General features: G+C 72.5%; 205 protein-coding genes, 2 tRNA genes, 2 pseudogenes and 1 riboswitch (2 of these 210 cut by a window edge). Of the genes and pseudogenes, 88 read left to right on the forward strand and 121 right to left on the reverse strand.

The annotated features are described in order from the left end of the window. The 4 genes from K7396_RS12010 to K7396_RS12025 form a co-directional block, all read right to left on the reverse strand. Nucleotides 1-57, reverse strand: the start of a protein-coding gene (locus K7396_RS12010; protein ID WP_086720709.1) for a helix-turn-helix domain-containing protein. It extends 153 nt beyond the left edge of the window; the window shows 57 of its 210 coding nt (coding positions 1-57); it begins with the start codon at nucleotides 55-57; its stop codon lies beyond the left edge, outside the window. A 160-nt stretch (nucleotides 58-217) separates the two neighbouring features. Continuing rightward, a complete protein-coding gene (locus tag K7396_RS12015; RefSeq protein ID WP_086720710.1) occupies nucleotides 218-850 on the reverse strand; it encodes a HutD/Ves family protein in 633 nt (210 codons plus the stop codon). A 61-nt stretch (nucleotides 851-911) separates the two neighbouring features. After that, complete coding sequence (locus tag K7396_RS12020; protein ID WP_086720711.1) at nucleotides 912-1874, reverse strand: zinc-binding dehydrogenase; 963 nt, start codon at nucleotides 1872-1874, stop codon at nucleotides 912-914. 139 nt (nucleotides 1875-2013) lie between these two features. Next, the gene (locus tag K7396_RS12025; protein ID WP_086720712.1) at nucleotides 2014-3237 is read right to left on the reverse strand and encodes an NAD(P)-dependent malic enzyme; all 1224 of its coding nucleotides are present in this window, start codon (nucleotides 3235-3237) and stop codon (nucleotides 2014-2016) included. Between the two features lie 529 nt (nucleotides 3238-3766). Here K7396_RS12025 and K7396_RS12030 point away from each other — a divergent pair. From K7396_RS12030 to K7396_RS12040, 3 genes are all read left to right on the forward strand, one after another. After that, nucleotides 3767-4741, forward strand: a complete 975-nt coding sequence (locus K7396_RS12030) for an ABC transporter substrate-binding protein (RefSeq protein ID WP_086720713.1) — start codon at nucleotides 3767-3769, stop codon at nucleotides 4739-4741. A gap of 62 nt (nucleotides 4742-4803) precedes the next feature. Continuing rightward, on the forward strand, nucleotides 4804-5748 hold the full coding sequence (locus tag K7396_RS12035) for an amino acid ABC transporter permease (protein WP_086720714.1): 945 nt from the start codon (nucleotides 4804-4806) through the stop codon (nucleotides 5746-5748). 47 nt (nucleotides 5749-5795) lie between these two features. Further along, nucleotides 5796-6548, forward strand: a complete 753-nt coding sequence (locus K7396_RS12040) for an amino acid ABC transporter ATP-binding protein (protein ID WP_086720717.1) — start codon at nucleotides 5796-5798, stop codon at nucleotides 6546-6548. 182 nt (nucleotides 6549-6730) lie between these two features. Here K7396_RS12040 and K7396_RS12045 read toward each other — a convergent pair whose 3' ends face one another. Continuing rightward, nucleotides 6731-7537 carry a class I SAM-dependent methyltransferase gene (locus K7396_RS12045; protein WP_107421246.1) on the reverse strand — a complete coding sequence of 269 codons (807 nt, stop codon included), beginning with the start codon at nucleotides 7535-7537 and terminating at the stop codon, nucleotides 6731-6733. 49 nt (nucleotides 7538-7586) lie between these two features. Here K7396_RS12045 and K7396_RS12050 point away from each other — a divergent pair, with 49 nt between their 5' ends. Next, nucleotides 7587-8216 carry a CGNR zinc finger domain-containing protein gene (locus K7396_RS12050; protein ID WP_086720716.1) on the forward strand — a complete coding sequence of 210 codons (630 nt, stop codon included), beginning with the start codon at nucleotides 7587-7589 and terminating at the stop codon, nucleotides 8214-8216. Here the strand turns inward: K7396_RS12050 and sodX are convergent. Next, nucleotides 8120-8590: a nickel-type superoxide dismutase maturation protease gene (gene sodX, locus K7396_RS12055; RefSeq protein ID WP_152104598.1), complete on the reverse strand. Its 471-nt coding sequence runs from the start codon at nucleotides 8588-8590 to the stop codon at nucleotides 8120-8122. The two genes, K7396_RS12050 and sodX, sit on opposite strands and share 97 nt — an antisense overlap. 168 nt (nucleotides 8591-8758) lie before the next feature. Here sodX and sodN point away from each other — a divergent pair, with 168 nt between their 5' ends. Further along, nucleotides 8759-9154 carry a superoxide dismutase, Ni gene (gene sodN / locus K7396_RS12060; protein WP_030085982.1) on the forward strand — a complete coding sequence of 132 codons (396 nt, stop codon included), beginning with the start codon at nucleotides 8759-8761 and terminating at the stop codon, nucleotides 9152-9154. A gap of 226 nt (nucleotides 9155-9380) precedes the next feature. Here the strand turns inward: sodN and K7396_RS12065 are convergent, their stop codons facing one another. The 4 genes from K7396_RS12065 to K7396_RS12080 all read right to left on the reverse strand — a co-directional run bounded on the left by K7396_RS12065 (nucleotide 9381) and on the right by K7396_RS12080 (nucleotide 12423). Continuing rightward, nucleotides 9381-9959: an HAD domain-containing protein gene (locus K7396_RS12065; RefSeq protein WP_086718462.1), complete on the reverse strand. Its 579-nt coding sequence runs from the start codon at nucleotides 9957-9959 to the stop codon at nucleotides 9381-9383. A gap of 34 nt (nucleotides 9960-9993) precedes the next feature. Further along, on the reverse strand, nucleotides 9994-10686 hold the full coding sequence (locus tag K7396_RS12070; RefSeq protein ID WP_086718463.1) for a class I SAM-dependent methyltransferase: 693 nt from the start codon (nucleotides 10684-10686) through the stop codon (nucleotides 9994-9996). Nucleotide 10687: 1 nt separating this feature from the next. Beyond that, nucleotides 10688-11599, reverse strand: a complete 912-nt coding sequence (locus tag K7396_RS12075; RefSeq protein ID WP_086718464.1) for a phosphotransferase family protein — start codon at nucleotides 11597-11599, stop codon at nucleotides 10688-10690. A gap of 74 nt (nucleotides 11600-11673) precedes the next feature. Continuing rightward, nucleotides 11674-12423 (reverse strand): hypothetical protein, encoded by a 750-nt coding sequence (locus K7396_RS12080; protein ID WP_086718465.1) that lies wholly within the window; start codon nucleotides 12421-12423, stop codon nucleotides 11674-11676. 221 nt (nucleotides 12424-12644) lie between these two features. On the opposite strand from K7396_RS12080, the gene K7396_RS12085 reads away from it, so the two are divergent. From K7396_RS12085 to K7396_RS12100, 4 genes and pseudogenes are all read left to right on the forward strand, one after another. Beyond that, complete coding sequence (locus K7396_RS12085) at nucleotides 12645-14000, forward strand: transcriptional regulator (RefSeq protein ID WP_086718466.1); 1356 nt, start codon at nucleotides 12645-12647, stop codon at nucleotides 13998-14000. A 1-nt stretch (nucleotide 14001) separates the two neighbouring features. Beyond that, complete coding sequence (locus K7396_RS12090; protein ID WP_086718467.1) at nucleotides 14002-14532, forward strand: NUDIX domain-containing protein; 531 nt, start codon at nucleotides 14002-14004, stop codon at nucleotides 14530-14532. A gap of 101 nt (nucleotides 14533-14633) precedes the next feature. Then, nucleotides 14634-14870 carry a hypothetical protein gene (locus tag K7396_RS12095; protein WP_373866916.1) on the forward strand — a complete coding sequence of 79 codons (237 nt, stop codon included), beginning with the start codon at nucleotides 14634-14636 and terminating at the stop codon, nucleotides 14868-14870. A 67-nt stretch (nucleotides 14871-14937) separates the two neighbouring features. Then, nucleotides 14938-16032, forward strand: a pseudogene (locus K7396_RS12100) (DUF4238 domain-containing protein). A gap of 429 nt (nucleotides 16033-16461) precedes the next feature. Here the strand turns inward: K7396_RS12100 and K7396_RS12105 are convergent. Further along, a complete protein-coding gene (locus K7396_RS12105; RefSeq protein ID WP_086721608.1) occupies nucleotides 16462-17742 on the reverse strand; it encodes a cation:proton antiporter in 1281 nt (426 codons plus the stop codon). Between the two features lie 216 nt (nucleotides 17743-17958). Then, nucleotides 17959-18918, reverse strand: a complete 960-nt coding sequence (locus tag K7396_RS12110; RefSeq protein ID WP_170314274.1) for a LysR family transcriptional regulator — start codon at nucleotides 18916-18918, stop codon at nucleotides 17959-17961. Nucleotides 18919-19136: 218 nt separating this feature from the next. Here K7396_RS12110 and snpA point away from each other — a divergent pair, with 218 nt between their 5' ends. Next, nucleotides 19137-19802, forward strand: a complete 666-nt coding sequence (snpA, locus tag K7396_RS12115) for a snapalysin (protein ID WP_086717372.1) — start codon at nucleotides 19137-19139, stop codon at nucleotides 19800-19802. Between the two features lie 209 nt (nucleotides 19803-20011). Here the strand turns inward: snpA and crcB are convergent, their stop codons facing one another. The 5 genes from crcB to K7396_RS12140 form a co-directional block, all read right to left on the reverse strand. Further along, on the reverse strand, nucleotides 20012-20386 hold the full coding sequence (gene crcB / locus K7396_RS12120) for a fluoride efflux transporter CrcB (RefSeq protein ID WP_086717371.1): 375 nt from the start codon (nucleotides 20384-20386) through the stop codon (nucleotides 20012-20014). After that, entirely contained in the window at nucleotides 20383-20769 is a 387-nt protein-coding gene (locus tag K7396_RS12125; RefSeq protein WP_086717370.1) for a DUF190 domain-containing protein, read from the reverse strand. The genes crcB and K7396_RS12125 overlap by 4 nt, the downstream gene beginning before the upstream one ends. After that, nucleotides 20766-21203 carry a fluoride efflux transporter FluC gene (locus K7396_RS12130; protein WP_086717369.1) on the reverse strand — a complete coding sequence of 146 codons (438 nt, stop codon included), beginning with the start codon at nucleotides 21201-21203 and terminating at the stop codon, nucleotides 20766-20768. Before K7396_RS12130 ends, K7396_RS12125 begins: the two co-directional genes overlap by 4 nt. Nucleotides 21204-21311: 108 nt before the next feature. Next, the gene (locus K7396_RS12135) at nucleotides 21312-22175 is read right to left on the reverse strand and encodes an isocitrate lyase/PEP mutase family protein (RefSeq protein ID WP_086717368.1); all 864 of its coding nucleotides are present in this window, start codon (nucleotides 22173-22175) and stop codon (nucleotides 21312-21314) included. A gap of 249 nt (nucleotides 22176-22424) precedes the next feature. After that, entirely contained in the window at nucleotides 22425-23510 is a 1086-nt protein-coding gene (locus K7396_RS12140; protein ID WP_086717367.1) for a magnesium and cobalt transport protein CorA, read from the reverse strand. A 138-nt stretch (nucleotides 23511-23648) separates the two neighbouring features. On the opposite strand from K7396_RS12140, the gene K7396_RS12145 reads away from it, so the two are divergent. The 4 genes from K7396_RS12145 to K7396_RS12160 all read left to right on the forward strand — a co-directional run bounded on the left by K7396_RS12145 (nucleotide 23649) and on the right by K7396_RS12160 (nucleotide 28696). After that, nucleotides 23649-24686: a helix-turn-helix transcriptional regulator gene (locus K7396_RS12145; protein WP_152104575.1), complete on the forward strand. Its 1038-nt coding sequence runs from the start codon at nucleotides 23649-23651 to the stop codon at nucleotides 24684-24686. A gap of 55 nt (nucleotides 24687-24741) precedes the next feature. Continuing rightward, on the forward strand, nucleotides 24742-27042 hold the full coding sequence (locus K7396_RS12150; RefSeq protein WP_086721757.1) for a heavy metal translocating P-type ATPase: 2301 nt from the start codon (nucleotides 24742-24744) through the stop codon (nucleotides 27040-27042). Nucleotides 27043-27256: 214 nt separating this feature from the next. Then, nucleotides 27257-28195, forward strand: a complete 939-nt coding sequence (locus K7396_RS12155; RefSeq protein WP_086721758.1) for a beta-ketoacyl-ACP synthase III — start codon at nucleotides 27257-27259, stop codon at nucleotides 28193-28195. A gap of 78 nt (nucleotides 28196-28273) precedes the next feature. Further along, nucleotides 28274-28696, forward strand: coding sequence for a VOC family protein (locus K7396_RS12160; RefSeq protein WP_086721759.1), 423 nt, complete (start codon nucleotides 28274-28276; stop codon nucleotides 28694-28696). A gap of 40 nt (nucleotides 28697-28736) precedes the next feature. Here the strand turns inward: K7396_RS12160 and K7396_RS12165 are convergent, their stop codons facing one another. The 3 genes from K7396_RS12165 to K7396_RS12175 all read right to left on the reverse strand — a co-directional run bounded on the left by K7396_RS12165 (nucleotide 28737) and on the right by K7396_RS12175 (nucleotide 30762). Next, complete coding sequence (locus tag K7396_RS12165) at nucleotides 28737-28970, reverse strand: hypothetical protein (protein ID WP_086721760.1); 234 nt, start codon at nucleotides 28968-28970, stop codon at nucleotides 28737-28739. A gap of 108 nt (nucleotides 28971-29078) precedes the next feature. After that, entirely contained in the window at nucleotides 29079-29999 is a 921-nt protein-coding gene (locus K7396_RS12170) for a glutaminase (RefSeq protein WP_086721762.1), read from the reverse strand. A gap of 10 nt (nucleotides 30000-30009) precedes the next feature. Beyond that, the gene (locus K7396_RS12175; protein WP_223659891.1) at nucleotides 30010-30762 is read right to left on the reverse strand and encodes a helix-turn-helix transcriptional regulator; all 753 of its coding nucleotides are present in this window, start codon (nucleotides 30760-30762) and stop codon (nucleotides 30010-30012) included. A gap of 79 nt (nucleotides 30763-30841) precedes the next feature. On the opposite strand from K7396_RS12175, the gene K7396_RS12180 reads away from it, so the two are divergent. Together K7396_RS12180 and K7396_RS12185 are read left to right on the forward strand one after the other, a co-directional pair. Continuing rightward, complete coding sequence (locus tag K7396_RS12180; protein ID WP_086720688.1) at nucleotides 30842-31081, forward strand: hypothetical protein; 240 nt, start codon at nucleotides 30842-30844, stop codon at nucleotides 31079-31081. 57 nt (nucleotides 31082-31138) lie between these two features. Next, nucleotides 31139-32071, forward strand: coding sequence for a 1-aminocyclopropane-1-carboxylate deaminase/D-cysteine desulfhydrase (locus tag K7396_RS12185; protein ID WP_086720689.1), 933 nt, complete (start codon nucleotides 31139-31141; stop codon nucleotides 32069-32071). 46 nt (nucleotides 32072-32117) lie between these two features. Here K7396_RS12185 and K7396_RS12190 read toward each other — a convergent pair whose 3' ends face one another. After that, nucleotides 32118-33719, reverse strand: a complete 1602-nt coding sequence (locus K7396_RS12190; RefSeq protein WP_086720690.1) for a Na+/H+ antiporter — start codon at nucleotides 33717-33719, stop codon at nucleotides 32118-32120. A 58-nt stretch (nucleotides 33720-33777) separates the two neighbouring features. Between K7396_RS12190 and K7396_RS12195 the strand changes: the two genes are divergently transcribed. The 4 genes from K7396_RS12195 to K7396_RS12210 all read left to right on the forward strand — a co-directional run bounded on the left by K7396_RS12195 (nucleotide 33778) and on the right by K7396_RS12210 (nucleotide 36268). Next, nucleotides 33778-34038: a UBP-type zinc finger domain-containing protein gene (locus K7396_RS12195; protein WP_086720691.1), complete on the forward strand. Its 261-nt coding sequence runs from the start codon at nucleotides 33778-33780 to the stop codon at nucleotides 34036-34038. A 32-nt stretch (nucleotides 34039-34070) separates the two neighbouring features. Then, entirely contained in the window at nucleotides 34071-34559 is a 489-nt protein-coding gene (locus K7396_RS12200) for a GNAT family N-acetyltransferase (RefSeq protein WP_086720692.1), read from the forward strand. Between the two features lie 292 nt (nucleotides 34560-34851). Continuing rightward, the gene (locus K7396_RS12205; RefSeq protein WP_003985353.1) at nucleotides 34852-35265 is read left to right on the forward strand and encodes an ATP-binding protein; all 414 of its coding nucleotides are present in this window, start codon (nucleotides 34852-34854) and stop codon (nucleotides 35263-35265) included. A 43-nt stretch (nucleotides 35266-35308) separates the two neighbouring features. Next, nucleotides 35309-36268, forward strand: a complete 960-nt coding sequence (locus K7396_RS12210) for an RNA polymerase sigma factor SigF (protein WP_086720693.1) — start codon at nucleotides 35309-35311, stop codon at nucleotides 36266-36268. A gap of 138 nt (nucleotides 36269-36406) precedes the next feature. Here K7396_RS12210 and K7396_RS12215 read toward each other — a convergent pair whose 3' ends face one another. Next, nucleotides 36407-36868, reverse strand: a complete 462-nt coding sequence (locus tag K7396_RS12215; protein ID WP_086720694.1) for a hypothetical protein — start codon at nucleotides 36866-36868, stop codon at nucleotides 36407-36409. A gap of 95 nt (nucleotides 36869-36963) precedes the next feature. Here K7396_RS12215 and K7396_RS12220 point away from each other — a divergent pair, with 95 nt between their 5' ends. Then, entirely contained in the window at nucleotides 36964-37947 is a 984-nt protein-coding gene (locus K7396_RS12220) for a diacylglycerol/lipid kinase family protein (RefSeq protein WP_086720695.1), read from the forward strand. Between the two features lie 320 nt (nucleotides 37948-38267). After that, nucleotides 38268-38525, forward strand: coding sequence for a WhiB family transcriptional regulator (locus tag K7396_RS12225; RefSeq protein ID WP_003983230.1), 258 nt, complete (start codon nucleotides 38268-38270; stop codon nucleotides 38523-38525). Nucleotides 38526-38703: 178 nt separating this feature from the next. Here the strand turns inward: K7396_RS12225 and K7396_RS12230 are convergent, their stop codons facing one another. Continuing rightward, nucleotides 38704-40176, reverse strand: coding sequence for a sensor histidine kinase (locus K7396_RS12230; RefSeq protein ID WP_086720696.1), 1473 nt, complete (start codon nucleotides 40174-40176; stop codon nucleotides 38704-38706). A 583-nt stretch (nucleotides 40177-40759) separates the two neighbouring features. Between K7396_RS12230 and nagB the strand changes: the two genes are divergently transcribed. After that, a complete protein-coding gene (gene nagB / locus K7396_RS12235) occupies nucleotides 40760-41542 on the forward strand; it encodes a glucosamine-6-phosphate deaminase (RefSeq protein ID WP_152104573.1) in 783 nt (260 codons plus the stop codon). Nucleotides 41543-41572: 30 nt separating this feature from the next. Here the strand turns inward: nagB and K7396_RS12240 are convergent, their stop codons facing one another. The 4 genes from K7396_RS12240 to K7396_RS12255 form a co-directional block, all read right to left on the reverse strand. After that, a complete protein-coding gene (locus K7396_RS12240) occupies nucleotides 41573-43144 on the reverse strand; it encodes a glycoside hydrolase family 3 protein (protein WP_152104572.1) in 1572 nt (523 codons plus the stop codon). Nucleotides 43145-43152: 8 nt separating this feature from the next. Continuing rightward, a complete protein-coding gene (locus K7396_RS12245) occupies nucleotides 43153-43992 on the reverse strand; it encodes a carbohydrate ABC transporter permease (RefSeq protein WP_086720912.1) in 840 nt (279 codons plus the stop codon). Further along, nucleotides 43989-45038 (reverse strand): carbohydrate ABC transporter permease, encoded by a 1050-nt coding sequence (locus K7396_RS12250; RefSeq protein ID WP_086720911.1) that lies wholly within the window; start codon nucleotides 45036-45038, stop codon nucleotides 43989-43991. The genes K7396_RS12245 and K7396_RS12250 overlap by 4 nt, the downstream gene beginning before the upstream one ends. Before the next feature lie 98 nt (nucleotides 45039-45136). Beyond that, the gene (locus K7396_RS12255) at nucleotides 45137-46405 is read right to left on the reverse strand and encodes an extracellular solute-binding protein (protein ID WP_086720910.1); all 1269 of its coding nucleotides are present in this window, start codon (nucleotides 46403-46405) and stop codon (nucleotides 45137-45139) included. A gap of 242 nt (nucleotides 46406-46647) precedes the next feature. On the opposite strand from K7396_RS12255, the gene K7396_RS12260 reads away from it, so the two are divergent. The 3 genes from K7396_RS12260 to mctP all read left to right on the forward strand — a co-directional run bounded on the left by K7396_RS12260 (nucleotide 46648) and on the right by mctP (nucleotide 49628). Beyond that, a complete protein-coding gene (locus K7396_RS12260; protein ID WP_086720909.1) occupies nucleotides 46648-47409 on the forward strand; it encodes a GntR family transcriptional regulator in 762 nt (253 codons plus the stop codon). A 273-nt stretch (nucleotides 47410-47682) separates the two neighbouring features. After that, nucleotides 47683-47943: a DUF3311 domain-containing protein gene (locus K7396_RS12265; protein ID WP_086718615.1), complete on the forward strand. Its 261-nt coding sequence runs from the start codon at nucleotides 47683-47685 to the stop codon at nucleotides 47941-47943. A gap of 59 nt (nucleotides 47944-48002) precedes the next feature. Next, nucleotides 48003-49628 carry a monocarboxylate uptake permease MctP gene (mctP, locus tag K7396_RS12270; RefSeq protein ID WP_086718617.1) on the forward strand — a complete coding sequence of 542 codons (1626 nt, stop codon included), beginning with the start codon at nucleotides 48003-48005 and terminating at the stop codon, nucleotides 49626-49628. A gap of 71 nt (nucleotides 49629-49699) precedes the next feature. On the opposite strand, the gene K7396_RS12275 is transcribed toward mctP, so the two are convergent. Further along, nucleotides 49700-50287, reverse strand: coding sequence for a Uma2 family endonuclease (locus K7396_RS12275; protein ID WP_086718616.1), 588 nt, complete (start codon nucleotides 50285-50287; stop codon nucleotides 49700-49702). A 160-nt stretch (nucleotides 50288-50447) separates the two neighbouring features. Next, a riboswitch (cobalamin riboswitch) is annotated at nucleotides 50448-50514 on the forward strand. 215 nt (nucleotides 50515-50729) lie between these two features. Between K7396_RS12275 and K7396_RS12280 the strand changes: the two genes are divergently transcribed. From K7396_RS12280 to K7396_RS12290, 3 genes are all read left to right on the forward strand, one after another. Then, entirely contained in the window at nucleotides 50730-53165 is a 2436-nt protein-coding gene (locus K7396_RS12280) for a ribonucleoside-diphosphate reductase subunit alpha (RefSeq protein WP_373866915.1), read from the forward strand. After that, nucleotides 53165-54217, forward strand: coding sequence for a ribonucleotide-diphosphate reductase subunit beta (locus K7396_RS12285; RefSeq protein WP_086716793.1), 1053 nt, complete (start codon nucleotides 53165-53167; stop codon nucleotides 54215-54217). The genes K7396_RS12280 and K7396_RS12285 overlap by 1 nt, the downstream gene beginning before the upstream one ends. Before the next feature lie 98 nt (nucleotides 54218-54315). Continuing rightward, the gene (locus K7396_RS12290) at nucleotides 54316-56268 is read left to right on the forward strand and encodes a transglycosylase domain-containing protein (protein WP_086716794.1); all 1953 of its coding nucleotides are present in this window, start codon (nucleotides 54316-54318) and stop codon (nucleotides 56266-56268) included. A gap of 39 nt (nucleotides 56269-56307) precedes the next feature. Here K7396_RS12290 and def read toward each other — a convergent pair whose 3' ends face one another. The 8 genes from def to K7396_RS12330 all read right to left on the reverse strand — a co-directional run bounded on the left by def (nucleotide 56308) and on the right by K7396_RS12330 (nucleotide 64495). Continuing rightward, on the reverse strand, nucleotides 56308-56952 hold the full coding sequence (def, locus tag K7396_RS12295; RefSeq protein ID WP_086716795.1) for a peptide deformylase: 645 nt from the start codon (nucleotides 56950-56952) through the stop codon (nucleotides 56308-56310). Nucleotides 56953-57021: 69 nt separating this feature from the next. Further along, nucleotides 57022-58023 carry a tetratricopeptide repeat protein gene (locus K7396_RS12300; protein WP_086716796.1) on the reverse strand — a complete coding sequence of 334 codons (1002 nt, stop codon included), beginning with the start codon at nucleotides 58021-58023 and terminating at the stop codon, nucleotides 57022-57024. A gap of 419 nt (nucleotides 58024-58442) precedes the next feature. Continuing rightward, nucleotides 58443-59783, reverse strand: a complete 1341-nt coding sequence (locus tag K7396_RS12305) for an HD-GYP domain-containing protein (RefSeq protein ID WP_086716797.1) — start codon at nucleotides 59781-59783, stop codon at nucleotides 58443-58445. Beyond that, nucleotides 59780-61243: an HD-GYP domain-containing protein gene (locus K7396_RS12310; RefSeq protein ID WP_086716798.1), complete on the reverse strand. Its 1464-nt coding sequence runs from the start codon at nucleotides 61241-61243 to the stop codon at nucleotides 59780-59782. The genes K7396_RS12305 and K7396_RS12310 overlap by 4 nt, the downstream gene beginning before the upstream one ends. A 185-nt stretch (nucleotides 61244-61428) precedes the next feature. Beyond that, nucleotides 61429-61827, reverse strand: a complete 399-nt coding sequence (gene rsrA / locus K7396_RS12315) for a mycothiol system anti-sigma-R factor (RefSeq protein ID WP_086716799.1) — start codon at nucleotides 61825-61827, stop codon at nucleotides 61429-61431. Next, entirely contained in the window at nucleotides 61824-62519 is a 696-nt protein-coding gene (locus K7396_RS12320; protein WP_208629100.1) for a sigma-70 family RNA polymerase sigma factor, read from the reverse strand. Before K7396_RS12320 ends, rsrA begins: the two co-directional genes overlap by 4 nt. Nucleotides 62520-62930: 411 nt before the next feature. After that, nucleotides 62931-63563, reverse strand: a complete 633-nt coding sequence (locus K7396_RS12325; protein WP_086716801.1) for an alpha/beta hydrolase family protein — start codon at nucleotides 63561-63563, stop codon at nucleotides 62931-62933. Between the two features lie 98 nt (nucleotides 63564-63661). Continuing rightward, nucleotides 63662-64495 (reverse strand): SOS response-associated peptidase, encoded by an 834-nt coding sequence (locus K7396_RS12330; protein ID WP_086716802.1) that lies wholly within the window; start codon nucleotides 64493-64495, stop codon nucleotides 63662-63664. A 35-nt stretch (nucleotides 64496-64530) separates the two neighbouring features. Between K7396_RS12330 and K7396_RS12335 the strand changes: the two genes are divergently transcribed. From K7396_RS12335 to K7396_RS12350, 4 genes are all read left to right on the forward strand, one after another. Next, nucleotides 64531-65244, forward strand: a complete 714-nt coding sequence (locus K7396_RS12335) for a M50 family metallopeptidase (protein WP_086716803.1) — start codon at nucleotides 64531-64533, stop codon at nucleotides 65242-65244. Nucleotides 65245-65409: 165 nt separating this feature from the next. Further along, on the forward strand, nucleotides 65410-66774 hold the full coding sequence (gene aroA / locus K7396_RS12340; protein ID WP_086716804.1) for a 3-phosphoshikimate 1-carboxyvinyltransferase: 1365 nt from the start codon (nucleotides 65410-65412) through the stop codon (nucleotides 66772-66774). A gap of 12 nt (nucleotides 66775-66786) precedes the next feature. After that, complete coding sequence (gene rsgA / locus K7396_RS12345; protein ID WP_086716805.1) at nucleotides 66787-67794, forward strand: ribosome small subunit-dependent GTPase A; 1008 nt, start codon at nucleotides 66787-66789, stop codon at nucleotides 67792-67794. 161 nt (nucleotides 67795-67955) lie between these two features. After that, nucleotides 67956-68279, forward strand: coding sequence for a DMT family transporter (locus K7396_RS12350; protein ID WP_086716806.1), 324 nt, complete (start codon nucleotides 67956-67958; stop codon nucleotides 68277-68279). A 153-nt stretch (nucleotides 68280-68432) separates the two neighbouring features. Here K7396_RS12350 and K7396_RS12355 read toward each other — a convergent pair whose 3' ends face one another. Then, nucleotides 68433-69182: a TetR/AcrR family transcriptional regulator gene (locus K7396_RS12355; protein WP_086716807.1), complete on the reverse strand. Its 750-nt coding sequence runs from the start codon at nucleotides 69180-69182 to the stop codon at nucleotides 68433-68435. 172 nt (nucleotides 69183-69354) lie between these two features. On the opposite strand from K7396_RS12355, the gene hisN reads away from it, so the two are divergent. Both hisN and K7396_RS12365 read left to right on the forward strand, forming a co-directional pair. Continuing rightward, nucleotides 69355-70158, forward strand: a complete 804-nt coding sequence (gene hisN / locus K7396_RS12360) for a histidinol-phosphatase (protein WP_086716808.1) — start codon at nucleotides 69355-69357, stop codon at nucleotides 70156-70158. Nucleotides 70159-70309: 151 nt separating this feature from the next. After that, nucleotides 70310-70726, forward strand: a complete 417-nt coding sequence (locus K7396_RS12365) for a CBS domain-containing protein (RefSeq protein WP_086716809.1) — start codon at nucleotides 70310-70312, stop codon at nucleotides 70724-70726. Between the two features lie 169 nt (nucleotides 70727-70895). On the opposite strand, the gene K7396_RS12370 is transcribed toward K7396_RS12365, so the two are convergent. Then, nucleotides 70896-72377 carry a catalase gene (locus tag K7396_RS12370; protein WP_174886920.1) on the reverse strand — a complete coding sequence of 494 codons (1482 nt, stop codon included), beginning with the start codon at nucleotides 72375-72377 and terminating at the stop codon, nucleotides 70896-70898. Between the two features lie 143 nt (nucleotides 72378-72520). On the opposite strand from K7396_RS12370, the gene K7396_RS12375 reads away from it, so the two are divergent. The 4 genes from K7396_RS12375 to K7396_RS12390 all read left to right on the forward strand — a co-directional run bounded on the left by K7396_RS12375 (nucleotide 72521) and on the right by K7396_RS12390 (nucleotide 76137). Next, nucleotides 72521-72940: a Fur family transcriptional regulator gene (locus tag K7396_RS12375; protein ID WP_086716811.1), complete on the forward strand. Its 420-nt coding sequence runs from the start codon at nucleotides 72521-72523 to the stop codon at nucleotides 72938-72940. Nucleotides 72941-73234: 294 nt separating this feature from the next. Next, complete coding sequence (locus K7396_RS12380; RefSeq protein WP_174886911.1) at nucleotides 73235-74074, forward strand: ABC transporter ATP-binding protein; 840 nt, start codon at nucleotides 73235-73237, stop codon at nucleotides 74072-74074. Further along, nucleotides 74071-74958 (forward strand): ABC transporter permease, encoded by an 888-nt coding sequence (locus K7396_RS12385; RefSeq protein WP_086716812.1) that lies wholly within the window; start codon nucleotides 74071-74073, stop codon nucleotides 74956-74958. Before K7396_RS12380 ends, K7396_RS12385 begins: the two co-directional genes overlap by 4 nt. Nucleotides 74959-75003: 45 nt before the next feature. Next, nucleotides 75004-76137: an ABC transporter substrate-binding protein gene (locus tag K7396_RS12390; protein ID WP_086716813.1), complete on the forward strand. Its 1134-nt coding sequence runs from the start codon at nucleotides 75004-75006 to the stop codon at nucleotides 76135-76137. Nucleotides 76138-76186: 49 nt separating this feature from the next. On the opposite strand, the gene K7396_RS12395 is transcribed toward K7396_RS12390, so the two are convergent. The 4 genes from K7396_RS12395 to K7396_RS12410 form a co-directional block, all read right to left on the reverse strand. After that, nucleotides 76187-76260: transfer RNA gene (locus K7396_RS12395), tRNA-Met, on the reverse strand. Nucleotides 76261-76377: 117 nt separating this feature from the next. Then, the gene (locus tag K7396_RS12400) at nucleotides 76378-78231 is read right to left on the reverse strand and encodes a tetratricopeptide repeat protein (protein WP_174886910.1); all 1854 of its coding nucleotides are present in this window, start codon (nucleotides 78229-78231) and stop codon (nucleotides 76378-76380) included. 203 nt (nucleotides 78232-78434) lie between these two features. Continuing rightward, nucleotides 78435-78511: transfer RNA gene (locus K7396_RS12405), tRNA-Met, on the reverse strand. 107 nt (nucleotides 78512-78618) lie between these two features. Continuing rightward, complete coding sequence (locus tag K7396_RS12410; protein WP_086716815.1) at nucleotides 78619-81429, reverse strand: UPF0182 family membrane protein; 2811 nt, start codon at nucleotides 81427-81429, stop codon at nucleotides 78619-78621. Between the two features lie 205 nt (nucleotides 81430-81634). Between K7396_RS12410 and K7396_RS12415 the strand changes: the two genes are divergently transcribed. Then, nucleotides 81635-82207, forward strand: a complete 573-nt coding sequence (locus K7396_RS12415) for a PPA1309 family protein (protein ID WP_373866914.1) — start codon at nucleotides 81635-81637, stop codon at nucleotides 82205-82207. A gap of 92 nt (nucleotides 82208-82299) precedes the next feature. Here the strand turns inward: K7396_RS12415 and K7396_RS12420 are convergent, their stop codons facing one another. The 4 genes from K7396_RS12420 to K7396_RS12435 all read right to left on the reverse strand — a co-directional run bounded on the left by K7396_RS12420 (nucleotide 82300) and on the right by K7396_RS12435 (nucleotide 85686). Then, nucleotides 82300-83397 (reverse strand): YlbL family protein, encoded by a 1098-nt coding sequence (locus K7396_RS12420; RefSeq protein WP_086716816.1) that lies wholly within the window; start codon nucleotides 83395-83397, stop codon nucleotides 82300-82302. A gap of 123 nt (nucleotides 83398-83520) precedes the next feature. After that, the gene (locus K7396_RS12425) at nucleotides 83521-83709 is read right to left on the reverse strand and encodes a hypothetical protein (protein ID WP_086716817.1); all 189 of its coding nucleotides are present in this window, start codon (nucleotides 83707-83709) and stop codon (nucleotides 83521-83523) included. A gap of 241 nt (nucleotides 83710-83950) precedes the next feature. Further along, complete coding sequence (locus K7396_RS12430) at nucleotides 83951-84430, reverse strand: molybdenum cofactor biosynthesis protein MoaE (RefSeq protein ID WP_086716818.1); 480 nt, start codon at nucleotides 84428-84430, stop codon at nucleotides 83951-83953. A gap of 104 nt (nucleotides 84431-84534) precedes the next feature. Then, nucleotides 84535-85686, reverse strand: a complete 1152-nt coding sequence (locus K7396_RS12435; protein WP_152104571.1) for an SDR family oxidoreductase — start codon at nucleotides 85684-85686, stop codon at nucleotides 84535-84537. A gap of 192 nt (nucleotides 85687-85878) precedes the next feature. Here K7396_RS12435 and K7396_RS12440 point away from each other — a divergent pair, with 192 nt between their 5' ends. Together K7396_RS12440 and K7396_RS12445 are read left to right on the forward strand one after the other, a co-directional pair. Beyond that, on the forward strand, nucleotides 85879-87342 hold the full coding sequence (locus K7396_RS12440; protein ID WP_086719669.1) for a zinc-dependent metalloprotease: 1464 nt from the start codon (nucleotides 85879-85881) through the stop codon (nucleotides 87340-87342). Next, nucleotides 87339-87869, forward strand: coding sequence for an NUDIX hydrolase (locus K7396_RS12445; RefSeq protein ID WP_086719668.1), 531 nt, complete (start codon nucleotides 87339-87341; stop codon nucleotides 87867-87869). Before K7396_RS12440 ends, K7396_RS12445 begins: the two co-directional genes overlap by 4 nt. Before the next feature lie 143 nt (nucleotides 87870-88012). On the opposite strand, the gene K7396_RS12450 is transcribed toward K7396_RS12445, so the two are convergent. The 4 genes from K7396_RS12450 to K7396_RS12465 all read right to left on the reverse strand — a co-directional run bounded on the left by K7396_RS12450 (nucleotide 88013) and on the right by K7396_RS12465 (nucleotide 91903). After that, entirely contained in the window at nucleotides 88013-88771 is a 759-nt protein-coding gene (locus K7396_RS12450; protein ID WP_086719667.1) for an AIM24 family protein, read from the reverse strand. Between the two features lie 20 nt (nucleotides 88772-88791). Then, on the reverse strand, nucleotides 88792-89475 hold the full coding sequence (locus K7396_RS12455) for an AIM24 family protein (RefSeq protein WP_086719666.1): 684 nt from the start codon (nucleotides 89473-89475) through the stop codon (nucleotides 88792-88794). Nucleotides 89476-89490: 15 nt separating this feature from the next. Further along, on the reverse strand, nucleotides 89491-91167 hold the full coding sequence (locus tag K7396_RS12460; RefSeq protein WP_152104570.1) for a TerD family protein: 1677 nt from the start codon (nucleotides 91165-91167) through the stop codon (nucleotides 89491-89493). 112 nt (nucleotides 91168-91279) lie between these two features. After that, nucleotides 91280-91903: a M48 metallopeptidase family protein gene (locus K7396_RS12465; RefSeq protein WP_152104569.1), complete on the reverse strand. Its 624-nt coding sequence runs from the start codon at nucleotides 91901-91903 to the stop codon at nucleotides 91280-91282. A 178-nt stretch (nucleotides 91904-92081) separates the two neighbouring features. Here K7396_RS12465 and K7396_RS12470 point away from each other — a divergent pair, with 178 nt between their 5' ends. Further along, nucleotides 92082-93209, forward strand: coding sequence for a ThiF family adenylyltransferase (locus K7396_RS12470; RefSeq protein ID WP_167392840.1), 1128 nt, complete (start codon nucleotides 92082-92084; stop codon nucleotides 93207-93209). A 56-nt stretch (nucleotides 93210-93265) separates the two neighbouring features. Further along, the gene (locus K7396_RS12475) at nucleotides 93266-94717 is read left to right on the forward strand and encodes an ABC1 kinase family protein (protein WP_086721267.1); all 1452 of its coding nucleotides are present in this window, start codon (nucleotides 93266-93268) and stop codon (nucleotides 94715-94717) included. 89 nt (nucleotides 94718-94806) lie between these two features. On the opposite strand, the gene K7396_RS12480 is transcribed toward K7396_RS12475, so the two are convergent. The 5 genes from K7396_RS12480 to K7396_RS12500 all read right to left on the reverse strand — a co-directional run bounded on the left by K7396_RS12480 (nucleotide 94807) and on the right by K7396_RS12500 (nucleotide 98590). Continuing rightward, a complete protein-coding gene (locus K7396_RS12480; protein ID WP_086721266.1) occupies nucleotides 94807-95004 on the reverse strand; it encodes a hypothetical protein in 198 nt (65 codons plus the stop codon). A 102-nt stretch (nucleotides 95005-95106) separates the two neighbouring features. Further along, nucleotides 95107-95424 (reverse strand): hypothetical protein, encoded by a 318-nt coding sequence (locus tag K7396_RS12485; protein WP_086721265.1) that lies wholly within the window; start codon nucleotides 95422-95424, stop codon nucleotides 95107-95109. Then, nucleotides 95421-95774 (reverse strand): WhiB family transcriptional regulator, encoded by a 354-nt coding sequence (locus K7396_RS12490; RefSeq protein WP_086721264.1) that lies wholly within the window; start codon nucleotides 95772-95774, stop codon nucleotides 95421-95423. Before K7396_RS12490 ends, K7396_RS12485 begins: the two co-directional genes overlap by 4 nt. A 118-nt stretch (nucleotides 95775-95892) precedes the next feature. Then, the gene (locus K7396_RS12495) at nucleotides 95893-96216 is read right to left on the reverse strand and encodes a hypothetical protein (protein WP_086721263.1); all 324 of its coding nucleotides are present in this window, start codon (nucleotides 96214-96216) and stop codon (nucleotides 95893-95895) included. Between the two features lie 145 nt (nucleotides 96217-96361). Then, a complete protein-coding gene (locus tag K7396_RS12500) occupies nucleotides 96362-98590 on the reverse strand; it encodes an ATP-dependent DNA helicase UvrD2 (RefSeq protein ID WP_152104568.1) in 2229 nt (742 codons plus the stop codon). A gap of 449 nt (nucleotides 98591-99039) precedes the next feature. Here K7396_RS12500 and K7396_RS12505 point away from each other — a divergent pair, with 449 nt between their 5' ends. Continuing rightward, nucleotides 99040-99282 carry a mycoredoxin gene (locus K7396_RS12505; RefSeq protein WP_086721385.1) on the forward strand — a complete coding sequence of 81 codons (243 nt, stop codon included), beginning with the start codon at nucleotides 99040-99042 and terminating at the stop codon, nucleotides 99280-99282. A 169-nt stretch (nucleotides 99283-99451) separates the two neighbouring features. On the opposite strand, the gene nudC is transcribed toward K7396_RS12505, so the two are convergent. From nudC to K7396_RS12530, 5 genes are all read right to left on the reverse strand, one after another. After that, nucleotides 99452-100387, reverse strand: a complete 936-nt coding sequence (nudC, locus tag K7396_RS12510) for an NAD(+) diphosphatase (protein ID WP_167392843.1) — start codon at nucleotides 100385-100387, stop codon at nucleotides 99452-99454. A 76-nt stretch (nucleotides 100388-100463) separates the two neighbouring features. After that, nucleotides 100464-101864, reverse strand: a complete 1401-nt coding sequence (locus K7396_RS12515) for a dipeptidase (RefSeq protein ID WP_086721386.1) — start codon at nucleotides 101862-101864, stop codon at nucleotides 100464-100466. 10 nt (nucleotides 101865-101874) lie between these two features. Next, nucleotides 101875-105561, reverse strand: coding sequence for a UvrD-helicase domain-containing protein (locus tag K7396_RS12520; RefSeq protein WP_152104567.1), 3687 nt, complete (start codon nucleotides 105559-105561; stop codon nucleotides 101875-101877). Between the two features lie 410 nt (nucleotides 105562-105971). Further along, on the reverse strand, nucleotides 105972-109472 hold the full coding sequence (locus K7396_RS12525; protein WP_223660383.1) for an ATP-dependent helicase: 3501 nt from the start codon (nucleotides 109470-109472) through the stop codon (nucleotides 105972-105974). Between the two features lie 430 nt (nucleotides 109473-109902). After that, nucleotides 109903-110319, reverse strand: a complete 417-nt coding sequence (locus K7396_RS12530; protein ID WP_086719486.1) for an MGMT family protein — start codon at nucleotides 110317-110319, stop codon at nucleotides 109903-109905. A 186-nt stretch (nucleotides 110320-110505) separates the two neighbouring features. Between K7396_RS12530 and K7396_RS12535 the strand changes: the two genes are divergently transcribed. Further along, nucleotides 110506-113547, forward strand: a complete 3042-nt coding sequence (locus tag K7396_RS12535) for a lysylphosphatidylglycerol synthase domain-containing protein (protein WP_373866913.1) — start codon at nucleotides 110506-110508, stop codon at nucleotides 113545-113547. Nucleotides 113548-113676: 129 nt separating this feature from the next. Here K7396_RS12535 and moeZ read toward each other — a convergent pair whose 3' ends face one another. The 8 genes from moeZ to K7396_RS12575 all read right to left on the reverse strand — a co-directional run bounded on the left by moeZ (nucleotide 113677) and on the right by K7396_RS12575 (nucleotide 123305). After that, the gene (gene moeZ, locus K7396_RS12540; protein WP_086719485.1) at nucleotides 113677-114855 is read right to left on the reverse strand and encodes an adenylyltransferase/sulfurtransferase MoeZ; all 1179 of its coding nucleotides are present in this window, start codon (nucleotides 114853-114855) and stop codon (nucleotides 113677-113679) included. A 97-nt stretch (nucleotides 114856-114952) separates the two neighbouring features. After that, nucleotides 114953-115759, reverse strand: a complete 807-nt coding sequence (locus tag K7396_RS12545; protein ID WP_086719484.1) for a spherulation-specific family 4 protein — start codon at nucleotides 115757-115759, stop codon at nucleotides 114953-114955. Next, nucleotides 115747-116703, reverse strand: a complete 957-nt coding sequence (locus K7396_RS12550; protein ID WP_152104565.1) for an NAD-dependent epimerase/dehydratase family protein — start codon at nucleotides 116701-116703, stop codon at nucleotides 115747-115749. Before K7396_RS12550 ends, K7396_RS12545 begins: the two co-directional genes overlap by 13 nt. A gap of 253 nt (nucleotides 116704-116956) precedes the next feature. After that, the gene (locus K7396_RS12555) at nucleotides 116957-118384 is read right to left on the reverse strand and encodes a hypothetical protein (RefSeq protein ID WP_223659897.1); all 1428 of its coding nucleotides are present in this window, start codon (nucleotides 118382-118384) and stop codon (nucleotides 116957-116959) included. Next, nucleotides 118381-118623 carry a hypothetical protein gene (locus tag K7396_RS12560; RefSeq protein ID WP_152104564.1) on the reverse strand — a complete coding sequence of 81 codons (243 nt, stop codon included), beginning with the start codon at nucleotides 118621-118623 and terminating at the stop codon, nucleotides 118381-118383. Before K7396_RS12560 ends, K7396_RS12555 begins: the two co-directional genes overlap by 4 nt. After that, nucleotides 118617-120560, reverse strand: a complete 1944-nt coding sequence (locus K7396_RS12565; protein WP_086716601.1) for a DUF3492 domain-containing protein — start codon at nucleotides 120558-120560, stop codon at nucleotides 118617-118619. The genes K7396_RS12560 and K7396_RS12565 overlap by 7 nt, the downstream gene beginning before the upstream one ends. A gap of 265 nt (nucleotides 120561-120825) precedes the next feature. Beyond that, nucleotides 120826-122124, reverse strand: coding sequence for a DUF3152 domain-containing protein (locus K7396_RS12570; protein ID WP_086716603.1), 1299 nt, complete (start codon nucleotides 122122-122124; stop codon nucleotides 120826-120828). A 149-nt stretch (nucleotides 122125-122273) separates the two neighbouring features. Further along, nucleotides 122274-123305 (reverse strand): alpha/beta fold hydrolase, encoded by a 1032-nt coding sequence (locus K7396_RS12575; protein WP_086716600.1) that lies wholly within the window; start codon nucleotides 123303-123305, stop codon nucleotides 122274-122276. 169 nt (nucleotides 123306-123474) lie between these two features. On the opposite strand from K7396_RS12575, the gene K7396_RS12580 reads away from it, so the two are divergent. From K7396_RS12580 to K7396_RS12595, 4 genes are all read left to right on the forward strand, one after another. Next, entirely contained in the window at nucleotides 123475-123693 is a 219-nt protein-coding gene (locus tag K7396_RS12580; protein ID WP_086716599.1) for a hypothetical protein, read from the forward strand. Between the two features lie 148 nt (nucleotides 123694-123841). Beyond that, nucleotides 123842-124483 carry a TetR/AcrR family transcriptional regulator gene (locus K7396_RS12585; RefSeq protein WP_086716598.1) on the forward strand — a complete coding sequence of 214 codons (642 nt, stop codon included), beginning with the start codon at nucleotides 123842-123844 and terminating at the stop codon, nucleotides 124481-124483. A gap of 138 nt (nucleotides 124484-124621) precedes the next feature. Beyond that, nucleotides 124622-124849, forward strand: a complete 228-nt coding sequence (locus K7396_RS12590; protein ID WP_086716597.1) for a DUF3107 domain-containing protein — start codon at nucleotides 124622-124624, stop codon at nucleotides 124847-124849. A 337-nt stretch (nucleotides 124850-125186) separates the two neighbouring features. After that, a complete protein-coding gene (locus tag K7396_RS12595; RefSeq protein WP_086716596.1) occupies nucleotides 125187-125477 on the forward strand; it encodes a hypothetical protein in 291 nt (96 codons plus the stop codon). 24 nt (nucleotides 125478-125501) lie between these two features. On the opposite strand, the gene K7396_RS12600 is transcribed toward K7396_RS12595, so the two are convergent. Next, entirely contained in the window at nucleotides 125502-126239 is a 738-nt protein-coding gene (locus K7396_RS12600) for a ferritin-like fold-containing protein (protein ID WP_086716595.1), read from the reverse strand. 327 nt (nucleotides 126240-126566) lie between these two features. Between K7396_RS12600 and K7396_RS12605 the strand changes: the two genes are divergently transcribed. The 3 genes from K7396_RS12605 (at nucleotide 126567) to K7396_RS12615 (ending at nucleotide 130544) form a co-directional block, all read left to right on the forward strand. After that, nucleotides 126567-128912, forward strand: coding sequence for a DEAD/DEAH box helicase (locus tag K7396_RS12605; RefSeq protein ID WP_086716594.1), 2346 nt, complete (start codon nucleotides 126567-126569; stop codon nucleotides 128910-128912). A gap of 115 nt (nucleotides 128913-129027) precedes the next feature. Next, the gene (locus K7396_RS12610; protein ID WP_086716593.1) at nucleotides 129028-129894 is read left to right on the forward strand and encodes an alpha/beta fold hydrolase; all 867 of its coding nucleotides are present in this window, start codon (nucleotides 129028-129030) and stop codon (nucleotides 129892-129894) included. A 167-nt stretch (nucleotides 129895-130061) separates the two neighbouring features. Further along, nucleotides 130062-130544, forward strand: coding sequence for an SRPBCC family protein (locus K7396_RS12615; RefSeq protein WP_086716592.1), 483 nt, complete (start codon nucleotides 130062-130064; stop codon nucleotides 130542-130544). A 121-nt stretch (nucleotides 130545-130665) separates the two neighbouring features. On the opposite strand, the gene K7396_RS12620 is transcribed toward K7396_RS12615, so the two are convergent. Continuing rightward, nucleotides 130666-131592: an NYN domain-containing protein gene (locus K7396_RS12620; protein ID WP_086716591.1), complete on the reverse strand. Its 927-nt coding sequence runs from the start codon at nucleotides 131590-131592 to the stop codon at nucleotides 130666-130668. 203 nt (nucleotides 131593-131795) lie between these two features. Between K7396_RS12620 and K7396_RS12625 the strand changes: the two genes are divergently transcribed. Continuing rightward, nucleotides 131796-131948, forward strand: a complete 153-nt coding sequence (locus K7396_RS12625; RefSeq protein WP_086716590.1) for a hypothetical protein — start codon at nucleotides 131796-131798, stop codon at nucleotides 131946-131948. A gap of 132 nt (nucleotides 131949-132080) precedes the next feature. On the opposite strand, the gene K7396_RS12630 is transcribed toward K7396_RS12625, so the two are convergent. The 3 genes from K7396_RS12630 to K7396_RS12640 all read right to left on the reverse strand — a co-directional run bounded on the left by K7396_RS12630 (nucleotide 132081) and on the right by K7396_RS12640 (nucleotide 134537). Further along, nucleotides 132081-132686 (reverse strand): MarC family protein, encoded by a 606-nt coding sequence (locus tag K7396_RS12630; RefSeq protein ID WP_086716602.1) that lies wholly within the window; start codon nucleotides 132684-132686, stop codon nucleotides 132081-132083. 181 nt (nucleotides 132687-132867) lie between these two features. Next, complete coding sequence (locus K7396_RS12635) at nucleotides 132868-133722, reverse strand: PHP domain-containing protein (RefSeq protein ID WP_086716589.1); 855 nt, start codon at nucleotides 133720-133722, stop codon at nucleotides 132868-132870. Nucleotides 133723-133898: 176 nt separating this feature from the next. After that, complete coding sequence (locus K7396_RS12640) at nucleotides 133899-134537, reverse strand: DUF6758 family protein (RefSeq protein WP_086716588.1); 639 nt, start codon at nucleotides 134535-134537, stop codon at nucleotides 133899-133901. Nucleotides 134538-134785: 248 nt separating this feature from the next. Between K7396_RS12640 and K7396_RS12645 the strand changes: the two genes are divergently transcribed. Beyond that, nucleotides 134786-136048, forward strand: coding sequence for an MFS transporter (locus K7396_RS12645; protein ID WP_086716587.1), 1263 nt, complete (start codon nucleotides 134786-134788; stop codon nucleotides 136046-136048). Nucleotides 136049-136162: 114 nt separating this feature from the next. Here K7396_RS12645 and K7396_RS12650 read toward each other — a convergent pair whose 3' ends face one another. After that, entirely contained in the window at nucleotides 136163-136747 is a 585-nt protein-coding gene (locus K7396_RS12650; RefSeq protein ID WP_086716586.1) for a suppressor of fused domain protein, read from the reverse strand. Nucleotides 136748-137251: 504 nt separating this feature from the next. Here K7396_RS12650 and K7396_RS12655 point away from each other — a divergent pair. Together K7396_RS12655 and K7396_RS12660 are read left to right on the forward strand one after the other, a co-directional pair. Continuing rightward, entirely contained in the window at nucleotides 137252-138379 is a 1128-nt protein-coding gene (locus tag K7396_RS12655; protein WP_086716585.1) for a magnesium and cobalt transport protein CorA, read from the forward strand. Nucleotides 138380-138466: 87 nt separating this feature from the next. Beyond that, the gene (locus K7396_RS12660) at nucleotides 138467-139006 is read left to right on the forward strand and encodes a hypothetical protein (RefSeq protein ID WP_086716584.1); all 540 of its coding nucleotides are present in this window, start codon (nucleotides 138467-138469) and stop codon (nucleotides 139004-139006) included. 73 nt (nucleotides 139007-139079) lie between these two features. On the opposite strand, the gene K7396_RS12665 is transcribed toward K7396_RS12660, so the two are convergent. After that, the gene (locus K7396_RS12665; protein WP_086716583.1) at nucleotides 139080-139859 is read right to left on the reverse strand and encodes a hypothetical protein; all 780 of its coding nucleotides are present in this window, start codon (nucleotides 139857-139859) and stop codon (nucleotides 139080-139082) included. A gap of 197 nt (nucleotides 139860-140056) precedes the next feature. Here K7396_RS12665 and K7396_RS12670 point away from each other — a divergent pair, with 197 nt between their 5' ends. From K7396_RS12670 to K7396_RS12680, 3 genes are read left to right on the forward strand one after another with little or no spacing between them, the layout of a single operon-like run. Further along, on the forward strand, nucleotides 140057-141364 hold the full coding sequence (locus K7396_RS12670; protein ID WP_086716582.1) for a magnesium transporter MgtE N-terminal domain-containing protein: 1308 nt from the start codon (nucleotides 140057-140059) through the stop codon (nucleotides 141362-141364). After that, a complete protein-coding gene (locus K7396_RS12675; RefSeq protein ID WP_086716581.1) occupies nucleotides 141354-141935 on the forward strand; it encodes a DUF1003 domain-containing protein in 582 nt (193 codons plus the stop codon). Before K7396_RS12670 ends, K7396_RS12675 begins: the two co-directional genes overlap by 11 nt. A 42-nt stretch (nucleotides 141936-141977) precedes the next feature. After that, nucleotides 141978-143138, forward strand: coding sequence for an Mrp/NBP35 family ATP-binding protein (locus tag K7396_RS12680; RefSeq protein WP_086716580.1), 1161 nt, complete (start codon nucleotides 141978-141980; stop codon nucleotides 143136-143138). Between the two features lie 102 nt (nucleotides 143139-143240). Here K7396_RS12680 and K7396_RS12685 read toward each other — a convergent pair whose 3' ends face one another. From K7396_RS12685 to sigE, 5 genes are all read right to left on the reverse strand, one after another. Next, entirely contained in the window at nucleotides 143241-143885 is a 645-nt protein-coding gene (locus tag K7396_RS12685; RefSeq protein ID WP_086716579.1) for a hypothetical protein, read from the reverse strand. Nucleotides 143886-144004: 119 nt separating this feature from the next. Then, on the reverse strand, nucleotides 144005-144490 hold the full coding sequence (locus tag K7396_RS12690) for a sec-independent translocase (protein WP_086716578.1): 486 nt from the start codon (nucleotides 144488-144490) through the stop codon (nucleotides 144005-144007). 116 nt (nucleotides 144491-144606) lie between these two features. Continuing rightward, a complete protein-coding gene (locus K7396_RS12695) occupies nucleotides 144607-146892 on the reverse strand; it encodes a trypsin-like peptidase domain-containing protein (RefSeq protein WP_152104563.1) in 2286 nt (761 codons plus the stop codon). 121 nt (nucleotides 146893-147013) lie between these two features. Further along, nucleotides 147014-147961, reverse strand: coding sequence for an anti-sigma factor family protein (locus K7396_RS12700; protein WP_152104562.1), 948 nt, complete (start codon nucleotides 147959-147961; stop codon nucleotides 147014-147016). After that, nucleotides 147958-148650 (reverse strand): RNA polymerase sigma factor SigE, encoded by a 693-nt coding sequence (gene sigE / locus K7396_RS12705; protein WP_086720628.1) that lies wholly within the window; start codon nucleotides 148648-148650, stop codon nucleotides 147958-147960. The genes K7396_RS12700 and sigE overlap by 4 nt, the downstream gene beginning before the upstream one ends. A gap of 373 nt (nucleotides 148651-149023) precedes the next feature. Between sigE and K7396_RS12710 the strand changes: the two genes are divergently transcribed. Beyond that, a complete protein-coding gene (locus tag K7396_RS12710; protein ID WP_373866919.1) occupies nucleotides 149024-149620 on the forward strand; it encodes an O-methyltransferase in 597 nt (198 codons plus the stop codon). A gap of 140 nt (nucleotides 149621-149760) precedes the next feature. Here K7396_RS12710 and K7396_RS12715 read toward each other — a convergent pair whose 3' ends face one another. Beyond that, nucleotides 149761-149928 carry a DUF3117 domain-containing protein gene (locus K7396_RS12715; protein ID WP_006603288.1) on the reverse strand — a complete coding sequence of 56 codons (168 nt, stop codon included), beginning with the start codon at nucleotides 149926-149928 and terminating at the stop codon, nucleotides 149761-149763. Nucleotides 149929-150251: 323 nt separating this feature from the next. Between K7396_RS12715 and chcB the strand changes: the two genes are divergently transcribed. After that, the gene (gene chcB, locus K7396_RS12720) at nucleotides 150252-151052 is read left to right on the forward strand and encodes a 2-cyclohexenylcarbonyl CoA isomerase (protein ID WP_223659899.1); all 801 of its coding nucleotides are present in this window, start codon (nucleotides 150252-150254) and stop codon (nucleotides 151050-151052) included. 168 nt (nucleotides 151053-151220) lie between these two features. Here the strand turns inward: chcB and K7396_RS12725 are convergent, their stop codons facing one another. Both K7396_RS12725 and K7396_RS12730 read right to left on the reverse strand, forming a co-directional pair. After that, nucleotides 151221-151826, reverse strand: coding sequence for a DNA-3-methyladenine glycosylase I (locus tag K7396_RS12725; protein ID WP_152104561.1), 606 nt, complete (start codon nucleotides 151824-151826; stop codon nucleotides 151221-151223). Further along, entirely contained in the window at nucleotides 151823-152272 is a 450-nt protein-coding gene (locus K7396_RS12730) for a DivIVA domain-containing protein (protein WP_152104560.1), read from the reverse strand. The genes K7396_RS12725 and K7396_RS12730 overlap by 4 nt, the downstream gene beginning before the upstream one ends. 92 nt (nucleotides 152273-152364) lie before the next feature. Here K7396_RS12730 and folP point away from each other — a divergent pair, with 92 nt between their 5' ends. Then, a complete protein-coding gene (gene folP, locus K7396_RS12735; RefSeq protein WP_086718627.1) occupies nucleotides 152365-153264 on the forward strand; it encodes a dihydropteroate synthase in 900 nt (299 codons plus the stop codon). Nucleotides 153265-153276: 12 nt separating this feature from the next. On the opposite strand, the gene K7396_RS12740 is transcribed toward folP, so the two are convergent. Both K7396_RS12740 and dapE read right to left on the reverse strand, forming a co-directional pair. Then, a complete protein-coding gene (locus tag K7396_RS12740) occupies nucleotides 153277-154026 on the reverse strand; it encodes an LOG family protein (RefSeq protein ID WP_086718628.1) in 750 nt (249 codons plus the stop codon). Between the two features lie 121 nt (nucleotides 154027-154147). Then, entirely contained in the window at nucleotides 154148-155239 is a 1092-nt protein-coding gene (gene dapE / locus K7396_RS12745; RefSeq protein WP_086718629.1) for a succinyl-diaminopimelate desuccinylase, read from the reverse strand. Between dapE and K7396_RS12750 the strand changes: the two genes are divergently transcribed. Further along, nucleotides 155238-156212: a heavy metal transporter gene (locus K7396_RS12750; RefSeq protein WP_086718651.1), complete on the forward strand. Its 975-nt coding sequence runs from the start codon at nucleotides 155238-155240 to the stop codon at nucleotides 156210-156212. The two genes, dapE and K7396_RS12750, sit on opposite strands and share 2 nt — an antisense overlap. Nucleotides 156213-156514: 302 nt before the next feature. Then, complete coding sequence (locus K7396_RS12755; protein ID WP_086718630.1) at nucleotides 156515-156973, forward strand: ATP-binding protein; 459 nt, start codon at nucleotides 156515-156517, stop codon at nucleotides 156971-156973. Between the two features lie 78 nt (nucleotides 156974-157051). Here K7396_RS12755 and dapC read toward each other — a convergent pair whose 3' ends face one another. Together dapC and fdxA are read right to left on the reverse strand one after the other, a co-directional pair. Beyond that, on the reverse strand, nucleotides 157052-158185 hold the full coding sequence (gene dapC / locus K7396_RS12760) for a succinyldiaminopimelate transaminase (RefSeq protein WP_086718631.1): 1134 nt from the start codon (nucleotides 158183-158185) through the stop codon (nucleotides 157052-157054). Between the two features lie 182 nt (nucleotides 158186-158367). Further along, the gene (gene fdxA, locus K7396_RS12765; protein ID WP_018089397.1) at nucleotides 158368-158688 is read right to left on the reverse strand and encodes a ferredoxin; all 321 of its coding nucleotides are present in this window, start codon (nucleotides 158686-158688) and stop codon (nucleotides 158368-158370) included. Nucleotides 158689-158828: 140 nt separating this feature from the next. On the opposite strand from fdxA, the gene K7396_RS12770 reads away from it, so the two are divergent. Both K7396_RS12770 and K7396_RS12775 read left to right on the forward strand, forming a co-directional pair. Beyond that, a complete protein-coding gene (locus K7396_RS12770; RefSeq protein WP_086718632.1) occupies nucleotides 158829-159875 on the forward strand; it encodes a GNAT family N-acetyltransferase in 1047 nt (348 codons plus the stop codon). Nucleotides 159876-159892: 17 nt separating this feature from the next. Then, the gene (locus K7396_RS12775) at nucleotides 159893-160759 is read left to right on the forward strand and encodes a transglutaminase family protein (RefSeq protein ID WP_086718633.1); all 867 of its coding nucleotides are present in this window, start codon (nucleotides 159893-159895) and stop codon (nucleotides 160757-160759) included. On the opposite strand, the gene K7396_RS12780 is transcribed toward K7396_RS12775, so the two are convergent. From K7396_RS12780 to K7396_RS12820, 9 genes are all read right to left on the reverse strand, one after another. After that, nucleotides 160726-161853, reverse strand: a complete 1128-nt coding sequence (locus K7396_RS12780; RefSeq protein ID WP_086718634.1) for a PP2C family protein-serine/threonine phosphatase — start codon at nucleotides 161851-161853, stop codon at nucleotides 160726-160728. The two genes, K7396_RS12775 and K7396_RS12780, sit on opposite strands and share 34 nt — an antisense overlap. 89 nt (nucleotides 161854-161942) lie before the next feature. After that, the gene (locus K7396_RS12785; protein WP_086718635.1) at nucleotides 161943-162548 is read right to left on the reverse strand and encodes a response regulator transcription factor; all 606 of its coding nucleotides are present in this window, start codon (nucleotides 162546-162548) and stop codon (nucleotides 161943-161945) included. 67 nt (nucleotides 162549-162615) lie between these two features. Next, entirely contained in the window at nucleotides 162616-163860 is a 1245-nt protein-coding gene (locus K7396_RS12790) for a sensor histidine kinase (protein WP_223659901.1), read from the reverse strand. A gap of 10 nt (nucleotides 163861-163870) precedes the next feature. Next, nucleotides 163871-164608 (reverse strand): ABC transporter permease, encoded by a 738-nt coding sequence (locus K7396_RS12795; protein ID WP_086718636.1) that lies wholly within the window; start codon nucleotides 164606-164608, stop codon nucleotides 163871-163873. After that, the gene (locus tag K7396_RS12800) at nucleotides 164605-165576 is read right to left on the reverse strand and encodes an ABC transporter ATP-binding protein (RefSeq protein ID WP_167392775.1); all 972 of its coding nucleotides are present in this window, start codon (nucleotides 165574-165576) and stop codon (nucleotides 164605-164607) included. Before K7396_RS12800 ends, K7396_RS12795 begins: the two co-directional genes overlap by 4 nt. 161 nt (nucleotides 165577-165737) lie before the next feature. Then, nucleotides 165738-167924 (reverse strand): hypothetical protein, encoded by a 2187-nt coding sequence (locus tag K7396_RS12805; protein ID WP_174886907.1) that lies wholly within the window; start codon nucleotides 167922-167924, stop codon nucleotides 165738-165740. Between the two features lie 215 nt (nucleotides 167925-168139). Beyond that, nucleotides 168140-168688, reverse strand: a complete 549-nt coding sequence (locus K7396_RS12810) for a DUF6113 family protein (RefSeq protein ID WP_086718638.1) — start codon at nucleotides 168686-168688, stop codon at nucleotides 168140-168142. Continuing rightward, nucleotides 168685-169671 (reverse strand): N-acetyl-1-D-myo-inositol-2-amino-2-deoxy-alpha-D-glucopyranoside deacetylase, encoded by a 987-nt coding sequence (mshB, locus tag K7396_RS12815; RefSeq protein ID WP_086718639.1) that lies wholly within the window; start codon nucleotides 169669-169671, stop codon nucleotides 168685-168687. Before mshB ends, K7396_RS12810 begins: the two co-directional genes overlap by 4 nt. Nucleotides 169672-169781: 110 nt before the next feature. Further along, nucleotides 169782-169976: a hypothetical protein gene (locus K7396_RS12820; RefSeq protein WP_086718640.1), complete on the reverse strand. Its 195-nt coding sequence runs from the start codon at nucleotides 169974-169976 to the stop codon at nucleotides 169782-169784. Nucleotides 169977-170207: 231 nt separating this feature from the next. On the opposite strand from K7396_RS12820, the gene K7396_RS12825 reads away from it, so the two are divergent. Continuing rightward, a complete protein-coding gene (locus K7396_RS12825) occupies nucleotides 170208-172397 on the forward strand; it encodes a prolyl oligopeptidase family serine peptidase (RefSeq protein ID WP_086718641.1) in 2190 nt (729 codons plus the stop codon). Nucleotides 172398-172422: 25 nt separating this feature from the next. On the opposite strand, the gene K7396_RS12830 is transcribed toward K7396_RS12825, so the two are convergent. Further along, complete coding sequence (locus K7396_RS12830) at nucleotides 172423-173547, reverse strand: hypothetical protein (RefSeq protein ID WP_086718654.1); 1125 nt, start codon at nucleotides 173545-173547, stop codon at nucleotides 172423-172425. A 484-nt stretch (nucleotides 173548-174031) separates the two neighbouring features. Between K7396_RS12830 and K7396_RS12835 the strand changes: the two genes are divergently transcribed. From K7396_RS12835 to K7396_RS12855, 5 genes are all read left to right on the forward strand, one after another. Further along, the gene (locus K7396_RS12835) at nucleotides 174032-175072 is read left to right on the forward strand and encodes an ABC transporter permease (RefSeq protein WP_086718642.1); all 1041 of its coding nucleotides are present in this window, start codon (nucleotides 174032-174034) and stop codon (nucleotides 175070-175072) included. 92 nt (nucleotides 175073-175164) lie between these two features. Continuing rightward, nucleotides 175165-176961 (forward strand): ABC transporter substrate-binding protein, encoded by a 1797-nt coding sequence (locus K7396_RS12840; RefSeq protein WP_086718643.1) that lies wholly within the window; start codon nucleotides 175165-175167, stop codon nucleotides 176959-176961. Between the two features lie 105 nt (nucleotides 176962-177066). After that, nucleotides 177067-178044 carry an ABC transporter permease gene (locus K7396_RS12845; RefSeq protein WP_086718644.1) on the forward strand — a complete coding sequence of 326 codons (978 nt, stop codon included), beginning with the start codon at nucleotides 177067-177069 and terminating at the stop codon, nucleotides 178042-178044. Nucleotides 178045-178055: 11 nt separating this feature from the next. Then, the gene (locus K7396_RS12850; protein WP_086718645.1) at nucleotides 178056-179117 is read left to right on the forward strand and encodes an ABC transporter ATP-binding protein; all 1062 of its coding nucleotides are present in this window, start codon (nucleotides 178056-178058) and stop codon (nucleotides 179115-179117) included. A 12-nt stretch (nucleotides 179118-179129) separates the two neighbouring features. After that, nucleotides 179130-180269, forward strand: a complete 1140-nt coding sequence (locus K7396_RS12855; RefSeq protein ID WP_086718646.1) for an ABC transporter ATP-binding protein — start codon at nucleotides 179130-179132, stop codon at nucleotides 180267-180269. 67 nt (nucleotides 180270-180336) lie between these two features. Here K7396_RS12855 and K7396_RS12860 read toward each other — a convergent pair whose 3' ends face one another. The 7 genes from K7396_RS12860 to K7396_RS12890 all read right to left on the reverse strand — a co-directional run bounded on the left by K7396_RS12860 (nucleotide 180337) and on the right by K7396_RS12890 (nucleotide 190717). Continuing rightward, a complete protein-coding gene (locus K7396_RS12860) occupies nucleotides 180337-181398 on the reverse strand; it encodes an ABC transporter ATP-binding protein (RefSeq protein ID WP_086718647.1) in 1062 nt (353 codons plus the stop codon). Beyond that, nucleotides 181385-182425, reverse strand: coding sequence for an ABC transporter ATP-binding protein (locus K7396_RS12865; RefSeq protein WP_223659903.1), 1041 nt, complete (start codon nucleotides 182423-182425; stop codon nucleotides 181385-181387). The genes K7396_RS12860 and K7396_RS12865 overlap by 14 nt, the downstream gene beginning before the upstream one ends. An 11-nt stretch (nucleotides 182426-182436) precedes the next feature. Continuing rightward, a complete protein-coding gene (locus K7396_RS12870; protein WP_086718648.1) occupies nucleotides 182437-183414 on the reverse strand; it encodes an ABC transporter permease in 978 nt (325 codons plus the stop codon). Continuing rightward, nucleotides 183407-184330, reverse strand: a complete 924-nt coding sequence (locus tag K7396_RS12875; protein WP_086718649.1) for an ABC transporter permease — start codon at nucleotides 184328-184330, stop codon at nucleotides 183407-183409. Before K7396_RS12875 ends, K7396_RS12870 begins: the two co-directional genes overlap by 8 nt. A 27-nt stretch (nucleotides 184331-184357) precedes the next feature. Beyond that, nucleotides 184358-185977 carry a peptide ABC transporter substrate-binding protein gene (locus K7396_RS12880; protein WP_152104559.1) on the reverse strand — a complete coding sequence of 540 codons (1620 nt, stop codon included), beginning with the start codon at nucleotides 185975-185977 and terminating at the stop codon, nucleotides 184358-184360. A 272-nt stretch (nucleotides 185978-186249) separates the two neighbouring features. Next, nucleotides 186250-188154 carry a translational GTPase TypA gene (gene typA, locus K7396_RS12885; protein WP_086720675.1) on the reverse strand — a complete coding sequence of 635 codons (1905 nt, stop codon included), beginning with the start codon at nucleotides 188152-188154 and terminating at the stop codon, nucleotides 186250-186252. A gap of 187 nt (nucleotides 188155-188341) precedes the next feature. After that, entirely contained in the window at nucleotides 188342-190717 is a 2376-nt protein-coding gene (locus K7396_RS12890; protein WP_086720676.1) for an ABC transporter family substrate-binding protein, read from the reverse strand. Between the two features lie 401 nt (nucleotides 190718-191118). Here K7396_RS12890 and K7396_RS12895 point away from each other — a divergent pair, with 401 nt between their 5' ends. From K7396_RS12895 to K7396_RS12910, 4 genes are all read left to right on the forward strand, one after another. After that, a complete protein-coding gene (locus K7396_RS12895) occupies nucleotides 191119-191418 on the forward strand; it encodes a hypothetical protein (RefSeq protein ID WP_086720677.1) in 300 nt (99 codons plus the stop codon). Between the two features lie 106 nt (nucleotides 191419-191524). Continuing rightward, on the forward strand, nucleotides 191525-192352 hold the full coding sequence (locus K7396_RS12900; protein ID WP_152104558.1) for a hypothetical protein: 828 nt from the start codon (nucleotides 191525-191527) through the stop codon (nucleotides 192350-192352). 35 nt (nucleotides 192353-192387) lie between these two features. Then, the gene (locus tag K7396_RS12905) at nucleotides 192388-194355 is read left to right on the forward strand and encodes a fumarate reductase/succinate dehydrogenase flavoprotein subunit (RefSeq protein WP_152104557.1); all 1968 of its coding nucleotides are present in this window, start codon (nucleotides 192388-192390) and stop codon (nucleotides 194353-194355) included. Beyond that, nucleotides 194352-195149: a succinate dehydrogenase/fumarate reductase iron-sulfur subunit gene (locus tag K7396_RS12910; protein ID WP_086721327.1), complete on the forward strand. Its 798-nt coding sequence runs from the start codon at nucleotides 194352-194354 to the stop codon at nucleotides 195147-195149. Before K7396_RS12905 ends, K7396_RS12910 begins: the two co-directional genes overlap by 4 nt. A gap of 65 nt (nucleotides 195150-195214) precedes the next feature. On the opposite strand, the gene K7396_RS12915 is transcribed toward K7396_RS12910, so the two are convergent. The 6 genes from K7396_RS12915 to K7396_RS12940 all read right to left on the reverse strand — a co-directional run bounded on the left by K7396_RS12915 (nucleotide 195215) and on the right by K7396_RS12940 (nucleotide 202625). After that, nucleotides 195215-197893: a SpoIIE family protein phosphatase gene (locus K7396_RS12915; RefSeq protein WP_373866912.1), complete on the reverse strand. Its 2679-nt coding sequence runs from the start codon at nucleotides 197891-197893 to the stop codon at nucleotides 195215-195217. A gap of 160 nt (nucleotides 197894-198053) precedes the next feature. After that, on the reverse strand, nucleotides 198054-198515 hold the full coding sequence (locus tag K7396_RS12920; protein WP_086721325.1) for an ATP-binding protein: 462 nt from the start codon (nucleotides 198513-198515) through the stop codon (nucleotides 198054-198056). A 503-nt stretch (nucleotides 198516-199018) separates the two neighbouring features. Then, nucleotides 199019-199459, reverse strand: a complete 441-nt coding sequence (locus tag K7396_RS12925) for a (deoxy)nucleoside triphosphate pyrophosphohydrolase (protein ID WP_174886906.1) — start codon at nucleotides 199457-199459, stop codon at nucleotides 199019-199021. A 52-nt stretch (nucleotides 199460-199511) separates the two neighbouring features. Continuing rightward, nucleotides 199512-199691: an SPOR domain-containing protein gene (locus K7396_RS12930; RefSeq protein ID WP_086721904.1), complete on the reverse strand. Its 180-nt coding sequence runs from the start codon at nucleotides 199689-199691 to the stop codon at nucleotides 199512-199514. A gap of 231 nt (nucleotides 199692-199922) precedes the next feature. Further along, entirely contained in the window at nucleotides 199923-201662 is a 1740-nt protein-coding gene (locus K7396_RS12935) for an APC family permease (protein ID WP_223659906.1), read from the reverse strand. Nucleotides 201663-201872: 210 nt separating this feature from the next. Next, complete coding sequence (locus tag K7396_RS12940; protein WP_152104556.1) at nucleotides 201873-202625, reverse strand: GntR family transcriptional regulator; 753 nt, start codon at nucleotides 202623-202625, stop codon at nucleotides 201873-201875. 332 nt (nucleotides 202626-202957) lie between these two features. On the opposite strand from K7396_RS12940, the gene K7396_RS12945 reads away from it, so the two are divergent. Then, nucleotides 202958-203704, forward strand: coding sequence for a PIG-L deacetylase family protein (locus tag K7396_RS12945; protein ID WP_086721650.1), 747 nt, complete (start codon nucleotides 202958-202960; stop codon nucleotides 203702-203704). A gap of 170 nt (nucleotides 203705-203874) precedes the next feature. Here the strand turns inward: K7396_RS12945 and K7396_RS12950 are convergent, their stop codons facing one another. Next, the gene (locus K7396_RS12950; protein WP_170314277.1) at nucleotides 203875-204924 is read right to left on the reverse strand and encodes a class I SAM-dependent methyltransferase; all 1050 of its coding nucleotides are present in this window, start codon (nucleotides 204922-204924) and stop codon (nucleotides 203875-203877) included. 508 nt (nucleotides 204925-205432) lie between these two features. Here K7396_RS12950 and K7396_RS12955 point away from each other — a divergent pair. Further along, a complete protein-coding gene (locus K7396_RS12955) occupies nucleotides 205433-206173 on the forward strand; it encodes a carbonic anhydrase (RefSeq protein WP_174886905.1) in 741 nt (246 codons plus the stop codon). A 73-nt stretch (nucleotides 206174-206246) separates the two neighbouring features. Next, nucleotides 206247-206828 carry a Uma2 family endonuclease gene (locus K7396_RS12960; RefSeq protein ID WP_086718721.1) on the forward strand — a complete coding sequence of 194 codons (582 nt, stop codon included), beginning with the start codon at nucleotides 206247-206249 and terminating at the stop codon, nucleotides 206826-206828. 173 nt (nucleotides 206829-207001) lie between these two features. Here K7396_RS12960 and K7396_RS12965 read toward each other — a convergent pair whose 3' ends face one another. Further along, on the reverse strand, nucleotides 207002-208420 hold the full coding sequence (locus tag K7396_RS12965) for an ATP-binding protein (RefSeq protein ID WP_086718733.1): 1419 nt from the start codon (nucleotides 208418-208420) through the stop codon (nucleotides 207002-207004). Nucleotides 208421-208821: 401 nt separating this feature from the next. Between K7396_RS12965 and K7396_RS12970 the strand changes: the two genes are divergently transcribed. From K7396_RS12970 to K7396_RS12985, 4 genes are all read left to right on the forward strand, one after another. Beyond that, on the forward strand, nucleotides 208822-209400 hold the full coding sequence (locus K7396_RS12970; RefSeq protein ID WP_223660387.1) for a helix-turn-helix domain-containing protein: 579 nt from the start codon (nucleotides 208822-208824) through the stop codon (nucleotides 209398-209400). Then, nucleotides 209297-210073 carry a DNA-binding protein gene (locus K7396_RS12975; protein ID WP_223660388.1) on the forward strand — a complete coding sequence of 259 codons (777 nt, stop codon included), beginning with the start codon at nucleotides 209297-209299 and terminating at the stop codon, nucleotides 210071-210073. The genes K7396_RS12970 and K7396_RS12975 overlap by 104 nt, the downstream gene beginning before the upstream one ends. Before the next feature lie 322 nt (nucleotides 210074-210395). Further along, nucleotides 210396-211190 carry a toll/interleukin-1 receptor domain-containing protein gene (locus K7396_RS12980; RefSeq protein WP_086718722.1) on the forward strand — a complete coding sequence of 265 codons (795 nt, stop codon included), beginning with the start codon at nucleotides 210396-210398 and terminating at the stop codon, nucleotides 211188-211190. Then, the gene (locus K7396_RS12985; protein WP_086718723.1) at nucleotides 211187-213172 is read left to right on the forward strand and encodes a hypothetical protein; all 1986 of its coding nucleotides are present in this window, start codon (nucleotides 211187-211189) and stop codon (nucleotides 213170-213172) included. Before K7396_RS12980 ends, K7396_RS12985 begins: the two co-directional genes overlap by 4 nt. Nucleotides 213173-213336: 164 nt before the next feature. Here the strand turns inward: K7396_RS12985 and K7396_RS12990 are convergent, their stop codons facing one another. Beyond that, a complete protein-coding gene (locus tag K7396_RS12990; RefSeq protein ID WP_223659908.1) occupies nucleotides 213337-213951 on the reverse strand; it encodes a hypothetical protein in 615 nt (204 codons plus the stop codon). Between the two features lie 106 nt (nucleotides 213952-214057). Here K7396_RS12990 and K7396_RS12995 point away from each other — a divergent pair, with 106 nt between their 5' ends. Continuing rightward, entirely contained in the window at nucleotides 214058-214525 is a 468-nt protein-coding gene (locus tag K7396_RS12995; protein ID WP_223659910.1) for a hypothetical protein, read from the forward strand. Between the two features lie 469 nt (nucleotides 214526-214994). Here the strand turns inward: K7396_RS12995 and K7396_RS13000 are convergent, their stop codons facing one another. From K7396_RS13000 to ychF, 6 genes are all read right to left on the reverse strand, one after another. After that, nucleotides 214995-215945 (reverse strand): SUKH-3 domain-containing protein, encoded by a 951-nt coding sequence (locus K7396_RS13000; protein ID WP_086718724.1) that lies wholly within the window; start codon nucleotides 215943-215945, stop codon nucleotides 214995-214997. Further along, nucleotides 215938-216282: a YwqJ-related putative deaminase gene (locus K7396_RS13005; protein WP_223659912.1), complete on the reverse strand. Its 345-nt coding sequence runs from the start codon at nucleotides 216280-216282 to the stop codon at nucleotides 215938-215940. Before K7396_RS13005 ends, K7396_RS13000 begins: the two co-directional genes overlap by 8 nt. Before the next feature lie 40 nt (nucleotides 216283-216322). Next, nucleotides 216323-216799, reverse strand: a complete 477-nt coding sequence (locus K7396_RS13010) for an SUKH-3 domain-containing protein (protein WP_086718726.1) — start codon at nucleotides 216797-216799, stop codon at nucleotides 216323-216325. Between the two features lie 18 nt (nucleotides 216800-216817). After that, nucleotides 216818-218605: a YwqJ-related putative deaminase gene (locus K7396_RS13015; RefSeq protein WP_086718727.1), complete on the reverse strand. Its 1788-nt coding sequence runs from the start codon at nucleotides 218603-218605 to the stop codon at nucleotides 216818-216820. A gap of 302 nt (nucleotides 218606-218907) precedes the next feature. Next, a complete protein-coding gene (locus K7396_RS13020; RefSeq protein ID WP_167392777.1) occupies nucleotides 218908-219561 on the reverse strand; it encodes a LysR family transcriptional regulator in 654 nt (217 codons plus the stop codon). Between the two features lie 107 nt (nucleotides 219562-219668). Next, nucleotides 219669-220757: a redox-regulated ATPase YchF gene (gene ychF, locus K7396_RS13025; RefSeq protein ID WP_086718729.1), complete on the reverse strand. Its 1089-nt coding sequence runs from the start codon at nucleotides 220755-220757 to the stop codon at nucleotides 219669-219671. A 573-nt stretch (nucleotides 220758-221330) separates the two neighbouring features. Between ychF and K7396_RS35805 the strand changes: the two are divergent. Next, a pseudogene (locus tag K7396_RS35805) lies at nucleotides 221331-221621 on the forward strand (DUF6542 domain-containing protein); the annotation flags it as partial. 61 nt (nucleotides 221622-221682) lie between these two features. Here K7396_RS35805 and ppgK read toward each other — a convergent pair. Together ppgK and K7396_RS13040 are read right to left on the reverse strand one after the other, a co-directional pair. Beyond that, a complete protein-coding gene (gene ppgK, locus K7396_RS13035; RefSeq protein WP_086718730.1) occupies nucleotides 221683-222564 on the reverse strand; it encodes a polyphosphate--glucose phosphotransferase in 882 nt (293 codons plus the stop codon). Nucleotides 222565-222650: 86 nt separating this feature from the next. Continuing rightward, nucleotides 222651-223682 carry a 4-hydroxy-3-methylbut-2-enyl diphosphate reductase gene (locus tag K7396_RS13040; RefSeq protein WP_086718731.1) on the reverse strand — a complete coding sequence of 344 codons (1032 nt, stop codon included), beginning with the start codon at nucleotides 223680-223682 and terminating at the stop codon, nucleotides 222651-222653. An 83-nt stretch (nucleotides 223683-223765) separates the two neighbouring features. Between K7396_RS13040 and K7396_RS13045 the strand changes: the two genes are divergently transcribed. Together K7396_RS13045 and xseA are read left to right on the forward strand one after the other, a co-directional pair. Further along, nucleotides 223766-225214: an APC family permease gene (locus K7396_RS13045; protein WP_152104554.1), complete on the forward strand. Its 1449-nt coding sequence runs from the start codon at nucleotides 223766-223768 to the stop codon at nucleotides 225212-225214. 141 nt (nucleotides 225215-225355) lie between these two features. Then, nucleotides 225356-225936: the 5' end (the start) of an exodeoxyribonuclease VII large subunit gene (gene xseA, locus K7396_RS13050; protein ID WP_152104553.1), read on the forward strand. Its footprint extends 655 nt past the window's final position; the window shows 581 of its 1236 coding nt (coding positions 1-581); its start codon is at nucleotides 225356-225358; the stop codon falls past the right edge of the window.

Here is a 225936-nt window from a genome sequence, read left to right on the forward strand (position 1 = left end):
CCCGACCCGGGGGTCCCGGTCACCGGCCCGCTCGGCGAGATCCGTTGCTTCGGTCATGGCTGTCAATTTACGTTGACACAGACGGCGCGTCAACCATCATTGACACGCGACGCGCTACGGACACGGAGAGGTGCTACGGACACGGGGAGGGGGACGGCCAAGAACACGCGGGACCTGTCGATGACGCGCAGGGCGAATCAAGGACGGGCGGGGCCGGTCAAGGACGCGCGGAACCGGCCGTGGACAGGGCGATCACCACCGCCGTGCCGTCCGTCCGCAGCCCGGCGGCGGCCGCGTCCCGCGCCGTCAGCAGCGCCGCGTCGAACCGCGCCAACTCCGCCTCCTCCGCGCCGGGTGCCGTGATCAGCGCGGGCCCCTCGACCGCCACCACCAGGACCTCGTCCGGCCCGTCGGCGCTGCCGTCGCCCGCGCCGCCGTCACGGGCACCGCCGTCGTCCGGCCACACCACCCGGCTCCCCCGCGCCACCTCCACGGTCGCCGTCGCCCGCCCCTCCCGGAGCATCACATTGAGGTTGACGACGGGGCCGTCCAGCAGCCGGGAGCCGGTGGCGGCGGCGCCGGGGAAGGCGAACGGGCGGTGGCGTCCGGGCAGGAGCCGCGGGACGCCGTCCACCGTCAGCTCCAGCCCGGCGCCCTCGACGACGGTGAGGATCCGCCGGACGCCGGGCAGCGGTGAGTACGGCCCGTCCCGGGTGACGTCCGCCAGGCTGACGCGCCAGGCGAAGGTCTCCCAGCCGGCGCCCGGCGGCTCGACGGCGACCTCGCGGGTCACCCCTCCGCCGTTGCTCCACGGCGCGGCACGGCGCCCCTCCGCCCGCAGAATCCGCACGCGCCGGCTCCTCCTCGCCTCATCCGCGTCACACGGGACACCAGCGGTCCCGCGCCAGGGTTCAGACCGTCAGCACGACCTTGCCGAACAGCTCGCCCTCGGCCATCTTCGAGAAGCCCTCGCGCGCCCGGTCCAGCGGCAGCGTCGAGTCGATGACCGGCCGGATGCCCTTGGCCGCGCAGAAGCTGAGCAGCGACGCCAGCTCCTCCTTGCTGCCCATCGTGGAGCCGACGATCTTCAGCTCCAGGAAGAAGATCCGGTTGAGCTCGCCGCTCTTGGGGGTGTAGCCGCTGGTGGCGCCCGAGATGACCAGGCTGCCGCCGGGACGCAGCGACTTGACGGAGTGCGACCAGGTGGCGGCGCCGACCGTCTCGATCACCGCGTCCACCCGCCGCGGCAGCCGCTCGCCGGACGCGAACACCGCCTCGGCGCCCAGCTCCAGCGCGCGCTTGCGCTTGGCCTCGTCCCGGCTGGTGGCGAAGACCCGCAGGCCCGCGGCGGCGCCCAGCACGATGGCGGCGGTCGCGACGCCACCGCCGGCGCCCTGCACCAGCACGCTGTCCCCGGGCCGTACGCCCGCGTTGGTGAACAGCATCCGGTAGGCGGTCAGCCAGGCGGTCGGCAGGCAGGCCGCCTCCTCGAAGGACAGCTCCTTCGGCTTGGGCAGCACGTTCCAGGCCGGGACGGTGACCTGCTCGGCGAAGGTGCCCTGGTAGCGCTCGGTGAGGATGGAGGGCTTCTCGGCGGGGCCGACGCCGTGCCCGGTCTGCCCGATGACGGAGTGCAGGACGACCTCGTTGCCGTCCGCGTCCACCCCGGCGGCGTCGCAGCCGAGGATCATCGGCAGGCTGTCGTCGGTGATGCCCACCCCGCGCAGCGACCACAGGTCGTGGTGGTTGAGGGAGGCGGCCTTGACGTTGACGGTCGTCCAGCCGGGGCGTACGTCGGGGGCCGGGCGCTCCCCCAATTCGAGGCCGTTCAGCGGCTGGTCACGGTCGATGCGGGCGGCATAGGCAGCAAACATGATCCCAACGTAGGCCGCGGCGGGGCGCCGCGGTACCGCGCAGGGGTGTGACACGCACCGCGCCGCGCCGGGACAACGGGCCGGGCCCGCACCCGTGTGGGGTGCGGGCCCGGCCCGTCGCGTGTCGGTGGCGGCGAGGTCAGCGGCGCGCCACGCCCTCGGCGCGGGCGGCGGCCGCGACGGCGGCGGTGACGGCCGGCGCGACCCGCTCGTCGAACGGCGAGGGGATGACCCGGTCGGCGCTGAGCTCCTCGGCGACGACGGCGGCCAGCGCCTCGGCGGCGGCGAGCTTCATGCCCTCCGTGATCCGGCTGGCGCGCACCTGCATGGCACCGGCGAAGATGCCCGGGAAGGCCAGCACGTTGTTGATCTGGTTCGGGTAGTCGCTGCGCCCGGTGGCGACCACGGCCGCGTACTTGTGCGCGATCTCCGGGTGGATCTCCGGGGTCGGGTTGGCCATCGCGAAGATCAGCGAGTCCTTCGCCATCTTCGCCACCGCCTCCTCCGGCACCGTGCCGCCCGAGACACCGATGAAGACATCGGCGCCGTCCAGCGCGTCCTGGAGCGAACCGGTCAGCCCGCCCTTGTTCGTGAAGCCGGCCACCTCGCGCTTGACGTCCGTGAGGTCGGAGCGGTCGGCGGAGACGATGCCCTTGCGGTCGCAGACCGCGACGTCCCCGATGCCCGCCTCGATGAGGATCTTGGCGATCGCGACGCCTGCCGCACCGGCGCCCGAGATCACCGCCCGCAGCTGGCCGAGCGACCGGTCGGTCAGCTTGGCGGCGTTGCGCAGCGCGGCCAGCGTGACCACGGCGGTGCCGTGCTGGTCGTCGTGGAAGACCGGGATGTCCAGGGCCTCCTGGAGCCGGCGCTCGATCTCGAAGCACCGCGGCGCCGAGATGTCCTCCAGGTTGACGCCGCCGAAGGACGGTGCCAGGCGGACGACGGTCTCGACGATCTCGTCGGTGTCGGTGGTGCCGAGCGCGATCGGCACCGCGTCGACGCCGCCGAACTGCTTGAACAGGATGGCCTTGCCCTCCATCACGGGGAGGGATGCCTCCGGGCCGATGTCGCCCAGGCCCAGCACCGCCGTGCCGTCCGTGACGACGGCGACGACCTGGGACTTCCATGTGTAGTCGTGAACGAGCTCGGGCTGCTCGGCGATGGCGCTGCACACCTTGGCGACGCCCGGCGTGTACGCGAGGGACAGGTCGTCCTTGTCGCGGACCGGAACGGTCGCCTCGATGGCCATCTTGCCGCCGCGATGCAGCGCGAAAGCCGGGTCGAAGGCATCGTCGGGCGCACTGCCCGTGCCCGTGCCGGTATTGCTGTCGCTGCGAGGATTGACGATCTCCGCTGCCACTTGTCTTACCCCTTTTATTCGTAAATCTGCTGAGGGTGGCCACTCCCTGGTTGAGGGGTGGGCGGGCACCGCGTCCGCGCCGTGCACGGCGGATGGCCGCCGCGCGCGGGGAGGTACGGACGCCGGGCGCGCCGCACACGCGCCCTGAGCCCCGGATGAGGGGTGTAACGCACCTTTCTACCCGACGGGCGCGCGCCCCGACGAGTCAGATTCCTTACCCTCGGGTTCAGAGATCCGACAATAACCGTGAAATGCACAAAAAACTCAGAAGGGCGATCCCCCCACGGTCCGGATTCCGAGACGCCCGGATCGGGCCGGGAAGCCCCGGGTTGGGCGGAGGCCGGTGCTCCCCTTGCCGCACAACGGCGCCACCTCGCCTTCTCCGTCCGTTATCCGATTTTGACCATTACGACAGTCCGAATACCGGAGCCCGGATGGCAGGATTCCGTCACCAACCGAGGTCGCGACGTTCGACGGTGTGCCCCCGGCCCTTCGCCACGTCGGCTTCTCCATCCGCAGGAGGATCAGCATGACCGCACGCACCACCCGTCGCACGGCCATCGGCAGGTCTCGCACAGCCGCGGCCGCGGCGGCCGCGGTCGCCGCCTCGCTGCTGCTGCTCAGCGCCTGCGGCGACCAGACGGACGCCGCCATCGCCAAGCGCGAGGCGAAGAAGAACCGCGACGTCAACGCGCCGCTGTTCAAGAAGCTGCCCAAGGATGTCCAGGAGAAGGCCATGCTCCAGGTCGGCTCGGACATCACCTACAAACCGGTGGAGTTCCGCTCCAACGGCGCGGTCGTCGGCATCGACCCGGACCTCGCGGCGGCGATGAGCAAGGCGTTGGGCATCAAGCTCAACTTCAACAACGCCACCTTCGACACCCTCATGGGCGGCCTGAAGTCCAAGCGCTACGACATCGCGATGTCGGCGATGACGGACACCAAGGAGCGCCAGGAGGGCATCGACAGCAACACCGGCAAGAAGATCGGCCAGGGCGTCGACTTCATCGACTACCTCAACGTCGGCGTCTCGCTCTACACCCAGAAGGGCAAGACCAAGGGCATCGACGGCTGGGAGACGCTGTGCGGCAAGAAGCTCGCGGTGCAGCGCGGCACGGTCTCGCACGACCTGGCCAAGGACAAGTCGAAGGCCTGTGAGAAGAACGGCGAGCAGCCGATCTCCATCGAGGCGTTCGACAACGACTCCGAGGCCCAGACCCGGCTGCGCACCGCCGGCGTGGACGCCGTCTCCAGCGACTACCCGGTCGCGGCCTACGCGGTGAAGGTCTCCGGTCACGGCAAGGATTTCCAGATGGTCGGCGGCGCGCCGCTCAAGGCGGCCCCGTACGGCATCGCGGTCCCCAAGGGCCAGGAGCGGCTGCGTGACGCGCTCCGGGCCGCGGTGGAACTCGCGATCAAGAACGGCTCGTACGCCAAGGTCCTGGACAAGTGGGACGTCAAGGACGCCGCGGTCAAGAAGGTGGAGCTCAACGGCGGCTCCTGAGCCGCCGCGCACCCGCCCCTTAGCTCCGCGCACCTCCCGCCGAACGCTGAAAGGCAACACCCGTGTCAGTTGACGTCGACAAGTCGGCCCAGCCGCCGGCGGACGCTCCGCCGCCCCAGCCCGAGCCGATCAAAGCCATCCCGGTCCGCCATTACGGCCGGTGGGTGGCGGCGATCGTCGTCCTCGGACTGATCGCCCTGCTCGGCCGGGCCTTCGCCGCCGGGAACGTCAACTGGGACGCCATCCCCCAGTACATGTTCAACGCGGACATCCTCAAGGGCCTGCGCAACACCCTGCTGATCACCGTGCTCTCGATGATCATCGGCATCGTGGGCGGCGTGGTCCTGGCCGTGATGCGCCAGTCCAAGAACCCGGTCACCTCGACCGTCGCGTGGTTCTACGTCTGGTTCTTCCGCGGGACGCCGGTCTACGTCCAGCTGTTCCTCTGGTTCAACCTGGGCCTCGTCTTCCAGTACATCGACATCATGCCGATCTACAAGGACGAGTGGTCGGACTTCATGACCCCGTTCCTGTGCGCGCTGCTGGGCCTCGGGCTCAACGAGGCGGCGTACATGGCGGAGATCTGCCGGGCCGGCCTCAACGCCGTCGACGAGGGCCAGACCGAGGCGGCGCACGCGCTGGGCATGAGCCACGCCAAGACGCTGCGCCGGATCATCGTGCCGCAGGCGATGCGGGTGATCGTGCCGCCGACCGGCAACGAGGTCATCAACATGCTGAAGACCTCCTCGCTGGTGATCGCCGTCCAGTACTACGACCTGCTCCAGGCCGCGCAGAACGTCGGCCGGGACTCGGGCGTCGTCGTGGAGATGCTGATCCTCGCCGCCGCCTGGTACCTGATCGCCACCACCGTGCTGAGCATCGGCCAGTACTACCTGGAGCGCTACTACGCCCGCGGCTCCAGCCGGCAGCTCCCGCTCACCCCGCTCCAGCGCGCCAAGGCGAAGCTGTCCGGCGGCTTCAACCGCTCCGCCGGAGGTGCGGCATGACCAGCAAGATGACGACGAGCAAGGCCGCGGGCACCAGCGGCGCCCCGATGGTGCTGGCCGAGGGCGTCCACAAGTCCTTCGGCGCGGCCCACATCCTCAAGGGCATCGACCTGGAGGTCGCGCCCCGGGAGGTCTTCTGCCTGATCGGCCCGTCCGGCTCCGGCAAGTCGACGTTCCTGCGCTGCATCAACCACCTGGAGAAGGTGAACGCGGGACGGCTGTCCGTCGACGGCGAACTGGTCGGCTACCGCGAGCACAACGGCAAGCTCTACGAGCTGCGCGACAAGGAGGTCGCCGCCCGCCGCCGCGACATCGGCATGGTCTTCCAGCGCTTCAACCTCTTCCCGCACATGACCGCGGTGGAGAACATCATGGAAGCGCCGATCCAGGTCAAGGGCGAGTCGAAGGCCGCGGCGCGGGAGCGGGCGGTCAAGCTCCTGGACCGCGTCGGCCTGTCCGACAAGGCCGGTAACTACCCCTCGCAGCTCTCCGGCGGCCAGCAGCAGCGCGTCGCCATCGCCCGCGCGCTGGCGATGGAGCCCAAGCTGATGCTCTTCGACGAGCCGACCTCGGCGCTGGACCCGGAGCTGGTCGGTGACGTCCTGGACGTCATGAAGGACCTGGCGGCGGACGGCATGACGATGGTCGTCGTGACCCACGAGATGGGCTTCGCCCGCGAGGTCGGCGACTCGCTGGTCTTCATGGACGACGGCGTGGTCGTCGAATCGGGCCACCCGCGCGAGGTGCTCGGCAACCCGCAGCACGAGCGGACGAAGTCGTTCCTGTCGAAGGTGCTGTAGGGCCGCGCCGGCCGGGCGCCGGACGCGGTGGCCCCGGCGTCTTCCGGGGCGCCGCGGGACGCCGCAGGCCGTGCCCGCCGCCGTCGCCGGATCCGTGGACCGCGGCGGGACCTGCTCTTCCCGAGGAGGCCCCGCCGCGGTCCTCCGCCGTCCCCGGACGGGGCGACGGTGCGCCGGGCCCCTTACTTCAGGCCCAGCACCAGCCCGTCCGTGGGCGAGGCCCAGACCGGCCGCGCCTCGGCGAACCCCGATTCGCGCAGCACCGCCGCGTGCCAGGCCGCCGAGGGGGTGTCGCCGTCCGCGTGCTCGCCGTAGATCTCGAAGCGCTCGGCGGTCGGCCCGGCCAGCCGTGGGTCGGCGGCCGCCAGCTGCCACCACTCGGCCCAGTCGACGGCGCCGGCCGCCTTCGCCTCGTCCATCCGCCGGTGCCGGAAGGCCCGCTCGGCGGCGTTGATCCGCGGGGTGGCCGGCTCGGGCATGTGGTCGGCGTTCATGAAGACCCCGCCGTCCCGCACCAGGGTGCCGACCTGCCCGTAGAGCCCGCGCAGCTCCTCGGTGTGCAGCCAGTGGAGCGCGGTGGCGGTGAGCACGGCGTCGTACGAGTCGTGCGGCAGCCGGTCCGTCCACCGAGGGTCCTTGAGATCGGCCCGTACGAAGCGGACCCGGCGCTCGCCGGCGAAGTACCCTTCCGCGATGGCCAGCAGCGCGGGATCCAGATCGACGCCCACACTCTCGGCCTCGGGGAACCGCTTCAGCAGCCGGTCGGAGATACTGCCCGTGCCGCAGGCGAGGTCCAGCACCCGGGGCGCGGGGCCCACCAGCGCCTCGACCATGTCCAGCATCACCCGCAACCGCTCCTCGCGGTCGGGCATGTACCACTCCTGCTGGCGGTCCCAACTGTCCTGCCACGCCTGCCAGCCGGCGCCGACGACGGTCTCGGTCATCGCTTCCCCTCCATGACGTAATACCCTCGTACGAAGAACACCCATTACTTCGTTCAGCACTCCGCACCCTAACCCCCGCCCGTAAGGACTACAAGTGGAACTGGCCTATTACTCGGACTATGCCGTGCGACTGGTCAACACCGAGCAGCCCGAGCGCGGCAGCGACAGCCTCACCACCGTCGAGGCGGTGCGCGAACTCTTCGGCCCCGCCCAGCAGGTCGCCCGGCGCGCGAACGACAGCGACGTCACCAGGCTGCGCGCGGTCCGCACCCGGCTGCGCGCCGTCTTCGAGGCCGCCGACGGCGGCGACGAGGTGCTGGCCGTGGACCTCCTCAACGCCCTGATGATGGAGTTCCCCGTCAGCCCGCAGATCTCCGGCCACGAGTACCGGGATGCGGACGGGCGGCCCGACTGGCACATGCACATCGCCGACCATGCCGCCAACGCCACCGCGAGCTTCGCCGCGACCGCCTGCATGGGCCTGGCGTTCCACCTCACCGAGCTGGGCGTGGACCGGCTGGGCATCTGCGAGGCCCGGCCCTGCCGCAACGCCTACCTGGACACCTCGACCAACCGCTCCCGGCGCTACTGCTCCGACCGCTGCGCCACCCGCGCCAACGTCGCCGCCTACCGCGCCCGCAAGCGCCTGGAGAGCGAGCGCTCGGCCCGTACCGGCCGGACCGCCGACACCGCCCAGGACAGCACGCCGGCCACCGAGCGCTGAATCCCCCGCGGCGGCCGCACCCGCACCCAGGCGCGGGCGATGACCAGTTCGTCGGGAACCACCCCGAATTCCCGGCTGTCGTTCTCGACGAACGGATTGTCCCCCTGGACCCACCAGCCGCCGTCCCGCCGCCCCACGACCCGCTTGACGATCAGCAGATCCTGCCGGAACGGGTGCCGCAGCACGACGACGTCACCGGGCCGCACCGCCGCCCCGTACCGCACCACCAGCTGGTCGCCGGGCTGCAGCGTCGGCACCATCGACGGGTTGTAGACCTCGGCCAGCCCGAACGCGCGCAGCGGCCCGCCCCGGCCCGGCCCGGCCTCCGCGTCCTCGCCCTGCCCCGGCCCGCGCGCGTGCACCCGCTCCGGCATCCCGTACCTCCCGGCCCAGCCCCGGTCCGACCCGTTCACCGGCCCATCCTCCCTCAGTCCCACCTCGGCACTGGACTTTTGCCCTAAGACCCCCGGGCCGACCAAGAAAAGCCTTCCCGCACCGAGTAATCTCGCACCTGAGAAGACGATCACGAGGAAGGACTGAACATGCTTTCGCGCCTGTTCGCCCCCAAGGTGAAGGTCAGCGCCCACTGCGACCTGCCCTGCGGCGTGTACGACCCGGCCCAGGCCCGCATCGAGGCCGAGTCGGTCAAGGCCGTCCAGGAGAAGTACCAGGCCAACGAGGACGCGGACTTCCGCACTCGCGCCGTCCTGATCAAGGAGCAGCGCGCCGAGCTGGCCAAGCACCACGTCTCGGTGCTGTGGAGCGACTACTTCAAGCCCCCGCACTTCGAGAAGTACCCGGAGCTGCACCAGCTGGTCAACGACACCCTCAAGGCGCTCAGCGCCGCCAAGGGTTCCAACGACCCGGCCACCGGCCAGAAGGCCCTGGACTACATCGCCCAGATCGACAAGATCTTCTGGGAGACGAAGAAGGCTTGAGCCTTACCGGGCGGTCGGACCCGTGCCTGCACGGGTCGTCTCGCCCACCCGACCGCACCCGGTCCGCGCGCCGCCCGGCAGGGCGTTCGTGATGGAGCGGGTGCGGTCTTTTGTGCGGGGGACGGGGCTAGCTCGGGGGCCCGGGGTTCCCCACGCGACAACGGCCGGCGCGGGCTGCCGCAGGGAGGAGTTGAGGCTGCTCCCGGGCGGACGCCCCCGGTGCGGGTCAGGCTGCTTCGGCCTGGTTCGGATCAGGGGCTACGGCACTCCGCGCAGAGAGCAGCCGTGCTGCCCACGCTCGCGTTTCGGCCACGTGCGCAGCCTGGAGCCCGGCACGGGGAGCGGGTTGGATCAGGAGGGTTGCCGCGCCGCGAGTGGTCCGTTCCTCGGCCCAGGCGTGGTCGAGGCTGGTGAAGTCGTCATCGATCCACACGGCGGGGGCGTCGCCCAGCCAGGCGTCGACGTGGTCGCGCTTCCACAGGTAGCCGTTGGGGTGGCTGGTGGTGATCTGCGGATGCGGCAGGTCGACGTGCGGCAGAGACGGGAGGCCGAGGAGCGGTCCGATCAGGGTGGTGGCGTCCTGGCGCCAGCTGGTGCACCAAGCGGGGGTGACCAGGCCGGTACGGATTACGTCCATGAGCATGGGGCCGTGGGTGGGGTCGAGCCAGACGGTGACCGGGTTGTCGGCGCTCCGGCCGGTGGGGACGACGTCGTGGCGGGCGTGGGTGGCCGGGGTCGAGCCATCCGCTTCGGGGAAGGGGATGAGGACGCCGTCGATGTCGAGGAGCAGGTAGGGCGGGCGCATCGGTTCCTCCGGGGGAAGCCGGGGCGAATGGCTGTCAGAACTTGCGAGCGCGGATCAGCAAGGTGGTGGGCCAGTGGCCCATGCGGGGGTCGTGGAACTCCTGTGCCGCGGTGAGCCAGAAGCCCGCCCGGCTGAGGTACTTCTCCCAGCAGTCGGTGGCGAACTCCCAGCGAGCGATGGGGAGCCGGGTGCGGTCGGGGAGGGTGACGTGGTCGCGGCGGGGCCGGTCGTCGGCAGCGGGGCTTCGGCCGCCGCGCTGCGGGTGGGGGACGGAGAAGGCGAGCACCCGGCCGGGCGTGAGGCGCTGGGCGATGGCCGGGAGAAGGAGTTCGGGGGCGACGAGCCCGACGGCGCCGAAGACGGAGTAGATCGCGTCGAACTGCTCGTCGGAGGCGTGCAGGTAGTGCAGGGCATGGCCGGCGACGAAGGTGAGGTTGTTCAGCCGTCCGTAGTGGGAGCGGGCGCGACGGACCTGGAGGCCGACCAGATCGACGCCGGTGACGTGGGCGCCGTGGCGGGTGGCGAGGTGAGCGGCGTTGTGACCGGGGCCGCAGCCGAGTTCCAGGAGCCGCTTGCCGCGCAGGTCGGGGCCGAGGATCTCGGCGCCGGGCCCCTGTCCGGGTCTTGTGGTCCACTCCATCCGGGCGGGTACGGCGAGGGGTTCGGCAAGTCCGGCGGCGGTGCGCTGAAGGGCGTGGGCGTGCCACGGGGAAGCCTGGGCGAGCACGTCAGATCTCAAAGAGGTGGAGGACGTCGCTGAGGTGGCGGCGGACGGCCTTGAGGTAGGCGGGGTCGGTTGCCGGGTCGTCGATCCAGCGGGTGGCCTGCTCCATGAACCACTCGACGGCCCACATGCGGTGCCAGCCCAGGGCCCAGTTCTCGGCGGTGAGCCCGCCGCGCGGGGTGAGGGCGTCAGGGGTGCCGCCGGCGCTGACGTACTGCTCCAGGAAGACGCGTAGGCGCACGGGATGCGGGGGCTCGATGGTGCCGTGCCAGCTGGCGAGGTCGAGCAGGCCGGGACCGGTGAAGGAACGGGCGAAGTCGAGCAGCCGCCAGCCGCGCTCGCCCATGTGGAGGCTGGTGGGGTGAAACTCGGAGTGCACCCAGCCGAAGGGCTCCAATGTTGCTCCGCCCGAGCGGGCCTCGGCTGCTTGAGCGATCCTGCCGAGCGTGTCCTCGACGTCGTCGGCGTCCTGCCACCGGTCGGCCTTACGCAGCCGTCCGAGGTGCTCCAGGGCCCGGTCCGGCAGCTTGCGCAGCCGCTCCTGGTCCAGGACGGGCAAGGGAGGAGCCGTACGGGTGCCGTGCATGACCACGGCTGCGGCAACGCCGTCCAGGTCGTCGGCCTCGCGGACGGACGGCCCGAGGTCCTCCATGAGCATGCCGAGCCAGCCGTCCAGAACGGCGGAGGCGTGGACCTGGGGGACGGGAACGCCGAGGGTGTGGGCCAGGCGGAGGGCCTGGTCCTCGCTGTCGAACGGCTTCTTGGCGTACTTGAAGATGGCCGTGGAGCCGTCGGGGAAGGTCACGCGCTCGACTCCGGACATGGACCACACGCGCACCTCCTCCCGTACCGCGGTGGCCTGGCCGGTCACGGTGAGCAGGTTGTCGAGGAGTTCGGCGCTGGGGTTCGGGCTCATTGGGGGCTCCGGTCAGTTGGAGGCGTCCGGGGCGGGCAAGCGGTGGTCCGCCCCGGAGCCTGATCAGGTGGGGGTTACGCGGCGGCGTTCAGGCGGTGGGCGTAGACCTGCTCGATCCAGCCCGCCTTGAACGCGGCGAGGTCGTCACAGAAGTTCGCCATCGAGGCGCCGTAGGGAGCGACGACACCACCGGTCTGGTCCGGCACGGACTGGCAGCCGTGCACGAGGCGCCCACCGAGCGCGGTGTGGGCCTTGATGGACTCGATCCGGCGGTGCTCGTTGAACCAGCCACCGTGGTAGACCTCGTCGAGCATCCCGCCCATGTCGTCATCCAGGTCGAAGACGACGGAGGTGGCGGCGGGGAAGAACCAGCACGGGCCGACGTTGGAGATGTGCCCGTCCAGTTCGACCTTGTTGAGCGCCATGAGCGTGGCCGCCTCGCGGAGCATCCGCAGGTGGTCGGCCGTAATCTGCGGGAGTCCGAGGCCGGCGAGGTGCTCGTCGCGGAAGAGGTAGGCATATACCTCGTACGCGGTGGCCAGGACGCGGGCGGCGTCAGAGGTGGACTCGCCGTGGTTCTTGATGAAGTCGAGTGCCAGTTGCTCGACCGCGCTCTCGGTCGTCTCGTCCACATCCAGGAGCTGGGACTTGACCAGCTCCCAGTCGGCGACGAGCCACGTGTTCGACTCGAAGCGGAAGAAGTACTGGGCCGGGTCGATGGTGATGCGCCGGCCGTCGGACTGGATGCCGGGCAGCCGGCTCCAGCGCGGGTCGAACGCCTCGGGCAGCTCGACCGTGATGGCCGTGGTGTCGATGGTGGTCACCGTGTCTCCGTCTCTGATTGTCCGGTCCGGGCACATGAATGCCCGAACCCGTGTGGGCGTACGGAACTTCGGGGAGCCACCCGGACCAAGGGGGAGCCTGGATCACGGTCGCGCCGTTCCGGGCGGCTACTGATTAGTGAACCGGTGGTCACGCTCAGTGGGTACGGTGGAAGGCAGTTGAAGCGGTATACGCGGTTTACAGCTCCAGGACGGAGGCGATCGTGACGGCGCAGCGAGAACCCAACTCCCGTCTACGCGACGTCATCGCGGCGGTCGACTGCACCTACGAGGCCCTCGCCCGAGACGTACGGCGCATCGCCGCCGAGAACGGCGAGATCCTCCAGACCAACAAGTCGGCCATCTCTCACTGGGTGAACGGCACCCGCAGCCCCTCGGGCCGAGTAGGCCAATACCTCGCCGAAGCACTGTCCCGCCGAGCCGGACGCACGATCACCCAGACCGAGATCGACCTCCATACCGGCGAGGCCGAGGAGCCGGCAGAGTCGGACCCCGTCCTCGCTGTCACCGACCTGGGCCGCGCCGACGTCGAGCGCCGCCGCTTCCTCACCATCGCGGCCTTCACCACCGCAGGCGTCGCCATGCCACTCGGCTACGACCACGAGGCCGCCGCCCGCATGCTCCGTGCCCGCACCGGCACGTCCGTGGTCGGCGCGGAGGACGTGGACGTCGTACGCCAGATCACCGCGGCCTTCAGCGCCGCCGACGAACGCCTCGGCGGCGGGCACGGCCTGACCACCGTCACCGCGTATCTCGCCGACACAGCCGCCCCCATGCTGCGCGGGCGCTTCCCCAGCGAAGCCTTACGCCGGGCCGCCTTCGGCGCCGTCGCCGAACTCACCTACCTCGCAGGCTGGAAACACCACGACCTCGGCCAGGAGGGCGCCTCCCAGCGCTACTACCAGGTCGGCTACAAGCTCGCCTGCGAAGCCGACCCCCACGGCCACGCTGCCTGGATGATGCGCGCCCTCGCTCACCAGGCCCTGAGCCTCAAGCAGCCCCACCACTGCATCGACCTCGTCGAAGGAGCCCTGAAGCGCGGCCTCGGCCACGTCGACGGCCAGACCGAGGCCCTCCTCCACATCACCCACGCCCGCGCCTACGCCGCCACCAACGAGAACCCGTCGGCCGCACGCGCCCTCCTCGCCGCCGAGGACGCCCTCCTTCGGGACGACGGCCCCCAGCCCAGCTACTCCTGTGTGAGCGGCCCTGCCGCCGGCACCGTGGCCAGCCACACGGCCCGCACCCTGACCGACCTCGCCGACCACATCGGCACCGAGCAGCAGCACCGAGACGCCCTCACCCGCTGGGACCCCGAGAAGTACAAGCGAGTCCACGCCCTCACCCACGCCGACCTCGGCGACAGCCTCGCCGCCCAAGCCCGCGCCGACGAAGCCGTCGCCGCCTGGACCCAGGCCCTGGTCCTCATGGAGGGCATGACCTCCGACCGCACCCGTAAGGCGATCACCTCGATTCGCTCCACCCTCGCGGTCTACCAGCGCCGCGGTGTCCCCGGCGCCGCCGATCTCGCCCGCCGCGCCCGCGAGGCCCTCGCCTAACATGCCCAACAACCCGCCCGACGAAGGGAACACCGTGGCCCAGCAGACCGACGAACGCTCCCAAGCCCTCAAGCCGGCGCTCGAATCGATGACCCTGCTGGTCGCGGCCGTCATCGTCCACGACAAGGCCACCAACCGCGTCGTCCTCCTCCAGCGCAGCGAGAACGCCAAGTTCGCCCAGGGCATGTGGGACCTCCCCGTCGGCAAGAGCGAACCGGGCGAGCCCATCACGGAAACCGCAGTCCGCGAGCTCTACGAGGAGACGGGCCTCACCGTGAAGCCCGAGTCCCTCAAGGTCGCCCACATCATCCACGGCGCCTGGGGCGTCGAGGCCCCCAACGGCTTCCTCACGGTCGTCTTCTCCGCTGAGGAATGGGCCGGCGAACCCGAGAACCGCGAACCCCGCAAGCACTCCCAGGTCCGCTGGGTCGACGCCGACGCAGTACCCGAGAATTTCGTCGACACCACTTCAAGCGCCCTTCACCGATACCTCACGGGAGGCCCGGAGGTCTCCCTCGACGGCTGGCATTAGAAGCGTCAACTGCGGCGCGACCAGTCGCCAGGGCGGCACCGCACCAATTGGACCCGCCTCCTGGTGGGGCGGCGATCCCGGGCACCGACGAGACCTGCGACGTGAACGTTCTCCGCGTCACCGAGCACCCCGCCTTCAAAGCCCTCCTCGACGGCGAGGTCCCAACAAACGTCAACCCCACCGCCGGCCGCGACCAGCAACTGGCTGACATCCGCACTATCTACGCCCCAGAGAAGGAAGCCCTCGGCACCATCGCCATCCAGATTGAGCGCGCCCTGCAGGAATGCAAGCGTGCGTTAACAATGGAAATTGATTCCTCCTCGGTCTCATTCTCGTAAGCACGGCACGATCCCCACCCATGCTCCACTACCCATTCGCCTCCTCAACCAGCCATAGGAGTTAGGCTTGAGCAACCGAGTTAGGAGACAGCACACCGTCTCCAAGTTCTACTTAAACGGCTTCGCGGATGACGCCGGGAGAATTCGCCGAGTTTCACTCCCTGGCGACCCCGCACCCGTTCTTTCAACTGGCGATGCGAGCGTAATTAAGGACTTCTATACAGTAACGCTTCCCGATGGCTCTTTATCAGATTTCTTTGAGAGGGCCTTCAGTAAAATCGAGAGCTCTGCCGCCGAGGCTCTGAAACTTATCCTCTCAGGGACTTGACCGATCCAAGGTGAACACCGGAAATCTTTCGCCACATGGATTACCCTGCAGCACCTAAGGGCCGAGCAGATACGGCAGAATCAGAAGAATCACAACACTGAAATGATTCGACTCCTCGTCGGAGCCTCAGGGAAAGACGCACTGCGCTCGCGCATTCAGGAGGCCGAGGGGCGCATTGTCGGCGACGAGGAGCTTGACATCGAGTGGTGCGACCTGACCAAGCCCGGTGGTCCCGACATGGCCGCCGACGCCAACGACCACATCCGGTTGCTGATGGATCTCCTACCCGGCACCGCCGCCTACCTCAACGACTGCCAGTGGACGCTGTTCAAATTCAACCGACGCTCCATAATTACATCCGACCACCCCGTTTCACTTGCCGTTGCACCTGGTTATCCCGCATGGCAAGGAGTGGGCATTTTCACAGCCGACCTATTCTTGGTTCCACTCAGCCGCCGCCACGCCCTCACAATTCAACCAAAAAACCTCCGGGAGGGTACGGACATCCCCGACTTCACCGTTTCGGGATCGACGAAGATCGCACAGAGCATCAACCAAGAAACAGCCATGGGAGCTCGAAAGCATATATACCAGCATCCCGAGGAGTCACCGCTTCAAGGAATCCGTCTCCCTCAGCCCGTGATGCGCGACCGGCCTGGGATGTCTAATATCGACGGACTTATTCGCGAAGAGGGGCTCTTTAGCGGTATCCGGGAAGCAAGTCTGCGTGCCATGTCAGATACATCCCCTCCGGGAGAACGGGAAAATGGAATGACGATCGACGACCTTCCTTGGCCGATCCCTAGGCGCTGCCGACCAGGAGCTGATGGGTGAGGTTAGCGGCCACCCAGAGGGTGTGACTCCCACGCTCGCTCGCGGTCCCGCGCCAGTCCGCACACAGTCCGCAAGACACCCGGTCAGGACCATCGCACCCCATCGCCAGCCATCAGCAAAAGGCAGGTCAGCACCCCGCAGGGAAGATCCCCGCAGGTCACCGCCCCAGCCCATTACTAGGAGACCAAGAAGGCTTGAGCCTTACCCGGGCGGTCCGACCTGCACTTTCCCGGGCCGTCTCGCCCACCCGACCGCACCCGGTCCGCGCGCCGCCCAGCAGGGCGTTCGTGATGAAGCGGGTGCGGTCTTCTGTGTGCGGCGGGGGGAATGGTCGGCGTCGTACGGCGCAGATCCGCGGTGGGTGGCGCCGGCCGGGCGGGGGCGTTTCGGCGCCCGCGGTCCGAGGCCCCCGCGCCGTCCCGGCGACTCTCACGGACCGGTGGGCCGGCTGCCCCGCCCGCGGCGGTGGCCCAGGCCGCGGACGGGGAGTTCGTCGGCCGCCGCGGCGGCCGGGACGGTGGGCCGGGCGGCCGCCGCCTTCCCGTAGCGGTTGGCCAGCGGTACGGAGGTCAGGCCGTGGGCGAGGACGCTGAGCAGCACGGTGAGGGCCACCACCGGGACCAGCGGGCGGGTGTCGGCGGGTGTGAGTTCCTCGACCGCCAGCAGTCCGAAGATGATCGAGGCCAGCCCACGGGGGCCGAACCAGCCCACGAACAGCACCGTCCTGGCGTCCAGTCCGCTCCCGAGCAGGCACAGCGCCACCGGCACCATGCGGATCACGGTGAGGCTCAGCACCGCGTAGAGCCCGGCCTGCCAGGTGAGGTGGTCGAACGACTCCGGGAGGAGCAGGGCGCCGAAGACCAGCCACACCAGTACGGACACCAGCGAGGCGGACTGCTCGACGTACAGCAGCACCCGCTGCGGCGCCCCGTGCGCCGATCCGAAGGCGAGGCCGGCGACGAAGGCCGCGACGAAGCCGTTGCCGCCGAGCGCGAGCGCGGAGGTGTAGCCGAGGAGCGCCAGGGCCAGGACGCCCGCGCCGGCGAAGTCCTCGGTCGCCCAGCTGCCGCGGAGCGCGGTGCGCAGCAGCCAGCCGGCGGCCAGTCCGAGGACCGCCCCGTACGCCGCGCCGAGGGCGAGCTGCCCCACGGCGTGGCCGGCGGAGTCCGGCGGACCGGTGTGCTCGGCCGCGGTCACCCCGGCCAGGGCGAGCACCACCAGCGGGGTGGCGATGCCGTCGTTGAGGCCGCTCTCCACGTTGATGAGCCGGCGGATGCGCGCGGGCACCACGGGGTTGACCATCATCGTGGCGCCGAGCGCGGCGTCCGTCGGCGCGAGCGCGGCCCCGACGTAGAGCGCGGCCCACCCCGAGACGCCGGGGAGCAGGACGGCCGCCAGCAGCGCGCCCAGGCCCACGCACAGCGGCAGCCCGATCCCCAGCAGCCGCACATAGAGGCCGAGCTCGGGGCGCAGGGCACGGAAGGAGAGCCGGGCGGCGTCGGTGAAGAGCACCCAGACCAGGGTGATCTCCGCGAGCACCTTGACCGTCTCGTGCGGCAGCGCGAGGTCCAGCACGCCGGTGCCCTCGCCCAGCAGCAGCCCCAGCAGCACGAAGGCGGCCGGCGCGGTCAGCTCGAAGCGCTCCATCCGCCGCGCGCACAGGCACCACAGGAACAGCAGGAGCAGGACCAGGGAGTAGCTGCTGTCCACACGGGTCTCCAGGGCTCGGCCGCACGGCGCTCGGGCACCCTCAACTCTCGGCCATCACCCCGCGGACCGGCCGGTCCCGGGGCGCCGGGACGGCGGCTTTCACACGGTTGGTGGAGAGGCCCGGTCGGCGGCGCCTGCTGCACGGGGCGCCGGGACCGCCGGCGCATCCGGGAGCGGGCGTGGGCACAGGGCGGGAGCGGTCAGCCCCGGCGGCGCCTAGCCCCCCACCGGCAGCGGCCCGTTGTGCTGGACGAGCCAGGTCCGGTAGGCCTCGCTCGCCCAGGCGGTCTCCATGTAGGAGGCGGTCAGGTCGGCGAAGAGGTCGTCGGGGGAGGCTGCGGGGGTGCCCTCCTGGCGGCAGGCCATGAGGAGGCGGACGGCCAGCGGGTCGCCGTACAGGGGGCGGATGGCCATGCCGTGGCGGGGGCGGGCGGTGGGCTGGCAGGGGGTGACCACCTCGCCGGCCGTGACGAGGTCCACGGTGGTGAGGTAGTCGCCGTGCACGACACGGGGGTTGATGCCGGCGGCGGCCCAGATACGGCGCAGGCCGGCCCATTCGCCGTCCACGGTCGGGTCGACCATCCACTGGTCGTCGGCGAGGTCGGCCACCCGGATGACGGTCCGGGCGGCCGCGGGGTGGGTGTCGACCACGGCGATGAACTGCGGTTCCCTGGCGATGAGTTCGTGCTCGACGAGGCCGTCGGGGACCCGTAGGGGCGCGCCCTCGACCTCGTGGACGAAGGCGGCGTCGAGCTGTCCGGTCGCGACCATGTGGAGCAGCGCGTTGGCGGACACATCGGTTCTTATCGTGGTGTCGGTGTCCGGGAGGCGGACCCGCAGCCGGCGCAGCCACCCGGCGACGGCGGGGCTGTTGGTGCTGCCGATGTGCAGCCGCGTGGACCGGTCGCGGTGCGGACCCGATGCGACCTCGTCAATAAGTGCCCGCATTTCGGCCACTATCGGCCGGGCCCGGCACAGGACCGTGTGCCCCAGGGGGGTGGGCCGGCTGCCGGTCGGTTCGCGGAAGAAGAGCTGGCCGCCCAGGGCTTTCTCGATGCGGTGGAGCTGCGTCGTCAGGGAAGGCTGGGTCATGCCGAGCTGCCGGGCCGCCTTGCGTACGCTGCCGGAGTCCGCGATGGCGCACAATGCGCGAAGATGCCTTACCTCGAGCTCCACGTCCGGAGCATAACGACGTCGGCACACGTCACACCAGACTCTCAAACCCGTCGGAACAGGCTCTTTTTTCCGGGGTATTGGCCGGTGCTATCGCCACCTGGCATCTCTGTCTTCCGGGTGAACTGCGTCCAGACTCAACGGCACCAAGAAATCCGCAGGGCCCCGGTCGCCGCCCCACACGGCGACCGTACGGCCCTCGGACATAAAGGAGCCCCCACATGAGATCTCCCAAGACGGCGCTGTCGGCGGCGCTCGGACTGGGCCTCGTCGCCGCGCTCGCAGCAGCGGCGCCGGTTTCGGCAGCTTCCCCCTCCCCCACCAACTCCTCCCACAGCACCCCCGCTTCGATCGCGGCCTACAACGGCTCGGCGGCCGAGAAGGCCGACACCAAGGCGTTCTTCGAGGCCGTGGTGAAGTCGGCCAGGGCCAAGATGAAGGCCCACCCCGGCGCCGCCTCGGTGACCGTCACCTATGACGCGAGCGCGGCCCCGACGTTCGCGCAGCAGATAGCCGAGAGCGCGTCGATCTGGAACAGCGCCGTGTCGAACGTGAAGCTGCAGGCGGGCAGCGGCGGCGACTTCCAGTACCGCGAGGGCAACGACGCGCGCGGCTCGTACGCCAGCACCGACGGTCACGGGAAGGGCTACGTCTTCCTGGACTACCAGCAGAACCAGGAGTACAACTCCACCCGCGTGGCCGCGCACGAGACCGGCCATGTGCTGGGCCTGCCGGACCACTACGAGGGCCCGTGCAGCGAGCTGATGTCCGGCGGCGGCCCCGGCACGTCCTGCCAGAACACCAAGCCGGACGCGAACGAGAGCGCCAAGGTGGACCAGCTCTGGGCCAACGGCCTGGCGGGCGTCCACTTCGGCAAGGCGTCCTGACGGACCCGGCGTCCCCGTGACGTGACGAAGTTCGGCGGTGGCCGGCGGATCGGACCGTGCTGACGGTGGCCGGATCCGGACGGCCGGGGCTGTCGAGAGCCGGGACCTGGCGGCCGGCACTCGTTCCCCACCAGCCCTCGCACCTCCTGCGCCGCCCGTGCGGTGGGGCTCCCCGGAGCCCCACCGCTTTCGTGTGTCCGGGCCCGGGGTCAGCCCCAGAGCGCCTGCCCGGCGGCCACCCCGGCGAACGCCGCCGCCAGTCCGGCCGCCACGGTCACCACGACGTTGGCCGCCGCGCTGCCCCGGGCCCGGTCCGCGGCCAGCCGCAGTGTCTCGTAGGAGAAGGTCGAGTACGTCGTCAGGGCGCCGCACAGCCCCGTGCCGATCAGCAGCTGGAGGTGCGAGGAGGCGGCACCGGCCGCGGCGGCGCCGGTCAGCAGGCCGAGGACGAAGGAGCCGACGGCGTTGACGGTGCAGGTGCCCCAGGGGAAGACCGTGTCGTGCCGGGACTGCACATAGCGGTCGGTGAGGAAGCGCAGCGGCGCCCCGGCCATGGCACCGGCCACCACCAGCAGCCAGTTCATCCGCGTCCGCCCGCCTCGCGTCCTGCCCCGTCCGTCCGCCGGAAGGAGAGCGTCTCGCACGGGTCGAGGGTCACCAGCCCGCCGTCCGCGAGGAGTTCCGCCAGCTGCGGCAGGAAGGCCCGTACCCGCTCCTCGGTGTCGACGACGACAACCGCCACCGGCATCTCCTCGCTCAGCGACAGCAGGCGCTGGGTGTGGATGAGGGACGAGGCACCGAAGCCCTCGATGCCGCGGAAGACGCTGGCCCCGGCCAGGCCCGCGTGGCAGGCGCGGTGCACGATCTCCGCGTAGAGCGGTTTGTGGTGCCAGACGTCCTCCTCGCCGACGAGGACCGTGAGCCGTAGCGCCGGGGAGCCGCCCGGGAGTGCCGTGCCGTCTGTCATGCCGTCCGCCGCCTCAGTTCGAGAAGTGCCCGGGTGCCGGTCACCGCGCCCCATACGGCCGCGAGCGCGACGAGCACGGTGCCCGCGAGATACGCCAGGGCGCCGGCCGGCCGCCCGCCGCCGACCAGTCGCTGGATGTCGACGGCGTAGGTGGAGAAGGTGGTGAAGCCGCCGAGGACGCCGGTGCCGAGGAAGGGGCGCACCAGCCGGTGGGCCGCCCGGACCTCGGTGATCACCACCATCAGGACGCCCATCAGCGCACAGCCGACGGCGTTGACGGTGAGGGTCGTCCAGGGGAAGGCGCCGCTCGCCGTGGGCCACAGGAGCGCGGCGCCGTACCGGGCCGTGGCGCCGATCGCGCCGCCCGCGGCCACCACGCCGATCACCGCTCCCTGCCCCCGCCAGGGCGCCGCTCCGCGGCCTCGCTCGTCCATCACGCTCCCGAGATCATCGCCGACCTCAGGCTAACGCCGCGCGGAGGGCCCCGCCGCGCCGGGGAGCGGCGGGGCTCCGGGGCGGGTCCCGGTGCCCCGTCCCGCGGGTCACACCGGGACGGCCTCGTGCGCGCGGTGGCTCCGCCCGAGGTTCCTGGCCAGCAGCTCGGTGGCCTCCTTGACCCCGATCTCGCCGCCGTCCCCGGTGTCGGGCAGCCGCCCGTCCGCGAACTTCAGCTCGGCCAGCGCGGTCTGCATCGCCCGGTGCGCGGCGAACAGGCAGGGGGTGCTGTAGATGGCCGCGTCGACGCCCAGCGCGGTCAGTTCGGTCAGGGAGAGCCGCGGGGACTTGCCGCCCGCGATCTGGTTGAACAGCAGCGGCTTGTCCCCGAGGACGGTGCGGATCCGGCGGATCGCCTCGACGCTGCGCACCCCGTCGACGAGCACCACGTCCGCGTCGGTGGCGGCCAGCGCCGCGGCCCGCCGCAGGATGTCGTCCTCCTGCGTGGCGTCGGTGCGGGCCACGACGAGCAGGTCGGTGCGGGCGGCCAGCACCGCCTCCAGCTTCTCCAGGTACTCCTCCAGCGGCAGCAGCAGCTTGCCGTCCGCGTGGCCGCAGCGGCGCGGCCGCTTCTGGTCCTCCAGGATCACCCCGGTCGCGCCGGCCCGCTCCAGGCGCCGCGCCACGTGGCAGGCGACCTCGGGGTCGCCGTAGCCGTCGTCGATGTCCACCAGCAGGTGGTGCCGCGGGAACGCGCCGCGCAGCCGCTCCGCGAAGGCGACCATGTCGGGCCAGGCGATGAACCCGATGTCCGGGAGCCCGTAGTGGGACGCGGCGAAGCCGAAGCCGGAGACGAAGAAGCCGTTGTAGTGCGGGGCGGCGAGGGAGGCCGAGTACATGTCGTGGACGCCGATCAGCGGCGTCGTCCCCTGGGCGGCGATCTCGTCGCGCAGTGCTTGTCCGTACCGCAAAGTGCTCTCCTCACGGGGCCGGCGGGGGCCGCGGCCGGTGTCCGGGGGCGCGCGAAGACGCCCGGCGCCGTGCCGTCCCGTCCGCCGGGGAACTGGTCAGGGCATGTCTATCCGGCGCGTCGGCACAATGCCTTTAACACGCCATGACCTTTCGCGACTTTCTCTTTACTTCACCCGTACCGGCACCCGGCGGTCCCGGGAGACCGCGTCACGGGACCGGTCCGGCCCCGCCCGCCCCGCCGACCGGCGTCAGAGCCAGCCGTTGCGCTTGAAGCCGCGGTGGATCACCCAGCACAGGCCCACGATGACGGCCATGACCAGCGGATAACCGAACACCCAGTGCTTTTCCGGCATATGGTCGAAATTCATGCCGTACACACCGCAGATCATGGTGGGCACCGCCAGGATCGCGACCCAGGCGCTGATCCGGCGCATGTCCTCGTTCTGAGCGACGGTGACCTGGGCGAGGTGGGCCTGGAGTATGGAGTTGAGCAGTTCGTCGAAGGCGGTGATCTGCTCGGTGACCCGGTCGAGGTGGTCGGCGACGTCCCGGAAGTACGTCTTGATGCGGGGCTCGACCTGGGCCATCGGCTGGGTCGCCAGCTCCTGCATCGGCCGGTCCAAGGGGGCCACCGCGCGCTTGAGTTCCAGCAGCTCACGCTTGAGCTGGTAGATCCGCCCCGCGCCGCCGCTGCCGCGTTCCGAGAAGACCTCGCTCTCGACGTCGTCGATGTCGATGGAGACGGCGGCGGTGACGTCGAGGTAGTCGTCCACGACCAGGTCGGCGACGGCGTGCAGCACGGCGGACGGGCCGAGCGCCAACTGTTCGGGCACCGACTCCAGTTGCTCGCGCAGCGGGCCCAGCGAGCCGTGCCCGCCGTGCCGGACCGTGATCACGAAGTCGGTGCCGGTGAAGACCATGATCTCGCCGGTCTCGACGACCTCGCTGGTGTCGGTGAGCCGGTCGTGCTCGACATAGCGGACCGTCTTGAACACGGTGAACAGCGAGTCGTCGTAGCGCTCCAGCTTGGGCCGCTGGTGGGCGTGGACCGCGTCCTCGACGGCGAGCGGGTGCAGCCCGAACAGCTCGACGATCCCGGCGAACTCCTTCTCCGACGGTTCGTGCAGCCCGATCCACACGAATCCGCTGCCGGATTCGCGGACCCGGCGGATCGCCGCGTCGGCGGGGTGGTCGCCGTCCTGCCGCACGCCGTCCACGTACACGGCGCAGTTCACCACGGCGGTGCCGAGCGGCGAGCGCGCCGGGTGACTGAGGTCGACACCCCGGGTGCGCGGCTGCGGCAGCCGGACGGCCTTGCGGAGGTTGCTGATCATCGACACCGGGCCAGTATGGCCCGCGGGGGCGGGTGAACGGTATGACGGAGCGGCCGTTTTTACCCAGCGGGGCGGCGCGGGGACGCCCGGTACCCGCCGCTCGCGGCGGCGGGACGCGGCGGCGGCATCATCGGTCCCATGAGTGACACCTCGGCGCGCCTGCTGCACCTGCTCTCCCTGCTGCAGACCCCGCGCGAATGGCCCGGCAGCGAACTGGCCCGGCGGCTGTCGGTCACCTCGCGGACGATCCGCCGCGACATCGAGCGGCTGCGCGGCCTGGGCTACCCCGTGCACGCCACGATGGGCGCGGAGGGCGGCTACCGGCTGGCCGCGGGCGCCGCGATGCCGCCGCTGCTGCTGGACGACGAGGAGGCGGTGGCCATCGCGGTCGGGCTGCGCTCGGCCGCCGGCCACACCGTCGAGGGCATCGAGGAGGCGTCGGTACGGGCGCTGGCCAAGCTGGAGCAGGTGCTGCCGGCCCGGCTGCGGCGGCGGGTGGGCACGCTCGGTACGGCCACCGTCCCGCTGCCGGCGACCGGCGGCCCGACCGTCGACCCGGAACACCTGACGGTGCTCGCCGCCGCCATCGCCAACCACGAGCGGCTGCGCTTCCGTTACCGGGCGGGCACCGGCCCGCGCGGCACCCGCCTGGTGGAGCCGCACCGCCTGGTCGCCTCGGGGCGCCGCTGGTACCTCGTGGCGTACGACAACGACCGCGAGGACTGGCGGATCTTCCGGGTGGACCGGCTGAGCGAGCCGTTCCCCACCGGCGTGCGGACCGCGCCGCGCGCGCTGCCCGCCGCCGACGCGGGCGCCTACGTCCGGGAGCGGATGCGGTCGCTGAGCGCGTCCCACCGGGCGGTGGCGACCGTACGGGCGCCCGCCGCCGAGGTGGCGGGCCGGCTGGGCGGACCGGCGGCGGGCGAGGTGGTGGCGGTCGACGAGGCGACCTGCCGCTGGCACAGCGCCCCCGATTCGCTGGAGTGGCTGGCGCTCCGGCTGGCCGCGCTGGGCCATGAGTTCACCGTCCACGAGCCGCCGGAACTGGCCGCCTATTTGCGGGCGATGGGCGGCAGGGTGAGCCGCGCGGCGGGGGCGCCGGACGGCGGCGGGGAGGGGACGGAAGAGGGGGAGGCGAGAATGTCACACCGCGACGCCACCCCGGGAATACCCTAGGGGGGTATATCGTTGCCCAGGGGGAAGCGCACTCGCAGCACACCGAGGAGCAGTCATGGCCACCGCGGTCGGAGAGCACGGCGTCGAGTTGGAGATCGGCGGGATGACCTGCGCCTCGTGCGCCGCCCGCATCGAGAAGAAGCTCAACCGCATGGAGGGGGTCACCGCCACCGTCAACTACGCCACCGAGAAGGCCCAGGTGACCGTCGCGGGCGGCAGCGGCGTCGAGGCCGCCGACCTGATCGCCACCGTGGAGCGGACCGGCTACACCGCGGCGCTCCCCCGGCCCGCCCCGGAGCCGGAGACCGGCACCGAGGACGGCGGCACGGAGGACGGCGGCACCGCGGACGGCGCGGACGCCCTCGCCCCTCTCCGGCAGCGCCTGCTGATCTCCCTCGCCCTCTCCGTCCCCGTGGTGCTGATGGCGATGGTCCCGCCACTGCAGTTCACCAACTGGCAGTGGCTGTCGCTGACCCTGGCCGCGCCCGTGGTCGCGTACGGCGCCTGGCCGTTCCACCGCGCCGCCTGGACGAACCTGCGGCACGGCAGCGCCACCATGGACACCCTCATCTCGATGGGCACCCTCGCGGCACTGGGCTGGTCGGTGTGGGCCCTGTTCTTCGGCACCGCGGGCATGCCCGGGATGACCCACCCCTTCGAGCTGACCATCGCCCGCACCGACGGCAGCGGCAGCATCTACCTGGAGGCCGCCGCCGGGGTCACCACCTTCATCCTGACCGGGCGCTACGTCGAGGCGCGCGCGAAGCGGAAGGCCGGTGCGGCGCTGCGGGCGCTGCTGGAGCTGGGTGCCAAGGACGTCGCCGTGCTGCGCGACGGCCGGGAGGTGCGGGTCCCGGTCGCCGCGCTGAAGCCCGGCGACCGCTTCGCCGTACGGCCCGGCGAGAAGATCGCCACCGACGGGACGGTGCTGGAGGGCGCCTCGGCCGTGGACGCCTCGATGCTCACCGGCGAGTCCGTGCCCGTCGAGGTCTCCCCCGGCGACACCGTCACCGGCGCCACCGTCAACGCGGGCGGCCGGCTGGTCGTCGAGGCCACCCGGGTCGGCGCGGACACCCAGCTCGCCCGGATGGCGCGGCTGGTCGAGGACGCGCAGAACGGCAAGGCGGCCGCCCAGCGGCTGGCGGACCGGATCTCCGCGGTCTTCGTCCCGCTCGTGATCGTCCTGGCCCTGGGCACCCTGGCCTGCTGGCTCGCCACCGGCGCGGGCGCGGTCGCCGCCTTCACGGCCGCCGTCGCCGTCCTGATCATCGCCTGCCCGTGCGCCCTGGGCCTGGCCACCCCGACCGCGCTGATGGTCGGCACCGGACGCGGCGCCCAGCTCGGCATCCTGCTCAAGGGGCCCGAGGTGCTGGAGTCGACCCGCCGGGTGGACACCGTCGTCCTGGACAAGACCGGCACGGTCACCACCGGCGTGATGACGCTGACCGGCGTCCACCTCGCCGACGGCGTCCCGGAGCGGACGGCGCTGCGGCTGGCCGGCGCGCTGGAGCACGCCTCCGAGCACCCCGTCGCCCGCGCCATCGCCGCCGGTGCCGCACAGCGCACCGGTGACGGCGGCGCGGGGGCGGACACCCTGCCCGCCGTCGAGGACTTCGCGAACGTCCCCGGCCTGGGCGTCCGGGGCGTCGTCGAGGGGCACCGCGTCCTGGTGGGCCGCGCGCAGCTGCTGCACCAGGCGGGGCAGCGGCTGCCGTCCGGGCTGGCCGACGCCAAGGCCGCGGCCGAGGCCGAGGGCCGTACCGCGGTCACCGTCGGCTGGGACGGCGCGGCCCGCGCGGTGCTGGTGGTGTCCGACGCGGTGAAGCCCACCAGCGCCGAGGCGGTGCGCCGGCTGCGGGACCTGGGCCTGACGCCGGTGCTGCTGACCGGCGACAACCGGGCCGTCGCGGCGGCGGTGGCGGCCGAGGTCGGGATCGACGAGGTGATCGCCGAGGTGCTCCCCGAGGACAAGGTGGCGGTCGTCGAACGGCTGCAGTCCGAGGGACGCTCGGTGGCCATGGTCGGCGACGGCGTCAACGACGCGGCCGCCCTGGCCCGCGCCGACCTGGGGCTGGCGATGGGCACCGGCACCGACGCCGCCATCGAGGCCGGCGACCTCACCCTCGTACGGGGCGATCTGCGGGTCGCCGCGGACGCCATCCGGCTGGCGCGGGCGACCCTCGGCACCATCCGGACCAACCTGTTCTGGGCCTTCGGCTACAACGTCGCGGCGCTGCCGCTGGCCGCGGCCGGCCTGCTCAACCCGATGATCGCCGGGGCCGCGATGGCGTTCTCCTCGGTCTTCGTCGTCGGCAACAGCCTGCGGCTGCGCCGCTTCCGGGCACAGGCCGGGTAGCCGGGCCGCTGCCCCGTAAGGACCTGTCCCGCCACCCGCCGGGCGCCCCGCACCGTCCGGGGCGCCCCCGCGGGCCCGGCGGCGGCGGGATCCCGGCGGTTCTGACGACTGTCTCCAGTTCTGGCGACGGAACATTGGCAGTTCGCGCAGCCGCCGGCCGTCGCCGAGGGGTGAGACTGGTCGACATACCGCCCACCCACGTACAGGGGAATTCATGACCGGGTCACGCGTCCTGGCTCTCGGCCATTACCAGCCCTCCGGCGTGCTCACCAACGACGACCTCGCCAGGATCGTCGACACCGACGACGCCTGGATCCGCAGCCGGGTGGGCATCCGCACCCGCCATGTCGCGGCCCCCGACGAGACCGTGGACTCCATGGCCTCCGCCGCCGCGGCCAAGGCCCTGGCCGCCAGCGGCCTGGCCCCGCAGGACATCGACCTGGTGCTGGTCGCCACCTGCACGGCCACCGACCGCAGCCCGAACACCGCGGCCCGGGTCGCCGCCCGCCTCGGCCTGGACGCGCCCGCCACGATGGACCTCAACGTCGTGTGCTCCGGCTTCACCCACGCGCTGGCCACCGCCGACCACGCCATCCGGGCCGGCTCCGCGACCCATGCCCTGGTCATCGGCGCGGAGAAGTTCACCGAGGTCGTGGACTGGGCCGACCGCTCGACGTGTGTGCTGGTCGGCGACGGGGCGGGCGCCGCGGTGGTCAGCGCCTCGCCCGAGCCGGGGATCGGTCCCGTGCTGTGGGGCTCGGTGCCGCAGATGGGCGGTGCGGTCCGGATCGAGGGCGAGCCGGCCCGCTTCTCCCAGGAGGGCCAGACCGTCTACCGCTGGGCCACCACCCAGCTGCCGGCCATCGCCCGCACGGTGTGCGAACGCTCCGGGATCACGCCCGCCGACCTCGCCGGCGTGGTGCTGCACCAGGCCAACCTGCGGATCATCGAGCCGGTCGCGGAGCGGCTCGGCGCGGTCAACGCGGTGGTCGCCAAGGACGTCGTCGAGTCCGGGAACACCTCCGCGGCCTCCGTGCCGCTCGCCCTGTCCAAGCTGGTCGAACGCCGCGAGATCAGCTCCGGCGCCCCGGTGCTGCTGTTCGCCTTCGGCGGCAACCTCTCGTACGCGGGCCAGGTCATCCAGTGCCCGTGAGGCAGCGCGCCTGAGACGGGCCGCGGCGCGTCCGATTCGTTCAAGACCGCGGCACGGCGGGCGTCCTACGCTCGCCGCATGACCACCACTTCTTCCTCCCCCGCCCCGTCCGCACCACGGTTCGCCGCCATCGGCATGGTCGTCGCCGACATGGCCGCGGCCCTCGCCTTCTACCGCCGCCTCGGCCTGGACATCCCCGCCGAGGCGGACCGCGCCCCGCACGCCGAGGCCCGGCTCCCCGGCGGGTTGCGCCTGATGTGGGACAGCTACGCGACCGCCCGCGCCGTCGACCCGGACTGGACGCCGCCGCAGGGCGGCACGCCGACGGGGCTGGCCTTCGAGTGCGCGGACCCGGCCGGCGTCGACGCGGTCTACGCGGAACTCACCGCCGCGGGCTACAAGGGCGAGAAGCCGCCGTGGGACGCCTTCTGGGGGCAGCGCTACGCCGTCGTCCAGGACCCGGACGGCCACGGGGTCGACCTCTTCGCACCGCTGCCGTAGGACTCCGCTGCCGTAGGAGGCGGGTGGGGGACGCGGGCTCCTAGCCGATGTCCCCGGGGTGCTCGCGCAGGTACAGCGCGCCGCAGCTGTGGCAGAACGGCTCCCCCCGGGGCGTGCCCCAGACGTCGGCCGTCTGGGTGGCGGCGGCCGGCGCCAGGTCCCGTCCGCACATCGCGGTGGTGCCCTCCAGCCGCACCATGTGCCAGATCTTCACCGGCGTGTCCGCGTGCGGCAGGACGCCTTCCTCGTACTCGGCGCGCATCTCGTGCTCCATGGCGGTGCACCTCCTACGCCCACGATGCGCCAGCCGCCCGGCTGCCACAACGGCACCGGGCCGCCGGGCGGCGGCCCGAGGACCCGCGCGGGCCCGCCGGAAAGCCGGTCAGAACACCGACCAGCCGGTCAGCGTCGTGAAGTGGTCCAGGGCCGCGGCGCCCGCCACCGAGTTGCCGCGGGCATCGAGCCCGGGGCTCCACACGCACAGCGTGCAGCGGCCCGGGATCACGGCGATGATGCCGCCGCCGACGCCGCTCTTCGCGGGCAGCCCGACGCGGTAGGCGAACTCCCCCGCCGCGTCGTACGTCCCGCAGGTCAGCATCACCGCGTTGATCCGCTTGGCCTCGCGGGCCTCCAGCAGGCGGCTGCCGTCGGCGCGCAGCCCGTGGCGGGCGAGGAATCCGCCGGCGACGGCCAGGTCCCGGCAGCTCATCTCGATCGAGCACTGCCAGAAGTAGTGCTCGATGACGCTGGGGACGGGGTTCTCCAGGTTGCCGAAGGACGCCATGAAGTGCGCCAGCGCGGCGTTGCGGTCGCCGTGGTCGGCCTCGGAGTCGGCCACCGCCTGGTCGAAGGCGAGGTCGGGGTTGCCGCTCTCCTCCCGCAGGAAGTGCAGCATCGAGGTGCTGGCGTCGCCGGTGAGGGTCTGCAGCCGGTCGGTGACCACCAGCGCGCCCGCGTTGATGAACGGGTTGCGCGGAATGCCGTTCTCCGCCTCCAGCTGGACCAGCGAGTTGAACGGGGTGCCGGACGGCTCGCGGCCCACCCGCCGCCAGATGTCGTCGTGGCCGTCGTGGCTCTGCGCCATCACCAGCGCCAGCGAGAAGGTCTTGGAGATGGACTGGACCGAGAACGGGGTCTCCCAGTCGCCGACGCCGTACACGTCGCCGTGGATGTCGGCCACCGCGATCCCAAAGCGGTCCGCCGACACCCGTTCGAGGGCCGGTATGTAGTCGGCGACCCTGCCCTGTCGCGCGTACGGCCTGGCGTGGGCCGCTACCTCTTCGAGAACGGCCTGGTAGTCCATGACGGACACGCTAACCCGGGGCGAGCAGCGCCCCCATCGGGGCCCCCGCCAGCGACTTCACCTCGCGGGCGAGATGCGCCTGGTCCGCGTATCCGGCGAGCGCCGCGACCTGTGCGCCGGGCATCCCGGAGCGCGCCAGGTCGAGCGCCCGGACGAGCCGCAGCACCCGGGTCAGGGTCTTGGGGCCGTAGCCGAACGCGTCCAGGCTGAGCCGGTGCAGCTGGCGTTCGCTCAGCGCGACGGAGCGGGCCACCTCGGCGACGGGACGGCCGCGGGCGAGCGCCGCGGCGACGGCGGCGATCCGGTCCCCGGCCGCGGCGGCGTCCTGGAGGCGGGCCCCGGCGGTCTCCTCCAGGAGGCGGCCGATGCCGCCCCCGCCGCCTCGTTCCCCGGCCCCCGCCAGCCGCCCGGCCAGCGCCCGCACCCGTCCTGCGGGCCACAGGTCCGCCAAGGGCACCCGCTGGTCGCGCAGTTCACGGGCCGGTACGCCGAAGACGGCCGGGCCCTGGCCCGGCGCGAAGCGCAGCCCCACATGGCGGGTGCCGGGCACGACGCCCTCCGGGAGGTGCGGCCCGGTGTCCGGTCCCGCGACCAGCAGCCGGCCCTCGCTCCAGATCAGGTCCGTACAGCCGTCGGGCAGCACCGGCCGGTCCGAGGGCAGGGCGGTACGCGTCCACAGCACCGCGCCCGCCAGCCGCGACGCCCGCTCGCGGTACCCGGCGGGTACGCCGGGTGGCTCATCCGTGTCGCGCTCTTCGCCCACATGCCCCAGCCTGGCACGGGAACCCCACGGCCGTCCGCGCCGTTGATCCCTTACGACACGGACCTCACGGAGGTGGCACATGTCAGGGTTTCTCGACCGCGCCAAGGAGCAGGCACGGCAGGGGCTGGCGCAGGGCAAGCAGAAGGTCGACGAGGTGCAGCAGAACCGCGCCGGCAACGACCTGCTGAGAAAGCTGGGCGCCGCGTACTTCGCCGAGCGGCGGGGCAGCGGTTCGCCGGAGGCGACCCAGGACGCGCTCAACACCCTGGAGGCGCATGTCAACGCGCACGGCGACGGGTTCCTGCACACGAGCGGGTAGCGCCCCGGCCAGGGGCGGGCCCGGGGCGAAGGCGCCCGCCGCGCGGCGCCCGGGACAATGGGCGGCGTGACCCGCACCGCCCCCGGCCCGCCGCCGGATCCGCACACCCTGCGCCCGCGCCTGCCCTCGCCCCTCCAGGAGATCGAGGACGAGCCGTTCGCACGCCTCGGCATACGGCTGGTGCTCAAGCGGGACGACCTGATCCACCCGGACCTGCCGGGCAACAAGTGGCGCAAGCTGGCGCCGAACCTGCGCGCCGCCGCCGCGGCGGGCGACCGGGCGCTGCTGACCTTCGGCGGCGCCTACTCCAACCACCTGCGGGCCACCGCCGCGGCGGGCCGGCTGCTCGGCTTCGCCACCATCGGCGTCGTCCGCGGCGACGAACTCGCCGGGGCGCCGCTCAACCCGTCCCTGGCCCGCTGCGCCGCCGACGGCATGCGGCTGCACTTCCTCGACCGGGCCCGCTACCGCCGCACCGGCGACCCGGACATACGCGCCGCCCTGCACGACCTCTTCGGCGCGTTCCGCGTCATACCGGAGGGCGGCAGCAACGCCCTCGCCGCGCAGGGCTGCGCCGAGCTGGGCCGGGAGCTGCGCGGCGCCGCGGACACCGTCGCGGTGGCCTGCGGGACCGGCGGCACCCTGGCCGGGCTGGCCGCGGGGCTGGGGCCGGGGCAGCGCGCCCTGGGCGTGCCCGTGCTCAAGGGCGGCGACCCGCACTTCCTTGGGGGGACGGTCGAGGAACTGCAGCGCGCGGCGTTCGGCGGGCCGCGCGGCGACTGGACGCTGGACGGCCGCTTCCACTGCGGCGGATACGCCCGCCGCACCCCGGAACTCGACGCGTTCGCGGACGCCTTCGAGGACCGGCACCAGCTGCCCGTGGAGCGGATCTACGTCGCCAAGCTGCTGTACGGCCTGACGACCCTGGCCGGCGAGGGCGTCTTCGCCCCCGGCAGCACGGTCGCCGCGGTGATCACCGGCACCCCGTGAGCCCCTGGGGCGCGTCCGCACAGTCCCGTCCGGCGCGCGGCACGCCCTACGAAGCCTCCTCCCGGTAGGCCGCCGCCTCCTCCAGGTCCAGCCGGCGCAGCAGCGTCCGCAGCATCTCGTCGTCGATCCGGCCGGAGTCCCGCAGGTGGACGAACACCCGCCGCTCGGTGTCGATCATCTCGCGGGCCAGCCGCCGGTAGGTCTGGTCGGCCGACTCCCCGGTCACCTCGTTGACCGCGCCGAGCCGCTCCCACACGGCGTTGCGGCGCCGCTCCATGATCGTCCGCAGCCGGTCGGCGAGCGGCCCCGGCAGGGCGTTGCGCTCGTCCCCGAGCAGCTCCTCCAGCCGCTCCTCGGCGGCGCGCGAGGCCGCGTTCTGCGCCTGCGCCTCGGCGAGCGTCTCCCGCTGCGGGTCCGGGCCCGGCAGTTTCAGCGCGCGGATCAGCGGCGGCAGCGTCAGCCCCTGGACGACGAGGGTGGCGATGACCGTGGTGAAGGTCAGGAAGAGCACGAGGTTGCGGGCCGGGAAGGCGCCGCCGCCGGGCACGGTGGACGGCAGGGAGAACGCGATGGCCAGCGACACCACACCGCGCATCCCGGCCCAGCCGACCACGACCGGCGACTTCCAGTTGGTGTCCGGCTCCCGGGCCCGGATCCGGGCCGACAGGACGCGCGGCAGATAGGTCCCGGGAAAGACCCACACGAAGCGCGCCAGGACCACGGCGAGGAACATCACGACCGCGTACCAGAGGGCCTGCGCCGCGCCGAACTCCCCCAGCCCGCGCAGCACGACCCGCAGCTGCAGCCCGATCAGCGCGAAGACGGCGGACTCCAGCACGAAGGAGACCACCTTCCACACGGCCTCCTCCTGGAGCCGGGTCTCGAAGTCGACCTGCCAGGAGCGGTGCCCCAGGTAGAGGCCGACCACGACGACGGCGAGCACCCCGGAGGCGTGCAGCTGCTCGGCCGCCGCGTAGGCGAAGAACGGGATGAGCAGCGAGAGGGTGTTCTCCAGCAGCGCCGACTCGCGCAGCCGGACGCGCAGCCAGTGCAGCGGCACCATCAGGACGACGCCGATCCCGATGCCGCCCAGCGAGGCGACGGCGAACTCCTTGATCCCGTTGCCCCAGGTGGCGCCGGCACCGAGGGCCGCGGCGAGCAGCACCTTGTACGCGGTGATCGCGGTGGCGTCGTTGAACAGCGATTCGCCCTGCAGGATCGTGGTGATCCGGTGCGGCAGCCCGAGCCGGCGGGCGATGGCGGTGGCCGCGACGGCGTCCGGCGGGGCGACGACGGCCCCCAGGACCAGCGCGACGGTCAGCGGCAGGCCCGGGATGACGAGGTAGGCCAGCGCGCCGACGGCCAGCGTCGCGAACAGCACGTACCCGACGGACAGCAGCGCCACCGGCCGCAGGTTGGCCCGCAGGTCCAGGTACGAGCTGTCCAGCGCGGCGGTGTGCAGCAGCGGCGGCAGCACCAGCGGCAGCACGATGTGCGGGTCGAGGGTGTAGTCCGGGATTCCCGGGACGAAGGACACCGCGAGACCCGCGGCGACCAGCAGCAGCGGCGCGGGGACGGGGGTACGGCGTGCCAGCCCGGCGACCGCCGCGCTCCCCGCGACCAGCAAAAACAGCGGCATCACAGCCATCGACCCGTCCCGTCCCCGAACCCTTCGCCGCCCGTCCCGGCGATCTAACCTGGCCATCATGAGCGAGTGCACGCACGTTGCCGAACTGCCGCGCCCCGAGCCGGCCCCGCTGAGCGCCACCTGCCTGGAGTGCCTGGCCGCCGGCAGCCACCCCGTACAGCTGCGGAAGTGCCGGGTCTGCGGCCACGTCGGCTGCTGCGATTCGTCGCCGTTCCGGCACGCGACCCGGCACTTCGAGGAGACCGGCCACCCCGTGATGCGGACCTTCGAGCCGGGTGAGTCCTGGCGCTGGTGCTTCGTCGACCAGAAGCTGGTGTGAAGCACCTCGGGAGACCCGTTTAGCCTTCACCCATGATCCGCGAAGCGACCCCCGACGACGTCCCCGTCATCCTGGCCATGATCGGCGAGCTGGCGGCGTACGAGCGTGCCCCCGAGGCCGCGCAGGCCACCGAGCCACAGCTCGCGGAAGCCCTCTTCGGGCCGCAGCCGGCCGCCTTCGCGCTGATCGCGGAGGCCGGCGGCGCCCCGGTCGGCTTCGCCCTGTGGTTCCGGAACTTCTCGACGTGGACGGGCACGCACGGTGTCTATCTGGAGGACCTGTACGTCCGCCCCGAGGCGCGCGGCGACGGCCACGGCAAGGCGCTGCTCGCGGCCCTCGCGGAGATCTGCGTGGGCCGCGGATACGAGCGTTTCGAGTGGTCGGTCCTGGATTGGAACGAACCGTCCATCGGTTTTTACCGGTCCATCGGCGCCCTGCCCATGGACGAATGGACGGTCTTCCGGCTCACTGGAGAGGCGCTGCACAACCTTGCGGGCACCTCGCGTGTCAACGGAGCGTAATCGGCATCGATTTGACAGTGCACACCTCTAGCCACTGTCCGTACCCGTGGCTTTACAATCAGTGACAGCGAGGGCGCCGGGCGAACCGTGGCCGGAGCGTCGTCGGACGGCAGCCGTGCGCCTTCCGGGCGACACCGGCCCGCAGATCGCGATAGCGTCACAGCCGGACCATGTGTCGCGCCGGATCGTTCTTCCCGCTGTCAGAGAGGGAAGAGAACCGGCACGCATATCCCGAACAACGCGAATATCGCGCATTCCAGCTCAACCAGCTTGTGCCACCTTGGAGGTGAGGGTGTCCCAGATCGCAGGCGAGCCCGGGACTCAGGACTTCGTGGAAGTCCGTCTGCCCGCTGCGGGTGCCTACCTGTCCGTGCTGCGTACGGCCACGGCCGGACTCGCAGCCCGCTTGGACTTCACCCTCGACGAGATCGAGGATCTGCGCATCGCGGTCGACGAGGCCTGCGCGATCCTGCTGCAACAGGCCGTCCCCGGCAGTGTGCTGAGCTGCGTCTTCCGCCTCATCGACGACGCACTGCAGGTGACCGTGTCGGCCCCGACAACCGACGGCCGCGCCCCGGAGCGCGACACGTTCGCCTGGACGGTGCTCTCCGCACTGGCCGGCAAGGTCGATTCCACGGTCGCCGAGGACCGTACGGTCACCATCAGTCTGTACAAGGAGCGCGGCGCCGGTCCCGGACCGTCATGACCGAACAGGGGGCCCCGTGAAAGATGTCGAACGCGGCGGGCGGATGGCGTCCAGTGCGACCATCCCCGAGCAGCAGGCCCGGCCGCATCCGGTGGCCGTAGAGGACCACGGCGGCCGGTTGGATGCGGCGGAGCAGGCAGAGCGGGCGGACCACATGGAGCAGAGCGAGCAGCCGGGACAGCAGGCGCATCAGCACGACGCGCCGGCCCCCGAACACCAGCTGCAGGATTCACAGCATGCGCACGAGCCGCAGGACCGCAGCGGCGCCCGGGCGATGTTCTACGAGCTGCGCAAGCTGCCCGACGGCTCCCCGGAACGCGCGGAACTGCGCAACACCCTCGTCCGCATGCACCTCCCCCTCGTCGAGCATCTGGCCCGGCGCTTCCGCAACCGCGGCGAGCCGCTGGACGATCTGACCCAGGTCGCCACCATCGGTCTGATCAAGTCCGTGGACCGCTTCGACCCGGAGCGCGGCGTGGAGTTCTCCACGTACGCCACCCCCACCGTCGTCGGCGAGATCAAGCGGCACTTCCGCGACAAGGGCTGGGCGGTCCGCGTCCCGCGCCGCCTCCAGGAGCTGCGGCTGTCGCTGACCACGGCGACCGCCGAGCTGTCCCAGCGGCACGGCCGCGCCCCCACGGTCCACGAGCTCGCCGAGCATCTGGCGATCTCCGAGGAGGAGGTCCTGGAGGGGCTGGAGTCGGCCAACGCCTACAGCACCCTCTCCCTGGACGTCCCGGACACCGACGACGAGTCCCCGGCGGTCGCCGACACCCTCGGCGCCGAGGACGAGGCGCTGGAGGGCGTGGAGTACCGCGAGTCCCTCAAGCCGCTGCTGGAGGACCTCCCGCCGCGCGAGAAGAAGATCCTGCTGCTGCGCTTCTTCGGCAACATGACCCAGTCGCAGATCGCCCAGGAGGTCGGCATCTCCCAGATGCACGTCTCCCGCCTGCTGGCCCGCACCCTCGCCCAGCTGCGCGACAAGCTGCTCGTCGAGGAGTGAGGGACGGCACAACGGCGCGGGCGGGGCTCCCAGGAGCTCCGCCCTTCGCACGTCCGGACCCGTTCCCGCCCGTCAGACCGGGCGGCCGGGACGGACGGCACACGGGACGGGCGGACCGGCCCTCAGGACGGCACGGCCTCAGGGCGTCTCGCGCGGCCCGATGCCCAGCGCCTCGGTGGCCGTCGGATTGACCAGCAGCACCAGCACCACCAGCGCGGCCACGGCCAGCCCGATACCGGCCGCGATCAGCGCCCCGCCGCCGTTGACGAGCGTCCAGGCCACCGGCAGCGCCACGATCTGGGTGATCAGCGAGGGGCCCCGGCTCCAGCGGCGGCGCAGCCACAGCCCCCGCGCGGCCACCAGCGGCAGCACCGCGAGCGCCAGGACCGTCAGCCCGCCCATCTCCGCCTGCCGCGCGCTGTCCGGCGCACCGGCGAGCCCCATGATCAGCATGTACCCGCCGAGGGCGGCCAGCGCGAGCCCCTCGACCGCGGTGAGCGCCGCGGCGGCGCTCAGCCGGGCGGGCCGCGGGCCGGTCGGCTCGGACCCCGCGGGGGCCGCGGCGGCTCGGGACACGGACTGCTTCTGCTGACTGCTCACCCCAGCAGGGTAGCGCCGGCGCCCCGGCCGCCGGGCCCGCCCCGGAGCCGGACGGGGCGCCGGAGCGGTACCAGCAGGTAGGTACGCTGCTCCATATGCGCGCACTCCTCGTGGTCAATCCCGCAGCTACCACCACCAGTGCCCGCACCCGCGAGGTACTCACCCACGCGCTCGCCAGCGACCTCAAACTGGAGGTCGCGCAGACGCAGTACCGGGGCCATGCCCGTGATCTCGCCCGGCAGGCCACCGAGAGCGGGGAGACCGACCTGGTGGTGGCGCTCGGCGGCGACGGCACGGTCAACGAGGTCGTCAACGGCCTGCTGGCCAACGGCCCCGATCCGGACTCCCACCCCCGGCTCGCCGTCGTCCCCGGCGGCTCCACCAACGTCTTCGCCCGCGCGCTCGGCCTCCCCAACGACGTGGTGGAGGCGACCGGCGCCCTGCTGGACGCGCTGCGCGACGGCAGCGAGCGCACCATCGGCCTGGGCCTGGCGGCCGGCACCCCGGGCAGCGAGGACGAGGCCGTGCCGGAGCGCTGGTTCACCTTCTGCGCCGGCTTCGGTTTCGACGCCGGCGTCGTGGGCCGGGTCGAGCAGCAGCGCGAACGCGGCAAGCGTTCGACCCACGCCCTGTACGTGCGACAGGTCGTACGGCAGTTCCTGGGCGAGCGGAACCGCCGGCGGGGCCTGCTCACCCTCGAACGCCCGGACGGGACCGAGGGCCCGGCGGAGCGCGTCGAGAACCTCGCGCTGGCCATAATCTGCAACACCGCTCCGTGGTCCTACCTGGGCAATCGGCCGATCTACCCGTCCCCGGACGCCTCGTTCGACACGGGCCTGGACCTGTTCGCACTGAGCAAGCTCTCGCCGCCCGCGGTGACCCGGTACGCCACCCAGCTGCTGGCGTCAACACCCGAGCGCGGCCCCCGGGGCAAGCACGCGCTCTCACTTCATGACCTCACGAACTTCACCTTGCATTCGCAGGTCCCCCTGCCGTTCCAGATGGACGGTGACCACCTGGGACTGCGTACGAGTGTGACGTTCACAGGCGTACGCCGTGCACTGCGTGTGATTGTGTGAGCAGCAGGGCCTAAAGTCCTTTCACTCGAACGTTTAGACTGGTTTCCACCCCCTGGAATGACGGCTGTGAGCTAGGCGACACCAAGGAATCAAAAAAAAGTTTCCGGAAGGGGTTGTATCCGCAGCCGAGGTTTGCGAGTCTCTTCATGGCGATCGGGACGGCCGCTTTACCGGCCCCCTTGAGAGCCCGAATCCCCTCCTCATTCCACAGGACCGCGCCAGTTCACGACTGGAGTTCGGCCCTTCCCTTGTGGAGGGATTCGTGAAAGCGTTCACATTCACAAGCAACGATCCCGTCATCACGAGGAGATGGAGCAGCCATGGACTGGCGTCACCGCGCCGTTTGCCGCGAGGAAGACCCCGAGCTCTTCTTCCCTATCGGCAACACCGGTCCTGCGCTGCTGCAGATCGAGGAAGCCAAGGCCGTCTGCCGCCGCTGCCCCGTCATGGAGCAGTGCCTGCAGTGGGCGCTCGAGTCCGGCCAGGACTCCGGCGTCTGGGGTGGTCTGAGCGAGGACGAGCGCCGCGCGATGAAGCGCCGTGCAGCTCGCAACCGGGCGCGCAACGCCAGCGCCTGAGCCAGTAGCCCCGTGGCCCCCGAGCCGCAGCGCGCAGTACCCCCGATGCACCCCCGGAGCCGATGAGGCCCGGTCGTTATCGCATCGCTATAGCTTTGAGCCCCGGACCGGATGGGTCCGGGGCTTGCTGCTGTTCAGGGCCGGGCCGGGGCCGGTGACCCCGGCGGGCCGGCCGGCCTCAGTGCTGCTTGTCGGCGCGCACGGGGATGTCGAGGACGACCTGCGTACCGCGCTCGGGCGCGGGCACCATGTCGAACGTCCCGCCCAGTTCGCCCTCCACCAGGGTCCGTACGATCTGCAGCCCCAGGTTCCCGGCGCGGTGCGGGTCGAAGCCCTCGGGCAGGCCGCGTCCGTTGTCCTGGACGGTGACCAGCAGCCGCGGCTCGGTGCGGCTGCCGCCGCGCACCGCGCCGACCTCGACCGTGCCGTGCTCCGCCTGGTCGAAGGCGTGCTCCAGGGCGTTCTGCAGCACCTCGGTGAGCACCATCGACAGCGGGGTGGCCACCTCGGCGTCCAGGATGCCGAAGCGCCCGGTGCGGCGGGCGGTCACCTTGCCCGGGGAGATCTCCGCGACCATGGCCAGCACCCGGTCCGCGATCTCGTCGAACTCGACCCGCTCGTCGAGGGTCTGGGACAGCGTCTCGTGCACGATCGCGATCGAACCGACCCTGCGCACGGCCTCGTTGAGGGCGTCGCGGCCCTGGGCGGAATCCATCCGGCGCGACTGCAGCCGCAACAGCGCGGCGACCGTCTGCAAATTGTTCTTCACCCGGTGGTGGATTTCCCGGATGGTGGCGTCTTTGGTGATGAGCTCGCGTTCGCGACGTCTCAGTTCGGTCACGTCACGCAGCAAAACCAGCGAACCACTGTGCGTTCCCTTGGGTTTGAGCGGAATGGCGCGCAATTGGATGACGCCTTCGTCGCCTTCGACCTCGAATTCCCTCGGGGCCCAGCCGCTGGCGAGTTTGACCAGTGCCTCGTCCACCGGGCCGCGGGCGGGGGCGAGTTCGGCGGTGGCCTGGCCGAGGTGGTGGCCCACGAGGTCGGCGGCGAGGCCGAGCCGGTGGTAGGCGGAGAGCGCGTTGGGGCTGGCGTACTGGACGATGCCGTCCGCGTCGAGCCGGATCAGCCCGTCGCCGGCCCGCGGCGAGGCGTCCATGTCGACCTGCTGGCCGGGGAAGGGAAACGTTCCGGCAGCGATCATCTGGGCGAGGTCGGACGCGCTCTGGAGGTAGGTGAGCTCCAGCCGGCTCGGAGTGCGGACGGTCAGCAGGTTGGTGTTGCGGGCGATCACCCCGAGCACCCGGCCCTCGCGGCGCACCGGGATCGACTCGACGCGTACCGGCACCTCCTCCCGCCACTCCGGGTCGCCCTCCCGCACGATCCGGCCCTCGTCCAGGGCGGAATCGAGCATGGGACGGCGGCCACGGGGAACGAGATGACCGACCATGTCGTCCTGGTAGGAGGTGGGGCCCGTATTGGGCCGCATCTGGGCGACCGATACGTAGCGGGTGCCGTCGCGGGTGGGAACCCACAGGACGAGGTCGGCGAAGGAGAGGTCGGAGAGCAGTTGCCACTCCGAGACCAGCAGGTGGAGCCACTCGAGGTCGGTGTCGCTCAGAGCGGTGTGCTGGCGTACGAGATCGTTCATGGAGGGCACGTCTTGGAGCCTACCGGCGTACGGTGTATCTGTTGTGTCCGCACGGGCATGGACAAGTGAGAATGGTCTAGTCCAGAATTCAGCAAAGACCTCCGCCCTCCCCGCACAGGAGAGCGGAACGAGGCCGACAGCGCTCTCTGCCCTGACTGCGCCGAGGCCTCCGATCGACCGGTCCCTGGACGGGACCGTGCCCCTACCGCACACAGGGGCGCCTTCCGCCCGCAAGGCGGGACCGGCCGATGTCAGCTCCGGGCTGCGGTGCCGGACAGGTTGAGGGTCCTGTCCCGGCGCCGCGGCCCGCGGGTGTTTCCGGGCCCGTCGCGGCCGCCGCACCCCCTTCTCCCCCTTGCTTCTCCGCGGGCCGCTGCGCCGACGCGCCTTCGACGACACCGGCCTCGCGATCGCCGCCGGCTCCCCGGCCTTCCGCTTCCCGCCTGCCGGGACGTGCCGGCCCGTCATCACGCCGACGGGAAATCGTCCCCCTGTGTTCGGAAGCGCCGCCGGGTCCGGAGGCCCCTGCTCTGCTAGATTGGTCTATACCACATGAACCATTCTCCAGAACGGCAGGCCAAGCGTGGAAGTTGTCATCGTTCCGGACGCCAGGGCGGGCGGGGAGCTGATCGCGGGCGCCGTCGCCGCCCTGCTGCGCCGTAAGCCCGACGCGCTGCTCGGTGTGGCCACCGGCTCCACCCCGCTGCCCGTGTACGAGGCGCTGGCGGCGCGGGTCGGGGCGGGCGCGGTGGATGCCTCGCGGGCGCGCATCTGCCAGCTCGACGAGTACGTGGGCCTGCCGGCCGGGCACCCCGAGTCCTACCGTTCGGTGGTCCTGCGCGAGGTGGTCGAGCCGCTCGGCCTCGACGAGGACGCGTTCATGGGGCCCGACGGGGCGGCCGAGGACGTCCAGGCCGCCTGCGAGGCGTACGACCGTGCGCTGCGGGACGCCGGCGGGGTGGACCTCCAGCTGCTGGGCATCGGCACGGACGGGCACATCGGCTTCAACGAGCCCTGCTCGTCGCTCGCTTCGCGTACCCGTATCAAGACGCTGACCCGTCAGACCCGGGAGGACAACGCCCGGTTCTTCGACAGCCTCGACGAGGTGCCGCACCACGTCATCACCCAGGGCATCGGCACCATCCTGGAGGCCCGCCATCTGGTGCTGCTCGCCACCGGCGCGGGCAAGGCCGACGCCGTGGCCCGCGCGGTGGAGGGCCCGGTCGCCGCGCTGGTCCCGGCTTCGGCGCTGCAGCTCCATCCGCATGCCACGGTCGTCGTGGACGAGGCCGCGGCCGCAGGGCTGAAGCTCGCCGACTACTTCCGCGCCACGTACGCGGCGAAGCCGGACTGGCAGGGGCTCTAGAGAGACCTCGGCCGCCGGCCCCGGCGCCGCTCACCCCTCGGCCGCCGGGATCCGGCGCCCCGTGAGGGCTTCCGCGGCCGCCCGGGCGCAGACGCGGGCGGCGCCGTGGGTGGCGAGGTGGAGGGCACCCCGGGGCGGGGCCTGGGGGACGCCCATTTCCACGACGGCGGTGCCGGGGCGGGCGGCGAGGAGGGTGTGCAGGGCGTCGGCCATCCACGGGTGGCGGTGGACGTCGCGGACCACGGCGACGACGCGGCGGTCGCCGGCGGCCGCGAGCAGGCCGTCGATCAGCGCGGCCGGGCCCGCCGCGGCGGCGGAGTCGGCGGTGCAGGTGGCGGCCTCGGTGCCGGGGAGCAGGCGGGCCAGTTCGGCGGCGACGCCCCAGGGGGTCTCGTCCCCCACGGCGATGTTGGCGAGGGGAGTGAAGGCCGCGACGTAGGCGGGCGCGGTCAGCGGCTCGTACGGGCCGTCGGCGGTGCGGCGCAGGGCGCGCCGGGCGGCGGTGAGGCCGATCCCGGGCGCGGGCGCGGCCCCCTCCCCCGCGCCCGCGCTCCGGGTCCGGTGGGCGAGGGCGCGCACCCGTGCCGCGGCGTCGGCGAGCCGGCTCTCCGGCAGTTCGCCGTCGCGCACCGCCCGCACCAGGGCGTCGCGGAGCCGCAGCACGGTGTCCTCGTCGGCGAGTCCGCCGCCCACGCAGAGGGCGTCGGCGCCGGCGGCGAGGGCCAGCACGCTGCCGCGTTCGAGGCCGTAGGCGGCGGAGACGGCCCGCATCTCCATGCCGTCGGTGACGATCAGGCCGTCGAAGCCGAGGCCGCCCTCGGCGACGGGGGCGCGCAGCAGGCCGTGCAGCGCGGCCGGGCTGAGGGTGGCGGGCCGGTCGGGGTCCAGTGCGGGCAGCAGGATGTGGGCGCTCATCACGGCCCGGGTGCCGGCGGCGACGGCGGCGCGGAACGGCACCAGTTCCCGGCTGCGGAGGGTGTCCAGACCGACGGTGACGCGCGGCAGGTCGTGGTGGGAGTCGACGGCGGTGTCGCCGTGGCCGGGGAAGTGCTTGGTGCAGGCGGCGACGCCCGCGGACTGCAGGCCCTCGACGTAGGCGGTGGTGTGCCGGGCGACGAGGTGCGGATCGGCGCCGAAGGAGCGGACGCCGATGACCGGGTTGGCGGGGTCGGAGTTGACGTCGGCGGAGGGGGCCCAGTTGAGGTTGATGCCGCAGTCGGCGAGCCGGCGGCCGAGTTCCCGGGCGACGGCGCGGGTCAGGGCGGGGTCGTCGACGGCGCCGAGCGCGTGGTTGCCGGGGAAGGAGGAGCCGCCGCGCACTTCGAGGCGGGTGACGTCGCCGCCCTCCTCGTCGATGGCGACGAGGAGGTCCTCCTGTTCGGCGCGCAACCGCGCGGTCAGGGCGGCGAGTTGTGCGGGGTCGGCGACGTTGCGGCCGAAGAGGCCGACGGAGGTCAGTCCCTCGCCGAGGCGGCGCAGCAGCCAGTCGGGGGCGGTGGTGCCGGTGAAGCCGGGCTGGAGTACGGCGAGCGCGTCGCGGGTGAGGGTGTCGGCGGGGCGTACGGAACCTGCGGAACCTGCGGAACCTGCGAAAGACGTCATGTGCGGCGTTATCCCTTCACTGCGCCGGAGGTGAGCCCGCCGACCGCCTTGCGCTGCAGGACCAGGAAGAGGACCAGGACCGGGACGGCGAAGATCGAGGCCGCTGCCATGGTGGCACCCCAGTCGTCCCCGAACTGGCTCTGGAACTGGGAGAGCCACAGAGGCAGGGTGCCCATGGCGGGTTCCTTGTTGAGGACCAGCACCAGCGGGAACTCGTTCCAGGCGGTGATGAAGCCGAAGAGCGAGGTGGCCATCAGGCCGGGCGCCAGCAGCGGGAAGACCACCTTGCGGAACGCCTGCCGGCGCGAGCAGCCGTCGACCATCGCGGACTCCTCCAGCTCCCTGGGCACGGCGGCGACATGGCCGCGGAGCGTCAGCAGGGTGAAGGGCAGCACCATCAGCATGTAGAAGCAGGTGAGCGGCGCCAGGCTGTTGAGCAGGTCGGCGTCCCGGACGATCAGGTAGATGGAGATCACCATGACCTCCCAGGGCGCCATCTGGGCGATCATGAAGGTCAGCAGGATGCCGCGGCGGCCCCGGAAGCGCATCCGGGTCAGGGCGAACGCCCCGCAGAGCGCGATCACCAGCGACAGGCCGACGGCGAGCACGGTCACCAGGACCGAGTTGGCGGCCAGCGTCCAGAAGTGCGGGGCGTGCACCGCCGTCGCGAAGTGCTCGGCGGTGCCGTGGAAGGGGAACCACACGGGCTCGTCGGTGACGATGTCCCGGGTCGGCTTGAAGGCCGTGCTGAACATCCAGTAGACGGGGAAGACGAAGCCGGCGGCGAGCACGAGCGCCGTGGCGTTGGGCCAGAGGCGGCCGGCCGTCGCGGAAACAGCGCGCTTCACAGCTCGTTCTCCTCGTGTCGTTCCTGCCGGAGGGTCAGGCGCAGGTAGTGGGCGGTCATCGCCAGCAGCACCACGATCGTCAGCAGGGAGATCGCGGCGCCCATGCCGAAGTGGAGGTTGCCGACGCCCTCGGTGAAGGCGTAGATCGGCAGCGTTTCGGTGAGCCGGTCGGGGCCGCCCTCGTTGATCGCGAAGATCTGCGGGAACGCCTTGAAGACCCAGATGATCTCCAGGAACGTCGTGGCCAGGAAGAAGGGCTTGAGGAAGGGGAAGGTGACGGAGGTGAAGACCTGCCAGGTGCCGGCGCCGTCCATCCGGGCCGCTTCGTAGAGCTCGCGGGGGATCGTCGTGGTGGCCGCGTAGAGGTTCAGGGCCACGAACGGCAGCGACTGCCAGACGATCAGCACGGTGATCACGGAGAAGGTGGACAGCTGGGTGCCGACCCAGTCGTAGTGGGCCATCGCGTGCCAGCCGGCCTTGTCCAGCAGCCAGTTGACGACGCCGTAGCGGGAGTCGAAGAGCCACTGGAAGACGGTGGTGGCGGCGATCACCGGCATGGCCCAGGCCAGCACCAGGGCCAGGGAGAGGGTGAGCCGCATCTTCGTGCCGAGCCGGGCCAGCAGCAGTCCGATCAGCACCCCGAGGACCATGATCAGGACGACATTGACGGCGGTGAAGACGAGGGTGCGCAGCGTCACCCGCCAGAACTGCTCGCTGCCCAGGATCTCCTGGTAGTTGCCGGTCCCGCGCCAGTCGGTGAGGTGCTGGATCAGCTCCTTCATATCGAGGTTCTGGAAGGAGAGCAGGACGTTGCGGACCATGGGCCAGCCCAGGAGGACCGCGGTGGCGAGCAGGGCGGGCAGCAGCAGGAGGTACGGGGTGCGGCGGGCGGACGGGCCGGGTGCGGCGGAACGGGGAGCGCGGCCGGCGGGCGGCCGGGCGGCCCCGCGGCCGGGGGACCGCGGGGCGCGCCGGCCGGGCGGGGCGCCCCCCTTGCCGGTCCGTGGCGCGGCCTTGCCCACCGCGTCGTCGAGCTGCGCTGCCATGACCCTGCTCCCCCTCGCTGCCGTGCTGCCTCGGTGCGTCCGCTGCCGGGTCCGGGTCCGCGGGGCCGGGGACGGCCGGCCCCGCGGACGGCCGCCGGTCACTTCTTGGCGAGCCGCGCGTCGATCTCGGGTGCGATGTCCCTGGCGGCGTCGGCCGGGGACTTGCCGCCCAGAACGGCCGTCATATAGCTCTTGATCGGGTTCGGTACGTTCTCCACGGCGGCCCACTGCGGAATCAGCGGGGTGGTCCCGCCGGACTTCTCCGCGGCGGGGGCGGCGGCCGCGGCGGCCGGGTTCTCCCGTGCGGCGCCGGCCAGGTCGGCGGACTTCGGGGTCCAGCCGGCCTCCTTGACCATCTGTCCGTCGTTCTGCTTCGACAGGGCGACCTTCAGGAACTCCTTGGCGAGCTCCTGCTTCTTCCCCATGCCGGCGACGGCGAAGTTGGAGCCGCCGAGGAAGACGCCCTCGGGCTTGTCCGCCCGCTCGCCGGGGATGGTGAAGAAGCCGATGTCCTTCTTGATGTCCGGGTTGGCCTTGACCGCGGTGGCGGCCTCGTAGCCCATGGCGATGACGGCGCCGGTGCGGCCCTTGGCGAAGACCTCGGCCTGCTGCGGGGTGGCCTCGTCCTTGTTCTTCGGGGCGGTGCTGAAGGTCTGGTACCGCTTGTAGAGGTCCATGGCCTTGGCGACCTTGGGGTCGCCGAGGTTGGAGACCCACCTGCCGCCCTGTTTCTTCACCAGGTCGGCGCCGGTGCCGATGGTCAGGCCGTCGAAGAAGTACCAGTTCTGGCCGGGGAGGTACAGCGGCTCGGCGTCGGTCTTCTTCTTGATGGCGTCGAAGGCCCTGAAGAGCTCGGCGCGCGTCGCCGGGGTGCCCTTGAGGCCAGCCTGCCGCCAGATCCTCTTGTTGTACATCACCACGCGGTTTCCGGCGTACCACGGCAGCGCGTACTGCTTCCCGTCCACGAGCGCGGCCTTGTTGAAGGCGTCGTTCCAGTCGGCGCCGATCTCCTTCTTCAGGTCGCCGAGGTCGGCCAACGCGCCCGCTTCGGCGTAGGCGGCGGTCTGGGTGTTGCCGATTTCGACGACGTCCGGCGGGCTGTCCTCGGAGAGGGCGGTGCTCAGCTTCTGCTGGATGCCGTTCCACTGCTGGACCTTGAACTCGACGGTGGCGCCGGTCTTCTTCGCGAACTGCGCGGAGACCTGTTTGGTCCACTGCGCCGGGTTGGAACCGCTCATCACCCAAACGGTCAGCTTCTGTCCCTTGAAGCCGTCCGCGCCCGTCGTGCCGCCGTCGCCGGACCCGCAGGCAGCGACACTCACCAGCATTCCCGCGGCGGCCGTAGCCGCCATGAGCCCACGCTTCATTGCGCTCTCCCCCTAGAGGCCGGGTGTGGTCTTTAATGGTTTAGACCAGTTCCCGCAGCTTGGCCTAGACCTTTAGGGGTGTCAAGGGTGTATAAGAGTCGCTGTCAGGTCCGTTACCTGACCGACATCCGGCGAGCGGGGACCGGCGAGGCAGCGCGGGAAACCCACCCGTGCCACGATGTGAGCCGCTACGGACGGAGGAGCCGGTGACGGCAGCACCACAGGAGTCGGAGAGGCGGGTCATGGAGACGGACGGGGGCAACGGTGCCGAGCACGGCGGCGGCACGCGGACCGCGCGGGTACCCAAGTACTACCGCCTCAAGCGGCACTTGCTGGAGATCACCGAGACCCTGCCGCCCGGCACCCCGGTCCCGCCCGAGCGCACCCTCGCCGCGGAGTTCGACACCTCGCGCACGACGGTGCGTCAGGCCCTGCAGGAGCTGGTCGTCGAGGGCCGGCTGGAGCGCATCCAGGGCAAGGGCACCTTCGTCGCCAAGCCCAAGGTGTCCCAGGCTCTGCAACTGACCTCCTACACGGAGGACATGCGGGCCCAGGGCCTGGAGCCGACCTCCCAGCTGCTGGACATCGGCTATGTCACCGCCGACGACCGGCTCGCCGGCCTGCTGGACATCGCCACCGGCGGCCGGGTGCTGCGCATCGAGCGGCTGCGGCTGGCCAGCGGCGAGCCGATGGCCATCGAGACCACCCACCTGTCGGCGAAGCGCTTCCCCGCGCTCCGCCGGAACCTCGTCAAGTACACGTCCCTCTACACCGCGCTGGCCGAGGTGTACGACGTCCGGCTGGCGGAGGCCGAGGAGACCATCGAGACCTCGCTGGCCACCCCGCGCGAGGCCGGCCTGCTGGGCACGGACGTCGGCCTGCCGATGCTGATGCTCTCCCGGCACTCGCTCGACGCGCAGGGGCAGCCGGTGGAGTGGGTGCGCTCGGTCTACCGGGGCGACCGCTACAAGTTCGTCGCCCGGCTGCGCCGCCCCGCGGACTGATCCGCGGCCCGGAGCCGTCCGGGGGCCCGCACCCCCAGGGCCGCCCGGGGCCCGAGACCCGCCGCCCCGGGGCCACCCCGGGGCGCGGCGCGTCCTCTCCCCCACCCCCCACCGCCCCAAAGCGGGAGGAAAGCGGCAATTGGCCGTCTACCGGGCTGTTCCCAGGTGGATTCTCCATACCGATATGCGGACAGCTAGTGACGCGCGCCACGCCCCTGCCATAGATTCCAGCCGATTAACCACAGGAGACCGCCAGGGGACGGAGCCACGGCCATGACGCAGCCAGCCGCATCACCGGATCGCAGACAGGTGGTCACGCCCACGCGCGTGGTGGCCGGGGTCTGCCTGATCGCTCCGTTCGTCGCCATGCTCTGGGTCAGCTCGTACGCCAGGATCGAACCGAGGCTCATCGGGATCCCGTTCTTCTACTGGTACCAGATGGCGTGGGTAGTGATCTCGACGGCGCTCACCTCGCTCGCGTACAAGCTCGTCCAGCGTGAGCAGCGCGCCCGCAAGGGCGGTGCGGCCAAGTGACTGCCATCCCGACCACGACAGGCGCCTTCGAGGCGCTCGCCGCCTCCTCGACCAAGGGCATCAACGGCGTCGCCCTGGCCGTCTTCGTCTTCTTCTTCCTGGCCGTGACGGTCATGGGGTTCCTGGCCGCCCGCTGGCGCAAGGCCGAGCAGTCCGAGAACCTCGACGAATGGGGCCTGGGCGGGCGCAGCTTCGGCACCTGGATCACCTGGTTCCTGCTGGGCGGCGACCTCTACACCGCGTACACCTTCGTGGCCGTCCCGGCGGCGATCTACGCGGCGGGGGCGTCCGGCTTCTTCGCCGTGCCGTACACGATCCTGGTCTACCCGCTCATCTTCACCTTCCTCCCCCGCCTGTGGTCGGTCTCGCACAAGCACGGCTACGTCACCACCTCCGACTTCGTGCGCGGCCGCTTCGGCTCCAAGGGCCTGTCGCTGGCGGTGGCGCTCACCGGCATCCTCGCCACGATGCCGTACATCGCGCTCCAGCTGGTCGGCATCCAGGCCGTCCTGGACGTGATGGGTATCGGCGGCGGCGAGCACACCAACTGGTTCGTCAAGGATCTGCCACTGCTGATCGCGTTCGCCGTGCTGGCCGCGTACACCTACTCCTCGGGGCTGCGGGCGCCGGCGCTGATCGCGTTCGTGAAGGACGGGCTGATCTACCTCGTCATCGCCGTGGCGATCATCTACATCCCCATCAAGCTGGGCGGTTTCGGCGAGATCTTCGACTCGGCCGGCAAGGCGCTCGCCCAGCCCGGCGCGGTGCCCGGCAAACCGCGCGGCGAGCTGGTCAGCGGCCCCAACGCGCAGTGGGCGTACGCGACGTTGGCACTCGGCTCGGCGCTGGCGCTCTTCATGTACCCGCACTCGATCACCGCGACGCTGTCCTCGCGCAGCCGCAACGTGATCCGCCGCAACACCACCATCCTGCCGCTGTACTCCCTCATGCTGGGCCTGCTGGCGCTGCTCGGCTTCATGGCGGTCAAGGCCGGCACGGACATCCAGGGCAACCCGCAGCTGGCCATCCCGCAGCTCTTCGAGGACATGTTCCCGAGCTGGTTCTCCGGCGTGGCGTTCGCCGCGATCGGTATCGGCGCGCTGGTGCCCGCGGCCATCATGTCGATCGCCGCGGCCAACCTCTTCACCCGCAACGTCTACAAGGACTTCCTCAAGCAGGACGCCACGCCCGAGCAGGAGCACAAGGTCGCCAAGCTCGTCTCGCTGCTGGTGAAGGTCGGCGCGCTGGTCTTCGTCCTCACCATGGACAAGACCGTGGCGATCAACTTCCAGCTGCTGGGCGGGATCTGGATCCTGCAGACCATGCCGTCCCTGGTCGGCGGGCTGTTCACCCGCTGGTTCCACCGCTGGGCGCTGCTGACCGGATGGGCGGTCGGCATGCTCTACGGCACGCTCGCGGCCTACGGCGTCGCCAGCCCGACGCAGAAGCACTTCGGCGGCTCCAGCAAGGAGATCCCCGGCATCGGCGAAATCGGCTACATCGGCCTGACCGCCTTCGTCCTGAACGTCGTGGTCACGGTGATCCTGACCTTCGCCCTGAAGGCCGCCAAGGCCCCCGACGGCATCGACGAGACCAGCCCCGCCGACTACACCGCGGACGCCGGCGACGCGGGCGTCACCGTCGAACTGCCGCCCGCCACGGAAAAGGCACCGGCCGGGCACTGAACCGGCTGCCGACCCTTCACGGGCCGCCGCGAACCCTTCGGGGCGCGGCGGCCCGTGTCATGGTCCGGGGTTCAGCCCACCCAGTCCTTCAGCTGCTCGGTGTCCAGCGTGAGGCCCACCGGGTCCGGCAGGTGGAGCACCTTGCCGAACGGCGCGGTATGGACGGTCTCGTAGCGGCCGTCATCGGGTTCGCTGTAGAGCACCAGTTGGCAAGCCTGGCGGTCGATCAGCAGATAGAGCGGGATGCCGGTCCTCGCGTACGCCCGGGGCTTCTCCACCCGGTCACGCTGGTCGGTGTCCGAGTCGTGTGAGGTGACTTCGACGACCATGAGCACCGGGTCGGGGTCCGCCCATTCACCCTGGCCCACGAAGGCATCGCACGGCACGAGCGAGGCGTCCGGGCGAAGGCGTCCCTTCCGGTAGGTCTCCGCCTTCAGGCCCTGATTCGGATCGAGGAAAAGCTCCGGCCTGTGCTGCATGCAGATGCGGAGCAACCACTGGATGATCCGACCGTGATCCCCGTCCGGCATGGGCTTGCTCTTGACCTTCCCGTCGATGAGTTCCAACCGCGCGCCTTCCTCCAGGCGGGCGAGTATCCGGGCGGCCTCTTCGAAGTGCTCGGTCTCCATGATGTGCGGACGGTCGGCGAGCGCGGTCATGAGGCCTTCTCCTTCTTCCACGGGACGGAACAGAGAACGTGCCACCGACGATAGCCCAGGCCACTGACAGCCACCCCGTGATCACTCACGACACACTAGATATGGGGGTGCGCACGAGGGGCCACCCCCACATGTATGCTCGTCCTCGCTGTCGCCGCAGGGGAATCCGGTGGGAATCCGGAACTGTCCCGCAACGGTGAGGGAGCGCATTCGACCGGCCGGACACCGGCTTCGGCGTGCGCTCGTGTAGTCCGAGGACCTGCCGATGGTACGTCCGCACCGCCATGGGTGCGGGCGTCGATACGTCCGGGCCCCGAGGGCTGGGCCGGTGGACGCCGCGCGGTGTGCCCGCGCACCCCTGAGCGTCATGGGGTGCCGCATGCGCGCGTGCGCCCGTCGCGTCCCTCCCTCCCGGCCCCCGCCGAGTGAGGGAGAGCATCACGTGACCATCGCGCCAACGGAGCCCGCGTCGAACGCCGAGGTCGTGCCGCCCGCGGTGGCCACGCCCCCCGGTCCGGCCGACGGCGGACCGGGCGAGGACGGTCCGGGGGTCGCGCTGCTGCGCACCCTGACCGAGCTGACCGAGGACCTGACCGCGACCGACCCCGGCAAGGTGGCCGCCGCCGCCCTGCGCGGCCGGCACGCGGGCTCGGACGAGGCCGAACTGCGGTCGCTGGCCATCGACGCCGCGGCCGGTCTGATCGGTGACGAGCCGCAGTACTCCAAGCTCGCGGCGCGCCTGCTCACCCTCGCCATCGCGCAGGAGGCGGCCGGACAGGGCGCGGTCTCCTTCTCCGCCTCCGTCGCGGTCGGTCACCGCGAGGGCCTGATCGCGGACGAGACCGCGGAGTTCGTACGGGCGCACGCCGCCCGGCTGGACGCGCTGGTCGACCGGGCGCTCGCCGACGGCGCCGACGACCGTTTCGGGTACTTCGGGCTGCGGACGCTGCACTCGCGCTACCTGCTGCGCCACCCCACCACCCGTCAGGTAGTCGAGACCCCGCAGCACTTCCTGCTGCGGGTGGCCTGCGGTCTGGCGGAGGACCACAGCGAGCGCGCGCTGGACGACGTCGCCGAGCTGTACCGCCTCACCAGCTCGCTGTCGTACCTGCCCTCCTCCCCCACCCTGTTCAACTCCGGCACCCGCCACCCGCAGATGTCGTCCTGCTACCTGCTGGACTCGCCGCTGGACGAGCTGGACTCGATCTACGACCGTTACCACCAGGTCGCCCGGCTCTCGAAGCACGCGGGCGGCATCGGGCTGTCGTACTCCCGTATCCGCGCCCGCGGTTCGCTGATCCGCGGCACCAACGGGCACTCCAACGGCATCGTGCCGTTCCTGCGCACCCTGGACGCCTCGGTCGCGGCCGTGAACCAGGGCGGCCGGCGCAAGGGCGCCGCCTGTGTCTACCTGGAGACCTGGCACGCGGACATCGAGGAGTTCCTGGAGCTGCGCGACAACACCGGTGAGGAGGCCCGCCGGACGCACAACCTGAACATCGCCCACTGGATCCCGGACGAGTTCATGCGCCGGGTGGAGGCCGACGCCGACTGGTCGCTGTTCTCGCCGTCGGACGCCCCGGAGCTGGTGGACCTGTGGGGCGACGAGTTCGACGCCGCCTACCGCAGGCTGGAGGCCGAGGGCCGGGCGCTCAAGCAGATCCCCGCCCGGGTGCTGTACTCCCGGATGATGCGCACCCTGGCGCAGACCGGCAACGGCTGGATGACGTTCAAGGACGCCGCCAACCGCACCGCCAACCAGACCGCCGAGCGCGGCCAGGTCGTGCACTCCTCGAACCTGTGCACCGAGATCCTGGAGGTCACCAACGACGGGGAGACCGCGGTCTGCAACCTGGGGTCGGTCAACCTGGCCGCCCACCTCGGTGCCGACGGCGAGATGGACTGGGAGAAGCTGGACGCCACCGTCCGTACCGCCGTCACCTTCCTCGACCGCGTCGTGGACATCAACTTCTACCCGACCGAGCAGGCCGGGGCCTCCAACTCCCGCTGGCGCCCGGTCGGTCTGGGCCTGATGGGCCTGCAGGACGTCTTCTTCCGGCTGCGGCTGCCCTTCGACTCGCCCGAGGCGCGGGAGCTGTCGACCCGGATCTCCGAGCGGATCATGCTCGCCGCGTACGAGGCGTCGGCGGACCTGGCCGAGCGGCACGGCCCGCACCCGGCCTGGTCGGCGACCCGCACCGCCCGCGGGGTGCTGCACCCGGACCACTACCCGAACGCCGAGCCCCGCTGGGCCGACCGCTGGGCGGCGCTGCGCACCCGGATCGCCACCACCGGCATGCGCAACTCCCTGCTGCTGGCGATCGCGCCGACCGCGACCATCGCCTCCATCGCCGGCGTGTACGAGTGCATCGAGCCGCAGGTCTCCAACCTCTTCAAGCGCGAGACGCTCTCCGGCGAGTTCCTCCAGGTCAACGCCTATCTGATCGAGGAGCTCAAGGCGCTGGGGCTGTGGGACGCGCGGACCCGCGACGCCCTGCGCGAGGCCAACGGCTCGGTGCAGGACGCCGCGTGGATCCCCGAGGAGATCCGGGCGCTCTACCGCACGGCCTGGGAGATCCCGCAGCGCGCCCTGATCGACATGGCCGCGGCCCGTACGCCCTATCTCGACCAGAGCCAGTCGCTGAACCTCTTCATGGCGTCGCCGACCATCGGCAAGCTCAGCTCGATGTACGCCTACGCCTGGAAGCGCGGCATCAAGACGACGTACTACCTGCGGTCGCGGCCGGCGACCCGGATCGCCCAGTCGGCCCGCGGCGCCGCGGCCGCCGCCCCCGCCCCCGTCCCGCAGCAGGCCACCGACCCCGAGGCGGTCGCCTGCTCCCTGGAAAACCCCGAGTCCTGCGAGGCATGCCAGTAATGACTACCGAGAACGACACCGCGGCAGCCGCGCACACCGCCACCACCGGCGAGAAGAACCTGCTCGACCCGGGCTTCGAGCTGACGCTGCGCCCCATGCGGTACCCGGAGTTCTACGACCGCTACCGCGACGCGATCAAGAACACCTGGACCGTGGAGGAGGTCGACCTCCACTCCGACGTCGCCGACCTCGCCAAGCTCTCGCCGGGCGAGCAGCACATGATCGGCCGGCTGGTGGCGTTCTTCGCGACCGGCGACTCGATCGTCTCCAACAACCTGGTGCTGACGCTCTACAAGCACATCAACTCCCCCGAGGCGCGGCTCTACCTGAGCCGGCAGCTCTTCGAGGAGGCCGTGCACGTCCAGTTCTATCTGACGCTGCTGGACACCTACCTCCCCGACCCGGACGACCGTGCCGCGGCCTTCGCGGCCGTGGAGAACATCCCGTCCATCCGGGAGAAGGCCCAGTTCTGCTTCCGGTGGATGGACTCGGTCGAGAAGATCGACCGGCTGGAGTCCAAGGCGGACCGGCGCCGCTTCCTGCTGAACCTGATCTGCTTCGCGGCCTGCATCGAGGGGCTGTTCTTCTACGGCGCCTTCGCGTACGTGTACTGGTTCCGCTCGCGGGGCCTGCTGCACGGCCTGGCCACCGGCACCAACTGGGTGTTCCGCGACGAGTCCATGCACATGGAGTTCGCGTTCTCGGTGGTGGACACCGTCCGCGAGGAGGAGCCCGACCTCTTCGACGACAAGCTGGAGCAGCAGGTCACGGACATGCTCAAGGAGGCCGTCGAGGCGGAGCTGCAGTTCGGCCGCGACCTGTGCGGTGACGGCCTGCCGGGCATGAACACCGACTCGATGCGCGAGTACCTGCAGTGCGTCGCCGACCAGCGGCTGCAGCGGCTCGGCTTCGCGCCGGTCTACGGCTCGGAGAACCCGTTCTCCTTCATGGAGCTGCAGAACGTCCAGGAGCTGACCAACTTCTTCGAGCGCCGGGCGTCCGCCTACCAGGTCGCCGTGGAGGGTTCGGTCTCCTTCGACGACGACTTCTAGAAGACGCGCCGCGACGCCCCTTCGTCCTCGCCGCCCGCTTTTTGTGAGCGTTCTGTTACCTCGGCAACCGGAGCCGGGCCCGCCACATCTACTCGGGCATGAAGGGCACGAAGGGGCGTCGTCGGTTCATCGACTATCCGCGTCAGGGACGCAGCGGCCTGCGCCGTTGGCTGCCGTCATGGAGACAGTGGCTGAGCGCCGTCGCGCTCTGCCTGGGCGGCCTGGCGGGGCTGTTCGCCGTGGTCTACGCGAAGATCGATGTGCCGGACGAGAACGAACTGGCCGGCCAGGAGGGCACCGTCTACTACTGGGCGGACGGCAGCCAGATGGTGAGCGTGGGCGCCGTCAACCGGCAGAACGTCACCCTCGACAAGGTGCCCGACTCCGTCGAGAACTCCGTGATCGCCGCGGAGAACGCCACCTTCTACAGCGACGCCGGCGTCTCCCTCCAGGGCATCGGCCGCGCGCTGGTCAACATGGTCTCCGGCCAGGAGACCCAGGGCGGCTCCACCATCACCCAGCAGTATGTGAAGAACACCTACCTCTCGCAGGACCAGACGGTCACCCGCAAGGTGAAGGAATTCATCATCTCGCTGAAGGTGAGCAACCAGAAGTCCAAGCAGGAGATCCTGCGCGGCTACCTCAACACCAGCTGGTTCGGCCGCGGTTCCTACGGCATCCAGGCCGCCGCGCACGCCTACTACGGCATCGACGCCAAGGACCTCGACCCCAGCCAGGGCGCCCTGCTGGCCGCCCTGCTGAAGGGCTCGGAGCAGTACGACCCGGGGCTGAGCGAGGCCAATCACCGGCGGGCCGTGGCCCGGTGGAAGTGGATCCTCGACCGGCAGGTCGACACCGGGAAGATGAGCGAAAAGGAGCGGGCGAAGTACCGCACCTTCCCCGAGCCCCGGGGCCTGTCCAAGCCCACCAGCCAGGCCGGCCAGACCGGCTATCTCGTCGATGTCGCCAACAAGTTCATCAAGGCGGACACCGGCCTGACCGACAAGGACCTGGCCCGCGGCGGGTACCGCATCCACACCACCTTCGACAAGCAGCGCACCCAGCGGCTGGAGAAGGCCGTGCGGGACGTCCGCCGGGACACCCTCGACGCGAAGCGCCGCGCGGCCGACAACTATGTGGAGGTCGGCGCGGCCTCCGTGCGCCCCAAGGACGGGGCGATCGTCGCGCTCTACGGCGGCGCGGACGCCACCCGGCACTTCAGCAACAACGCGGACACCTCCGCGGTCCCGGCCGGGTCGGCCTTCAAGCCGTTCGTGCTGGCGGCCGCGCTCCAGCGCCCTGACGGCGCGACCGCGGAGCCCCCTCAGCAGGCGGCCGACGCGAAGAGCGGCGCGGACGACCTGGGCGGGGCGCTGATGAAGGCCGAGAGCCAGCCGTTCGTCCGGGCCGGTCAGCGCATCGGGCTGGAGCGCATCCGGGACCTGGCGGTGTCGGCGGGGCTGCGCAAGGAGAGCATGGCCCGCCTGGAGCAGACCTTCCCGCTGGGCACCTCGGCCCCCAGCGCGATACGGATGGCGAGCGCCTACACCACCTTCGCCAACGGCGGGCTGCACAGCGACCCGTACGCGGTGTCCGGGATGACCCACCACGGCAGCATCGTCCCCGGCTTCGACCGCCCCGAGCCCGTGCAGGTCCTCGACGCCGGGGTCGCCCAGCAGGTGTCCAGCTCCCTGGAGGTGGTCGGCTGGCGCACCCTGGGGATGCCGGGCGGCACGCCGTTCCAGCGTCCGGTCGCGGCCGGCCGCACGGAGCCGGGCGACCGGATGAAGTCCGCGTGGTTCATCGGCAGCGCGCCGGCCCCCGGACCCGACCTGGGTGCCGCGGCGGGCGCCGGGGCGGGCAGCGCGGTGCGCCCCGACCGGGTGCCCGGGGCCGCCGACGGGAACGAGCCGACCACCGCCGTGACCATGTTCCGCAACAAGCCGGGAGCGCCCGACCTGCTGCCGATGCAGGGCGTCGGCGGTTCCGGCACCGGGCTGGGGACCAGCATCCCGCCGAAGATCTGGCGGGCCTACCAGCAGGGATCGTGACGCGGGGCGCCCGGCTCCGGCCGGGCGCCCGACCGCGGCTCAGTCGTTGGCGACGACGGGGTAGCGCGGCTCCAGCTCGGCCATCTGCTTCAGGGCGTCCTTGCGGTCCCGCTTGCTGAGCCGGTCGATGTAGAGGTAGCCGTTGAGGTGGTCGGTCTCGTGCTGCAGGCAGCGCGCGAAGTAGCCGGTGCCCTCGATCGCGATCGGCTCGCCCTGGGCGTTCTGCCCGCGGACCACGGCGTAGTCGGGGCGGGCCAGCGAGGCGTAGGCGCCGGGCACGGACAGGCAGCCCTCGTTGGAGTCGTCCAGGATCCGGCGCTCGGCCGGCAGCTCGTCCAGCACCGGGTTGCAGATCGCGCCGACGTGCCGCACGCCCTGGTCGTCCGGGCAGTCGTAGACGAAGACCTTCCGGTCCACCCCGATCTGGTTCGCGGCCAGGCCCACGCCCTCGGCGGTGCGCTGGCTGGCGAACATGTCGTCGATGAGCCGGCCGAGCTCGTCGTCGAACTCCGTGACGTCCTTGCACTCCTTGTGGAGCACGGGGTTGCCGACGACCGTGATCGGCCGCGAGGTGCCGCGCTCCCGATGGGCGGTCTCCCGCTCCTCCGCGTCCGTGACGTCGTCGATGAATGCTTCGTCCACGCGCTGGTCACCGTCTTGATCAAACACAGGCTGCTGGGCCATCTCCGCCGTACGCCTTCCTGAAAACCCTGGGTAGTCGCCCTACAGCCTACGGGGGTGCGCCCCGGCGGCTCAGCAGACCTCTTCGAGATCCCGCCACTCACGGGTGTCCGGGCTGTCCGCGACCCAGCCGTCCAGCAGGCCGCGGACCAGGGCGGACGGCGCCGCGATGCCGCATTCGCGCTCCGGCACCCACAGCGAGCCCGAGCCCGCCGTGCGGTGGCCCAGCGGCCCGGGGTGGCCCGGTTCACTGTGGTCGTGCGGGTCCAGGTGCTCGCCGTCGCCCTCGTCGCTGGGCATCCGGCTCTCCGAGCAGGTACGGCACAGCAGCCGGACCGACGACGACCAGTCCTCGGCGGCGTAGCCCGCGTCGGCGGCCAGCCGCTCCAGGGCGTCCCGGTCGGCCTCGGTGGCGGCTTCCAGGAGCACCACCCATGTGGGGACCGGGGAGGGCGCCCACAGCTCGATCTCGTCGAAGACCGGATACGCCCGGGTGGTCCCGTCGGGGCCGGCCGCGATGGTCCGCTCGCCGTGCGGGACGCCGTCGTGCAGCACCACCTCGCCCCAGCGCCGCCCGGAGGACGGCAGCGGGATCGACAGCACCTCGATCCGGGCCGGGTCCAGCCGGCGGCCCCAGACCACCTCGGCCTCGCCCTCCGGGGAGAGGCGGACGGCGGCGCTGCCCAGGTTCATGCCGAGGGGTTCACCGGACGGCGAGCCGTCGCCGGGGACCTTGAGGCCGTATGCCTGCCAGGCCCGGCGGGCCAGCGGCCAGTCCTGCAGGGCGGTGGCGGCGATGCCGACGTTCCACCAGTCGGGCGCCCCGGCCTCGCGGTCCAGCAGCGCGACCGCGCGCAGCCCGGCGGCCCTGGCCTGCTCCCAGTCGTGCCGGAACTTGTGCAGCAGCGCGAGGTTGAACCAGGACTCCGACAGCCACGGCTCCATGTCCGCGGCGCGCGTCAGCAGCGCTCCCGCGTCCTCGTAACGGCCGTCGCCGATCAGCGTGAAAGCGCGGTCGGTCGCCTGACGCCACGAGGCGGAGGGCCGATGCCGTACCTTGCCGAAGATCCTCACGATTCCCGCCTGCTGGTTGCTCTTGATGCCGCTGAGGTGGGGTCCCGAGCGGCGTCCGGGGCCTTGGGGGCCCACTCGACAACCTGCCACAGATTGCCGCCGGGCTCAGCCCGGTTTGCCGGTCCCCCTGCGGCTCCTTGCCCTTCGCCGACCCCCTGAACCCCCTGAAAGGGGCTTCCTTCGCATCCAACCATGCCCATCTCGAAGGGCGCTCATTACCCATGGGTTCCATGACATCGGACGCCCGGCGCGGGCCCAACGGCCGCGATACGGGGGCGTGAGCGGGGCGTACGGCGCCGCGGGGCGGGCGGTGACCGGCCCCGGCCCGCTTCCCGCCCTACCGGGGCCTCCGGTGCGGGGCGGCGTACGCCGGAAGGCCGGGCACCGCCCGGCCCCCGTCACCGCGGCAGTCGCGCATCTCACACCGCCCGGCCGCCGCACGCCAGGACCCGGGCCAGCGCCTCGACGACCCGGGGCTCGTGGTCGCGCGCGGTGGCCAGCCGCAGCCGCTCCAGGGCGCGCAGCGAACCGCCGGGCCCCGCCGACTCCCCCGCCAGATCGTCGTAGGCGTTGACCGTGCGCACGATGCGCGCCGTGACCGGCTGGTCCCGGTACGGGTCGGCCTGCCGCTCGACGATCACCGCGACCTCGGCGGGGACCCCGGTCTGCCGGACCACCGCGCCGCCCAGCAGCGCGATCCGGCGCTGCCGGTCGGGCGGCAGCGGCGCGGTGGCGCCGGCCGGTACCGGGTCCAGCAGCGAGAGCTGGCCGATGTCGTGCATCAGCGCGGCGTATTCGAGCACGTCCAGGTCCGGTTCGTTCAGCCCGAGTTCGCGGCCCACGGCGCGGCTGAGCGCGGCCACCCGGCGGGCGTGGCCGTGCGGGGTGTAGCCGGCGATCTCGGTGGAGCGGGCCAGCGAGGCGATGGTCTGGCGGTAGGTGGTGCGCACGGCGGCGAACCGGCGGAAGGCGAACTGGGTCAGCAGCAGCGGCAGGCAGCAGACCGGCAGCGCCCACAGCCCGGCGACCGCGGTGGCCAGCGAGATCACCACTCCGGTGGCACAGATCGCCGAGCCGATGCCGGGCAGCGCCCGCAACTCGTCGCGCAGCAGCGGCCCGTACGGCCAGCCGGTGCGGGCGCGGGCGAGCGCGGCCGCCAGCACCGCGTCGCACAGCGCGGTCAGCGCCATCAGGCCGGTCAGGAACAGCGGGTGGAGCGGGCCCGCTGCCGTCCAGCCGCCCGGGGTCCCGGTGTGGTGGAGGGGCTGGAAGCAGGTGGCGGCGAAGCCGGTGGTCAGCATCCGGCGGGCGAGGTGGTCGAGGGCCGGTCCCCGGCCGCGGGCGACCTGCGGGACCAGCCCGACCAGCCCCGCCGCCAGGGCCACGGCCACGGTCTGCGCGACGCCATGGGTCGTCGGCAGCCCGCCGACCGCGCCGAGCAGGGCGTACGCGAGGGCGCCGGCCGCGCCGAGCGGGGCGCCCTCGCGCTCCCCCCGCGTCCGCCCGCCGGCCGCCGGCGCGGGCCCCCGGCCCGCCAGCTCGCCCACGGCGATCAGGAGCCCGAAGGCCAGCGCGACCCCGGGCTCGGCCAGGCCCTCCCAGAGCGTGTGGCCGAGCGAGAAGCACGCCAGCGCGGCCGCCGGGGCGTAGACCGCGGCGATCACGGCGCCGCCCCGTGCGGCGGGCGGCCCGGCGCCGGCGGGTGCCGCCCGCCTCCCCGGCCGCGGGCCCGGCCGGGGCCGCTCGGGGGCGCCGCTCATCGCGCGCCGTCCCGCGCGGCGGCCTCACGGTGCCGCGCGGGCCCCCGGTCCGGCGTCCGCCCGCCGGCCGGCTGCCCGGTCTCCGGCGTCGCGTCCGCGCCCGGTGCGGCGCCGTCCCCCGGCTCTTCCCCGGCCGTCCCGGGCTCCGGGTCCGCCGCCGTGACCAGGTCCGGCTGCCAGCCGTACCGGTCGAGCGACGCCGCCAGCGCCCGGACCATCCGCGGGTCGAACTGCGCCCCGGCGCACCGGCGCAGCTCCTCCAGGGCCACCGGGACCGGCCGGGCCCGGCGGTAGGAGCGGGTCGAGGTCATCGCGTCGAAGGCGTCCGCGACCGCCACCAGCCGTGCGCACTCCGGAATGTGATGACCCATCAGGCCGTAGGGGTAGCCGCGCCCGTCCAGCCGCTCGTGGTGGTGCAGGATCGCCGCCCGCGCCTCCCCCAGGAAGCCGATGCCGCGCACGATCTCGTGGCCGTACTCGGGGTGCAGCTCGATGACCCGGCGCTCCTGCGGCGTCAGCGGCCCGTCCTTGCGCAACAGCCGGGTGGGGACGCCGAGTTTGCCGACGTCGTGCAGGATGCCGGCGAACCGCAGCACCTCCACCCGGTCCTCGGTCATGCCCAGCTCCCGGGCGATCATCACCGAGGCCCGCCCGACCCGCTCGCTGTGCCCGCGGGTGTAGCGGTCCTTGATGTCGACGGCCTGCACGAGGGCGCGGATGGTGGCCTGGTGGGCGGTGCGTTCGCGGTGGTACTGCGCGAACACCCAGCAGGACAGGCACATCGGCAGCAGCACCAGCAGGGCGGCGGTCGGCCCGTACGCGCTGCGCCACAGCACCGCCATCATCAGCCCGGCCAGGCCGTGCACCAGCTGCGGAGCCAGCGAACGGGGCAGCGCGCCGCGCCAGGCGGTGCGCGGCGGGTGCCGTTCGGCGGCGGCCAGCACCCCGCCCTCCAGTGCCACGAGCACCGCGCCGAAGGTGAGGGCGGCGGCCGCGGCCGGCAGCAGCAGGTCGGGGAACTGCGGTGCGGACAGCGGGTGGTGGCCGAGGACGCGGAAGACCTCGGCGGCCGCGCAGCAGGCCAGTGCCGGCTCGACGGCGTGCCAGAGCCTGCGGGCGCCGGCCGAGGGCGCCTTCGCCGCTCCCGTCAGCGCCCCGGGGACGGCGATCAGCGCGGCCAGCGGCGGCGGCAGCAGGAAGACCCCGGCGAGCAGGACGGGGCTGGCCCAGCCGGTGAGCGAGCCCCCGGACGTGCCGGCGGCACCCGCGCCGTACGGTATGCGGCCGCCCACCAGCGGGCAGCGGTGCAGGTGTTCGCACAGCGCGTACAGGGCGGCCAGGGCCAGCAGGCTGCTCCAGGGGGCGGCGGCGCCGAGGCGGAACGCCGGGGCGGCGCACAGCGCCGCGCCAAGGGCGGTGCCGCCGATATACCACCGCGCGGCCACCGGAAGTTCCCGCATCGCGCCCTCCTCAGCATGCCCACCGCTCTCCGCCCGCTCTTGCGGAGCGGAAGGGCCCGCGCACTGCCTGCGCAGAGCGCCGGGGTCCGGTGAGAATAGAGGCGCCGGGGCGCCGGGGAAGGTGCATCAGCGGATCGGGCGGGACGAATCGCCCCGCCCCTCACCCCTTAGGGTGATGTGCCGCCTTATTCGGCGCGGGCGGTCTCGTTCCGTGCCTCGGGGGATCCGGTCGCCTCGGGCGTACCGGTCCCCTCCTCGGCTGCCGCCTGTTCGCGCTGGGCCTGTTCCTTCTTGGCCTGTTCGAGCACGCTCACCTCGGGCACGGTCTCGCCGGCCCGGATGAGGTCGATCCGGCCCAGGACCTTGGAGCGCAGGTCACTGGGGACGTCGTCATGGCCGCAGCAGCGCTTGACGAGCTTCTTGACCGCCTGCTCCAGGCCGTACTTCTCCAGGCACGGCGAGCACTCGTCGAGATGCACCTGGAAGTCTGCGCACTCACCCTCGGGCATCTCGCGGTCGAGATACTCGTAGAGGTGGTCGAGGACCTCTGAGCAGTCCTTCTCGTGCGGGTCTCCGCAGCTCATGATCCTGAGCCTTTCCGGTCGTGCGACTCCGTCGTGCGCGCGGACTGCGGGTCCGCCGTCGCCGCCCCCGCCGGGACCAGCCCGCGCTCACGGGCGTAGTCCTCGAGCATGCCGCGCAGTTGGCGCCGGCCGCGGTGCAGACGGGACATCACCGTGCCGATGGGTGTCCCCATGATGTCCGCGATCTCCTTGTAGGCAAACCCCTCGACATCCGCGAGGTAGACCGCGATGCGGAATTCCTCGGGAATCTCCTGGAGCGCGGCCTTCACGTCGGAGTCGGGGAGGTGGTCGAGCGCCTGCGACTCGGCGGAGCGCAGACCGGTCGACATGTGCGACTCGGCGCGCGCCAGCTGCCAGTCCTCGATCTCCTCGGCGGCACTGCGCTGCGGCTCCCGCTGCTTCTTGCGGTAGGAGTTGATGAAGGTGTTGGTGAGGATGCGGTAGAGCCACGCCTTGAGGTTGGTGCCCTCCCGGAACTGGTGGAAGGACGCGTACGCCTTGGCATAGGTCTCCTGCACCAGGTCCTCCGCGTCGGCCGGGTTGCGCGTCATGCGCAGCGCGGCGGAGTACATCTGGTCCAGGAAGGTCAGCGCGTCCCGTTCGAAGCGCGCGTTGCGCTCGGCCGCGCTCTCCGGGGCCTTCTCCTCGGCCGTGCCGTCGGTCCCTGCGTCGGTACCGGTGACCGGACCCACCTCCTCCAACACCGTCCTGGATCCGGATGCGGACCCACCCGATTCGGAGAATAGACGACGATCCGGTGCCGCCGCCGCTCCAGCCAGGGCGGGCTGCGTCACCTGCATCTGCGACCACGGCAGGTCGGCGGCCGGGCGGGCCGGGCAAGCGATTCCCATGCGGCGGACTCCCATTCCTCGTGCTTCACCGGACGTACTCGAGTACTACGCATGGCACAACAGCCGCACCCGGCGCGGCATTCCCGGCGCCCGCGGACGAGGACGGGCCGCGGGGAGCGCCGGGCCGCGCACCTCTTCGCCACGGCCGTCCCGCGCCCCTCCTCCGGTACGGCGGGCAGCAGGCAGGAAAGGGCCATTGCAGCGGCAAACCCACTTGCCACTCCGGCAATCTCCGCCCCGGGCCGCCATCCGTCAGCCGAACATCCCGTCCAGCCAGACGGCCACCGCGTCCGTGAGCCCGGCCATCGACTCCGCCTCGCCGACGCCCGCCTTCTTGGGCACCGCGAAGCCGTGGTCGCCGTGCGCCACCTCGGCGATCTCCGTGCCCGGCGGGAACTCCTCGGGCCGTCCGAACGGATCCCGGCCGCCCTGGACGACCAGCGTCGGCACCCCGGCGCCGGTCAGCTCGTCCGCCCGGGACTTCTCCGGCCGGCCCGGCGGGTGCAGCGGGAAGCTGAGCGCCAGTACGGCCCGCGCCCCCAGGTCGCGCGCCGTACGGCAGGCCACCCGGGCGCCGGCGCTGCGGCCGCCGGCGACCACCGGCAGCCCCGGCTTCTCCAGCGCGGGCCACAGCGCGGTCCAGCCGGCGTCCAGGGTCTTCGGCGCGGGCGCCAGCTTCTTGCCCGCCACCCGCCACGGCTGCTCGACCAGCGCCACGGTGTACCCGCGGGCGGGCAGCGCGGCCGCCAGGGCCCTCAGGTCGCGTGCCTCGATGCCGCCGCCGGCGCCGTGGCTCACGGCCACCACGGCCCGCGCCGGTGTGGCGTGGCGGTGCCAGGTGATCCGGGCGTCGCCCGCGGGTGTCCCGACCGTCTCGGTCTCCATCGCCCCAGTGCTCATACGCCCATCCTGCCCCGTGCCGCGTCCTGCGGGTCACCGCGGCCCGGCGGCCCGGCGGCCCGGGGCCGGGCGCCCGCGCCGGGTCAGAACAGCGTGCCCAGCTCGGGGCCGTCGAGCTCGGCGACCAGCTCGGGTCCGTTGTTGCGGACGTTGCTGACGCCGGTGGGGACGGGGTGGGCGCGCAGCAGTCCGGCCGGCGGCGGCGTCAGCAGGCCGCGCACCTCGTCGGGGTCGGTGCGCGACGGGTCGAGCCAGGCGTCCCAGCGGTCCGGGGTCAGCACCAGCGGCATCCGGGGGTGGATGTCGGCCAGCGACTGCGGCCCGTCGCCGCCGTCGGCCCCGGCCAGCGGGGTGGTCTCGGCCTCCGTCGTGACGACCGTGCACGTCACCCACCAGGCCCCGGGATGGTCCCCGGGCAGCGTCCGGTCGCGCCAGAACTCGTACAGCCCGGCCATCGCCATCACCGAGCCGTCCGCGGGCGTGACGAAGTACGGCTGCTTGCGGGGCCGCTTCTTCCTGCCCTGCTCCTCCAGCTGCCGCTCGGCGGCGTCGGTGACCCACTCGAAGTACCCGTCGCCGGGCAGCAGGCAGCGGCGGGTGGCGAAGGCCTGCCGGTAGGACGGCTTCTCGTGCACCGTCTCGGCCCGCGCATTGATCATCTTCGCGGCGGCCTCGGGTGACTTCGACCACGACGGGACCAGGCCCCACTTCAGCGGCCGCAGCTGGCGCACCGGGCCGCCGGCCGGGTGGGCGCCGGCCGCCGCGCCCTTGAGAGGGCGTTCGAGCACCGCGTGCACCCGGTCCGTCGGCGCCACGTTCCAGCTGGGCGCCAGGGTCTCCGCCGGCTCCCACTGCCGCACGCCGAAGGTCCCCACCAGTTCCTCGGGCCGACGGCTCGCTGCATACCTACCGCACATGCATGCCACACTGCCATGCCACACGAAGGGGAGACATGGACACCGACCACCTCACGGACATATGGAGCCGCGTCTTCGGGACCCAGCCCGCCCCGTCGCTCTGGCTGGTGATCATCACGGCGGTGCTCGCGCTGGGCGCCGTCGTCCCGCACACCGCCTGGCGGCTGTCGCGGAACGCCGTCACCATCGCCCACGAGGGCGGGCACGGCCTGATCGCCCTGCTCACCGGCCGCCGCCTGGACGGGATCCGGCTGCACTCGGACACCTCGGGCCTGACCGTCTCGCGCGGCAAGCCGACCGGCCTCGGCATGATCCTGACCGCGGCGGCGGGCTACACCGCGCCGTCCCTGCTGGGCCTCGCGGGCGCCGCGCTGCTCGCCGCGGGGCACATCACGGCGCTGCTGTGGGGCGCGACCGTCCTGCTGCTGGCGATGCTGGTCATGATCCGCAACGCCTACGGCGTGCTCACGGTGGTGCTGACCGGCGCCGCCTTCGTGCTGGTGTCCTGGCTGACGACGGCCCAGGTGCAGGCGGCGTTCGCCTATGTCGTGGTGTGGTTCCTGCTGCTGGGCGGGGTGCGGCCGCCGTTCGAGCTGATGGGCAAGCGGCGCCGCGGCGGGGCCGTGGACTCCGACCCGGACCAGCTGGCGCGCCTGACCCATGTCCCCGCGGCCCTCTGGCTCGGCCTCTTCCATGTGGTGACGCTGTGCTCGCTGATCGGCGGCGGACGCTGGCTGCTCGGCCTGTGACGCCCGCGGCCCCGGGCCGCGGCCGGTTCGCCCACCGCCACGCCCGGGGTGCGCGCCGTCGGCCCGCTCCCGGCGGCCGGGCGCACCGGCACCGCCACGTTCCGGCACCGTCGCGCCACTTTTGATCAAGATCGGCACCCCTGCCCAGCCATTAAAGTAAGGGGCATGACCGAGAGCCCCGCACATCCCGCCCTCTGGCCCGCCCCCCTCGCCGCCGGGGCCGTCGATGCCACCGTCACCGTGCCCGGCTCCAAATCGGTCACCAACCGCGGCCTGGTCCTGGCCGCCCTCTCCTCCGAACCGGGCTGGCTGCGCCGCCCGCTGCGCTCCCGGGACACGCTCCTGATGGCCGAGGCGCTGCGCACCCTGGGCGTCGGCATCGAGGAGACCGCGTCCTCCAGCTCCGCCGGCGCCGCCGCGGGGACCGGCGGCGGCGAGGCCTGGCGGATCATCCCGTCGGGTCTGCACGGCCCGGCCACCATCGACGTCGGCAACGCCGGCACGGTCATGCGCTTCCTCCCCCCGGTCGCCGCGCTCGCCGACGGCCCGATCCGCTTCGACGGCGACCCCCGCTCCTACGAGCGCCCGCTCGGCGGCGTGATCGACGCGCTGCGCGCCCTGGGCGCCCGGATCGACGACGACAACCGCGGCGCGCTGCCCATGACGGTCCTCGGCAGCGGCGGCCTGGACGGCGGCCCGGTCGAGATCGACGCCTCCTCGTCCTCGCAGTTCGTCAGCGCCCTGCTGCTGTCCGCGCCGCGCTTCAACCAGGGCGTCGAGGTCCGGCACGTGGGCGCGGCGCTGCCCTCCATGCCGCACATCCGGATGACGGTCGACATGCTGCGCAGCGTCGGCGCGCAGGTGGACACCCCCGAGGCGGGCGGCGAGCCGAACGTCTGGCGGGTCACCCCCGGCGCCCTGCTCGGCCGCGATCTGGTCGTCGAGCCGGATCTGTCCAACGCCCAGCCGTTCCTGGCCGCGGCGCTGATCACCGGCGGCCGGGTCACCATCCCCGACTGGCCCGAGCACACCACCCAGCCCGGTGACGCGCTGCGCGAGATCTTCACGGCCATGGGCGGTTCCTGCGAGCTGACCGACCGCGGCCTGACCTTCACCGGCAGCGGCCGGATCCACGGCATCGACGTGGACCTGAGCGAGGTCGGCGAGCTGACCCCGGGCATCGCCGCGGTCGCCGCCCTGGCCGACTCGCCCTCCACCCTGCGCGGGGTGGCGCACCTGCGGCTGCACGAGACCGACCGGCTGGCCGCGCTCACCAAGGAACTCAACGAACTCGGCGGCGATGTGACCGAGACCGCGGACGGACTGCACATCCGCCCGCGCCCCCTGCACGGCGGGATCTTCCACACCTACGAGGACCACCGGCTGGCCACCGCCGCGGCGGTCATCGGCCTGGCGGTCGACGGAGTGGAGGTGGAGAACGTCGCCACCACCGCCAAGACCCTGCCCGACTTCCCCGCGATGTGGACGGACATGCTCGACCCGGCGTCCGTCGCCTCCCGGAGAGTCTGAGGGGGGTCCGCCATGCGCCGCTACGGAAAGAACCCCGACGAGGACGACATCCGCGTCCGCCCCAACCCCAAGGGCAACCGGCCCCGCACCAACATCCGCCCCAAGCACGAGGACGCCGGCGAGGGCCTGGTCCTGACCGTCGACCGCGGCCGTCTGACCTGCCTCATCGACGGCCGCACGGTCACCGCCATGAAGGCCCGCGAACTGGGCCGCAAGAGCGCGGTGGTCGGTGACCGGGTCGCCGTCGTCGGCGACCTGACCGGCACCAAGGACACCCTCGCCCGGATCGTCCGGGTCGAGCCGCGGACCTCGACACTGCGCCGTACGGCCGACGACGACGACCCGTTCGAGCGGGTCGTCGTCGCCAACGCCGACCAGCTCGCGATCGTCACCGCGCTCGCCGACCCCGAGCCCCGCCCCCGGCTCATCGACCGCTGCCTGGTCGCCGCCTACGACGCGGGCCTCGACCCGCTGCTGGTGCTGACGAAGTCGGATCTGGCGTCCGCGGACACCCTGTTGGAGTCCTACGGCGCGCTCGGCGTCCCCTACCTCGTCACCAACCGCGACGAACTCGCCGACGGCAGCGCCGCCGAGCGGGTGCGGGCCGCGCTGACGGGCCGTATGACGGCCTTCGTCGGGCACTCCGGGGTGGGCAAGACCACCCTGGTCAACTCGCTGGTCCCGGAGCGCCGCCGGGCCATCGGCCATGTCAACGCCGTCACCGGCCGCGGTCGGCACACCACCACCTCCGCGCTGGCGCTCCCGCTGCCGGACGACTCGGGCTGGGTCATCGACACCCCGGGAGTACGGTCCTTCGGGCTGCACCACGTCGACCCCTCGCGGGTCATCCACGCCTTCCCGGACCTGGAGCCCGGCACCGCGGGCTGCCCGCGTGCCTGCAGCCACGACGAACCGGACTGCGCGCTGGACGCATGGGTCACCGACGGCCACGCCGATCCGGCCCGTCTCTACTCCCTGCGCCGCCTGCTGGCCACCCGCGAACGGCGCGAGGGCGACTGACCGACGACGTTTGCTGCCGCCGTCCGGGGTAAATGCATCTTCGCACCGAGCCCGGCGACGTGATCCACCAGGAACCGGTCGCCCGGACGGGGCCCGGACGAGTCGTGGTGATGTCCCGTCGGGGCCCACGGAGGACAGGCCCAGCTGACGGAGGCAATGGGATGGCGTGGCTGCTGGTGGTGGTGGCGGGGATCCTGGAGACCGGCTTCGCGGTCTGCCTCAAGCTCTCGCACGGCTTCACCCGCCTCTTCCCCACCATCGCCTTCGCGGCCTTCGCCCTCGGCAGCTTCGGCCTGCTGACGCTGGCGCTGCGCAAGCTCGACGTCGGCCCGGCGTACGCGGTGTGGACCGGCATCGGCGCGGCCGGTACGGCCATCTACGGCATGGTCTTCCTCGGCGACCTGGTCTCCACCCTCAAGATCGTCTCCATCACCCTGGTCATCGTCGGCGTGGTCGGACTGCAGCTGTCGGGCTCGGCACACTGACCCGCGGCGCCGCCCGGCACCCGGCCGTGCGGGCCGGGCGGACGGGGCGGACGAGGGACGGGGCGGCGGGTGCGGGCCGGGGCGCCCGTGCGGACGGGCGGCCGTCAACTCGTGCGCCGGAAAAGCCCGTCCACCGCACCCCGTCACGCCCCGTCACCCCCGCTCGCCCGGCGGCGCACCGGCCGGGACCCGGGCGAAGGCGCCCCGTACGAGCCGGGCCACCGCCTCCGTCTCCAGCTCCCCGCGCGTGCGCTGCGCCGGCAGGCGTCCGGGGGCCTGGGCCGCGGCGGGGGCCGGCGGGGCGACGACACAGGCCAGGGTCAGCCGGGCCGCGGTCTCGCAAACGGCGCCCAGGGCGGGCAGCTCCTCCGCGGGCCAGTCGGGCTCCAGCGCCGCGACCGCCTGGTCGCAGAAGCGGCCGACGAGCTCCGCGGGGCCCGGCAGCGGCGCCTCGGCCCGCGCCGCGGCTCGCCGGTCGGGGAGGCCGGGCCGGGCAACAGCGGTTCCGGCCGGGACGGCCCCGGACGTGACGGCGGGCGAGGGTGCCGGGGGCGGCAGCCGGTCGCCCCAGCAGCCGGTCAGCGCCGCCCTGACCAGGGGGTTGGCGCGGGCGGTGCGCAGGGTCCAGGCGGCCGCGGCCACCATCCGGCCCGCCGCGTCGCCCCGCGTCCCGGCGGCAGCCGCGCCCCGGGACAGCGCCCGGGCCACGCCGGCGAGGTAGCTCTCGGTCTCCCGGCGGACCAGGGCGCGGGCCAGCCCCTCCTTGCTGCCGAACTCGTTGTAGAGCGTCTGCCGGGAGACCCCGGCGGCGGCCGCGACATCGACCATCCGTACGGCCGCCCAGGCGCGCCGCGTCAGCGCCGTATAGGCGGCATCGAGCAGGGACTCACGCGCTGCGGGCATCCGTTGCCTCCCCGGACCCGGCCCAGGCGGCCGGTGTGCGCACAGAATTGACGCGGCACCAGATGCTGTCAAGGGCCGTCACGCACCCGCCCGCCGCGGGCCCCGGGCTGTCACACGCCCGGCGGCGCATGGCCGTGTGGCTCCGGCGTATACCAGTCGATACTGTTCGCACATGCCCGACTATCACGATGATCTTCGCCTCGGCCATGTCCTCGCGGACGCCGCGGACGCCGCCACCATGGAGCGCTTCAAGGCACTCGACCTCAAGGTCGAGACCAAACCGGACATGACGCCGGTGAGCGAGGCGGACAAGGCCGCCGAGGAGCTCATCCGGGGCCAGCTCCAGCGGGCCCGGCCCCGGGACGCGGTGCTCGGCGAGGAGTTCGGCAGCGAGGGCACGGGGCCGCGGCGCTGGATCATCGACCCGATCGACGGCACGAAGAACTACGTCCGCGGGGTGCCGGTCTGGGCGACGCTGATCGCGCTGATGGAGCGCGGCGAGGGCGGTGACCGCCCGGTGGTCGGCATCGTCTCCGCACCGGCGCTCAACCGCCGCTGGTGGGCCGCCGACGGCCTGGGGGCCTTCACGGGCCGCAGCCTGACCTCCGCGACCCGGCTGCGGGTCTCGCAGGTCGGCCGCATCCAGGACGCCTCCTTCGCCTACTCCTCGCTGACCGGCTGGGAGGAGCGCGACAAGCTGCCCGGCTTCCTCGACCTGAGCCGGGACTGCTGGCGCACCCGCGGCTACGGGGACTTCTGGCCGTACATGATGATCGCCGAGGGCTCGGTGGACATCTGCGCGGAGCCGGAGCTCTCGCTGTGGGACATGGCGGCGTGCGCGGTGGTCGTCAAGGAGGCCGGCGGACAGTTCACCGGCCTCGACGGCAAGCCGGGCCCGCACAGCGGCAACGCGGCGGCCTCCAACGGCCTGCTGCACGAGGATCTGCTCGGATATCTGGGCGACTCCCCCCGCTGACCTGCGACGGGGCGGGTATTCGGACACCCGTCCCGCAGTTGCCCCTTGTTGCATCGGCACAGGCATGTGAACATGAGAATCCCCCACTTTGTGAACTTGTGAATCCTTTCGCAAGGCACATTCACCAAGGAGGTGGCTCCACTCCATGCCCATGCACGTCAAAGACGCCATGAGCACGGTGGTCCTCACCATCGGGCCCGCCCACACGCTCCGTCAGGCGGCGCAGCTGATGGCGGCCCGCCGTATCGGCGCGGCCGTGGTCCTCGACAACGACAACAGCGGCATCGGCATCCTCACCGAGCGCGACATCCTCAACTCCCTCGGCGCGGGCGAGAACCCCGACCGGGAGACCGCCCAGACCCACACCACCTCGGACGTGGTCTTCGCCGCTCCGGACTGGACCCTCGACGATGCCGCGGACGCCATGGTGCGCGGCGGCTTCCGCCATCTGATCGTGCTCAACGACCATGAACCGGTCGGCGTGGTGTCCGTACGCGACATCATCCGCTGCTGGTCGACCACCACGGAACGGACCGCCACCGAGCGGGCCGACGCCGTACCGGCCTGACGCACCCCGGCTCCGCCCCCCAACACCCCGGAGCCACACACACGAAGAGGCCGGAGCCCCATGGCATCCGGCCTCTTCGCTTTTATACGGCAGCGACGATTGCGCAACCCCCACGGCGCTCCACCACCTCCGCGAGAGCGGCGGCGGTTTAGCCGCAAAGGGGTGCCACTCAGCCGCGCAGGGCCTGGACCGCGGCCTCCAGTCGCTTGCCGTAGTCCGCGTCCGCCTTGCGGAAGTTCTCTATCGCGCGCTGGGCGATGTCGTCGCGGGAGACCTGGGCGATGAAGCCCGCCAGGTTGCCGATCAGGCGCTCCTTCTCGTCCTCCGCCATCAGGCGGTAGAGGGTGCCGGCCTGGCCGAAGTCGTCGTCCTCGGCGTGCGAGGGCGCGGCCTGCTCGCCGGTGGCGCCGGTCACGGCGGCGGGCTGCCACAGCGGGCGGCCGGTCTCACTGGGACCGCCGAAGCTGTTGGGCTCGTAGTTCTTCTGACCGGCGTGCCGGCCGTCGTACATCACGCCGTCCCGGCCGTGGGTGCGCGCCTCGGTGGCGTGCGGGCGGTTCACCGGGAGGTGGTCGGCGTTGATGCCGACGCGGTAGCGGTGCGCGTCGCCGTACGCGAAGAGGCGGCCCTGGAGCATCTTGTCGGGGGACGGCCCGATGCCCGGCACGAAGTGGTGCGGGGAGAAGACCGACTGCTCGACCTCGGCGAAGATGTTCTGCGGGTTGCGGTTGAGCTCCAGCTTGCCGATCTCGATCGGCGGGTAGTCCTCGTGCGGCCAGACCTTGGTCAGGTCGAACGGGTTGAAGCGGTATGCGGCCGCCTCGGCCGCGGGCATGATCTGCACCTGCACGGTCCAGCTCGGGAACTCGCCGCGCTCGATGGACTCCCGCAGGTCGCGCTGGTGGCTGTCGGCGTCCTCGCCGGCGAGCTTGTCGGCCTCGGACTGGGTGAGGTTCTTGATGCCCTGGTCGGTCTTGAAGTGGTACTTGACCCAGAAGACCTCGCCGGCCTCGTTGTTCCACTGGAAGGTGTGCGAGCCGTAGCCGTTCATGTGGCGGTAGGACGCCGGGATGCCGCGGTCGCCGAACAGCCAGGTGACCTGGTGGGTGGACTCGGGCGACAGGCCCCAGAAGTCCCAGACGTTGTCCGCCTCCTGCGAGCCGGTGTACGGGTCGCGCTTCTGGGTGTGGATGAAGTCGGGGAACTTGAGGGCGTCCTTGATGAAGAACACCGGGGTGTTGTTGCCGACGAGGTCGTAATTGCCCTCCTCGGTGTAGAACTTCAGCGCGAAGCCGCGCGGGTCGCGCACCGCGTCGGCGGACCCGAGGTTGCCCGCGACGGTCGAGAACCGCAGGAAGGTCTCGGTCTGCTTGCCGACCTCGGAGAGGAACGCGGCGCGGGTGTAGCGGCTCACGTCGGCGGTCACCGTGAAGGTGCCGTACGCACCGGCGCCACGGGCGTGCACGATGCGCTCCGGGATGCGCTCGCGGTTGAAGTGCGCGAGCTTCTCGATCAGGAGCTGGTCCTGGATGAGGCCGGGACCGCCGATGCCGGCCGTCTCGCTGTTCTGGTTGTCTCCGACCGGTGCGCCGGACTCCGTGGTCAGCGGTCCGGTGGTGCTCTCTACCGACACGTGCGCCTCCTGAAAGATTTTCTCCACCTGCCCTGGGCTTGCGCCGGTCCCGATCCTACATTGGACAATGTCTAAGTCAAGAAGGACCCGAACTTCGTACGCGATCCGGTGATGGACGGCCCACTGCTACGCTGGGTCTATCTGACTGATAGGTGATTGGCATGAGTGACCTGCTGCAACGGCTCCGAGGGCGCGGCTGGCGGCTGACCGCGCAGCGACGCGTGGTCGCCGAGGTCCTCGACGGGGACCACGTCCACTACACCGCCGACGAGGTGCACGCGCGGGCATCCGAGCGGCTCCCGGAGATCTCGCGCGCCACGGTCTACAACACCCTCGGCGAGCTGGTCTCGCTCGGCGAGGTGCTCGAGGTGAGCACGGACGGCCGGGCCAAGCGGTACGACCCCAACGCCCACCACGACCACCAGCACCTGGTCTGCTCGCGGTGCGGCACGATCCGCGACGTCCACGTCCAGGGCGACCCGCTCTCCGCGCTGCCCGAGCCGGAGCGCTACGGCTTCCAGGTCTCCGAGGTCACCGTGACCTACCGGGGCATCTGCCCCGCCTGCAGCGTCCCGTCCTGACGGCGGAGTGGGCCGACCCGCCTCCGGGCCGCTCCCGCACCGCGTCACGCCGTACACCTCCCCCAGCCCGCGCCCGTCCGGCCGCGGGCTCCTTCGCGTGCCCTGCCCGCTCACCGGCCACCCCCTTCGTCGCGCCGCCGGACCTCCCCGCCGCACGCGTACCCGCACGCCCCTTGCCCAAATCTGACAACCCGTCATATCGTCGGCGCGCCGCGTCTTCCGGCCACCGGCCCCGACCGGTCCCGGAACCCGCACCACGGCGGCACCCTGTCCGCACTCCGCAAGGAGCACCCCGTGGGAGAGCCGCACCCGCCGCCCGCAGCGCACCGCCCGCCCGACCGGCCGCCGGCCCTGCGCGCCCGCGCCCTGGCCCGTTCGTTCGGCCGCGGCAGCGCGGCGCTGGCCGCCCTCGGCCCCCTGGACCTCGACCTCGCACCGGGCGAGTTCGTCTGTCTCGTCGGCCCCTCCGGCTGCGGGAAGTCGACCCTGCTGCGGATCGCCGCCGGCCTGCTGCGGCCCGGCGAGGGCGAGCTGGAGATCCGGACGCACGCCGGCCGGCCGACCTCGATGATCTTCCAGGACTACGGCATCTACGACTGGAAGACGGTGCTGGCCAACGTCCGCTTCGGCCTGGACATCCAGCGCGTGCCCCGTAAGGAGGCCGACGAACGGGCCCGCACCTGGCTCGCCCGGATGGGACTGGCCGACTTCGCCGGCGCCTACCCGGCCACGCTCTCCGGCGGCATGCGCCAGCGCGTCGCCCTCGCCCGCGCGCTCGCCGTGGAGCCCGGTCTGCTGCTGATGGACGAGCCCTTCGCGGCCCTCGACGCCCAGCTGCGCACCCTCCTCCAGGACGAGCTGCTCGGCCTCACCCAGACCACCCGCACCACCACTCTCTTCGTCACCCACAGCCTCGAAGAGGCCCTGGTGCTCGGCGACCGGGTCCTGGTGATGTCCGCCCGGCCCGGCCGGATCATCGCCGAACGCCGCCCGCCGTTCGGCCGCCCCCGTACCGGCGCCGTCCGGGACACCCCCGCCTGCACCGCCCTGAAGGCCGAGCTGTGGCAGCTGCTGCGCGGCGAGGTCGACGGCGCCGCCGTGCGCCCCGCCCCGAACGGGGCGGTCTCCGCATGACCGCCGCCCTCCGCCCGCCCGGCCCCGAGGACGGCGACGCCGCGGCCGACCGCCTCCTCGTCCGCCGCCCCGGCCCCGCGGAACTGCGGCCCCGGCGCACCCACCGCCGCCGGCGCGCCCTGGAGCTCTCCCTCGCCGTCGCCGTCCCGCTGCTGCTCGTCCTGCTGTGGCAACTGGCCGCAGGACTGGCCTGGATCGACGCCCGCGTCTACCCCGCGCCGTCCACGATCCTGGCCGACGGATGGGACCGCGCCCTGGCCGGCGACCTGTGGCCGGACGTGGCGGCCACCGTGCGGCGCGTTCTGGCCGGCTACGCCCTGGGCACCGTCGCCGGCTACCTCCTGGGGCTGCTGATGGGCTCGCTGCCCCTCGTACGGGCCGCCCTCGAACCCCTCCTGGACGCCCTGTACGTGGTCCCCAAGCTCGCCCTGCTGCCGGTCTTCCTCAACATGTTCGGGCTCGGCGAGGGGCCGCAGGTCGCCCTCGTCGCCGCGACCGTCTTCTTCTTCGTCTGGATCTCCACCATGGCCGCGGTGCTGGCGATCCCCTCCGGGCACCGCGACGCCGGCCGGGTGTTCGGCGCGAGCCCCTGGCAGATGTTCCGGCACGTCCTGCTGCCCGCCTCGCTGCCCGCCGTCCTGGTGGGCGCCCGGATCGCCGCGGGCGTGGCCGTGCTGGTCATCGTCGCCTCGGAACAGATCGCCGCCACCGACGGCCTCGGTCATCTGATCTTCGACTCCCGCGCCCTGTTCCAGAACGACGTGATGTGCGTCGGCATCGTCTGCGTGGCCGTCCTCGGCGTGCTCTTCTCCGAGCTGGTGCGGCTGGCCGGGCGCCTCCTCACCCCCTGGGCGCCCCGCGACCGCGGCCGCTCCGGGAGCTGACCCGCCGCACCGCCCCGTCCGCTCGCCGCCCCGTACGGAGGTCCCATGCGCCCCCGCACCACCGTCGCCGCGCTCCTGACCGCACTCGCCCTGGGCGCGGGCTGCTCCGCCGCCCCCGAGGACGGCGCGCCCGCCGCCGGTCCCCGCACCGTCCGGCCCGTGGCGGGCTGCGGCAAGGGCTCCTGGACCGACCCCGCCGACCTCGCACCGGACCGCGCCCCGGCGCGCTGCGCCAAGGGCGCCCCGGCCCCGCGCCCGCTCGCGAAGCGCCGCACGCTCACCGTCGCCACCGGCACGCTCGGCGCCGAGTACGTGGCCCCGCTGCGGCTGGCCCTGGCCAGGGGCGAGTTCCGCAAGGAGGGCCTGGACGTCCGCCTGAAGGTGCTGCCCACCCCGGACGCGCTGCCGCTGCTGGCCAAGGGCGAGCTGGACGCGCTGTGGGCGGCCCCCGAGGCCGCGGTCGTCGGCGGCGTCAACGGTGGCTTCGACATCCGCTGGGTGGCCGGCAACTTCTCCCCCGGCCCCGGCTCCAGGAGCGGCCTGTGGGCGCGCCTGAAGGACGGCGAGAGCGCCTCGTCGGTCTCCCTGCGGGGAACACGGCTGGGCACCATGATCGGCAAGGGCTCCGTGATCATGTACCCGATGGCCACCGCCTTCGCCGGGCACGGCGCCGACCTGCGCTCCGTCGCCTTCCAGCAGCTCGGCTCCGCCGACGTGCTGACCGCCCTGACCGGCGGCGGGGTGGACTCCGCCTGGCTGCTCGACCCGGTCTGGCGCCGGGTCGACGGCAATCCCGAGTACGCCTTCCTCGGCGGCCAGCCCCGGGGCGAGCCGCTCGGCGGCGCCCTGTACGGCCCGAACCTCCTCCAGCGGGACCCGGACGCCGGCGTCGCCTTCCTGCGGGCCTACATCCGCACGGTCAACACGTACTTCGCCGGCGACTACAAGGCCGACGGGGCGTTCGTCGCCGAGCTCGCGAGGCTGCTGAGGACCGACGCGAAGACCCTCGCCTCGGTGCCGTCGCTGCGGATGGACTGGGAGATCAGGAAGGGCACCGCGGCCCGGCTCCAGCGGGCCTACCGGGACAGCGGCGTCACCCAGGGCGCGCCCCTGCCGGAGGACCGGCTCGTCGACCGCGGCCTGTACGCCGAGGCCGTCGGCCACCGGCTGCGGCGATAGACATGACGAAGGCCCGGACTCCCATGGAATCCGGGCCTTCGTCGTGCAGTAGCGGGGACAGGATTTGAACCTGCGACCTCTGGGTTATGAGCCCAGCGAGCTACCGAGCTGCTCCACCCCGCGCCGTTGTTGTCCCAACCTTAACCCCGGGCCGACGACCAGCGCAAATCCCTTCGGCGCCACCCGGGGCCCGTCCCTGCGGAACCGGCCCCGGGCTTTCCGGGTGACCGTGGAGCGCCGCTACGCGCTGAGCTCCTCCTGGAGCGCCGTACGCAGCCGCGCCGCCCGCTCCGCCACCTCCGGCGGCCCCAGCTCGACGGCGCGCGCACACCAGCTCTGCGCCTCCGCGAGCGCGCCGCGCCGGGCGGCGAGCAGCGCCAGCCGCAGCGCCGCCCGGCCGTGGCCGGACTCGGCGGCGCGCTGCCACCACAGGGCGGCCTCGGGGAGGCTGCCCTCGCGGGCCAGCAGCAGCCCGAGGTTGAAGGCGCCGTTGCGGCTGCCGGCCTCGGCCGCCGCGCGGTACCACTCGGCGGCCTCGACGGCGTCCCCGCGGGCCGCCGCGAACATGCCAACCCGGACCTGGGCGCGCCGGTGACCCTGGCGCGCCGCCCGCTCGTACCACTGCACGCTCTCGTCGTCGGGCGCGCGCTCATCGTCCGTCCGCCCCTCGCCCGCGGCGGCCGCCCTGCGGTCGAGGAGGTCGGCGAGCCGGAAGGCCGCCTCGGCGCTGCCGCCGCCGGCCGCACAGCGCAGGTTCCGCTCCGCGTCCTGCAGTTCGCCGTCCCGCAGCTGCACGATGGCGACCTGGAGCGCCGCCTCGGTGTGCCCGGCCGCGGCCGCCCGCTCGTACCAGGTGTGCGCCGTACGCTCCGCACCGCGGCCGGTGTACAGGATGCCGAGGTTGAACGCGGCGTCCACGCTGCCGGCCTCGGCCGCCTTGGAGAACCACGGCTCGGCCCCCGAGGCGTCGCCGCGCTGCAGCAGCAGGATGGCGAGCGCGTTGGCGGCCTCGCGGTGCCCGGCGTAGGCGGCCCGGCGGTACCACTGCTCGCCGCGCCCCTCCCGGCCCTGCTCGGCGCAGAGCAGCCCGATGTTGTAGGCGCCGTTCACGTCCCCGGCGTCCAGCGCGACGCGGTACCAGCGCTCGGCGGTCTGCAGTTCGCCACGGTCGGCGTGCAGCGCGCCCAGCGCGTTGGCAGCGTTGCCATCGCCGTCCTGGGCGGCCCGGCGCCACCACTCCGCGGCGCTCTCCTCGTCCCCCGCGTCGCGCAGCAGGAAGCCCAGCGCGCAGGCCGCGCGGGCCTCACCGTCCTTGGCGGCCGACAGGTACCAGCGCCCCGCCTCCTGGACGTCGCCGCGGTCCTCCAGCAGCGCGCCCAGCTGCAGCGCGGCGCGCCGGTGGCCGCGCGCCGCGGCCTGCCGGTACCACTGCTCGGCCTCCTCCTGCCGGTTCAGCTCGCCGTACGCGGGGACCAGCGCACCCCGGTCCGTGTCGCGGCCGTCCTCGATGAGCCGGGCCAGGCGGTAGGCGGCCTCGCGGTGGCCGCGCTCGGCGGCCGTACGGAACCAGCGCTCGGCGCCGATGTCGCCGCGGTGCTCCAGCAGGTCCGCGAGGGCGTACGCGCCCAGGCAGTGGCCCGACTCGGCGGACTGGCGCAGCCAGTACTCGGCGGCCGGCTCGTCGCCCCGCTCGCGGTAGTGGCGCCCGAGGGCGTGCGCGGCGGCGGCGGAGCCCGCGACGGCCGCGATGCGCCACCAGCCGGCCGCCTCGTCGCCGTAGCCCCGCTGGTGCAGCAGCACGCCGAGGTTGTTGGCCGCGGCGCGGTCCCCGGCGGCGGCCGCGGAACGCAGGTGCGGCTCGGCGCCGTCGAGGTCACCGCGGCGCAGCAGCATCGCCCCCAGGGCGCTCATGGCGGCGGTGTCGCCCGCCTCGGCAGCCCGGCGGTGGCCGGACTCGGTCACGGCATCGGACGCGTCGGCGGCCTCGGCGGCGTCCATCGCGTCCATCTGCAGCTCGGATTCGCGCCCGTCGTCGGGCGCATGCACAAACCGGTCCGTCTCCAACAACCTTGCCTTGTCCCCCATAAGACCCATCGTCGCATCACCTGTAGCCCGCGTACACCTGGTATACCGCAGCCAGTGAGGTCACTTCAGCGGTTTGTCGACTTCCCGACACGACGACTTGGCAAACTCAAGCACACACCTACCCCGCATCGGCTGCGCGACCCGGCTTTGATCGGTAATTGCCGGAACACATGACGAAGGCCCGGATCCTGGAGGATCCGGGCCTTCGTCTTTGGTAGCGGGGACAGGATTTGAACCTGCGACCTCTGGGTTATGAGCCCAGCGAGCTACCGAGCTGCTCCACCCCGCGTCGTTGTGTCCTCAAGGTATCACGGCGGCGGGGTGGTCCGGCGCCGCCGTGGCGCCGGTGGCCGCCGGTTCGCACCGGCGGCCACCGGGCCGGGACGCCCGGCCGGCTCAGCCGCCCGGCTTGCCGCCCTTCTCGGACGCCTTCGCCGCACGGTCGAGCGCCGCCTTGAGCTTCTTCTGGGCCTCGCCGTAGCCGGCCCAGTCGCCCGCGGCGCGCGCCTTCTCGCCCTCCTCGTAGGCCTTCTGCGCGTCGCCCAGGGCCTGCTGCACGGTCTGCCCCGACGGGGGCTGCGTACGGGTGTCGCCGCCGCCCGGCGGTTTCTGCGAGCCCGTACTGGGCGCCTTCTTGCCGAAGACCACGTCCAGCGCGTCCTTGAGGGAGTCCTCCAGGACTGGCTTGTTGTCGCCGTAGCTGACCAACACCTTCTTCAGCAGCGGGTAGTTGGTGTTGGCGCCGCGCAGGTACACGGGTTCGACGTAGAGCAGCCCGCCGTCCAGGGGGACGGTCAGCAGGTTGCCGTACTCGATCTCCGAGTCGCCGAGCTTCTTGAGGATGTTGAGCTCATTGGCGATGTTCGGATCGGAGTTGAACTTCGACTGCACCAGCTGCGGCCCCGGCACCGGCGTCTGCGAGGGCAGTTTCAGCAGTCTGATCTTGCCGTAGTCGCCGCTGGTGGCGTTGGCGTCGACGGCCATGAACGCACCGAGGTTGTCGCGCTTGTTGGGCGTGAAGGTCGTCGTCAGCGAGAACGTGCGGTTCTTCTGGTCCGGCATCTTCATGCTCAGGTAGTACGGCGGAACCGCGTTGACCGACTTGGTCGTCGGGTCGTTCGGGATCTGCCAGCGCTCGGAGCCGGTGTAGAAGGTGCCCGGGTCCGTGACGTGGTACGTGGTCAGCAGCTGGCGCTGCACCTTGAAGAGGTCCTGCGGGTAGCGCAGGTGCTCGCGGAGCGCCGGGCTTATGGCGCTCTTCTTCTCGACGGTGCCGGGGAAGGACTTCATCCAGGTCTTGAGGACCGGGTCCTTCTCGTCCCACTGGTAGAGCTTCACCGAACCGTCGTAGGCGTCGACCGTCGCCTTGACGGAGTTGCGGATGTAGTTGACCTGGTTCTGCTGGGCCACCACCGCCCGCTGCCCGTCGGTGAGCGAATCGGCCGTGCTGTCCCCGAGCGTGGTGCGCGAGGCGTAGGGGTAGCCGTTGCTGGTGGTGTAGGCGTCGACGATCCACTTGATCCGGCCGTCGATGACCGCCGGGTAGGCGTCGCCGTCGATGGTCAGCCAGGGGGCGACGGCCTCGACGCGCTCCTTGGGCGTGCGGTTGTACAGGATCCGCGAGCCCTTGCCGATCGCTCCGGAGTAGAGGATCTGCGGCTCGCCGAACGCCACCGCGTAGGCGGCACGGTTGACGGGGTTGGCGAGGTTGACGCCGCTCTTGCCGCGGTAGCTGTAGCTCTTCTCGCCGCTGTCGTCGGAGTAGTCCAGCTCCTTCTGCGGACCGCCGACGATGGAGTACTGGGAGGTCTTCTCGCCGTAGTACACCCGCTGCTGGTACGGCGGCAGCTGCCCCTTGGCGGGCAGGTCCGACTCGGTGTACTTCGGGCCGCCGCCGTCGGCGGCCTCGGTCCCCTTGGCGGCGACCGCGCCGTAGCCATGGGTGTACTTGAAGTGGTCGTTGATCCAGTTGCGCTCGGGGATGCCGGCGATGTTCAGCTCGCGCAGACCGATGACGGTGTCCTGCTCGGCACCGTCCTTGTCCTTGTAGCGGTCGACGTCGAGGGTGGAGGGGAACTGGTAGTACCCGCGCACCTGCTGCTGTTGCTGGAAGGCCGGCGAGACCACGTTCGGGTCGAGCAGGCGCATGCTGGCGGTGGTGTCCGCGTCATCGCGCAGCCGCTGGCCGTCCGCCTTGTCGGCGGGCTTGTAGTCGCCCTTGTACGGCGTGACCCGCGAGTCCTGGATGTCGTACGCGTCCCGGGTCGCCTTGATGTTCTGCTTGATGTACGGCGCTTCCTTGGCCTGCTCGTTCGGCTGGACCTGGAACTTCTGCACGATCGCCGGGTACAGCCCGCCGATCAGGATCGCCGAGAGCACCATCAGGCCGAAGCCGATCACCGGCAGCTGCCATGTCCGCCGCCAGAGGGTGGCGAAGAACAGCACCGCGCAGATCGCCGCGATGAAGAACAGGATCGTCTTCGCCGGGAGGTAGGCGTTGGCGTCGACGTACCGCAGGCCCGTCCAGTTGTCGGCCGACTTCAGGCCGCTGGACTTGACCGCCAGGCCGTACCGGTCGAGCCAGTACGCGATCGCCTTGAGCGAGACGAAGATCCCCAGCAGCACCGACAGATGGCCGGTGGCGGCCGCGGTCGCCCGCGAGCCGGGGCTGGTCAGCCGCAGCCCGCCGTAGAGGTAGTGCGTCAGCGCCGCGGCGACCAGGCACAGCACCGCGCAGGCGAAGCCGAAGCTCAACAGGAAGCGGTACCAGGGCAGGTCGAAGGTGTAGAACGAGATGTCCTTGCCGAACTGCGGGTCCGTCTTCCCGAAGGGCACGGCGTTGACCCACTGCAGCCAGGTCCGCCACTCACCCGAGGCGGAGGCACCGGCGATCAGGCCGATCACCGCCGTGACCGCGATCAGCGCCCACTTCTTGAAGGGCGCGATGCCCATGCGGTAGCGGTCCAGGCTCTGCTGCTCCACGGACATCGCGCTCAGCGGCGGCCGCAGCCGGTGCGCCAGCCAGACGTTGACGCCGACGGACGCCGCCATCACGACGCCGAAGGCGAAGAACAGGCCGATCTTGGTCCACAGGGTGGTGGTGAAGACCGAGGAGTACTTGACCGACCGGTACCAGAGCCAATCGGTCCAGAACCCCGCAAACATCACGAAGAGCATGGCCAGTACGGCCAGCACACCCAACGTCATGAGCAGGGTCCGGATCCGCCGCGATGGTCGGCCGACTCTGATCCGTGGCCCTGTCGGGCCTCCGCCGCGGTCCGGCATCTGGAAAGCCAAGGTGCGCACCTCGAAGTTCGCTGTCGTGTGGAGCAGGCCCGGCGATAGTAGGACCCACCGATGCAACTTACGAAGGCTTTACTCAGTTCCCGCTTTCCGGGGTACACAAGGCACGATGTTGAGCATGACTGACCTTCCTGGCTCTCCCGCTGCCGGCACCCCCCTCGCCGCCGACCCCCTGACCCGCGCGGTGCTCGAGATCGACGAGTACAGCGCCGGGCTCGGCTGGGATCAGCCCGCCCGACTGTTCGCCCTCGTCGACACCGCCAAGCTGCGGGCGCAGGAGCCCTCGCTCGCCGCCCAGCTCGGCATCGACGACTCCTCCACCGCGTCCCTGACCCCCGTGGAACAGGACGAGATCCCGGCGGGCGTCCCGCTGGACGAGTTCCTCGCCACCATTGCCTGGCCCGACGCCGTCACCGGCTGCGCCCTGACCGTGGAGCGGCTGATGCTGCCCCCGTCGGCCGAGGACTCCGAGCCCGCGGGCATGGACGAGGCCCAGCTCGCCAAGTGGGTCGCCGGGCACCCGGACCGCCAGGAGGTCCGGATGACGGTGGCCGTGCTGCGGGACGGCCGGCGGGAGTCGGCGCTGCGGCTGCGCGAGAAGGACTCCACGTCCGAGGTGCTCACCGGCGCGGCGCTGGTGCCGGGCCTCGCGGAAGCGCTCGCGGCGACGTTCGAGGGCTGACCGCGGCCTGCCGGGCGGCACCCGGGCCGGACGTGCGCGTCCGCGGCCCGGGCGGCTGTCCGGTGACGCCCCGGGGCGCCACCGGGGCCGTTCTAGGCGTGACCCGCGGGGCTGCAGCTGGGCAGGGCCGCGGTGTCGCCCGTGCGGATCTTCTCCAGCGCCTTGACGGCGTCGCCTATGGTGCCGACCTTGACCAGGGTGAGCCCCTCGGGGGTGTCCTTGGCCGCGGCGGCGCAGTTCTCCTTCGGCGTCAGGAAGTACCGGGCGCCCTTGTCGCGCGCGCCGACCGTCTTCATCGAGATGCCACCGATCGGGCCGACCTTGCCCTTGTCGTCGATGGTGCCCGTGCCGGCCACGAACTTGCCGCCGGTCATGTCCCCGGGCGTGAGCTTGTCGACGATGCCGAGCGCGAACATCAGCCCGGCACTGGGGCCGCCGACGTCGGCCAGCTTGACGTCGATGGGGAACGGGAAGATGTGGTCCACCCCGGCCTGGATGCCCACGATGGCGCGGCCGTCCTCGGCCTTCTGCGTGGTGATCGCGATCTGCCGGGCGCCGGTCGCGGGCTTCTTGCCCCGCTTCTCGGCCGCGGCGGCCTCCTTGGCGGGGATGATCGTGAAGACGACCTTCTCGCCCGGCTTGTGCCGGGTGACGAGCTTGGCGACGTCGCCGGCCTGCTTGACCGCCGTGCCGTCCACGGCCTTGATCACATCGCCCGCGTGCAGCCGCCCGTCGGCCGGCTTGTCCTTGACGACGGAACCGACGACGGTCTGGGAGGCGACCGGGATGTGCAGCTGACGGAGGGCCGAGGTCTTGGCGCTCTCCTGGGACTGGCTGAACTCCTCGGCGTTCTCCTGGTCGGCCTGCTCGGCCGTCTGCCCCTCGGGGTAGAGCGTCTTGTGCGGCACCACGGCGTTGTCGTGGTCGAGCCAGCCGTACACCGCCTCGAAGAGGTTCATGCGGTAGTCGGGGCCGGTGACGCGGACCGTGGTCATGTTGAGGTGACCGGTCGTCGGGTACGTCTTGCGCCCGGAGATCTGCAGCACCGGCTCGCCGTCGTGATCGCCGAGGGTGTTGACCGTCGGCCCCGGCGACATCTCGGAGTACGGCACGGGGATCAGCACCCCGGCGCAGAGCAGCGCGATCAGCATCAGGGTCGAGGCGAGCAGCGTCGCGGTGCGGCGTGGCATGGAACGACAGTACGGGACGGGTATGACAACCGGCCCGCGGGGCCGTCCGTACGAGGGCGAACACCCGCCTGTGCGGCCGTGGTCACCGGGTGCGGCGCCGGCCCTCACGGACCGGCGGGAAGGTCAGACGGGATCCGAGGCGGGATCGGGGACGGGAACGGGATGCTCCTTCTCCATGGCGTCCCGGAACCGGGCGTAGCCCGCGAGTTCCGCGACGTCCCCGGCCTTGCGGTTCCGCAGGGCCCAGCTGCTCCACACCGCGGCAACCAGCCCCGCACCCACCGGAATCAGCAACCAGAGGAGCGCACCCATCAGCGACCTCCCAACCCCTTGTGACGACCGCGATCGACGAATAAGCAGATTAACCATCTGCTGGGTCAACGCTCACGCCAGGGGGCGGGTTACGCAACCGGAACACAAGGCACCGGTTCGGCCTCGCGTCCGGCGGCCACGACCCCGCGGCGACAGGGCCCCTGCCTGCGCGTCTGTCCTCTCGCCTGCCCCGGGAATCCGCGCTTACGCACGGGAGGGGGAGCCTTACGCACGCGGGGGGCTACGCCCCCACCCATTCCTCGGTGCCGTCCGAGAACGTCTGGTGCTTCCAGATCGGTACCTCGTGCTTGAGGTCGTCGATCAGCCTGCGGCATGCCTCGAACGCCTCGGCGCGGTGCGGGCAGGACACGGCGACCACGACGGCCAGGTCCCCGATGCGCAGGTCCCCCACGCGGTGGACGGCGGCCAGCGCCCGCACCGGGTAGTCGGCGATCACCTTCTCGGCGATCCGGCGCATCTCCGCCTCGGCCGTCGGGTGCGCGGAGTAGCCCAGGCCGTCGACGTCGGCGCCGTTGTCGTGCGAGCGGACCGTGCCGACGAACAGGGCGGTGCCGCCGGCCGCCGCGTCGCCCACCGCCGCGAACACCTCGTCCACGGACAGCGCGCGCTCGCGGATCTCCAGGAGCCGGATCGGATCCGGGGCGGCCTGCTCACCGGGGTGGTCGCGGCCGGGGGACGAGGGGGAGGGCGTGCCAGGCATACCCCCATCGTGCCGTACGCGGCCCGCGGCGCGTCATGGCCGTTTCCACCGGGCCTACGGGCCGCCGTATGGAGACTCCTCCAGGACGGCGGGCCCGGTTCCCCTCAGATGCGGCGGCGGGCCTTACGGGCGCGGCGCACCAGCGCGGCGGTGCCCAGGAGGGCGACGGTGGCACCGGCCGCGCCCGCGGCGGTGGCGTCCTTGCGGCCCAGCCGGCGGCCCGCGACGGTGTGCCGCCCGGCGACCTCCTCCAGGAGCTCGGCGAGCACCTCCTCGTTCGTCCACCGGGGACGCCAGCCGGCATCGTGCAGCCGGCTGCCGCTGACCACCCACGGATGCATCGTGTACGCGAGGTCGCCGGCGGGCGACGGCGTCAGGCCGATGCGGTGCAGTCGGGCCGCGGCGCCCAGCGCCACCGAGGACGGCAGCTCCATGCGCCGGATACCGGAGAGCTCCTCGACCTCCTCCTGTTCCAGCCAGCCGTCGCAGCCCACCGCCAGCTCGCCGTCGACCTTCTCCAGGGCGGCGAACTCCAGGGCGCTGACCAGGTCCTCGACGTGGCAGAACTGCCAGGCGGGGCGGGACCCGGCGACGACCAGGAGGCGGGGCGATTCGAAGTAGCGGGTCAGCGCGGTGTCCGTGCCGCCCACCAGGACGGTGGGGCGCAGCACGGTGACGTTCAGGCCGGGGTGCGCGCGGGGCGCGCGGTGTGCCAGGTGCTCGATCTCCAGGAGGTCGCCGACGCCGGTGGCGTCCGCGGTGGCCCGCAGCTCGGCGTCCTCGGCCAGGGGGACGTCGTTGTCGGGCAGCGCCCCGTAGACCATCGCGGAGGTGCACAGCACCACCCGGTGGACGCCGGCGGCCGCGGCGGCGGTGAGCACGGTCTGGGTGCCGCGCACGTTGTAGGCGGTGCGGGCCGCGGCGTCGGTCTCCAGGTCGAGGTCGAGCGCCAGGTGGACGACGACGTCCGCGCCGCGCAGCTTGTCGGCGATGGCCGGGTCGCGGACGTCCAGGACGTGCCAGTGCGCCTCGGCGACGTCGCCGCGCCGCTCGTCGATGGCCACCACCTCCTTGACCTCGTCGGAGGCGACCAGGGCGCGCGTGAGCAGCGCGCCGACTCCGGAGGCGGCTCCGGTCACGGCCACCACGGGCCGGCGCAGCGGCCGGTCCGTGGCCCCGCCTGCGGTGTCGCCCGCCTGCTCGGTCTGGGCCGCAGCGTTTCGCGCTGCGCGAACGGTCGGATCTGGGGAACTCACCGGGCGTCTCCAGCGGTTGTCTTCAGTGCGGACGTGTGGTCATGCGTACGCACCAGGTGGCGTCCATCCTGCCGCAGCCACCGGGTCAGCGAAGCACCGAGCCCCGAAGCGGTCCGGGTGTCTACGCTGGAGGTGATGTCGGGCAGCCGCCGTCGGCCACCTGGTCGGCGGCCCTACGAGCCGAGGAAACCCGTGAGTGACACCCCATTTGGATTCGGCCTTCCGCCGGAGGAGCCGGAGGACGGCGACAACGGCAAGCAGAAGGGCGGCCAGGGAGGTAGCCAGGGCCCCGCGAACCCGTTCGGGTTCGGCAGCGGGAGCGGCGGCGCGGACAATCCGTTCGCGGCGCTCTTCGGCGGCATGGGCGGCCCCGGCGGCGAGATGAACCCTGGCGACCTGGGAGCCGCGTTCCAGAAGCTCGGCCAGATGCTCTCCTACGAGGGCGGCCCGGTGAACTGGGACATGGCCAAGGACATCGCCCGGCAGACCGTGGCGCAGGGCGCCGAGGACGGCAGCAAGGACGCGAGCCTGTCGCCGGGCGAGCGCGGCGCGGTCGAGGAGGCCGTGCGCCTGGCGGACCTGTGGCTGGACGGTGTGACGTCGCTGCCGTCGGGCTCCGGCTCGGTGGTGGCCTGGAGCCGCGCGGAGTGGGTCGAGGAGACCCTCCCGGTGTGGAAGGACCTGGTCAACCCGCTCGCCGAGCGCGTCGGAGCGGCCATGGGCGATGTCCTGCCCGGGGAGATGCAGGCCATGGCGGGCCCGCTGCTCGGGATGATGCGCTCCATGGGCGGCGCGATGTTCGGCACCCAGATCGGCCAGGCGCTGGGCGTGCTGGCCGGCGAGGTCGTGGGGTCGACGGACATCGGGCTTCCGCTGGGGCCGGCCGGCAAGGCCGCGCTGCTGCCGGGGAACATCGCGAGGTTCGGCGAGGGCCTGGGCGTGCCGGAGGAGGAGGTGCGGCTGTACCTGGCCCTGCGCGAGGCCGCCCACCAGCGGCTCTTCGCGCATGTGCCGTGGCTGCGCTCGCATCTGTTCGGTGCCGTCGAGGGCTATGCGCGCGGCATCAAGGTCGACACGACCAAGCTGGAGGACGTGGTCGGCCAGATCGATCCGCAGCATCCCGAGGAGCTGCAGAACGCCCTTCAGCAGGGCATGTTCCAGCCCGAGGACACCCCGGAGCAGAAGGCGGCGCTGGCCCGTCTGGAGACCGCGCTGGCCCTCGTCGAGGGCTGGGTGGACGCGGTGGTGCACGCCGCCGCCAAGCCGCATCTGCCGTCCGCCGACAAGCTCCGTGAGACGCTGCGGCGGCGCCGGGCCAGCGGCGGCCCCGCCGAGCAGACGTTCTCGACGCTGATCGGTCTGCAGCTGCGGCCGCGGCGGCTGCGGGACGCCTCGCGGCTGTGGGCGTCGCTGACGGACGCGCGGGGCCTGGAGGGCCGCGACGGCCTGTGGGAGCACCCGGACATGCTGCCGACGGCGGCCGACCTGGACGACCCGGACGGTTTTGTGCACCACGAGCAGCCGGACTTCTCCGAGCTCGACAAGATGCTCGGCGAGGCCGCGAGCGGCGGCAAGCCCGACCTGGGCAAGCCGGCCCGGGAGAGCGACGGCCCGGACGAGACCCCCGGCGAGAGCAAGGGCGACGGCGAGAAGTGAGTCTGCGCGAGGACGCGGCGCGGGTGCTCAAGGAGTGGCCCGCGCCGTCCCCCGAACAGGAACAGCTGCGGCTGGCGTATCTCGACCACCTCGCCGCCCATGAGGACGGCATGTGGAAGCCCTGCAAGGACGGGCATCTCACGGCCAGCGCCCTGGTGATCGATCCGGCCGGCGGGCGGGTGCTGCTGACCCTGCACCGCAAGCTGGAGATGTGGCTGCAGATGGGCGGCCACTGCGAGCCTGAGGACTCCTCGCTCGCCGACGCGGCGCTGCGCGAGGCGCGCGAGGAATCGGGGATCGCGCGGGGGCTGACGCTGCTGCCCGGCGGCCCGGTGCGCCTGGACCGTCATCACACGCCCTGCGCGGTGCATCTCGATGTCCAGTACGCGGCGCTGGCCCCCGCGGACGCGGTGGCGGCGATCAGCGACGAGTCGCTGGACCTGCGGTGGTTCCCCTACGACGAGGTGCCCGGCGTCGCCGACACGTCGGTGGTGCGGCTCGTGGAGCGCACCCGCGCCCTCCTCTAGGGGAGGCGGCTCTCCGGACGGTCCCCCGAGGACGCGGACCGGCTTGCACGCGTTGTGGCGCCCGCCCCCTTCCCGGGGCGGGCGCCACAGCGTGTCAACGGCCGGGTGACGGCCGCCGGTTGGCGGCGCCGCGGGCGGGCCGGTCAGTTGGTGAAGATGTTGCCCTGGTTCATGCCGTGCGCGCCCTGCTGGCCCATACCGAACTGGGCGGCCATGCCGGACCCGATGACGGCGTTCTGCGGCGGCAGCAGCTCGCTGGGCTGGACCAGTGCGTAGCCCTGGCCGAGGAAGCTGAGTTCCCAGCCCTCGCCCGTGTTGCCGCGCCGGCGCCACACCGCGGAGGAGTGCGTCTGCGCCTGCATCTGCACCCGCAGCGAGGCGGACCAGGCGACCACCGCGTCGGCGTCGGCGTTGACGTACTTGTCCGGGGTGACCTGCAGCATCAGCGGCTCGCCGGAGGTCATCAGGACCACCTGGCCCTGCCCGGAGATGTTGAGCTGGTACTTGCCGGTGCCGGAGATGCCGTACTGGCTGTCGACGGAAACGACCTCCCAGTGGAGGCGGGAGTCCAGCGCCAGGACGTAACTGCTGTCGACGGTCAGGCCGTCGTGGTCGACGTCGACGACATGGACGTACTGGGCGAGGTTGGCCAGGTAGACCGTGCCCTGCCCGGAGACGCGCATCAGGTCGAGGCCCTCGCCGGAGTACGCGCGGGTGCGGTGCTGGCCCGGCGTCTGGTAGTTGCCGTCGAATTCGAGCAGCCCCTGGTAGGCGACCATCGCGCCCTTGCGGGCGAGGAGATCCTCGTGGCCCTGGAGGGAGACGCGCAGCAGCTGGCTGTTCTGCAGGGCGTAGCGGTCCCGGGTCTGTGCCTCGGTGAAGGCGAAAAGCGGACTCTGCATGGCGTGTTCGGTCCTCCCCCTCAGCCCCGGGCCCGGAGCCGGTCGGTGCTGTCCTCACTGGGCTGGACGACGACGAACCCCTGGCCGGAGAAGCCCAGTTGGTACGCCTCGCCGCTGCCGCGTCCGATCATCGAGGACGCCTTGAAGCTGCGCTTGCCCTTCATCTTCAGGTTGGTCGACCAGGCGACCAGGGCGTCCGGGTCCACGTAGGTCTCGTCCTCGCCGCGGCCGCAGTCGACGACGATGGGCGTGCCCCGGGAGGTCAGGGCGACCCAGCCGGTTCCGGAGATCCCGACGTTGAAGAGCCCCTGGCCGGCGAACTTCGCCATGCCCTTGACGCGCTGCACGCCCCACTGGAGCTGGGCGTCGAAGGCGAGGAGGTTGGTGCCGTTGACGGAGAGCGCGTCGCCGTCGAGGTTGATGCAGACCACGTCCGCGCCGTAGTCGGCGAGGTAGAGCAGGCCGTCCCCGGAGCACTTCATCAGGGGCGCGCCCTCGCCGGTGAGCCACTGGGAGGCCATCTGGCGGACGGCGGGCGGGTTCGGTTCGTACTGGACGAAGCCCTCGTAGGCGACCATCGAGCCGGTGCGGGCGAAGACGTCCTGGCCGCTCTGCATGGCGATCTTCACCATGGCGCTGCCGTGGTTCTCCATACGGGCGGCGGGCGGGGTCGGGGTGTAGCCCGACAGCTGCTGCTGGTTCATGACGTGCGGGCTCCCTCAGACCTCGTAGGGCTGGACGACGATGAAGTTGCCGGGCGCGCCGCGGAACTGGAGGTTCACGGTCTCGCCCGAGTGGCCGGGGAAGGCCTGCCGGCGCAGGCTCACCTGGCTGGAGATGATCACCTGTGAGCCCGCGGACCAGGCCACGATGGCGTTGGCGTCGGCGAAGGTGGTCGGGGTGACCGGCAGTACCACCGGGGTGCCCTGGGTCTTGACGACGAGGGTGCCGGTCCCCTGGAACTGCATGGTGAACAGGGCGCCACCGGGGATGCCGTGACCCTCGATCCGGCGGACCTCGTGCTGCAGCGACTCGTCGAAGGCGAGGACGCTGTCGGCGGACACGCAGATGGCGTCGCCCTGCAGCTCGATGGGGTGGACGTGGGCGCTGGTCTCGGCGAAGAACACCTGGCCCTGGCCCGTGCAGCGCATCAGCTGCATCTCCTGGCCGGTGGCGTTGCCCACGATCCGGCCGCGGAAGCCGGCGCCCTTGTAGCCGAAGTCGACCTTGCCCTGGTAGAGCACCATGCTGCCCTGGCGGGCGAGCACCGGCTGGCCGTCGACGCCGAGGTCGACCCGGATCAGCTTGCTGTTCTGCGGGGTCCAGCGCTGCCCGGTGGGGGCTTCCTTGTACTTGTCCAGGACGACGCCGAGGCTCGGGCCGCCGCCCTGGGGCACCGCCGGGGCCTGGCCGCCGCCGTACGGGGTGCCCGGGGGCTGCTGTCCTGGCTGGCCGTAGGGGGCGGGTTGGCCCTGCGGCGGGCCGTAGCCGCCGGGCGGCGGGGCGGGCTGGCCGTAGGGCGGTGCCTGCGGGGCCTGCTGGCCGGGGAACCCGCCGGGCACCGTCTGCTGCTGACCGTACGGGTCCTGGCCGGGAGCCGGCTGACCGTACGGGGCCGGCGGCTGCTGGCCGGGCGGGGCGAGCGGGGCGGCGAGGGTGGGCGCGTGGTGCACCTGCGGGGCGGTGGGCCGGGGCGCGGCCGGGGGTGCTTGCGGCGCCCCCTGGGGCGGGCCGAAATCGGGCGCGGGCTGCGGCGGAGCCGGTGCGGCGGGCGGCGCGAAGGAGGGCGCGGGGGCGGCCGCAGCGGACGGCGGCGCGAAGCCGGGCGCGCCCTGCGCCGTGGCGGGCGGCACCGGGGTCTCGGCCTCCTCGGCGACCTCGCCGCCGAAGTTCTTCAGCAGCGCCTCCAGCCCGCCGTCGAAGCCCTGGCCCACGGCGGCGAACCGCCAGACGTCCTTGAGGTAGAAGTCGCCGAGCATGACGGCGCGTTCGGTGCTGAACTCGCTGCCGTTGAAGGAGTAGCGGGCGACCTCCTCGCCGCCGGCCACGATCCGGAGATAGCCGGGGCCGATCCCCGAGACCTGGCCGGCGCCGTCGAGCGCGGCGGTGAAGGAGAGCTTCCGGATGTGCGGGGGGATCTTGTCGAGGGTGACCCGGAACGACTCGCTGTCGCCGGCCTGCGCCCCGAGCAGCTGGATCGACTCCTCGGGCGAGGTGGGCTGGTTGAAGAAGACGAAGTACCGGTCGTCGGACAGCCGCTCGTCGGCGTCGAGTCCGAAGCAGCTGATGTCGAAGGTGAGGCCGGGGCCGGCGATCTGCACGCCGACGTACAGATCCGTTCCCGCCGTCAGATCACCGATCCTGGCCTTGTGGCCCCGCTGGAATTCCCTGGCCATACGTAACGTCCGTCCCCCGCTCCGGCTGTGAGTTCCTTCTGCGCGGCCAGGCTAACCGCTGGCGCCGACAGCGGGCGATGGCGGGGCGCGGCGGATGTGGTCCGGCCGCCGGTCAGTCGCCGCGGGCGGCGGGCAGATGGGGCAGCCGGTCGGCCGCGACCACTCCTTCGAGGTAGCCGCGGGCCCGCTCCGTACGGGGGTAGGTCTCCAGCAGCCGCCAGAAACGGGGGCCGTGGCCGGGGACGAGCAGGTGGGCGAGTTCGTGCAGCAGGACGTAGTCGATGACGTACTCCGGCATGCCCTGCAGGCGGTGCGAGAGGCGGATGCTGCCCTCCGCCGGGGTGCACGATCCCCATCGGGTGTTCTGGTTGGTCACCCAGCGCACCGTCGCGGGGCGGGCCCGGCCGTCCAGATACTGGCCGGAGAGCCGCTCGGCGCGCTCGGCCAGTTCGCCGTCGCCCAGCATCCGCTTGCTCTCCTGGGCGGCGAGCTTGTCCAGCATCACGGTGACCCAACGCCGCTCCTCCGCCTCGGACATCCGGGCCGGGATCAGGACGACGGTGCGGTCGCCCTCGCGGTACGCCGAGACCGTTCTGCGCCGCCGTGAGCTGCGGCGCACCTCGACGGCGCTGGTGCCCGGCCTGCGGGCGTCGGGGCTCGGGGCAGCCCTGCGCGGGGGGTCGGCGGCGCGGCGCAGGGGCGTCTCTCCCGGGCCGTGGGAGGGGTCGGCGGGCACGCGCCCGACGTTACCCGCTGGCGGGGCGGGACGTCCCGCCCCGCGGTCGGTTCGCCACCGAACCACTCCTTGGCGTGGACCGGTTGTACGACCGGCACCCACCGCCTGTGGATAACTTCCACGCGAATCCGCGGCACGGCGCATGCTGGGGTCCGGACGACGAAGGACGGGGGCGGAGATGCGGCATCCGATGCTCAAGCCCGCGCTGCGGCGCGGCTGGCGGGACAGGGAGACGGTGCGGTTCGGGGTGGCGCCGGCGCATGCGCTGGTGGTCGGCCCGGTCGACACGGCGACGGGCAGCTTCCTCTCCCTGCTCGACGGCACCCGCACCCTGCGGCAACTGATCGACGAGGGCGCGTCGCTGGACCTCCCGGCCGACCACGTACGGGGTGTGGTGGACCGGCTCGGCGCGGCCGGACTGCTGGAATCCCCCACCGCGGGCGGCCCGTCGGCCGAGGCGGTCCGGGCCGACCAGGCCGCCTTCGAGCAGCTGCGGCCCGACCTGGCGTCCCTCTCGGTGCGGCACCCGGAGCCCGCGGGCGCCCTGGCCCGGATGGGGGCGCGCCGGGCGGTCCGGGCCAAGGTCAAGGGGGCGGGGCGGGTCGGTGCGGCGATCGCGGGGCTGCTGTCGGCCTCCGGGATCGGCCGGGTGGAGGTGGTCGACGGCGGCACGGTCCGGCCGTGGGACGTGATGCCCGGCGCACTGCCGGCCGAGCGGACCGGCGAGCGGCGGGACGCCGCCGCGCGAGGGCTGGTCCGCCGGTCCTCCCCCTGGGGCCGCACACCGCGGCCGAGGGTCCCGCTGAGCGAATCCGGTGAACCCGGGCTGTCCCTGGTGGTGCTGGCGCCGCGCGACGGGCTCGGCGCGTACGCCCCCGACCCGGTGCTCTCCGAGCCGCTGGTCACCGCCGGGATCCCGCATCTTTACGCGGGGGTGATCGAGGGCACGGGTGTGGTGGGTCCGTTGGTACTGCCCGGTGGTTCGGCTTGTGCCCGCTGCGATGAACTGCGCCGTACGGACGCGGAGCCGGCCTGGCCGCGGCTGCTGGCGCAGTGGCGGTCGGGGCGCGGTGCGCCCGCGGTGCCGGCCTGCGACGCCGCGCTGGCCACGGCGGTCGCCGGGGTCGCCGCCGTGCAGGCACTGACGTTCCTGGACGGTGAACTGCCGCCGTGCACAGGGGCGCGGATGGAGCTCGCCGCGCCGTGTGCCACGGTGCGGACGGTGCGGATCGAGCCGCATCCGGAGTGCGGCTGCGGTGCGGCCGGGGTGCGGGGTGCTGCAGACGCCTCGGATACTCGGCCGTGACACGCCACAATGACGGAGTAACCCCGGTTGGGGGACAGTGTGAGTTGGAGGGGCGCATGTCTGATCTTCCCCGCAAGGCGGTCACCCGCACCGCCAAGCTGGCCGCGCTGCCACTGGGGTTCGCCGGCCGTGCCACCTGGGGCCTCGGCAAGCGGATCGGCGGCAGATCCGCCGAAATCGTCGGCCGGGAGCTGCAACAGCGCACCGCGGAACAGCTCTTCAAGGTGCTCGGCGAACTGAAGGGCGGGGCGATGAAGTTCGGGCAGGCGCTGTCCGTCTTCGAGTCGGCGCTGCCCGAGGAGATCGCCGGCCCCTACCGTGCCGCCCTGACGAAGCTGCAGGAGGCGGCGCCGCCGATGCCGACGAGCACGGTGCACGCGGTGCTGGCGGAGCGGCTGGGCGCGGACTGGCGGGAGCTGTTCGAGGAGTTCGAGGACACACCGGCGGCGGCGGCCTCGATCGGGCAGGTGCACCGTGCGGTGTGGCACGACGGCCGTGAGGTGGCCGTGAAGGTGCAGTATCCGGGCGCCGGCCAGGCCCTGTTGTCGGATCTGTCGCAGCTGAGCCGGTTCGCCCGGCTGCTGGGCCCGCTGATCCCCGGCATGGACATCAAGCCGCTGATCACCGAGTTGCGCGACCGGGTGTCGGAGGAGCTGGACTACTCCCTGGAGGCGGCGGCCCAGCGGGCGCACGCCGAGGAGTTCGCCGACGACCCGGATGTGGTGGTGCCGGCGGTGGTACACCAGAGCGACGAGGTGCTGGTGACGGAGTGGATGGACGGGGTGCCGCTGTCGGAGGTGATCGCGGACGGCACCGACGAGCAGCGGGACCGGGCCGGTCAGCTGCTGGCCCGCTTCCTCTTCTCCGGCCCCGCCCGTACGGGCCTGCTGCACGCCGATCCGCACCCGGGGAACTTCCGGCTGCTGGCCGGGGACTTCCCGGACGGCCCGGTCGAGGAGTGGCGGCTGGGGGTGCTGGACTTCGGCACCGTCGACCGGCTGCCCGAGGGCCTGCCGCCGACGATCGGCACCTCGCTGCGGATGGCGCTGGACAGCGAGGCGGACGCCGTCTACCGGCTGCTGTGCGAGGAGGGCTTCGTCAAGGAGTCCATCGAGCTGGAGCCGGACGCGGTGCTCGAATATCTGCTGCCGATCATCGAACCCGCCCTGGTGGACGAGTTCACCTTCACCCGGGGCTGGATGCGCCGGCAGGCCGCCCGGATCGGTGATCCGCGCTCCCCCGCCCACCAGTTGGGCAAACAGCTCAACCTGCCGCCCGCCTACCTCCTCATCCACCGGGTGACCCTGAGCACGATCGGGGTGCTGTGCCAGCTGGGGGCGAAGGTACGGCTCCGCGACGAACTGGAGGCATGGCTGCCCGGCTTCGTCCCCGAGGAGGAGCCGGCCGGCCCGGACGTCACCGCCCTCGACACCGTCGTGGAGATGGAGGCGGAGGAGGAGATCGGTACGGACCTCGGCAAGCGGGCCGTCGAGGAGACCACGGCCTGAGCCGTCCCGGCCGGGAGCAACCCCGGGTGGCCCCGGCCGTCGGCCCGCCGGCCCGGGGCTTCCGGCTCCGGTGGTGTCCGGGCCCGCCCTCACCACCAGCTCGAATCCAGCCGCCCTTCGATGGCCCGGATGTTCTCCCGTGCGCAGCCGTCGCAGAAGTAGCGGCGCTCGCGGTTCTCGACGGAGCAGGTCCAGGTCGGCGGGGAGCCCTCGGCGACCGCGCCGCACCCGGCGCACACCATGTTCCCGTCGGCCAACTCCGCCTGTTCACGCGTCTTCTGGTCCACCCGCCGACGATATCCCCGTCCACCCCCCGAAACGGGACACCACGCACCGCGGGGCCCGCCCTGTCGGACGGACCCCGTGGGTGGCGGCATCGGCCTACCGCCTTACTGCATCACGGCCATCGCCAGCGCACGGCGGGCACGGAGCGACGCGCGCTCGGCGCGCCGCTGCATACGCCGCGCGGCGGCGAGCCGGTGAGCCCTGCGTTCCGATTCGGCCTCTTGCAGGCGTTCGTGCATATGCGCACGGGCCAGGGCTTCTGGGATGAGTTGCATCGCGAGGTTCCTGTTCTGACGCGACTCGATCGCGTCGGCGTTCACGGGGACGGGGGTGTCGGTGAGGGAGGGATTCATCGTGAGGTCCTGCTTCTGGGGATCCCGTGTGAGGGGACGATCGATCGTTCCTGTGCTGATGGTGTTCATGCTGTGACCGGGTTCTTGCGCGGACGGCCACGCGGACGCTTCCGGGGCACGACGACGCCCTGGACGAACAGCTCGCCGCCCCAGACACCCCACGGCTCACGGCGGTCTTTGGCGCCGGCCAGACAGGCCTCACGGACCGGGCAGGTCTGGCACAGGGTCTTGGCGTACTCGACGTCGGCCGGGGACTCGGCGAAGAAGACCTCGGGGTCGTAGGTCCGGCACGGAACAGCAGCGCCGAGGCGGTCGATCTCGTCGTCGAGCTCGGTGAGGGGAAGCAAGGAGTTCTCCTGAGGGTCAGGCGGAGGGATCAGGTCGGTTGCTACGGACGGGGTGTGCGTCTGCAGTTGCACGGTGGTGTGTTCCTCGTCTGTTCGGCCCGCTGGTGGCGGGCGCGTGGGGCAAACAAAAGGGCCGCGGATCCCGGTGTGGGTTCCGCGGCCCTGGAAGGTGCCGACCTGATCGTGCCGATCAGGCTGGATCTCTCCAGGGTTCGAGGCCGCGGTAGGCCCACATGTCATGCTGCGTCTGGTACTGATTCCGGGATTCGGCACCCTTGGCCGCCGCGAAGACGCCGGCAAGTGCCGGAGCCGCCGTTGCTGCTACAGGTGCCTCGGTCGGTCGCGCGGTGCGCTCACTGCGCGTCAGCACAGCGAGGGACTCGGGGCGCGCGACCTCGATACCGGACGGACGGCCGAAGCCGGACAGACCGGTACCCGGGAGCGAGGAGCCGAGCGGGCAGGCGGCGACGACCGAGCGATCGGTCATTTTGTTCGTCTCGATGAAGCTGATCACTGGGCTCGCCTCCTCTCGGCGTCTCGGTGGACCGGGAATCCCGGTCCAGGGTGTTCAAGTACAGCACGGATCCATCGGATCTCGGAAAGAAACCGTTGTCTCCGTTGCTTCCGAAGGCTATGGGGATGCGCTCCGCGCGCGCAAACTATTTTTCCGACGAGTTTTCCGCGGCGTCCCCGGACCCGTCTCCCGAGGCCCCCACGAGCTCCTCGCCGGCACAGATGGCCAGCACGTCACCGCCGTAGCGGTCGAACTTCCGCCGCCCCACTCCGGAGATGACCGCGAGCTCCGCCTCGGATCCCGGCACCGCCTCCGCGATCGCCATCAGGGTCTTGTCGGTGAAGACGCAGTAGGCGGGCTGCCGGGAGCGGGCCGCCTGTCCGGCCCGCCACTCGCACAGCCGCTCGTAGAGCCCCTCGTCGAGCTCCGAGGGGCAGTCCTCGCACCGCATCAGCTTCATCTCGCCCGCGTCGGTGAGGGTCTTGTTGCAGACCCGGCAGCGGGCCGGGCTGCGGTGCCGGGGACGCCGTGCCACCACCGGCGTCCCCTCGCCGCGCTCGACGCCCCCGGAGAGCGCGCCCGGCGTACGGCGGCCGGCGACCGCCCCGGACCCGGGCCGCAGGCCGCTGAGGAAGCGGCTGGCGCGGCGGGAGGCCCGCCCGCCGGGCGAGCGCGCCAGCGACCAGGACAGGCCCAGATGCAGCCGGGCGCGGGTGACGCCCACATAGAGCAGCCGGCGCTCCTCCTCGATCTGCTCCTCGCTCTTGGCGTAGGTGATCGGCATCATGCCCTCGGTGAGGCCGACCAGGAAGACGGCGTCCCACTCCAGGCCCTTGGCGGCGTGCAGGGACGCGAGGGTCACCCCTTCGACCGTCGGGGCGTGCTGGGCGTTGGCCCGCTCGTCCAGCTCGGCGACCAGGTCCGCGAGGGTGGCCGCCGGCCGGGCCTTGGCGAAGTCCTCGGCGAGCCGCACCAGGGCCGCCAGGGACTCCCAGCGGTCGCGCACCGCCCCCGAGCCGGCCGGCGGGCGGCTCGCCCAGCCCATGTCGCTGAGCACCGCCCGCACCTCCGACGGCAGGTCCAGGGCGTCGTCGAGCAGCGCGTCGTTGCCGCCGAAACGAGCGGCGCCGCGCAGCTTGACGCCGGCCTCGCGCACCTCCGGCCGCTCGAAGAACCGCTCGGCGCCCCGCAGCTGATAGGGCACCCCGGCGTCGGCCAGTGCCTGTTCGTAGACCTCGGACTGGGCGTTGATACGGAACAGCACGGCGATCTCGCTGGCCGGCACGCCGGAGGCGATCAGGTCACGGATCCGGCGGGCGGTGCCCTCCGCCTCGGCGGGCTCGTCGGCGTACTCCGTGTACCCGGGCTCCGGTCCGGCCTCGCGCTGCGAGACCAGTTCCAGGCGCTGCTCGGCGGCGCGCCCCTTGGCCTGCGTCAGCAGAGCGTTGGCGAGGTGTACGACCTGGGGGGTGGAGCGGTAGTCGCGGACGAGCTTGACGACCGTGGCGTTCGGATGGCGGGTGCGGAAGTTGAGGAGGTGGTCGGGGGTGGCGCCGGTGAAGCTGTAGATGGTCTGGCTGGCGTCGCCGACCACGCAGAGGTTGTCGCGGTCCCCCAGCCACAGCTCCAGCAGCCGCTGCTGGAGCGGGCTGACGTCCTGGTACTCGTCGACGACGAAGTGCTGGTACTGGGCGCGGACCTGCTCGGCGATGTCGTGCCGGTCCTGCAGCACGCCGACCGTGAGGAGCAGCACGTCCTCGAAGTCGATGCTGCCGCGCTCCCGCTTGAGCTGTTCGTACGTGCCGTAGACCTGCGCGATCTCCGCCGGGTCGCGGGGGGCCTCGCGGCCGGCCTTGACGACCGCGGCCGGATAGTCGGCCGGCACGGTCTGGGTGACCTTGGACCATTCGATCTCGGCCGTGACATCGCGCAGCTCATTGCGGTCGAACCGCAGGCCGCAGCGGGCGGCGGACTCGGCGACCAGCTGGATCTTGCGCTCCAGCAGCCGTGGGACCTCACCGCCCACGGCCTTCGGCCAGAAGAACTGCAGCTGCCGCAGCGCCGCGGAGTGGAACGTCCTGGCCTGGACCCCGCCCGCGCCGAGCTGCCGCAGCCGGCCGCGCATCTCGCCCGCCGCGCGGGCCGTGAACGTGACCGCGAGCACACTCGCCGGCTGCAGGATCCCGGCCCGCACCCCGTAGGCGATCCGGTGGGTGATCGCGCGGGTCTTGCCCGTACCGGCACCGGCCAGCACGCAGACGGGACCGTGCAGCGCCGTGGCGACCTCGCGCTGCTCGGGGTCGAGCCCGTCGAGCACCCCGTCGGCCGAGTCAGGCACCTGCGGGAAAAGAGAGGAGTCCGTTGCTGCTGTCACCCCGCCATGCTGCCAGGTCCGCGAAGGCCCCCGGACAGCCCGTCCACAGCCGCCGCACCCCGGTCGTACGCATCACGCCCGCTGGGGACAACCCGACGCACGCGGGCGCGGCGGATGCTTTGCTTTTCTCAGCGCGGACCTCAGCGCGAATCAGCGCGAACCTCAGCGCGAAGGGGCGAGCGACGGGCGGGGGGAGGCTGAGGCGAAGCGGGGGCCGGAGGGTGCGGGCCGGGGCCAGGGCGTGGGCCCGGGTGGACGCCTTGGGAGCGCGGCACGAGGTGGGGCGCGTGTCGGAGCCCGGGTCGGGGGCGGAGGCGGTGGGGTGGGGCGGGGTGGGGGTGGGGGTCCCCCCGGGAATGCCTCGGGCACGTCGTACGTTGTGCCCCTCGGCCGCACCGATGACGCGTCGGGCGGTTTCGGATACGACGTAACGAAGGAGCGCGGGGCGCATGGCGGGCACTGTGACGATGTACAGCACGACCTGGTGCGGCTACTGCCGGCGGTTGAAGGGCCAGATGGACCGCGAGGGCATCCAGTACACCGAGATCAACATCGAGCACGACCCGGAGTCCGCGGCGTTCGTGGAGAAGGCCAACGACGGCAACCAGACGGTGCCGACCGTGCTCTTCCCGGACGGTTCGACGCTGACCAACCCGTCTCTGGCGCAGGTCAAGCAGAAGGTCGGCGCCTGAGCGTCGCCGGTGTGAGCTGTTTCATGGGCCGCCGGCCGGTTCGTTTCCGCGAACCGGCCGGCGGCCCTTTTGCGTGCCTCGCGGGGCGGCCGCCGTCCGGTGGGCGCGGGCGAGGAGCGGCCCGTCGGCCGCGCCTCCCTGCGACGCGGCCGCGCGTCCCGTGGTGCCCCTACGGCTTGGGCAGCGGCTTGCCGTACCAGAGCTCGATGAGGCGGGCGGCGATGGAGATGCCGTACGGCGGGAGGACCTCGCCGGACTCGAAGGCGGCGCGCAGGTCCTCGCGGGAGAACCAGCGGGCCTCCTCGATCTCCTCGCCGTCGACCTGGATCTCGGAGGACGTGGCGCGGGCCATGAAGCCCAGCATCAGGCTGGAGGGGAAGGGCCAGGGCTGGCTGGCGATGTACTCGACGTCGCCGACCACGACGCCGGCCTCCTCGAAGACCTCGCGGACCACCGAGTGCTCGATGGACTCGCCCGGCTCGACGAAGCCCGCGAGCGTGGAGAAGCGGCCCTCGGGCCAGTGCACCTGGCGGCCGAGGAGGGCGCGGTCCTCCTCATCCGTGACGAGCATGATCACGGCCGGGTCGGTGCGCGGGTAGTGCTCCGCACCGCAGGCGGGGCAGCGCCGGATGTGGCCGGCGGCGGCGATGACGGTCCGTTCACCGCAGCGTGAGCAGAAGCGGTGCAGGCGCTGCCAGTTCTCCAGGGCGACGGCGTGGACGAGCAGTCCGGCGTCGCGGGGGGAGAGCAGCAGGCCGGCCTCGCGCAGGCCCGCCGGGCGCGCGGACTGGTCCATGCGGCCGGGCAGCGTGTCCTTCTGGAGGGCGAAGTAGCTGACGCCGTCGTCGTCGGTGCCGAGGTAGTAGCGGTGGGCCTCGGTCAGCGGCGCCTCGAAGGACGGCGTCATGATCAGCTCGGTGCGGCCGTCGGGGGTGTCGTCGATCAGCGCCTGGCCGCCGGACACCACGAAGACGCGCGTCGTCGGGTGGCTCCAGGCCGCCGCCAGCCATGCCTCGTCGAGCCGGTGATGGGCGGAGCGGTCGATTCCGCTCGGCGCGCTGAACGTGAGCGGCCGGCCGGCGGTGTGGTCGGTCCAGGTGGTCACTGCTGTTTCCAACTCCCCCTGTGGCGTGGGTGATTGCTGCGTACGGGCGCGGAGCGGTACGGCGGGACGCGCGCGGTCAGGCCGGGCGCCAGGTCTCCGCCAGGTCGCCCCACAGGTGGGCGGCGGTCTCGACGCCCTTCATCAGCAGGTCGAGCTCGACCTTCTCGTTCGGCGCGTGCCAGCCGTCGGACGGCACGGAGATCCCGAGGAAGAGCACCGGGACGCCGAGGACGTCCTGCAGGTCGGCCGCCGGTCCGGAACCGCCCTCGCGGGTGAAGCGGATCTTCTGCTCGAAGGCCAGGCCCATGGCGCGGACCAGGGACTGGAGCGCGGGGTGGTCGAGCGGGGTGAGGCAGGGGCGGGTGGCGCCCCAGAAGGTGATCTCGTGGCGGATGCCGGGCGGGAGCTGGGCTGCGACCCAGTCGCGTACGGACTGCTGCACGGCGGCCGCATGCTGCCCGGCGACCAGCCGGAAGGACAGCTTCAGCTGTGCGGTGGAGGGCACGATGGTCTTGCCGCCGGGGCCCTGGTAGCCGCCGCCGATGCCGTTGACCTCGGCGGTGGGGCGGGCCCAGATGCGCTCCAGGGTCGTGCTGCCCGCCTCGCCGAGGGGGGCGTGGGAGTGCGCGGTGCGCAGCCACTCCGCCTCGTCGAAGGGCAGCTCGGCGAAGAGTTCCCGCTCGCGCTCGGTGAGCTCGATCACGCCGTCGTAGAAGCCGGGGACGGCGACGCGGCGGTCGGTGTCGTGCAGCGCGGCGGCCAGCCGGGCGGCCTCGGTGGCGGGGTTGGGGACCGCGCCGCCGAACGAGCCGGAGTGGATGTCCTGGTCGGGGCCGTAGAGGTCGATCTGGCAGTCGGTGAGGCCGCGCATGCCGGTGCACACCGTGGGGGTGTCCCGGGACCACATGCCGGTGTCGGAGACGATCACCGCGTCGCAGGCGAGGCGGTCGGCGTGCTTCTCGATCAGGGCAGGGAAGTTCGGGGAGCCGGACTCCTCCTCGCCCTCGATGAGCAGCTTGAGGTTGACGGCGGGGGCGGTGCGGCCGGTCGCGGCGAGGTGCGCGCGTACGCCCAGGGTGTGGAAGAACACCTGGCCCTTGTCGTCGGCGGCGCCGCGGGCGTAGAGCTTGCCGTCGGTGGTGTGCGGGACGAAGGGGTCGGTGTGCCAGCCGTCCTCGCGGGCGGCGGGCTGGACGTCGTGGTGGCCGTAGACGAGCACGGTCGGCGCGGACGGGTCCCCGGAGGGCCACTCGGCGAAGACCGCGGGCAGGCCGTCGGTCTCCCAGATCTCGGTGGCGGTGAAGCCGGTGTCGGAGAGCTTCGCGGCGAGCCATTCGGCGCTGCGGCGGACGTCGCCGGCGCGCTCCGGGTCGGCGGACACGGAGGGGATGCGCAGCCAGTCGGCGAGGTCCTGGAGAAAGCTCTCGCGGTGGAGGGCGATGTACGCGCGGACGGCGCTGTCCGGGGTTGTGCTCATACGACCGAGCCTATCGGCCTTGGGCCGGCGGCCGGTCGGCGGTCTCGCCGAGCAGGATGCGTTCGAGTCCGGCCCGGCCGGGCAGCCGGGCGGGTCTGACCACCTCGCCGCTGCGGACGTAGAGGAAGGCGGCGTCGACGGCGGAGGGCTCCAGGCCGTACCGCTCGGCCCAGGCGAGGCGGTAGACGGCCAGCTGGAGGGGGTCGGCGCTGTGGGCGCGGCCGGTCTTCCAGTCGACGATCTCGAAGCGGTCGCCGTCGGGGCCGGGCTCCTTGTAGACGGCGTCGATGCGGCCGCGGATCACCCGCCCGGCGAGGGTCAGCTGGAAGGGGGCTTCGACGCGGAAGGGGGTGCGGTGGGCGTAGGGGGTGCGGGCGAAGGCTTCCTTGAGGGTTTCGAGGTCGTGTTCGTCGACGATCTCGGTCTCCTCGCCGGGTTCGGCGCCCGGGAGTTCGTCGGGGCCGAGCAGCGGCAGCGTCAGCTCTTCGAAGCGGGACTCGACCCAGGCGTGGAAGCGGGTGCCGCGGCGGGCGCCGGGCTGGGGCGGGCGCGGCATGGGGCGGGCGAGTTCGCGGGCGAAGCCGTCGGGGTCGGCGGCGAGGCGGAGCAGTTGGGTGGCGCTGAGGGCGGAGGGCAGCGGGACGTCGCGGACGGTGGCGCGCGAGCGGCGCAGTTCGGCGGCGAGCGCGTCCAGATCGCGGTCCCAGGAGCCGACGGTGCGCCGCTCCTCGGGGAGGAGGGCGTGCGGCGCGGTGTCGTCGGGGTGGGCGGTGCCGGGGCCGGCGGGCGCCGTGAGGTCGGGCTCGGCGGCGCGCTGGGCGCCGATACGGGCGGCGGGGCGCGGGGACGGGTGGGCCTCGGGGATGTCGTGGGGCGGGGGGTCGTACGGCGGGGGGTCGTCCTCGTCGTACGGAACGGGTTCGCCGGACGGGGCGCCCTGCGCGTACGGCGGGGCCTCGTCGAACGGCGAAGCCCCGCCGGTCGGCAGGACGTCGTCGAACGGCGGAGCGTCCTCGAACGGCGGGGCGTCGTCGAACGGGTCGGGTTCGGGGAGGGCGTCGTCGTGGGGGTCGGTGTCCCAGGGGTCGTCCGGCGGGGGTGGTGGCCAGTCGGGGTCGTGGGCGGGGCGGGACGGGGCGGAGGCGGCGGGGGTCTCGCCCGTCCGGCGCTCCAGGTGGGCGCGGACCGTGGCGGCGGCGGCGCGGCGGCGGGCCGTGGCGGTGGGATCGAGGGGCAGCGGCCAGGCCTGTTCCGTGGCGGCCTCGGCGAGGGCGGGGTTCTCCTCGCCGTCCCCGGGGGCCGGGGCCCAGTGCTCGATCTCGCCGTGTCCTGCCTCGCAGTGGGTGCGCAGCGCCTCCAGGAAGGCGGACGGGCCGCGGGGCCGCTTCTGCTGGGGCCCCCACCAGTGGCCGGAGCCGAGCAGCAGGGAGCGGGGGCGGGTGAAGGTGACATAGCCGAGGCGGAGTTCCTCGGTCTCCTGGTGTTCCTTCATCGCCTCCTTGAAGGATTTCAGGCCGCGGGCGCCCCATTCGCCGATGTCGGGGAGGGTGGCGGCGTCGCCGCGCAGGGCGTGCGGGAGGACCTTGGCGCGGCTGGTCCAGGACTCGCGGGCCTGTTCGCTGGGGAACTGCTTGGCGATCAGGCCGGGTACGGCGACCACGTCCCATTCCAGGCCCTTGGACTTGTGCGCGGTGAGGACCTTGACGGTGTTGTCGCCGCCCGGAAGGGAGCTGTCGAGGCCCTTTTCGTGCTGGACGGCGGTGCGCAGGAAGCCGAGGAAGGCGAGGAGGGTGGCGTCGCCGTCGAGGGATTCGCCGCCCTGTTTGGCGGCGAATCCGGCCGCGATGTCGAGGAAGGTGCCGAGGGTTTCGCGGCGGCGGGCGGCGAGGGCGTGCGGTGACGCGGACAGCTCGACTTCCAGGCCGGTGGCGGCGAGCACCCGGTGGAGCACGTCCATGAGGGGGTCGCCCAGGGAGCGGCGCAGGTCGCGGAGTTCGGCGGCGAGGTAGGCGAAGCGCACCCGCGCCTCGGGGGAGAACGGGAGCTGGTCGTCGGGACCCTCGGCCTCCAGGAAGGTGTCGAGGGCGTCGGCGAGCGAGATGGTCTCGGCGGGGTCCACGCCCTCGACGGCCTCGGCGAGGCGCTGGGCGGGGTCGTCGGACGGGCCGCCGTGGTGGACGAGGGTGCGGGCGCGGCGGCCGAGGAGTGCCAGGTCGCGGGGGCCGATCCGCCAGCGCGGGCCGATCAGCAGGCGGACCAGGGCGGCGTTGGCCGTCGGGTCCTGGAGCACCTCGCAGACGGCGACGAGGTCGGCGATCTCGGGCAGGTGCAGCAGCCCGGAGAGGCCGACGACCTCCACGGGAATGTCCCGGGCGACCAGTTCCCCCTGGATGCGGGCGAAGTCGCCGGCGGTGCGGCACAGGACGGCGATCTCGCCGGGCGGGGTGCCGGTACGGACGAGGTGGGCGAGGGAGTCGGCGAGCCAGCTGAGCTCTTCGGCGTGGGTGGGCAGCAGGGCGCAGCGGACGGTGCCGTCGCGCTCGGCGCCGGGGGCCGGGCGCAGCGCTTCGACGCCTCGGTGCATCCGGCGCAGCGGGGCGGCGAGGCCGTTGGCGAGGTCGAGGAGGCGGCCGCCGCTGCGCCGGTTCTCGCTGAGGGCGTGGCGGCGGGCGGGGGTGCCGTCCGGGAAGGGGAAGTGGGCGGGGAAGTCGTCGAGGTTGGCCACGGAGGCGCCGCGCCAGCCGTAGATGGCCTGGCAGGGGTCGCCGACGGCGGTGACGGCGTGCCCGGTGACGGTGTCGCCGCCGGCGCCGAAGAGGCCGGACAGCAGGAGTCGCTGGGCGACGGAGGTGTCCTGGTACTCGTCGAGCAGGACGACCCGGAATTCGTCGCGCAGGATCCGGCCGACCTCGGGGCGGGTGGTGGCGAGGGTCGCGCAGTGGGCGATCTGGTCGCCGAAGTCGAGGAGGTCGCGGCGGCGCTTCTCGGCCCGGTAGGCGGTGACGAGGTCGAGCAGTTCCAGGCGGCCGCGGGCGGTCTCGGGGACCTTGCGCAGGTCGGCGTTGGTGAGCTTCACCCCGTCGAGGACGGCGAGGAGCTCGGTGTCGTGGGCGCGGAGCGCGGCCGGGTCCACGAGGTGCTCGGCGAGCTCGGCGTCCAGGGCGAGGACGTCCTCCACGAGGGAGGGCAGCGAGGTGGTGAGCGCGGGGTAGGGGCCGGGGGCGGCGCGGAGAGTACGGGCGGCGAGCTGGAAGCGGGTGGCGTCGGCGAGGAGCCGGGCGCTGGGCTCCAGGCCGATGCGCAGGCCGTGGTCCTTGAGGAGCTGGCCGGCGAAGGCGTGGTAGGTGGAGATCCGCGGCTCACCGGGGGGCTGGTCGGCGGCGGTGCCCGCGGCGCCGGACGGGAGCGGGTCGGGGTCGGTGACCCCGGCGGCGAGGAGCGCGGCCCGGACGCGTTCCGCGAGTTCGCCGGCCGCCTTGTTCGTGAACGTCAGCCCGAGGACCTGCTCGGGGGCGACCTGACCGGTGCCGACCAGCCACACCACGCGCGCGGCCATGACCGTGGTCTTGCCCGAGCCGGCCCCGGCCACGATGACCTGCGGGGCGGGCGGAGCGGTGATGCACTCCGTCTGCTCCGGCGTGAACGGGATACCCAGCAGCTCCTTGAGCTGCTCGGGATCGGTGAGGCGAGCTGACACGAGACAAACGGTAACGGGCGCCACCGACAATCCACGGCGCTTGGGTGGCCCTCCCACGTTCGGCTGTCCCGCCGTGGGGGTTTCTCTTTGTTCGCCTGCGGCGGGCCGGGTCCGCTGCGCGGGGCTGTGGGTGCGGTGACGGACCTCCGAGATCCACCCCCACCGGCCTTCTTCCCACCCCCCAACGGGAGGGGACGGGCCGGAGCGGGTGGGTGTCCGGACGTAAAGCGAAGCAGTCCGGACACCCACCCGCGGAGGCCCGTCACCGGCACCCCGACAGCCCCGCGCAGCGGACCCGCCCGCCGCCAGGCGCAACGCCGGGCGCACCGCGCCAGCGGGCGAAACACGGCGACCAACCCCCACGGCGGCAAAGACAAAAACGTGGGAAAAAAGCCAAACGCAGTGAAACGTCACTCCACGACCTGCCCCCCCTCCGGCTGAGCGCTGCACGAAGCGCGGAACGTGCAGTGGGTGCAGTGGGTGCCGGTGGTCGGTGTGAAGCGTTCCTCCAGGACGCGGCCCGCGGCGGTGGCGAGGAGTTCGCCGACCCACTCTCCCCCGGGCTGCTCCGGGGGGCCTGCCGGCTCCAGTGGCTGTTGCGCCTGTACGGCGGGCAGTGCGTCGCCGCCCTCCTTCTGGGCGGCGCCCAGGCGCAGGTGCACCAGTTCGGCGCCGCCCGGCTCGGGGGTGCGGCCGTCGAAGGCGTCGTCGACGGCGCCCTCGCGGACCGCGAGCTGGTAGACGGCGAGCTGGGGGTGGCGGGCGACCTCGGGGCCGGTCGGCTTCTGCTTGCCGGTCTTGAAGTCGACGACGTACGCGCGGCCCTGTGCGTCCTTGGAGACGTGGTCCATGCTGCCGCGGATGCGGACCTCGTAGGCGCCGGCCCGGAGGGTGAGGTCGAAGCCGTGCTCGGTGGCGACGGTGTCCCGGCCGCGGGTCTCGCGCTCCATGACGTGCCAGCGCAGGAAGCGCTCCAGGGCGGCGCGGGCGGACTCCTTTTCCTGGCGCGACTTCCAGGGGGCGTCGAAGGCGAGGGCGTCCCATACGGAGTCCAGGCGCTCCATCAGGACGGTCAGGTCGGCGGGGGTACGGCCGGAGGCGACCTCGTCGGCGAGCACATGCACCACGTTGCCGAAGCCCTGGGCGGCGGTGGCGGGGGTGTCCGCCTTGACCTCGCGGCCCAGGAACCACTGGAGGGAGCAGGTGTTGGCGAGCTGGTCGAGGGCGCTGCCGGAGAGGACGACGGGGCGGTCGCGGTCGCGGAGCGGGACCGTGCTGTGGGTGGGTTCGTGCAGGCCCCACCAGTTGTCGGGGTGGGCAGCCGGTACGAGGGGGTACTGGTCGTCGTCGCGGAGGGCGGCGAGTTGCGCGAGCCGCTGGGCGGCGGCCTCGCGCAGCGCCGGGGTGGCGGCCGGGTCCACGGTGGTGGCGCGCAGTTCGGCGACGAGCGCGGCCACCGAGAGGGGCCGGCGCGGGCGGCCGGTGACGTCCTGGGGGGCGACGCCCAGTTCGGTCAGGAACCGGGAGGGCTGGTCGCCGTCGTCGGCCGCGGCCTTCACGGCGGTGACGACCAGGCGTTCGCGGGCCCGGGTGGCGGCGACGTAGAACAGCCGGCGTTCCTCGGCGAGCAGGGCGCCCGGGGGCAGCGGCTCGGCCAGGCCGTCGCGGCCGATCCGGTCGGCTTCCAGCAGCGAGCCGCGGCGGCGCAGGTCGGGCCAGAGCCCCTCCTGGACCCCGGCGACGACGACGAGCCGCCATTCCAGGCCCTTGGCGCGGTGCGCGGTCATCAGCCGTACGGCGTCGGGGCGCACGGCGCGCCGGGTGAGGGTGTCGGCGGCGATGTCCTGGGCGTCGAGTTCCTCCAGGAAGTTGAGCGCGCCGCGGCCGCCGGTGCGTTCCTCGGCGCGGGCCGCGGTCTCGAACAGCGCGACGACGGCGTCCAGGTCCCGGTCGGCGTTGCGTCCGGCGGCGCCTCCCCGGTGGGCGGCCCGCTCCAGGCGCTGTGGCCAGGGGGTGCCGTCCCACAGCTCCCACAGGGCCTGTTCGGCGGTGCCGCCGCCGGCCAGGAGTTCGCGGGCCTTGCGCAGCAGCAGCCCGAGCCGCTGGGCGCCGCGCGCGTAGGCGGGGTCGTGGGCCACCAGGCGCTGCGGTTCGGCGAGCGCCTGGGCGATCAGCTCGTCGGAAGGCCGCGGCAGCGCCTGCCCGGCGGCGCGTTCCTCCTCGCGCAGGGCCCGCCCCAGCCGCCGCAGGTCGGCGGCGTCCATACCGCCCAGCGGGGAGGTCAGCAGGTCCAGCGCGGTCTCGGCGTCGAGCACGGGGCGGGCGCCGGGGGCGGGGGCGGCCTCGACAGGGTGGGTGTCATCGGGGACGGCCTCGGCGGACGGGGCATCCCCGGGGGCAGACTCGACGGGCAGGGCGTCATCGAAGGCGGGCGCGACGGGCGAGGCGCCACCAGGGGCGGCCGCCCCGGCTTCCCCCTCCCCCGCCCCGGCCCCGTCCGCACCCGGCCCCTCCAACGCGGCCCGTGCCGCCACCCGCAGTGCGGTCAGCAGTGGGGCGACCGCGGGTTCGTGGCGCAGGGGCAGGTCGTCGCCGTCGATGTCGAGCGGTACGCCGGCGGAGGTCAGGGCGCGGCGTACGGCGGGGAGGGAGCGCCCGCCGGCGCGGACGAGGACGGCCATCTCGTGCCAGGGCACGCCGTCTTCGAGGTGGGCGCGGCGCAGGATGTCGGCGATGTTGTCGAGCTCGGTGCCGGGTGTCGGGTACGTGTACACCTCGACGCGGCCGCCGTCCCGTACGGGCACCGGTTCGCGGTGGGCGCGGACCTTACGGGCGGGCAGGCGGGTGAGCGGCATCCGGTGGGTGAGCAGCCGGGTGGCGGCGAGCAGGGCGGCGCCGGAGCGCCGGGAGGTGCCGAGCACGGCCACGGGGGCGGGGGTGCCGTCGCCGCGGCGGAAGGTCTCGGGGAAGTCGAGGATGCCGTTGACGTCGGCGCCGCGGAAGGCGTAGATCGACTGGTCGGGGTCGCCGAAGGCGACGAGTGTGCGGCCCGGAGCGCCCGGCCGGCCCGTCGCTCCGTGGTTGCCGGCGAGCGCGCGCAGCAGCCGTACCTGGGCGGCGTCGGTGTCCTGGTACTCGTCGACGTAGACCGCGTCGTAGGCGGTGGCCAGTTGTGCCGCGACGTCGGTGTCCTCGGCGAGCAGCACCGCGCGGTGCACCAGCTCGGCGTAGTCCAGTACGCCCTGGGCGTCCAGGACGTCGAGGTATTCGGCGAGGAAGGCGGCCGCCGCGCTCCAGTCGGGGCGGCCGGTGCGGCGGGCGAAGGCGTCGAGGGCGTCCGGGCCCAGGCCCAGTTCGCGGCTGCGGGCGAGCACCGCGCGGACCTCGTCGGCGAAGCCGCGGGTGGTCAGGCAGGCCCGCAGTTCGTCGGGCCAGCTCACCCGGGCGCGGCCGGTGCCGGCCAGTTCCGCCTGTCCTTCGAGGAGTTCGCGGACGGCGAGGTCCTGTTCGGGTCCTGACAGCAGCCGGATGGGGTCGGCGAAGAGGTCGGCGTCCTGGTGGGCGCGGACCAGGGCGTAGCAGAAGGAGTGGAAGGTCGTCGCCTGCGGGATGCCGGCCCGGGGGCCGGCCCCGGGGGCGGTCGGCCCGGCGGGCTGTCCCTCCAGGTCGGCCAGCCGGGCCGCGAGCCGGTCGCGGAGTTCGACGGCGGCCTTGCGGCTGAAGGTGAGGACGAGGATCCGGTCGGGGTCGGTGCCGGCCCGCACCCGGCGGGCGACCGACTCCACGAGTGTCGTGGTCTTGCCGGTGCCCGGCCCGGCCAGCACCAGCAGGGGGCCGTGCCGGTGGTCAACCACGGCGCGCTGCGCTGCGTCCAACGCAGGAGGAGTCGCCCGCCCCGGCGGGGTGCGCACCAGCCGGTACGTGCCCGCGGCACCCCGCGGCGCCGCCCGGTGGGGCTGCGTCGTCGGGACGGCCGGGGAGGCCGAGAAGGAGGAACTCACGTGGATCGCCGGTCCTGAGGAGGTGCTGGTCGTGGTGCGGTGGTGGTGCGCGGCGCCGTGGTCCGCGGGCCGGGAGTGGTCCGGCCGTGCGGGGCGCGGCGGGGCCGTCGTCGTGACGGCAGGGCCCGACGCTACGCCAGGTGGTGGCCGTGCCGCAGCGCGTCCCACGGCCCGCCGGGCGGCCGCCGCCATGACCCGCCGGGTGGCCGGCCCCGTGACCCGCCGGGTGGCCGGCCCCATGGCCCGCGGCTCGGTGCCGCCGGCCCGGAGGGCTGTCGTTCGGCCCGGGCCGGCCCGGCGGCTCGGGTCCGCGACCCGGGCGGGACGCGGCCGGGAGCCGCTAGTCCGGGCGCCCGTCCCAGCGGGCCCGCCGCATGTCGAGCCGCGGTATGTGGTCGTCGGCGGCGTGCGGGGCGGTGCGCAGCGGAGTGCCCTCGTCGCGGTAGTGCGCCAGGGCGCGCAGTTCGCTGCCGGGCAGCAGCCGGCCGTCCGCGCGGACCACCCGCCACCAGGGCACGGCGCCGCCGTAGAGCGCCATCACCCGCCCGACCTGCCGCGGACCTCCTTCTTCGAGCCACTCCGCGACGTCCCCGTACGTCATCACCCGGCCCGCCGGGATCAGCTCGGCGACGGCCAGGACGCGTTCCGCGTACTCCGGGAGTTCCGGACCTTCCGCGCCTCCCGGACCTTCCGGGCCTTCCTGGTCTTCCGGGTTCGCGGGGAATTCACCCGATGTCTCATCTCCGGTCCCACTCATTCGGTCCATCCTGCCGCACGGCACCGACAATGGGAGCGGACACACGGTCCCGTCCCTCCGGGAGGTCGGTGGCAAGGCGTCGGCGGCCCCGTGCGGGGAGGGCGTTCCGCTTCCCGCGCCCCCGAAATGCACCCTGATGCCCCCCTCCACCGGTCGGCCGTGCCACCATCTTCCGGACGGTGACTGGTGATACGAGATCAAGAAGAGACGGCCGAGCAGCAGGGTGCGGCGCCTCCATGGGAGGCGGGCGCCCCTGAAGCGCTGGCCGTCGACGCCGCCGGCCCGGCGCCCGGACCGGCCGCACGGACCCGGCGGCCGCGGCGGCGGCAGGCGGCACCACAGGGGAAGCACCAACGGAGGCCGGACACGGCTTCCGCTACCGAAAAGGCGAGCACGATCGAGAAGGCCGAACGACCCGGGGCGTCCGAGAGGCCGGAAGGACCCAAGGAGCCCGAGCCCACCGAGCGGCACGAGGAGGAGCCGAACGGCGAGCGGAACAGCAGGGAGCCCGAGGAGGGGCAGGACGGACCGGCCGCGCGCGACGAGCACGAGGAGCCGGCGTCCGGCACGCCCCAAAACCGGCCCCACACGGGCTCGCACCGCTCCGACCTGGGCTCCGGCGAGTACGGCGAGTTCCACGTCGACCGGGTCTCCGGCGACGAGCCGCTGCTGCCCGCCCGGGTGCACCGCCCCGCCGACCTGCTGCGGCTGCTGCTCGGCATCGCCGGGATCGCCCTCGTCCTCGGACTCGCCACGTTCGCCCACGGCACCACCCAGGGCCTGGCGCGGGACATCGGGACCGGCGCGAAGGCGGCGCCGCCGCTGCTGATCAACCTGGCGGGGCTCACCTCCAGCGTCGCGGTGCTGATCGTGCCGGTGGCGTTCGCCGTCGAGCGGCTGATCAAGCGCGACGGGCTGCGGATCGCGGACGGGGTGCTGGCCGCCGTCCTCGCCCACGGAGTGTCGCTGGCCGCCGACCTGTGGGTGGCCGACTCCGCGCCCGTCTCCATCCGGGACGCGCTGACCCAGCCCCTGGAAAACGGGTCGCTCTCCGCCCCGGTGCACAGCTATCTGGCGCCCGTGATCGCCTATATGACGGCCGTGGGCATGTCCCGGCGGCCGCGCTGGCGGGTCGCGATGTGGTGCGTGCTGCTGCTGGACGCCTTCGCGGTGCTGGTGGGGCGCTACACCACCCCGTTCGCGATCATCACGACGGTGCTGATCGGCTGGACCGTCGCCTACGGCACCCTCTACGCCGTCGGCTCCCCCAACGTCCGCCCCACCGGCCAGAACCTCCTCGCGGGGCTGCGCCGGGTCGGCTTCCATCCGGTGTCCGCGCTGCGGGCGGAGGACGCCACCCCCACGGAGCACACCGAGCACCCCGACCGCGGCCGCCGCTACCTCGTCACCCTGGAGGACGGTCCGCCGATCGACGTCACCGTGGTGGACCGCGAGCAGCAGGCGCACGGCTTCTTCTACCGGGTGTGGCGCAGGCTCTCGCTGCGCGGCATCAACCAGCGCCGCAGCCTGCAGTCGCTTCGCCAGGCGCTGGAGCAGGAGGCGCTGCTGGCGTACGCGGCCATCGCGGCCGGCGCCCACGCCCCCAAGCTGATCGCGACCTCCGAGCTCGGGCCGGACGCGGTGATGCTGGTCTACGAGCACATCGGCGGCCGCACCTTCGACTCGCTGGCCGACGAGGAGATCACCGACGCGCTGATGCACAGCGCCTGGCGGCAGGTCGAGGCGCTGCAGTCCCGGCGGATCGCGCACCGGCGGCTGGTCGGTGACGCGCTGCTGATGGATCGTTCCGGCACCATCGTCCTGACCGAGCTGCGCGGCGGCGAGATCGCGGCCGGTGATCTGGTGCTGCGGATGGACATCGCCCAGCTGCTGGCCACCTGCGGTCTGCGGGTCGGTGCGGAGCGGGCGGTGGCCGCGGCGGTCGAGGTGCTCGGCCCGGACGCGGTCGCCGACAGCCTGCCGCTGCTGCAGCCGATCGCGCTGAGCCGCACCACCCGCGCGACGCTGCGCCAGCTGGCCCGCGAGCGCGCCAAGCGGGAGCGGGAGGCCGTACTGGCGGCCTCGCAGGCGGCCAAGGAGGCGCGGGAGGAGCGCGAGGCGGAGGGTCCCAAGGACCGCAAGACGCTGCGGGCCGAGCGGCACGCGGAGAAGAACGCCGAGAAGCGGGCCCTGGACGAGGCGTCGGAGGAGGCCCGCGAGGAGGATCTGCTCGCCCAGATCCGCCGGCAGGTGCTGCTGATCCGTCCGACCGCGGTGATCGAACCCGCCAAGCTGGAGCGGCTCAGCCCGCGCAAACTCATCACCTGGATTGCCGGCGCCTTCGCCGTGTACCTGCTGTTGTCCCAGCTCACCAACTTCAACCTGGGCGACATGGTCAACAAGGCGGAGTGGGAGTGGGTGCTGGTCGCGGCCTTCTTCTCGGCGCTGACGTACATCGCGGCGGCGATGAGCCTGCTGGGGTTCGTCACCGAGCGGGTGTCGTTCGTCCGCACGGTCATCGCGCAGATCGCGGGCAACTTCGTGAAGCTGGTGGCGCCCGCGGCGATCGGCGGTGTGGCGCTCAACACCCGCTTCCTGCAGCGGGCCGGGGTCCGGCCGGGGCTGGCGGTGGCCAGCGTCGGCGCGTCCCAGCTGTTCGGCCTGGGCAGCCATGTGCTGCTGCTGCTGGTCTTCGGCTATCTGACCGGCACCCAGGAGCAGACCCCGTCGATCTCGCCGTCCCGTACGGTCATCGCCGGCCTGCTGACGGTGGCTGTGCTGGTCCTGATCGTCACGGCGGTGCCGGCGCTGCGGAAGTTCGTCTCCACCCGGGTGCGGTCGCTGTTCGCGGGGGTCGTCCCGCGGATGCTGGACATCCTGCAGCGGCCCGGGAAGCTGGTCACCGGCATCGGCGGGATGCTGCTGCTGACGGCGGCGAACGTGATGTGCCTGGACGCCTCGATCCGGGCGTTCGGCGGCGGCGACACGATCAGCTACGCGAGCATCGCGGTGGCCTTCCTCGCCGGTAACGCGCTGGGCTCGGCCGCGCCGACGCCGGGCGGTGTGGGCGCCGTCGAGGGCGCGCTGATCGGTGCGCTGACGGTCGCCGGGCTCGCGGGCGACACGGCCTTCCCGGCGGTGCTGCTGTTCCGGCTGATGGTCTTCTGGCTGCCGGTGCTGCCGGGCTGGCTGGCCTTCACCTACCTCACCCGCAAGGGCGAGATCTGAGCGGAGCCCGCAGGGCGCTGCGGCCTCCGGCGCACGGCACGCGAAAGGCGCCGGTCCGTACGGGGTACGGACCGGCGCCTTCGCGCTGGGAGCTGCCGGCCCCGGGAGGGGCCCGGCGGGCCGTGGCGTCTAGTAGACCGGCTTCTCCGGCTCGACGGTGTTGACCCAGCCGATGACGCCGCCGCCGACGTGCACGGCGTCGGCGAAGCCCGCGGACTTCAGTACGGCCAGCACCTCGGCGGAGCGGACGCCCGTCTTGCAGTGCAGGACGATCTTCTTGTCCTGGGGGAGGTCCTGGAGGGCGCTGCCCATGAGGAACTCGTTCTTCGGGATCAGCCGGGCGCCGGGGATGGACACGATCTCGAACTCGTTCGGCTCGCGGACGTCGATGATCTCGATCTTCTCGTCGCCGTCGATCCACTCCTTGAGCTGCTGGGGAGTGATCGTGGAGCCGGCCGCCGCCTCCTGGGCCTCCTCGGACACGACGCCGCAGAAGGCCTCGTAGTCGATGAGCTCGGTGACGGTCGGGTTCTCGCCGCAGATGGCGCAGTCGGGGTCCTTGCGGACCTTGACCTGGCGGTAGGTCATCTCCAGCGCGTCGTAGATCATCAGACGGCCGACGAGCGGGTCGCCGATGCCGGCGAGCAGCTTGATGGCCTCGTTGACCTGGATGGAGCCGATGGAGGCGCACAGCACGCCGAGGACGCCGCCCTCGGCGCAGGAGGGCACCATGCCGGGCGGCGGGGGCTCCGGGTACAGGCAGCGGTAGCAGGGGCCGTGCTCGGACCAGAACACCGACGCCTGGCCGTCGAAGCGGTAGATCGAGCCCCACACGTACGGCTTGTTCAGCAGCACGCAGGCGTCGTTGACCAGGTAGCGGGTGGCGAAGTTGTCGGTGCCGTCGACGATCAGGTCGTACTGCGCGAAGAGCTCCATGACGTTGGTGGAGTCGAGGCGCTCTTGGTGCAGGTTGACCGTGACGTACGGGTTGATGCCCAGGACGGTGTCCTTCGCGGACTCCGCCTTGGAGCGGCCGATGTCCGCCTGGCTGTGGATGATCTGGCGCTGCAGGTTCGACTCGTCGACCTCGTCGAACTCCACGATGCCGAGCGTGCCGACGCCGGCCGCGGCCAGATACATCAGGGCGGGCGAGCCCAGGCCACCGGCGCCGACGCACAGCACCTTGGCGTTCTTCAGCCGCTTCTGCCCGTCCATCCCGACGTCCGGGATGATCAGGTGGCGGGAGTACCTGCGGACCTCATCGACGGTGAGCTCCGAAGCGGGCTCGACCAGGGGTGGCAGCGACACGGGGACTCCGTTGATCGGTCGTGGTGGGGTTCCCCCCGCCCGAGCGGAGCCGAGAGTGGGGGAGCTTGCTCTCCCCGTAACACTGCCACGCCCTTCTTCATTCCGAGACACCTGTTCCGATGCGCGAGACGAGTTCGTCCCAGTAACCGGGCAGCGACTCCCAGGCGCCATCGGGCACCCCCGCGCCCGCCGCGGCACGCCGGTCGGTGACGTACACGGTGCCCGCGCCCTGCCAGCGGGCGATCCGCAGCGCCTCGTCGAGGTGGCCGCGCGGCACGCTGTGGACGAGGTGACAGAACCGCTCCGGAGGGTGGTCGGCGGTCCACTCGGCCACCTGTGACCAGCGGTAGTCGGCCCAGGAGCCGGCGAAGGTGACGAGCTGGTCGGCGGTCTCGGCGTAGCCGGGGTGGGGGTGGCTGCCGTGCCCGAGGACGAGGGGGCCGCCGCACAGCGCGCGCAGGGCGTCGGTCAGCCGCCGCGTCGCGGGCAGGTGCGCCCGGTCCGTGGGAGCACGGTCCAGCCAGAAGCCGTCGGTCTTGTACCACTCCAGGTGGCGGTGGGCGTCGGAGAGCAGCTCGGCGAAGGGCCGCGTCCCGCGCCCGGTGTCCAGGTGTCCCAACAGGCGGACACCGGCGTCCCGCAGCCGGGCGGCGGCCGGCAGGCAGTGCGGGTCGGGGCGGGAGCCGGGGCCGTTGGACACGTCGAGGACCGCCCAGTGCAGCGGCCCCGTCCCCAGCGGGGCCCGCGGCTCCCGCGGCGGCGCGGACCCGCCGGCGCCGCGCAGCAGTCCGGCCCATTCGGCCGGCGCCAGCAGGGGGTGGGCGAAACCCGGCACCCCGATGCCGCACGGCGTCGTCCCGCCGGCGGCGGGGGCGGCGCCGGCGGTGCGGGTCAGATGCGACACGCGGCCTCCATCCAGATGTCGGCCAGGGACTCCTCCAGCACGATCCGCGGGCGCCAGCCGAGCCGGTCGCGGGCGGTGCGGACGTCCGCCTGCTGCCAGGTGCCGCAGCCGTCCGGATACGGGTAGGTGACCGGCGGCGAGCCCGTCGGGTGCTCGGGGGACGGGCCGGGGATGACCAGCCGGGCGGGCGGCGAGTCGAGTTCGTGGAGCGCGCCGCCGAAGCCGGCGACCCGGGCGAGCACGGACGCGGCCTCGCGCAGCCGCACGGCCCGGCCGGTCCCGATGTTGACGACGCCCTGCGCGGCGGACAGCGAGGCGGCGTGCACCGCCCGCGCGACATCGCGTACGTCGACGAAGTCCCGCTGGACGCCGAGCCCGCCGAGCTTGAGTTCGTTGTCGCCGGACTGCATGGCGCGGCGCATCGCCTCGGCGAGCCGGCCCAGCGGCGAGCCCGCCGGGGTGCCGGGGCCGACCGGCGAGAAGATCCGCAGCACGACGGCGTCCAGCCCGGAGCCCAGGACCAGTTCGGTCGCGGCGAGTTTGCTGACGCCGTAGGGCCCTCCGGGGCGCGGCACCGCGTCCTCGGCGGTGGAGGACCCGGGCTGGGACGGCCCGTACTCGGAGGCGCAGCCCAGGTGGACGAGGCGGGCGCCGCAGCTGCTGCGGCGCAGCGATTCGCAGATGGTGGCGACCGCGACGGTGTTGTGCCGGGTCAGGTCGCGGGCGCCGCCACGGGTGGCGCCCGCGCAGTTGACGACGACCCCGGGGTGGACGGCGTCGAGGAAGCGGGTGAGCGCCCCGGGGCTGCCGGTGGCGAGGTCGAAGCGGACGTCGGCGTCGTCGCCCCGCCCGAGGGCGGTGAGCTGGACGGCGGGGTCGGCGAGCAGGCGGTCGGCGACATAACGGCCCAGATAGCCGTTGGCACCGATGAGCAGCACCCTCATCGTGCGACCCCCCGGTCCGCGTGGCGTGTGGTCGGCTGGACGTTCATCTGTCGTGCTCCTAAGGCGGATCGAGGGAAGTGAGTCGGCTTCCGCGGAGTCGGCGTCCGCCCCGGGGGCGGGGGCCACGTGGGGGGTGGGGTCCGCGGGGCGGGGGCCGGGGCGGCCGTTTCGGGGTGCCGCTCCCGGGGCGGTGCGTGGTGGGGGTGCCCGTGTGGGGGGACGGGGAGTCGGGGGCCGGGGGTCGTCCGGACGGTCACGGCCGCTGCGCCTCCGCGGGCCCGGAGGGGGCCGGCCGGTGCGCGCAGGCGCCGGTGAGCGCCCGCAGGCCGTACACCAGGAGCCCGGCGGCCGCGGCCGTGCAGGCCACGGCGGGGACGGCGGCCGGTCCCACAGCGGTGGCGAGCGCCTCGACCGGGACGTCCAGCGGGGGCAGGCCGGGGAGCCGGGCGATCAGTACGAGGGACAGGGCGAGGGCTTCCAGGGCGGCGGCCGCGGCCACGCCCGTCGCGGCCGCCTCGGGAAAGCCGTGCACGGTCAGCAGCCGGGCGAGGAAGAGCAGCACCCCGAGGGCGGCCGCGGCGGCCTGCGCCGTCCTGCCGACACCGCCGAAGGCCGCGTCCGCGCCGAGGAGCAGCGCCGTCAGCGCGCCCAGGAAGAGCAGGGTGGTGGCGAGGAGCAACGGCCGGATGCGGGCGGCGAGTTCCCCGAGGCCGCGGCTGGCGGCCAGGCCGCGCCGCCCGCGGGCCGCGAACCAGCGGGCGCAGCCGGCCGCGGGGGCGAGGGCGAAGGCGAGGGCCACGGCGGTGGCGGCGGCCGCGTGCGGCGTGGCGTGCGGCAGGTCGGGGCCGCCGGCCAGCAGCTCTTCGAGCAGCCAGTCGCCGTACACCGCGTATCCGGCCGTCCAGCAGACCCACAGCCCCGCGGTCCACGGCCCGGCGCCCCGGTGGCGCGACCGCAGCGGCCCGGACCGGACGGCCAGCCGGACGGCGAGGACGAGCAGCACCCCGCCCGCGGCACCGACCGCGACGCGCACGGAGGGCGGCGCGGCCCCGGCCGAGGCGACGGCGGCGAGCGCGGCGACGCAGACGGCACCGGGCAGCAGCTGCAACACCCCGCGCACACCGCCGGAGCCGCGGGCGGGCACGGGCACGGACGGGTGCCCCGGCCCGTGGTGCCCGGCGCGCTCCGGGTCGGCGCTCTCCGGGTCCGCGTACCCCGGGTCGGCGCGCTCGGGGGCGGCGCTCTCCGGGTCGGCGCGGGGCACCCGGGCGTAGAGCTCCTCGGCCAGCGAGAAGACGTCGCGGTGCCGGAAGCGCGCGGCCGTACGGTCGGTGACCCCGTGCGCCTCCAGGCCGGCGGCGATCTCCAGCGCGTCGACGGCACGGGCGCACAGCTCCTGATGGCGATGCATCAGCGACCGCACGGGGTCGGCGGGCCCACGCCGCCCGGGACGGGCGACGGCCTCCTCGGGCCGTGGCGCGAGGAGGGCGGTGGCCTCGTCGGGCGGCGGCGCCGTGCGGGCGACGGCCTCCTCGGGCCGTGGCGCGAAGTGGGCGACGGGCCCGTCGGGCGGCGCCGCAGTACGGGCGGCAGCCTCCTCGGGCGGCACTCCAGTACCGGCCGCGGTGCGGTCTTCCCCGGTTGCTGCGGCGTGGGTGGCGCCGGTGTCGGGTGTGGTCACCGCCCGTCCCCTCTCCCCCGGGCCGCCGCGCAGCCGCCCCGGTCGGGGCGGGGGTGCGGCGGGCGCCGCCGGGCCGGGCGGCCGGGGCCGCCGGGGGCGGGGTGCTCGGCGTAGGCCGGTCGGCCCGCGCGGCGGGGAGCCCTCCGGCCCCCGCCCCGCGCCACATCCGTCATGCCCGTCACCAGCGCCACGCCCACCAGGCCCATCGCACCCATCACGTCCAGCACAGCCGTCACCACTGCCCTGCCTCCTTCGCTCCGGTCACGCCCGTCGGCTCGACGGCGAACCCGCCCTGTCTCACCGGACGTCTCACCTCTCGGACAGCGGTCGCCCCGCTCTCCGCGCAGCCTCCGGTCTCGGCCGGCGGCACGGCGCTCCGCTCCTGTGCGGGGACCGTGGGAACCGCCCAGCTCGGCGTGCGGCCGGCGGACACGGCGGCCCGCGCGGTGGCGCCGGTCGCGGCCCAGCGGCCGGGGACATGGGACTCGGCGGGGCGGGCGAAGGGCTGCGGCGCGCCCCCGCGCCCGCGCCGGGCGGCCGGCCGGGCCGGGGCGTGGGAGATCAGTTCCAGGTAGATGCCACGAAATGCCGCGACGTTCTGCTCGACGGTGAACAGCTCCAGCGCCCGCGCCCGGGCCGCCGCGCCCAGCCGGGCCCGGCGGTCCGGGTCGCCGAGCAGCGCGGTGCAGGACTCGGCGAGGGCGCGGGGATTGCGCGGCGGGACGACCAGCCCGGTGCCGCCGATGATCTCGCAGACGGCGCCGGCGTCGGTCGACACCGTGGCGCGGCCGCAGAACATCGCCTCCACCAGGGAGCGCGGAAAGCCCTCGATGACGCTGGAGAGCACCACCACGGCGCCGGAGGCGTAGGCGTCCTCCAGGGCCGGCACCTCGGGGCTGCCGATCTCCTCGAAACTGACCGGGCTCTCGCCGACGGTGCGGACGTCGGCCGCCTCGTCGGGGAAGAGCTGGGCGGCCAGCGCCCGGCAGTGCGCGAGGTATCCGGGCGCCTGCGGGTCGCGGCCGGGGCCGCCGATGATCCGCAGGGTGGCCGCCGGCTCGGCCCGGCGGACCTCGGCGAAGGCGTGCAGCAGCGCGATGAGGTCCTTGGCGGGCTCGATGTCGCCGACCCACACCAGCGTCTTGGAGCCGTCGGCCGCGGCGTCCGCGACGGCGGCGAAGGGGGCGGCGTCCATGCCCGGGTAGACCGTGCGCAGCCGGGCGCGGTCGGCGCCGCAGCGCTCCTGCCAGCGCCGGGCGTGGGTGTTGCCGGGGGTGATCAGGGCGGCCTGCGCGTAGGTCTCGGCGGCCAGCGCGCCCTGGAAGGCCGCGAGCAGCGCGCGCACCGGCGCACGCGACGGCGAGGCAGCGCGCGCGAGATAGTGCTCGCGCAGCCGTACGCCGTACTCGGTGACCAGGAGCGGGGTGCCGAAGTAGTGCCGGGCCAGCAGCCCGGGGAGGGCGGCCGCGCCGCCGGAGGTGGCGTGGCACAGGTCCACCCCGGCGAGCCCGGGGGCCGGCCCGTCGCCGTACCAGTCCAGGGACAGCGGCCGCAGCGCGCGGGCGAGCCCGGCGGTGACGGCCAGCAGATCACCGACCTGCGCGCCGTGGGCGGCGGGCAGCGCGTGGGGGCCGTGGCAGGCGGCCTCCAGGAGGCGTACGGCGTCCTCGGAGCGCAGCAGCGCGGGCAGTCCCCGGTGCTCGCGGGCGAGTTCGGCGAGCCCGTACAGACCGCTGGCGAAACGGTCCGCCTTACTGGTCGGCGAGGAAACCGGGGAGCCGTCCGGGGCCGCCGGGGGGGCATCCGCCGGCGCGCCCTCCTGATACGCGCCCCCGGTCGGCCCGCCCCCCACGGGCACCGTGGCGAAGGCCGCCACGAGCGCGCCGAAGCTCTCGGCGAAGCGGCGGCGTTCGCGGCGCCCGGGGGTGCGTCCCCGGCGCGGTTCGCCGGTCCGGCGGCGCGCGTCGGGAGCGTCGCCCCCCAGGGCCGCGGTGTGCACCGCCCGTACGTGGCCCGGGAGTTCGGGCCGGTGGAGCGCTTCCGGGCGTGGCTCGGCGCTCAGGGCGTAGACCTCGAAGTCATGGCCGGTGAGCCCGCGCACGAGCCGGTCGCACCAGGCGTGCGCCTCACCGGGCGCATACGGATAACCGCCTTCGGTGAGCAGTCCAATCCGCACGAGTGCACCACCGTCCTCCCATATCGGCGTCCCTGGTGTGCCGGCGACCCGGCCGCCACCTGCGGGAAGAAGCTATGCAAACGACCGGTGGCGCGATGGACGGTTGTCCATCGCGCCACCGGAAGGGGTGAACAGACGTAACTTTCCGCCCGCGAGGGCGTTTCGACGCGCTATGTGTCCGCCGCGCCACCGTCCGTAGTGGCCGTGGCGGGGCGCGGCCCGCACAGGAGGCGCCGCCCTCGGGGCGACGCGCACCCGGCACCGGTCAGCGCTGAGTGGGGAACGGCCAGGAGTTGGGCCGGCAGGTCACGCCGTCCGTCGTCAGGAACTTGGTCTGCTGCATCATCACCGGGGCCAGGGCGCCCTGCCGCGAGCAGATCTCGTGGTTGTGCCCGAGGCGGTGGCCGACCTCGTGGTTGATCAGCATCTGCCGGTAGGCGTGCATCTTGTCGTGGCCGTAGGTCCGGGCGCCCTGCGCCCAGCGGTAGGCGTTGATCATCACCCGGTCGGTGGCCGCCGAGTCGCAGGAGACGTTCTCCTCGCCGGTGTCGAGGCCGGACTTGGCGCACCACGCCGCCGTGGTCCCCGGGCTCGCCAGCGTGATCACGAAGTCGGCGCGGCCGGACCCCACGCGCTGGAAGGTCCGCTGCCCGCCGTGCGCCCAACTGCGGTCGTCGTTGAGGGTCTTGTGCACCGCGTCGGCGAACAGCTTGCCGTCCAGCGGGAGTCCCTCCTCGATGTCGACGCGGTAGCGCACCACCTTGCCGTGTCCGGGCGCCTTGGCGTCGCCGCCGGTCGGCCGGAACTTCCCGCTGGCCGTCATGTGCGCGTCCAGCGGGAAGACCTGCGTCATCTGCTCGTCGTAACTGGCGGGCTTGGCGTCCTGGGTGGGCCTGGCGCGCGACCGGGAGGCCGCGTCGTCGGCCCCGTCGGTACGGTCGTTGCCGCTGCGGGGCTGCGGGTCGCCGCCGTCCTTGTGCTGCTCGGCGACCTGGCCCGCGATGACGACGGCGAGGACGGTGGTCACCGCCGCGGCCGCCGCGCCGGTGAACGTCCGGCCCATGCCGCCCTTCTTGCTGCCGTGCCGCCCCTCCTCGACGGCGAAGCCGCCGTCCGGGTCGTGGCCGTTCTCGTCGCCCGCCTCGCCGGCGTCCGCGCCGGACCCGGCAAGCCGCTCCGGCCCGTCGGCCTCGTCGCGGTCGAAGACCACCGACCGGCCGGTGAAGCGTCCGCCGGCGGGCGCGCCACCGGTACCGGGCGCGTACGGACCGGCCGCCGGGGCAGCCGTACGGGGCGCACCGGCCCGGAACACATCGTCGTCGGCATCGGCGTCGCCGCCCCGGCCGTCCGGGAACGCCCCGGCGTCGAAGGCGGCCACGTAGTCGCGCCGGGGTCCCGGCCCGCTGCCGGGCGGGGCGAGGGGAGGTGCCTCGCCGGGCATCTCCGCGCGCGGGCGCGGGATCCGCGGCGCGCCCCGGCCTGCGGCGGCCGGGGCGGTGGGCGTCGTGGGGAACGCGCCCCAGCCGCCTCCCGGCTCGTGCTGTTCGGGGTGTCCGCCGCGCACCGCGTCGCCCTCGAACGGCTCGCGTCTGCGGCGTCCGGAGCCGGGGGCACCGCCCCCGGTGGGGCTGTTGCCGGACGGACCGGCCGTCTCCGGGCTCTCGGCGGCGGTCTCCGGCCGGCCTCGGCGGCTATGGCGTCCCACGGGGCGTGTCAGCTCCTGCCCGCATCAGCGGTCACATCGATCACTTCACTGTCGAGCAGCTCGCGGACGGCGCGCGCCACTGTCTCGGGGTACTCCATCATCGCCACATGACCCGCCTCCGGCAGCGTCAGCAGTCGCGAACCGCGGAACGCCGCGGCCGCCCGCCGCGCCATCCGGTAGGAGACCAGGCGGTCGCGCCCACCGTAGACGAGAAGGGTCGGAGCGAGCACTCTCTCTGCCTGACGCCACAAATTATGCTGGCCGCCGAGCGTATAGGCGTTCACCAGGCCGCGCGCCGAACGCTCCATGACCTCCCAGAAGTAGGGGAGTTCCAGGCGCCGGGCGTATTCGTCGACCGCGGCGTTGAACCCTTCCGGGCTGACCCGGCCGGGATCGCCGTAACAGAGCGCCAGTACCTCGCGGGTGCGGCGCTCGGGCGTCCAGTCATGGGTGAGCCGGCCGAAGAGCCCGGCGACACCGGGGACGGCGAGCAGCGCGGTGGGCACCGCGGTCAGCTGCGGCCGCAGCTCGGGCAGCGCCGGGGAGATCAGCGTCAGGGTGCGCACGAGGTCGGGGCGCTCCGCCGCCACCCGGGTCGAGGCGGCGCCGCCCATGGAGTTGCCGATGAGGTGGACGGGGCCGCGCCCGGCCGCGTCGAGGTGGCGGATGACCGCGCGGGCCTGCGCGGAGACGGAGTAGTTGCCGTCGGCGGGCGGCGGCGAGTGCCCGAAGCCGGGCAGGTCGATCGCCTCGCCGTCCAGCCGGTCGGCGAGCAGCGGCATCAGGTCCGACCAGTTCTGCGAGGAGCCGCCGAGGCCGTGGACGTAGAGCGCGGGCTCACGGGCGGGCACCTCGCCGCCGTCGCCGGCGTCCGGTCCGTCGCCGCCGTGCGCCGGCCGTCCGGACGGTGCCCGTACGGTCAGCGTCAGGCCCGGCAGGGTCACGGTGCGCACCGTCTCCTCCCCGCCGTGCCGGCCGGGGCCGGCCGGTGGCACCGGGAGGGCGGCGGTCGCGGTGTCCGGCGACTCGGTCGAAGACATGGAACGATGTTACGAGACGATCACGCCCCCTATCGTGTGTCCGCGGTCACACACCGCATCGCGCTGCCGCGGCCGCTCTCCTACGCTCGTAGGCGAGGGCAGCCGCCCCGGCCCCTGCTTTCATGCCAGGCGCCGGCCGACGACCGAGCACGCGGGAAAGGGAGCCATCATGCGCGTCGACCCGACAGACCCGGAGACCTTCGCGGACGAGAGCGACGCCGCCCCGATCGACGTCGAGGCACCGGAAGCGGACGCCGCCGAGCAGTACACCGACCTCGCTCCGCGGCGCGACGAACCGCGGAGTGACCACGATGCGGACGAGGCGAACGAGGCGGATCTCGCCGAACAGGCCCGTGTCGTCGAGCTCAACGAAGACGAATACCGATGACCTGGGGCGTTATGTCGGCTTCCGGGTGGGGGGCCGGGCAGAAATTCTCGGCCTCGACCGCGCACAGCCGGGTTACCCAAAAGTACGATGGCGGGCGCGGTGCACCACCTTGTACGGACCGCGTACGAAACAATTTCTGGGAGGCAGCGTGAGCGCCATCGAGCAGACCGAGGCGGCGCGCCCGCGGGGCACACGCCTGCCACGACGGGCCCGTCGCAATCAGCTTCTGGGCGCCGCCCAGGAGGTCTTCGTCGCACAGGGCTACCACGCGGCCGCGATGGACGACATCGCCGAGCGGGCGGGCGTCAGCAAGCCCGTGCTCTACCAGCACTTCCCGGGCAAGCTGGACCTCTACCTCGCCCTGCTGGACCAGCACTGCGAGGCCCTGCTGCAGTCGGTGCGCTCGGCGCTGGCGTCGACGACCGACAACAAGCAGCGGGTCGCGGCGACGATGGACGCCTACTTCGCGTACGTGGAGGACCCGGGCGGCGCCTTCCGGCTGGTGTTCGAGTCGGACCTCACCAACGAGCCGGCGGTGCGCGAGCGCGTCGACAAGGTGTCGCTGGAGTGCGCCGAGGCCATAAGCGCGGTGATCGCCGAGGACACCGGCCTGTCGCGGGACGAGTCGATGCTGCTCGCCGTGGGCCTGGGCGGCGTCTCCCAGGTGGTGGCGCGGTACTGGCTGTCCTCGGAGAGCAAGGTCCCGCGCGACACCGCGGTACAGCTGCTGACCTCGCTCGCGTGGAAGGGCATCGCGGGCTTCCCCCTGCACGGCAGCGACACGCACTGACCGTGTTCGCTGCGGGCGTGCTCCAGGGCGTCCTGCGCGTCCCCGGACCGGGCTAATGTGTGCTGCGTACGGCGCGGATCGCCGCGCATCCTCCTCCAGCCGACGCTGGGGGACCCGACCGTCGGAGGGACATAAGCCGTGGAGGTCAAGATCGGCGTGCAGCACGCACCCCGCGAGATCGTTCTGGAGAGCGGGCAGTCCGCCGAAGAGGTCGAGAGCGCGGTGTCCGACGCGCTGGCCGGCAAGTCTCAGCTGCTGAGCCTGGTGGACGACCACGGTCGCAAGGTTCTGGTCCCGGCGGACCGGCTGGCGTACGTGGAGATCGGCGAGCCGACCGCCCGCAAGGTCGGTTTCGGCGCGCTCTGACGCGGCGGGCGCCCGGTGCGGCGCCCGAAGGCGGCAAGGGCGGCGGCCCGGGGATTCAGCTCCGGGCCGCCGCCCTTTCCTGCGTTTTCCCCCGCGTTCTCCCGGTGTTTCCCCGGATGTCTCCCGCCGCTTCCGCGCATCGGCCCACCATGGCAGCGTCACCCCCGACCGGGGCCCGGCCGCCGCTTTTGCGCAGATCAGGCCGTTCGAGGCGGTCCGGCTGAGCTGATCAGGCAGGGCACCGCCGCCGGGAGGGTTGCTGTCGGTGCCCCCTGGGTACGACCGCCTGTGACCGATTTGTTCAGCTGATCGGCATCGTCACGCGGGAGGGAAAAGCATGATCTGGGAAGCGCTCGGCGCCGTGCTCATCGGCCTCGCCATCGCCCTGTCCGCCACGCGCTGGCTGCCCGACCGTTTCCCCGCACGCAGTCTCACGCTGGCCACCGGCCCGGTCGCGGCGCTGCTCGGCGCGCTGCTGACCCGCTCGATCCTCGGTCCGGGCCACCCCGTCCAGGCACTGGTGGCCGCGGTCGCCGTGGGGGCGGCGCTGCTGTCGGTCGTGGCGCGTCCGCCGCGCCGGCGTTTTCGGCGGCCGGCCGCGCCGCTGAAGGGGCACCGGACGGCCTGAGCCGCCCGGCGCGCCCGCCGCGGGTCAGGCCGCGAGGCCCAGCGCCGCCATCCGCTTGGTGTGCGCCTCGGTGATCCGGGAGAACATCCGGCCCACCTCGGCCAGGTCGAAGCCGTCGGCCACGCCGCCGACCAGCATCGTGGAGAGCGCGTCACGGTCCGCGACCACCCGCTGCGCCTGCGAGAGCGCCTCGCCCATCAGCCGGCGCGCCCACAGCGCGAGGCGCCCGCCGACCCGCGGCTCGGCCTCGATGGCCGCGCGGACCTTCTCCACGGCGAAGGTGGCGTGCCCGGTGTCGTCGAGCACGGCCAGCACCAGGCCGCGGGTGTCGGAGTCCAGGCGGGCCGCGACCTCGCGGTAGAAGTCACTCGCGATCGAGTCGCCGACGTAGGCCTTGACCAGGCCCTCCAGCCAGTCGGACGGCGCGGTCTGGCGGTGGAACTCGTCCAGGGCCGCGGCGAAGGGCTCCATCGCCTCGTTCGGCTCCGCCTCGATCTGCGCGAGCCGCGCCCGCAGCCGCTCGAAGTGGTGGAACTCGGCCGAGGCCATCTTGGCCAGCTCGGCCTTGTCGTCCATCGTCGGCGCGAGCTTGGCGTCCTCGGCCAGGCGCTCGAAGGCGGACAGCTCGCCGTAGGCGAGCGCGCCGAGCAGGTCGATCACGGCGGCTCGGTACTGCGGGTCGGCGGATGCCTGCGCCCAGTCCTGGGCGGCGATCCCGGTCGGTGTGTGCGCGTCAGCCGCGGCGTTGTCAGGCGTTCCCATGACCGGCACAATAGCCCGCTCGGCCGCTCGGGGAAGGCCCTGGTCAGCCACTCCGCTTCGCCCGTACGCGCGGCGCCCCGAGCCGGTGTCCCGGTGCCGCGCCGGGCCGTGATGTATTCCTCACTCATACAAGCCTTCGGATGGGCGCGCCGTATCCGGGGTACAGTGGTATTGGACCTGCCGAGTATCGGTGGGTCGTTCCACGAAGCGGATGCCCGGTCGGTGGCCCGATCGGCTCCAAACCGACCGCCCTCTTTTGCGGCGCGTAGCAGACATACGCACGGCAAGAGGGACACCGCTCGCGGCAGGAGTGCCTGAGCGTTGGCAGTGGTCCCGCCCCACCGGCCGCATCAGGCCGGCCCCGTACGAACCCCGTACGAAGGTGCGGTACGACCCCCTTCGCCGCCTCACGCCGCGTCTCACAGAAGAGGCAAGATTCTGTCTACGTTTCGAGACCTCGGGATTTTCCCCGAGACGGCCGAGGCCCTGGAGGCCGTCGGCATCATCTCCCCCTTTCCCATCCAGGAGCTGACGCTCCCCGTCGCCCTCTCCGGCAACGACGTCATCGGCCAGGCCAAGACCGGCACGGGCAAGACCCTGGGCTTCGGCCTGCCGCTCCTGGAGCGCGTCACGGTCCCCGCCGACGTCGAGGCGGGCCGGGCCAAGCCCGAGCAGCTCACCGAGGCGCCGCAGGCCCTGGTGGTCGTGCCCACCCGTGAGCTGTGCCAGCAGGTCACCAACGACCTGCTCACCGCCGGCAAGGTGCGCAATGTCCGCGTGCTGGCGATCTACGGCGGCCGTGCCTACGAGCCGCAGGTCGAGGCGCTGAAGAAGGGCGTCGACGTCGTCGTCGGCACCCCGGGCCGCCTCCTCGACCTGGCGGGCCAGAAGAAGCTGAACCTCTCCCAGGTCAAGAGCCTGGTGCTGGACGAGGCCGACGAGATGCTCGACCTGGGCTTCCTGCCCGACGTCGAGAAGATCATCCAGCTGCTGCCGGTCAAGCGCCAGACGATGCTGTTCTCCGCGACCATGCCCGGCCAGGTCATCTCCCTGGCCCGCCGCTACATGTCGCAGCCCACGCACATCCGCGCCACCGCGCCGGACGACGAGGGCCAGACCGTCCGCAACACCGCCCAGCACGTCTTCCGCGCCCACTCCATGGACAAGCCGGAAATGGTCGCCCGCATCCTGCAGGCCGAGGGCCGGGGCCTGGCGATGGTGTTCTGCCGTACGAAGCGGACCGCCGCCGACATCGCCGACCAGCTCGCGCGCCGCGGCTTCGCCTCCGGCGCGGTGCACGGCGACCTCGGCCAGGGCGCCCGCGAGCAGGCGCTGCGCGCCTTCCGCAACGGCAAGGTCGATGTCCTGGTCTGCACCGACGTCGCCGCCCGCGGTATCGACGTCGAGGGCGTGACGCACGTCATCAACTACCAGTCGCCCGAGGAAGAGAAGACCTACCTGCACCGCATCGGCCGCACCGGCCGGGCGGGCGCCAAGGGCACCGCGATCACCCTCGTCGACTGGGACGACATCCCGCGCTGGAAGCTGATCAACAAGGCGCTGGACCTGCCGTTCGACGAGCCGGAGGAGACCTACTCCACCTCGCCGCACCTCTACGAGCAGCTGAACATCCCCGCGGGCACCAAGGGCGTGCTGCCGCGCGCCGAGCGGACCCGGGCCGGGCTGGCGGCGGAAGAGGTCGAGGATTTGGGCGAGACCGGCGGCCGCGGCCGCGGCCCCCGTAAGGGCGCCGTCGTCGAGGAGGAGCGCCCCCAGCGCACCCGTACGCCGCGGCAGCGCCGCCGTACCCGTGGCGGCACGCCGCTGGACGGGCAGGCCGCCACCGAGGCTCCGTCGGCCGAGGCACCGTCGGCCGGGGCGCCTGCCGCCGAGGGCGCGGAGAGCGCCGGGCCGCGTCAGCCGCGCCGGCGTCGCCGGACCCGCGGCACGCAGCCGTCGTCCGGTGCGGCCGCCGCTGTGACCACTCCCGCCGCCGTGACGGCTCCCGTCGCCGAGGCCGCGCCCGCCGCAGTGGCGACCGAGGCTCCGGCCGAGCCCGCCAGGCCGCGCCGCCGCCGTACCCGGATCGCCCGCCCCGAGGACACCGGGACCTTCCAGACCGTCGAGACCGCGGCGCACGCCCTCCGGGCGGAGGCCGCCGCCGAGGCCGCGGCCGTCACCGAGGCGCCCGCCGTGCCGCGCCGCCGGACCCGTGCCGCCGCCAAGGCCGCCGCGGAGACGGCACCGGCCACGGTGACGGAGACCGTCGCGGAGGCCGCGGTGGAGGCACCGGCCAAGCCGAAGCGGACCCGCAAGGCCGCGGCGAAGCCGGCCGCGGAGGCCGTGGACACCGCCGAGGCCGCCGTGGAGGCGCCCGCCAAGCCCAAGCGCACCCGCAAGGCCGCCGCCAAGCCGGCCGCCGAGAGCGCCGTGGACACCGCCGAGGCCGCCGAGGCGGCTCCGGCCAAGCCCAAGCGCACCCGCAAGACCGCGGCCGCCGCGAAGGCCACGGCGGACGCACCCGCCGCCGAGGACGCCCCGGCCAAGCCGAAGCGGACCCGCAAGGCCGCGGCGAAGCCCGCCGCGGAGGCGGCGGACGCCGCCGAGGCCAAGCCGGTGCGCCGCCGCACCCGCGCCAAGGCCCCCGCCGCGGAGGCGACGCCGGAGAGCTGAGCCTCCCCGGCCCGCGCCGCACCGACGGCCCGACGACCCGGTCCCGCACTCCGCGGGTGCCGGGTCGTCGGCGTCCCGGGCCTCGTTCGCCGTCCGGCCCGGATAACCTCACCCCATGAGCAGGCCGCCCTCCCTCACACTGCCGCCGTGCGCCCGTGCGTACCGACTCGACACCGAGCGCGGCGCGTTCGCCGTCCAGGACGCCCGGCCCGAGGCCGCGCCGATCGGGACCGCCCTGCTGGTGCCCGGATTCACCGGCAGCAAGGAGGACTTCATCGCCCTGCTGGCCCCGCTGGCCGCGGCCGGTTTCCGGGCGGTCGCGGTGGACGGGCGGGGGCAGCACGAGACCCCCGGGCCCCGCGACGAACGTGCCTACGCGCAAAGGGAGTTGGCGCTCGACGTGCTGGCCCAGGCGCGGGCCCTGCGGGAGCCGGACAGCGGCCCCGTGCATCTGCTGGGGCACTCGCTGGGCGGGTTGGTCACCCGCGCCGCCGTGCTGCTCGACGCGGCCCCGTTCCGCTCGCTGACCGTGCTCAGCTCCGGTCCGGCCGCCATCGAGGCGTCCCAGCAGGCCCGGGTGCGGATGCTGATCGAGGCGCTCGGCACGCTCGACATGGAGGGCGTGTGGCGGGCGATGCGCGAACTGGACCCGCCGGAGGCGGCGGACGCGGCGACGCCGCCGGAGATCGGCGCGTTCCTGCACCGCCGCTGGCTGAACACCGTCCCCGAGCAGCTGATCGCGACCGGCCGTCAGATGCTGGAGGAGCCCGACCGGGTGGCGGAGCTGGCCGGTACGGGGCTCGCCACACATGTGGTCTCCGGCGCGGTCGACTACGCCTGGCCGGTGCCGTCGATGGACGCGATGGCCGAGCGGCTGTCCGCCCGGCGCACCGTCATCGAGGGCGCGGAGCACTCCCCCAACGCCGAACGCCCGGAGAAGACGGCCGAGGCGCTCGCCGGGTTCTGGAGCGGCGTGGGCTGAGCGCCGTCCGGTGGCGGCGGGCGCCGACGGCGCACGGGGCCGGGCCGGTGGGTGTGGGCCGAGCGGACGGTGTCGCCAGGACAGCGCCGGGCCCGTCGGCGAGCATCGGAGCAGGCGGGCCCTCACCGGCGCCCGGCCGGTGACCGCTCCGTACGAAGGGCTCGACCATGACCGAGAATCCGCCGACTCCCCCGGGCGGCGCCGAGGACGGCCCGCACGGCATCGCGCTCAACCGGACCTTCGACGCCCGCCGTGAGCTGGTCTTCGAGGCGTGGACGAGACCGGAGCACTTCGCGTACTGGTTCGGCGGGGAGCTGGAGGTGCCGGTCGACCGGGTGACGATGGACGCCCGGCCGGGCGGGGTGTGGAGCCTGGTCATGCGCACCCCGGACGGCGGCGAGCTGCCGTTCTCCGGTGTCTACCGCGAGGTGAGCGCCCCGGAGCGGCTGGAGTTCACCGTCCGGGACGCGGCCGCTCCGGGCGGCAGCGAGGGCGAGATCGTCCGGGTCACCCTGACCGAGGCCGGCGACGGTACGGAGATGGCTTTCCGCCAGCTCGGCGGCAATCTCACCTCGGAGCAGTACCGCCAGGCGGAGGCGGGCTGGGGGAGCTTCTTCGACCGTCTCACGGAGCTGCTGGCGCGGGCCTGAGCGGTCCGGGCGGTCCGGGCGGTCCGGGCGGTCCGGGGCCGAGGCTCCACCGGCCGCTCGCGCGCCACCGTCCCCTCGCCGCCCGGGAGCGGCCCGGCCGTACGCCCCCGCGCGCCGCCCTTCAGTACTGCGCCTGGACGTGGTCCCAGAAGCCGTCCCGCAGGACCCGTCGCAGGTCGGAGTGGTTGCGCAGGGAGTGCCGCAGCAGCGCCTCCGCGGCGGTCAGGAGTTCCTGGTCGACGGCGCCGGGCAGATACGGGTGGCCCGGCAGCAGCCCGGCCACCCACTCCCGTCCGCGCTCCGACAGCCACTGCGCGGCGACCTGCGCGCCGACGAAGCGGACCTGCTCGCGGCTGGGCGCGGGCCCCTCCCCGGCCGTCTGCTCGCAGTACTCGACGCCGACCCGCCGGGTGACGTACGGCTTGCAGAACTCCAGGTCGAAGGTGCGCGCGCTGTCGACCTCCCACAGCAGCGGCTCGGCCTGATTGCGGCCGCCCTGGGCCTCGATGCCCCACAGGTGCACTCGCGCCCCGTAGCCCTGCGCGGCCTCCACCGCGGAGACCAGGTCCTCGTCGCCGCCGATGAGCACCGCGTCGGTGATCGCGCGGTGCCGGGCCAGCGACTCCAGGTCGGAGCGGATCAGGGAGTCGACGCCCTTCTGCTGGTTGTTGGCGTTGAGGTTGCCGAGCCTGACCTTCACGTCGGGCAGCTCGGCGATCCGCTGCTGCTCCTGGGTGTGGATCCGCCGGCGGGCGCCGTCGTACCAGTAGACGCGCAGCAGCCGGCTGTCCGGGAAGATCGTCCGGGCCTTGTCGATGAAGGCCTCGATGAGCCCCTCGGCGTCGAGATCGAAGGCCTTGCGGTCCTCCGTACCGGTGACCAGCCGCCCCGCCGCGGCGTAGACATAGCCCGCGTCCACGAAGGCCGCGTGGGTGGACGGTGTGGTGGCGACCTCGGCGAGCACCCGGGTGAGCAGCTCGTTGGTGCGCTCGATCCCGGCGGCGAGCGCGGTGAGGTCGGTGGGGCCCGTGGGCTGGACGTCGTTCATACCGGCCCCATTGTCCGGGCGGCCGCTCCGGGGGCACAACCGCGCTCGGGCGACCTATTTAGGCCGTCGAAAATTTTCTTTAGCGTAGGGAATGATTGCACCGGGCAGGTCGTTGTACGGAACAGGAGCGCCCGGCAGCGACGCCGGGCGGCTCGTATACCCAGAAGTTCTCCGCAGGAGGATCAGACGAAGGGAGAAGCCGTATGCGCTTCGAGATCATGCGCCTGGACGATGTCGACGGCACCGCCGTGGACAGCACCGTCGTGGACGCCGCCTCCGTCAACCGGATCGTGCAGCAGGCCGCCGCAACGGGCCAGCGCATCTACATCCGCCCGGCCGGCACCGCCGTCCGCTGACACCCCGCCCCGCCGCCCGACGACGCCCGCAGACCGCAGGCCGGGCCCGGCCGCACCGCACGAGCGCCCCCGTACGAACACGTCGTACGGGGGCGCTGCGGTGTCCGCGGCCGTCCGGGCCCCGGGCGGGCGTCAGGCGCTCTGGATCACCTGGAGCACGCCGTTGATGATCTGCTGCACGGCGAGGGCGGACAGCATCATGCCCGCCAGCCGCGTCACCAGCACCACGCCGCCGTCCTTGATCACCCTGATGATCACCAGCGAGAACCGCATCACCAGGTAGAGCACCACGTGGATCGCGGCTATCGCCGCCCAGACGGAGAGCTGGGCGGCGAAGCCGTGCGCGTGCTGCACCGCGAGGATCACCGACACGATCGCGCCGGGCCCGGCCAGCAGCGGCATGCCCAGCGGCACCAGCGCGACGTTCACGTCCTTGGTCTGGGTCGGCTCCTCCGACTTCCCGGTCAGCAGGTCCAGCGCGACCAGCAGGAGCAGCAGCCCGCCCGCGATCATCAGCGCGGGGGTCGAGATGTGCAGCCGCCCCAGGATCTGCCGGCCGAAGAGGCCGAAGACGGCGATGACGCAGAAGGCGACGGTGGCCGCCTGCCAGGCCATCCGGCGCTGCACCTTGGCCGGCCGGCCGGAGGTCAGACCCAGGAAGATCGGGGTGATCCCCGGCGGGTCCATGATCACGAAGAGGGTGACGAAGAGCGTACTGAAGACGGCGATGTCGAACACGGTGAAGGCCTTGCGAGAGGTGGTACGGGACGAACGCACACGGGCGGCGCGGGAGCGGACCCGTGGGAAAGGGAGGGACGGGAAGAGCGGGCGACGGCGGACGCACGAACTGTCCGCACCGCGCGGGTGCCGGTGCGGGGACGGGGAACGAGGCGCGCGGCGGCCGCGGGCCGCGGCGGGGTCAGCCGCCGGTGCCGGGAACGGGGAAGGCGCCGGTCGCGCGGCGCACGATCTCGCCGTAGACCTCGGGGTCGGTGGTGTACTCGCCCAGCCGGCAGGTCTTGCGGCTGCCGTGGTAGTCGCTGGAGCCGCTGGCCAGCAGGCCGAGGTCGGCGGCCAGGCCGCGCAGCCGCGCGCGGGTCGGGGCGTCGTGGTCCATGTGGTCGGCCTCGATGCCGTCGAGGCCGGCCGCGGCGAGTTCGGCGATCGCGCTCTCCGGTACGCACGAGCCGCGCTTGACGGCCAGCGGATGCGCGAAGACGGTGACCCCGCCGGCGGCCTTGACCAGCCGGATCGCGTCGAACGGGTCGAGCTCGTGCTTCTCCACGTACGCCCGGCCGTCGTTCGCCAGCCACTCGGAGGTGAAGGCGTCCGAGACGGAGCCGATCACGCCGAGGTCGACGAGGGCGGTGGCGATGTGCGGCCGTCCCACGGCGCCGTCGCCGGCGATCCGGGCGACCTGCTCCCAGGTGACCGGCACACCGAGTTCGCGCAGCTTGGCGACCATCCCCCGGGCGCGCGGCACCCGGTCGTCCCGCACCAGCTCCCGCTCGCGGGCGAAGTCCGGCTCCTCGGGGTCGAAGAGGTAGGCGAGCATGTGGAGGCTCACGCCGTCGAGCCGGCAGGAGAGTTCGGCGCCGGTGACCAGCGTCAGGCCCGCGGGCAGCGCGGCGCGCGCCTCGGCGTGGCCGCCGACGGTGTCGTGGTCGGTCAGCGCGACGACGTCCAGACCCGCGGCCGCGGCGCCCCGCACCAGCTCCGCGGGGGTGTCCGTGCCGTCGGAGGCCGTGGAGTGGGTGTGCAGATCGATGCGCACGACGCGGACTCCAGACTGCTCCGGGGCGGATACGGGACACGGCCCGGCCGGCACGCCGGGGGAGGCATTCCGTAGGGGACCCCAGCAGGATACCGGGCGGCCGGTGGCGTCCGGGGCCCGCCGGAGGGTGAGCGGCGCCACCCCGGCGGCGGGTATCCGGGGTCGGCGAGGGGCCCTCAGCCCAGGATCCGCGGCGAGATCGCTCCGCACGGCAGCAGGTCCACCTCGGCGCCCGCCTCGCGCAGATCCGTCAGCACCAGCTCGTCGTACATCAGCAGCCCCGACTGCTCGGGCCAGGCGATCGCCCAGAGCCACAGCCCCCGCGCCTCGCCCGCGAAGACCGCGCGGTCCGGGGGCGCCCCCTCGACGTGCCACAGCGCGGTCGGGCGGCCGGCGGCGAGCACCTTGGCGTGCGGCGGCTTGTCGACGCACATGTGGGGGCCGGGGTCGGGGCCGTCGATCCCGGCGTAGCGGGCGCCGAGGCCGACGCCCAGTTCCTCGGCGATCAGCAGCAGTTCGCCGGGGCCGCCGAGCGGTCCGGGGCCGGTGCAGGCCACCGCGGTCGCGCGGCCGCCGCCGCGGTCGTCGCCGGCGCAGGCCACGCCGGTGAACAGCCAGCCGACGGGCAGCGGCCACGGCATCCAGACGGGCACCTGGGAGCGCTGCACGACGACGCCGAGCGCCTCGACGCTCGGCGGGACGACCGGCTGGAGCGGGTGCACGGTGCCGTGCAGCGCGCACTGCCAGGTGTCGGAGAAGAGACCGGGCGCCCTTACCCGGCCTCCGCACTTCGGGCAACTGGGTTCGCCCCTCATAGCCCTCCACGGTCCTCCAGCCCCGCCGCCGCGTCAAGGACGATCACCCGACCGGTGTGCCCCGAATCGCCTGCGCCGCAGCGGAATTGGCCGCTCCCCCGGTCCGCACCCGCCCTCCCGAAAAATAGTTGCCGCTTGCACTCTTTAGAGTGGCTAACTTATTGTGTGTAAACGTCAACGATCTCGGCGGCCCGGCGGACAACGCGGACCGGGGATACGCAACCGGCAACGGGAAGGGGATCCGCAGCATGAGCGGCACGAAGAGCGGCGGCCACGGCGGCGGCGCGGACGATCCGTTCGAGGAGGGCGGCACCTCCGTCCTCCGCCAGCCGAAGGCCGTATGGGCCACGGCGGGCGCCTCGGTCGTGGCCTTCATGGGCATCGGCCTCGTCGACCCGATCCTCCCTTCGATCGCCCGGGGCCTGCACGCCACCAACAGCCAGGTCTCGCTCCTGTTCACCTCCTACTTCCTGATCACCGCCGTCGCGATGCTCGTCACCGGCTTCGTCTCCAGCCGCATCGGCGGCCGCAGGACGCTGCTGGCCGGACTGGCGCTGGTGGTGGTCTTCGCCGCGCTCTCCGGAATGTCGGGGTCGGTCGGCGAACTCGTCGGCTTCCGGGCCGGCTGGGGCCTGGGCAACGCCCTGTTCGTGTCCACGTCGCTGGCGGTCATCGTGGGCGCCGCGGCCGGCGGCAGCGCGGCGGCGATCCTGCTCTACGAGTCCGCGCTGGGGCTCGGCATGGCCTGCGGCCCGCTGCTCGGGGCGGTCCTCGGCGACATGAAGTGGCGCTACCCGTTCTTCGGCACCGCCGCCCTGATGGCCGTCGGCTTCGTCGCCATCACGGCCTTCCTCCAGGAGCAGCCCAAGCCCGCCCGCAGGACCGCGCTCCTCGACCCGGTCAGGGCACTCGGCCACGGCGGCCTGGCCTCCGCGGCCGTGGCCGCGTTCTTCTACAACTACGCGTTCTTCACGGTGCTGGCCTTCACCCCGTTCGTCCTCGACATGTCGCCGTACAGGTCCGGTGGCGTCTTCTTCGCCTGGGGCGTGCTGCTGGCGGTGTTCTCGGTGCTCGTGGCGCCCCGGCTGCAGCGCCGCTTCGGCTCGCTGAAGGTGCTGGGCGGCTCGCTGCTGCTGCTCGCCGCCGACCTGCTGGTCCTGGGCTACGGCGACCACACCACCGCCGTCGTCTGCACGGTCGCCTCCGGCGCCTTCATCGGCCTGAACAACACCGTGTTCACGGAGCTGGCCCTGGGCGTCTCCCCCGCGCCGCGCCCGGTGGCGAGCGCCGGCTACAACTTCGTGCGGTGGTTCGCGGCGGCGGCCGCGCCGTTCCTCGCGCCCAAGATCGAGGAGTGGACCGACGTCCATGTCCCCTTCGTGGTCGCGGCCGCCGCCGCGGCGACCGGCGCCGGCATCGTCGCCCTCCGGCGCCGCGCGCTGACCACCGAGGCCGAGGCCCTGGAGCCGCGGCACGCCCTGGAGGACGGGGTCGCGGCCTTCGCCGACTGAGGCGGACCGGGCGCGGGCACGCCCCGAAACCCGCCCCCGTAACAAAACTGACGCCCCGTCCGCCCTCTCCGGAGAGGGCGGACGGGGCGTGCGCGTCGCGGCGCCGGGCGCGGCTCAGTCGAGCGGGACACCCGTGCGCAGCGGGTCGCGCAGATCGGTGCCGTGCTCCAGCCACCGCTTCTCCAGCGCCTCGGCCCCGTGGACCCGCTTCCAGGCCGCCTCGTTGGGCGTCATCGGCAGCAGCGGCAGGAAGCGGACCGGCTCCCTCGGCTCGTCGAGCGCGAGATCCTCGACCAGTCCGCCGGGCGAGGCGACCAGCACCGAGGTGAAGGGCGCGCCAGGCCACAGCGGCTCGCCGACGTCCAGCGAGGCCCCCGGCGCCACGACCACCCCTTCGACCTGCGGCGACGCGGCGAGCACGGCGAGCGGCCTGAGCACCTTGTCGCTCTCCACCCGGCCGGCGCGCACGGACAGCAGGAGTTCGGCGCGCGGGCCGCGCAGCGGATCGGCGAGCACCGCGGTGGGATCGGCCATGGGCTGCGCGGACATCCCGAGCGTGGCGTAACGCACCACCCCGCTGTCCACGAAGCGGAGGACCTCGATACGGTCGGTGCCGAGAAACGTGACGGCAGCACGCGCGTCCGGCTCGCCCAGTGTCGTGCGCAAACGGGCTTCGACCAGCTCAAGAACGTCAGACATGCGGCGAGCATAGGCCGGGCTTCTCGCCCGTCCGTCACCGCTCCACGCATGGCTCCGCAACGCCCCCGTTCTTCGTATCGAACGGGCAAAGCGGCGCCGTATCACTTCAGGCGGCTGATAGCCTTGGCCGTCTGGTCAGGGAATGACGTCGTCCCCCAACGGGGACCGGCCGGAGGAGGTGGGGCTGCGGTGGATCCGAGTCGACCGTGCAGTACCGATAGTTCTCCTGTCATCCCCTACGCGCAGCGAATCTCCTGATCCGAGAGCTTCCGTACCCCGCCGCTCAGCGGCGAAACCAGGGAAGCACCTTTGCGCCGGAAGTAGATGACGGAAGAGCGCCCTCGACTCTTTGTTCCGTGTTTTCTGCGAACTGCCGTCAGTGTCCCCGCACGGAGCGCCGCCCGCTTTGCGGACGTACAGCCGATGACGCCTCGTACGTCCACGTTCCGGGCAGCGTTGCGCCCCGCGCTCGCAGCTGACGGCCGGCCCGTGAAGGAGCCTGCCATGTCGATGATCCGTGACCTGCGTGCCGCCGTCCGTCCCTCCCGGCGCCGCGACCACGCCCCGTACCCCTACGAGAAGTCCGCCCCGGCGTGCGCCAACAGCGCCATCGTCGACTGCGGCGTGTACCGCGAGGGCCGCCGGGTGAGCGACCACGTCACCCCGGCCGCGGCGATGGCCTCGGTCCGCTCCGAGGGCGGCTTCGCCTGGATCGGGCTGCACGAGCCCACCGAGGCCGAATTCGCCGGTATCGCCCAGGAGTTCGGGCTGCACCCGCTCGCCGTCGAGGACGCCGTGCACGCCCACCAGCGGCCCAAGCTGGAGCGCTACGACGAGACCCTGTTCACCGTCTTCAAGACCGTGCACTACGTGGAGCACACCGAGCTGACCGCCACCAGCGAGGTGGTGGAGACCGGCGAGGTGATGTGCTTCACCGGCCGGGACTTCATCGTGACGGTGCGGCACGGCGGCCAGGGCTCGCTGCGCGCGCTGCGCCACCGCCTGCAGGACGACCCGGAGCTGCTGGCCAAGGGCCCGTCCGCGGTGCTGCACGCCATCGCGGACCAGGTCGTCGACGGCTACATGGCGGTCGCGGGCGCGGTCCAGGACGACATCGACGAGGTGGAGATCGACGTCTTCAGCTCGGGCACCAACGGCAAGGGCACCGGCGCCAAGGGCTCCCCCAAGGGCGGCGACGCCGGGCGGATCTACCAACTCAAGCGCGAGGTACTGGAGTTCAAGCGCGCGGTGTCGCCGCTGCTGCGGCCGATGCAGCTGCTGAGCGAGCGCCCCATGCGGCTGGTGGACTCCGACATCCAGAAGTACTTCCGGGACGTCGCCGACCACCTGGCGCGGGTCAACGAGCAGGTGCTGTCCTTCGACGACCTGCTGAACTCGATCCTGCAGGCCAACCTCGCGCAGGCGGCCGTGGCGCAGAACGAGGACATGCGCAAGATCACCGCATGGGCGGCGATCTTCGCCGTCCCCACGATGATCGCCGGGATCTACGGCATGAACTTCGACTACATGCCCGAGCTGCACTGGAAGTTCGGATACCCGGCCGTGCTGCTGGCGACGGTCGCGATCTGCTTCGGCATCCACCGCGGGTTCAAGCGCAACGGGTGGCTGTGACGCGGACCGGGCGGGGTCCGTGCCCGCCGCGTCTCAGCGCACGGGCGGCCCCCGGCCGTCCGGTGCGGGGCCATTAGGCTGGTCCGCATGACGGAGACCGTGTCGCAGGCCCTGCAGGATCGGGCGCTCATCGAAGAGGCCACCAAGAAGTCCGGCCTCATCTGGGTGCGCGGGAACACCGGCCCGGCCCGGGCGCTGTGGCACCTGTGGCACGACGGAGCGGCCGTCCTCGTCGGGGACGGCGCCGGCGAGCAGCCGCTGACCGGCCTCGGCCTGGCGGACGGCGGTACGGCGACGGTCACCGTACGCAGCAAGGACAAGGGCGGCCGGCTGATCGCCTGGCAGGCCAGGGTCGTCGAACCGGCCCCGGAGAGCGAGACCTGGCGGGCCGCCGTCGACGAGCTGAAGGGCAAGCGCCTCAACGCGCCGGACGCCGACACCCTCACCGAACGCTGGGCCCGCGAGTGCCGCGTACTGCGGCTGGAGCCCACCGGCGAGACCACCCAGCGCCCCGGCGCGATGCCGGACGACTCCCACGCCGCACCCCCGCCGGCCACCCCCGCGATCACCCGCCGCCCGGCACCCGCGGCCCTGCCGAAGCTGCTGCGCCGGGGGCGCAGGGGCTGAGGCCCGGCCCCGGCCCGGGTGCACCGAGGAGCCGGACCACCCGGCGGCGGGCGCCGTGGCCCGGCCCCGCTGTTCAGCCCTTGCCGGAGATCTTGGAGCCGTAGTCGACGACCTGGTCCTTGGGCGGGGCCTTGAGGTCGACGCTGCGGCCCCAGTCGGCCAGTTGTACGACGCCCGCGCCGCCGGCCCGGCGCAGGCGCAGGGGGTAGGGCGTGCCCTCCAGTGAGACGTCCAGGGCGCCGCCGGAGCCCGCGCCGGCCGCCACCCGGATGGTGCGGGTCCCGCCGACGTCGCCGCGTTCGCCGGTGGTCAGCTTGCCGTGCAGCCCGAGCAGGCCGGCGAGCAGGGTGTCCTTGTCGGTGAAGCCGCTGAAGCGCTTGTGGACGGGGTCGGTGACGGGCACCTTGACGTACTTGCCGCCGAGCTTGTCCGCCGCCTGGTTGGGCCGATTCGAGCCGCCGCCCTTCTCGCCCGCCCAGAAGGCCGCGTCCGCCTTCAGATAGAGCGCGTCGCCGACCCGCAGCAGCTGGAAGGCGGCCGCCTTGGTGGTCAGCTCCCCCTTCGCGCCGTCCTTGGCCAGGCTCATGTCGAGGCGGTAGGTGCGGCCCTGGCTGACGACGTTGCCGGAGAGGTGCACGGTGTCGGCGCGCTGGGCCGCGGCCCGCGCCTTGGCTTCGATCTTCGCGGCGGGCAGCTTCCCCACGCCGTTGGTGCCGGCGTCCGGGTCCTCCCCGCCGCAGCCCGCCAGCGCCGCGGCCAGTACCGCACAGACCGCCCCCACCAGCGCGGCCCGTCCCGTACGGCGGGTTCCGGCGAAGGGGCGGGGGCCGGCGCCCGGGGGAATTGCGCTCACGTGGGCTGTGCCTCCTGATGCGGGTGACCTCGACAGCAGTACGGCAGCGTACCTGGGCCGCGCACGGTCGTCGGCAGGGTGCGCGGCGGTCACCCTACGGCCTCCTCCACCGGGGCGGGGCAGGCCGGGGCGCGTTAGCCTGAACCCGGATTGATGCCCTGTTTCGGGGCCTAACGGGAGAAAGGGCGGCACTCTGCATGGCAGTGGTGACTCCCCGGGTCTTCGTCTCCCATCTCGCCGGCACCGCCGTCTTCGATCCTCACGGCGACCAGGTCGGCCGGCTGCGGGACCTCGTCGCGCTGCTCCGGGTCGGCGACCGCCCGCCGCGGCTGCTGGGGGTGGTCGTCGAGGTGATCAGCCGACGCCGGATCTTCGTGCCCATGACGCGGGTGAGCGGGGTGGAGTCCGGCCAGATCATCATCACCGGCGTGGTCAACATGCGCCGCTTCGAGCAGCGGACGTCGGAGACGCTGGTGCTCGGCGAGCTGCTCGACCGGCGGGTGCGGCTGGTGGACACCGGCGAGGAGGTCACCGTCCTCGACATCGGCATCACCCAGCTGCCGGCCCGCCGCGACTGGGAGATCGACAAGGTCTTCGTGCGCAAGGGCAAGGGCGGGGCGCTGCGGCGCAAGGGAGAGGTGCTGACCGTGGAGTGGTCGGCGGTGACCGGCTTCTCGCTGGAGGAGCACGGGCAGGGCGCGGAGAGTCTGCTGGCCACCTTCGAGCAGCTGCGGCCCGCCGACCTCGCCGGGGTGCTGCACCACCTCTCCGCCAAGCGCCGTGCCGAGGTCGCCGCGGCGCTCGACGACGACCGGCTCGCCGACGTCCTGGAGGAGCTGCCGGAGGACGACCAGGTGGAGATCATCGGCAAGCTGAAGGACGAGCGGGCCGCCGACGTCCTGGAGGCGATGGACCCGGACGACGCCGCCGACCTGCTCTCCGAGCTGCCGGAGGAGGAGAAGGAGCGGCTGCTGGCGCTGATGCGGCCGGAGGAGGCCGCCGATGTGCGGCGGCTGATGTCGTACGAGGAGCGCACCGCGGGCGGGCTGATGACCACCGAGCCGATCGTGCTGCGCCCGGACGCGACGGTCGCCGACGCGCTGGCGCGGGTGCGCGACCCGGACCTGTCGCCCGCGCTGGCCGCCCAGGTCTACGTCTGCCGGCCGCCGGACGAGACGCCCACCGGCAAGTACCTGGGCGTGGTCCACTTCCAACGGCTGCTGCGCGACCCGCCGTTCACCCTCGTCAGCTCGATCGCCGACACCGATCTGCCGGCCCTGCCGCCGGACACCCCGCTGCCGGAGGTGACCAGCTATCTGGCCGCGTACAACATGGTCGCCGCCCCGGTGGTGGACGAGAGCGGGGCGCTGCTCGGCGCCGTCACCGTCGACGACGTGCTCGACCACCTGCTGCCGGACGACTGGCGGGAGGACGGGCTGCACGGCGCCGCTCCGGCCGGTCTGACCGGCGGGCAGCCCCTCGGGGAGGGCGGTCATGGGCGCTGAGGAGCGGGAAGGCGCCAGGGAGCGGTCGCGGGCGAACGGGTCGTCGGCGCTGCGCCGGGGCGCCGCCGACCGGCCGCGGGTGCGCCTCGACCAGCCGCGGGCGCCGCGCCGTACGTTCCTGCCGGAGTACGACCCGGAGGCGTTCGGGCGGCTCTCGGAGAAGATCGCCCGCTTCCTGGGGACCGGCCGCTTCATCGTCTGGATGACCGTCACCATCATCCTGTGGGTCATCTGGAACACCACGGCACCCAGCGGCCTGAGGTTCGATCAGTACCCGTTCATCTTCCTGACGCTGGCGCTGTCGCTGCAGGCGTCGTACGCCGCGCCGCTGATCCTGCTGGCGCAGAACCGCCAGGACGACCGCGACCGGGTCACCCACGAACAGGACCGCAAGCAGAACGAGCGGTCCATCGCCGATACGGAGTACCTGACCCGGGAGATCGCGGCCCTGCGGCTCGGCCTGGGCGAGGTCGCCACCCGCGACTGGATCCGCTCCGAGCTCCAGGACATGCTGAGGGATCTGGAGCCGCGGCTGGCGTCCGGCGCGGAAAGTGAGGAACGCGACCGCTGACAGGCTTTCCGGAGGCACCCTCACGCGCCGTACCATCGGGACATGGCTACCCACACGCCCGAAGGCGCCACCCCGAGCGAGGACGCGATCCGCGACGCGCTCGCGACGGTGAACGACCCCGAGATCCACCGCCCCATCACCGAGCTGGGGATGGTCAAATCGGTGGACATCGCGGCGGACGGCGCGGTGGCGGTCGTGGTCTACCTCACGGTCTCCGGCTGTCCGATGCGCGAGACGATCACCAGCAATGTGCGGGAGGCCGTCGAGCGGGTCGAGGGCGTCACCTCCGTCGCCGTCGAGCTGGACGTGATGAGCGACGAGCAGCGCAAGGAGCTGGCGGCGTCGCTGCGCGGCGGCACCGCCGAGCGCGAGGTGCCGTTCGCCCAGCCCGGTTCGCTCACCCGGGTCTACGCCGTCGCCTCCGGCAAGGGCGGCGTCGGCAAGTCGTCGGTGACCGTCAACCTCGCCGCGGCGATGGCGGCCGACGGCCTGAAGGTCGGTGTCGTGGACGCCGACATCTACGGCCACTCCGTGCCCCGGATGCTCGGTGCCGACGGCAAGCCCACCCAGGTCGAGAACATGATCATGCCGCCGTCGGCGAACGGCGTGAAGGTCATCTCGATCGGCATGTTCACCCCCGGCAACGCCCCCGTCGTCTGGCGCGGCCCGATGCTGCACCGCGCGCTGCAGCAGTTCCTCGCCGACGTCTACTGGGGCGACCTGGACGTGCTGCTGCTGGACCTGCCCCCGGGCACCGGCGACATCGCGATCTCGGTGGCCCAGCTGGTGCCGAACGCCGAGATCCTGGTGGTCACCACCCCGCAGCAGGCCGCCGCCGAGGTCGCCGAGCGGGCCGGTTCGATCGCCGTGCAGACCCACCAGAAGATCGTCGGCGTGGTCGAGAACATGTCCGGCCTGCCCTGCCCGCACTGTGACGAGATGGTCGATGTCTTCGGCACCGGCGGCGGCGAGCGGGTGGCCGAGGGTCTGACGAAGACGACCGGCACCCAGGTGCCGGTGCTCGGCGCCATCCCGATCGACGTCCGCCTGCGCGAGGGCGGCGACGAGGGCAAGCCGGTCGTGCTGACCGACCCCGACTCCCCCGCCGGCTCGGCGATCCGCACCATCGCGGGCAAGCTGGGCGGCCGGCAGCGGGGCCTGCAGGGCATGTCGCTCGGCATCACCCCGCGCAACAAGTTCTGAGACGGACGCGGCCGGTTCCCGGACCGCACGCGCCAAGGGGCGGACCCACAGCGGGTCCGCCCCTTCGTCGTGCGGCCGTCCGGCCCCGTTCGCGCCGGCCGGTCAGCCCTCGTACGCGGCGAGGTCCTTGATCACCGAGAAGGCCAGCCCGTAGGCGCTCATCCCGCGCCCGTAGGCGCCGATGTGCACGCCCTCGGGTCCCTCGCCCCCGGAGCCGGCCAGTACCCAGCCGTACTCGGACTCGCGGTAGGCGAACGACGTCGGCTCGCCGTCCACCGGCAGCATCAGCTCGCTCCAGCTCCCGCCGCCGAGGTCGTCGGCCAGCTCCCAGGCGAGCATCGTCTGCTGGTCCAGCCAGTCCTGGCGCAGCGAACGGTCCATCTGGGTGGGCCAGGTGTGGGCGAGCAGCCCCGACCCGGCCAGCCAGGCGGCCGTCGAGACCGAGGTCGCCTCCAGCACGCCGGTGCCGTCGGCGCTGCGCCGTACGGGGCGGCTGGCGACCGTCACCACCACCGCGAACCGCTCGTCCTGCGGCGGCTCCACCTTGATGGTGGGCTCCTCGCCGTGCCCGGTGGCACCGTGCTCGACGGTCCCGTCCGCGCCCGCTCCGACCTGCATCAACCAGCGCGGACCGGTGAACGCCTCGTCGAGGCCGTACCACGGGAACGCGGCCAGCAGATAGCCGTCGACCTTCCGGCCGGCCTCTGCGGACACCCCTTGTGCCGCCGTCCGACTCGTCGTCTCCATCTGCGCGGAGCCTCCTTGTTGCCCTGTGTCGTGGGCGGCCCGCCCCCCTCAGGCGACCGAACCCCGGACACCGGGAGCATAGCCATAGGCGTCAACACAGCCGGTCATACTGGTGTGTGTCAGGTGGCGTCGGCGTCGAACGGCGGACGCTCGTCCGGCTGAGGGCTTCCGGTCTTCTTCACCAGGTCGGGGCGGCCGGCGGAGGCTGCCGGGGACCCCTTGGACAGGCTGTGACCTGCGCCGTTCGAGGGCGTGGCGGACGAGGAACCCTCGTGGCCGTGGACGGCGTCGGTGACCTCGGCCATCTCTTTCTTCAGGTCGAAGCCATTTCGGATCTCCTGAAGATCCTTGAGGCCGTACTCGTCCTTCTCCAGGACGTGCTTGCGCACGAAGTTCTTGGGCTTGAGGTCCTCGAACTCGAAGTCCTTGAAGTCCGGGCCCAGCTCGCTGCGGATGTCCTCCTTGGCGCTGTCGGAGAACGCCCGCACCTTGCGGATGAAGCCCATGACGTCCTGGATGACCTTGGGCAGCTTGTCCGGGCCGAAGACGAGGACGGCAAGGATCACGAGCGCCACCAGTTCGAGGGGTCCTATGTCGAAGAACACCTAGCAGCTCCTTGGGTCATCCGCGGCCTTCGTCGGCCTTTGGGCCAGGCCGCCTCTCACGGTACCTGGCCCCGTACGTCGGACGGGAGTCACCCGTGCCAACACCATGCAAACGATCAGCCCGTGCTGGAGGAACCCAGGCTGAGCCGTACGGTCCGGTCCTTGCCGCCCCGCAGGAGGGTGAGCACCAGCGTGTCGCCGGGCCGGTGGCTGCGGATCTTGACGATCAGCTCCTCGCCGCTGTGCACCGCGGCACCGTCCACCTTCGTGATCACGTCGCCGGGCTTGATGCCGGCCTTGGCGCCGGGGCCGTCCGGGAGGACCGGAGGCTTTCCGCCCTTGCTGCGTTCGCCGACCCGCGCCCCGTCGCCGGCGTACTCCATCTCCAAGGTCACGCCGATCACCGGATGCGTCGCCCGGCCGGTGTTGATCAGCTCCTCCGCCACCCGCTTGGCCTGGTTGATCGGTATGGCGAAGCCCAGCCCTATGCTGCCGCCCTGGCTGCCGCCGCCCTCCAGGCCGCCGGCGCTGTCGGCCGCGCGGATGGCGCTGTTGATGCCGATCACCCGCGCCCTGGCGTCCACCAGCGGGCCGCCGGAGTTGCCCGGGTTGATGGGCGCGTCGGTCTGCAGCGCGTCCACGTACGAGACATCGCTGCCGTCGCCCTTCTCGCCGCCCGCGGTGATCGGGCGCTGCTTGGCGCTGATGATCCCGGAGGTGACGGTGTTGGCGAGGTCGAAGGGCGCGCCGATCGCCACCACCGGGTCGCCGACCTGTACGGAGTCGGAGTTGCCGAGGGTGAGCGGCCGCAGCCCCGTGACGCCCTCGACCTGGATGACGGCGAGGTCGTAGCCGCCGTCCTGGCCGACGACCCGGGCCTTGGCCGTCTGGCCGCCGCTGAAGGTCACCGAGATCTCGCCGCCGCTGCCGGCCGGCTGGACGACGTGGTTGTTGGTGAGGATGTGCCCCTGGCGGTCGAGGACGAAGCCGGTGCCGGTGCCCTGCTCCGCGCTGCCGCGCACATGGATCGTGACCACTCCGGGCAGCGCGCGCTGGGCGATCCCGGCGACGCTGTCGGGCCTGCGCCCCGCACCGTCGGCGGCGGACTGGGGCAGCCTGATGTCGTTGATGCCGCCGTAGCGCTCGACGTACGCGCCGATGCCGCCGCCGATGCCGCCCGCCAGCAGGGCGAGCGCCACCGCCCCGGCGACCAGCGGGCCGCGGCGCCGCCGGTCCCGCGACGCCGGCGCGAGCGGCCCGGCCTGCAACGGCGCGCTCCACGGGTCGTACTGCTGCCAGGCTCCGTGGGGGGCGGGATGCGGTCCCTGGCCGCCGGCCGGCCCGTGCTCACCGGCTGCCGGGCCGGCGAAGACCGGCGGTGGCGGCGCGCAGGGCGCGGCCCCCGCCGGCCGGGGGCCGCCGTCACCGGGGTGCGGGACGAACGGGGCGTCGGCGGTGTCCTGGGGTGGGGCGTCGGGGGTGGGGGCCGGGTCGGCGGGGGCGGTGGCCGGTCGGGGCGTGGAGGCCAGGGGGGTGGGCTGGGGGCCCGGGCCCGGGGCAGGTGCGCCGGTGAGCTGCGGGCCGGTGGGAGGCGGCACGGCGCCGGTCTGCGGGCCGGCGGCGGGCGGGGGGAAGGCGGTGCCGTGGGCGGGGGTCGCCACCGGGCGCTGGACGGGCGGGGCGGGCGCCCAGGGGCCGGGGCCGCCGTACGGAGGGGTGCCGTAGGGGTCCTCGGCGTGCAACGGCTGCTGCCGCTGCGGCGCCGGGCCCGGGGTTCCGGAGGCGGGCGTGGTCGTCGCCGTGGTCGCGGGCGCGGTCGCCGCCGTGGGCGCGGCCGTGGGCGCGGCCGTCCCGTCCTGGGGCTCGCGCCGTGCGCCGGGCGGGGGCTCGTCCGGCGTCCCTTCGGGCGCGCCGGGCAGGGGCTCGTCGGAGGCGGCTCCGGCCACCCGCCCGAGCGTCATGGTCGACGGGGCGGGACGCGCCGTGGTCGTCCCGGTGCCCGGGGTCCCGGCGGCGTCCTGGTGCGTCGGGTCGGCGGCCGGCGCACCGTGCGGTACCGCCGTCTCGCGGTCAGCGGCGTCCGCCTCGGCCGCCGCGTCGCGCGACGCCGCCAACTCGCCGTCTACGGCGCCCCCTTCGGCCGTCGCGGCGTCGGCGGCCGTCGCGGGGCTCGCGGGCGACTCGGGCGGCAGCTGCGGCCCCGCGTCCTTGCGCGGCTCCGGCGGGCGGACGATCCAGTCCTCCGACTCCTGCGCGGCGAAGGCGCCGGACGCGCCGGGCGCCGTGCCGTCGGCGGGTGGCGCCGGCTGCGGGCCGGACTCGGCGGACGGTTCCGTGCGCGGGGTGCCTCCCGGGCGGCTCCACCACTTCAGCTTCGGCCCGGCGGCCTTACCGTCGTCCATGCTCTCCCCAGAATTCGCCCGCGGCCGTGCACGGGCCACCACCTCGCGGCACGCGCCCGGACAGGGGTGCGCCGCCCCACAGGGATTCAACCAGTTCCGTGTGGGGCTGCGCAGGGGACGGTCAGCGGTGGGCGGAGGTTGAGCCAGGGGCGGAGGAGAGCGCGGCGGCCGCGGAACCGGTCAGCGGACGCATGGGTTCCAGGGGCGACGGGGCGGGCGGACTCTTCCGTGCCGGGGTGTTGCCGGTCGCGGTGGCCAGGGGCGCGAGGTAGCGCGCCATGACCGGGCTGCTCGCGGCTATCAGCGGTGTCAGGCCGAAGCGTCCGGCCTGGGCGGGCGCCACCGGCGGGGAGGGGGGTGCCGTGGTGGGGCCGTAGAGAGTCATGGTGCTGGGGGCCGGGGCCAGGGTCGGACCGCCGGCGGGCTGCCAGGCGCCGGCCCGGGAATTCTTGGCGGGAAACTCCTCACCGCGCGGCAGGGAACCGCCGCCGGCCGCCGGGCTGACGCTCAGCGGGGTGACGGCCGTGCCGCCGCCGTCGACACGTCCACCGGGGAGATCCACGGCCGCCTCCAACGGGAGGGCGCCGCCCAGCGCGAACGCCGCGAGGGAGACCGCACCGGCCGCCGCGAACGCGAACCGCCGCCGCTGCGCGGGCCGGTCGCTCTCCTGCACACGGAAGCCGCGCCCGCGGGGCTGCACGGGAAGGGCCGCCATCGCATGGCCGGAGTGGCCGTCGGCGGGGACATAGCGGAACGTGCCGCCGCCGCGGGCGAACTCACCGCGTCCGAAGCTGCCGTTGCCGAGCCGGCTGCCGGGGCCGTCGGGGTCGCCGCCGGGCAGCTGCTGCAGCCGCGCCAGCAGCCCCTCGGAGGGACCGGGGGGTGCCGTCTGGGCGAACACGCTCTTCAGCCGGCGCTGCGCGTCGGCTTCTGCTTTGCACCGTCCGCATGTCGCGAGATGCGCGAGCACCCGCTCGCGTGCGTCATGCCCCAACTCGCCGTCGACCAGGGCCGCGAGGCGGTCGCCGAGATGCTGCTCGGCGGGGGACGGACCGCCACTGCCGCTCACGCGATTCCGACCTCCCCCGTGGGCACCACGGCCAGCGACCGCCGCTGGGCGCGCTCTTCGGCGCGGGTGGCCGGGGCGCGGTGCTTGAGGGCCTTGCGCAGATGGGAACGGCCGCGGTGGATCCGGCTGCGGACCGTACCGAGCTTGACACCGAGCGTCGCGGCGATCTCCTCGTACGACAGGCCCTCGATGTCGCAGAGCACGACGGCGGCACGGAACTCGGGCGCGAGGGTGTCCAGCGCCTGCTGGACATCGGCGTCGAAGTGGGTGTCGTTGAAGTGCTGCTGCGGGGAGGGCTCGCGGCTGGGGAGCCGCTCGGCGGCGTCGTCACCGAGCGCGTCGAAGCGGATGCGCTGGCGGCGGCGGACCATGTCCAGGAAGAGGTTGGTGGTGATCCGGTGCAGCCAGCCCTCGAAGGTGCCGGGGGTGTACGTCGACAGCGAGCGGAAGACGCGGACGAACACCTCCTGGGTGAGGTCCTCGGCGTCGTGCTGATTGCCGGTGAGGCGGTAGGCGAGGCGGTAGACCCGTGCGCTGTGGGTGCTGACGATCTCCTCCCAGCTGGGCGGAGTCCACGCCTGCGCATCCGCGTCTGCGGCGAAGGTCGCGGTGGTTGCGGAGTCGGCGACGGGGGCCCCTCCCCTGCCCTTCGGGCCATGGGGGCGGGAACGGTCAGCAGTGTCTGTCACGGATTTCGGCTCGGCGAACGACCTTTTCAAGCGCCTCAGCACCCCTCGGTCACCCGCCGCAGCCGCACCTCCCCTGGTGGCTCTGGTGGTGTCCAGTAGAGCCCCTACCATATCCACCTCGCCCGTTAGCTCCGGATAAGCAGTTTTGACCTGCATTTGGTCCTGCTTCTGGTCTTGCCTGACATCTCGCGCGGTCTTCACCGGTGCGTCCCCCCGTCTTCCCCCTGCCCTTCCTCAACGTCCAGTCCCATCTGCGGGTTCCCGGACGCAGCGGATACAGTCACGGTTGCGTCAACTACGGGGACAGGAGAGGGCCATTACCGGCAACCGGCAGACGAGCTTGGCATTCGCCGAGGCGTACGGCGCCGGGACCATCGACGACAGCGCCGAGGCCGCCCTGCAGTGGTCCCGTGACTGTGCGCGCGAAGCCGGCATCCGTACGGTGACGGCCGGGACCGGTGCGGCCCTCAGCCTGCTCGCGGCCGCCGCGGACGCCAAGGCGGTCGCCGAGATCGGCACCGGAACGGGCGTGTCGGGCATCTACCTCCTGCACGGCATGCGGCCCGACGGGGTGCTGACCACCGTGGACCTCGAACCCGAGCGGCAGACGTTCGCCAAGCAGGCGCTGCGCGCGGCCGGCTTCGCCGGGAACCGCGCCCGCTTCATCCCCGGCCGCGCCCTGGACGTCCTGCCCCGCCTCGCGGACGGCGGCTACGACCTCGTGTTCTGCGACGGCGACCTCATGGAGTGCCTGGAGTACCTCGCTGAATCGTTGCGTCTGCTGCGCCCCGGCGGCGTGGTCTGCTTCGAGGGCGTCTTCGCCGACGGCCGTACGGTCGACTCGTCGCTGCAGCCCGCCGAGGTGCTGCGGCTGCGGGAACTGCTGCGGACCATCCGGGAGAGCACCGCGCTGGTGCCGGCCCTGCTGCCGGTCGGCGACGGGCTGCTCTGCGCGGTCAAGCGCGGCTGACCGGCCCCGGCCCGGTCCGGGACGTGAGACGGCCCCGGCACGTGGCGCGCCCGTAAGTGCGCGCCACGTGCCGGGGCCGGGGTATTTCGGCTGGGGATACCGGGGTCAGCCCCGGGAAACCGCCGGTTGCGCCGCCCTTGTCAGACGGTGACCTTGTCCAGGGCCTCACCCAGGGCCTTGGCTTCGTCGGGGGTCAGCTCGACGACGAGCCGCCCGCCGCCTTCGAGCGGAACGCGCATGACGATGCCCCGCCCCTCCTTGGTCACCTCGAGCGGGCCGTCGCCCGTCCGCGGCTTCATGGCCGCCATGCTCGTTCCCCTTCCTGAAACCAGCTCATCTCAGCCGACGGCCCGAATAGGCACGTGTCACCGGCATCGAACACATTGCTTCCAGGCCATTATCCCGCATCGAACGACCCGATGACCAACATCGGACAGCATCCCTTCGGCAACGCGCTCCACCAAACCCCCTCAATTCGGTGAGGCGGCTGCAATACTTCTCCGCCCGCCGACCCCCGACGCGCCCGCAATCTTTGACGTACGTCACATGCCGGGGCCCGATGATCTCCGGCATCCTGAGCGCGGACTGCCGCTGCCGCGCAGTCCGAGCCGCGACGGAGGGGATTCCCACTATGGCCGACACCGTGCTCTATGACGTGACCGACGGGCTCGCGACGATCACGCTCAACCGCCCGGACGCGATGAACGCGCTGAACATCGAGGCGAAGGTCCTGCTGCGGGACACCCTGAAGGAGGCCGCCGCCGACCCGGCCGTGCGCGCCGTTCTGCTGACCGCCACCGGGCGCGCCTTCTGCGTCGGGCAGCACCTCAAGGAGCACATCGGCCTGCTGGCCGAGGACCGGGCCACCGGGTCCGGCGGCACCATGAACACCGTGCGGGAGCACTACAACCCCATCGTCACGGCGCTGACCGAGATGCCCAAGCCCGTGGTCGCGGGCGTCAACGGGGTCGCCGCGGGCGCCGGCGCGGGCTTCGCGCTGGCCGCCGACTACCGGGTGGTCGCCGATTCCGCGTCCTTCAACACCTCCTTCGCGGGCGTCGCGCTGACCGCGGACTCCGGGGTGTCCTGGACGCTGCCCCGGCTGATCGGCCAGGGCCGGGCCGCCGATCTGCTGCTCTTCCCGCGCAACATCAGCGCCCAGGAGGCGTACGACCTGGGCATCGCCAACAAGGTGGTCCCGGCCGACCAGCTGGCCGGGGAGGCCGCGGCCGTCGCCCGCCGGCTGGCCCAGGGCCCGACCGCCGCGTATGCGGCGATCAAGGAGTCGCTGGCCTACGGGGCGGGGCACTCGCTCGCCGAGACCCTCGGCAAGGAGGACGAGCTGCAGGGCCGGGCCGGGGCGTCGGAGGACCACCACATCGCGGTCGAGGCGTTCGTGAAGAAGGAGAAGCCGGTCTTCCTGGGCCGCTGATTCGGCGGGACCGCGAGCAGCCGCCCCGCCGCGTCCGGGCCGGGCTCCCGGTCGGGCCGGACGCTCCGGACCGCCGCCCGGCCGGGGCGGCCCGCCCGGCTCCCGGCTCCCGGCTCCCGGCTCCCGGCTCCCGGCTCCCGGCTCCCGGCGGGCAGCGTCCCGCCCGGTTCAGCCCGCCGCCGCCTCCACCGCCTGACGGACGTGGCAGTCCGCCAGGTGGTCGTTGACCAGGCCGCATGCCTGCATCATCGCGTAGGCGGTGGTCGGGCCGACGAAGCGGAAGCCGCGCTTCTTGAGGTCCTTGGCGAGCGCCGTCGACTCCGGGGTCACCGGCTGCAGATCGTTCACGGTGCGCGGCACCGGGCGGCCGGCCCGGTCGGGGGCGTAGGACCAGATCAGACCGTCGAGCTCCCCCGGGGCCAGCTCGGCGGCGATCCTGGCGTTGTTGATCGTCGCGGCGATCTTGAGGCGGTTGCGGATGATGCCGGTGTCGGCGAGCAGCCGCTCGGCGTCCGCGTCGGTGAAGCGCGCCACCTCGGCGATCCGGAAGCCGGCGAACGCGGCGCGGAAGCCGGGCCGTCGCCGCAGGATCGTGATCCAGGACAGCCCGGACTGGAACGCCTCCAGGCTCATCCGCTCGAAGAGGGCGTCGTCGCCGTGGACCGGCCGGCCCCATTCGGTGTCGTGGTAGGCGCGGTAGTCGGCCATCCGCTCCGATTCCATCCCCCACGGGCAGCGCGGGACGCCGTCGGGCTCCGTCACCACGCCGCTCATGCCGGGTCCCCGCCTTCGGGAGCGCGACCGGGAGCCCCGGAGGTCCCGGGGGCCTCCTGCGGACCGGGTCCGTCCTCGGGCCGTGCTTCCTCGACCGGCCCGAGCACGGGCGGGCCGTCCTGTATCAGCCCCGGGCCGCCCATGGCGGAGGCGTGCGCACCGGCGAGCGCCGCCTCCAGTTCGGCGATCCGGGCGTCCCGCTCGGCCAGCTCGGCGCCGAGGCGGTCCAGGACGTCGTCGACCTCGTTCATCCGGTAGCCACGGACGGTCACCGGGAACCGGACGGTCTCCACGTCGGCGCGGGCCACCGGGCGGTCCTCCGGCAGCGGGTCGTACAGCCGGTCGGGCTCGGCGTCCCGCAGCCCGCCGCCGTCACCGCCGCCGACGACCACGAGGGTGACGGCGGCCACCACCACGACCATCGCGATCAGCAAGAACCAGAACACGACCAACTCCCCGGACTATGTGCCTGCACTGATCGTGCCATGCGGGTGTGACAGTTAGGGTCGCTCCCGGACCATGGAGAGGGAGAGCGGGAATGCTGCGGCTGGGGAATCGCGAGTTCGGGGCGCACGAGCCGGTGATCATGGCGATCGTCAACAGGACGCCGGACTCGTTCTACGACCAGGGCGCCACGTTCCGTGACGAGCCCGCGCTGGCCCGTGTGGAGCGGGCGGTGGCCGAGGGCGCCGCGATCATCGACATCGGCGGGGTGAAGGCCGGGCCCGGCGAAGAGGTGAGCGCCGAGGAGGAGGCCCGCCGCACGGTCGGGTTCGTGGCCGAGGTCCGCAAGCGCTTCCCCGACGTGGTGATCAGCGTCGACACCTGGCGGCACGAGGTCGGCGAGGCGGTGTGCGAGGCGGGCGCGGACCTGCTCAACGACGCCTGGGGCGGGGCCGATCCGCGGCTCGCCGAGGTCGCGGCGCGCCACGGCGTGGGCCTGGTGTGCACGCACGCGGGCGGCGCCGAACCGCGCACCCGCCCGCACCGGGTGACGTACGACGACGTGGTGGCGGACGTCCTGCGGGTGACGCTCGGCCTGGCGGAGCGGGCCGTGGAGCTGGGCGTCCGGCGCGACGCGATCATGATCGATCCGGGGCACGACTTCGGGAAGAGCACCCGGCACAGCCTGGAGGCGACCCGCAGGCTGGACGAGATGGCGAAGGCCGTTCCCTCGGATCTCGGCTACGCCGGGGCCGGGGACAGCCCGTTTCCGGTGCTGGTCTCGCTGTCCAACAAGGACTTCGTCGGCGAGACCCTCGACCGGCCGGTCAAGGAGCGGCTGCTGGGCACCCTCGCGACCACCGCGGTCTCGGCCTGGCTGGGCGCCCGGGTCTACCGCGTCCACGAGGTCGCCGAGACCCGGCAGGTGCTGGACATGGTGGCCTCGATCGCCGGCCACCGGCCCCCGGCGGTCGCCCGCCGGGGGCTGGCCTGAGGGGGCCGGCCCTCAGATCCCGACCTCCTTGGTGACCAGCGTGATCGCCTCGTCCACGTCGTCGCTGAGGTGGAAGAGCTCCAGGTCGTGCATCGACGCCTTGCCCTCGGCGACGAGGGTGTCGCGCAGCCAGTCGACCAGTCCGCTCCAGTAGGACGTGCCGAACAGCACGATCGGGAAGCGGGTGACCTTGCGGGTCTGGACGAGGGTGAGCGCCTCGAAGAGCTCGTCGAGGGTGCCGAGCCCGCCGGGGAGCACCACGAACCCGCGGGCGTACTTCACAAAACACGTCTTGCGGACGAAGAAGTAGCGGAAGTCGACACCGAGGTTCACGTACGCGTTCATGCCCTGCTCGAAGGGCAGCTCGATGCCCAGCCCGACGGAGGTGCCACCGGCCTCGTTGGCGCCCTTGTTGACGGCCTCCATCGCGCCGGGGCCGCCACCGGTGATCACCGCGAATCCGGCGTCGACCAGGGCCCGGCCGATCCGTACACCGGCGTCGTACTCCTTGGAGTCGCGCGGGGTACGGGCCGAGCCGAAGACGCTGACGGCCGGGCCCAGCTCGGCCAGCGCGCCGAAGCCCTCGACGAACTCCGACTGGATGCGCATCACGCGCCAGGGGTCGGTGTGCACCCACTCGGAGGGGCCTTCGGAGTCCAGCAGGCGCTGGTCCGTGGTGCCGGTCCGCACCTGGTCCTGGCGGCGCAGTACGGGACCCAGCCGCTGCTCCTCCGGGACCGGTGCTCCCTCGGGACTGGCCATGTCGTGCTCCCTCCGCTGGCAGATCGTGTGCCGTTTCAGCGTAGATCCGCGGACGTGAAGCGCAGGGGAATTCGGCGCGGAGGCGTGCGGTCCCCCCGGTGCGGCCGGGGGGACGGGGCGCTCAGGCGGTCAGCCAGGCGCGCAGCCGCTCCTCGCAGTGGAGGATGCGGTCGACCTCGACCCGTTCGTCCTTCTTGTGGGCGAGCAGCGAGTAGCCCGGGCCGTAGTTGACGGCCGGGACGCCCAGGGCGCTGAAGCGGGAGACGTCGGTCCAGCCGAACTTGGGCATCGCGCTGCCGCCGACGGCCTCCATGAAGGCCCGGGCCGCCGGGTGGGACAGGCCGGGCAGCGCGCCCGGGGAGTGGTCGTCGACGACGAACTCGTCCACGGGGCAGTCCGCGAAGACCTCGCGGACGTGGGCCAGCGCCTCGTCGGGCGTCCGGTCCGGCGCGTAGCGGAAGTTCACGGTGACCGTGCAGGCGTCGGGGATGACGTTGTTGGCGACGCCGCCCTCGACGCGCACGGCGTTGAGGCCCTCGCGGTATTCGAGGCCGTCGATGACCGGGCGGCGGGGCTCGTAGGCGGCGAGCTTCGCCAGGATCGGGGCGGCGTCGTGGATCGCGTTGGCGCCCATCCAGCCGCGGGCGGAGTGGGCGCGCTCGCCGGTGGTGCGCAGCAGGACCCGCAGGGTGCCCTGGCAGCCGCCCTCGACCTGGCCGTCGGACGGCTCCAGGAGGACGGCGAAGTCACCGGCGAGCCAGTCGGGGTGGGCGTCGGCGACGTGGCCGAGCCCGTTGAGGTGCGCCGCGACCTCTTCCTGGTCGTAGAAGACGAAGGTCAGGTCGCGGTTGGGCGCCGGGACCGTGGCGGCCATCCGCAGCTGGACGGCGACACCGGACTTCATGTCGCAGGTGCCGCAGCCCCACAGGACGCCGTTCTCGTCCAGCCGCGAGGGGACGTTGCCGGCGATCGGCACGGTGTCGAGGTGTCCGGCGAGCACCACCCGCTCGTCGCGGCCCAGGTCGGTGCGGGCCACGACGTTGTTGCCGTGGCGGTCGACGGTCAGGTGCGGCAGGGCGCGCAGCGCCTGCTCGACGGCGTCGGCGAGGTCCTTCTCGTCGCCGCTCTCGGAGGGGAAGTCGACGAGCTGCGCGGTGAGCGCGGCGGCGTCGAGCGACAGGTCGAGGGCGGGGTGGTCTGTGCGGCGCTCCATGGATCCGACCCTATCGGCAGCACTCCAGTACGGTGGGCCCGTGTCCGTCCCGTCCTCGGTTCCCGTCCGCCGCAGCCGCCTGTGGCGCGTCTCCGCTGCCGTCTGCGTGCTGATCGGCCTGGCCGGCTACCTCCTCGTGCAGTACATCACCGCCGGCCCGGGAGCTCCCCGCTGCACGGTGCGCGGCGAGGGCGACGCCAAGCCCTACGAGCTGTCGCCCGAGCAGGCCGCGAACGCCGCGACGATCGCTGCCGTGGGGTCCTCGCGCGGGCTGCCGGAGCGGGCCGTGACCATCGCGCTGGCGACCGCGATGCAGGAGTCGGGGCTGCGCAACATCGACTTCGGCGACCGGGATTCGGTCGGGCTCTTCCAGCAGCGGCCCTCGCAGGACTGGGGCACCGTGCAGAAGATCATGGATCCGGTGTACTCGGCCGGGGAGTTCTACCGGCATCTGGCGAACGTGCCCGGCTACTCCCGGCTGCCGCTGACCGTCGCCGCGCAGCGGGTGCAGCACAGCGGCTATCCGCAGGCCTACGCCAAGCACGAGGCGGACGCCGCCCAGTTGACCGGGGCGCTCACGGGCCGCGACCGGGGCGCGATGACCTGCAACGAGAGCCGCCCGGTGGACAGCACGGCGGGCGGCGCCGCGAAGGTGCGGGAGAAGCTGCGGCGGGAGTTCGGTCCGGGGGTGCTGCCGCGGGCGGGCGTCGCCGGCGGCAGCGGCGCGGGCGACGGGCGCGGCGTGACGATACCGGTGCGGGCGGCCGGTTCGATGGCGGCGGCGGGCGATTCCCAGCGGCGCGGCTGGGAGCTGGCGACATGGGCGATGGCGCACTCCGCCGAGCTGCACATCGAACAGATCTCTTACGCCGGCCGGACGTGGACCGCCGCCGATTCGGGGAAGGGCTGGCAGGAACGGCCCGCCGCCTCCGCGTCCGCCGCGCGCGACGTCCGCCTCGTCACCGGGCAGTAGTCCGCCCGTTCCCCCGAAAGGGGTGCCGTCGCCAATTCGCGGGCGACGCAGGGGAGTTGGCCGGAGGGCATGCACAGGCGACGCCAATTCCCTTACGGACAAAGGGCTGTGACGTTTCCGCGCCTCCTCGGGCCGCGTGCATATCGCCCTTCTTTAGCCAGGCCCGATTATGTGACGCGTTACCAACTCTTTACCGGAGTTCACCGCAACCTTCGGGGTTCTGACGCGGTAGTCAATGCGTCCGCCAGGCGGACATGGCACATCTGTCAGAAGTACGAGTCCTTCTCCGTAAAAGGAGCACCATGTCCCTCCCCGTTACGCGTCGGATCGCCCGAGCCGCCCTGCTCGTCGCAGCGGGTGCCGCTCCCGTGGTCGCCGCGGCCGGTTCCGCGAGCGCCGCGGAACTGCCCGCCAAGACACTCGGCGGGCTGACGGCGCCCCTGGACTCCCAGAACACCAGCCGGACCCTCGACCACACCGCGCGCCACGGCGTCGGCCTGCTGAACGCGGCCGGCAGCAAGGCGGCGACGAAGCTCGCCCCGGCGCTGGTGGAGACCGCGGGTCCGGTCGTGAAGAAGGCCATGCCGCTCACCCAGGGCACCGCCGACAAGGCCGAGACCGTGGTCCGTCCGCTGGCCAAGAACGGTGTCTCGACCAACTCGCTGCCGCTGGACGTCGCCAAGGGCCTGGTCGGCTCGCACCAGGGCCTGCTGGCGCCGGCGCAGGGCCTGCTCGGCGGCCTGCCGCTCGGCGGCCGCTGACCGGAGCGCGGCCCGTACGACGCGAAGGGGCCCGGGGAGTTCGCACTCCCCGGGCCCCTTCGCGTGGCCGGTCGCGGCTCACTCCGCCAGTCGGCGCACCGCCGCGGCCACCCGCTCGTCGGTGGCGGTGAAGGCGATCCGTACGAACCGCTCCCCCGCGGTGCCGTAGAAGTCGCCGGGGGCGACGAGGATGCCGCGCTTCGCGAGGTCGCCGACGGTGTCCCAGCAGGGCTCGTCGCGGGTCGCCCAGAGGTAGAGCGACGCCTCGCTGTGCTCGATGCGGAAGCCCGCGGCCTCGAAGGCGCCGCGCAGCGCGGCGCGGCGGCGGGCGTAGCGCTCGCGCTGCTCGGCGACGTGGGCGGTGTCGCCCAGCGCCGCGACGGTGGCGGCCTGCACGGGCGCCGCGATCATCATCCCGCCGTGCTTGCGGATCTGCAGCAGGTCGCCGAGGACCGCGGCGTCGCCGACGAGGAAGGCGGAGCGGTAGCCGGCGAGGTTGGAGCGCTTGGAGAGGGAGTGGACGGCGACGAGGCCGTCGTGGGAGCCGCCGCAGACGTCCGGGTGCAGCACGGAGACCGGGTCGGCCTCCCAGCCCAGCTCCAGGTAGCACTCGTCGCTGACGACCAGCACGTCGTGCTCGCGCGCCCAGGCGACGGCGCGGCGCAGCTCGTCGGCGCCGAGCACCCGGCCGGTCGGGTTGGACGGGGAGTTCAGCCAGAGCAGCTTGAGGCCGGTGGGGTCCAGCTCCCAGGGCTCGTCGTAGACGACCGGCTCGGCGCCGGCCAGGCGGGCGCCGACCTCGTACGTCGGGTAGGCCAGGCGGGGGTAGGCGACCTTGTCCCCGGCGCCCAGGCCCAGCTGGGTCGGCAGCCAGGCCACCAGTTCCTTGGAGCCGACGACGGGCAGCACGTTGGTGTGCCGCAGACCGCGGGCGCCGAGGCGGTCGGCGGCCCAGCCGGTGAGCGCGTCGCGCAGCGCGGGGGTGCCCCACACCGTCGGGTAGCCGGGGCTGTCGGCCGCGTCGGTCAGCGCCTGCCGGACCAGCGCGGGGACCGGGTCGACGGGGGTGCCGACGGACAGGTCGACGATGCCGTCGGCGTGTGCGGCGGCGGTGGCCTTGTACGGCTCCAGCCGGTCCCAGGGGAAGTCCGGGAGGCGGTCGCGGAGCGACGCGCGGGGGGAGACGGGCTGGGAGGACGGTGCTGCGCCCACGGTGCTCTCTTTCTCGGTGGTGCCGGGCGCCGGCGCGGAAACGCGCCGGTCCCGTACGGCGAGCTGGCCGTACGGGACCGGGCGGCGCCGTGCGACCTCCCCCAGCTCGCGCTGGGAGTGCCCCCGACGTCATCGGAGGCGAGAGGGAGCGTGCGGGCTGCTCCCTCCTGGGCCTCGCGTCGTTACTGGTTCTGCGGCGGCAGCGCCGCGATGAAGGGGTGGTCGCGCTCGATCAGGCCGAGCTTGCTGGCGCCACCGGGCGAGCCGAGCTCGTCGAAGAACTCCACATTCGCCTTGTAGTAGTCCTTCCACTCCTCCGGGGTGTCGTCCTCGTAGAAGATCGCCTCGACCGGGCAGACCGGCTCACAGGCACCACAGTCGACGCATTCGTCCGGGTGGATGTACAAGGACCGGGAGCCCTCGTAGATGCAGTCGACCGGGCACTCCTCGATGCACGCCTTGTCCTTGACGTCGACACAAGGCTGCGCGATGACGTAGGTCACGCTGTCGTTCCTCCTCGGTAGGGCCGGCGGACCGATTGGCAGTACCGCCGCTGGGCGCGCGGGAGCGCGGCGTCGTCGATGCCCGCCATCTAGTATCTCCGTTCCCGGGCGCGAGACGAACAAGAGGGGCGGTTTGAGCGATGGAATTCCTGGCCGGCGGCCGTGCGGAAGTCCGCATCACCCGTGCTGACGTGGGCAAAAGGGTATCCGTCCGCCGCTTGACCGGGGGCGGAGAGGGGCAGCCCGCGTTCAGTGACGCGGTCGGGGTGCTCACATCCTGGGACGCGGGTGTGCTGAGCATCACACGGCGCGACGGTGCCTGCGTCAGGATCGAGGAGTCCGCGCTCGTGGCGGCGAAGGTCGTCCCCGCCGCACCGGCCCGCAGAAAGGGGCCGTCGGCCACCGTCCGGGAACTCCAGCAGGTCGCCGCCCGCGGCTGGCCGGCCGTCGAGACGGAGTCTCTCGGGGAGTGGACGCTGCGGGCCTCGGGGGGATTCACCCGCCGCGCCAACTCCGTGCTGCCGCTCGGTGACCCCGGCGTTCCCCTGGACGCCGCGCTGGAGCGGATCGGCCGATGGTACGCGGCGCGCGGGCTGCCGGCGGTGATCGCGGTCGCCACCGGTCGGGCCGGCGCCGACGAGGAGCTGGCCGCGGCGCTGGCGGAGCGCGGCTGGGCCGATGAGGCGCACACCCGGGTCCGGATCGCGGGACTGGCGCCGCTGGCCGACACCCCCGCCGCACCTGCCGGGGACGCCGCCACCCGTGTGACGCTGTCCCGGGATCCGGACGCCGGCTGGCTGGCGCTGTACAACCGGACCGGCGGGGACGCCCCGGGCGGCGAGGCCGCGCCGAGCGCCCTGCGGGTGCTGACCGGCGGGCCCTCGGTGTGGTTCGCGGCGGCGCACGACGCGGACGGCGGCACGGCGGCGATCGGGCGGCTGGTCGTCGACGGGCGCTGGGCGGGCTTCGCCGCGGTCGAGGTCGCGCCGCACGCCCGGCGCCGCAAGCTGGCCACGCGGGTCATGGCGGCGCTCGCCGAGCGGGCCCTGTCGGAGGGCGCCTCGGCCGCGTATCTGCAGGTCGAGGCGGACAACGCGGACGCCCTCGCGTTCTACGACCGGCTCGGCTTCACCGACCACCACGGCTACCACTACCGGCGTTCCCTGCCGGGCGGCGGCCGGCACTGAGGCGGGGTCCCGCAGCCATGGCCCACGAACCCCGGCCCGAGCCGGAGCCGGACGACGCCCGCTTCGCACGGCGGCAGCGGTTCGCCGACGCCGCCCGCGCCGAGCGGCCCGACCTGGCCCTGCTGTGCCTGCTGATCGGCGCCGAGGCCGATCCCGCGCTGGACGAGGCGGGCGAGGACGCGGCCCAGATCGAGCTGGACCGGCTGGCCGGGATGCTCCCCTACTCCCCGTCCGGCGGCCCCGGCGCCTGGGCCCGCAACCTCGCCGAGCTGCTCGGCACCCGGTGCGGCTTCCGCGGCTCCCCCGGGGACTACCGGCGGCTGGAGTCCTCACTGCTGCACGAGGTGCTGCGGCGGCGCCGCGGCCTGCCGATCCTGCTGTCGGTGGTGTGGATGGAGGTGGCGCGGCGGGCCGGCGCGCCCGTCTACGGGGTGGCCCTGCCCGGTCACTTCGTCGTCGGCTTCGGCGATCCGGCCGGCGCGCACGTCCTGGCCGATCCGTTCGCCGGCGGGCGGCTGCTCAGCGAGGAGGACGCGGGGATGCTGGTCGCGGGCGCGACCGGGGAGCCGCTCAGCGAGCGGATGATGACGCCCGCCGACCCGCTGGAGATCGTGCTGCGGATGCTCAACAACATCCGGGCCTGGGCGCAGGCCCGCCCGGAGCACAGCGCGGTGCAGCTGTGGGCACTGGAGCTGTCGCTGCTGCTGCCGAGCCATCCGGCCCGGCTGCGCCACGAGCGGGCCCAACTCCTCGTCCAGCGGGGCGAGTTCCTGGCCGGAGCGGCCGAGCTGGAGGAGTACGCCCGGGTGGTGGAGGCCGTCGAGCCGGCCGGTGCGACGGCGATACGGCGTCAGGCCGCCGCGGCGCGCGCCATGCTCAACTGAGCGGCGGCCGGGCTGCGGCGGACGACCAGTACGGTCGCGTCGTCCTTGAGCTCGCCGTGGGTGAAGCTCTCCAGGTCGGCGCGGAGGGTGCGGGTCAGCTCGGGAGGTTCCAGGTCCGTCCACCCGGCGAGCCGTTCGGCCAGCGGGTAGAACTCGCCGTCCGCGCCGCGCGCCTCGGTCACGCCGTCCGTGCACAGCACCAGCCAGTCGTCGGGCTCGGGGTGGACCCGGACGCCGCGGCGGGGCTCGCCGCTGAGCATGCCCAGGCCCAGGGGCAGTCCGCCCTCGCCGTCCTTGCGCTCGTAGACCTTGCCGTCGCGCACCAGGTAGTACGGGATGTGGCCGCAGGACAGCACCCGGCCCTGCGGCAGGCCGGCCGGATCGCGCACCTCCATCAGCAGCGCCGTGACGAAGCGCTCGTCGGTGCCCTGCTGGACCGATCGGGCGTTGTAGCGGGCCAGCGCCTGTTCCATGCGCTCGGCCACCGACTCCAGCGAGTCCAGGTGCTGTGCCGCCTCCCGGAACGACGCCAGCACCTCCAGGCCCGCCCCGATCGCCGGCATGCCCTTGCCCTGCACGTCGCCGATCATCAGCCGCAGCCCGTGCGGGGTCTCGATGGCCTCGTAGATGTCGCCGCCGACCCGGGCCCCCTCCTGGGCCGAGACGTAGAAGCCGTACGCCTCGACGTCGCCCGCGCTGAGCGGCAGCTCGCGCAGCATCGCCCGCTGCACCGTGTCGGCCACCATGCGGGTCCGGGCGTGCAGCGCCTCGCGCTGCAGGCGGGTGCGGCACAGCATCAGGGAGAAGACGGCCACCAGGACCACGCCGAAGATGCCGACGACCCGGCTGGCCGGGGCCCAGTCGGGCACCGTGTAGATGTCGACGTAGGTCAGGCAGGCGACGAAGACGGCCGAGACCACGGCCGTCACCCGGAACGAGCAGCGCAGCGCGGCGTACAGCGGGGCGATGCCCAGGAAGGCCGAGATGTGCAGCTCGGGGCTGGTCGTGGCGTCCAGGTACGCGACGAGGAGGATCGCGAGGATCAGCAGCGCGGGAGCGAGACGCTCGCTCTCCGTCCGGCGGTCGGCAGGCATAACACTTCAAGAGTGCGCGACACCGCCCGGCGGCGCACAGGGACCAAGGTCCCCCGGGGCCGCGGCGCGGGGCCCGGTGCGGGCCCGCCCTAGAGCCAGCCCTTGTCGCGGGCCGTGCGGACCGCCTCGGCGCGGTTGCGGGCGCCCGTCTTCTGGATGGCGGTGGAGAGGTAGTTGCGGACCGTGCCCTGGGACAGGTGCAGGGCCTCGGCGATCTCGGCGTTGGTGGCGCCGTCGGCGGCCGTGAGCAGCACCTCCCGTTCGCGCTCGGTCAGCGGGCTGGCGCCGTCGGCCAGCGCGGCGGCCGCCAGCACCGGGTCGATGACGCGCTCGCCGCGCAGGACGCGCCGCACCGCCTCGGCGAGCCGGGCCGCCGGGGCGTCCTTGACCAGGAAGGCGTCCGCGCCGCACTCCATCGCGCGGCGCAGGTAGCCGGGGCGGCCGAAGGTGGTGAGGATGACGACCTTCACGCCGGGCAGCGCGTCGCGCAGCGCGGCCGCGGCGTCCAGTCCGCTGAGGCCGGGCATCTCGATGTCCAGGAGCGCGACGTCCACGGCGTGCGCCTTCGCCGCCGCGAGGACCTCGTCGCCGCGCGCCGCCTGTGCCACGACCTCCAGGTCGTCCTCCAGCGACAGCAGCGCGGCCAGCGCCTCCCGGACCATCGACTGGTCCTCGGCCAGCAGCACTCTGATCATGCGGGTCAGCTTAAGCCGTACGGGGCAGGCGGGGGCCGGGCTGTGGACGGCTGGCCGGATCGTGCGCCTACACCGGGTCGTTGACGACCCCGGGGGACAGCTCCGGGGCGGCCGCGGAGCCCGCCGGGGCCGCGCCCAGGGGGACGTGGGCGCGCAGGGCGAAGCCGTGGCCGCGCGGGGCGGGGCCGGTCTCCAGGCGGCCGCCGGCCAGGGCGAGGCGTTCGCGCAGGCCGCCGAGGCCGTTGCCGTCGTGCTGGGCGCGGGGCGGGCCCGACCCGTCATCGAGCACCGTCAGGCACAGGTAGCGGCGCTCGTCGGCCTCCCACTCCTCGGTGAGCAGCAGCTCGCAGTGGCGGGCGCCGCTGTGCCGGACGACGTTGGTGACGGCCTCCCGCAGCGCCCAGGCCAGCGCGCCCTCCTCGTCGGCCGCGAGCCCGCGGTGCTCGCCGCCCTCCAGGGCGGGGTCGGCGCTGATCCGTATGCCTGCCGTGCCCAGGGCGGCCCGCGCCCCGGCGAGTTCGACGGCGAGCCGGGGCCTGCGGTAGCCGGTGACCGCCTCGCGCACATCGACCAGCGCCTGTCTGCTGACCCGCTCGATGTCGGCGACCTGCACGGCGGCGTCGGCCGGGCGGTCGGGCAGCATCCGGCCGGCCAGCTCGCTCTTGAGCGTGATCAGGGAGAGGGAGTGGCCGAGGAGGTCGTGCAGATCGCGGGCGAGGCGCAGCCGCTCGTCGTTGGCGGCGAGGCGGGCGACCTCCTGGCGGGCGGCACGCAGCTCCATGGTCGTGTGGATCAGGTGCTGCACCCCGACCATCATGAAGCCGCTGCCCAGCGCGGGCAGGCCGTAGGCGAAGAAGTAGTAGCTGCGGATCTCCGGATAGCGCGCCCCGACGACGAGCAGCGCCGCGGTCACCAGCGGGATGGCCCAGCGGGACCGCCGCCAGGGCAGCACCACGCCCGCGCCCACGCTGGTGAAGATGAACAGCACCAGCCAGGGGTAGTCCAGCGTCCAGGACAGGACGGCGGACAGCACCAGCATCAGGGCCAGGGCGCCGTACATCAGCCGGCCCTTGGTCTTCCGCCACATGTGGCGGAAGACCAGGACGAAGTAGCAGACCACGAAGAGCGCGAGCCCCAGGCCGCCCCAGGTCCGCTCGGCGGCGGAGGCGCCGGCCCGCAGCAGCTGGCCGACCGGGCCGGCCAGGTACAGCAGCCAGATGCCGACCCACATCGTCTTGCCGAGCGCCTGGCGGCGGGTGCGGGGTGCCTGCCCGATCATCATGGGGCCGGCGGCCCTGGGCTCGCTCGTCATCTCCGGTGCCTCACGCCTTCCGGGTGTCCTTGCGGTAGAGCCAGGCCGCGCCTCCGGCGAAGACCAGCAGGTACCCCGCCAGTATGGCCATGTCCTTCACATGGGGCGCCTCCCCGGCCTCGACGGCGGTGCCCAGCGCGGTGTAGGCGTGGGTCGGCAGCCACTCGGCGATGTCCTGCACCCACTGCGGCAGGATCGTCAGCGGCATCCACAGGCCGCCGAGGAACGCCAGGCCGAAGTAGACCAGCATGGAGATCGGGCGGACCGCGTCCCCGGTGGCCAGATAGCCGATGGCGACGCCCAGGGCGGCGAAGACGAAGCTGCCGAGCCAGGTGCCGGCGGCGATGGCGATCCACTGCCACGCCTCCAGCCGGACGCCCTTGACCGCCGCGGCGACGAGCAGGACGAGCACGATCGACGGCAGGCTGACGGTCGCGGCCGCCGCGATCTTCGCGGCGACGTAGCCGCGGCCGGGCAGGGCCGTCAGCCGCAGCTGCCGCACCCAGCCCTTCTCCCGCTCCTTGGCGATGCGCTCGCTGTTGCCCAGCAGCACGGCGGTCATGGCGCCGAACGCCGCCATGGACACCATGAAGTAGAGCGCCATGTCGAGCTTCATCCCGACGATGGGCTTGCTGTCCGCGCCGCCGGCGATGAGGAGGTACAGCGCCGGCGGGTAGATCACCGAGAAGAACATGAACTTCTTGTTGCGCAGTGCGCGGATGATCTCCAGCTTGATGAGAGTGGTCATCGGGTCGCCTCCTCGGCGGTGGCGGGGGCCGCGTCGGAGGCGGTGGTCAGGGCGATGAAGGCCTGCTCCAGGCCGAGGCCGGAGACTTCGAGGTGGTGCGGGTAGAGGCCGAGGCCGTAGAGGGCGTGGACGGTGGCGTCGGCGTCGTGCGACTGGAGGCGGACCGTGCGCCCGGAGACCTCCAGCGAGGTCAGGGACGGCAGGGCGGTGAGCGCCTCGCGGTCGATCGGCCCGTCCAGCTCGAAGGCGACCCGGCGGGCGCCGGCCCTGGCCTTGATCTCGGCGGCGGTGCCGTCGGCCAGCACCCGGCCGCGGTGCAGCACGATCACCCGGTCGGCGATCTCGTCGGCCTCTTCGAGGTAGTGGGTGGCGAACAGGACCGTACGGCCCTCCTGGGCCTGCCGGCGCATCGCGCCCCAGAAGGTCTGGCGGGCGGAGACGTCCATCCCGGTGGTCGGCTCGTCCAGCACGATCAGGTCGCCCGCGCCGGCCGTGGCGAGCGCGAAGCGGACCCGCTGTTCCTGGCCGCCGGAGAGCTTGTCGACCATGCGGTCGGCGATGTCGGTGATGCCGGCGGTCGCCATGATCTGGTCGAGCGGATAGCCGCGCGGGTGCAGATCGCGGGCGAGCCGGACCAGTTCCTTGACCTTCACGCCCTCCATCAGGCCGCCGCTCTGCAGCATCGCGCCGACCCTGCCCTGCTCGATGGCGCGCTGCGGCGTCGTGCCGAACAGGGTGACGCTGCCGGAGTCGGCGCCGCGCAGGCCGAGGAGCAGGTCGAGGGTCGAGGACTTGCCCGCGCCGTTCGGGCCGAGGAGGGCGACGGTCTCGCCGGGGTACAGCTCCAGGTCCAGGTCGGCCACCGCGCGCACCGCGCCGTAGCTCTTGCTGACCTGCCGGAAGCTGACCACGGGCGCCCGCTCCGCACCCTGCGCGGGGGTGGCCGTGGTGGTCGCTGTGGTCGTCATGTCCCTCAGCTTCCGGCATCCGCGGCGCGCGCGGCAGTGTCGGCTGTACGCACTGTGCCATGACATCTGTCATGGGGGAGGCCCCCTGGGGGGCTTCTCGGGGTGCTCCGAGAAGACGCCCTGCGGGGGCCTCTCACCTGCTGTTTCGTGCCGTGCGGCGGTCAGTTGCCGTTCGTGGCGATGGTCTGGACCCGCTCGGCCGGGGTGGTGCCGAGCAGCGCCCTGCCGACCGCGCTCGCCACCTCCTCGACGCTGACCGGATGCTTGGACCCGTCGCCCTTGGTCACCATGACGCCGTTGAAGGTGTCGCCGTAGAGCGCCTTGAGGGCCGGCCGGTCGTAGTACGGCACCAGGCCGCCGTCCACGATCTTGAACGACAGGAACTTCGGGATGGACTTCTGCGGGCTGAAGGAGACCGTGTGCGCCGCGTCCGTACGGACCGTCACCAGACCGGACATCGCGGGCTCGGCGAACTGCTTGAGCGCCTTGTTCACCGCGGCCTTGCCGACCTGCGGCTGCTGGGTGCTCGCGGCCAGCACCACGGGCGCGTCGCTGCCGGTCGTGGCGCGGGTGCGGTAGGCGTCGGTGACCTTCTTCTTGGACGCCTGCACGTCGATGGCCTTGTGGGGCACGCCGTAGTGGGGCACCGCCTTGCCGTTCTCGAAGGTGATCCCGCCGTCCTTGGCGGCACTCGCGGCCCCCGCGGCGTTCTCCAGCGCGATCTGCAGCTTCTCGTCGTCGACGACCACCGCGGGCTCCGCCGGACGCGTCCCGCCGAACAGCGAGCCGATGACGGAGACCGGGTTGTAGTCCCGGCCGGCCGCCTTGCGGACCGTCGCCTGCGGATCGATGTCCAGGCCGGCCTTGCCGGGCTCCAGGGTCGTGGCCCGGCCGTCGACGGTGAGCTTGAGCGGCGTGGCGCGGCGGCCCTTGAGCGCCGCCTCCAGCTTCTTGACGGCGTCTTCCTTGGTGGTGCCGCCGATGTCGACGCCCAGCGCGGTGGTGCCGTTGGGCACGTCGGCGTGGTCGAGCAGCAGACCGGCACCGTAGGCGACACCGGCCAGGACCACGACGCCCACACCCAGGAGAACGAGCTTGTTGCGGCCCTTCTTGGGCGGGTTGATCGGCTCGGGGATCTTGGGCCGCGGCTTCGGGGCGGCCGCCTCGCCGCCCTCGCCGGGGGCCGCCGCGAACGGCGACGGAGCGGACGGGCCCTCGGTCCCGGGGACCTTCGGGATGCCGCTGACCAGCGTGTCACCTGACACCCGGTCCCGGCCGCCGCCCTGGGCGCCCCGCGCACCGCCCTTGCCCTTCGGGCCGCCGGGCGCCGCGCCCTTCGGGCCACCGGGCAGTCCGCCGGTCACCCCGCCGGCGCCGAGGCCGCTGCCCGGCCCGGCCAGCGGCGCGGGCGGCTGCGGGGTGAGTTCCGCGGTGTCGTCGATCCGGGGCGCACCGCCTGCGCCGGGGTCGCTGAACCCGGGCGGGAGGTTGAGCGCGGAGTTGCCGCGCGCGGGTCCGGTCGTGGGGCCGTTCGGGCCGCCCGCCGGCGAGTCGAACGGGGTGTGGTCCCGGGCGGGGCCGGAGGGGCCGTCGAACGGCGAACCGCCGGACGCCGCCCCGTCGAACGGCGAGGCGCCGCCGCGCGGGCCCTCCTCGTAGGGCGAGGCGCCGCGCGGACCGCTGTCGAACGGCGAGGCGCCGCCCTTGCCCTGGGGCTCGCCGCCCTGCCGGGCGCCGCCGTCGAACGGCGACGCGCCGTCCTGCGGGGCCGGGCTGTCGGAGAAGTACGGCAGGTCGGGGCGCTGCGGCGGCTTGGCACCGGACGGGGCCCCCGGCGGGGTCGCACCGCCCGGGGCGGGCGGCACGGCGTGGGAGCCGGTCGAGGACTGCCCGCCGGATCCGGCCTGCGTCTTGCGCGGGGCGAACCAGTCACTGGTCTTCTCGCCCTGGGCGGGCCGGCCGGCCGCGGGGGCCTCGTCCGCCGGGGCCTCGGGCCGGGGGGTGTTCGCCGTGCGCTCCGCGTTCCGCTCGCTGTTGCGGGCGGGGCGGGGCGTACCGCGGGAACCGGCGGAGCCGCCCGATGCGGCCGATCCGTTCATGCCGGACTCCTCACCGACGGGCTTGCGCACGACGACCGGCGGGATGGGGCGCGACCCCGGAATGTTGATCTTGATCCGCGTCGTCAGCGTGGTCTCGGTTTTGGGCTCCTCCGGCTGGGCCGCGGCACCGGGCGCCGGCGCCTCGTCGGCATCTCCCCTGGGCGAGCCGTACGGCGGCGTCCCCGACGGGTACGCGGCTCCGCCACGGCCCTGGGGGCCGGAGGACGAACTGTCAGATTCACGACTCAAAGCAGGTTCTCCCGGTTGGCTCCGCCGCTCGTCAGAGATGTTCCCCGGCCACAGGCCGGGGGGTGCCCCCAGGGCGGCGCGACGGCGCGCACCACCATACTGGCCGCCGCGGGCGGACACCCGGGGAGCGTACGAACACCGCCGCCACGGGCGAACCCCCCGTGGCGGGTCCGTTCACCCCGCCCCCTGCGGCATCCGTCCGGGTTTGGCCCACGTCATCCGCCAACTCGGCCGTGCCGGACGCCCGTAGCGCGCATCTGGGCGGCGGTGGCGCAGATCACAGCGACCAGGATCCCGCCCAGGAGGAAGATGTACGAACCGACGCCCGCGCCGAAGAGGAAGTCGCCTTCCGGCCGGACGTTGCTGAGCAGCGCGAACACCGTCACCAGCCAGGCCGCGCCGGGCACCAGCACGCCCGCGGAGGTGCCGGTCGCCCGGACACCCCCGTAGAAGAGGCCGCCGACCCCGGCCAGCGCCAGCACCAACCCGCCGGGGAACCAGGCCGCTTGCACCAGCGTTCCGGCGCAGGCGACCAGGACGCCCGCGAGCAGAAGAAGCACATACAGGGCGATCCGACCCGGCGTCAGCGGCGCGGTCAGCGCGGCACCGGCCGGTGGCGCCACCCGCGCGGCCGGCCGCGCACCGGACGTCCCGCCCGCGCCGGCCCGGGACCGCTGCCCCTTGCCGGCGGCCGGGCCGCCCTTGCCGGAGTTCTCCCGGCCGTTTCCCTCGGCGGCGCTTCCGCCGCCCTTCGCCGTACTCATTCCGCCGCCTCCTCGAACCGCGCACTCTCCCTCATACCCGCCATGTCGTCCCATCCCGCGAAAAGGTCGTCCTCGCGTGCGCCGTCCGCGGCACCCGGGCTCCCGTGCACCAGCCGATAGTGCTCCGTGCCGAACAGCGGCTGGCCCAGGTCGTTGGAGAGCGCGAAGAACGGCCCGTCGACCGCGATCTGGGTGTGGTGCGCCCGCATCGCCGCGGTCTTCGCCGCCGTGTGCGCGGGCTCACCGGTGAGCGAGGCCGTGACCTCGGAGTCCGGCACCACCCCCGGCACGTCGTCAACGGCGGCGATCCCGGGGAAGCCGTGTCCGGCCGCGCGCAGCCGGGCGAAGCCTTCTTCGACCTCGGAGCGGGGGTTGCAGTTCCAGTAGATCTTCCCGATCGTGTGCGCGCCGCCCAGCTCGGGCCGGAAGTCCGCCCGCGCGGCCAGCTCGGCGCCGCGCATGGCCACCCGGTGGGCCTGGATGTGATCGGGGTGGCCGTAGCCGCCGTCCGGGTCGTAGGTGACCAGGACCTGTGGCCGGACCTCGCGGATCACGGCGACCAGATGGCCGGCCGCCTCGTCGAGCGGGGCCTGCCAGAACGCGTCGGGGCGCTCGTTCTGGGGCGCGCCCATCATCCCGGAGTCCCGGTAGCGGCCGGGGCCGCCGAGGAAGCGGTGGTCCGTGACGCCCAGGGCCGCCATCGCCGCGGCCAGCTCGCCGACGCGGTACTCGCCGAGCGTGTCGTCGCGGTCCGGCGCCAGGTGGGCGAGATCGGGCGGGATGACCTCGCCCTCCTCGCCGCGGGTGCAGGTCACGAGGGTGACCCGCGCGCCCTCGGCCGCGTACTTGGCCATGGTCACGCCGTTGTTGATCGACTCGTCGTCGGGGTGCGCGTGCACCAGCAGCAGCCGGCGGGAGGCGGCCGGGCGCGAGGCGCCGCCCTCACGGGGGGCCGGCCGGGTACGGGCGGGCTGATCGCTCATACGGACAGCCTACGAGCCGTCCGGCCCGCCTTCCGCAGGCCGTCCCGGCAGTCCGCCGTGCGCCCGGCCCGAGGGCGGACGCACGGCGGAGGGGACCGGCCGGGGCCGGGTCAGAACTTGATGTTGCCGAGCATGCCGGCGACGTTCGTCGTCAGTTGCTTGATCGTCGGAGCGATGGACGAGCTGGCCAGATAGAAGCCCAGCAGCATGCACACCAAGGCATGCGGCGTCTTCAGTCCGGACTTCTTGACAAGCAAGAAGACGATGATCGCCAGCAGCACCACCGCCGAAATCGAGAGTGCCACGGCGGCTCACCTCCAAGTACTCACGTTCCGAACAGAGTTGATGGTGTCCGGACCGCTTCCGCGGACCCGTGCACCGGGTATGCCAAGGGCTCTTTACCCCGTACCCACGGCACCCAAGGGATCATAACTTTCCGTCCTAGCGCATAAGTCGGAGCACGGAAGCAGAGCGGGGGCGCACACGATCTTCACGAGCGCGACCGCGGTGAGCCGGTCCCCCTTTAGGCTCGCCCCATGACCGGACAGCCTTCGTTCCCGCGGCAGTACGCCCGTACGCAGCGCTTCACCCTGGGCACACCGCGCGGCTACGCCCTCTCCCCCGACGGCGCGCGTGTCGTCTTCCTCCGATCCCGTTCGGGCACCGATCGCAGCCAGCAGTTGTGGGTGCTCGACCTGGAAACGGGGCGGGAGTTCACGGCCGCCGATCCGCAGGCCCTGCTGGCCGGAGCGGAGGAGGACCTTCCGCCGCAGGAGCGGGCCCGCCGCGAGCGCAGCCGGGAGAGCTCGGCGGGCATCGTCGGCTACGCGACGGACGCCGCCGTGGAGTTGGCCGCGTTCACCCTCTCCGGCCGGCTGTTCGTCTGCGAACTCCGGGCCGGCACCACCCGCGAACTCCCGGTCGAGGGGCCGGTCGTGGACCCCCGGCCGTCACCGGACGGGCGGCATGTCGCCTTTGTGTCCGAGGGCCGGCTGCGGGTGGTCGCGGTGGACGGCACCACGACCTCGGACGGCGGCGACGGCGGCCCCGCGGGCGACGGGCCGGCGGACCGGGTGCTGGCGGAGCCCGACGGGCCCGAGGTGACCTGGGGCCTCGCGGAGTTCATCGCGGCCGAGGAGATGGGCCGCTACCGGGGCTTTTGGTGGTCCCCGGACAGCGACGCGGTGCTGGCGGCGCGGGTCGACGAGGCGCCGGTGCAGCGCTGGTGGATCTCCGACCCCGCGCATCCGGAGCGCGAGCCGGTCCGGGTCGCGTACCCGGCGGCGGGCACCCGCAACGCCGAGGTCACGCTGACCCTGTTCGGCCTGGACGGCGCGCGCACGGACGTCACCTGGGACACCGGGCGCTACCCCTACCTCGCGCGCGTCCACTGGTCCGCGGCCGGGCCGCCGCTGCTGCTCGTCCAGGCTCGTGACCAGCGCGACCAGCGCTATCTGACCGTCGACACCGCGACCGGCGCGACCAGGACGGTGCACGAGGAGGAGGACGAGGCGTGGGTCGAGCCCTTCCCCGGGGCACCGGCCTGGACGCCGGACGGGCGGCTGGTGCGGATCTCCGACGAGGGCGGCGCCCGCCGGCTGTTCGTCGGCGACCGCCCGCTGACCGGCGCTCCGCTGCACGTCCGGGCCGTCCTGGACATCGGCGAGGACGATGTCCTCTTCTCCGCGAGCGGCCCCGACATGCACGACATCGGCGTCTACCGCGCCTGGTTCCGCGGCAGCGGCGACCAGGGCGGCTGGGAGCGGGTGGGCGGGCGTGCGTACCCGACGGTGTCCTCCGCGGTGCGCGGCGGCGCGGTCACCGTGCTGTCGCAGACGTCGCTGGAGCGGCCCGGCACCCGGGTGGAGGTGGTGCGGCTGGATCCCGACGGCGGGGAGAAGACCCTCGCCGCCATCGGCTCCTGCGCCGAGGAGCCGGTGCTGACCGCCCGGCCCCGGCTCGTCCTGGCCGGGGAACGCGAGATCCCGTGTGCGGTGCTGCTGCCCGGTGACTATCAGGAGGGCGACGGTCCGCTGCCGGTGCTGATGGACCCGTACGGCGGTCCGCACGGCCAGCGGGTGGTCGCCGCGCACCACGCCCATCTGACCTCGCAGTGGTTCGCCGACCAGGGGTTCGCGGTGATCGTCGCGGACGGCCGGGGCACCCCGGGCCGCTCCCCCGCGTGGGAGAAGGCGATGTTCCGCGACCTCGCGGACGTCGCCCTCGACGACCAGGTCCACGCCCTCCAGGCGCTGGCCGGATCCTTTCCCCTCGACATGGAGCGGGTGGCGATCCGCGGCTGGTCGTTCGGCGGCTACCTCGCGGGCCTCGCGGCGCTGCGCCGCCCCGACGTCTTCCACGCGGCGGTGGTCGGCGCGCCGGTGACCGACCTGCGCCTGTACGACACCCACTACCAGGAGCGCTACCTCGGGCACCCGGACGAGGAGCCGGCGGTCTACGCGGCGAACTCGCTGATCACGGACGAGGGGCTGTCCGGGGCGGTGGAGCCGCACCGCCCGATGCTGGTCGTGCACGGCCTCGCGGACGACAACGTGGTGGTGGCCCACTCGCTGCGGCTGTCCTCGGCGCTGCTGGCCGCCGGCCGCCGGCACGAGGTGCTGCCGCTGTCCGGGGTGACGCACATGGCGTCGCAGGAGCAGGTGGCCGAAAACCTCCTGCTGCTCCAGGTCGACTTCCTCAAGCGGTCGTTGGGGATGCGCCCCTGAGGCGGCAGCACTCAGCGGGGCCGTCTCACCAGCCGGGCGGGAGTCTGGACGGCGGGGGCGGGGCGTGCGGCGGCCGCGCCTCGCCCGGGGCGGAGCCGTACGCCAGCACACCGTCCCCGCCCGGGGCGGCCTCCGGTACGCCGGGCCGGGCCGTCACGCAGAGCACGACCAGGCCGGCGGCCGCCAGGAACGCCGCGGTGCCCGCCTCCAGCTGGGCCCGCAGGGGCAGCGCCCCCAGACGGCCCAACTCCCCGGTGCGGGCGGCGAAGACCAGCGCCGTGGCCCCGTGCACCAGCAGCAGGGCCGCGGCGGTCATCGCCGCGGGCCGGGACCAGGGCGCGCGCCGCAGGACGGCGGCCGCGGCCCCCAGGGCCAGCAGCGCGAGCGCGGCCGCCTGCCAGTGCACCGGGGGCTGCAGCAGGGCGCGGAAGACGGACGCGTCCCCGAGCAGGCCCTTGCGGTAGACGTCCGTGTCGAGCTGCCGCTGCCCGTGGATCTCCCAGCCGGCCACGGCGAGTCCGGCGGCGCCCAGGAGGACACCGGCCGTGCCGGCCGCGCCCCGGTGCGGCCGGCCGGGCCGTTCGGGTCCCGGCCCGTGGGACACCGCGTGGACCACGCCGTACGCCGAGGACGCCCCCGCCGGCAGCCCGCGCACCCGGTGCCCCGGGTGCCGGCCCGTCCCGCCACCCGGCCGCCGGCCCCATGCGACCACCACGACCAGGGCGAGGGCCAGGGCGAGCTGGGTGAGGGCGGTCAGCCGGGCCCGCGTGGTGAGACCGCTGTCCAGTCCCTGGAGCCAGCCCGCGCCCAGCATCCACACCAGCGGGAGGCGCAACAGCGCGGTGGCGGCCGCCAGCGAGACGAAGGCGCCCGCTGCCACGGACGGGGCGACGGCACCGCGCACCGCGGCGACGGCGACGACGAGCGCGCCGAGCACCAGCAGCGGGTCGAGCGCCGAGGTGGCCCAGGCGGTGAACTCCCGTGGTCTGCGCGCCTCTCCGAGCCAGGTCCACCACACGTCCGCGCCGTGCTCGGCGACGGTCAGGTCCCGGATGATCCAGCCCGCGGTGAGCAGGGCGAGCAGCAGGCAGACGAGCGCGCCGAGGCCGCGCGCGCCGCGGGTGAGAACGCCGTCCCGCGCTGTGGACACGGCCAGCCCCCCGTCCGTGTCGTTGTAGCGGGTGGTCCCTGGCACCCCCTGGAGGCGGTGCCTACCGCAGGTCTACTCCAGACCCGGCGCGGGGACAACAGACCACCCGAGAGCGGCGGACGAAATGTCCGTAACGCGGCAACCGGCCGGAACGCCGTCTGGCGTTCCGGCCGGTCTACGGCACCCGCACGGCCGTACGTTGTTCATCATGGCGCGTCCGTATATCGGTGTTGCGACAGTGAAGTTGCCTTCATGTTAAAGACGTTCGTGCTGATATGTCCCCCATGCCGCATATCGCGCCCACCTGTCAAGCACGCCATGGCGACAACTTGCGCAATCTTCGCTCAAGAAGTAGACGACCTGTTCACGAGCACCCCCGATCCTATTGACTCCGCCATAAATCACTTGCGAAAGTCCGCTCATCCAGCGGTGCAATCGGTGCCGCTTCACGTTCCAAGAGAACTCGGCGCGGGGGCACTTCGCGATGACCAGTCCGTCCCAGACCGCGGGGACCACGACCGACACTCCAGGTCCTGGCCCTGAAGGACTCAGCTCGAAGAAGAGCGGCAAGAGGGGCAAAAACGATCCGCTGCAGGGGCGTTCGCCCAGCCAGCTGATGTGGGCGCGCTTCAAGCGCGACCGGATCGGCGTGATCAGCGCCGGGGTCGTGATCTTCTTCTTCCTGATCGGCCTGCTCGCACCGCTCATCTCCAAGATCTACGGCAAGGACCCGTACACCCGTTACGGGCAGATCACCCCGGGGCTCCTGGTCAACCAGTACCCGGCCGGGCCCAACGGCGGTATCTCCGGGGACTTCTGGTTCGGCATCGAACCCGGCCTGGGCCGCGACGTCTTCATGCAGCTGCTCTACGGCATCCGCAACACGCTGGGCCTCGCGGTGGCCATCACCCTGGTCTCGGTGCTCACCGCGGTCCTGCTGGGCGTGGCCGCCGGCTACTTCGGCGGGCGCACCGACTACTTCCTCGGCCGGTTCATCGACCTGCTGATGGCCTTCCCCCAGCAGCTCTTCTTCGTGGCCTTCGTGCCCGTCGTGGGGGCCATCTTCGTGGCTCCCGAGGACGAGATGCCTGAGTGGCTACGCGCGTCGATCATCATCCTGGTCATGTGGTTCCTGGGCTGGATGAGCCTGGCCCGGCTGCTCCGCGGCCAGACGCTGTCGCTGCGCGAGCGGGAGTTCGTCGAGGCCGCCAAGGTCAGCGGCGCCTCTCCGTCGCGGATCATCCGGCGCGAGCTGGTGCCCAACGTGATGACGCCGATCCTGGTGCAGACGACCTACATGCTGCCGAACTTCGTGACCTCCATCGCGGGGCTCTCGTTCCTCGGCGTCGGCCTCGTCGAGCCCACGCCCGACTGGGGCCGGATGTTCGCCAACGCGGCGGACTACTACCGCAACGACATCACGTACTTGTTCTTCCCCGGCCTCGCGATGGTCATCTTCATCGTCGCGTTCAACCTGCTCGGGGACTCGGTCCGGGACGCCTTCGACCCGAAGAGGGCTCGGTGAATCCGTTCCGCGGGGGGGTGCTGCCACCCCACCAGCACCGCATCAGTCAGGCAGCAGCAACGGATCAACGACAGGCAGGTGCATCCACCACCATGAGCAACGTTCGTATGCGCAGAGCGCGCGCCACCGTCGTGGCGCTGGCCGCGGGAGCCATGGTCCTCACCGCGTGCAGCAGCGGCGCCGGAAAGGGCGCCGGCGACGACGACGCCCGCAAGAACGCCGAGAAGCAGCGCGCGCAGATCACCTTCGGTGACGCCGCCGCTTCCAAGGGGCCGGCCGAGGCCGTGCCCGGCGCCACCCCGGGCGGCACCATCAAGGTCTACCAGCGCGACACCTACGCGCACCTCGACCCGGCGCAGATCTACGTCTCCGACCAGGGCACCGTCTCCAGCCTGCTGTTCCGCAGGCTGACGAACTACCACCTGGACAACAAGGGCAAGTACACCGTCGTCGGCGACCTCGCCACCGACAGCGGCCAGAAGTCCGACGGCGGCAAGACCTGGACGTACAAGCTCAAGGACGGCATCAAGTTCGAGGACGGCAAGCCGATCACCTCGGCCGACGTCCGGCACACCTTCGAGCGGCAGTTCGCGAACTTCATCTCCAGCGGCCCGACGTACATCCAGCGCTGGCTGGCCGACTCGGCCGACTACCGCAAGCTCCTCAAGGGCGGCCCCTACGGCGGGAAGCACCTGCCCAAGGACGTGCTGGACACCCCGGACGACAAGACCATCGTCTTCCACTTCAAGAAGCCCGTGGGTGACCTGCCCTACGCGCTGGCCATGGCCGGCTACGGCGTCGTCGAGAAGAGCAAGGACACCAAGGAGAAGTACGACAAGGCCCCGGTCGCCTCGGGCCCGTACAAGATCCAGCCCGGGTCGTTCAAGAACGGCAAGGGCATCACGCTGGTCAAGAACACCAACTGGGACCCGAACACCGACATCACGCGTCACCAGTACGTCGACAAGTTCGACATCCAGTTCAGCGTGGCCTTCACCGACTCCACCCAGCGCCTGATGGCCGACAACGCGGACAACCAGACCGCGGTCAGCTTCAACAACCAGGTCGACGCGGCGAGCATGCAGCAGGTCGCCAACGACCCGAAGATCAAGGCGCGTTCGACCTCCGGCTACCAGCCCTACGTCGGCGTCATGAACTTCAACATGCGCCGCCTGAAGGACAAGAAGATCCGCGAGGCCATCGCCTACGCCCTGCCGACGCAGTCCGTCCTGGACGCCTACGGCACCCCGGGCGGCGGCGAGCTGGCCGGCAGCTACATCAGCCCGACGCTGACCGGCTACAAGGACATCGACCCCTACGGCAAGCTCAAGAAGCCGCTGGGCGACGTCGACAAGGCCAAGAAGATCCTGAAGGAAGCCGGCAAGACCGGCATGAAGCTGACCTACGCGCACAACACGGCGACCGAGCCGTCGAAGTACTCCGTCGCGGTGGTCGACAACCTCAAGAAGGCCGGCTTCAACGTCCAGAGCAAGGAACTGCCGCCGGACACGTACTACGACATCATCGGCAAGACGGACAACAAGTTCGACCTCTACCCCTCTGCGTGGGGTGCGGACTGGCCGAGCGCGCTGACGGTGCTCCCCCCGGTGTACGACGGCCGGCAGATCCAGGACGGCGGGACCAACTACTCGCTGTACAACAACCCGGCGACCAACAAGGAGATCGACCGGATCGAGCAGGAGACGGACCAGAAGAAGGCCGCTGACGACTGGTTCGCGCTCGGCGAGAAGATCCTCAAGGACGACCTCCCGCAGATCCCGACCTTCTACTACAAGCAGATCCAGCTGCACGGTTCCAAGGTCGGCGGCGTCGTGAACAACGACATCATCAGCTCCGTCGACCCGACCAAGATGTACGTCAAGAAGTAACCGCGACCGTACCGGTTACCAGGCACGGTGTGCCCGCCTCACCGGGCGGGCACACCGTGCGCCTCACCCCACACCTCCGCTGCCCCACGAGAGCTGCGATCTGCCATGCTTCGATTCCTCTTCCGCCGGTCTCTCGGCGCGATCGTGATCCTGCTGCTCATCAGCGCGTTCACGTTCTTCCTCTTCTTCGCCGCCCCCAGGGACCCCGCGCTGCTCGCGTGCGGAAGGAACTGCGGCCCCCAGGCACTCGCGATCATCCACAAGAACATGGGGCTCGACCAGCCGATCCTGGTGCAGTACTGGCACTTCATGTCCGGCATCGTCACCGGTCGTGACTTCGCCCAGGGCCCGTGCCCCGCCCCCTGCTTCGGCTACTCCTTCGCCACCGGCGACGCGGTGTGGAACACCATCGTCGACCGCTTCCCGATCACCCTGTCGCTGACCCTCGGCGCCGCCGCGGTCTTCCTGCTCGTCGGCCTCGCCACCGGCATGGTCGCCGCCTGGAAGCAGGGCTCGCTGATCGACAAGTTCTTCAGCTCGGCCTCGCTGGTGCTCAGCTCGATGCAGATCTACTTCGTCGGCCCGATCGTGCTGGCGTTGCTGGTCTACAACACCAATCTGCTGGGGCAGCCCAAGTACGTGCCCATCACGCAGGATCCCGTCGGCTGGTTCATGGGCCTGCTGATCCCGTGGTGTGTGCTCTCGATCATCTTCACCGCGCAGTACACCCGTATGGCGCGCTCCGCGATGATCGAGCAACTGCAGGAGGAGCACGTCCGCACGGCCCGTGCCAAGGGCATGTCGGCCGCGACGGTCTTCTTCCGCTACGCCTGGCGCGGCTCGCTGATCCCCATCGTCACCATCTTCGGCATCGACCTCGGCACCCTCTTCGGCGGCGCCATGATCACCGAGGTGACCTTCGCCCTGCCGGGTCTGGGGACCCTGTCGATGCAGTCGGTGCTCAACACCGACCTGCCCACGGTCATGGGCGTGATGCTCTTCGCAGCCGCGTTCATCATCCTCTTCAACATCATCGTGGACGCCTGCTACGCGTTCATCGACCCGCGCGTGCGTCTGTCCTAGGAGAACCACCAGTGACCACACTCACCAAACCCGAGGGTGCGCCGGTCCCGACCGGATCTGATGCGTTTCTCTCCGTACGCGACCTGCATGTGCGGTTCTCCACCGAGGACGGCATCGTCAAGGCGGTCGACGGTCTCTCCTTCGACCTGGAACGCGGTCAGACGCTCGGCATCGTCGGCGAATCGGGCTCCGGCAAGTCGGTGACCAACCTGTCCATCCTGGGGCTGCACGACCCGAAGGCCACCGAGATCGGCGGCGAGATCGTGCTGGACGGCCAGGAGTTGACCGGGGCCAGGGAGAAGACCCTGGAGAAGCTCCGCGGCAACAAGATGGCCATGATCTTCCAGGACGCGCTGACCGCCCTGTCGCCGTACTACACCATCGGCCGGCAGATCGCGGAGCCGTTCATCAAGCACACCGGCGCCACCAAGCGCGAGGGCCGGCTGCGGGCCATCGAGATGCTGACCAAGGTCGGCATCCCGCAGCCCGACCTGCGGGTGGACGACTACCCGCACCAGTTCTCCGGCGGTATGCGCCAGCGCGCCATGATCGCCATGGCGCTGGTCTGCAACCCCCAGCTGCTGATCGCCGACGAGCCGACCACCGCCCTGGACGTCACCGTCCAGGCGCAAATCCTCGACCTGCTCAAGGACCTCCAGCAGGAGTTCGGCTCCGCGATCATCCTGATCACCCATGACCTCGGCGTGGTCGCCAACACCGCGGACGACGTCCTGGTGATGTACGGCGGCCGGGCCGTGGAGCGCGGCTCGGTCAAGGAGATCCTCACCCAGCCCCGGCACCCGTACACCTGGGGCCTGCTGAGCTCGATGCCGCGGCTGTCCTCGGACGTCAGCGAGGCGCTGCACCCGATCCCCGGCACCCCGCCGAGCCTGCTCAACCCGCCCTCCGGCTGCGCCTTCAACCCGCGCTGCGGCTTCACCGGCGAGGTCGGGGGCACCCGCTGCACCGACGAGCGGCCCACGCTGGCACTGGGGCGCGCGGCCGCGTGCCACCTGAGCGCCGAGCAGAAGCAGACCCTCTTCACCGAGCAGATCAAGCCCCGGCTGGGCTAGGGAGCGACCACCATGACAGAGAACGTCACCCTCCCGGCGCCCCGTGACGCCGCGCCCGCCCCGGGCGAGCCGCTGCTGACCGCCGAGGGCCTGACCAAGCACTTCCCGATCTACGGCGGATTCCCGTTCAAGCGGAAGGTCGGCGCGGTCCAGGCGGTCGACGGGCTCGACCTGACGGTGCACGCCGGCGAGAGCTTCGGCCTGGTCGGCGAGTCGGGCTGCGGCAAGTCCACCACCGGGCGGCTGCTCACCCGGCTGATGGAGCCGACCGCCGGCAAGATCACGTACGCGGGCCGGGACATCACCCACGCGGGCCGCAAGGAGCTGGCGCCGATCCGCTCCGAGATCCAGATGATCTTCCAGGACCCGTACGCCTCGCTGAACCCGCGGCAGACGGTGGGCACCATCATCGGCGGCCCGATGGAGATCAACGGGATCAACCCGCCCGGCGGCCGGGAGAAGCGGATCCGCGAGCTCCTGGAGACCGTGGGTCTCAACCCGGAGCACTACAACCGCTTCCCGCACGAGTTCTCCGGCGGCCAGCGCCAGCGCATCGGCGTGGCGCGGGCGCTCGCCCTGGAACCGAAGCTGATCATCGCCGACGAGCCGGTCTCCGCGCTGGACGTCTCCATCCAGGCGCAGGTCGTCAACCTGCTCCAGAAGCTCCAGCGCGAACTGGGCATCGCGTTCCTCTTCATCGCCCACGACCTGGCGGTCGTACGGCACTTCAGCGAGCGGGTCGCGGTGATGTACCTCGGCAAGATCGTCGAGGTGGGCACCCGCGACGAGATCTACCACCGGCCGCGCCACCCCTACACCCACGCCCTGCTCTCGGCGGTGCCCGAGGCCAAGCTGGTGGAGGACGAGGAGGAGGACCGCGAGCGCATCCGCCTCGCCGGTGACGTCCCCTCCCCCGTCAACCCGCCCTCCGGCTGCCGGTTCCGTACCCGGTGCTGGAAGGCCCAGGACAAGTGCGCGACCGAGGAGCCGCCGCTCGTCCAGATCACGGGCAACGGGGCCGGCCACCTCACGGCCTGCCACTTCCCCGAGGAGCCGACCACCGCGGCCCGGGACGAGGACATCATCCTCGACCCGGCGCTGGCCGCGATGGAGGACGTCGAGCCGGCCGGCGGGACCGGCACGGACGACTGACCCGCCGCCCGCCCGCAGCACGGCCCGGAGCCCGCTTCCCTCGCAGGGAGGCGGGCTCCGGCGCGTCTCACTCGCTCGCCACCACCTGCCGCTCCTCGGCGAAGTGGCAGGCCGAGGCGTGGGCGGCCCCTCCCGCCGCCAGGAGCCCCGCCGGTACCTCCAGCGGCGGCACCACGTCCGCGCACACCTGCTGCGCCTTCCAGCAGCGGGTGCGGAAGCGGCAGCCGGAGGGCGGGTCGGCGGGCGAGGGGACGTCGCCCGCCAGCAGGATGCGCTCGCGCCGGTCGCGGGCCTCGGGGTCGGGGACGGGCACGGCGGACAGCAGGGCCTGGGTGTACGGGTGGGTGGGGTGCGCGTAGATCTGCTCGTCGGTGCCGGTCTCGGCGAGCCGGCCCAGGTACATCACCGCGACGCGGTCGGAGATGTGCCGCACGACGGACAGGTCGTGGGCGATGAAGACGTACGACAGGTCGAACTCGTCCTGCAACTGCTCCAGCAGGTTGACCACTTGGGCCTGCACCGAGACGTCCAGCGCGGAGACCGGCTCGTCGGCGACGATGATCTCCGGGCGCAGGGCGAGGCCGCGGGCGATGCCGATGCGCTGGCGCTGCCCGCCGGAGAACTGGTGCGGATAGCGGTTGATGTACTCGGGGTTGAGCCCGACCACGTCCAGGAGTTCCTGGACCTTTCTGCGGCGGTCCCCCTTGGGGGCCACCTCGGGGTGGATCTCGTACGGCTCGCCGATGATGTCGCCGACGGTCATCCGCGGGTTCAGGGAGGTGTAGGGGTCCTGGAACACCATCTGGATGTTGCGCCGCACCGCCCGCAGCGCCCGCCCGGAGAGGGTGCTGATGTCCTCGCCGCGGTAACGGATCTGACCGGCCGTCGGGCGTTCGAGGCCGACCAGCAGCTTGGCGATGGTGGACTTCCCGCAGCCGGACTCGCCGACGATGCCGAGCGTCTCGCCCTGGTGGAGGGCGAAGGAGACACCGTCGACGGCCCGTACCGCGCCGATCTGCTTGTGGAAGAGCACGCCCCGGGTGAGCGGGAAGTGTTTGACCAGATCGCGGGCCTCCAGCAGCGGCACCCCCGCCCCGGCCGCCGGGCCGCCGCCCTCACCGGGCCCCATCGAGGGTCTCCTTCCAGAAGTGGCAGGCGCTGGCCCGGTCCGGCCCGGCTTCGTAGAGCGGCGGAGGGTCGGTGCGGCAGACGTCCCGGGCCAGCGGGCAGCGCGGGTGGAAGGGGCAGCCCGGCGGGATGGCGGTCAGGTTGGGCGGCAGGCCCTTGATGGCGAAGAGCCGCTGCCCCTTCTGGTCCAGCCGCGGGATGGACTCCAGCAGGCCGCGGGTGTACGGGTGCGCGGGCGCCCGGTAGAGCTGGTGGACGGGGGCGGTCTCGACGATCCGGCCCGCGTACATCACCGCGATGGTGTCGGCGACGTCCGCCACCACCCCGAGGTCGTGGGTGATCAGGATCAGCCCCATGGTGAGTTCGCGCTGCAGCTCCGCCAGCAGGTCCATCACCTGCGCCTGGACGGTGACGTCCAGCGCCGTGGTCGGCTCGTCCGCGATGATCAGATCGGGGCCGAGGGCCAGCGCCATCGCGATCATGATGCGCTGGCGCATCCCGCCGGAGAACTGGTGCGGGTAGTCGCCCACCCGCGCGCGGGCCGCGGGGATGCCGACCCGCTCCATCAGCTCCACGGCCCGGCCCCGGGCCGCCTTGCGGGACATCCCCTCGTGGACCTCGAACATCTCCCCGAGCTGCGCGCCGACGGTGAGGACCGGGTTCAGCGCGGACAGCGCGTCCTGGAAGATCATCGCCATCTTCGCGCCGCGGATCCGACGCCGCTCCTCCCGGCCCAGGGTCAGCAGATCGCGCCCCTGGAAGACGATCTCGCCGCCGGTGACGTACCCGGGCGGCGAGTCGAGGATGCCCATCACGGCCTGTGCGGTCACGGACTTGCCGGAGCCGGACTCCCCGAGCACCGCCAGGGTCTGCCCCGGCGCCACGCGGTAGCTGACGCCGTTGACGGCCTTCGCCACCCCGTCGCGGGTGCGGAACTCGACCCGCAGGTCGCGCACGTCGAGCAGGGGCGCCTCCGCCAGCGCCGTGCCACTGCCCGCGGACCGTCCGTCCGCGTCCTCGTTCGTCATCGTCCGGCTCCTCAGCGCAGCTTGGGGTCGAGGGCGTCGCGCACCGCGTCGCCGAGCATGATGAACGCCAGCACCGTGATGCTCAGCGCGCCGGCGGGCCACAGCAGCATGTGCGGCGCGCTGCGGATGTACGTGGAGGCCGTGGAGATGTCGATGCCCCAGGAGACGGTGGGCGGCTTCAGGCCCGCGCCGAGGTAGGAGAGCGTCGCCTCCAGCGCGATGTACGTGCCGAGCGCGATGGTGGCGACGACGATGACCGGGGCGACGGCGTTCGGCGCGATGTGCCGCAGCAGCATCCGTCCGTTGCCGGCGCCCAGGGCCCGCGCGGCCTGGACGTAGTCGTTCTGTTTGGCGGTGACGACGGAGCCGCGGGCGATCCGGGAGATCTGCGGCCAGCCGAGCAGCACGATGAAGCCGACCACCGGCCAGACCGTGGTGCTGGTGACGACGGAGAGGAAGACCAGGCCGCCGAGGATCACCGGGATGCCGAAGAAGATGTCGGCGAGCCGGGAGAGCAGGGTGTCGCCCCAGCCGCCGAAGAAGCCCGCCAGCCCGCCCAGCAGGCTGCCCAGCAGCGCCGCGCCGGTCGTGGCGCAGACGCCGACGGTGATGGAGGCGCGGGCCCCGTAGACCACCCGGGTGTAGACGTCCCTGCCCTGGGTGTCGAAGCCGAAGGGGTGGCCGGGCTGGGATCCCTGCTGCGCCTTGGCGAGGTCCGCGCGGTACGGGTTGCCGGTGGCGATCAGCTGCGGCCAGATCGCGATGATCACCAGGAAGACGATGACCAGCGCGGAGATCACGAAGACGGGGTTGCGGTAGAGGTCGTGCCAGGCGTCGCTCCACAGGCTGCGGGGCTTGCCGAGGGGCTCGGGTCCGGGCGGCCCGGCGCCGGGCCGGCGCTCCAGCGACTCCGCCTCGCCGATGGCCAGCGCGGCGGAGCCGCCGTCGCCGTGGCCGATGGCTTCCTTGGGGACGTAGGGATCAGGCATAGCGGATCCTCGGGTCGAGGACGGCGTACAACAGGTCGACGAGGAGGTTCGCCAGCAGGAAGACCAGCACCAGGATCGTCACGAAGCCCACGACGGTCGGCGAGTTCTGCCGCAGGATGCCCTGGTAGAGCTGGAATCCGACGCCGTGGATGTTGAAGATGCGCTCGGTGACGATCGCGCCGCCCATCAGGGCGCCGATGTCCGTGCCGATGAAGGTCACCACGGGGATCAGCGAATTGCGCAGCAGGTGGCGGGTGATGACCCGGCGCCGGGGCAGGCCCTTGGCGAGGGCGGTACGGACGTAGTCGGCGCGGGCGTTCTCCGCGATGGAGGTCCGGGTCAGCCGGGTGACGTAGGCCAGCGAGACCAGCGCCAGCACCAGCCCCGGCAGCAGCAGTTCGTTCAGCGGCGCCTCGGGGGCGACGGACGGCGCGGCCCAGCCCCACTGCACCCCGAACACGAACTGCAGCAGGTAGCCGCTGACGAACGTCGGGATGGAGACCACGACGAGGGTGAGGACCAGCACCGTGGTGTCGATGTCCCGGCCGCGGCGCAGTCCGCTGAACACCCCCAGCACGATGCCCACCACCATCTCGATCACCACGGCGACGATGGTCAGCCGGAGGGTGACGGGAAAGGCGGAGGCCATCAGTTCGGTGACCGACTGGCCGTTGAAGGCGGTGCCGAAGTTCCCCTGGAAGATCTGGCCCATGTAGTGCAGGTACTGCTTCCACAGCGGCTCGTCGAGGTAGAGGTCGCGGCGGATCTGCGCGGCGGTGGCGGGGTCGGGGGCCCGGTCGCCGAACATCGCGGCCACGGGGTCGCCCAGCGCGTAGACCATGAAGAAGATCAGGAACGTGCTGCCGATGAACACCGGGATCATCTGGAGCAGCCGCCGGACCGCGTAGCGTCCCATGACGCGTCAACCTCCCTCGCTCCGTCGTCAGTTGACCTTGATCTCGTTGTAGACGGGCACGCTGAACGGGTTCAGCGAGACGTTGCCGATCCGCTCCGAGTAGCCGGCGCTGCCGTTCTGGTACCAGAGCGGGATGGCCGGCATCTGCTGGGCGAGGATCTTCTCCGAGTCCTGGAACGTCGCGACGGCCCGGCCGGTGTCCGTCGCCGCGTTGGCCTCGTTCACCAGCTTGTCGAAGGCGTGGTTGCTGAACTTGCCGTCGTTGGAGGAGGCGTCGGTGTAGTACAGCGGCTGCAGGAAGTTCTGGATCAGCGGGTAGTCCATCTGCCAGCCGGCCCGGAACGGCCCGGTCATCCGCTTGGCGGTGATCTTGTTCCGGAAGTCGGCGAACGTGCCGACCGGGTTGCCGACGCAGGCGTTGTCGTCCCCCAGCGTCTTGTTGACGCTGTTGCAGACGGCGTCGATCCAGTCCTTGTGGGAGCCCGAGTCGGCGTTGTACGCGAGCGTCATCGTGCCGCCCGGGATGCCGCCGCCCTCCTTGATCAGCTGCTTCGCCCTGGCCGGGTCGAACACACAGGCGTCGCCGCACAGCCCCGCCCTGTACCCGCCCTTGGCGCCCAGCACCGGCGAGGTCCAGTCGGTGGCGGGGGTGCGGGTCCGCTGGAAGATCTCCCGGGTGATCTGGTCCCGGTCGATCGCCATGGACAGACCGCGCCGCAGCTTCTCCGCGCCGGGGTGGTTCCACCGCTTGTCGTACATGGGGAAGGTCAGGGTCTGGATGATCCCGGCCGGCTGGTTGATGTAGCGGCCCCCGAGATCCGCCTTCACATGCTTGAGCTGCGCGGCCGGCACGTCGTCGACCAGATCGAGGTTGCCCGCCTGCAGATCGGTGTAGGCGGTGTTGTTGTCCGTGTAGACCCGCAGGTCGATCCCGCCGTTGCGGGCCGGGTCGTCGCCGGGGTACTTCTGCCACTTCCGCATCCGCAGCACGGACCCCTTCTCGTAGGAGTCCACGAGGTACGGCCCGTTCCCGACCGGCTTGGCGATCCAGTCGGCGTGGTGCCGGAAGAACGCCCGCGGGAGCGGCATGAAGGCCGCGTAGCCCAGCGTGTCCGGCCAGCTGGAGAACTTCTGGTTGAGCTTGACGGTGAAGGTGCGGTCGTCCTTCACCGCCAGCCCCGACAGCGTCCGGGCCCGCGGGCTCCCGCTGTCCGGGTGCACCCGCGCGAAGCCGTCGATGTACTGGAAGAACGCGGCGTTCTTCTGCTTGTTGGTCAGCAGCGCGCCGTAGTTCCAGGCGTCCACGAAGGACCTGGCCGTGACCTTCTCGCCGTTGCTGAAGGTCCAGCCCTTCTTCAGCGTCACCGTGAAGTTCCGCGAGTCCGCGGTCTCGATGCGGTCCGCGATGACGTTCTCGGCCGCGCCGGTCTTCGGGTCGTAGCGCTTGAGGCCCCGGAAGAGCATCTCCAGCACCTTGCCGCCCTGGACCTCGTTGGTGTTGGCCGGCTCCAGCGGGTTCTGCGGATCGCCCCAGGACGAGCTGACCACCCCGGAGCGGCTCGCCCCGGCCCCGCCCCCGCATGCCGTGGCCACGAGAGCGACGACGAGGGCGCAGCCGCCCCACTTCGCGCGCGTGGCTCTCCGCATGACGTCTCCTCAGCTGTGGATCATGCCTAGCCACATCAGAGCGCAAAGGGGGACGCAGCGCACTTTGACGGCGACCGCCCCTGCTCCGAAGACCGGAGAAACCCCTCGGATGCCCGAGCGGGCCGGGAGCGGGCGCCACCGCCACGGGTCCCGGCCGCGCCCTCCCCCGGACCGCTCCGCCGCCCTCCGGGCACGGAAAACGGGGCGCCCCTCGCGCGGAGGGACGCCCCGTTCACCCTTGGCCGGAATCCCGGCCCGGGTCGTGCGCGGTGTCAGCGCTTGGCGCGCGACGCCGTGCGGCCGCGCTCCTTCTGGTCCAGGACGACCTTGCGGATGCGCACGGCCTCCGGGGTCACCTCGACGCACTCGTCGTCGCGGCAGAACTCCAGGGACTGCTCCAGCGACAGCTTGCGCGGCGGCACGATCGCCTCGAAGGAGTCGGCCGAGGAGGAGCGCATGTTGGTGAGCTTCTTCTCCTTGGTGATGTTGACGTCCATGTCGTCGGAGCGGGAGTTCTCACCGACGATCATGCCCTCGTACACCTCGGTGCCCGGGTCGGTGAAGAGCACACCGCGCTCCTGGAGGTTGGTCATCGCGAAGGCGGTGACCGCACCGGCGCGGTCGGCGACCAGGGAGCCGTTGTTACGGGTGGAGAGCTGGCCGAACCACGGCTCGTGACCCTCGTGGATGGAGTGCGCGATACCGGTGCCGCGGGTGTTGGTCAGGAACTCGGTACGGAAGCCGATCAGACCGCGGGAGGGCACGACGAACTCCATGCGGACCCAGCCGGAGCCGTGGTTGGACATGTTGTCCATGCGGCCCTTGCGGACACCCATCAGCTGGGTGACGGCGCCCATGTGCTCCTCGGGCACGTCGATGGTCATCCGCTCGACGGGCTCGTGGGTCTTGCCGTCGATCTCCTTGGTGACCACCTGCGGCTTGCCGATGGTCATCTCGAAGCCCTCGCGGCGCATCTGCTCGACCAGGATGGCCAGCGCCAGCTCACCGCGGCCCTGCACCTCCCAGGCGTCGGGACGCTCGGTCTCCAGCACGCGCAGCGAGACGTTACCGATCAGCTCGCGCTCCAGGCGGTCCTTGACCTGGCGGGCGGTGACCTTGCGGTCCTTGACCGCGTTCTTGGCGTCCGCGCCCTTGCCGGTGCCGCCGCGGCCGACCAGCGGCGAGGTGTTGGTGCCGATGGTCATGGAGATGGCCGGCTCGTCGACCGTGATCAGCGGCAGCGCGACCGGGTTCTCCGGATCGGCCAGGGTCTCGCCGATCATGATGTCGGGGATACCGGCGACCGCGCAGATGTCGCCGGGCCCGGCCACCTCGGCGGGCTTGCGGGTGAGCGCCTCGGTCATCATCAGCTCGGTGATGCGGACGTTCTGGATCGAGCCGTCACGCTTGATCCACGCGACGTTCTGGCCCTTGCGCAGCTCGCCCTGCTCGACCCGGAGCAGCGCGATACGGCCGAGGAAGTTGTCCGCGTCGAGGTTGGTGACGTGGGCCTGGAGCGGGGCCTCGGCGTCGTACTCCGGCGCCGGGACGTGCTCCAGCAGCGTGGTGAAGAACGGCTGGAGGTTCTCGCTGTCGGCGGGGACGGTGCCGTCCTCCGGCTTGGTCAGCGAGGCGACGCCGTCACGGGCGCAGGCGTAGACGATCGGGAACTCGATCTGGTCCTCGTCCGCGTCCAGGTCCAGGAACAGGTCGTAGGTCTCGTTGACGACCTCGTCGATCCGGGAGTCGGGGCGGTCGGTCTTGTTGATGCACAGGATGACCGGCATCCGGGCCGCGAGGGCCTTGCGGAGCACGAAGCGGGTCTGCGGGAGCGGGCCCTCGGAGGCGTCGACCAGCAGGACGACCGCGTCGACCATCGACAGACCGCGCTCGACCTCGCCACCGAAGTCGGCGTGGCCGGGGGTGTCGATGATGTTGATCGTGATCGGGTCCCCGCCGTCCTTGGGGTGATACTTCACCGCCGTGTTCTTGGCGAGGATCGTGATGCCCTTCTCACGCTCCAGGTCGTTGGAGTCCATCATCCGGTCGTCGAGCTTCTCGGCGGCGTGTTCGGCGAACGCGCCGGCCTGCTTGAGCATGGCGTCGACGAGGGTCGTCTTCCCGTGGTCGACGTGGGCGACGATGGCTACGTTACGAATGTCGTGGCGCGTGGGCATACTGGCGGCGCTTCTCCCGGAATCGTGGGTGGCGACACGTCCATTCGGTACGCGCGCCTGCCGGGCATAACGAAGCCACGGCCTCACCCCATCGTACGGGGCTGCGGCGGCACTGGCCGCCGCAGCCCGTACCTATGCCCTGTGACCTGCGGTTTCTTCCCTCATGCCCGCCGGGACAGCGCCACCGCTACATCTGGTAGCCGATGTCCTGGAAGCGGGGCGTGGCGAAGCCGAAGGCGCCGACGTTGGCGAGCGTCTTCTTCGTCGCCACCAGCTCGGGCCGCTGGTAGAGGGGGATCGATCCGGCGGCCGCCCAGATCCGGGCGTCGGCCTGCGCCACCAGCGTGCGCGCGGCGCCCTCGTCCAGCTCGGAGGCGGCCTGGTCGAAGAGCTGGTCGATGCGGTCGGTGCCGACCCGGGTGTAGTTCTGCTCTACGGTCAGCGAGCCGTCGGGCGCGGGCTGCGGCTTGGCGTAGATCGGCCGGGCGTCGGTCGCCGGGTAGGCGGTGCCGGGCCACGAGTACAGCGCCAGGTCGTAGTCGCCGGAGGCGATGTGGTCCTGGAAGTAGCTGGCGTCGGAGACCCGCTGGATGGACGTCTGGATACCGATCTTGCCGAGCATGGTGGCGATCTGCCGTCCGACGGTGCGCAGCTGCACCGAGCCGCCGCCGTCGGGCACCACGAAGCGCAGGGTCAGCGGCCTGCCGTCCTTCTTGACGGCGGCGACCCTCACCCCCTGGTGGCCGGCCGGCAGCGGCGCGGCGGCCGCGTCGGCGGGGCGCTCGGCGGCCGTGCGCAGGCCCGGGTGCCCGCCGGATCCGGGCAGGTCGGGGGCCTGTCCGGTCTCGATCCGCTCGGCCGCGCCGAGCGACTGCGCCGCGCGCTTGCGGTACTGCTTGTACCGGTCGTACGCCGCGGACCCGGTGTCGCCGTCCGCCGCGTCCTTCTCGCGGGCCGCCGCCTGCTTGTAGAACGACGCGCTCTGCCGCAGCAGGGCGGCCTGCTGGACCTCGGAGCCGACCGCGCCGGTGAAGGACAGCGGGGCCTTCGCGGCGGCGGGGCGGGCTCCCGCCCCGTGTCCGCCCCGGGCGGCCGGGGCGCCGTGGCCGGAGCGGGCCGGGTTGCGGTCGTCGGCGTCGCCGTCGTCGGCGCCGTCCGGGCCGTCGTCGTAGCGGTCGTCGGACGGGTCGTCGCCGTCCTCGTCCCGGTCGGCGCCCGGCGCCGGGGCGCCCGCCTTCTCGCCGGCCTGCTGGCGGTCGGAGCCGTCGCTCTTCCAGCCGGCGTCCGCGAGCAGCGCCGTGGCCGCGGCGGTGTCCTGGTCGCCGAGCGCGTCGCTGTGGTCCTGGTAGCCGTACTGCTCGGCCATCAGCAGATGACTGCCGAGCGGCCTGGAGGGCAGGTCGAGCGGCTTGAGGACGGTGTCGGCGAGCGCCTGGCGGTCGATGGCGCGGGCCACCGCGCGGCGCACCCGGTCGTCGGCCAGCGGCCCGCTGCTGCCGTTGAGGGCGAGCTGGGTGTAGGCGGGCTCCAGGGCCTTGCGGATGGTGTAGCCGCGCAGGACGGTGTTCTCGGCCGCGGCGGCCTTGGCACCGGACCGGGCGGCCTTCCCGTCGCCCTGCGGGCCCGCGTTGCCCTCGCCGGACGTGTGGGGCGCCCCGGGGGCGGCGCGCCGGGCGGAGGCGACCCGCTTCGCGGCGACCTGGTCGACCGCGGCGACGTCGATGCTCCCGTCGGCCAGCGCGGCGGCCCGCTTGCCGCCGGGCAGCGACACCATCACGATCTTCTTGAGCTTGGCGCGGTCGCCCCACCACTTCGGGTTGCGCACCAGGACGACGCGGCCCTCCTTGGCGTCCCGCTTCTGGACGAGGAACGGCCCGGCGCCGACCCGGAGCTGCTCGCGGGCCCCGTCGTTGAAGGCGTCGGCGCTGCCCATCACGCTCCGGGGGTAGAGCGGGGTGAACAGCGACCGCCAGTCCGCGTAGGGCCGGGCGAAGGTGACCTTGACCTCGTGCGAGCCCGCGCCCTGTTCGACCCTGCCGATCCGGTCGTACCCGGCGTTGCGGGCGGTCCAGAAGGCGTTGTCCCTGCCGCGCAGCGCGTTCCACTGGGCGATGAAGTCGGCGGCGGTGATCGCCGCGCCGTTGCTCCACCGCGCCTTGGGGTTGATCTTGTAGGTGACGACCTGCTTGGGGTCGCGGGCGCTGATGTCCGCGGCGTCGAGGTAGTCGGCGTTGCGCTGCGGCCTGCCGCTCTCGTCGATGGTGAACATGCTCGGCAGCACCGCGCCGGCGATCCGCGTGGTGGTCGTGTCGGCGTCGGACTGGAAGGCGTTGAAGGTGCCGGGCATCCCGTCGACGGCCCAGCGCAGCGTGCCGCCCTCCTTCAGCTCGCCGCGGGGCGCGCGGGCGATGTCCTGGGACGAGGCGACGGAGGTCTCCCGGGCCTCGTCCGTGCATCCGGCCAGGGCCGGCAGCGGGAGCAGCACCCCCACGGCGACGAGCGCGGCACAGCGGCGGCCGCGGCACGCCGCGCGACGGCCTGAGGGATGGTCGTGGTCGGTCATGACGGTTACCTCCGGGCTCGCCCGCGCCGCGCCGCGCGCCGCCGGGGACCTGACGGCGCACCACGTTCGGCCGACTTTGGGGCTCATCACATCTATGGCCCCCTACTGAAAGCGACCCCGTCCGGCCCGGCCGCCCGACACGTCGGCCGGGGCGCCAACCCCACCCACCCGGCCCAACCCCGCGCGCCGGCAGCGGCCTGAAACAGGGCGTACGGGAGTGCGGACACCCCCGTCCACCAGGCGGTTGTCGTATCCGCGTTCGACCCGTACCGGGGCGCATGGTTGCCGAAACGCACCGGTTCGAGTCGTAATCGCGCCTGCCCCCTTCCCAACGCCTACTGTGACGCGCGACACTCTCGGGCGCATGAGATCGCCCACCACACCCAAAAGTGAGGGCACGCATGTCCCTTCAGGACGAATTGACGGCGGTGGAACGCAGCCTGGACGGCCTGGTCCGGTCGGTGGGACGACTGGAGGCGCAGCTCGACGCCTGCCTGGACATCCGCCGGCTGCGCAGCGACACGGACCACCTGCGCGAGAGCCTGACCCTGCTGAAGCAGAGCGTGGCCGCCGGCCCGCCCCGCCGACCGGGCGTCGTGGTCGAGGAGATGGTGACCATCTCCGACGCCCCCTACAACGCCGCGCTGTGGACCGACGCCGAGGACGAGGGGCTCGGCTCCAGGAACGGCCACGCGCCCTGACGACCTGACAGGAGTCCCGCTCACCGCCCCTCCACCCGTCCCGCCCCGCCCCGGCGGTGCCTTCGCCGCCCCCGCCCCGACGGAGCGCCCTTCACGGAGACCGACGTTGGCCACTGGCACCGAACCCTCCCCACCAGCGCCCGCGAACGGTGTGCACACCGCCTCGCGCGCCGCCATCCCCGCCCGTCACCTGCGCACCGACCGCTGGTGGCTGGCCCCGGCCGGCACCGCCGCCGGACTGTTCGCGTTCATCGTCTACTCGACCTGGCGGGCGTTCGCGAACGCCGACTACTACCACGCGCCCTATGTCTCGCCGTTCTACTCGCCCTGCCTGGCGGAGAACTGCCGCACCATGCGCGGCGGCCCCAACTGGGAGCTCTTCGGCAGCTGGTGGGGCCTGTCCCCCGCGCTGCTCATCCTGATCTTCCCGCTGGGCTTCCGGCTGACCTGCTACTACTACCGCAAGGCCTACTACCGCGGCTTCTGGGCGTCGCCGCCGGCCTGCGCGGTAGCCGAGCCGCACAAGAAGTACACCGGTGAGACCCGCTTCCCGCTGATCCTGCAGAACATCCACCGCTACTTCTTCTACTTCGCGGTGCTGGTCGCGGGCGTGCTGACCTACGACACGGCACTGACCTTCCGCGACGAGAACTACGCCTGGGGCCACATGGGCCTGGGCACCCTGGTCTTCCTCGTCAACATCGCGCTGATCTGGGCGTACACCCTGTCGTGTCATTCCTGTCGGCACATCGTCGGCGGCCGGCTGCGGCACTTCTCCAAGCACCCGGTGCGCTACCGGCTGTGGGGCTGGGTCGGCAAGCTCAACGAACGGCACATGCTGCTCGCGTGGTCCTCGCTGATCAGCGTGGCCGTCGCGGACTTCTATGTCTTCCTGCTGGCCAGCGGGGCCATCGTGGACCCGCGCTTCTTCTAGACGACAGCATCTCCTAAGGAAAGGTGTGCCCTCTGATGGCGCATGTGGACCGGCAGGCATGGGACGTGGTCGTGGTGGGCGCCGGCGGCGCCGGGCTGCGTGCCGCCATCGAGGCCCGCGAGGCCGGCATGCGGACGGCCGTGATCTGCAAGTCCCTGTTCGGCAAGGCGCATACGGTGATGGCCGAGGGCGGCATCGCCGCCAGCATGGGCAACGCCAACGAGCACGACAACTGGCAGGTCCACTTCCGCGACACCATGCGCGGCGGGAAGTTCCTCAACCAGTGGCGGATGGCCGAGCTGCACGCCCGTGAGGCCCCGGACCGGGTGTGGGAGCTGGAGACCTGGGGCGCGCTCTTCGACCGCACCGCGGACGGCCGGATCTCCCAGCGCAACTTCGGCGGCCACGAGTACCCGCGCCTCGCGCACGTCGGCGACCGTACGGGCCTGGAGCTGATCCGCACCCTCCAGCAGAAGATCGTCTCGCTGCAGCAGGAGGACGAGCGGGAGTTCGGCGCGTACGACGCCCGGCTGAAGGTCTTCCAGGAGTGCACGGTCACCCGGGTGCTCAAAGAGTCGATCAGCGGCTCCGCCGCGGGGTCCGACCGGGTCGCCGGCGCCTTCTGCTACGAGCGGGAGTCCGGCCGCTTCTTCGTGCTGGAGGCCCCGGCCGTGGTGCTGGCCACCGGCGGCATCGGCAAGTCCTTCAAGGTGACCTCGAACTCCTGGGAGTACACCGGCGACGGGCACGCGCTGGCGCTGCTGGCCGGGGCGCCGCTGATCAACATGGAGTTCGTGCAGTTCCACCCCACCGGCATGGTCTGGCCGCCGTCGGTGAAGGGCATCCTCGTGACCGAGTCCGTCCGCGGGGACGGCGGGGTGCTGCGCAACAGCGAGGGCAAGCGCTTCATGTTCGACTACATCCCGGACGTCTTCAAGGACAAGTACGCCCAGACCGAGGAGGAGGGCGACCGCTGGTACGAGGACCCGGACCACAACCGGCGCCCGCCCGAGCTGCTGCCCCGCGACGAGGTCGCCCGCGCCATCAACTCCGAGGTCAAGGCGGGCCGCGGCTCCCCGCACGGCGGCGTCTATCTGGACGTCTCCACCCGGATGCCGGCGGAGGTGATCAAACGCCGGCTGCCGTCGATGCACCACCAGTTCAAGGAGCTGGCGGACGTCGACATCACCGCCGAGCCGATGGAGGTCGGCCCGACCTGTCACTACGTGATGGGCGGGGTGGACGTGGACCCGGACACCGCGGCGGCGACCGGCGTACCGGGCCTGTTCGCGGCCGGTGAGGTGGCCGGCGGGATGCACGGCTCCAACCGGCTCGGCGGCAACTCCCTGTCCGACCTGCTGGTCTTCGGCCGCCGGGCGGGGCTGCACGCGGCCGAGTACGCGGCCGCGCAGCCCGACCGGCCGGCCGTCGACCCGCTGCAGATCGACGCGGCGGAGGCGGAGGCCCTGCGCCCCTTCAGCGCCGAGCTCGTCGAGGCGGAGAGCGGCCGCGAACCGGGCCCGGCGGAGAACCCGTACACCCTGCACCAAGAGCTCCAGCAGTCGATGAACGACCTGGTCGGCATCATCCGCAAGGAAAGCGAGATGTTCGAGGCCCTGAAGCGGCTGGCCGAGCTGCGGGTGCGGGCCCGGCGGGCCGGCGTCGAGGGGCACCGGCAGTACAACCCCGGCTGGCACCTGTCCCTCGATCTGCGGAACATGCTGCTGGTCAGCGAGTGCGTGGCACGGGCGGCGCTGGAGCGCGAGGAGAGCCGCGGCGGGCACACCCGCGACGACCATCCGGCGATGGACCGCACCTGGCGCAACATCAACCTGGTCTGTGAACTCGCCGACCCGCAGGGCGACGCACGGGCCGCCGACGCGGCGCTGGGCCAGATCCGCCTCTCCCGCCGCGAGACCCCGCCGATCCGCCGCGACCTCCTGGAACTGTTCGAGAAGGACGAGCTGGCGAAGTATCTGACCGACGAGGAGCTGAGCCGGTGAGCGTGTCCCAGGAAGAGCAGCAGTCCGGCGTCTACCAGGCGCACTTCAGGGTGTGGCGGGGCGACGCGGACGCCGGGGAGCTGGAGGACTTCACGGTCGAGGTGCACGAGGGCGAGGTGGTGCTGGACATCGTCCACCGTCTGCAGGCGACCCAGGCCCCCGATCTCGCCGTGCGCTGGAACTGCAAGGCCGGCAAGTGCGGCTCGTGCAGCGCGGAGATCAACGGGCGGCCGCGGCTGATGTGCATGACCCGGATGTCGGTCTTCGACCGTACGGAGACCCTCACCATCACGCCCATGCGGGCCTTCCCGGTCATCCGCGACCTGGTCACCGACGTGTCCTTCAACTACACCAAGGCACGCGAGATCCCGGCGTTCGTGCCGCCCCCGGAGCTGGGCCCCGGTGAGTACCGGATGCGGCAGGAGGACGTCGGGCGGTCCCAGGAGTTCCGCAAGTGCATCGAGTGCTTCCTGTGCCAGGACACCTGCCATGTGGTCCGGGACCACGAGGAGAACAAGGCGGCCTTCGCCGGGCCGCGCTTCCTGATGCGGATCGCCGAGCTCGACATGCATCCGCTGGACGCGGCCCCGGAGTCCGGGATCGACCGCAAGCGCACCGCGCAGGACGACCACGGGCTGGGCTACTGCAACATCACCAAGTGCTGCACCGAGGTCTGCCCCGAGCACATCAAGATCACCGACAATGCGCTGATCCCGCTGAAGGAGCGGGCCGCGGACCGCAAGTACGACCCGCTGGTGTGGCTCGGGAACAAGATCCGGCGGCGCGGCGAATGACCGGGCGGCGGGCATGACCGGACGGGGCGGGGCCCGGGGCGCGCGCCCCGGGCCCCGCCCCGTGCTCAGAACAGGCTCAGCAGCGCTTCCGCCGGGTCCATCGCCGCCGACTCCCCGTCCGGCAGCGCGAGTTCGAACCACACGGTCTTGCCGCGCGGCGTGCGGCGGCTGCCCCACCCCTGGCTCAGCAGGCCCACCAGCTGCAGCCCGCGGCCGCCCTCGTCGGTGTCCCGGGCCCGGCGGCGGCGCGGCTGGGCGAGGTCGGCGTCCCAGACCTCGCAGACCAGGGTGCGGTCCAGCAGCAGCCGCAGCCGGATCTCGCCGTGGCCGTGCCGCAGCGCATTGGTCACCAGCTCGCTGACCAGCAGCTCCGTGGTGTCGACCAGCTCCTGCAGGCCCCAGTCCGTCAACTGGTCGCGGGCGAGTTCGCGGGCGCGGGCCACCGAACGGGCCTCCGGCGCCAGGTTCCAGTCGCCCACCGCGTCCTTGGGCAGCCCGTGCACCCGCGCCATCAGCAGCGCGATGTCGTCCTCGCCGTGCGAGGTGTCCATCGCGCTCAGCACCTGGTCGCAGGCGTCCTCCAGCGGGCGGTCGGCGCCCGAGAGGGCCGTGCGGAACGCCTGCAGCCCCTCCTCCAGCGGATGGTGGCGGGACTCCACCAGGCCGTCGGTGTAGAGCGCCAGCAGCGCACCGTCCGGCAGCTCGACCTCGATCTCCTCGAAGGGTTCGCCGCCGACGCCGAGCGGCATCCCCGGCGGCACGTCCAGCAGCAGCGCGTCCTCGCCGTCCTCGACGAGGACCGGCGGCAGGTGCCCGGCGTTGGCGAACGTGCAGCGCCGGGTGACCGGGTCGTAGACGGCGTAGACGCAGGTGGCGAGGTAGACCTCGGAGAGGTCGGCGGTACCGGCGGAGCGGCGCGGCTCCCCGGCGCCCTCGGCGGCCCCGGACCGGCCGCGGGCGGGGCGCGCCGAGGACGACCTGCCCTCGCCGTCGCCGCCGAGCCCGCGGGCGATCTCGTCCAGCGCCGAGAGCACCTCGGCCGGCTCCAGGTCCAGCAGCGCCAGGGTCCGTACGGCGGTGCGCAGTTCGCCCATGGCGACGGCGGCGCGCAGCCCGCGTCCCATGACGTCGCCGACGACGAGCGCCGTACGGTGGCCCGGCAGTTCGATGACGTCGAACCAGTCGCCGCCGACCTCGGTGGCGGTGGTGCCGGGAAGGTAGCGGCAGGCGATGTCCAGGCCGGCGGCCTCGGGGTCGCCGGGCGGCAGCAGGCTGCGCTGCAATATCAGGGCGCGCTCGTGCTCGCGGCGGTAGAGGCGGGCGTTGTCGATGCAGACCGCGGCGCGCGCGGCGAGTTCCACGGCGAGCGCGGTGTCGCGCTCACCGAAGGGCTCGCTGCCCTTCGTACGGGAGAACTGCACCAGGCCGACGACGGTGTCCCTGGCGACCATCGGGACGGCGAGGGTGGACTGCACCACCGCGCCCAGCTCCGGTCCCTCGTCGCTCTCCCGGCCCGGGATGATCTGCGCGTGGGCGGTCCGCAGGGCGCCCGCGCAGGGGGAGTTGAAGGGGTAGCGGTGGACGGCGCCGACCGCGACCGGGCCGGGGGCGTCGCCCGGGGCGGTGGGGAGCGGGGCGTCCGAGACGGCGCTGGCGAACGCGACCCGGCGTAGCTCCGCGCTGCCGTCGCTCATGCCGGGCGGGGCCTCGTCGCCCGACAGCAGGCCCTGGTAGAGGTCCACGGAGGCCAGGTCGCAGAACTGCGGTACGGCGACGTCCAGGAGGGTGCGGGCGGTGGTCTCCAGGTCGAGGGAGTTGCCTATCCGGGCGCCGGCCTCGTTGAGCAGCGCGAGGTTGCGGCGGGCGCTGGCGGCCTCGCGCTCCGCCCGGCGGCGGCCGGTCACGTCCGCGGCCAGCGCGGCGACGCCGATGGGGCGGCCGCTGGCGCCGTGCAGCCGGTAGAGCGAAACCGACCAGCGGCGGCGGTCCTCCTCGCCGGGCGCCATCCCGACCAGCTGCATCTCGGTGACCGGTTCACCGGTCTCCAGGACGCGGCGCAGCGCGACGGTCATCCGCTCGGCCTCGGAGCGCGGCAGGAAGTCGTGCGGGCCGCAGCCGCGGTACTTGCTCGCGGGGCCGCCGAAGACCGTGGCGAACCGCTCGTTGACCCGCAGCAGCTTCAGGTCCGTGCCGAACAGGGTGAAGCCCATGGGAGATTGACCGAAAACGGCCTGTGAGGCGGCGAGGTCGGTCTCGATGCCGCGCAGCGCCCGGACATCGACGACGAGGCAGACCGCGGCGCGCTCGCCGTTCTCGTCGCGCGAGGGCATCACATAGATCTCGGCGAGCCCGTCGGTGTCCGCGCCCTCCGCCTTGCGGTAGGGCACCAGGCCGGTCCACTCCCGGCCGTCGAGTATCTCGGACACCTTGCGGCGCCCGGTCGCCCGCAACTCACGGGGGACGAACGCCTCGACGGGGTCCTTGCCGAGGGCGTGGCGCGCGGGGATCCCGAGCATGTGCTCGGCCCGCTCGCTCCACTGGTCGATCCGCCCGTCGGGGCCGAGCGAGAAGGACGCGACGCGGATGTAGTCATAGATCGAGCCGGGCCGGCTGCTCTGCCACACGGGCGGGCCCTGCAGCTCCTCGCGCGCGTACGGGCGGCCACCTGGTTCACCGGAGCCGTCCGCACCGCCCTGACCATCGGCCTGCGCGGGTTCCGCCCCGCCAGATGACAACTCGCTCACGAGCCCCGTCCCCTCCAGCTCATCGTGCCCGGACCGGACCCGCCTGAGTATCCAGCACCTCGACTATCCGGAACACGGTCTTCACGATCACAGCACAGTCTCGATCGCAGGTCATCGACAAGATGTCGATGAATTGGCAACGATCAGACCCACCTGTCTCCTAACCAGCCACCGACAGCTCGAACCACACTGTCTTGCCACTCTTTCCGCGACGGGTCCCCCAGCGCCGCGAACTGCATGCGACCAGCTGCAATCCACGGCCTCCCTCGTCGTCGGGAGCGGCGTCGCGCTCCTGTGGCGGGTCGGGCAGCGGATCGGAGACCTCGACGAGCAGCCCGTCGGTGTTCAGGAGCACCATACGGACCCCGATCGGTCCGCTGGCGTGCCGCAGGGAGTTGGTGACGAGCTCGCTCACGAGTAGTACGGCCATATCGGCGGCGCCGTTCAGCCCCCAGTCGTCGAGCACCCGCCGGACCGCCGTACGGGCCGTGCGCACCGCACCGGGGTCGGCGGGAAAGCTCCATTCGGCAGTGGGCGAGCCGGAGACCCTGCCGCGCCTGCGGACGTTCCCGGGATCCGATTCCGGGACCCCTGCCGCTGCGCTGTCGCTCACGCCGATCACATCCCAGCCGATGGCATCCCCGTCGTCTTGTCTGCGCCGAAGGGGTCAATCAGGGACATACCCGATATCCATCCCTCAGTACCGCCCGCAGCGGTGCACTGTGGCACAAATGAAACATATTGCCCGCGCCGGGCGGCGGGGCCACGGCGGGCGGGGGGCGGGCCGGGGTGCCGGGGGCTGACGTGCGGAAAGGGGGCCTGCTGGAGGGGGCGGGCTCGGCATAGAGGGTCAGGGCCGGGAGGGCCGGCGGGGCGCCGAAGGCGGGGAGGGGCCGGCGGGGCGCCGGCGACAGGGAGCTCCCGGGGCAGGCCGCCGAAGGCGGGAGAGCGCGGCGGGGCGCCGACTGCAGGGAGCGCGCGGACCGGCGCGGGCCGCGCAACGGGCCGTACGGGGCGTGAAACCGGCGCCGTGCGCGCCGCACAAAGGGCCCGCGGGAAGGGCGTGAACGGGCGCCGTACGGGCCGCGGACGGCCCGTCGGCGGAGCGGGCGGGACGGGCGGCGGCTACGGCCGTGCGCCCGGTACCCCGGCGATGCCCCGCACCCCCGTGGCCCCCGCCAGCCGGCGCATCGCCTCGGCCACCGCCGGGCGGTCCTGGTCCAGCCAGTCGACCTGGGACTCCTCGCCGGGCAGCAGCCAGCGCAGCTCGTCATGGTCCTGCAGGGGGCGCGGCACCCCGGACACCAGCCGGGCCGTCCACACCTGCAGGACGTAGCCGGGCCGCAGCACCCACTCGCCCGGAATCCGTTCCTGGGCCGCCGCCTCGACACCCAGCTCCTCGCGCAGCTCGCGCTCCAGCGCCTGCTCGGGTGTCTCGTCGTCCTCCACCTTGCCGCCGGGCAGCTCCCAGCGGCCGGCCAGTGCGGGCGGCGCGCTGCGCCGGGCGGCCAGCAGCCGCCCGCGCTCGCACACCGCTCCGCCCACCACTACGCGCACGGTCGTCATGCGCGGCAGCCTACGTCCCCCGCTCCCGTCCCGCTCCCCCGCTCGCCGCCCCTCAGGTCACCGCCCGGTCGGCCTTCTCGACCACATAAAGCTGCTGGTGGCCGCGCGAGCCGAGCCGGTCGGCCACCCGCTCCGCCTCCGCTCGGGTGGCATAGCGGCCCACGCGATACCGGTTGCCGCCTTCGTCCTGGCGGATGACGAGCCAGGGGAGCACCGCTCCACCCTCGGTCATTGCGCCCCTCCGTCCGCCGTGTAGCGCGCCGTCGCACGCCCCTGGTCCGCTGATGCCGAAAACGCAATCCGCATATGCCCGAGCCTACGCCCGACCTTTACTCACCGGATATGGAGTTTCACAAAGAGGTACCGAACCGGCCACCCGCGGGCCGCCGGCGTACCGGAAGCGGCCTGCGAGTGGCCGGTGGGCCCGAGGGACGCTCGGGCGGGGGACGGAAGGGTGTGCGGCTCAGGCCCCGACGGACGCCTTGGTGTCCTCGGTGTCGGCGGCCTCGGCCCGCTCGGCCTCCTCCAGCTCGGCCTCGACCTTGACCAGGGAGGGGTTGCGCCAGGAGCTGCGCACGCCCCAGAAGTAGAAGGCCAGTCCGATCACCGCGACCAGGACGATGTCCCAGCCCTCGGGGAGGTAGCCCTTGCCGCCGAACTCCTTGCCGCCGGCGTAGGACACGGCGGCCATCACCAGCAGGTAGGCGACCATCCAGGCGCCGGCCTTGAGGTGCGGGCGCAGCTCGGCCCACGGCTTGCGGCCCTGGGTCAGCGGCTTGCCGATCTCGTACCAGGCCCAGACGGGCAGGCCGACGGCCATGATCAGGATGACCTTGCCGGTGAGCGGCCAGCGGCCCCAGTACAGCACCAGCGAACCGAAGATCATGGCGACCGGCGCGATGAACGGCATCGCCCGCAGCTTGACCGGGCGGGTGAGGTCCGGGGACAGCCGGCGCAGCGACATCACGGCGACCGGCCCGGTGATGTACGAGATGACCGTCGCGACCGAGACGATCTCGGCCAGCGAACCCCAGCCGCGGAAGACCGCGAGGAAGAGGAACGCGATCACGAGGTTGAGCACCAGCGCGGGGCGCGGGACACCGGTCTTCGGGTCCACCTTGCCGAAGACGCCCGGCAGGTGACCGTTCTCCTGCACACCGTGGATCATGCGGGAGGTGGTGGCGGCGTAGATCATGCCCGTGCCGGACGGCGAGACGAAGGCGTCCGCGTACAGCAGCAGCGCCAGCCAGTTCAGGCCCCAGGCCACCGCGAGGTCGGCGAGCGGGGAGTTGAAGCCGAGGCTGGCCCAGCCGCCGCCGGCGGCGAGCTTGTCGCCGGGCACTGCCATGAGGAACGCGACCTGCAGCGCCACATAGATGACCAGCGCGATCAGGATCGACGAGACGACCGCCTTGGGCAGCGACTTGCCGGGGTTACGGGCCTCACCGGCGAGGTTCAGCGGCGACTGGAAGCCGTTGTAGGCCCAGACGATGCCGGACACCGCGACGGCGGTGAAGACCGAGCTCCAGCCGTTGGGCGTGAAGCCGCCGTGGTGGGTGATGTTGCCGGTGTCGAAGTGCGCCAGCATCAGCGCGCCGGCGGTCAGCGTCGGCACCACGACCTTGAAGATCGTGATCGCGGTGTTGGTCTTCGCGAACAGCGTGATCGCGAACCAGTTCAGGAAGAAGTAGAAGATCAGCAGGATGCTGGCGAGGCCGACACCGGTACCGGTCAGCTCCTTGCCGTCGTAGAGCGCGTGCGCCCAGCCGAAGTCCCAGGAACTCATGTACTGGACGGAGGCGGTGGCCTCACCCGGGATCACCGAGACGATCGCGATCCAGTTGGCCCAGGCCGCGAGGTAGCCGGCGAGCGAGCCGTGCGAGTACTGGCCGTAGCGGACCATGCCGCCGGCCTTCGGGAACATCGCGCCGAGTTCGGAGTAGGTCAGGGCGATGATGAGCGCCACCACGGCGCCGATGACCCAGGCCAGGATCGCGGCCGGGCCGGCGATGGCGGCGGCCCGCTCGGCTCCGAAGAGCCAGCCGGAGCCGATGATGGACCCGAGACCCGTGGCGGTCAGGGCGATGGTCCCGAGGGACCGACGGTAATTCGAGTGGGAGCCCTGCTCCGCGCTCGGGGTCTTCGTCGTGCTCACGTGCTTGGTCTCCTGGTCTTCCCCCGTGCCGTGCACAAACTTCGCCATCGTAAGAGCGAATCGAGGCGTCGGCTTCCCACAGGAGCCCGAAAAAGGCGCCCAGTTGAGGCTCTGTGACTTATCCAACACAAGGTTTCAGCCATTTTTTGCCACCAAACTTCCGCAAAACGGGCGCCCGGCCGAGAACCAGGGGCGGACTCTTTGCGTCTCGCGCACGCGCACAGGGCGGCACGAAGGGGACGTAACGCTCTCCCCCGGCTACTTCACCGGCAGGTGATAGGCGACGCGGTAGCGGTCGGCGAGGGTGACGACATCGGCCGTCTCGACCGGCCGGCCGCCCGCGTAATACGTCCGCGAGACGACCAGCACCGCGTGCCCCGGCACCCCGCCCAGCGTCATGGCCTCCTCCGCCAGCGCGGGCCGGGCCCCGACCTCCTCGACGACGTTGTCCACCACCACGTCGATGGCCGCCATCCGCTCGACCACCCCGCGCCCGGCCAGCGGCCCCTCCTCCGGCAGCATCACGGGCGTCCGCCCGGTCACCTCCAGGGGCTCCCAGGAGGTGGAGAGCATCGACGGCTCCCCCTCCGCCCGGAAGACGTAGCGCGTCCGCATCACCTTGGCGTCCTGCGAGATGCGCAGCCGCGCCGCGATCGGCGCCGCGGCCGGCTCCTGCTCGCTGTGCGACTCCCAGGTGCCCCGCACCCGCTCGTCGGTCTGCTCCTGCCGGAACGGCGTACAGCCGCCCGCGGAGTGGAAGCCGACACGGGCGATCCGGCGCGGAACCGGCTGCTCGCGGACGTAGGTGCCCGACCCCGAGCGGCCCTCGACGAGCCCCTCGGCCATCAGGACCTTGCGCGCCTCCAGGGCGACGGTGTCCGAGACGCCGTACTCCTCGCGGATGCGCGCCTGGGAGGGAAGGCGGGTGTGGGGTGGCAGCACCCCGTCGACGATCTTCTGACGCAGGTCGCCGGCGACGCGGAGGTACGCGGGCTGCTCACCGAAAGGCACGTGCCCCTCCCAACAGCTTGACAGTCAGCAACAGCGTGGCAACCGCGTGTCGCCGACCGCAAGCTTGGGCCAGGTATTCACCTGATGTGATGAAACCCAGCTCAGCCGGTGTAAACGACCGAGGACGGGGACGGCGGGCGCCGGCACCCCCACCCCGCGCCACCCCACCCCTTCCTTCCACCCGGTAGCCGCCGCCCATGCATGTCACGATCGGAAAGGGAGCACGATCCGAGCCGGGCCCGCGCGGACGGGGACACGGCAGGAGGAGGTCGGCACGCACCCCGGCACACGGAACGCGGGACGCGGTATCAGGACCGGAAGGAAGGGATCCCATGCCCGCCGATCGCCACCTCACCCCCATGCCCGGCAACTGGCAGCGGGCACTCGCCATCGTGGCGCACCCCGACGACCTCGAATACGGCGCCGCGGCCGCCATCGCCGAATGGACCGCGGCGGGACGCGAGGTCAGCTACCTCCTGGTCACCCGCGGCGAGGCCGGCATCGACGGGCTCGCCCCCGGCCGCGCCGCCACGGTCCGCGAGGCCGAGCAGCGGGCCGGCGCCGCGCTGGTCGGCGTCCACACCGTCGAGTTCCTCGACCACCACGACGGCGTCATCGAGCCCGGCCCGGCGCTGCGCCGCGACCTGTCGGCGGCCATCCGCCGCCACCGCCCCGAGCTGCTGCTCACCCTCAACCACCACGACACCTGGGACGGCGGCCACTGGAACAGCCCGGACCACCGGGTCGTCGGCCGCGCCGTCCTGGACGCGGCGGGCGACGCCGGCAACCGCTGGATCTTCCCCGAGCTGGCCGGCGCGAAGGGCCTGGCGCCCTGGAACGGCGTCCGCTGGGTGGCCGTGGCCGGCTCCCCGCACCCCACGCACGCCGCCGAGGTCGGCCCCGGCATCGACCGCGCGGTCGCCTCCCTGGCGGCCCACGCCGCGTACATCACCGGGCTGCGCGGCGCCGACCAGGACCCGCGCGCCTACGCCCGCGGCTTCATCGAGCAGATGCTGCGCAGCGGCGGCGAACGCTACCGCGGCCACCCGGCCACGCTTTTTCAGCTTTTTCCTCGGTAGGGGTGCCGGTGGGGGTGCCTGGTAGGAGGTGCCGGTGGGGGCCGGCAGGAGGTGCCCGGTAGGCGGTGCCGGCCGGGGTGCCGTCAGGGCCGGCGGAAGAGCCGGCCGCCCCTCCCCCGCCCCCATCGCTCCCCCTCACTCCCTCGTCCCCCTCACTCCCTCGTCCCCCCTCACTCCCCCGTTCCCCCTCGCTCCCGCCCGCTTCCGTCCTTCCGCGCGACGTAGTAGACGTTCAGGATGTCGCCCGGCACCTCCCGGGTCACCACGTCGCCGAACCCCGCCTCCCGGAGCATCCGCAGCGCGGTCTGCCGCCCCCAGGCCGTGCCCAGCCCCGCGCCGCCCTCGGCGAGGGAGACGGTCATGCAGTAGAAGACCGACAGCGCGTAGAGGGTGGGCCCCAGGGGATGGCCAATGTTCTCGGACAGCTCACTGGAGGCCGCGATGTCGCCCATCAGGAAGACGCCGTCGTCCCGCAGCGCACCGGCGACGGCGGCCAGGGTGCGCGCCGGCCGGGCCAGGTCGTGGATCACGTCGAAGGCCGTGATCAGGTCGTAGGAGCCGGTGAGTTCGGCCGTGTCGGCCACCTCGAAGCGGGCGTTGGCCAGCCCCCACCGCGCGGCCTCCGCACGCGCCGCGGCGATGCCCGCGCCGGAGATGTCCGCGCCCACGAAGCGGCTCCCGGGGAAGGCACGCGCCAGCAGGTTGACGGCGTGCCCCCGCCCGGTGCCGATGTCCAAGGCGTCGATCCCGGACCGCAGCCGGCCGGTGAGCCCCGGCACCAGCGGCACGATCGTGCCGGTCAGCGCGGCGTCGTACACCCGCGCCGTCTCCTCGGCCTGCACGTCCTGGAAGTGCGGAAACGCGGAGTACGGCACCCCGCCGCCGTCCCGGAACGCCGCGAGGACCTCGTCCTCGACGTCGCCCATCATCGCCAAGTACTGCATGAACGCCGCCACGTTGTCCGGCCCCGCGGCCCGCGACAGCACGGCCGCGTGCTCGGGCGGCAGCCGGTAGCACCCGTCCTCGGGCGTGTACGCGACGACGCCCCCGACCGTCATCCCGCCCAGCCACTCCCGCACATAGCGCTCGTCCAGCCCGGCCTCCCCGGCGATCCGCGCACTGCTCGCGGCCGGCAGCCCCGCCATCACGTCGAACAGCCCCGCACGGTGGCCGACACTGCACAGATGCCCCAGACATGCGTCGTTCAGCACCTGGAGCATCCGCCCGGTGAAGTCCTCCTGCGGCGCAGGGTCCGGCTGAGCCGGGCCTTGCCGCTCCGGGGCCGGCCGCGTCGAGTCCTGCCGCTCCGATGCCGGCTGCGCAGAGTCCCGCCGTACCGGGGCCGACCGCGCCGAGTCCTGCCGCGCCGGGGTCCGCTCGCTCATCGCCGCCACCTCCTGACGCCGGAGTACGGTGCGCGAGACCGCCGAGGCGGTGGAGCGGGCCCCTCCCGTGCCACCCCCTCGACCACACCACCACCCCTTAGCGCAATTAGCGCAATTCGCCCCCTTTTGCCTCATCTCGATGCTACGCGGCGCCCCCGGAGTCTTCAGCGCCCACGCCACCGTCCCGTCCCGCCCCACCCCTATGGGCCGTCGGTGGCAAAGCGGCTCGCTCCCGCTTGCGCCTGCCACAGCCCGCCGCCCCCGCGCCGCACAATCGCCCCGGTCACCACGTACGGAAGCACGGAAGCACGGAAGCATCTCGGCGGACAGAGGAGAACGGCCCATGGACGCAGCGGGACATCCGGATCGCAGAGCGGTGCTCGCCGGCGGCGTCGCGGCAGCCGCCACGCTGGCGGGCTGCGCCTCGACCAGCGCCGCCCCGGTGGCGGACCAGGCATCGCCCTCCCCCTCGCGGCGGCCGACCACGCCCGCCGCGGCGTTCGAGCGGCTGATGGACGGCAACGCCCGCTGGGTGAGCGGCGATCTCCAGCACCCCGACCGGGACCCGAGCCGACGCGAGTTCGTGGCCCAGAAGCAGGTGCCCTTCGGCTCGGTCCTCTCCTGCATCGACTCCCGGGTACCGCCCGAACTGCTCTTCGACACCGGCCTGGGCGACCTCTACGTGATGCGCACCGGCGGGGAGGCGATCGGCCCGGTCGTCACCGGCTCCGTGGAGTACGGCCCCATGACGAGCGGCACCCCCCTCATCGTGGTCCTCGGACACCAGCGCGGCGGCGCCGTCGAGGCGTCCTACAAGTCCCTGCGCGACGGCAAGCCCCTGCCCGGCAACCTGGAGGCGATCGCCAGGGCCCTGCGGCCGGCGTACGAGCAGACGGTCCGCGAGGGCGGCGGCAACGACCCCGTCGACACCATGGCCCGCACCCAGGTCAAACTGACCGCAGCCGCCCTCCGCACCAACGGCGACCTGGCCCCCCTCGTCGCCAAGGGCCGCCTCGCCGTGGTGGGCGCCTACTACTCCCTGGACAGCGGCAAGGTCGAGGTACTGGCGGGAGCCCCGTCCTGACGGGGTGAACCGGCCCCACTCCGCCATCGACGATCTCGTAGCTCCAGCCCCGCCGCCTCACTACGGTTGCGCCATGACGGCACTGCCCGACTGGATGCGCCCGCCACGCCCGGAAGGCTGGTTCGCGGAGGACCTGGACCGCCTCCCCGAGGCACCCCGCCACACCGAGCTCATCGACGGAGCGCTCGTCTTCATGATGTTGCCGCAGCGGTCGTGGCACGGCCGCCTCGTCACCTCTCTCACCGTGGCCCTCATGGACCAGGCACCCGACGGCATCGAGGTCGAGCGGGAGATGGCCATCCGCCTCGACGCCCGCAACCGCCCGGAGCCCGACCTCCTGCTGGCCACAGCCCCCTACGACGGTGACCGCACCTGGTTCGCCCCGGAGGACGTCCTCCTCGTCATCGAGGTCGTCTCACCCGAGTCCGCCCACCGCGACCGGACCGTCAAGCTCCGCAAGTACGCCGAGGCCGGCATCTCCCACTACTGGTGCATCGAGGACGAAGACTCCGCCCCCACCGTGCACGCCTACGAACTCGACCGCCCAACCGGCTCCTACGCCCCCGCAGGCATCTTCCGCCACGCCCTCAAACGCTCCCTCCCCTTCGAAATCAGCCTCGACCTGGACACGCTGACACCGGGCGGCTCGGGCTGAGGCCACAGTCCGGGGCGGCGGCAGGTCGGCGAGGGAACACAAGAAGGGCCGGCCTTCGCGCGGTCGGCCCCTTTGCTCCTACCGGTCACAGGCCGAGGTCCGAGGGACGTCTCCGCAACGTCTACGGCCTGATCGCGCTCACCAACTCCCGCCCCTCGCCTGCTGTCCGCCACTCACAGCGGCCAAGCGGTCAGCAAATCGCGCGGGCCGTAGACGGCATCGAGCCCCGGACAGTCGACTCCACTGCGCGAGACCGCCACGACGGGGACAGGCTCATCGGTGAGGGCGGCCCGGTGCCGATGGAGAGCTGCCAGGTCGTGCCGGTCGAATGACGACTGCTCCAGCCACTTGATGGAGCCGACGAAGATCAGCTTTTTGGCAACAGGGGCCCTGTCCGCTCCGACGATGTCGATCTCGACGTCGTTGGTACGGGTCCAGTAGCCGCCCACTACGGGGGCCGCGGGCAGCCGGTCGTCGGGCAGTACCCGTGCCAGGGCGTCACGAACCAGGGGCTCGACGGCCCGGCCGCGCCAACTGGTCCAATTCTCCCGGATCCGCGCCAACGTCAGATCGCCCCGCCCCCGCTCGATCTCCTCCATGGACGGGCCGAGCAGATGCAACCAAAACCGCAGGTAGGGATCTGTCACCCGGTAGCGGCGGTCCTTCGACGGACGCAGCGATACGGGCAGCTCCGCAGCAACGATCCGCTTGTCCGTAAGCAGCTCCAGCGCTCGCTGCAGCGGCGTGGCACCGATCCCGCCGGCCGCACGAGCGATGTTGGTGAAGGTCCGCTCACCACTTCCGATAGCCGCCAGCACCGTACGCGCCTGAGCCTGCGGGGGAAATTCGGCAGCGAGTGAACGCTCGGCCGACACCAGCAGGGCCGAGACCGGGTCGCTCAGCGCCTCGCCGAGGAAGTCCCACAGCCCTGCGCCTCGCGGCCACTCCGCACAGATCAGCGGCAGCCCGCCGGTGACCAGCGCGGCATCGAAGGCTTCCGCCGGATCCAGCCCGAGCATCCGCCCGACCTCGGCGGGGTTCAGCGGCCCCAGCACCATCTCCCGGCCGCGCTGATGGAAGGGGCGCCCGTAGCTGTTCAGAGCCTCCATCATCGAGAGATCGGAGCCGATGAGGACCAAGAGCACCGGCTTGGTCTCCAGCACCCGGTCCCAGGCCCTTTGCAGCATCCCCTCAAAGGCACCATCGGCATCCATCAGGTACGGCACCTCATCGATGACCAGCACGCTCGCCCGGTCGGCGGGCAGCGCCGCAGCCAGGACGTCGAGCGCGGCGTCCCAGCTCTCCGGCCGAGCGGCGGCCACGAGCTGCGCAAGCGGCAGTGTCGATGCCTGGGCGTCTCGCGCCAGCCGTGCCAGATCGTCCCTGGGGGACGCGCCAGTCGCCGCGTAGAACAGGAACGGGGCTCCGGAGCGCTCCGCAAACCGCTCGACCAGTCGCGACTTGCCCACCCGGCGCCGCCCACGCAGCATCACGCACCGACCGGGCCGCTCCCCGCCGATCCCGGCGGCCACCTTTGCCAGCTCTCGCTCCAACGTCGCCAGCTCCTGGCGACGGCCCACGAAGTCCGCCACGTCCACCGACCTCCACGCATGACACTAACGGCAATGTTACTAACATAGACGTTAGTCACCCCCCGCCGTCACTCACGAGCGCGAACCGTGGATCTGTGCCGCGAGAACAGAGCCGCAGTCCTCGCCGTTCTCGATCGCTTTGCCCCGATCACGATCGTCTCCGCTCACGGCAAGGAACGGACGGACTCAACGGAGAGCGGAAGAGGCAACGGGCAACCCCGTCGAACCCCGATTCTTGAGGCACGTCTCGTGCCAGACTCATTCCCGGATGCGAAGCGAAACGACTCCGTCACGATAAGTGTTCACCGCCGACGGTCTTCGCGTCGGCCAGTGAACGTCGAACGAAAGTTCCCCGTGGGGGCGCACAGCTGTCACGGTCGCTGTTCAAGGGGAGGTTAATGATGAGTACAACTTTGCGTTTCGGCCCGGAACTTCGCCGTCTGCGACAGGAAACGGGTCTTACTCTGACCGAGTTATCCATGGCGCTCAACTACGACAAGGGGCACCTCAGCAAGGTCGAGCGCGGGGAGCGTGCCGCGTCCCCCGATCTGGCCCGGCGGTGCGACGCCTTCCTCGGCGCGAACGGCGAGCTGCAGCGCCTGGCCATCCGCCCCGAGACCGACTCGGACACCACCGACCCCCCGGCCGCCCCGAGCCTCCTGCTCGTCGGACGTCGGACGTCGGGCGGTCCTCGCGGCGGGTACGGGTTCGCTGATCGGCCTCGGCCTGAAACTCGGCGGTCGGGCGCCCTCTGCCGCCGATCCCCTCCTTCCCTCCTTCCGGATGCAATTCGACCAGCTGCGACAGCTCGGCCAGTCCACCGCGCCGAAGCTCCTGCTTCCCCTGCTGGAGACGCAAACGCGCACCGTCGCCGGGCTGGCCGCCGACACCCCGTCCGCCACTCGGGCCCCCGCGCTCCTGCTCGCGTCGCGGTTCGCGGAGTTCACCGGCTGGATGGCCCAGGAGGCCGGGGACAGTGATGCGGCACTCCGCTGGACCGGTGAGGCCGCCGAACTGGCGCGCGTCGGGGGCGATCCGTACCTCGGTTCCTACGCGCTCGTGCGACGCGCCCTGGTCACGCTCTACGGCGGGGACGCCGCAAGCACCGTCGCGCTGGCCCGCCGGGCCCAGAGCGACGAACTCCCGCCGCGCATCCGGGGACTCGCGGCTCAGCGGGAGGCGCAGGGGCACGCGCTCGTCGGCGACGAACGCGACTGCCTCCGCAGCCTCGACAGAGCGCGGGAGTTGCTCGACAGCGACGACGCCCGCAGCGGCACCGAGCCCGTGATCGGCACCACCCACGTGAGCGATCCGGCAGCGATGACGACCGGCTGGTGCCTGCACGACCTCGGTCGCCCCAAGGCCGCCGCCGAGGCCCTCGACCAGGAGTGCCGCCGCCTCCCGCCGCACGCGCTGCGCACCCGGGCCCGGTACGGCTTCCGCAGGTCATTGGCCCACGCCGCCTCGGGAGAGGTCGAGCACGCGTGCACCATCGCCGGGGAACTCCTGGCAATGATGCCGGCCGTGCCCTCGGCGACGGTGAACAGCGACGTCCGGCGTCTCGCACGGGAACTCTCCCGGTTCCGGAGCAGCCGGGCCGTACGCGATCTGCAGCCGGCGCTGGCAGGGGTACTCGCCCCCGCGCACGACTGAGACCGGCTCCACGACCGGCACCGGCTCGAGCCGCCCGGCTCGCCGGACCACCCGGCCCCTCCGGATCCCACGATCCCGGCGGAACCCTCTGATCCCCGTCCGATGCATCGCGCCGCGCCCCGGCTTCACCGGGCTGCCCGCGACAGGTGACGCGCCGGGCGGCGCACCTCCATCCGTACGCCCTCCCGTGGCCGCGGCATGCCGTCACACGGTCGGGACCTCATGGCCCACGCGGACCGGGGCCCCGGAACCCAGCCCCACGGCCCCCGCGCTCGTGCCCGTTCACCCCGTCTTCCGTCTTCGTCTCACGAAGGGAACCTTCATGCCCGACGTCTTCGTCAACTACCGCACAGGCGACGAGGAATCCGCCGCGACCATGATCGCTCGGGAGCTCTCCCGACGGTTCGGCGCCGAGCGGATCTTCTTCGCCAGCAACTCGATCGAACTCGGACACCGCTTCCCGGTGGAGCTGGTCAGGGCGGTGGAGGAGTGCGAGGCGCTCCTCGCCGTGATCGGCCCGCGCTGGGCGGAGGTGCAGGGGGCCGATGGCCGCCCCGCCCTCGAAGCCGAGCAGGACTGGACCCGGCGTGAGATCCAGAGCGCACTCGACCGCGGGGTCCTGGTGATCCCCGTGCTCGTCGGAAAGGCCACGCGGATCGACCGCGCCGTCCTCCCGAACGACCTGCGGGAGCTGGCGGACTGCCAGTACCGGCGGTTCGACCACCGCAACGCCGAGTCGGACCTGACGGCGCTCGGCGACGCTCTCGCCCGGCTGCTGCCCGACCTGGGCGCGGTGGACCGCGACGTCCTAGCGGCGCGGGACCGGGCGGAGGCGAAGTCCCGCAAGAAGTCGGGCCAGGATGCCGGGCACACCAGGATGCGGACGCGCGACGTCGAACAGCGCGTGCGCGGTGGCATCGGAAACCTCAACGGAGACCTGTCCGGCACCTTCGTCAACGAGCCGCAGGGGCCCGTGAACACCGGTCGGGGCCATCAGTACAACGCACCTCACTTCGAGGGCGACAACACCGGGCTCCAGTTCACGGCGGGCGACAACAGCGGTACGGTCCACCAGCGCTTCGAGCGCGAGCGCCGGCACGCGGACGACGGACGATGACCGAGCAGGACCGCGTCACCGTCAACGATCCGCGCGGCCCGGTGAACAACAGCGAGGGGCACCAGTACGTCTTCTACGGCGTCGGCGCTGACTGGATGATCCGCAAAGGGGTCGAGTCCCTCCGGATCACCCGCGAGGACCGGGTGCGCCTGGCCGACCGGTTCGTTCCGCCGGTGGGCTACCGCGTTGCCGCCGACCGTCTGGAGAAGCCCGGATCAGTAGTGCTGCTGGAGGCTCCGCCCGGCAGCGGTCGCCGCGCCGCGGCGGTCATGCTGCTGCACGAGCTCGGTGAGGATGAGGGCGACGACGAGGGGGACCGGTTCGAGGAGCTTCCCGCCACGGGCACGGACGAAGTCCCTCTCGCCCCCGGGGAGGGGGACCGCTTCCTCCTCGACCTCTCCGGGATCACCGACGAGGCGGAGTACGCCGAGGCCCAGCACCCCCTGGCCGTGCTCCGGTCACAGGTCCAGGAGGCGGGGGCCTACATGGCCGTCGTCCTGCCCTCCGGCATGGAGCACGCCCACGCGCCGGACCTCGAACCGCACACGGTGACGCTGGGGCGCCCCAGGGGCATCGCCGTCGTCACCCGGTACCTCCGCATGGACCGGATGGCCTTCCGCCCGGCGGATCTGGGGAGTCCCAGCCTCCAGCGCCTGTGCGCCGGCTCCCCCATGCGGGAACTGGCGCGGCTCGCGGGGCTGGTGAGGGCCGCTCGCGACAGCGGCCGGTTCGGCACCTGCTTCGCGGGATGGCTCGACCAGGCGATGCACGCGGTGACCGACCGGGCCGGTGAGGTGGGCCGGCAGGTGGCCACGGTCCGCACCACACCCGAGCGAGCCCTGCTGCTCGCGACAGCGATGTTCGAGGAGGTCCGCGCCGACACCGTCTACGAGGCATGGCACGGCCTGATGAGGACGGTGAGGCACGAGGAGGAGGCGACGACCGAGCTTGCGCGGACGGATTTCAGGGAGCGGTTGGCGGCCCTTGAGATCGAGCGGGACCCGGACGGACGGCTCCGCTTCGAGCGACTGGCCTACGCCGACGCGGTACGGAGGTACTTCTGGGCGAACTTCCCCGGGGTGCGCGACGACCTCAGGGACTGGATCGGCCGTGCCGCCGGGCTCCGCGGCCTCACCACGGACGACCGGGTGAACGTCGCCATCCGCTTCGGCGAGCGGTCCCTGGCCGTCGGGCGGCCCGACCACCTCTTCGACGTTGTGGTCCGCTGGGCGGACAGCGCGACCGGCGCGTCCTGCGACTCGCGAGCCGTGGCGGCCCTCGAACTCGGCCTCGGCCACGAGAGGTTCGGGGGATGGTTCCGCAAGCGGGTGTACGAGTGCGTGAGGCCCGGCCCCTTGTCGGACGGCCTCGTCCGCGTCCTGACCGTCGCGTGCCGGCAGAGCCTCGGCGCGACACACCCGCATCAGGCGATGGTGCGGCTCCACTACCTCGCCGTACGGAAGGGAGGGGCGGCGAGCGAAGCCCGGGAGGCCCTTCTCGACCTCGGCGGTCGCGACCGTCGGCTCTACCGACTGCTGATCGACCGCCTGCGGTACCGGGTGCATCGGGAGCCTCGCGGGGCGGAGCCCCATCTCGGGCTGCTCGCTGAGCTGTTGAAGAGCGAGCGGGCACCGGATCAGCCCCCGTGGCCGGACCTGTTCCTGGGCTGGGAGACGGTTTTCTCCCAGCCGCCGACGGAGCTCTGGAAACCGCTGGTGAGCAGTTGGCTGACGGCCGCGGCGGTCGACAGCACGCGGGAGATGGCGCTGGGCGTGATGGTCGGTGCGACGCGCGGCCGCGCAGCCGCTCTCCACCGCCTCTACGCCATCGCCTGCGACTGGGCGGGAACCACGAGCCGTCCCTCCCGGGCGGCGGCCGTCGCCGCCCTCTTCTGGCAGCACATCGACCACGCGCAATACGCCCGCACGGAGACCACGGGGCGTGCGGACGCCGGACCACGGACCACGGAAGAGGCACGATGAAACACCGCTTTCCCAGCCTGCTGTTCGTCGCTCTCTGCGGCCTCGCACCGGCTGCGCTCGGAAACCTCCTGAGCTGGTCGGCGTGGCTATGGGGCTTCATGTCCATGGTCACGGTCTCCGGCTCCCTGCTGCTCGTGATGACAGTCCTCAGCGGCGGCCGCGCGTCAGCCGACCCGTACGAGCCCGGAGAACCGGAGCCGCCCGCCACGCCGGCGGAGCCGCCGTACCAGGAGACGCGGGTGGTCGACGCGGCACTGCCGAGCGCGGCGGACGGCTACGACTTCCTCTTCTCCGCCACCGTGTGGTGGAGGCCGGCTCTCGACCGTGCCGAACCGTCCAGCGGCGCCTCCCCGGCCCTCGCCGTGTCCTCGATCGTCAGCCGGGCCCTGGAGGTCGTCCAGCGCGAAGAGCCCGGCCGGGCGAGCTTCGCGCGGCATCTCCTCGAAGGCGAGCTGGGTGTCCCGCTCCCGGACCTGAGCGGACGGGTGAAGGCCTTGGCGGCCGATGTGACGCTGGCCCTCGCCCCCGCCGACCGCGAGCGCCTGCGGAAGTTGAACGACCTCCGCAAGGACGAGGAGATCTGGGAGTACGAGCGTCAGCACGAGCGCAACAAGCGGCGCTACCTCGGAGACGACGTGCTCAAGAGCGCGGGCAGCGCGGTGGTGTGGTGGCTGGCCCGTCACGAGAACGAAATCGAGACGGCGGTCGACATGATCGGCCCGCTCGCCCGGATCGCGGCGGCGGCCAACGACGAAGAGGTGCCCGAGCTCTTCCGCCACCTGCTCGCCGCCCGTGAACGCGCGGAGCGAAACGACCGTCGGCGGTCCGCTGTGGGACGGTCACGGCCAGGGAGGAGGGGCGTTCGACCGCGAGGAGGAAGTAGGGGTGTCGGATCGGCTGCTGCTGTTGCTGACGGCGGTGGGCCTGAAGCCGGACATGGACGAGTACACGGTGTTCGTGCACCGTGTGGTGCGGAGCCTGGAAGCGGCCGGACTGGACGAGGCCGCCGAGGAGATCAGGCGAACCCTTCTCCCGGCGCCCGACGAATGCGGGGACGAGGGACCGGAGGGTGGCCCTTCGAGCGAGGGAGGCACCACCGGGCCCTGGTCGGCAGGCTTCCCCGACCCCGAGAGCTCGCCGTCCAGCAACGCGGCCGCGGCCCCGGATGCCGACGCAGATACGGGCAGGTTCAAGCCGGGGACGGCAGGGACCGGCACAGGCGAACAAGACCAAAGCCGGTGGGAGACAAGCGGAGACAACACGGCATCTCCGCACTTCTGGGAAACCTCGCACACCCCGCACCGGCCCACCGCACCTCGTACGAGGGACGAGGACTACGAGGACGGGAACTGACCCTATAGGCGGCCGGCTCTCCGAGGCTCCCCTCACCACACACCGTGGCCGGGGGAGCCCTTCCCTGCCCCGATGCCGATGGGGCAGCTATCCCAGCGCCACCCCAACACGGGAAAAGCCAGGGGCCCGGCCCCGAAGAGCCGTACCCTCTCTGACCTGCACATTCACCAAATCAGCCCTGTAGCGGTAGGTCACCCGCGACACATTGAACCGGAATGTCGGAGGCTCGGCTGTCACCTGCGGTGATCGTCCGATTCAGAATACGATCCAGCGTCGATCCAGCCCCCGGGCCGACCCACCACCGGCAGCGTTCGGAACTGGCCCCGCATCGTCCCCGCCTCATCAGGACGAGTTGGTCCGGGACGCGGAGCGGTCTGCATCACGGTCCGGCAGCGGGCGGGGGCTGAGCGAACAGCTACAGCGGCGGCGGGCAAAGGCCGGCCAGGGAGGAAACCCGGCTTTCCTCTCGCTATCGTCGTGACTCCGTGTACTTGTTGATCTCTTCCAGGGCTGCCGCCACGTTCCCTTGCTCGAAGGCGAGTCGACCGGCCGGTGCCGCCAATTCAAACCGCAGCACGCGAGGGTCACCGTTCGCCGTAATCAAGGCGCAGTCGACTCGCGGTGTCGCCGACTCAGCACTGGCACTGGCTTCGTCGATCCTGGCCTGTGGCGCTGCCAACGTGATGTCCAGTTCAAGGGCCTCGAAGCCTGCCGCCTGCAAGCGGGCACGCAGCTCCGTGATCACGCGCAGCGCGACGTCCTCCATGGCGCCGTCCCGAAGCGGGTATTCCAGATCAAGCGGCTCCCTACCGAACCCCATCTTCTCCCGCACATGCAGCCGGAGTATGTCCGTTCTCAGTACCGAGTGGCGATCCAGGATGAAGACCAGAACCATGGCCGTCTTCACAGCGTCGGCAACGGTGTCTTCCTCTGCCATGGGGGGCAGCAGCCATTCCTGCTTCTCCTCTGCCACACGTTCCGGCCGCTGCCCCTGAAGCAGAGCGGTGATGCCCTCCGCCGGTGAAACACCGAGGAGCCACGAGCCGCCGTGATCGACGGAGAAGAGACGAGCCTGCTCGTCGACGGCGAGCAGAGCATCGGAGTCGGTTCGACCGAAGGGAAACAGTTTGATGCCCAGCGCCTCACTCAACCCGGCAAGCGTGCTGTGGGTGTACCGGCCGAGACGGGGATCCACTGTGCATCCCGTGGCGGCCACCTGCAGCCCGGGCACCGTGGGCCGGAAAGTCAATCCGTGAAACTCGCGAACGCTCTGTTCTGCGGCCGGAAAGACCCCCCATCGCCCAGGACCGGACTGCGCGACCGTGCTTACGGTCTCCAATATCGCGAGCATCCCGTCGTTACCGGTATCCCTACCGGGTTGCCACCCTGCGGTGTGAAGCACGCACCTGTCATCAGTCACGGCCCATGATCCTCACGCCGAGTTCGTCGAGCAGCGCGGAGCACGAACGGCAGGGCAGCGTCGGTTGTCCATGCTCTGGATCACCGGGCTCACGGATGAGCCGCGAGAGGATTACGGCATTCGTGAAGTGTGGCGCTGCGGCTTCCAGCGTGACATGGCTCCCACCTGGCCGCTCCTCGTCCAAACGCCACAACTGGTCTGAGACAAGCGCCGATTCGGCACAGTACCCCATGAATGGTTCACGCAACTGCACGGGCAAAAAGCGCAGGAAGCGGTCGACCGCCGGATGCAGATTGGGTTCCCCGCTACCTGCAAGATTGGTCTGGCTGAGCACCATGTCATTGATGAGCAGTGATGACGCGACACCCGGGACTGGGCTAGACAAAGAAATCCTCCGCATCCTGCAGACGACTACCTTCGAGACGCTTGACAAACGCCTCAATGGGCCGCTCGGCCACGAAGTACGAACCCGTTTCGTGCAGGTAAAAGATTCGCTCCGTGTCGTCCATAAGCACGATGCCGAGCTCCCGCGTTTCGTACGCCACAGGAAAAATCGGCCTGCCGAGATTTTGACTCAGCTCGACTATGTCTTCAGCATCGCCTTCGTACCCGAATGTTGGCGTCACGACCATCTTGATGCCAGGGCTTCGAGGGTAGGGGAATTCAAGGTTGCCATACTCACGCACAAAAGCTGTGGCGCACCGCAACGGAGCAATGTTCACGCCTTGATCCGTGAAATCTTGGATTCTGTCCGCAATGAGCCGGTCGGCCTCCTCGCCGATGTCCCGACCCGGGAACCATCCGTGCTCCGCCAGCCACGATCTGACTTCTTCTTCTCCGATCACGGTTTCCATCACTCCTCAAACGCCTACCTAGCCTCCATGCGGGATGATACCGAGCCGCGGCAGCATCCGCTTACAAGAGTCGCAGGGTGGCTTGTAATCCCCGTGCCCCTCGATTAACTCACCACCCCTCTTCCTGTCCCCGATGTTGTTGGTGTGCATCACTCCTCCTGCCAGTTCCTTCTTCAGCGCTTCCTCGCTGGTCAACCGCGTACCGTCATGGTCCAATCCTCTCAACCGGTCAGATATCAGGGCGACTTCAGCACACTTTCCGTGCCCCGCACTGATATTGCCCTCTTGCTCAATGTCATCCAGTATCCTCTTGAGTTCAGGATGGACATCGATGGCAACACGTCCTCCGAATTTGGTGGAGCTTGTGTGCCCCGTGATCACACCGTTATGCAAGAAGCTTCCGGCACATCCATTCTTGATGCGATATGCGCCCGGCGTCTCGACACCTGACTGTCCCGGCGGGGCATTGTGCGCATCGTCTGCTAGTCGCCGCGACTCCTCCTCAAGCAGCCTGAGCCTCTGGTCGTGATTGAGTCCGCTCACGTCCAGAGCGCGACCATGGTGGTTTTTCATCCCCCATGCGCTTTGCCCGTGCCATGGAGGGTTGCTGGGTTGCCCCTGCGGGGCATCGCTCCCACCCGGCGGCCGACTGCCGGAGCCTCCCGCTCCCTTCCCCCCACCCGGCCCGCTGCCACCACCTGCAGCCCCACCGGTTCCCGGAGCCTTCGGCCCCTTGGCATCGTTCTTCCCAAGGCCCTTGAAGTGGTCGGCGAGACCCTGGTCGTTGTCCTTGTGATTCTTGGCCATCTGTTTGATGCCGCGGGTCATGTTGTCGTCGAGGTGTTTGGCGGTCTTCTTGACGCCGTCTTCGATGCCTTCGATAACCTTGTCGAGCACCGTGTTGGCGGCATCGGCGATGGCGTCCTTGCCACGAGTACGGCCATGGTGGCTCTTGGCCCTTCCGATCTTGCCGCCGGCCTTGTTCCGGAAGGTACCGCCCGCACTCTCCAAACTCGTCACGGCGCGGTCGTGCTCGTCGGCGTCGAAACTGAACCCGCCGCTGCCTCCGGCTCCAGCACCGCTTCCCCCACCACTGCCGCCGGCGCTGAGAAGTTCCATGGGGTTGTCCGCTGCTGATTTCGCGGCGCCCTTGGCCTCCTGCGCGCCCTGGGCGAAGGCTTCCTTGCCCGCCTTGGCGGCCTGGCCCAGGTCCACGCCATCCTTGACACCAAGGGCGTTGGCGCCGAGCTGGACGACCAGGTCACCCACCATCGCGCCCAGGGCCTCCTCGACCGGAGTGAGGGCGATGCTGACGACCTGCTCGGCAACCTGCTGACAAACCTCTTTGAACAGCCGCTTGAGGATCATGCGGGTCGCCTGCGTCGCACCCATCGCGCCCAGTTCCGACAGCCCGAGGGTGAAGGGGGCCGCGGCCTGGGCTGCGATCACCTCCGCGGCGAGTATGCCCAGCTGGACCAGCGCGCCGATCTTCGCGCCCTCGATGAGGAGCGCGACGCCGTCCATCGCGGTGCCCGCCATTCGGCCGCAGTCGGCAAGGCCCTTGAGGTGATTGCTATTGATCTTTCCCCAGTGGCTGTTGAGCGCTTCCACGGCGAGAGAGCCGCCAGCCGAGCTCACCAGACTCTGGATGGCGGTGTGTGCTTCGTCGGCGCCTTCGTCAATGTCATCGGCGAACTCCCGCATGGCTTTGGCCATTTCGCGATAGTCGTCCTCGTCGACATTCGGCCACGAGACACCGATCAGGTCAAGCAGCTCATCCGCCCAACCAGGCAGCACAACACCCATGCGAACCCATCCCCCGTGAACCGCAAGTCAGATGATCACACATTCCCATCTGGGTGGAGGCTTCCTCAAGTCGGAAGTGAGCCTGCCGCAAGTCGGCATCGTTGAAGGGTGCGTCTGCGCTGATGGCGCCGCAAGCGCAGACTGAACCGCTCGCGCACTGAGCGGCTGCGGCACTACTTCCCAGCATGACGTCGAGCCGGCCCACTCGTGCATGGCCCCTACATAGGCGGCGTACCGAGCCGGCCAACGGCGGGTATCTGCTGCTTCCTTGCTAGGGCGTGTCTGTTAATTCGGTCGTCTGGTCAGCGGTCTACCCAGGCCGGCGCCCACACGTTATGCGGGGTTCGCGGGCCTGCGGTGCGCAGATGGTCGCGTAGCACGGTCAGCACGGGGTGCTGGTCTCCGCTGCGGAACAGCAGCACGTGCGGGTAGACCGGGGTCGGGTCGTGCAATGGGATGCGCCGCAGGTCGTGGGTCTGGGGCCACAGGTACCGGTCCCCGCTGCCGACGAGGGTGGCCAGCGAGGCCGAGTCGGCCAGCGCGTCCATCAGGGCCTCGTCACCGAAGTTGGGGCCGAGCCCGTCGATGCTCAGGCCGAAGGCCTCGGACAGCGCCTGGTAGAACGCCGCCCACTCCGTGCCCGGCCTGATCCCGGGGATCCAGATGTGGTGGCCGGCCAGGTCCGCAGGACTGGCCCAGGGCGCGTCAGCCAGCGGCAAGGGACGACTGCCGGGGCGCACGGCCTGCTCGGCCTGCTCGATGGCCGCCAGGACCTTCTTGGCGTGCGGCAGGAAGACCTGCCCGTCCAGGCTCAGTCGGGACCCTCGGGAGGTCCGCACCAGGAGCGTGACCTCGATGTGCCTCTCCAGGGCCGCGATCCGCTTGGAGACAGCCTGCTGGCTGATCCCCAGCTCGTCGGCCGCAGCCTGGAACTGGCCGGTCTCGGCGACGGCCACGAACACGGATCCAGCAACGGGAACGACAGCGGGGTCGGCCCTCAGATGGGCCGACCCCTCCTGACCTGCACATTCGCCAGATCAGCGCCGTAGCGGTAAATCACCCGCTACACGTTGAACCGGAACTCCACCACATCCCCGTCCTGCATCACATACTCCTTGCCCTCCATGCGGGCCTTGCCGGCGGAGCGGGCGTCGGCGACGGAGCCGGTTTCGACCAGGTCGTCGAAGGAGATGACCTCGGCCTTGATGAAGCCCTTTTGGAAGTCGGTGTGGATGACGCCGGCGGCCTCGGGGGCGGTGGCGCCCTTCTTGATGGTCCAGGCGCGGGTTTCCTTGGGGCCGGCGGTCAGGTAGGTCTGCAAGCCGAGGGTGTTGAAGCCGACGTGGGCGAGGGTGGCCAGGCCGGGCTCGTCCTGGCCGACGGACTGGAGGAGTTCGAGGGCCTCGTCCTCGTCGAGCTCGGCGAGGTCGGCCTCCAGCTTGGCGTTCAGGAAGATGGCCTCGGCGGGGGCGACCAGGGCGCGCTGCTGGTCCTTGAAGTCCTCGTCGGTCAGCTCGTCCTCGTCGACGTTGAAGACGTAGAGGAAGGGCTTGGTGGTGAGGAGGTGGAGGTCGTGCAGGAGCTCTTCGTTGCCGGAGCCCTGGACGATGCCGGCGGCGAAGAGCGTGTCGCCCTTCTCCAGGATCGCCTTGGCCTCCTCGACCGCCTTGACCTTCGGGGCCACGTCCTTCTTGATCCGCGACTCCTTCTGGAGGCGCGGCAGGACCTTCTCGATGGTCTGGAGGTCGGCGAGGATCAGCTCGGTGTTGATGGTCTCGATGTCGTCCTTGGGCGAGATCTTGCCGTCGACGTGGACGACGTTCTCGTCCTTGAAGGCCCGGATGACCTGGCAGATCGCATCGGACTCGCGGATGTTCGCGAGGAACTTGTTGCCCAGGCCCTCGCCCTCGGAGGCGCCGCGGACGATGCCCGCGATGTCGACGAAGTCGACGGTCGCCGGGAGGACCTTCTGGGAGGAGAAGATCTCGGCCAGCTTGGCCAGACGCGGGTCGGGGACGCCGACGACGCCGACGTTCGGCTCGATGGTGGCGAACGGGTAGTTGGCCGCCAGCACGTCGTTCTTGGTCAGGGCGTTGAACATGGTCGACTTGCCGACATTCGGCAGACCGACGATTCCGATCGTGAGCGACACGTGGCGACTCGACTTCCGAGCGAGGTGGTGGGGTGGGCACGGCCCCGGGAGGGCCGATCCACCAGTCTACGGGGCGCGGCCGGGGCCGGGCCGCCGCCACCGGGACCGGCCGCGGCCCGTCCGGCTCCGGGCGCCGGACGAATCGCAACGGGCTCGGCCCAAAGGGCGTGTCCCGTAACCGGTTAATCCCACTTAGCGGCCTACCGTTGCCGGGTGGAGCAACACGAAGCGCGCACCCCCCAGCACGGCCCGCCGCGGTCCGCACCGCCGCCCGCGGGCCAGGACGCCCGGCTCCCGCGCCCCGCGGAGGCCGTGGCCCCCGACCCCGATGACGATTTCCTCACCGCGATGCGGGCCTCCGGGTTCGCGTCCGTACCGGCGTCCGCACCGGCGGGCGTCCATGCCGCGGGGCGCGGTCCCGCACCGGCCGGGACGTCCCGGGCGCCGGCGCGGACGGCCGCGCCCCCGGCGCCCGGACGCGCCCCCGCCCCACCGGAGGGCAGAGAGACCGCGACCGTGTACCGGGCGCGCCCGCAGCGCCCGCTGCCGTCCGCGCCGCCCGCGCTGCGGCGGATGCCGGCGGCCAAGCTCACCGGGCTGGGCTGCTGGCTGCTGGCGACGCTGGCACTGCTGGCCTTCGGCTTCCTGGACCGGCTGCTGCTCGGCGGCGCCCCGACCCCGTACGGCGTCTGCTATCTGCTGGTGGGCGCCGCCGCGGCGCTCTGGGTCAGGCCGTACGACCTGGTCATCGCGCCGGTGACGCTGCCGATCGCGTTCACGATCGGTGCGCTGCCGATCCAGCGCGGCACGGGCGGGTTCGACGGGCTGCTGATGGGCGTCTTCACCGTCCTCGCGCTGAGCGCGGGCTGGCTCTACGCCGGCACGCTGATCTGCGCGCTGCTCGCGATCCTCCGCCGGGTGCTGGTCATCGCCCGCCGTCGGGCCAGCCGACCGGCGAGTCGACCGCGGAGCGCAGCGCGCGGTCCGCAGGAGCGGTCTGCGGGGCGGCCCCGGCCGCGGCCGGGGAACCGTCCGCGGCAGGTGGCTCGCCAGCCTGAGCGGCGTAAGCAGCCATCGCGGCCCCCACGATCCCCGCATTGTTCTGAAGCTGAGCCGGCACGATCTCCGCGCTGACGCCCTCGATCAGCGGCAGGAACTTCTCCGCCTTGCGGCTCACCCCGCCGCCGATCACGAACAGCTCGGGCGAGAAGAGCATCTCGACATGGGCGAGGTAGCGCTGGACCCGGTGCGCCCAGTGCTGCCAGCTCAGGTCCTCGTCCTCCTTGGCCTTGGTGGAGGCGCGCTTCTCGGCGTCGTGGCCGTGCAGCTCCAGGTGGCCCAGCTCGGAGTTGGGCACCAGGCGGCCGTCGGTGAAGAGGGCGCTGCCGATGCCCGTGCCGAGGGTGAGCACGATGACCGTGCCGGTCCGGCCACGGCCGGCGCCGAAGCGGAGTTCGGCCAGGCCGGCCGCGTCCGCGTCGTTGAGCACGGTGACGGGGCTGCCGCCGGCCTCGCCGCCGAGCCGCGCGGTGAGCAGTCCCGCGGCGTCGGTGCCGATCCAGCCCTTGTCGACATTGGCGGCGGTGCGGGTCGTCCCGCCGGTGACCACACCGGGGAAGGTCGCACCGACCGGTCCCGACCACCCGAAGTGGTCCACGACCTCCTTGACGCCGTCCGCGACCGCGTCCGGGGTGGCCGGATGCGGGGTCAGCACCTTGTAGCGCTCCTCCGCGAGGTCGCCGCGCTCCAGATCCACCGGGGCACCCTTGATGCCCGATCCACCGATGTCCACACCGAAGACCTTCATGGGAAAAGGCTAGGCGTCGGCGGGGCGGCGCGCCCCCGGGATGCACCGACCGGTGCCCCGGGTGACGAAGCGGAAGCGGCAGTTCCTCAGCCCTCGGTGGCGGCCTTGGCCTCGGCGCGCAGGTCCCGGCGGAGCTCCTTGGGCAGCGAGAAGTGGATGGACTCCTCGGCGGCCTTGAGGGTCTCGACGTCCTCGTAGCCGCGCGCGGCGAGCCACTCCAGGACGCCGTCGACGAGCACCTCGGGGACGGAGGCGCCGGAGGTCACGCCGACCGTGCCGACGCCCTCCAGCCACGCCTCGTCGATCTCCTCGGCGTAGTCGACCAGATGGGCGTCGCGGGCGCCGGCGCCCAGCGCCACCTCGACGAGGCGCACGGAGTTCGAGGAGTTCTTGGAGCCGACGACGATGACGAGATCGGCCTCGGCGCCCATCTGCTTCACCGCGGTCTGGCGGTTCTGGGTGGCGTAGCAGATGTCGTCGCTGGGCGGCGAGAGGAGGTTGGGGTAGCGGCCCTTCAGGGCGTCCACCGTCTCCATGGTCTCGTCGACCGAGAGGGTGGTCTGGGAGAGCCAGACGACCTTGTCCGGGTCGCGGACCTCGACGTTGGAGACGTCGTCGGGGCCGTCGACGAGGGTGATGTGCTCGGGGGCCTCACCGCTGGTGCCGATGACCTCTTCGTGGCCTTCGTGACCGATCAGGAGGATGTCGTAGTCCTCCTTGGCGTAGCGGACGGCTTCCTTGTGGACCTTGGTGACCAGCGGGCAGGTGGCGTCGATGGTGGCGAGCTTGCCGCGCTTGGCCTCGTCGTGGACGACCGGGGCGACGCCGTGCGCCGAGAAGATGACGATGTTGCCCTCGGGCACCTCCTCCGTCTCGTCGACGAAGATGGCGCCCTTCTTCTCCAGGGTCTTCACGACGTACTTGTTGTGGACGATCTCGTGGCGGACGTAAACGGGGGCGCCGTACTGCTCCAGGGCCTTCTCCACGGCGATCACGGCGCGGTCCACGCCCGCGCAGTAGCCACGGGGGGCGGCGAGCAGGACCTTGCGCCGGCCGCTGCGGTGCGATGCGTCTTCGCCCGGGGTGGCGGCGGGCGTCGGGCGGGGCGAGGAAGTCATGCGTCCCATCGTAAAGCCGTGCCCCGCTCCGGAAGATCGCGCCGTTGTCCCAGACTGAGGGCGGCACCGAGCGAGGAGGCAGGATGCCGGGCACGAGCGGCGGCGCGGGCGGCGCGGGGGCGGGCGGCGGGGCGGACACCGCCGCCGAGGGGATCCCGGGCGGCGGCGCGCCGGGGGCGCTGCGGCGGACGCTGACCTTCCGGGACCTGGTCGTCTACGGGCTGCTGTTCATCGCCCCGATGGCGCCGGTGGGGATCTTCGGCACCCTCCAGGCCGCCTCGCACGGCGCGGTCACCACCGTCTACCTCGTCGCGACGGCCGCGATGGCGTGCACCGCCTTCTCGTACGCCCAGATGGTGCGCGTCGCCCCGCGGGCCGGGGCGGTCTACACCTACGCCCGGGTGGGTCTGGGCGAGGGCGCCGGGTTCGTCGCCGGATGGATGGCGATGCTGGACTATCTGCTGGTTCCGGCGGTGGCGTACCTGTTCTCCGGGATCGCGCTGCACGCGCTGGTCCCTTCGGTGCACCCGTGGGTGTGGACGGCGCTGGCGGTGGCCGTGACCACGCTGCTGAACCTGTGGGGCGTGCGGACGGCGGCCCGGGTGGGCTTCGCGGTGCTGGCCATGGAGATCGTGGTGCTGGCGGTGTTCGTGGTGTCGGCGGTGGTCGTGCTGGCCGTACACGGGGCTCCGCGGGGCTGGACGGAGCCGCTGACCGGCGCGGGCGGGTTCTCGGTGCGGGCGGTGCTGTCCGCGGTGTCGGTGGCGGTGCTGTCCTATCTGGGCTTCGACGCGATCGCGTCGTTCGCGGAGGAGGTCGGGGGTCCGGCGGCCCCCGGGAGGGGCGGCCGGCCGGGGCCGGACCGGGTGGCGCGGGCGGTGCTCACCTGTCTGGCGGTCGCCGGTGTGCTGTTCGCGGCGCAGACCTATCTGGCGGCGCTGCTGATGCCGATGAGCGCGGCGGAGCTGGCGGCCCGGCCGGCCGAGCAGGGCGGCGCCTTCTACGCCACGGTCGACGCGTCGGTGGGCCGCTGGCTGCACGACCTGGTGGCGGCGAGCAAGGCCGTGGGCGCGGCGTTCGCGGCGCTGGCGGGGCAGGCGGCGGCCGGCCGGCTGCTGTTCGCGATGGCCAGGGACCGGCGGCTGCCCGGGGCGATGTCGGCGGTGGACCGGGGCAGCGGGGTGCCGCGCCGGGCGCTGCTGGGCGCGGCGCTGGTGACGCTGGTGGCGGCGGTGTGGGCGGCCCGCAGGGACGACGGGCTGGACCAGCTGTCGTCGGTCGTGAACGTGGGGGCGCTGACCGCGTTCGGGCTGCTGCACGCGTCGGTGATCGGCTGGTTCTGGATCCGCCGGGCGGGCGGGCCACCGGGCGTGCTGCGGCATCTGGTGGTCCCGTTGCTGGGGCTGGCGGTGGTGGGCGCGGTGGTCGTCGAGGCGTCGGCCGCCGCGCGGGCCGTGGGCGGGGCCTGGCTGGCGGCGGGGGTGGTGGTGCTGGTGACGCAGCGCCGGAGACGGGGACGGGGGCGGGAGTGACGGGAGCGACGGAGGGGACACCTGTGGGGGCGGCCGGGGGACGACCGGGGTGCGGGCCGGGTCGGCGACGGCGGAGCCGTTCCCCGGCCACGGACCGCGCGAGTGCCGCCACTGTCGGTGCCCGCCGCTAGTCTCGCTCGTATGGCTGTTTCTACGTCCCCGGAGACGCCGATCCCGGTCGGCGAGGTGTCCCGGCTCATCGGCGGTTGGATCGACCGGCTCGGCGCGGTGTGGGTCGAGGGGCAGATCACCCAGCTCTCGCGGCGCCCCGGCGCGGGGGTGGTCTTCCTGACGCTGCGCGACCCGTCGTACGACATCTCGGTGAGCGTGACGTGCTACCGCCAGGTCTTCGACAAGGTCGCCGACGTGGTCAGCGAGGGCGCCCGGGTGGTGGTGCACGCGAAACCGGAGTGGTACGCCCCGCGCGGCCAGCTCTCGCTGCGGGCCGCCGAGATCAAGCCGGTGGGGGTCGGCGAACTCCTCGCCCGCCTGGAGCAGTTGAAGAAGTCGCTGGCGGCCGAGGGGCTGTTCGCCGCGGACCGCAAGAGGCCGCTGCCCTTCCTTCCGCAGCTGATCGGGCTGGTCTGCGGCCGGGCGAGCGCCGCCGAGCGGGACGTCCTGGAGAACGCCCGGCACCGCTGGCCGGCCGTCCGCTTCGCGGTGCGCAATGTGCCGGTGCAGGGCGTGCACGCGGTCCCGCAGGTGGTCGCCGCGGTCCAGGA

The organism is Streptomyces angustmyceticus (genome assembly GCF_019933235.1).
In the GTDB taxonomy this organism is placed as follows: domain Bacteria; phylum Actinomycetota; class Actinomycetes; order Streptomycetales; family Streptomycetaceae; genus Streptomyces; species Streptomyces angustmyceticus.

What these genes read in the sequence shown, in the direction of transcription:
- K7396_RS12020 (WP_086720711.1), bottom strand. Translation starts at nt 1,874, where the DNA reads ATGTTTGCTGCCTATGCCGCCCGCATCGACCGTGACCAGCCGCTGAAC.
- K7396_RS12030 (WP_086720713.1), top strand. Translation starts at nt 3,767, where the DNA reads ATGACCGCACGCACCACCCGTCGCACGGCCATCGGCAGGTCTCGCACA.
- K7396_RS12040 (WP_086720717.1), top strand. Translation starts at nt 5,796, where the DNA reads ATGGTGCTGGCCGAGGGCGTCCACAAGTCCTTCGGCGCGGCCCACATC.
- K7396_RS12045 (WP_107421246.1), bottom strand. Translation starts at nt 7,537, where the DNA reads ATGGGTGTTCTTCGTACGAGGGTATTACGTCATGGAGGGGAAGCGATG.
- sodX (WP_152104598.1), bottom strand. Translation starts at nt 8,590, where the DNA reads ATGCCGGAGCGGGTGCACGCGCGCGGGCCGGGGCAGGGCGAGGACGCG.
- sodN (WP_030085982.1), top strand. Translation starts at nt 8,759, where the DNA reads ATGCTTTCGCGCCTGTTCGCCCCCAAGGTGAAGGTCAGCGCCCACTGC.
- K7396_RS12065 (WP_086718462.1), bottom strand. Translation starts at nt 9,959, where the DNA reads ATGCGCCCGCCCTACCTGCTCCTCGACATCGACGGCGTCCTCATCCCC.
- K7396_RS12075 (WP_086718464.1), bottom strand. Translation starts at nt 11,599, where the DNA reads ATGAGCCCGAACCCCAGCGCCGAACTCCTCGACAACCTGCTCACCGTG.
- K7396_RS12090 (WP_086718467.1), top strand. Translation starts at nt 14,002, where the DNA reads ATGCCCAACAACCCGCCCGACGAAGGGAACACCGTGGCCCAGCAGACC.
- snpA (WP_086717372.1), top strand. Translation starts at nt 19,137, where the DNA reads ATGAGATCTCCCAAGACGGCGCTGTCGGCGGCGCTCGGACTGGGCCTC.
- crcB (WP_086717371.1), bottom strand. Translation starts at nt 20,386, where the DNA reads ATGAACTGGCTGCTGGTGGTGGCCGGTGCCATGGCCGGGGCGCCGCTG.
- K7396_RS12125 (WP_086717370.1), bottom strand. Translation starts at nt 20,769, where the DNA reads ATGACAGACGGCACGGCACTCCCGGGCGGCTCCCCGGCGCTACGGCTC.
- K7396_RS12130 (WP_086717369.1), bottom strand. Translation starts at nt 21,203, where the DNA reads ATGGACGAGCGAGGCCGCGGAGCGGCGCCCTGGCGGGGGCAGGGAGCG.
- K7396_RS12140 (WP_086717367.1), bottom strand. Translation starts at nt 23,510, where the DNA reads ATGATCAGCAACCTCCGCAAGGCCGTCCGGCTGCCGCAGCCGCGCACC.
- K7396_RS12145 (WP_152104575.1), top strand. Translation starts at nt 23,649, where the DNA reads ATGAGTGACACCTCGGCGCGCCTGCTGCACCTGCTCTCCCTGCTGCAG.
- K7396_RS12150 (WP_086721757.1), top strand. Translation starts at nt 24,742, where the DNA reads ATGGCCACCGCGGTCGGAGAGCACGGCGTCGAGTTGGAGATCGGCGGG.
- K7396_RS12155 (WP_086721758.1), top strand. Translation starts at nt 27,257, where the DNA reads ATGACCGGGTCACGCGTCCTGGCTCTCGGCCATTACCAGCCCTCCGGC.
- K7396_RS12160 (WP_086721759.1), top strand. Translation starts at nt 28,274, where the DNA reads ATGACCACCACTTCTTCCTCCCCCGCCCCGTCCGCACCACGGTTCGCC.
- K7396_RS12165 (WP_086721760.1), bottom strand. Translation starts at nt 28,970, where the DNA reads ATGGAGCACGAGATGCGCGCCGAGTACGAGGAAGGCGTCCTGCCGCAC.
- K7396_RS12170 (WP_086721762.1), bottom strand. Translation starts at nt 29,999, where the DNA reads ATGGACTACCAGGCCGTTCTCGAAGAGGTAGCGGCCCACGCCAGGCCG.
- K7396_RS12180 (WP_086720688.1), top strand. Translation starts at nt 30,842, where the DNA reads ATGTCAGGGTTTCTCGACCGCGCCAAGGAGCAGGCACGGCAGGGGCTG.
- K7396_RS12185 (WP_086720689.1), top strand. Translation starts at nt 31,139, where the DNA reads ATGGGCGGCGTGACCCGCACCGCCCCCGGCCCGCCGCCGGATCCGCAC.
- K7396_RS12190 (WP_086720690.1), bottom strand. Translation starts at nt 33,719, where the DNA reads ATGGCTGTGATGCCGCTGTTTTTGCTGGTCGCGGGGAGCGCGGCGGTC.
- K7396_RS12195 (WP_086720691.1), top strand. Translation starts at nt 33,778, where the DNA reads ATGAGCGAGTGCACGCACGTTGCCGAACTGCCGCGCCCCGAGCCGGCC.
- K7396_RS12200 (WP_086720692.1), top strand. Translation starts at nt 34,071, where the DNA reads ATGATCCGCGAAGCGACCCCCGACGACGTCCCCGTCATCCTGGCCATG.
- K7396_RS12210 (WP_086720693.1), top strand. Translation starts at nt 35,309, where the DNA reads ATGGCGTCCAGTGCGACCATCCCCGAGCAGCAGGCCCGGCCGCATCCG.
- K7396_RS12220 (WP_086720695.1), top strand. Translation starts at nt 36,964, where the DNA reads ATGCGCGCACTCCTCGTGGTCAATCCCGCAGCTACCACCACCAGTGCC.
- K7396_RS12225 (WP_003983230.1), top strand. Translation starts at nt 38,268, where the DNA reads ATGGACTGGCGTCACCGCGCCGTTTGCCGCGAGGAAGACCCCGAGCTC.
- K7396_RS12230 (WP_086720696.1), bottom strand. Translation starts at nt 40,176, where the DNA reads ATGAACGATCTCGTACGCCAGCACACCGCTCTGAGCGACACCGACCTC.
- K7396_RS12240 (WP_152104572.1), bottom strand. Translation starts at nt 43,144, where the DNA reads ATGACGTCTTTCGCAGGTTCCGCAGGTTCCGCAGGTTCCGTACGCCCC.
- K7396_RS12250 (WP_086720911.1), bottom strand. Translation starts at nt 45,038, where the DNA reads ATGGCAGCGCAGCTCGACGACGCGGTGGGCAAGGCCGCGCCACGGACC.
- K7396_RS12255 (WP_086720910.1), bottom strand. Translation starts at nt 46,405, where the DNA reads ATGAAGCGTGGGCTCATGGCGGCTACGGCCGCCGCGGGAATGCTGGTG.
- K7396_RS12260 (WP_086720909.1), top strand. Translation starts at nt 46,648, where the DNA reads ATGGAGACGGACGGGGGCAACGGTGCCGAGCACGGCGGCGGCACGCGG.
- K7396_RS12265 (WP_086718615.1), top strand. Translation starts at nt 47,683, where the DNA reads ATGACGCAGCCAGCCGCATCACCGGATCGCAGACAGGTGGTCACGCCC.
- K7396_RS12275 (WP_086718616.1), bottom strand. Translation starts at nt 50,287, where the DNA reads ATGACCGCGCTCGCCGACCGTCCGCACATCATGGAGACCGAGCACTTC.
- K7396_RS12285 (WP_086716793.1), top strand. Translation starts at nt 53,165, where the DNA reads ATGACTACCGAGAACGACACCGCGGCAGCCGCGCACACCGCCACCACC.
- K7396_RS12290 (WP_086716794.1), top strand. Translation starts at nt 54,316, where the DNA reads ATGAAGGGCACGAAGGGGCGTCGTCGGTTCATCGACTATCCGCGTCAG.
- def (WP_086716795.1), bottom strand. Translation starts at nt 56,952, where the DNA reads ATGGCCCAGCAGCCTGTGTTTGATCAAGACGGTGACCAGCGCGTGGAC.
- K7396_RS12305 (WP_086716797.1), bottom strand. Translation starts at nt 59,783, where the DNA reads ATGAGCGGCGCCCCCGAGCGGCCCCGGCCGGGCCCGCGGCCGGGGAGG.
- K7396_RS12310 (WP_086716798.1), bottom strand. Translation starts at nt 61,243, where the DNA reads ATGCGGGAACTTCCGGTGGCCGCGCGGTGGTATATCGGCGGCACCGCC.
- rsrA (WP_086716799.1), bottom strand. Translation starts at nt 61,827, where the DNA reads ATGAGCTGCGGAGACCCGCACGAGAAGGACTGCTCAGAGGTCCTCGAC.
- K7396_RS12325 (WP_086716801.1), bottom strand. Translation starts at nt 63,563, where the DNA reads ATGGAGACCGAGACGGTCGGGACACCCGCGGGCGACGCCCGGATCACC.
- K7396_RS12330 (WP_086716802.1), bottom strand. Translation starts at nt 64,495, where the DNA reads ATGTGCGGTAGGTATGCAGCGAGCCGTCGGCCCGAGGAACTGGTGGGG.
- K7396_RS12335 (WP_086716803.1), top strand. Translation starts at nt 64,531, where the DNA reads ATGGACACCGACCACCTCACGGACATATGGAGCCGCGTCTTCGGGACC.
- aroA (WP_086716804.1), top strand. Translation starts at nt 65,410, where the DNA reads ATGACCGAGAGCCCCGCACATCCCGCCCTCTGGCCCGCCCCCCTCGCC.
- rsgA (WP_086716805.1), top strand. Translation starts at nt 66,787, where the DNA reads ATGCGCCGCTACGGAAAGAACCCCGACGAGGACGACATCCGCGTCCGC.
- K7396_RS12350 (WP_086716806.1), top strand. Translation starts at nt 67,956, where the DNA reads ATGGCGTGGCTGCTGGTGGTGGTGGCGGGGATCCTGGAGACCGGCTTC.
- K7396_RS12355 (WP_086716807.1), bottom strand. Translation starts at nt 69,182, where the DNA reads ATGCCCGCAGCGCGTGAGTCCCTGCTCGATGCCGCCTATACGGCGCTG.
- hisN (WP_086716808.1), top strand. Translation starts at nt 69,355, where the DNA reads ATGCCCGACTATCACGATGATCTTCGCCTCGGCCATGTCCTCGCGGAC.
- K7396_RS12365 (WP_086716809.1), top strand. Translation starts at nt 70,310, where the DNA reads ATGCACGTCAAAGACGCCATGAGCACGGTGGTCCTCACCATCGGGCCC.
- K7396_RS12375 (WP_086716811.1), top strand. Translation starts at nt 72,521, where the DNA reads ATGAGTGACCTGCTGCAACGGCTCCGAGGGCGCGGCTGGCGGCTGACC.
- K7396_RS12385 (WP_086716812.1), top strand. Translation starts at nt 74,071, where the DNA reads ATGACCGCCGCCCTCCGCCCGCCCGGCCCCGAGGACGGCGACGCCGCG.
- K7396_RS12390 (WP_086716813.1), top strand. Translation starts at nt 75,004, where the DNA reads ATGCGCCCCCGCACCACCGTCGCCGCGCTCCTGACCGCACTCGCCCTG.
- K7396_RS12400 (WP_174886910.1), bottom strand. Translation starts at nt 78,231, where the DNA reads ATGGGTCTTATGGGGGACAAGGCAAGGTTGTTGGAGACGGACCGGTTT.
- K7396_RS12410 (WP_086716815.1), bottom strand. Translation starts at nt 81,429, where the DNA reads ATGACGTTGGGTGTGCTGGCCGTACTGGCCATGCTCTTCGTGATGTTT.
- K7396_RS12415 (WP_373866914.1), top strand. Translation starts at nt 81,635, where the DNA reads ATGTTGAGCATGACTGACCTTCCTGGCTCTCCCGCTGCCGGCACCCCC.
- K7396_RS12420 (WP_086716816.1), bottom strand. Translation starts at nt 83,397, where the DNA reads ATGCCACGCCGCACCGCGACGCTGCTCGCCTCGACCCTGATGCTGATC.
- K7396_RS12425 (WP_086716817.1), bottom strand. Translation starts at nt 83,709, where the DNA reads ATGGGTGCGCTCCTCTGGTTGCTGATTCCGGTGGGTGCGGGGCTGGTT.
- K7396_RS12430 (WP_086716818.1), bottom strand. Translation starts at nt 84,430, where the DNA reads ATGCCTGGCACGCCCTCCCCCTCGTCCCCCGGCCGCGACCACCCCGGT.
- K7396_RS12450 (WP_086719667.1), bottom strand. Translation starts at nt 88,771, where the DNA reads ATGCAGAGTCCGCTTTTCGCCTTCACCGAGGCACAGACCCGGGACCGC.
- K7396_RS12455 (WP_086719666.1), bottom strand. Translation starts at nt 89,475, where the DNA reads ATGAACCAGCAGCAGCTGTCGGGCTACACCCCGACCCCGCCCGCCGCC.
- K7396_RS12460 (WP_152104570.1), bottom strand. Translation starts at nt 91,167, where the DNA reads ATGGCCAGGGAATTCCAGCGGGGCCACAAGGCCAGGATCGGTGATCTG.
- K7396_RS12470 (WP_167392840.1), top strand. Translation starts at nt 92,082, where the DNA reads ATGCGGCATCCGATGCTCAAGCCCGCGCTGCGGCGCGGCTGGCGGGAC.
- K7396_RS12475 (WP_086721267.1), top strand. Translation starts at nt 93,266, where the DNA reads ATGTCTGATCTTCCCCGCAAGGCGGTCACCCGCACCGCCAAGCTGGCC.
- K7396_RS12485 (WP_086721265.1), bottom strand. Translation starts at nt 95,424, where the DNA reads ATGAACACCATCAGCACAGGAACGATCGATCGTCCCCTCACACGGGAT.
- K7396_RS12505 (WP_086721385.1), top strand. Translation starts at nt 99,040, where the DNA reads ATGGCGGGCACTGTGACGATGTACAGCACGACCTGGTGCGGCTACTGC.
- K7396_RS12515 (WP_086721386.1), bottom strand. Translation starts at nt 101,864, where the DNA reads ATGAGCACAACCCCGGACAGCGCCGTCCGCGCGTACATCGCCCTCCAC.
- K7396_RS12530 (WP_086719486.1), bottom strand. Translation starts at nt 110,319, where the DNA reads ATGAGTGGGACCGGAGATGAGACATCGGGTGAATTCCCCGCGAACCCG.
- K7396_RS12550 (WP_152104565.1), bottom strand. Translation starts at nt 116,703, where the DNA reads ATGAGGGTGCTGCTCATCGGTGCCAACGGCTATCTGGGCCGTTATGTC.
- K7396_RS12575 (WP_086716600.1), bottom strand. Translation starts at nt 123,305, where the DNA reads ATGTCTTCGACCGAGTCGCCGGACACCGCGACCGCCGCCCTCCCGGTG.
- K7396_RS12580 (WP_086716599.1), top strand. Translation starts at nt 123,475, where the DNA reads ATGCGCGTCGACCCGACAGACCCGGAGACCTTCGCGGACGAGAGCGAC.
- K7396_RS12595 (WP_086716596.1), top strand. Translation starts at nt 125,187, where the DNA reads ATGATCTGGGAAGCGCTCGGCGCCGTGCTCATCGGCCTCGCCATCGCC.
- K7396_RS12600 (WP_086716595.1), bottom strand. Translation starts at nt 126,239, where the DNA reads ATGGGAACGCCTGACAACGCCGCGGCTGACGCGCACACACCGACCGGG.
- K7396_RS12610 (WP_086716593.1), top strand. Translation starts at nt 129,028, where the DNA reads ATGAGCAGGCCGCCCTCCCTCACACTGCCGCCGTGCGCCCGTGCGTAC.
- K7396_RS12615 (WP_086716592.1), top strand. Translation starts at nt 130,062, where the DNA reads ATGACCGAGAATCCGCCGACTCCCCCGGGCGGCGCCGAGGACGGCCCG.
- K7396_RS12620 (WP_086716591.1), bottom strand. Translation starts at nt 131,592, where the DNA reads ATGAACGACGTCCAGCCCACGGGCCCCACCGACCTCACCGCGCTCGCC.
- K7396_RS12625 (WP_086716590.1), top strand. Translation starts at nt 131,796, where the DNA reads ATGCGCTTCGAGATCATGCGCCTGGACGATGTCGACGGCACCGCCGTG.
- K7396_RS12640 (WP_086716588.1), bottom strand. Translation starts at nt 134,537, where the DNA reads ATGAGGGGCGAACCCAGTTGCCCGAAGTGCGGAGGCCGGGTAAGGGCG.
- K7396_RS12645 (WP_086716587.1), top strand. Translation starts at nt 134,786, where the DNA reads ATGAGCGGCACGAAGAGCGGCGGCCACGGCGGCGGCGCGGACGATCCG.
- K7396_RS12650 (WP_086716586.1), bottom strand. Translation starts at nt 136,747, where the DNA reads ATGTCTGACGTTCTTGAGCTGGTCGAAGCCCGTTTGCGCACGACACTG.
- K7396_RS12655 (WP_086716585.1), top strand. Translation starts at nt 137,252, where the DNA reads ATGTCGATGATCCGTGACCTGCGTGCCGCCGTCCGTCCCTCCCGGCGC.
- K7396_RS12660 (WP_086716584.1), top strand. Translation starts at nt 138,467, where the DNA reads ATGACGGAGACCGTGTCGCAGGCCCTGCAGGATCGGGCGCTCATCGAA.
- K7396_RS12670 (WP_086716582.1), top strand. Translation starts at nt 140,057, where the DNA reads ATGGCAGTGGTGACTCCCCGGGTCTTCGTCTCCCATCTCGCCGGCACC.
- K7396_RS12675 (WP_086716581.1), top strand. Translation starts at nt 141,354, where the DNA reads ATGGGCGCTGAGGAGCGGGAAGGCGCCAGGGAGCGGTCGCGGGCGAAC.
- K7396_RS12680 (WP_086716580.1), top strand. Translation starts at nt 141,978, where the DNA reads ATGGCTACCCACACGCCCGAAGGCGCCACCCCGAGCGAGGACGCGATC.
- K7396_RS12685 (WP_086716579.1), bottom strand. Translation starts at nt 143,885, where the DNA reads ATGGAGACGACGAGTCGGACGGCGGCACAAGGGGTGTCCGCAGAGGCC.
- K7396_RS12695 (WP_152104563.1), bottom strand. Translation starts at nt 146,892, where the DNA reads ATGGACGACGGTAAGGCCGCCGGGCCGAAGCTGAAGTGGTGGAGCCGC.
- K7396_RS12715 (WP_006603288.1), bottom strand. Translation starts at nt 149,928, where the DNA reads ATGGCGGCCATGAAGCCGCGGACGGGCGACGGCCCGCTCGAGGTGACC.
- chcB (WP_223659899.1), top strand. Translation starts at nt 150,252, where the DNA reads ATGGCCGACACCGTGCTCTATGACGTGACCGACGGGCTCGCGACGATC.
- K7396_RS12725 (WP_152104561.1), bottom strand. Translation starts at nt 151,826, where the DNA reads ATGAGCGGCGTGGTGACGGAGCCCGACGGCGTCCCGCGCTGCCCGTGG.
- folP (WP_086718627.1), top strand. Translation starts at nt 152,365, where the DNA reads ATGCTGCGGCTGGGGAATCGCGAGTTCGGGGCGCACGAGCCGGTGATC.
- K7396_RS12740 (WP_086718628.1), bottom strand. Translation starts at nt 154,026, where the DNA reads ATGGCCAGTCCCGAGGGAGCACCGGTCCCGGAGGAGCAGCGGCTGGGT.
- K7396_RS12750 (WP_086718651.1), top strand. Translation starts at nt 155,238, where the DNA reads ATGGATCCGACCCTATCGGCAGCACTCCAGTACGGTGGGCCCGTGTCC.
- dapE (WP_086718629.1), bottom strand. Translation starts at nt 155,239, where the DNA reads ATGGAGCGCCGCACAGACCACCCCGCCCTCGACCTGTCGCTCGACGCC.
- K7396_RS12755 (WP_086718630.1), top strand. Translation starts at nt 156,515, where the DNA reads ATGTCCCTCCCCGTTACGCGTCGGATCGCCCGAGCCGCCCTGCTCGTC.
- K7396_RS12770 (WP_086718632.1), top strand. Translation starts at nt 158,829, where the DNA reads ATGGAATTCCTGGCCGGCGGCCGTGCGGAAGTCCGCATCACCCGTGCT.
- K7396_RS12775 (WP_086718633.1), top strand. Translation starts at nt 159,893, where the DNA reads ATGGCCCACGAACCCCGGCCCGAGCCGGAGCCGGACGACGCCCGCTTC.
- K7396_RS12780 (WP_086718634.1), bottom strand. Translation starts at nt 161,853, where the DNA reads ATGCCTGCCGACCGCCGGACGGAGAGCGAGCGTCTCGCTCCCGCGCTG.
- K7396_RS12785 (WP_086718635.1), bottom strand. Translation starts at nt 162,548, where the DNA reads ATGATCAGAGTGCTGCTGGCCGAGGACCAGTCGATGGTCCGGGAGGCG.
- K7396_RS12790 (WP_223659901.1), bottom strand. Translation starts at nt 163,860, where the DNA reads ATGACGAGCGAGCCCAGGGCCGCCGGCCCCATGATGATCGGGCAGGCA.
- K7396_RS12795 (WP_086718636.1), bottom strand. Translation starts at nt 164,608, where the DNA reads ATGACCACTCTCATCAAGCTGGAGATCATCCGCGCACTGCGCAACAAG.
- K7396_RS12800 (WP_167392775.1), bottom strand. Translation starts at nt 165,576, where the DNA reads ATGACGACCACAGCGACCACCACGGCCACCCCCGCGCAGGGTGCGGAG.
- K7396_RS12810 (WP_086718638.1), bottom strand. Translation starts at nt 168,688, where the DNA reads ATGAGTACGGCGAAGGGCGGCGGAAGCGCCGCCGAGGGAAACGGCCGG.
- mshB (WP_086718639.1), bottom strand. Translation starts at nt 169,671, where the DNA reads ATGAGCGATCAGCCCGCCCGTACCCGGCCGGCCCCCCGTGAGGGCGGC.
- K7396_RS12825 (WP_086718641.1), top strand. Translation starts at nt 170,208, where the DNA reads ATGACCGGACAGCCTTCGTTCCCGCGGCAGTACGCCCGTACGCAGCGC.
- K7396_RS12835 (WP_086718642.1), top strand. Translation starts at nt 174,032, where the DNA reads ATGACCAGTCCGTCCCAGACCGCGGGGACCACGACCGACACTCCAGGT.
- K7396_RS12840 (WP_086718643.1), top strand. Translation starts at nt 175,165, where the DNA reads ATGAGCAACGTTCGTATGCGCAGAGCGCGCGCCACCGTCGTGGCGCTG.
- K7396_RS12845 (WP_086718644.1), top strand. Translation starts at nt 177,067, where the DNA reads ATGCTTCGATTCCTCTTCCGCCGGTCTCTCGGCGCGATCGTGATCCTG.
- K7396_RS12855 (WP_086718646.1), top strand. Translation starts at nt 179,130, where the DNA reads ATGACAGAGAACGTCACCCTCCCGGCGCCCCGTGACGCCGCGCCCGCC.
- K7396_RS12860 (WP_086718647.1), bottom strand. Translation starts at nt 181,398, where the DNA reads ATGGGGCCCGGTGAGGGCGGCGGCCCGGCGGCCGGGGCGGGGGTGCCG.
- K7396_RS12865 (WP_223659903.1), bottom strand. Translation starts at nt 182,425, where the DNA reads ATGACGAACGAGGACGCGGACGGACGGTCCGCGGGCAGTGGCACGGCG.
- K7396_RS12870 (WP_086718648.1), bottom strand. Translation starts at nt 183,414, where the DNA reads ATGCCTGATCCCTACGTCCCCAAGGAAGCCATCGGCCACGGCGACGGC.
- K7396_RS12875 (WP_086718649.1), bottom strand. Translation starts at nt 184,330, where the DNA reads ATGGGACGCTACGCGGTCCGGCGGCTGCTCCAGATGATCCCGGTGTTC.
- K7396_RS12880 (WP_152104559.1), bottom strand. Translation starts at nt 185,977, where the DNA reads ATGCGGAGAGCCACGCGCGCGAAGTGGGGCGGCTGCGCCCTCGTCGTC.
- typA (WP_086720675.1), bottom strand. Translation starts at nt 188,154, where the DNA reads ATGCCCACGCGCCACGACATTCGTAACGTAGCCATCGTCGCCCACGTC.
- K7396_RS12890 (WP_086720676.1), bottom strand. Translation starts at nt 190,717, where the DNA reads ATGACCGACCACGACCATCCCTCAGGCCGTCGCGCGGCGTGCCGCGGC.
- K7396_RS12895 (WP_086720677.1), top strand. Translation starts at nt 191,119, where the DNA reads ATGTCCCTTCAGGACGAATTGACGGCGGTGGAACGCAGCCTGGACGGC.
- K7396_RS12905 (WP_152104557.1), top strand. Translation starts at nt 192,388, where the DNA reads ATGGCGCATGTGGACCGGCAGGCATGGGACGTGGTCGTGGTGGGCGCC.
- K7396_RS12925 (WP_174886906.1), bottom strand. Translation starts at nt 199,459, where the DNA reads ATGACGACCGTGCGCGTAGTGGTGGGCGGAGCGGTGTGCGAGCGCGGG.
- K7396_RS12930 (WP_086721904.1), bottom strand. Translation starts at nt 199,691, where the DNA reads ATGACCGAGGGTGGAGCGGTGCTCCCCTGGCTCGTCATCCGCCAGGAC.
- K7396_RS12935 (WP_223659906.1), bottom strand. Translation starts at nt 201,662, where the DNA reads ATGGCGAAGTTTGTGCACGGCACGGGGGAAGACCAGGAGACCAAGCAC.
- K7396_RS12945 (WP_086721650.1), top strand. Translation starts at nt 202,958, where the DNA reads ATGCCCGCCGATCGCCACCTCACCCCCATGCCCGGCAACTGGCAGCGG.
- K7396_RS12950 (WP_170314277.1), bottom strand. Translation starts at nt 204,924, where the DNA reads ATGCTCCAGGTGCTGAACGACGCATGTCTGGGGCATCTGTGCAGTGTC.
- K7396_RS12955 (WP_174886905.1), top strand. Translation starts at nt 205,433, where the DNA reads ATGGACGCAGCGGGACATCCGGATCGCAGAGCGGTGCTCGCCGGCGGC.
- K7396_RS12960 (WP_086718721.1), top strand. Translation starts at nt 206,247, where the DNA reads ATGACGGCACTGCCCGACTGGATGCGCCCGCCACGCCCGGAAGGCTGG.
- K7396_RS12970 (WP_223660387.1), top strand. Translation starts at nt 208,822, where the DNA reads ATGAGTACAACTTTGCGTTTCGGCCCGGAACTTCGCCGTCTGCGACAG.
- K7396_RS12980 (WP_086718722.1), top strand. Translation starts at nt 210,396, where the DNA reads ATGCCCGACGTCTTCGTCAACTACCGCACAGGCGACGAGGAATCCGCC.
- K7396_RS12985 (WP_086718723.1), top strand. Translation starts at nt 211,187, where the DNA reads ATGACCGAGCAGGACCGCGTCACCGTCAACGATCCGCGCGGCCCGGTG.
- K7396_RS13005 (WP_223659912.1), bottom strand. Translation starts at nt 216,282, where the DNA reads ATGGTGCTCAGCCAGACCAATCTTGCAGGTAGCGGGGAACCCAATCTG.
- K7396_RS13010 (WP_086718726.1), bottom strand. Translation starts at nt 216,799, where the DNA reads ATGGAAACCGTGATCGGAGAAGAAGAAGTCAGATCGTGGCTGGCGGAG.
- K7396_RS13015 (WP_086718727.1), bottom strand. Translation starts at nt 218,605, where the DNA reads ATGGGTGTTGTGCTGCCTGGTTGGGCGGATGAGCTGCTTGACCTGATC.
- ppgK (WP_086718730.1), bottom strand. Translation starts at nt 222,564, where the DNA reads ATGAAGGTCTTCGGTGTGGACATCGGTGGATCGGGCATCAAGGGTGCC.
- K7396_RS13040 (WP_086718731.1), bottom strand. Translation starts at nt 223,682, where the DNA reads ATGACTTCCTCGCCCCGCCCGACGCCCGCCGCCACCCCGGGCGAAGAC.
- K7396_RS13045 (WP_152104554.1), top strand. Translation starts at nt 223,766, where the DNA reads ATGCCGGGCACGAGCGGCGGCGCGGGCGGCGCGGGGGCGGGCGGCGGG.